The following is a 230,686-nucleotide window of genomic DNA, read 5'->3' as shown; positions in this document are numbered from 1 at the left end:
CGTGCGACGCATCCGCTCCCACCCGCGCACGCCGACCGCGCCCGCCGTGAGGGCTGGATCACCCTCCCCGCCGGCCCCCTCGCCGACCTCCACCCGACGCGAACTGTCGTCCCGTCGGCGGAATGAGCGCCGTTCGCGTCGGCTCGGCCGCGACCGTGCTCCCCCGGACGGGTCTACGGTGAGGCTGTGAGCGCCCCGACGACGACCCCGCGATTCGGACTCATCGTCGCGATCGCGGCGCTCGCGTCGGCAGTCGCCTTCCTCGACGGCACCGTCGTCAACGTCGCCCTGCCCGCGATCGGCGAGGAGCTCGGCGGCGGCCTGTCGACGCAGCAGTGGACGGTGGATGCCTACCTCCTCACCCTGAGCTCCCTCATCCTCTTCGCCGGCTCGGTCAGCGATGCCTTCGGCCGCGTGCTGGTTCTGCGCATCGGACTCATCGGCTTCGGGATCGCCTCGATCGGCGTCGGCCTCGCCCCCGACCCGGTCGTCCTCATCATCGCGCGGGCGCTGCAGGGCGCCGCCGGCGCCTTCCTCGTTCCGAGCTCGCTCGCGCTCGTCACCTCCCTCCTGAGCGGCCCCGCCCAGGCGAAGGCGATCGGTCAATGGACGGCGTGGACGACCGCCGCCAACCTCGCCGGCCCCCTCCTCGGCGGACTCTTCGTCGACCTGCTGTCGTGGCGGTTCGCCTTCCTCGTGCAGATCATCCCGATCGCCGTCACCTTCGTGCTGCTCGCCCGCCTCGGCCACGTCGACCACCGCCGCGACGACGCGCACCTCGACCTCGTGAGCGCGGCGCTGTGCACACTCGGGCTCGGCGGCGTGGTGTTCGCCTTGATCGAGCAGCCGAATCTCGGGTGGGGCCATACGGCGATCTGGATGCCGCTGGTCGCCGGCATCCTCATGTTCACCGCGTTCCTCCTGCGGCAACGGACCGTCCCGTCGCCCATCCTGCCGCTCGGCATCTTCCGGGTGCGGAACTTCTGGACCGGCAACCTCGCGACCCTCTTCATCTACGCCGCGCTCACGCTCAACGGCTTCGTCGTCGGCGTCTACCTGCAGCAGGGCGCCGGGCTCAGCGCGACCCTCGCGGGACTGGCGAGCCTGCCCACCACCGCCGCGCTCATCGCGCTCAGCTCGGTGGTCGGCGGGTGGGTGGGCCGGTTCGGACCGCGCCTGTTCATGACCGTCGGACCGCTCGTGATGGCGGTCGGGTCTCTGATGCTCCTCGCCGTCGGAGAGGACTTCGACTACTGGACGCAGGTGCTGCCGGGACTCGTCGTGTTCGGCCTGGGACTCGGCGTCACGGTGTCGCCACTGACCTCGACGATCCTCGGCGCGATCGGCGGCGAGCGCTCGGGCATCGCCTCGGCGACCAACAACGCGGTCTCCCGCATCGCCGGCCTCGTCGTCATCGCCATCCTGGCCGTCATCATCGGCGGCTCGCTCGACCTCGACGGATTCCACCGCTCGGCGTGGGTCACCGCGATCCTCATGGCCGCCGGCGGGGTCGTGTCGTTCCTCGGCATCCGCAGGCCCGTTCCCACCGACGCACCACCGGCCTGATTTCCACGGCCCGATCCGGGCCACCCCCGAGCAGCGACTGCCACACTGGCCCTATGAGCGTCATCGAGAACTCGAAACTCACGGTCGTCGGCGCGGGGGCCGTCGGATCGAGCGTCGCCTACGCCGCCCTGATCCGGGGATCGGCGCGGCACGTCGCCCTCTACGACATCGCCGCGGAGAAGGTGGAGGCCGAGGTCCTCGACCTCGCCCACGGCGCCCAGTTCACCGGGTCGAGTGACATCTCGGGCGGTGCCGACGTCTCCGTCGCCGCCGGATCGCACGTCGTCGTGATCACCGCCGGTGCCAAGCAGAACCCGGGCCAGACCCGCACCGAGCTCGCCGGTGTCAACGCCGGCATCCTGCGACGGATGCTGCCGCAACTGCTCGAGGTCGCACCCAACGCCGTCTACGTCATCGTCACCAATCCGTGCGACGTGCTCACCGTCATCGGTCAGGAGGTCACGGGGCTGCCGCCGGAGCGGATCTTCGCCTCGGGGACGGTGCTCGACACGTCACGCCTGCGGTGGAAGCTGGCCCAGCGCGCCGGGGTGTCGACCTCGAGCGTGCACGCGTACATCGTCGGCGAGCACGGCGACACGGAGTTCCCGCACTGGTCGCGGGCGACGATCGGCACCGTCCCGATCCTGGACTGGCAGCCACCCGACGGCCAGCCGCGCTTCACCGCCGACGAGCTCGACGCCATCGCCGTCGAGGTGCGGGATGCTGCGTACAAGGTCATCCAGGGGAAGGGCGCGACGAACTACGCGATCGGGCTCTCGAGCGCCCGCATCGTCGAGGCCATCCTCGGTGACCAGCACGTCGTCATGCCGGTCTCGACGGTGCTGAGCGACTTCCAGGGCGTCGACGGGGTCGCCCTTTCCGTGCCGTCCGTGGTGAGCAGCGCAGGTGCCCGGCCGATCCTCGAGACCTCGTTCTCAGAGGGCGAGCTGGCCCTTCTGCACCGCTCCGCGGACGCCCTCCGGACTGTCGCGACCTCCCTGCGCTGAGCGGATCACGCCCGTCGCGCGCGGCGGAACGAGATCTGCTCGGGGAAGGTCCAGTCGAACACGACCGCCGAGATGCGCACGGCCGTGGTGACGGCGATGCAGACGAACCCGTCGATGAGGATCGGCACCGCGAGGGCGTCGAGGACCACGAGCACGACGATCCCGGCGCCGGCGGCGACCGCGTACAGCGTGCTCACCTGCAGGAATGAGAAGGGCAGGTTCAGGGCGACGTCGCGCAGGATGCCGCCGCCGATGGCGCCGATCACCCCCACCACGACCGCACCCACCGGCCCGACGCCGAGGGACAGCGCCTTGGAGGCACCGATGGCGCCGAACATGCCCATGACGATCGCGTCGAGGACCACGAGCGGCCACACCACACGCGACAGGAGCGGCTGCACGACCATGCCGACGAGCGCACCGGCCGCCGCGACCAGCAGATACCAGTTCTCCCAGATCACGACAGGCGGCTGATTCAGCACGACGTCGCGCAGCAGACTGCCGCCGAGAGCGACGAGCAGCCCGATCACGAGCACCCCGAGCAGGTCGATGCGCTGATGACGATGCTCCGCCGCGAGGACCGCGCCCTGCACGCCGCCCAGCCCCGCGGCCAGCAACTCGGCCCAGAGCGGGACGGCGAACGGGCTCATGTCGCCACTCCTCGTCGTCGACTTCGTCTCAGCGCCCGGCGCTCGCCGCGGCGTCCTCGATGACGTTCGCGACCGTCTCGGCCTGGGAGATGAACAGCGCGTGGCTCCCGGGGACGTTCGTGATCTTCGCGCCGACGCGTGAGGCCATGTGCTGCAGCATGGCCTGGTCGAAGGCCTTGTCCTCCGTGGCGATGACGGCCCAGCTCGGCGTGTCGCGCCAGGCGGCGGTGGTGACGGCCTCACCGAAGACCGACATGTTGACCGGCACCTGGCTGTCGGCGAGGAACGCGGCATCCGCCTCGTCGATGTCGGCGGCGAAGCCCGCCCGGAAGTGGTCGCGGGCGAGGAAGCCGTAGCCGCCTTCGCGCACGTCGATGACGAACTCGGGGGTGGCCGCGAAGCCCTCGTACTGCTGCGCCGAGGTCTCACCGGCGTCGGGGATCAGCGCCGAGACGTAAACCAGGGCGGCGACCTTCTCGTGCGTTCCCGCCTGCGTGATGACGGTGCCGCCCCACGAGTGTCCGACGAGGACCACGGGGCCGTCCTGCTGGTCGAGAACGCGGGTCGTCGCGGCTACGTCCGCGTCGAGCGAGGTGAGCGGATTCTGCACGATCGACACGCGGTAGCCGCGCGCGGTGAGCAGGTCGTAGACGCGGCGCCATCCGGCTCCGTCGGCGAATGCGCCGTGGACGAGGACGACGTTGGTGATGCGGTCTGCAGTGGTCATGGCCTTCTTCTCTCTGGAGGGGCTCCGGGGAGCCGGGATGATGTGACGTGTAACTGCTGTGATACGCAATATATTGCATACTCCGGTGGGGAATCCAGACCAGGTTCTGGAGGGCCGATCAATGTCGGATGCCGCGGTTAGCCTGAACGCATGGCTCCACGACGTCCCGCCCCGTCCGCAGCGTTCCGCTGCACCGAGTGCGGATGGACGACGGCCAAATGGGTCGGCCGGTGCGGCGAGTGCCAGCAGTGGGGCACCGTGGTCGAAGCATCGGCGCAGACCGGGATCACGGCATCCGTCACCCCCGTCACACCGACACGCAGTGCCCGTCCGATCACGCAGATCGACACACGCGAGACGCCGCGCCGAACGAGCGGCGTCGGCGAGTTCGACCGCGTGCTGGGCGGCGGCATCGTGCCGGGGGCCGCGATCCTGCTGTCGGGCGAGCCGGGCGTCGGCAAGTCCACGCTGCTCCTCGAGGTCGCCGCGCAGAGCGCCCGCGCCGGGCGGCGCGTGCTCTACGTCAGCGCCGAGGAGTCGCTGAGCCAGGTCCGCCTGCGGGCGGAACGCACGGGCGCCCTCCACGACGAGCTCTATCTCGCGAGCGAGACCGACCTCGCCACCACCCTCGGCCACGTCGACGACGTGCGGCCCGACCTCCTCATCGTCGACTCGGTGCAGACCGTCTCATCGAGTCTCATCGACGGGGCCGCCGGTCAGCCGAGTCAGGTGCGAGAGGTTGCGTCCACCCTCATCCGCGTCGCGAAGGAACGCGATCTTCCCGTCGTGCTCGTCGGCCACGTGACCAAGGACGGCCAGGTCGCGGGACCGCGCATCCTCGAGCACCTCGTCGATGTCGTCTGCCACTTCGAAGGCGACCGGCAGACCTCGCTGCGGTTCGTGCGGGCGCTCAAGAACCGCTTCGGCGCGACCGACGAGGTCGGGTGCTTCGACATGGCCGGCGACGGCATCGCCGAGGTCCCCGACCCGAGCGCGCTGTTCCTCAGCAACCGCCCCAGCGAACCGGGCACGTGCGTGACGGTCGCCCTCGAGGGGCGTCGCGCGCTGCCGGTCGAGGTCCAGGCGCTGACGCTCCACACGTCGGCCCCGAATCCCCGCCGCATCGTCAGCGGCGTCGACGGCGCCCGCGTCGCGATGGTGCTCGCCGTCCTCGAGAAGCGGGCGGGCATCAAGCTGTCCGACCAGGACGTCTACGTCTCCACGGTGGGCGGCGTGCGACTGACCGAACCGGCCGCCGACCTCGCGATCGCGCTCGCCATCGCGAGCGCCGCCACCGAGCGACCGAACCCCGCGAAGCTCGCAGCGATCGGCGAGCTCAGTCTGTCGGGTGAGATCCGGCGGGTGACGCAGCACGACCAGCGACGCTCCGAAGCCGCCCGCCTGGGGTATCGCGCCGTCATCGACGCCGGTGCCGGCACGCTGCGCGACGCCCTCGCTCAGCGTGCGCGTCATCACGCACCGCGACCGGACGATCGCCCCGACTTCTGAGCCGGTCAGGCCTCGAGGGCGGCGATCAGGTCGGCCGGGGCGGCCTGCATCGGATGCGGCCCGGCGATGTCGAAGAACACGGTCGTGATCTCCTCACCGTGGGTGCTGAGGAAGGCCCGGAGCCACGCCGGGGACTGCAGGCCGACACCGGGCGGGAGGGATGCGGGCTTGTTCGCGGCATCGCTGAAGAGCAGCAGCGCGACGTCGCCCGTCGCGGGGTCGCGGTACGTCCACACCTCACCGGCATCGCGAGGGTCGTCCCGCGCACCGGGGCGCAGCAGCGGCACGACTGTGGGGCCGTGGCGGAGCGCGAAGGCGACCGCCGCCATGTCCTGCGTCTGGAGCGCGTCAGCGAGTTGCGTGTTGCGGAACTCGAGCGGCTTCTTGTCGCGCTTCTTCCCGGCCATCCCCTCAGCCTACGGCGGCTCGCGCCGCTGTCGTGAGAACGTAAGGGGGCCCCCTCGAACTCCCCATTGGGGACTGGAGAAGTCGAGAGGGCCCATCACTCACCGGCGGCGGGGGGGATCCGATCGCCACACCTCTGGGGGTCGGTGTGACTCCGTTGCTGGGGACAACGGGGAATGCCGCCGGGAGCTGCCCTCAGGCTACGCGGCGACCACAGAGCGGCGACAGGGGTGCACCCGGCGAGAACATGAGAATCCTCTCAGAATGTCTCGTGAGCGGAGGCTCCGAGCGTCACCTGATGGTGAACGAGGCGGGCTCGACGGACCCGATGCCGCCGATCGAGACCGAGAGGTTGTACCAGCCGGGAAGAGCCTTCTGCCGGTCGTCGTCGCAGGTGTCGACCGACGATCGCGTGCGATCCCAGACCAGAGGCGCCGCGCTCGTGACCGTCTGGCCGGCATCCAACTGGACGACCTGATCGCTCGGCTCGGTCTGACAGTCGGTCGACCGCCACCACGTGTCGCTCCCGCTCGTGATCTCGAAGGTCTGAGCCGCCGTCCCGACGTTGATCAGGCACGGCAGCTCGGTGTCGTTGACGAGTCGGATGGACAGCTGCGGCAACTCTCCGGTGCCGTACGAGCTCTTGTCGACGACGGCGGTCACCGTGACGTCGCCGGTCGTGCAGGCCTCCGGCGTGGGCTCGTCGTCCGCGGGCGCTCCGGTGTCGCCGTCCGCGGACGAGGTGACGCGCGGGCTCGGTGTCGCCGCGGGCGTGGGGGAACCGCTCGGGGTCGGTGCCGCGCTGGTCGCGGGGGTGGAGGATGCCGGTGCGGCGCTCGTCGGCTGCCGCGCAGCATCCGCCGACGCCCGCCAGGGCTGCCAGGCGACGACCGCGACGATTCCGCCGACGATCAGCAGGGCGAGCAGCACCACGGCGAGCCGGCGGCGCCGGTACACGGCGGGCGTCGGCCGGCGTCGGGGGGTCTGGCTGCTCACGCGTCCAGGGTACGCACGCCCTTCGCGCGCGCCCGCCCGGCGCGCCTACAACTGCTTGAGCATCCGGGTGTTGCCCAGGGTGTTGGGCTTCACGTGGGCGAGGTCGAGGAACTCCGCGACACCCTCGTCCGGGCTCCGCAGCAGCTGCGAGTAGACATCGGGGGCGACCACCTGCTCACCGATCTCGGCGAACCCGCGCCGCGAGAAGAACGGCACCTCGAACGTCAGGCAGAAGAGGCGGCGCAGCCCCAGCGCACGTGCGTTCTCCTCCAGCAGATTGACGACCGCGCCGCCGACGCCGCGATGCAGCCAGTCGTCGGCGACGATGAGCGTGCGGATCTCGCCGAGGTCCTCCCACATGACGTGCAGCGCACCGCATCCGACGAGCCGGTCGCCGGCCTCGGCGACGACGAACTCCTGGACGGTCTCGTACAGCGTGACCCGCTCCTTGCCGAGCAGGATGCGGCGCTGCACCCACGGCTCGAGGAGCTCCTGGATCCCGGGGACGTCGGAGGTCCGCGCGGGTCGCACGGTGAAGGAGGCGTCCGATCCCGTCATGCATCCCACTGTATTCGGCCCGGACCGGCGGGAACGCGCGGACCGACCCTGCGCGTGCCCCTACGCTGGACACGGAAGGGGACCTGCGTGAGTGTGCTCCGTGACTATGCCGCGGCCGTGTCGCAGCCGACGCTGCCGTTCGCCGCGGCGGCGCCGCGATTCGATGAGGTCGTCGACGCCGACGGCACGCTGCGTCCCGCGTGGCAGGGCCTCGCGACACTCGCGCTCGGGCTGACCCGCGAGGAGCTCGACCGGGTCGACGGCGAGATCTCGCGCTTCCTCGCCGACGACGGTGTCTCCTATGCCCGGGCGGGTGCGGAGCTGCAGCCGTGGCAGCTCGATCCGATGCCGTTCGTGATGGATGCCGCGGGGTGGGCGCGCCTGGACGTCGGGCTCGCGCAGCGCGCCGAGCTCCTGAACGCGCTCCTTGCCGACCTCTACGGACCGCAGGTCGTGCTGCGCGAGCGCATCGTCCCGGCCGCGGTCGTCCTCGGCCACGCCGGCTTCGTCCGCGCGATGGCGCGCTGCCCCGACGACACCCCACCGCCCGACCTGCTGCTGTCGGCGACCGACCTCGGGCGTGACGCAGCCGGCGAGTGGCACGTGCTCGCGGACCGCGTGCAGGCACCGTCGGGCCTCGGGTACGCCGCCGAGAACCGACGTGTCATCTCCCAGGTGCTGCCGGACCTGCTGGACCAGGGTGCCCTGCACCGGATGGACCCGTACTTCGCGGCTCTCCGGGCCGCACTCCTCGCGGCGGCGCCCGAGGGTGTCACTGCGCCGCGCATCGTCGTCCTCTCCCCCGGCCCGCTCTCCGAAACGGCCTTCGATCAGGCGTTCCTCGCGAATGCGCTGGGTCTCCCGCTGGTGCAGGGCAGCGACCTCGTCGTGCGCGACGGGGCGGTGTGGATGAAGCCCGCCCAGTGGCCGGCCCGCGCGCCGCGCGAACGCGTCGACGTCATCCTGCGCCGCGTCGACGCCGAGTGGTGCGACCCCCTCGAGCTGCGCTCGGGGTCGCGGCTCGGTGTCGCGGGCCTCGCCGAAGCGGTGCGCCGCGGGCGCGTGCGCGTCGTCAACGGGCTGGGCGCCGGTGTGCTCGAGAACCCTGCCCTCCTCCCCTACCTGCCGGCGGTGTGCGAGCGCCTGCTCGGCGAGCAGCTGCGCCTTCCCTCGGTGCCCGCGTGGTGGCTCGGCGACGCCGAGGCCCGCGCCGAGGCCGTCGGCCGCCTCGAGGCCGGCGATCCCGCCCTCGAGCTCCTCCACATCGACGACCCGCGCCGCGCACTCGACGCCGCCGACCCCGGGGTCCGCGCCCGTATCGATCGCGATCCCCACCACTTCGCGGCCGTCGAGAAGCTGCACCTGTCGCAGGTTCCGGTGTGGGATGCCGGGGGCGCGGCATCCGCTCTGCCCGTCACCCTGCGGGGTTTCGCGATCCGGTTCGGCTCGACGTACCGTCCGCTCGTCGGTGGCCTGGCGACGGTGCGGAGCGCCCCCGAGGCGGCGCCCCGGACGAAGGACGTCTGGGTCCTGAAGTCGGACGAGAACGATCCCGATCAGGGGATCGCGGACGTGGCATCCCTGCCGACGACACGGAGCGACCCGACCCTCGCACCGCGTGCCCTCTCGGACCTGTTCTGGACGGGCCGTTACGCGGAGCGCGCGGAGGACCTGCTGCGGCTGGTCATCGCGACGCAGGCAGCGCTCGATCAGCCCGGTGCGCACACGGCGGAGCGGGCGGCCGAGAGTGTGCGGGTGCTCCTCGCGGCGCTCGACACCCTCGCGGGGACCCGGGCGTCCGACCCCGAGGCGGAGTTCCGCTCGCTGTTGCTCGACGCCTCCCGTCCGGGCTCGGCGGCGCACTCCATCGCCCGGCTGCGCGACGCGATGGAGGGGGTGCGCGACCAGCTGTCGGGTGACACCTGGCGGGTCTTCTCGAACATCGACCGTGCCGTGCGCGCGCTGCGGGGCGCCCCGCATCCGCACCGCACCGCCGAGTCCGCCGGTCGCATGCTCGCCTCGATGCTGTCGCTCTACGGTGTGACGGCGAACATGATCCGCGACCCCGGATGGCACATGATGGAGGCCGGTCGCTACCTCGAACGCGGCCTGCAGCTGACGACGCTGCTGTCGTCGGCGCTGTCGGCCAGTCGCGGTCCGCGCACCGATCGCGAAGTCCTCGAATCGCTGCTGCTCTCGGCCGAGAGCGTCGTGACGCACCGGCGCCGCTACCGCGGAGCGATGCGGGCGGCCGACGTCGCCGAGCTGCTGCTGCTCGACCGCGGCAATCCGCGTTCGCTCGCCTTCTCGCTGCAGACCCTGCGCGAGCACCTCGCTGCTCTGCCGGCCTCGACCGGCTCGTCACGGGCCGAGCGACTGCTCGACCAGCTCGAGACGGGGCTCGCCGAGGTCGAGGTGCTCGAGATGACCGCCGTCGTCGGCGGACGTCGCGAGCGTCTCGCGGAGGGCCTCGACAGCATCCGCGCGCAGCTCGAGCAGCTGTCCGACGCGATCGCCGACCTGCACTTCGAGGCCGGTCCCCCCGCCGTCTCCATCACGGAGCTGTCGCTCATCGAGCTGACGGGGGCGCGCGCATGACCCGGTACCGGGTGTGGCACCGCACCGCGTACACGTACAGCGACGCCGTGCAGGACAGCATCGGCCAGTTCCACCTGCGCCCGCGCGACCTGCCGTGGCAGCGGATCGCCGAGGCGGAGGTCACCGTGGATCCGGCGCCCGGGGACGTGTCGCCGCGCACCGACTGGTTCGGCAACTCGTCGACCTACTTCCACGTGACCGACCCGCACGAGGCGCTGACGATCGAGGCGACGAGCGAGGTGAATGTCGCGGTGCCCGAGTACGACGCCGAGGCCCTCGCGCAGCCGTGGGAGCTCGCGCGGCCGCTGCGGCATCCCGACCTCCCCGGTGCGGTCGAGGCGACCGAGTACGCGCTCGAGTCCGCCCGCGCCGCGCACGATGAGGCGGCGTACGCGTACGGCGCGGATTCGCTCGCCCCGGGCCGGCCCATCGGCGAGGCGGCGACCGATCTCATGCAGCGGATCTTCCGCGACTTCGATTACGACAAGACGGCGACCACCGTGACGAGCACGGTCGCAGATGCGATGACCAAACGCGCCGGCGTCTGCCAGGACTTCGCCCACGTCGCCCTCGCCTGCCTGCGCACCCACGGGGTGGCCGCCCGGTACGTGTCGGGATACCTCGCGACGCAGCCGCCGCCCGGCAAGGAACGCGTGTTCGGTGCGGACGCGTCGCACGCCTGGCTCGCCGTATGGCTGCCCGGGACCGATCAGTGGCTGGCGATCGACCCGACCAACAACCAGTGGGCGAACGACCGCTACGTCACCGTCGCCTGGGGCCGCGACTACGGCGACGTCTCACCCGTGACCGGCATCATCTTCACCGAGGCCAAGACCTCGACCCTGCGCGTGCAGGTCGACGTCGCCCCGCTCGACTGACCCTTGCCGTGCGTGCGCGGATGCAACAGATCCGCCCAGACACCCCGGCGTGACACGAGCGGAGGCCTCGCGTCGCCCGGCATCCATTGCATCCGCGTACGCTGCCCGCATGGGGAAGACGCCGTGGCGGCGGCCGCTCGTGCTGTGGATCGCGGTCATGGGGCTGATCGCACTGGGGATGCTGGGCATCGTTGTCGGTTCTGCTGTGATGTCCGCGATCCTGGTGGACGGGCTTCCCGGCGGGGGATGGACGCCGGAGGGCACGACCCCCGCAGTGGATGCCGCGCACGCCGCTCTGGTGCGATCCTCGCTCGGTTTCGTCGTCGTGGTGGTCGTCGGCGTCGCCGTGCCGCTCCTCGTCACCCTCCGTCGCCGCCGTGCGCGGATGCAACAGATCCGCCCCGACACCCCGGCGTGACACGAGCGGATGCCGCGTGTCGCCCGGCATCCATTGCATCCGCTGACGCGGGTCAGTTCCGGGGGTCTCCCAGCGGCAGCACACGCGAGCCGAAATCGAGGATCGTGTAGCGCCCGCACGCGACCGGGGTCGCGGCGAGGGGCGACAGTCCGGCGGGCAGCTCGTAGGGCGCGTCGGCGGCTCCCTCGACGAGGAACGTCACCGGCCCGCGACGCTCGCCGCGGTTCACAAGCCAGTCGTACGGGCGCAGGGTGTGGTCGACCTGCACGAGCTGCGACGGGTCGGCGAGTGCGAGCTTCGGCGCGCGCACGGTCCAGAACTGCCCGGCGCCGGTCCGGCCGGACTGCTCGACCCAGCGAGTGACACAGGCGAGATCGGCGTCGCCTCGACCGGCGGCAGCCGCCGCGAGCGGCACCGCGACGACACCCGCGAGTGCGAGCGCGCCGGCCGTCGCCACCCCCACCGCGCGCGGGACCGACACCGGCGGCGGCGCCACCGCGAGCACGAGGATCGGCAGGAACACCCACGGCTGCAGGTACCGATCGGCATCCGTCCCGGCGACGACGACCAGGAGCGTCGCCGCGACCGGTGCCGCGACCGCGATCGCGCACACCGCAGCGACCGCCGCATCGCGACGGCGCCATGCGCGCATCCCGACCACGCCGCACGCGACGAGGAGCGCGAGAACCGCGACGGACCAGAGGACCCCGTCCCAGCGCCCGATGGTCCCGCCGATCGCGCCGGCGACGTGCGCCAGCGCGGCATCCGCCTGATCCGGCCTCAGATACTGGCCGCCCGCGGCGACGATGTTCCCCGCAAAGGGCGCGCGGGCGAGGTAGCCGATCGCCGCACCGATGAGCACCGCCCCGGCGACCGACGAGGCCGTCCGCGGCGCGAGGCGACGACCGTACAGGAGGATGCCGACAACCCCGACGACCGGCAGGACGCACCACACCACGAACAGCGGATTCGTGAGCGTCGACACCGCGGCGACGACGACGATCCCCGCGAGCACCCGCCGCACCGGAGCGCCGTCGAGGAGGCGCCGCACCAGCCCGGCGACGACGAGTGTGGCGACGACCGTGGCCGAGTAGTACGTCGTCGTCGCGGTCAGCAGTGCGAGGTGGAGTCCCGGCATCCCCGCCGGCCCTTCGAGGAGGATGAGTCCGACGAACGCCGCGAACGCGAACACCGCTCCCCGCACGGCACCTGCGCGTCGCCGGCCGGCGACGAGGCGGATGCCGCCGTACACGGCGAGCAGGTTCACGACGGCGTTGAGCGTGAGGGTCGCGGCGGTCCCGAAACCGAAGAGCGACAGCCCGGCGTACACGGCGGTCTCGGGCAGGAACAGCACGGGCGACAGTGCCCAGTCCTGCGGATCGCCGCGACGCAGGGAATCCGCCATCAGCGCGACGACGACCGAGTCACCGTCGCGGTAGAGCAGCCACGAGCTCGTCGACGCGACCACCGCGACGGCGACCAGCGCGGGCGCGAGCGCGGCGACCCACCCGGCGACCTCCGCCGCGCCGCGCCGTCGCACCGCCCCCACCTGCGTCATCCCGGCCCGCGTCATCACCGCTCAGCACACCAGATCCGCACCGGCGGCACCAGTCGGCGCATGCACGGATGCAACGGATCTGACCCGACACGCCCAGCCGCGGCGAGCGGATGCCGGGTGTCACCCGGCATCCATCGCATCCGCGAACGCGACGAGCGCCGCGGAACACCCTCCGCTCAGCCCAGGAATCCCCGCAGCAGCGCCTCGGATCCGGCGAGGTGGTCGAGCACGGCGGCCTCGGCGGCGTCGGGCTTGCCGGCGAGGATCGACGCCACGATCCGCTCGTGCTGCGCGTCGGAGTGCTCGATGTTGCGGGGCAGCAGGGGGAACGTGTCGAGCCACGCGTTCACGCGCGCCCGGTTCTCGACGATCAGAGGCAGCAGCGACGGGATGCCGCTGGCCTCCGCGATCGCGAGGTGCAGCAGCGAGTCGAGCCGGCGGTACTCCCCCTCGTCGGCTCCGACGGTCGCGCGATGCCGCTGCTCGAGCGCGGTGCGCGCGGCATCCGTCAACGCCAGCGAGGCCGCGGCGCGCGCCGCACCCGCCTCGAGCACGCGCCGCAGGCCGAGGACGTCGTCGAGCTCGGCGGCGTCGACGGGACCGGTCGGCACCGGCAGCGGATCGGCGACGAACGTGCCCCCGTACCGGCCGCGACGCCGCACGACGTACCCCGCATCGGCGAGCTCGCCGATCGCCTGGCGCACGGTGTCGCGGCTCACGCCGTAGCGCTCGGCGAGGTCGCGCTCGGAGGGAAGGGACTCCCCCGGCGCGACCACGCCGAGCCGCACGGTCTGAACGAGGCGGGCGATGGTGTCCTCGAGCGCGTTGCCACCGCGCACCGGCCTGTAGACGGTGCGGCCGAGGTCGGGCGGCGACGCGGCGCGGGTCACAGCGGCGTCACATAGGCGTTGGTGATGCCGCCGTCGACGACGAAGGCGTTCGCGGTGATGAACGAGGCGTCGTCAGAGGCGAGGAAGGCGACGGCCGCGGCCATCTCCTCGGGCTCGGCGAAGCGCCCCATGGGCACGTGCACGAGTCGGCGCTGCGCGCGCTCGGGGTCCTTGGCGAACAGCTCCTGCAGCAGCGGCGTGTTCACCGGTCCCGGGCAGAGTGCGTTGACGCGGATGCCCTGCCGGGCGAACTGCACGCCGAGCTCGCGGGTCATCGCGAGGACGCCGCCCTTCGACGCGGTGTACGAGATCTGCGACGTGGCCGAGCCGAGCAGCGCGACGAACGACGCCGTGTTGATGATCGAGCCCTTGCCCGCCGGCACCATGTGGCGCAGCGCGGCGCGGGAGCAGAGGTAGACGCTCTTGAGGTTGACGTCCTGCACCTTGTCCCACGCGGGCAGCTCGGTCGTCTCGATCGAGTCGTCGTCGGCGGGCGAGATGCCGGCGTTGTTGAACGCGATGTCGACCGAGCCGAGGTCGGCGGCGACACCGTCGAAGAGCGCGTCGACGGATGCCTGGTCTGCGACGTTCACCTGGCGGAAGACGCCGCCCACCTCGTCGGCGGCCTTCTGTCCGGTCACCGGGTCGAGGTCGGCGATGACGACGCGGGCGCCCTCGGCGGCGAAGCGGCGGGCGGTCGCGAGGCCGATGCCGCTGGCACCGCCGGTGATGATGGCGACGCGGTCGCGCAGGCGCTGGGTGAGGTCCATTCGGGAGGTCCTTCCGGTCAGGAGGTGGCGTAGAAGACGTTCTTGGTTTGGGTGAAGTGCTCGGCGGCATCGGGCCCGAGTTCGCGGCCGAGGCCCGAGGCCTTCATGCCGCCGAACGGGGTCGAATACCGGACCGACGAGTGCGAGTTGACCGACAGCACACCGCTGCGCACTCCGCGGGAGACGCGGATACCGCGCCCCAGGTCGCGGGTCCAGATCGAGCCGGCGAGCCCGTAGACGGTGTCGTTCGCGAGGGCGATCGCGTCGACCTCGTCATCGAACGGCAGCACGGCGACGACGGGCCCGAAGACCTCCTCCTTCGCGATGCGGTCGTCCCGTCCGGCGAGGACGACGGTCGGCGCGAACCAGAAGCCGTCGCCGTCGGGGGCGGACCCGCGGAACGCGACGTCCGCGCCGTCGACGTAGGACGCGACGCGGTCGCGCTGCGCGGCGGAGATGAGCGGTCCCATCTCGGTGCCCTCGTCGTTCGGGTCGCCGACGCGCCAGGCGGCGACGGCGGGTTCGACGAGTTCGAGGAACCGGTCGTAGACGGAGCGCTCGACGAGCAGACGGCTGCGGGCGCAGCAGTCCTGACCGGCGTTGTCGAACACCGATCCGGGAACGGCCGCGGCGGCCGCCTCGAGGTCGGCGTCGGCGAAGACGACGTTCGCGCTCTTGCCGCCGAGCTCCAGGGTCACGGGCTTGAGCTCTCGCGCGCATCCCGCGGCGACCTGCGTGCCGACGCGGGTCGATCCGGTGAAGACGACCTTGTGCACGTCGGGATGCGTCACGAACCGCTCACCGACGACGGGACCGGCCCCGGGGATGACGGTGAAGACCCCGTCGGGCAGCCCCGCCTCGAGGGCGAGGTCGCCGAGGCGCATCGCCGTCAGCGGCGTGAGCTCGGCCGGCTTCAGGACGACGGCATTCCCCGCGGCGAGCGCCGGCGCGAACCCCCACGAGGCGATCGTCATCGGGAAGTTCCACGGCACGATGATCCCGACCACGCCGTAGGGCTCGTGATAGGTCACGTCGAGACCCCCGGCGACGGGGATCTGACTGCCGATCAGGCGTTCCGGCGCACCCGCGTAGTAGTTGAGCACCTGCGCGACGTGCGATGCCTCCCACCGGGCCGACGAGATCGGATGCCCCGCCTCGAGCACCTCGAGCTGGGCGAGCTCCTCGACGTGGTCCTCGACGACGCGCGCGAAGTTCCGCAGCGCGTCGGCACGGGCGACGGGCGCGAGCTCGGCCCACGCGCGCTGCGCACGGACGGCGCGGGCGACCGCGGCATCCGTCTCCTCCACCGAGGCGAGGTCGACGTCGCGCACCGCGGCGCCGGTGGCGGGGTTCAGGACGGTGAAGACGCTCACGCGGCGACCCCCCGGTGCGCGGCGGCGTAGGCGTCGGCCGCGGCGACCAGCCCGAGGAACAGGCGCCGATCGGCGGAGTTCTCCTCGGGGTGCCATTGCACCGCGACGAGGTAGTCGCCGCCGGGCCCCTCGAAGGCCTGCACGAGTCCGTCGTCCGTCCGGGCGGTGGCGACGAGTCCTTCGCCGAGACGATCGATGCCCTGGTGGTGGTAGCTGTGCACCGTGTACGGACCGGCGCCGACGAGGCCCGCGAGCGTGGTCTCGGCATCCACCTCCACGGTGTTCTCGGCGAACACGCCGCCGCCGATCTTGTACCGCTCGGTGCCGAGCGCTTCGGGCAGGTGCTGGTGCAGCGTGCCGCCGTACGCGACGTTGATGAGCTGCAGCCCGCGGCAGATGCCGAACACCGGCATGCGGCGCTCGCGGGCTCCCGCAAGGAGGGCGAGCTCCCACTCGTCGCGGTCCGCGCGGGCAGGGTCGGTGAGCGGATGCCGGGGCGCCCCGTAGAGCTCGGGCTGGACGTCGAGCCCGCCGGTGAGGATGAGCCCGTCGAGGCCGTCGAGCACCGCCGCGGCGGCCGCCTGAGCCGACGGCTGGGGCGGCAGCAGGACGGCGACGCCGCCCGACGCGGTCACGGCGTCGAAGTACTGCTGCGGCAGGAAGCTGGCACGGACGTCCCAGACTCCCTGCGTCGCGCGCTCGAGGTAGGTGGTCAACCCGATGACGGGACGGCGACCGCCCGTCGGGTCAGAGACGTTCGAAGCCACGGATGCGCTCCCAGTCGGTCACGGCGGCGTCGAAGGCGAGGACCTCGACGCGAGCCTGGTGCAGGTAGTGGGCGACGACGTCCTCACCGAAGGCGGCCCGGGCGATCTCGGACTTCTCGAAGAGGTCTGCCGCCTCGCGGAGCGTCGTCGGAAGGTGCTCCACATCGGAGTCGTAGGCGTTGCCGGTGAGCGGGGCGGGCAGCTCGAGCTCGTTCTCGATGCCGTGGAGGCCGCCCGCGATGATCGCCGAGATCGCGAGGTACGGGTTCACGTCGCCGCCGGGCACGCGATTCTCGACGCGCAGCGACGAGCCCTTCCCGACGACGCGCAGTGCGCACGTGCGGTTGTCGACGCCCCACGCGATGCCGGTCGGGGCGAACGAGCCCCTGGCGAAGCGCTTGTACGAGTTGATCGTCGGCGCGTAGAGCAGCGTGAACTCGCGGAGGGTGGCGAGGATGCCCGCGATCCAGTGCTGCATGAGCGGGCTGAATCCATGCTCACCGTCGCCGGCCATGACGGCCTCGCCGTCCTCGCCGCGCACGGAGAGGTGGATGTGGCAGCTGTTGCCCTCGCGCTGGTCGAACTTCGCCATGAAGGTGAGCGATTTCCCGTGCGCGTCGGCGATCTCCTTCGCCCCGTTCTTGTAGATCGTGTGCTGGTCGGCGGTCTCGAGCACCTCCGCGAAGCGGAACGCGATCTCCTGCTGGCCGTCGTGGCACTCGCCCTTGACGCCCTCGCAATAGAGGCCGGCGCCCTCCATGCCGCGGCGGATGTCGCGCAGCAGCGGCTCGAGCCGGGTGGTGGCGAGCAGGTTGTAGTCGACGTTGTAGTCGGTGGATGCCTGGAGTCCGACGTAGCGCTTGGCCCAGGCATCCCGGAACGAGTCGTCGAAGACGATGAACTCGAGCTCCGTGCCGGAGTAGGCGACGAGGCCCCGGTCGGCGAGACGCTGACGCTGGGCGTTCAGGATGCCGCGCGGCGACTGCGCGACGGCGCCGCCGCGCACGTATTCGAGGTCGGCCATGACGAGCGCCGTGGCCGGCTGCCACGGGATGCGGCGCAGGGTCGCCATATCGGGGCGCAGGACGAGGTCGCCGTAGCCCTTGTCCCAGCCCGACATCGCGTACCCGTCGATCGTGTTGAGGTCGACATCCACCGAGAGCAGGTAGTCGCACACCTCCGCGCCGTGGCCGGCGACCTCGTCGAGCCAGAACCTGCCTGCGACGCGCTTGCCGACCAGGCGTCCCTGCGCGTCGGGGAAGGCGACGATCACCGTGTCGATCTCATCCTTGGCAATCGCGTCGGCGAGCTCGTCCACCGTCAGATTTCCGGGCATCCGTCATCCTTCCGTCGTGCGCTGGTCGGGTCTGTAACGAGAACGCTACATGCCAAAGGTAGACACGGCATACCAATAGACGCCACACTCATCCGCAAGGCGTGAGCCAGCGCGCCGACCCGACGGCGCCCTGCCGCGCCGACCGCAGCCAGGAGGTCTCATGACGAATCCGAGCACCACTCCCCCCGCCACCGGCGGTGTCCGCTACACCCGCGCCGAGGACGGCTACTTCGAGAAACGCACGCTGAAGCGCTCCGCAGGTGTGTGGGGGCTCTGGGGCCTCGCGGTCGCCGCCGTCATCTCGGGCGACTTCTCGGGCTGGAACTTCGGCATCGGCTTCGCCGGATTCGGCGGCATGCTCATCGCCTTCGCTGTGCTCGTGCTCATGTACTACGGCCTGACCTTCTCGATCGGCGAGATGGCGGCCGCGATGCCGCACACCGGCGGCGCCTACTCGTTCTCGCGCTCGGCGATGGGCCCCTGGGGCGGCCTGGCGACCGGCCTCGCCGAGACGATCGAGTACGTCGCCACGACCGCGGTGGTCGTGTACTTCTCGGGCCAGTACGCCGACTCGGCGCTGTCGCTGCTGACCGGTGTCAGCCTGCCCCCGTGGCTGTGGTGGGTCATCCTCTACGCGCTGTTCATCGCCCTCAACGCCGCCGGTGCCGCCGTCTCGTTCGGCTTCGCGATCGTCGTCTCGATCATCTCGATCGGGATCATCGTCGTCTTCGGCGTCATGGCGCTCGTCTCGGGAGCCTTCAGCTGGGACGCCCTGTGGGACATCGCCCCCAACCCCGACGCGTTCGCCTCATCTACGTTCCTCCCCGAGGGCATCGGTGCGGTCCTGCTCGCGCTGCCGTTCGCGATGTGGTTCTTCCTCGGCATCGAGGAGCTGCCGCTCGCCGCGGAGGAGTCGCACAACCCTGCCCGTGACATCCCGCGCGCCGGCCTCTGGGCCCGCGGCACGCTCATCGTCACGGGTCTGATCGTGCTGTTCCTCAACACCGGCGTGCTCGGCGCCGAGGTGACGGGCGGCTCGGTCGAACCACTCCTCGACGGCTTCAAGGCGTTCCTGCCGGATCAGGCCGCCGCGATCCTGTCCCTTCTCGCCCTCATCGGCCTGCTGGCCTCGCTCATGGGCATCATGTTCGCCTACGGGCGCAACATGTACTCGCTGTCCCGCGCCGGGTACTACCCGCGCTGGCTGTCCCTCACGGGCAAGCGCCAGACGCCGTGGGTGGCGCTCACCTTCGGCGCCGTTCTGGGCTTCATCGCGCTCGTCATCCTGCAGGCTGCCGGCGGCGACGCCAGCCCGGCCGGTGCGATCGTCCTGAACATCGCCGTGTGGGGCGCGGTGCTCGCGTACTTCCTGCAGATGGTGTCGTTCATCATCCTGCGTCGGAAGTTCCCGAACGCCGAGCGTCCGTACAAGAGCCCGTGGGGCCTGTTCGGCGCCTACTCCGCGGCGATCATCGCGGCGATCGTGTTCGTCGGCCTGCTGTTCAACCCGGCCTACCTGCTCGCGATCGTGGCGATCATCATCGTCTACGTCGTGATCTTCATCGGGTTCGCCGTCTACGGTCGCACCCGCCTCGTCCTGTCTCCCGAGGAGGAGTACGCGCTCTCCGGCGGTCTGCACGGCGACCCGCAGCGCGAGGGCTACGACGCCATGGAGAAGGACGTCTTCGGCGATCGTCGCTCCTGATCGACCCGGACGGGCCGGGCGCTGCTGAGGGCGCGCCCGGTCCGTTCGCACGTCCGGGCGTGTTCGCGGATGCAACAGATCGCGCACGACACGCGGGTGACGGCGACGCGGATGCCGGGTGTCGCCCGGCATCCGTTGCATCGGCGGACGCGGGCCGCCGTTGAACGCGGTCCACCCCCAGGCCCGGCCGACCCCGGGACTAGGGTGTGGGCATGAGCCACGCCGGAGCGGGGATGCCCCTGCGCGACTATCGGATCCACCGCTACGTGAACGCGTTCTGCCCGACGTGCCACGAGGAGGACCCGGACCGTCCGCTGAGCGAGGTGCGCAGGCTGTCGGGGTGGCTCGCCGACCGCGACGGCACCGTCTGGCTGGAACGCGGATGCCCCGATCACGGCCTCGTGCGCACGCTCTACGACGAGTCGGCCGAGATCCTCACCTACCTCGAGCAGTGGACCGCGCCGACGAAGGTGCACGGTCCCGACACGACGGGCAACTTCAAGCCGGTGCCCTCGGCGTACGAGGACGGTCTGCCGCAGATGCAGACCCAGCACACCTGCATCCTCCTCGAGGACCTGCTCGACCACTGCAACCTCAAGTGCCCGACCTGCTTCGCGGAGTCGAGCCCCGCCGCCTCCGCCATCGCACCGCTCGCCGAGGTGCTCGCCTCCGTCGACGCGCGACTCGCGAAGGAGAACGACCGCATCGACGTGCTCATGCTGTCGGGCGGCGAACCGACCCTCTACCCGTGGCTCGAGCAGCTCCTCGAGCATCTCGTCGCCCGGCCGATCGTCCGCATCCTGCTGAATTCGAACGGCCTCCGCATCGCGCAGGACGACGCCTTCGTCGAGGTGCTGAAGAAGCACCGCGAGCGGGTCGAGGTCTACCTGCAGTACGACGGCGAATCGGCCGCGGCATCCGCCTTCCACCGCGGCGCCGACATCCGCCGGTTCAAGGAGCGCGCGATCGAACGGCTGTCGGATGCCGGAGTCTTCACCACGCTGACGATGACAGCGACCCTCGGGGTCAACGACGGCGAGATCGGCGCGGTCATCCGCCGCGCGATGGCGACACCGTTCGTCGGCGGCGTGACGGTCCAGCCGGTGTTCGGCTCGGGACGCTCGTCCGGCATCGACCCCATCGACCGCCTCACGCACACCGGCGTGCTGAACCGACTCGGGCCGCAGACCGACGGCGAGGTCACCTGGCGCGATCTGACCGCGCTGCCGTGCAGCCACCCGCACTGCTGCTCGGTCGGCTACCTGCTGAAGGACGACGCCGGCGAGTGGAAGTCGCTCGTCGGCCTCATCGGCCACGAGCGGTTGAAGGACTTCCTCGACCTGCAGCCCGACATGATCGCGAACCGCATCGCCGACAGCAACGTGAACAAGGCGATCCGCGAGGTGGTGAAGGGGTCGCTCCTCGACCTGCTGAGCGAGCAGTCGTCGCTGTCGCATCCGTCCATGAGCTCGATCTGGCGCGACATCTGCCAGAACTGCGATCTCGGGATCGGGACCCTCGCGACCCTGGCCGCATCGAAGCTCCCGGGCCAGCATGCGCGGCTGCGCAAGATGATGGGCGAGCGGGTGCTGCGGATCACGGTGAAGCCGTTCATGGACATCAACACGATGATCGAGGAACGGCTCACGCAGTGCTGCGTGCACGTCGCGACGGTCAACGAGTCGACCGACGCGCACCAGTGCGCCCCGTTCTGCGCCGTGCAGGCGTGGGCGCCCCTCGGCCGCACCCGCCTGTCGACCGCGACGGGCGGCCGGCGTCAGATCCCGGTGAGCGTGTCGTGAGCACCGCCGGGTTCGGGCACCTCAATCAGCGCGACGAGAGCGTCGCCGATCCGGTCGCGCCGTTCGACCCGCTGCGGCTGTGCGTGTTCGCGACGATCGCTGCGATCACCGCCGTCACAGGTCCCCTCGCGGTCGCCGTCTTCGCCGGTGTCGCCATCGCCGGGTACGCGCGCGCCCGGCGTGCGGGGCTGCTCCGATCGCGATGCAAGCTCGGCGACACCCGCCTGGTCCTGGCGTACCTGTGCGTGCTCGAGGTTCTCGCCCTGGCTGCGATCCCGCTGTGGGTCATGCTCTGGATACGGCTGCTGGGCTGACCCGTGTTCCCGCTGCTGAGCGACCTTGCCCCCTGGCTCCCGCCCATCGACACGCACGCCGCGTTCGTGGGCCTCGGGCTGCTCGCCGCGGGGGTCGTCTTCCTCGTCGAGAAGCGCCGTCGCGGCGTCACCGACTCGCGGATCGCCTATCTCGTGCTCGGGGCGCTCGTCGGCGCGGCCGTGCTCTCGCGGCTCGGGACCTGGGCGCAGCACCTCGATCCGTCGAAGAACCTGTCGCTTATCGACCAGCTCGCCTACGGCAACGCGTCGATGCTGTCGGCGCTCGTCGGCGCCTGGCTCGGGGTGCACGTCGCCAAACGCATCGCGCGCTACCCCGACCGCTCCGGCGACCTCTTCGCCCCGGCCGTCGCGCTGGCGATGGCGATCGGCCGGATCGGATGCCTCCTCACCGAGCAACCCGGAACCCCGACCGGCGGCGGATGGGGCATCGTCCTCGACCCGGCCGCAGCCGCACGCGTCGGGGCGCCCGCGGGCGTGCCGCTGCACCCGAGCTTCGTGTACGAGATCGTCTTCCATGCGGTCGCCTTCGCGCTGCTCTGGTTCTGGCTGCGCCACCGGCCCATCGCGCCGGGCGAGACCCTGACGCTGTACATCGCGGCGTACGCGGTGTTCCGCTTCGCCGTCGAGTTCGTCCGCGGCAACGAGGTCGCCTGGCTCGGTCTCACCCGGCCGCAGCTGTTCCTCGCCGTGACGATCCCCCTGCTGTTCGCCCGCCTCGCCTGGATGGCCGCGCGCGGGCGGCTCCGCCTCAGTGAGACCCCGCCGATCGGAAGGATGGCCGCCGATGTCCCCCGAACCTGATCGTCCCGAGGACGCCGACCCGACGCCTCCCCCGCAGGACGGCACACCGGCCGCGCCGCCGCCGGTGCCGCCCTCCGTTCCGGGTGGCGACGCCGCCGGGCAGCCGCCGACCGGTCCGCCGTACCCGACACCCCCGCAGGCGGGTCCGCCCTACCCGACGCCGCCGTATCCCGGCGCCCCCGGGATCTCGCCCGAACCGCCGGGCTATGCGGCGCCCGCCGGACCACGGCCTCGGAGCTTCGGCGCCGGCGTCGGGATCGGCACCGGCATCGGATGCGGGGCCTACCTCCTCGGCGGACTGCTCGCGATCGGACTGATCTCCGTCGGTCTCATCGGCTTCCTGATGCCGTTCGTGATCATCGCCGTCGTCGGCATCGCGCTGATGTTCTCGCCACGGACCCGCCCGATCGGCACCGGCATCCTCATCGTCACCGCCGCCGCGTGGATCCTTGTCCTCGGCCCATGCGTCGCACTGCTCGCCCCCGGCGGCTTCACCTGATCGCCCCCCGCTCGCGGATGCACACATCCGACGCGACACCCCGGCGACGGTGACGCGGATGCCGGGTGCCGCCCGGCATCCGTTGCATCCGCTGACAGCCGCTCACAGCGGGAGTCGCAGGCACACGAGCTGTGCGCGTGACTCCCAGGACGGCGCCTCGACGAAGCCCTGCCGCCGGTAGAGCGCGAGGGCGTCCGTTCGCCAGTCCCAGACCGAGAGCCGCAGCCCCGTCGCATCGAGGGCGCGCGCACGTTCCGCGGCATCCGCCAGCAGGGCAGACCCTGCGCCGGATCGACGACCCGTCGGGGCGACCCACAGGCGCTTGAGCTCGACGTCGCTCCCCGCGCGGTGCGTCACTGCCATCCCGATGGCCGCCCTTTCGCGCTCCGCGACGAGGACATCGGCTCCGTCGAAGGACATGGCGGGGTCACGCACTTCGACCGCGTATCGCTCGGGCAGAGGTCCGGGCTCGGCGAGCCCCTGCTCGACCTTCTCCCGCTCGGTCTGTGCGTGATACGCCGCCAGCATCGAGGCGACCGCGGCCAGGTCGGGCCCGTCGAGATGTGCCGGGCGAACGGTGACGGATGCGCGCACCCTCCCATCCTGCCCGCTCGCGACGCGGGCGCGCGGTTGAATGGACGGATGCGCTGGACCCTCCGCCCCTCGACCCCCGACGACGCGAGCTGGATCGCCGAGCTCCGCGCGGTGGTCCTGCGCCCGGACCTCGAGCGCCTCGGGCGGTACGACGAGACCCGTGTGCGGCAGCGGTTCCTCGACGCCTTCGATCCGGCCCTCACCCGCATCATCGTCGTCGACGGAGCGGATGCCGGGTCGATCGCCGTCCGCCCCTCCTCGGACGGCACCTGGCTCGAGCACTTCTACCTCGCCGCGCACCTGCAGGGCGCCGGGATCGGCACGGAAGTCCTGCACGCGACGCTCGCGGAACACCACCCGCTCCCCTGGCGCCTGAACGTGCTGCAGGGCAGCCCGGCCCGGCGGCTGTACGACCGCCACGGCTTCGCGCTCGAGACCGAGGACGAGGTCGACGTCTTCCTGGTGCGCCACGCCTGAACGACGAAGGGGCCGGATGCCTCTCGGCATCCGACCCCTGTCGTTCGTGTCGCTTACGACCCGGCGATGATGTCCGGGCTCGCGGTGATCTCACCCGCGGCGCCGACGCCGACCGCTTCGCGGCCTTCCTGGCGCGTGGTGGCGAAGACGAAGCGGCCGTTCTCGGTGTCGACCTTCACGTGGTCGCCGGCGTTCAGCTCGCCGCGCAGGATCCGCTCGGAGAGCTGGTCCTCGACCTCGCGCTGCATCGCGCGGCGCAGCGGCCGGGCACCCAGCGTCGGGTCGAAACCGATCTCGATGAGGCGGTCCTTCGCGTCGTCGGTCAGCTCCACCGTCATGTCACGGTCGAGCAGACGCTCGCTGAGGCGCTTCGTGAAGAGCGTCACGATCTGGCGCAGCTCGTCCTTATTGAGCTGCGGGAAGACGATGACGTCGTCGACACGGTTGAGGAACTCCGGCTTGAAGTGGCGCTTCAGCTCCTCGTCGACCTTGCCCTTCATCCGCTCGTAGGTCGTCTGCGAGTTGCCCTCGACCTGGAAGCCGACCGGACCACCGGCGATCGCCGACGAACCGAGGTTCGTCGTCATGATGATCACGGTGTTCTTGAAGTCGACCACGCGGCCCTGACCATCGGTCAGGCGACCCTCTTCGAGGATCTGCAGCAGCGAGTTGAAGATGTCCGGGTGGGCCTTCTCGATCTCGTCGAACAGGACGACGGAGAACGGCTTGCGGCGCACCTTCTCGGTGAGCTGGCCGCCCTCTTCGAAGCCGACGAATCCGGGAGGGGCACCGAACAGGCGCGAGACCGTGTGCTTCTCACCGAACTCCGACATGTCGAGGGAGATCAGCGCACCCTCGTCGTCGAAGAGGAACTCGGCGAGCGCCTTGGCGAGCTCGGTCTTACCGACACCCGTGGGTCCGGCGAAGATGAACGAGCCCGACGGACGGTTCGGGTCCTTGAGGCCGGCACGCTGACGGCGGATCGTGCGGGAGAGGGCCGCGATGGCCTCCTCCTGACCGATGACGCGCTGGTGCAGGGCCTTCTCCATGAAGACGAGACGGCTGGTCTCCTCCTCGGTGAGCTTGAAGACCGGGATGCCGGTGGCCTGAGCGAGGACCTCGGCGATCAGACCCTCGTCGACGACCGCGTGCGACGCGACGTCACCCGAGCGCCACTGCTTCTCGAGGCGCAGACGCTCCGCCAAGAGCGACTTCTCCTCGTCGCGCAGAGCGGCGGCCTTCTCGAAGTCCTGCTCCTCGCTGGCGGCTTCCTTGTCCTCGCGGACCTTCGCGATCTTCTCGTCGAACTCGCGCAGCTCCGGCGGGCTCGACAGAATCGACAGGCGCAGGCGGGCGCCGGCCTCGTCGATCAGGTCGATGGCCTTGTCGGGCAGGAAGCGGTCGGAGACGTACCGGTCGGAGAGGTTCGCCGCGGCGACGATGGCGCCGTCGGTGATCTGCACCTTGTGGTGCGCCTCGTAGCGGTCGCGCAGGCCCTTCAGGATGTTGATCGCGTGGGGCAGGCTCGGCTCGGCCACCTGGATCGGCTGGAAGCGGCGCTCCAGCGCGGCATCCTTCTCGAAGTGCTTGCGGTACTCGTCGAGCGTCGTCGCACCGATCGTCTGCAGCTCACCGCGGGCGAGCAGCGGCTTCAGGATGCTGGCGGCGTCGATCGCGCCCTCGGCGGCACCCGCACCCACGAGGGTGTGGATCTCGTCGATGAAGACGATGATGTCGCCGCGCGTGCGGATCTCCTTGGTGACCTTCTTGAGGCGCTCTTCGAAGTCGCCGCGGTAGCGGGAACCGGCGATGAGCGAGCCGAGGTCGAGCGAGTAGACCTGCTTGTCCTTGAGCGTCTCGGGCACCTCGCCCTTGACGATCGCCTGAGCGAGACCCTCGACGACGGCGGTCTTGCCGACGCCGGGCTCACCGATGAGGACCGGGTTGTTCTTCGAGCGGCGCGACAGGATCTGCATCACGCGCTCGATCTCCTTCTCGCGCCCGATGACGGGGTCGAGCTTGTTGTCGCGCGCGGCCTGCGTCAGGTTGCGGCCGAACTGATCGAGCACAGCCGATCCGCCCTGGGCGGTGGCCTGGGCCTGCTCGCCGGCGCCGGTCGCGACGCCTGCGGGCTCCTTGCCCTGGTAGCCGCTGAGCAGCTGGATGACCTGCTGGCGCACCTTGTTCAGGTCGGCGCCCAGCTTGACGAGAACCTGTGCGGCGACACCCTCACCCTCGCGGATGAGCCCGAGCAGGATGTGCTCGGTGCCGATGTAGTTGTGGCCCAGCTGCAGCGCTTCGCGCAGCGACAGCTCGAGCACCTTCTTGGCACGCGGCGTGAACGGGATGTGACCCGTCGGCTGCTGCTGCCCCTGTCCGATGATGTCCTGGACCTGCTCGCGCACCGCGTCGAGCGAGATGCCGAGGCTCTCGAGGGCCTTGGCGGCAACGCCTTCGCCCTCGTGGATCAGGCCGAGGAGGATGTGCTCCGTGCCGATGTAGTTGTGGTTCAGCATCTTCGCCTCTTCTTGGGCGAGCACCACCACACGACGTGCACGGTCTGTGAATCTCTCGAACATCGTCTCCACCTCCACTCGACGCACTGGCGGCGTCTTACGTAGAGGCTAACGACGCTCGGATGCCGGTATGCCCGTGTTCGCCGTGGGCATACCGAAGCCCGGGGTTGCGGCCGCGGCATCCGCGGGCATAACGTTTCTCGATAACAACGAAAGTCGTTATGGGGGATACCGAAGTGAACATTGCCGGAGTGGACCTGGGCAGCGCGATACTGTTCGCGCTCCTCGGCGCGGGTATCGCCGCGGCGGTGACCGGTCTCCTCATCTGGGACGCGCGCAGACGGAAATCCCCCTCCGTGCTCCTCGACGTCATCGCTGCCCTCGCACGGATCTGGGTCGCCTGGGTCATCCTGGCGATCCTCACGACCGTTCTGCGCTGGTCGACGACGGACACGTTCTCGTTCTCCGACCTGCCGCTCTGGGCGAACTGGCCCACCGCACTCCCGTGCGACATGACGTCTGAGACGGGCGGCGGCATGGTCATCGACTGCGCTCACTTCACCAGCGGATCGGTGACGGTCGTCGGGATTGAGGCGGGATACCGGCTGCTGCTGGCCGTCGGAGAGATCCTGACGCTGCTGGTCTCCGCCGTGCCGGGACTCGTGATCGCGGTGATCAGTGAGCGGGCCGTACGTGGTCACGCCTTCGCCCGTCGCGCCTCGGTCTGGATGATGGCCGGAGCCGTCACGGTCCTCGTCGCCGGCACACTTGGGCCGGTGTTGAGCAGCCTCGCGCAGCAGTACATCGCTCGCGCCGTCCTACCCGCAGACTCCGCGACCCTCGGCGCGAGCCCATTCATCTCGATCGACGCGCCCCTGTGGCCACTCGGCATCGCTCTCGCTCTGCTAGCGCTGAGCGTGATCTTCCGACAGGGCGCTCGGCTGCAGCGCGAGACCGAAGGGCTGGTGTGACATGGCAAGGATCATGATCATCATCGGGGCGGCGCTGGTCGTCCTGCTCATCATCGGGACCATCGTGGCGTTCGCCATCGCGGCGGCTCGCCGCTCACGATCGGAAGACGACGCAGGGTCCCTCGTGCGGGTCACCCGAGTGATCGGAGTCCTGTGGGTGATGTTCGCCGCCGTCGGTGCGGTCGCGAATCTTCTGCTCCCGCTGCTGACCCCTGCCGTCACGATCACGATGCCGATCCAGGAGTTCTGGCCGCAGCTCCCCAGCACTGTCGATCTGCAGACCGACGCCACCCGGGTCTCGGGCGGGTTCACCAGCGTGACGCTCGTCGTGGAGGGGCTGACCCCCCTCGCGCGCGCCCTGTGGGGTATCAGCCAGATGATCGTGTGGACGATCCCCGGTGTCATCGCCCTCTTCGTGGTCATGGCATGCTCGCGCCTGTTGGAGGGCGCCGCATTCGCGCCGGTCGTGGCGAAGATGGCGACCACGACGGGAGCGGTCGTGGCCTTCGGCGGCGTCGCCGCTCAGATCATGGGCGACATCGCGGGGAGCATCGCCTCGACGCAGCTGTTCGGTGCCAAGGGCGGATCGTGGGAGGGCGACTACGCCGGCATCGGGAATGTCTTCGACGCGTGGGTTCCGGCATCCACGGTCCAAATCTCCTTCCCGTTCTGGCCGATCGCGGTCGGCCTCGCCTTCGCGGTCCTCGGGGCGATCCTGCGCTCCGGCGCCCGCCTGCAGAATGACGTGAAGGGGCTGGTGTGAGCCCTGCCGAGGAGGACGAGCTCACCGGCATCCACTGTCGACTCGATGAACTGCTCGCCGAGCGCAACATGACGCTGACCCGACTGTCCGAGATTGTCGGCGTCTCTGTGGTGAACCTGTCGATCCTCAAGAACGACCGTGCCCGCGCGATCCGATACTCGACGCTTTCCGCGATCTGCCGCGCCCTCGATTGCGAGGTCGGCGAACTGCTCGTCCGCGCGGACTGAGCCGAGTCAGCGGATCGGCACCGTCTCCGCCGCGTCGAGCACACCGAAGCTCAGCGTCGCGTCGCGGTCGACCTCCGCATCGGGATCGAGCTGCACGAGCGTGAGCTGCGGCGCCATGTCCATCGTGCAGACCTGGTCGGCGGGCGGGGTGGCGAAGCGGACGACGACGGATGCCGGTGACTCCACCCGCGTGTCCTCGACGACCGGCAGGCACGAGGACGATCCCCAGGTGCGGAGCGCGATCACGCGATCCCCGATCCATGAGGCGGACGGCGCGAACTCCTCGACGGCTCCACCGCCGTAGGCGGGCAGATCGATGTCGGTGCGGACATCCTCGAGTTCGACGCGGATCCGCTGATCGGCGGTCGCGTCGACGCCCGAGGGGACGGGTACCTCGAGGGCCCGTGCCACGAGGTCGTCCGTGCACGCAGGCGCGGCCGGCTCGCTCAGGGCGATGAGGATCACCCCGTTGTCGTCTGCCACCGTCGAGACCTCGGGACGGCAGGACGAACTGCCGTACGTCACCACCCCGATCGTCGCTCCCCCGTCGAGCCACCCGGCGTCGATGCGCGCGGCCGGGGCGACCGCATCCGCTCCTCCTCCCGGCGCGACGCCTCGAGAGGCGGGCGTCGCACATGCGACGAGCGCGGTGGCGACGACGAACGAGCCGGCGAGCGCGGCGAACAGACGGATGCGCATGGGGGTCTCCTCCTCAGCGGCGGACAATCGGGGAGTGTCCACCGCTGCGGGATCGTCTCACTGCAGGGCGGAGGTCAGCCGGGCGAGGTTGTCGAGGATCACGGAGCGGATGGGGCGCTTCTCCCACTCCTCGATGGTCAACTCGCGGGACATGCCGCGGTACAGGTCCTCGACCGTGCGGAGCTGCTGGACGAACTCGGCGCCGCGCACGAGCATCGTCACCTCGAGGTTGAGACCGAACGAGCGCATGTCCATGTTGCTCGAGCCGACGACGGCGACCTCGTCGTCGATCGACATCGACTTGGAGTGCAGGATGTAGGGCTTCTTGTACATCCAGATCTTCACGCCGGTCGCCAGCAGCTGCTCGTAGTAGCTCCGCTGCGCGTGATAGACCATCGCCTGGTCACCCTCCTCCGAGACGAACAGCTCGACCTCGACGCCGCGGTGGCACGCGGTCTGGATCGCGAGCAGCAGCCCCTCGTCCGGCACGAAGTACGGGCTGACCATGACGATCTTGCGGGTCGCACCGAAGATCAGGCTCAGGAAGAGCTTCAGGTTGTTCTCGTACTCGAAGCCCGGCCCGCTCGGGACGATCTGGCAGTCGAGGTCACCGGTCCCGGCATCCGTCGAGAAGTCGGACTCGACCGCGAACACCTCGCCGGTCTCGCCGTACCAGTCCGACACGAAGACCGCCGAGAGGGATGCCACGACCGGACCGTCGACGCGGACCATCATGTCCACCCACTGCAGACCGCGGCGCAGATTGGTCTTCAGGTTGTAACTGCGATCGGTCACGTTCTGCGACCCGATGAAGCCGACGACGCCGTCGATCACGACGAGCTTGCGGTGGTTGCGCAGGTCTGGGCGCTGGTATTTGCCTTTGAGCGGCTGCACCGGCAGCATGAGCCGCCACTGCGCTCCCATGCGCTCGAGGCGCGAGATCGTCGCCTTGTAATTGGGCTTCCAGCGGTTCGCCCAGTGGTCGAGCAGCACGCGCACCGTCACACCGCGAGCGGTCGCGCGTTCGAGCGCGCAGAAGAACTCATCGGTCGCGCCGTCGGACTGCAGGATGTAGAACTCGACGTGCACGTACCGGGTCGCCCGGTCGATCTCGGCGGCCATCGTGTCGAGGCTGCCCTGGTAGTCCGAGATGATCTGCGCACCGTTGTCGCCCGCCATCGGCAGTGCACCGAGCTTGCGGTTGAGCCCCACGAGCTGCTCGAACCACACCGGTGCGTCAGGGCGCAGCGTGCCGAAGTCGAGACCCTCGCTGGCCTCGCGGAAGGCGCGGTTGATCGCCTCCTGCTCCTTGCGGCGCTTGCGGGGCAGCCGGGGGTTGCCGATCAGCAGGAAGAGCAGGATGCCGATGACCGGGATGAAGTAGATGGCCAGCAGCCAGGCCATCGCCGCTGTAGGGCGCCGATTCCGCGGAATGATGAAGACCGCGAGGATGCGCACGGAGATGTCGAAGGCGAGGACGAGGACGATCCACCACGTCCACGTCCAGTCGACGCTGATGCTGATCACGCGGCCCCCCGGAGCTGTGCGCTCAGCCTATCGTTCGGGCTGTCAGCCTGCGTTTTCGTCGGGTCGGGGCAGGCCGCGGCGGCGGCGCTCCTCGGCCTCGACCTTGGCGTACACCTTGCGCTCGGTGCGGTCCATGCGAAGGATACTGCGCAGCACGAAGACGAGCAGGCCGGCGACGACGATGGTGGGGATCAGACCCCAGACCACGGCACCCCAGTACTCGTCCACCCCTCCATCGTAACGGCGCAGGAGGACGCGGAGTCCTCCCCAGGGGCGGCTCCGCCCGGTTCCTCCCGAGTCCGCGCGGGCGGCGGCCACCGGCATCCGCTCGACGGCGACGCTGAGCGCATGTCCACGATCGTCGCCGCGGCGGATGCCGCACACCTCCTCCGCCTCGTTCCGCTCCTCCTCGGGTACACGCCGAGCCAGAGCCTCGTCATGATCCCGCTGCATGAGAGCCGCAGCCTCGGCGCGATGCGCGTGGACCTCCCCCCGGACGGCGCCGATCTCGACGCCGTCGCCTCGACAATCATCGGGCTCGTCTGTCGCGTCGACCACGTCGAGGGCGTCGTCGCCGTCGTCTACACCGCCGAGTCATCCGTGTCTGGGCTTCCCGGGGGCGACCTGATCGCCGCCCTGCATCGGTCCGCCGCTGCGTGCGGGCTGGACGTCGTCGACGCGCTCACCGTCGCCGCCGACAGCTGGGGATCGCATCTCGACCCGACGCTGCCGCGCGGCGGGCATCCGCTCGCTGTGATCGAGCGACATGCGCCCTCAATCGATCAGTCGTCGGGGGCCGACCTCCCCCTCCTCGACGCCGCCGAGGTCGCCGGCGTGGCGGCCGCATTGACCTCGCTCGAGTCCGCGCTGACCGTGCTGTGCGGCATCCCGTCGACGATCGGCACCGAGGCCCGCATCGACCCGGCAGCCCTGCAGGCGGCCTGCGCACTCGACGATCTGCCCGCCCTCTACGAGCAGATGCTCGAGTGGGATGCCGCGACCATCGACCCGATGCGTGTCGCCGTCCTGGGGTGGTGCCTGTCGCGTCCGTCGCTGCGCGACGTCGCCATCGTGCAGTGGTCGGGGGATCACGGACGCGGCGACGTGGCCCTCGATGCTCAGCGGCGTTGGGAGGACGGCGAGGAATACCCCGTGGACCTCGCCGAGGTCCTATGGGGCGAGGGTCCCCGCCCCGATCCGGGGCGCCTGCTGACCGCACTCGAGCTCGTGCGTCAGACCGCGGCTCGCCTGCCCGCCGACGAGCGCGCGGGCGCGTGCGCGACGGCGGGTTGGCTGGCGTGGGCGGTCGGTCGCTCGACGCACGCGGGCAGGTACGCGGCTGCCGCTCTCGAGATCGATCCTCGGCTGGGTCTTGCCGAGATCGTCATGAGCTTCGTGCAGTCGTCGCACCTGCCCGACTGGGCGTTCCGGCGCTGAGCAGGCGTCAACGTTCGACGATCGCGAAGCCTCCCGCCGGGAGCGTGACCGTGCCGCTGCCCGGACGCAACCGGACCTCCTGCCCGCGCGCGTCGTAGACCGACACGTCCCCCGACCCCACGGCGACCCGCTGCGGTGTGCGCGCGGCGGAGTGGACGAGCAGCATGCCCGCACCGTCCCCGCCGAGTTCGAGGCGAGAGACGACCGGGCGGACGAGCAGACCGTCGAGCTGCAGGTCGCCCCGCTTCACGTCCACACGAACCCGGTCCTGCCCCGCGGCGAGTGCCCGGGTGAGGGTGTGGGGGTGCATCGCGCCCGGCGTCGGCGAGATGCCCTGCGCCGGTCCGGTCAGCTGGAGCGAACCCAGCGGGGTGCGGTCCGCTCGCCACGTCGACGCGGTGCGCTCACGCACCTCCGACCACACCACGGGTTCGATCCACCGGGCCGCGTCCGCAGCGCCGAAGTCGAAGACCGCCGAGTCGCCGCGCGACAGCGTCAGCCGGTCGCCCGACCAGCTCGACTCGCCGGTCCACGATTCCGGCGTGTCGACCACACCCGTCGTCGAGACCGCATCCTCCGCCTCGACCCACGCGAGGCCCTCGCGATCGGCGACCGTCGTGAGCGCGACCGCGTGGTCGCGCACGTCGGGGTGGGCATCGAGAGCGATCGCCGTCAGCAGACCGTGGATCGTCGACTCCGCACCGCTGTTGCGGTTCACGGTCCCGTCCGGCTGCAGGCCGTCGTACGTGACCCCCGTGGCGGGGTCGTACATCCGCTGCCCGGCGTGGTTCGCTCCGAAGAACCATGCCGCCTGCATCGCGGCCAGCTGCTCGAAGCCGTCCGACCCGGTCGCGTCGGCGACGGCGAGGAGGGACTGCACGCGCGAGTCCGCGCCGTACGCGATCTGCACCCGGTCGACGGGGCTCGGGTTCCAGCCGTTGTCGGGGCCGCCCGCCGTCAACAGGGTCGGCGTGAAGGTCGCCGCGTCGGCGATCGCGGGACGCGCAAGCGATCGGTCGCCGAGCGCGACGGACGCCTCGGCCAGCGCTGCAGGCATCTGCGAGCCCCACGCGTGCCAGATCGCCGGGGACTCCGCCCACGGCAGCACGGCACTGTACGGCCACTCCCGCAGGCCGCCGTCCGCCATCGCCGCGATCCCCTTCGCGAGCTGACGCAGCGCCGTCGCGGACTTGCCGTCGGGGCCGGCTTCGACGCGTGCCGCGAGTCCGAGGGCGGCCTCGGCCGAGGCATCCGCCCCGTTCGCGATGAGCCACGCCGGCACCCGCTTGCCGTCGGAGGTCTTCCACTCGCCGTACTTCGACAGCACCTGACGGTTGAGGGCGTCGAGCGAGAGGTCGAGGCGGTCGTGCAGGAAGTCGGCGAACTCCGGGTCCTCGTCCTCGAACGCCGCGTACCCCTCGCCGAGCGCCCACAGGGTGCGCGCGAGCCAGTAGCTGGGACCGCTGTCGGACGGGTCGGGCAGCTCCACCGGTTCGGCCGACGGGTTCAGGGTGCCGTCGGGCTGCATCCAGAGGACGACGTTGCCGGCATCGGGCCCATCGGTCGTCTGGAAGTAGGCGACCGAACGGAGCAGCTCATAGGCCGTGTCGCGGCTGTCGTCGTCGCCGGTGAGCTCCCAGTGCCGCGTGTACACGACGGCGGCGCGGGTCACGTCGTCGGCGTTGTAGGCACCCTGGCCCCAGTAGCCGGTCGCGGGGTCGAGCGGGCCGCCGCCGACCCGCTCGAAGGTGCCGCCGTCGCGGGCGTCGGCGTAGGTCCACGGCAGGACGAGGGTCGGCTCCTCGTCCTGCCGGTAGGTGCTGTGTCCCTCGACGTCCGCGGGAGGGGTGGCCTCATCGAGCAGGAAGTCGAGGTGGTCGAGGTTCGTCACGACGGCGGATGCCGGGGCCGCGACGGCGGACGTGGCGCCGAGCGGGACGATCAGCGCCGCCGCGGCGAGCGCGGTGAGACCGAGACTGTGCGCACGACGCTGTGCGGAGGTGTTCACGGGAGGGTTCCTTTCGGGGGCGGTCGGTCAATCGGTGCGTTCGAGCAGGGCGACGCCGATCTTCGAGTCGGCCATGCCGTAGAACACGAACAGGCGGCCGTCGACCTCTTCGATCGCGGTCGGGAAGACGACGTTCGGCACGATGCCGCTGCGCTCGTCGTCGGTCTCCGGCGCCAGCAAGGGCTCTGGAGTGCGGGCGACGACCGTGGAGGGATCGTCTGCGTCGAGGATGATGGCCCCGGCGGCGTAATTCACCTTCTGCTGCTGCGAGAAGGCGCTGTCGATGGTGCCGGTCACCCCGTGGTGCAGCACGAGCCACCCCTCCGGCACGCGGCGGGGCGGCGGGCCGCCGCCGATCTTGAGCGCCTCGAACGGGAACTCCGGCCCCGCGACGAAGCGGTGCTGCTCCCAGAGGGCCAGGGCGGAGAGGTCCTCGCGGACGGCGTCGAGCGGGATGTAACTGATCCAGATCGACTGCCGCTCGTCCTCGACACCGGCCGGGACGCGCACACCCTGACCGGGCTTGGTCTCGCCGAGGTCCCACATCGGCCGGTGCAGGACGGCGAGCGCCTCGCGTCCGTCGGGCGCGGTCACCGGCTCGGGGAAGAACACGGTGTCCTTGTTGTGGAACAGGTTGAGGTCCATGTCGAGGTCGTCCTGATACCGGAACAGCGCCGGCCCCAGCCGCCGCCAGTCCCGCAGGTCGCTCGACACGGCGACCGCCGTGCGGGGGCCGAGCGGTCCGTAGGCGACGTAGGTCATGACGTGCAGCCCGAGCGTCTCGACCCAGGTGACCCGGGGGTCCTCGACACCGGCGTTGCCGACCCCGCGCTCCCAGCCGCGATCAGGTTCGAGCACGACCCCCTGCCGTTCGACAGCGACGGGCACGCCGTCCTCGATCACGACGCGGGCGAGGCCCACCCGCGACACGTTGCCGTCGGCGACGAGCCGCGGCAGCAGGTAGAGGTCGCCGTCGGGGCCACGGCCCGACGCGGGGTTCAGCACCCCCTCGGCCTCGTTGGGATCGCCGTCCGCAGGGGTCATGACGACCCCCATTCGGGTGAGGCGGTAGGGGACGTGGGTCTGGGCGGGCATGGTCATCCTTTCACTCCGGATCCGAGGTCGTTGGAGGTGAAGTAGCGCTGGAACACGAGGAACAGCGCCACGGCGGGGGCGGCGAGCACGACGGCGCCGGCCATCATCGCTCCGAACGGATTGGCGGTGGATGCCGCGATGTTCGAGATGAAGTTCGCGAGCGAGACAGCGAGCGGCTGCATCTCGGCATCCTTCGTGATGAGGAACGGCCACAGGAACTCGTTCCACGGTCCGATGAACGTCAGCAGCACGACCGTCAGCAACGCGGGACGCACGAGCGGCAGCGCCACGCTCCACAGCAGGCGGAACTCGTTCGCGCCGTCGATCCGTGCCGCGTCGAAGAGCTCCTTCGGCAGCTGCAGGAAGTACTGCCGGAAGATGATCACCGCCGTCGAGTTGATGAAGAACGGCAGGATCATCCCGAGGTAGCTGTCGGCGAGGCCGTAGTCCCGCGCGATCATGACGTACAGCGGGATCATGAGCAGCTGGAACGGCACGACCTGGACGAGCAGCGCGAGCGCGAAGGTCGCGCCGCGTCCACGCCACCGGAGCACCGCGAGCGCATAGCCCGCCAGCACGCCGAACACGATCGTCCCGAGGATCACGCCACCGGTGAAGATGCCGGAGTTGGCGAGCCCCTGCAGCAGGTCGATGCGCCCGTTGATGGCGGCGTAATTGTCGAGCGTGAGGTTGGACGGGTTGGGGAAGGCCCCCGCCGGTGTCGGGTCGACATTCGTCTGCAACGATCCGACGATCATGTAGAAGAACGGGAACAGGAACGCGAGCGCGCCGATCGACAGTGCGACGTACATCGTGATCTTCGAGCCGAGCGCACGCTTCATCGCTCCTCACCGCCCACGAGCTTGCGCTGCAGCGCGGCGATGGCGAGCACGAACACGATGAGGACGACACCGATGGCGGCGGCGACATCGGGGTTCTGCTGTTCGATGCCGCGCTGGTACATGAGCAGCACCGGCGAGGTCGAGGCGCCGTTGGGCCCGCCGCCGCCGGTCAGCAGATAGGGCTCGGTGAAGAGGTTCGCGCCGGTGATCGTGGCGAGCAGCACGACGAGCAGGGTCGCCGGTCGCACGCTCGGCACTGTCACCGAGAAGAACTGCCGCAGACGTCCTCCGCCGTCCATGGACACCGACTCGTAGAGCTCCCGGGGGACGTTCTGCAGTGCCGCGAGGTACAGCAGGATGTAGAACCCCAGTCCTTTCCATGTCACGAAGAAGGCGATGGTCGGCATCGCCAGCGCGGAGTTCACGAGCCACGACGGGTCGGGCGCGAGCGGCCCGAGCACGTTGTTGACGAGCCCGCCGCGGGCGAAGAGGAAGAGCCAGACCGCGACGACGGCGACGGATGCCGTGACGTACGGCACGTAGTAGCTCACCCGGAAGAAGGTCCGCGCCTTCGTCACCCGGTCGAGAGCCGTCGCGAGCAGGATCGACAGGATCACGGTGAGCGGCACGTTGATGATCAGGAAGATCCCCACATTGCCGAATGCGCGCCAGACCTCGGGGTCGCTGAGGGCCGTGACGTAGTTGTCGAAGCCCACGAACGGACGGTCGACCTCCGCGCCAGGGGCGGCGAAGAAGTAGTCCTGGAACGACATCCAGACCGCGAATACGACCGGGTAGGCGAACACGACCAGGACGAACGCGATGTACGGCGCCGAGAAGAGCAGTCCGTGCGGCTGCGCACCGAAGATCCGGCGCAGGATGCCGCGGCGACCCGCGGCATCCTGCCCGTCCTTCTGCGGCGGAGCACCGCGGGTCGCGCCGGAATCGGACCCGGCGCGACCCGGGACGACGGCGGTCATGTCAGCCCGCCGCCAGCTCGTCGACCTCTGCCGCGGTGTCGGAGAGGAACTGGTCGACCGGGGTCTCGCCGAAGATGACCGACTTCGAGTACCCGTCGCGGAACGCCTGCCAGATCTCCACGGAGCCGACGACGTTCGGCACCTCCACGGTGCGGGCCGCCTGATCGCCGAACTGCTCGTAGGCGGGGTTGTCCGCGAAGTAGTCCGGGAAGGTGCCGGTCAGGTCCTGTCGCAACGGCATCTGTCCAGTGGCCTCGAGCCAGGCGCCGTCCTGCTCCTCGCTCGTGGCGAACTTCAGGACGTCCCACGCGGTCGCTTTGTTGTCGCACGCCGTGAACATGCCGACGTTCTTGGCGTCGCTGAAGGTCCAGGTGTCCTCGGGAGCGGTGCCGTCCTGCGTGGGGACGGGGACGGAGCCCCAGTTGATCGCGTCGCCGTAGACGCTGATCGCCCACGGCCCGACGATCGCCATCGCGGCGTAGCCGTCGGCGAATGCGTCACCCTGGTACTGCTCGTTGCCGGCCAGCTGCTCCTCATAGAGCGTGCGCCAGAAGTCGGCGACGGCTTTGCCGTTCTCGTCGTCGAACGTGGCCTTGCCGTCTTCGAGGAGCTGGGTGCCGCCGGTCTGCGCCGCGTACAGGGGGTAGAAGTCGAACCAGGACTGGAAGAACTCGCTCGTAGGAGCCGGGTTGATCGCGTAGTCCGAGACGCCGGCCTCCTTGAGCGCCCGGGCGGTGTCGAGGAACTCGTCGTACGTCGACAGCTTCGGGTTCTCCGGGTCGAGGCCCGCCTGCTCGAAGAGGTCCTTGTTGTAGAAGATCATGACCGGATTCGACTTCCACGGCATCTGGTAGAAGTCGCCGTCGTCGGAGCGGTACTGATCGGCGAGGTCGCCGCTGCGCGCCGTGATGTAGTCGTCGCCGTCCTCAAACTCGGAGAGGTTGACGAGCCCGCCCTGACGCTGGAATCCGGGGACCGCCGCGGGAGAGGTGTTGAACACGAGACAGGGGGCGTTGCCCGCCGTGATCGCGGCGCCGATGACCTCTTCGCTCGACGCTCCCGCAGGGATCTCCTGCGCCTTGATCTGCTCGTCGGGGTGGTCGGCATTCCAGGCCTCGACCATCGCCTTGCCCCAGCCGATCTCGGCCTCGTTGTTGGAGTACCAGATGGTGATGTCGCCTCGAGCCTCGAGGTCGTCACCACCACCCCCGCCTCCGCCGCCGCAGGCGGTGAGGGCGAGCACGCCGGAAGCGGCAGCTGCTGTGATGAGGATGCGTCGTCGCATGTCTCTCTCCTTCGTTTCGTGAGTGTCTGTCGTGCTCTCTTGCTGTCGTGAGGCGCCGGTCAGGCGCTCGCGGGAGGTGCCGTCGAACCCCGGACGGCGATGGAGGGATCGGGAAGGTCGATGTGCGCCGGCGCATCCCCCGCGATGGCGGCGAGGAGTGTCCGAGCGGCGGTCACGCCCCAGCCGCGGGCGTCGGTGGACACGCTCGTGAGAGCCGGGTGCACCCAACGCCCGATCTCGGTGTCGTCGAAGCCCGTGATCGAGAGGTCGCCGGGCACGCGCAGCCCCCGCTGGTGGGCGACTCCCATCCCGGCGACCGCCATGCTGTCGTTCGAGTAGACGATCGCCGTGGGCGGAGTCGCGTCGTCGAGGAGGGATGCCGTCGTCCGAGCGCCGTCGGCGGCGCTGAAGTCCGTCTCGACCACCGTGACGTCGAGGCCGGCGGCATCCGCGGCATCCAGGAACGCCTGCGTGCGTCGCTGGGCGTGGAGCATGCCCGAGGGACCGGCGACGTGCGCGACCCGGCGGTGCCCGAGTTTCGCGAGGTGCTCGACGGCGAGACGGATGCCGGCACCGTCGTCGGTCGACACGGAGGCGAACGGCGACGCGACGTCGGGACGGCCGAGCGTGACTGTGGGGATCTTCAGGTCGGTGAGCAGCGCGATGCGCGGATCGGCGACGCGGATGTCGGTGAGGATCACCCCGTCGACGCGGCGATCGGAGACCAGACTGCGATAGGTGTCGGCCTCCTGGCGCCCGGGATTCGCGACGGCGAGGACGAGCGCCTGGCCGGTGACGGAGAACTCGTCCTCGAGACCCGCGATGAACGAGGGGAAGAAGGGGTCGGCCGCGATCACGTCGGGACTGCGCCCGATGACCAGTCCGCACGCGAATGCGCGCCCGACGCTGAGCGAACGCGCGCTGAGGCTCGGGGTCCAACCCAGCTCGGCGGCGACGTCCATGATGCGCTGCCGCGTGTCGGCGGAAACACCCGGCCGGCCGTTGAGAGCGAAGGAGACGAGGCCCTTGCTCACGCCCGCGACGCGCGCGACATCCGCGATCGTGGGACGCGTCTCCGGCGGCATCGGTCACTCCTTCGTGTCGAACCTGATCTACTAAACCGGTTCAGACCGCGGAAACGCAAGACCTTGACATGCCCGGGATGCAGGCGTACACGCGCCAGCGGCGCGCCTCCCGGCATCCACATCATGTGTTCCGGACGAGATCACACGACGTGAACCGTGCAGGACGTATGCGGTCGTTGTGAGCACATGATGTGGCCCGGGAGCGGGCAGGGATGCCGTCGGCCGGGTCCGCCCGCGCAGACTAGCGGTCGGGCGGGCCTACTTGACGAGCGGGAAGAGGATCGTCTCGCGGATGCCGAGGCCCGTGATCGCCATCAGCAGGCGGTCGATGCCCATGCCCATGCCACCGGTGGGCGGCATGCCGTGCTCGAGCGCCCGCAGGAACTCCTCGTCGACCCGCATCGCCTCGTCATCGCCGCGCGCAGCGAGCTTCGCCTGCTCGACGAAACGCTCGCGCTGGATGACGGGATCGACGAGCTCGGAGTACCCGGTCGCGAGCTCGAAGCCGCGGACGTAGAGATCCCACTTCTCGACCACGCCCGGGATGCTGCGGTGCTCGCGCACGAGCGGCGACGTGTCCAGCGGGAAGTCCATGACGAATGTCGGACGCTCGAGTCCGCTCTTCACGAAGTGCTCCCACAGCTCCTCGACGAGCTTGCCGTGGGTCGCGATCTTCTCGGGCACCTCGACGCCCGCCTCGGTGGCGAGGGCCTGCAACTCCTCGAACGACGTCTCGGGCGTGACGGTGCGACCGGCGGCATCCGACAGCGACTCGTACATCGAGATGCGGTCCCACTGGCCGCCGAGGTCGTACTCGGTGCCGTCGGCCCACGTCACCGTCGTCGATCCGGCGACCGCGATCGCGGCGTTCTGGATGAGCTCCTGGGTCAGGTCGGCGATGCCGTTGTAGTCGCTGTACGACTGATAGGCCTCGAGCATCGCGAACTCGGGGCTGTGCGTCGAGTCGGCGCCCTCGTTGCGGAAGTTGCGGTTGATCTCGAAGACGCGGTCGATGCCGCCGACGACGGCGCGCTTGAGGAAGAGCTCCGGCGCGATGCGCAGGTACAGCTCGGTGTCGAACGCGTTGGAGTGCGTGATGAACGGCCGGGCCGCAGCACCCCCGTGCTGCACCTGCAGCATGGGAGTCTCGACCTCGAGGAAGCCGTGGGCGTCGAAGGTGCGGCGCAGCGAGGCGTTGACCTTCGCGCGGGCGACCACCGTCTCGCGCGCCGTGTCGCGCACGATGAGGTCGAGGAAGCGCGAGCGCACCCGGCTCTCCTCGCTCAGCTCGGAGTGGAGGTTCGGCAGGGGCAGCAGCGCCTTCGCGGCGATCGCCCAGTCGGTGACCATGATGGACAGCTCGCCGCGACGGCTCGAGATGACCTGTCCGGTGACCGAGACGTGGTCGCCGAGGTCGACGAGCTCCTTCCACGCCTGCAGTGACTCCTCCCCCACCTCGGCGAGGGAGACCATGGCCTGGATGCGGCTGCCGTCACCCGACTGCAGTGCGGCGAAGCAGAGCTTGCCGGTGTTCCGGCTGAAGACGATGCGACCGGCGACCGACGCCGTCTCCCCCGTCTCGTCGCCCGCCTCGAGCGAGGCGAAACGCTCCCGCAGTGCGGGGATCGTGTCGGTCACCGGGACCGCGACGGGGTAGGCGCCACCGGCGGCATCCGTGCGCTCGGCCAGCAGGCGCTCCCGCTTGGCGAGACGGACCGCCTTCTGCTCGAAGACGTCCTCATCGGTCGTCTCGGCGGGCGTGGGCGCGGACGCGTCGGTCATGACAGAAGGCTCCTCGGGGATTCGACCCTTCAGTCTATCGGCGGGCCCGGGTGCGGTTTCCGAGCGGATGCCGGTGGCCGCCCGGCGTCCCGACGTGCGCGGATGCAGCGGATCCGCGCCGACACTCCGCCCCCCGGCACCCGTCCCCCGCGCGTCCTGCCGGATCTGTTGCATCCGCGAACCCACGCCCGAGCGCGTCGGCGACGCGCGCGGGCTCAGCGGCGCGGGGTCCAGCCGAGTGGACGCGGGTCGCCGCCGGCGGCGCGCTCGGCGTCGAACGCGGCCGACCACCCCTGCGCGGCGTCGACGGAGTCGAAGCCGCCACGCGCGACGCGGAAGCCCACGTCGTCGTGCGTCGTCCGTGGGCCTCCCCCACGGCGGGTGCCGGCGCGCACGCTCCAGGCGTCGTCGGCGAAACCACCACCGCGGAACACGCGATAGTCGTCGTACCGCTCGGTGTCGAGGAAGTCCCAGCACCACTCCCAGACGTTGCCGAGGGTGTCGAACAGCCCGTTCAGGTTGGGGAGCTTGCCGCCGACCGGCTGAGGCGCGCTCACCCCGTCGGCCGATGTCCACGCGATCTCGGCGAGCGGGCCGTACTGCGGGCCCGTCGAGCCGGCGCGGCACGCGTACTCCCACTCGGCTTCGGTCGGCAGGCGGAAGCCGTCGCTGTCGACGTGCCACCGCACCTCCTCGCCGTCGACGGAGTACGCGGGATCCAGGCCCTCCCACTCCGACAGCGCGTTGCAGAACCGGACGGCGCGCAGCCAGCTGACCTCGACCGCGGGGCGCCGCGGGTGGGATGCCGCGACCCCCAGCACCTCGGCGAGCTGCTCCTCGGTCACGGCGTACACGCCGATCTCGAACGGCTCGAGGTCGACGCTCCAGCGGGTGCGGCGACGTGCATCGTGGAGCTCGACCCGACCGGCCGGGATGCGGGCGAGCTCGACGTCGTTCACGGGGCGGCCGGCGGAGCGTCACCGACCGACGGCGCGGAATCGGTGAGCGCCCGGTCGATCGTCGTGTGCACGAGGGCGGAGAGGTAGCGCGACGGGTCGTCGACCCCGGCGGTCCGAAGAAGATCCGCCGACTGACGCACGATCGAGGACGAGAACTCGGTGGCGGTGGCGATCGCCTCACCGTACGCTGCACGATCGGCGTCCGCGACGACGACGGGTTCGCACCCCATCTCGACGGCGAGCGCCTGCGCGATCGGGAGCACGGCGGCCGGCGCGGTCACCGCGGCGTACGCGTCCCGGAGGGCGCGAAGATCGGTCGACGTCCCGGTGAAGGCGATGGCCGGGTGGATGGCGACCGGGATGGCACCCTTCGCCGCTGCCGGTGCGAGGACCTGTATGCCGTACGCGGCATCCGTGTGCATCACGATCTGCCCGACCTGCCAGACGCCGATCTCGGCGAGCCCGGACACCAGGCCCGGCAGCTCATCGCGCGGCACAGCCAGGATCACGAGCTCGCTGCGCCGGACGACCTCTTCGGGGACCAGTCGCGGAACGTCGGGCAGGATCGCCTCGACCCGATCGTCATCGGAGCCCGTCGTGATCCCGGTGAGTGCATGCCCGGCACCGGCGAGAGCGGCCGCCACGACGGGACCGACCCGACCTGCGCCGATGACCCCGACGCCCAGGCGCCCGTCGCGCGTCATCGCTCCTCCGCCGGGCGAGCGGGCGAGGTCGGCGACGGCGCAACGGTCGCGACATCGGGGGGCTCGACCTCGGCGATCCGCTCCTCCCCCTCCATCACCGGCTCCGTCTCCTCGGCCGCCTCGGCCACAGCGGCCGCGGTGATCTCGTTCCACAGGCCATACGCCTGTTCGTGGTCGAGCGACTCGATCGCGACCGCGACGGGTCCCGTCACCGTGTGGCCCGTGAGAGCGGCCAGCCCCAGACGACGAGCGAGGGGTCCCTGAGAGATCCGCACCGACTGCAGCCGTGCGAGCGGCAGGATCGTGAGCTTCGGCCACAGGCGCCCTGTACGCAGGAGCACGGCCTGCGGCAGGAGGAGGATGCCGTTGCGCCGCCAGGTGAGCGGATCGATCACTCGAGCGCGAGCCGGGGACGTGAGGTACCCGTCACCGTCCCGCGGTCCGTGCAAGCCCGCGTCGAGGAGCTCGGCGCCGATGGGGATCGACGGCAGGAGCAGGCGCAGGACGCGCTCGACGTCGGCCTGCGTGCCGATGGGCAGCACATCGCCCATCTGCGCAGCCGACGCGTCGCTCGCGGACCGGCCCGAGAGCTTGTTGACGCGTATGCGATACCAGCCGCCCCACCGCCACAGCAGCGGCTGTCGGACGTCGACGGCGTGGACGCGCCCGGCGGGCAGCGTCTCGGTGACCGTGGTCAGGAGGCCGAAGGTGACGCGCACACCCGCCGACGACGGAGCGATCGAGTACCGGACGGTCTTGATGAACTGGCGGACCGCGTACGTCCCGAAACCGATGGCCGCAGGAACCGAGGCGCCGAGCGCCGGGATGATCCACGCCGGCTGCACCGTGAGACCGACGATCACCGCGACGACGATCAGGATGAACCAGATGGTCGACCCGGACAGCAGGCCGGCGAGGACGAGGCGCGACATCGGCACCCGGACGATCGACTCCGGCTCGGTGCCGTCCTCCTCGACGCCGTCGATGATCTCGGAGATCCCGGCGGTGACGCGCGAGGCCACGGCGCCTCCGGTCGCCTTTCGGCCCGCGGCATCCTTCGTCCGGTGTCCGGACGCGAGGCGGAGGATGTCGCCGCGCACCGTCTCGGCGTTGGCGGTCGACAGGTACTCGAGCTTCACGTTCGCGTCGAGACCCGCACCGACGACCTCGAGCTTGGCGAGCCCGACGAGCCGGGCGAGCGCGGGGCGCGTGAGGTTGACGCCCTGGACGCGGTCGAGCGGGGCGCGCCGGTGCGTGCGGAACAGCACGCCGCTGCGCACCTCGACCTCGTCGCCCGTGATGCGGAACGTGTGGAACCGCCACGCGGTCCAGAACAGCGCGAGGAGCACGACCAGGCCGACCACCACGGCGACGATCGCCTGCACGGCGATGCCGTTCTGCAGGACGAAGTCGACCGGGTCCTCCTCGTCCCATCGGAACCCCTCGGGCAGGAAGAACGCGATGAGGCGGTCGCGCAGGTTCGCGACCAGGATGCCGATGATCACGAGCAGCGTCAGTCCGCCGCGCAGCAGGGGTGACAGCGGATGCAGCCGGTGCCAGTCGCCGTCGCTCATCTCGGACCGCACGGCGACAGGCGGAGGCGTGGGAACGCCGCCGTCCGCCGGGGTGGCCGCCTGCGGGTCGAGGCCGCTCACAGACCCGTCCGTCGCGTCTCGGCGACCTCGATGAGCGTGTCGCGCAACGCCTCGGCGTCCTTCTGCGGCAGACCGGGGATCGTCACACCGGTGGATGCCGCGGCGGTGACGAGCTTCAGCTGCGCGATGCCCAGCATCCGATCGAGGGGGCCGTGCGTGATGTCGACGAGCTGCAGGCGCCCGTAGGGCACCGAGACGAGGCGCTGCCACAGGATGCCGCGACGGAAGACGAGGTCGTCCTGCCGCAGCTGGTACCCGATCGACCGCGCCTGCCGCGGCGTGACGATCAGCGTCACGAGGACGATGGCGAAGAGGATCCCGCCCGGGATGAACGGCCACGTCGCCTGGAACATGAGCCAGAGCGTCAGGACCGCCGCGACGAGCAGCACGAGCAGCACGAGGTTGCCGATGACCTGACCCAGCACGTACTTGCGCGACAGCTGCCGCCACTGACCGTCGCCGAGCGGCAGCCGGTGGGCGCCGCGGGGCTCGAGGATCGTCGAGAAGGTCGCGTCGTCAGTCGGAGTGGGAGAGTCCGTAATCGGGTTCGTCGGGTCCGGGCTGGTCGTCATCATCGTCCTTCCGGATGGTGCACAGGTGTTCGGCGACGAGAGCGCCGACGACGAGGAGCAGTCCGCCCCCCAGTGCGGCGATCACCGCACCCGTCGAGCCTAACGAGGGTGACACCGGCCGTGTGAGGACGAAGACGAGGAGCCCGCCCGCGAAACCCGCGACGAGGGAGCCGACGATGCTCGACGCCTTCGCCATCATCGCGATCCGCAGCGCGCGGAACGGGTCGACGGGAGCCGCCGTTCCCACGGTCGCCCGGCGCACCGGGATCGCGGCGGCGACGACCGCGACGGCGAGCGCCACGAGGAGGATCGGGAGGAGGGGGGAGGGAGTGAAGCTCGGATGCCCCATCCCGGTCAGCACCTGATCGACGAAGAACCCGGCGACCCCCGACACGACGGCGATGGCTGCCAGCAGGAGCGGATTCGTACGCTTCACGCCGCACCTCCCGGGAGCTCCGCGCGCAGGTCGGCGACACGTCCGACACCGGGCAGCACCGCGTCGGGGTCGATGCTCAGCCAGGGGTCGAGGACGAAGTCGCGCTCCGCCGCCCGGGGGTGCGGGAGGACGAGGGCCGGATCCTCGGAGCGCACGTCGCCGTAGGCGATGAGGTCGAGGTCGAGGGTGCGGCTGCCCCAGCGCTCCCGCCGTTCACGCCCGTGCCGACCCTCGATCGCGTGCAGATACCCCAGCAGGACGGTGGGGGCGAGCCGCGTGTCGACGATCGCGACCGTGTTGAGGTAGCGCGGCGCATCGGCATCCGGTCCGCCCAGTGTGATCGCGACCGACTCGATCGGCTCGGCGGCAGCGATCAGTTCGGTGAGCGGCAGCCGGCCGAGGTCGGCGATCGCCTCGGAGATCGTTGCGGCGCGTTCGCCGAGGTTGGCACCGAGCGCGATCACCGCGCGATGCGCAGGTCCGGCGGCGCGCGGCTCGCGCTCCGGCATCCCCTCGGCCAACCGGCGACTCACGAGCGCGACCGCCTGACGGTCACGGCGACGTCTGCGAACGGCACCGGGATGGGCGCGGCCGGCTTGTGCACGGTGACGGCGACCGCGTCGACGAGGGGCCACCCCGTGAGCACGGCCGTCGCGATGCGGTCGGAAAGGGTCTCGATGAGGTCGACGGGATCGCCTGCGAGCAGTGCGGCGACCCGCTCGGCGACCTCGCCGTAGTGCACGGTGTCGGCGACGTCGTCGCTCGCCGCCGCGGGGGCGAGCGACAGCGAGAGCACGAGGTCGGCGACGAATTCCTGCCCGTCCCGGCGTTCGTGGTCGTAGACGCCGTGGTAGCCCGTGGCACGGATGCCGGTGATCGCGATCTCGTCGCTCATCGCTCCCCCTCCCACGCGGCACGCACCGCGAGCGCGAGGCGCGTGGCGGCGACGTCGTGCACGCGCACCGCCCACACACCTGCCTGCGCGGCGAGGACGCTCGTGACGGCGGTCGCGAGGTCGAGGTCGTCCTGACCCGCGAGCTCGACGCCCGCGCCGGCGGCGGCGACCGCCAGCATCCGCTTGCGGCTCGTGCCGACGAGGACCCGGTGACCGTCGGCCACGAGCCGATCGAGACCGCGCACGACCTGCCAGTTCTGCTCGGGCGTCTTGCCGAATCCGAAGCCCGGGTCGATGACGATCCGGTGATCCGGGATGCCGGCGGCCCGGGCTGCGGCGACACGCTCACCGAGTTCGCCGACCACCTCGCCGACGATGTCGTCGTAGACGGCGGTGCCGTACATGTCGGCCGAGTGCCCGCGCCAATGCTGCAGGACGAGGTCGGCGTCAGTCCCCGCGACCGTGGCGAGCATGTCCGGGTCGGCAAGACCGCCCGAGACGTCGTTCACGACCCGCGCACCGGCAGCCACGGCGGCCGCAGCCGTGCTCGCGTTCATCGTGTCGACGCTGATCGTCGCTCCGTCCGCGGCGAGCGTCTCGACGACGGGGAGGATGCGGCTCTGCTCCTCCTCGGGCGCGACGCGCTCGGCGCCCGGCCTCGTCGATTCCCCGCCGATGTCGAGCAGGTCAGCCCCATCGCGGCGGAGAGTCCGCCCGTGCGCGATCGCCGACTCGCGCGAGGCGTACCGCCCGCCGTCACTGAACGAGTCGGGCGTGACGTTCACGACACCCATCACCAGGGTCATGTCCGGCCGCCCGTGAGCAGCGCGATCGCCTCGGCGCGCGCGGCCGCCTCGGTGTACACGCCGCGGGCCGCCACCGTGACGGTGGATGCCGCGGTCTGACGGCCGCCCCTCATCGTCACGCATTCGTGCACCGCGTCGAGCACGACCAGCACACCTCGGGTATCGATCGAGCCGGCGATCGCGTCCGCGATCTGCTCCCCGAGTCGCTCCTGCACCTGCGGCCGTGCAGCGAGGATGTCGATCACCCGGGGCAGCGCCCCGAGCCCCACGACCTGCTCGCCCGGCAGGTACGCGACGTGCGCATGCCCGGCGAAGGGCAGCAGGTGGTGCTCGCACATCGACTGGAAGCGGATGTCGCGCAGCATGACCGCGCCCGACGGGAGGGTGTCGGGGGCCGGCCCCCGCGTGACCGAGATGGTGCGGGCGAGGGGCGCTGAGGCATCCTCCCCCACTCCGGAGAAGAACTCGGCGTACGCCTCCGCGACGCGCTGGGGGGTGAGCTTCAGTCCCGGACGCTCCGGGTCCTCACCGATGGCCACGAGCAGCTCACGGACCAGCTCGGCGACACGCTCGCGGTCGACCGCCATGAGCGGAGCCTCAGGCCGTCGCGGGTCGAGCCTGCCCCGTCGCGTGCCGCGCGGGGGAGGACTCGGCGGCCGCCTGGGAGGCCTCGGTGTTCGCCGCGACCGGAGCCTCGGCGCGACGCGGCACCTCGACGGGAGGCAGCGTCGAGACGGGACGCTCGCTGCTCGAGAGCCACTGCGGACGCGGCGGCAGCTTCTTCACGTCCTTGAAGATCTCGGCGAGCTCGATGTGGTCGAGGGTCTCCTTCTCGAGGAGCGCGAGGGCGAGGCGGTCGAGGATCTCGCGGTTCTCGTTGATCACCTGGTAGGCCTCGTTGTGGGCCTGCTCGATCAGCCCGCGCACCTGCGCGTCGACGCGCTCGGCGATCCGCTCGCTGAAGTCGCGGCCGTGACCCATGTCGCGTCCCATGAAGACCTCGCCCGAGGACGAGCCGAGCTTGACCGGTCCGACGTCGGTGGTCATGCCGTACTCGGTGACCATCTTGCGGGCGATGCCGGTGGCCTTCTCGATGTCGTTCGAGGCACCGGTGGTCGGGTCGTGGAAGACGATCTCCTCGGCGACGCGGCCGCCCATGGCGTACGTGAGCTGGTCCTGCAGTTCATTGCGCGTCACGGAGTACTTGTCGTCGAGCGGCAGCACCATCGTGTAGCCGAGGGCCTTGCCGCGCGGCAGGATCGTCACCTTCGTGACCGGGTCGGTGTTGTTCATCGCGGCAGCGGCGAGGGCGTGGCCGCCCTCGTGGTAGGCCGTGATGAGCTTCTCCTTGTCCTTCATGACGCGCGTGCGGCGCTGCGGACCGGCGATGACGCGGTCGATCGCCTCGTCGAGCGCGCGCATGTCGATCAGCTGCGCGTTCGAGCGGGCGGTCAGCAGGGCCGCCTCATTGAGGACGTTGGCCAGGTCGGCGCCGGTGAATCCGGGCGTCTTGCGGGCGATGACGGCGAGGTCGACCGAGGGCGACAGCGGCTTGCCGCGTCCGTGCACCTCGAGGATCCGCTGACGGCCCTTGAGGTCGGGCGCGTCGACGCCGATCTGGCGGTCGAAGCGACCGGGGCGGAGGAGTGCCGGGTCGAGGATGTCGGGACGGTTCGTCGCGGCGATGACGAGCACGGACACCTTGGGGTCGAAGCCGTCCATCTCGACGAGCATCTGGTTGAGCGTCTGCTCGCGCTCGTCGTGACCGCCGCCCATGCCGGCGCCGCGGTGGCGGCCGACGGCGTCGATCTCATCGATGAAGATGATGGCGGGAGCGTTCTCCTTGGCCTCCTTGAAGAGGTCGCGAACGCGACTGGCGCCGACACCCACGAACATCTCGACGAAGTCGGAACCCGAGATGGAGTAGAACGGGACGCCCGCCTCACCGGCGACGGCGCGTGCGAGGAGGGTCTTGCCGGTTCCGGGAGGGCCGTAGAGCAGCACGCCCTTCGGGATGCGGGCACCGACGGCCTGGAACTTGGCAGGGTCCTTCAGGAAGTCCTTGATCTCCTGCATCTCCTCGATCGCCTCATCCGAACCGGCGACGTCGGCGAAGGTGACCGTCGGGGTCTCCTTCGTCACGAGCTTCGCCCGGGACTTGCCGAACTGCATGACCTTGCTGCCGCCGCCCTGGGCGCTGGAGAGCAGCCACCAGAAGAGCAGACCGAGGATGAGGATGGGAAGGAGGATCGAGATGAGGCTGCCGAACCAGCTCGTCTGCGGCACGACGTCGTTGTAGCCGTCCTTCGGCGCGGCGTTGTCGACGGCCTGCACGACCGCGTCGGCGCGCTCGGTGACGTAGTAGAACTGCACGTTCGTCGCACCCTCGAACGGCTCGCTGAGGATGAGGTCGACGCGCTGGTCGCCGTCGGTCAGGGTCGCCTGCGTCACGGTGTCGCCGCCGAGGAGCTCCAGCCCCTCCTGCGTCGTGATGCTGCGGGCACCCGTCAGGTTGGTGATGAGGGTCATACCGACGATCAAGAGCACGCCGATGAGCACCACGTAGACGAACGGGTTGCGGGAGAGCTTCTTGACGTTCATGGTGCGTTCAGGCTACCCCTGCCGCGCTATGCGAGGTCTGTGCGTTCGTTTTGGGCGTACCGCGCGGAATCACGCGTAGACGTGGGGCGCGAGGACCGCCACATCGCGCAGGTTCCGGTACTTCTCCGCGAAGTCCAGACCGTAGCCGACGACGAACTCGACCGGGATGTCGAAACCGACGTAGCGGCAGTCGATCTCGACCTTCGCCGCCTCGGGCTTGCGGAGCAGTGCGAGCACCTCGATGGACGCCGCGCCGCGCGACGCGAAGTTCTCCAGCAGCCAGCTGAGCGTCAGCCCCGAGTCGATGATGTCCTCGACGATGAGCACGTGCTTGCCCGAGATGTCGGTGTCGAGGTCCTTCCGGATCTGCACGACACCGCTCGACTTCGTCCCGGCGCCGTACGAGGAGACCGCCATCCAGTCCATCTCGATCGGGCGCTTGAGCGACCGCGCGAAGTCGGCCATCACCATGACGGCGCCCTTCAGGACGCCGACGAGCAGCAGGTCCTTGCCCTCGTAGTCGGCCTCGACGCGGCGCGCGAGCTCTTCGAGCTTTGCCTGGATCTCCTCCTCGGTGACGAGGACATCGGTGAGCTGGTCGGCGATCTCGGCTGCGCGCATTGCAGAAGTCTAAAGTTCGGGATCGAATGGCGGGAATCGGGCGGCGCCGGCCCCGGCGTCCGCTCCCGTGAACTCGATCACCCGACCGGTGCGCCGGGCGCGGCATCCGGGCAGGTCGATGGGTCCCTGCCCCGACCACTCCGTGACCAGCCGCGCCACCTCGAGGGTCTGCGTGCGCGTGAGCGAGGTGTGGAACTCGCTCGCGACGACGTGCCGGATGATGCGGTGACGCAGCGCCGGGGGGTTCGCCGCGAGCGCGGCGACCGACACCGCGATACCGGCCTCGGCATGCTCGACGATGTCCTCGATCGTCTCGTCGATCATCTCGTCGAAGGCGTCCGCGTCCTCCCGCAGCTGCGCGGCCGTGCGGGCGAGGGCTTCGGCGATGCCGGGACCGAGCTCGGCCTCGAGCACCGGCAGCACGCGCTCGCGCACGCGCACGCGGGTGTAGAGGGGGTCGATGTTGTGCGGGTCGTCCCACGGTTCGAGACCCTGCGCGGTGCACGCGGCGCGCGTCGTGCTGCGGCGGACGTCCAGCAGCGGGCGGAGCAGCGGGACGCCGTCGAGATCGGATGCCGCGGCCATCCCCTGCAGGCTGCCCGCACCCGATCCTCGCGCGAGACCGAGGAGCACCGTCTCGGCCTGGTCGTCGAGCGTGTGCGCGACGAGGACGGCGGCGGCACGGATGTCGCGCGCGGCATCCCGCAGCACGCGGTAGCGCGCGTCGCGCGCGGCGGCCTCGGGCCCGCCGTCGGCGCCGACCTCGACCCGCACGATCAGGGGGTCGAGTCCGAGGCCCGCGGCGGCGCGGGCGGCAGATGCGGCGACCTCGGCGGAGTCCGCCTGCAGCCCGTGGTCGACCGTGACGGATGCCGCGCGGAGTCCGGCCTTCGGCGCCTCGAAGCCGACCGCGGCGGCCAGGGCGAGCGAATCCGCGCCGCCCGACAGCCCGACGATGACAACGGCACCCTCGGGAAGCCCGGCCAGGGCGGCGCGGGCGGCGCGACGGACCTCGGCGACGGCGGGGTTCAGGGACGGCACGAGGCCACGCTATCCCGCCCCGCGGCGGACCGGACTCAGGAGAACCCGCGCCGAGAGGCGGCTGACACCGCCCTCCGAGGCGCTCCTTCCGGAGTTCGGCACACGCAGCCGCGCCAGTAGGCTGGTCGGCGCATCCCACCGGACTTTCAAAGGAGCACAGGCATGGGCGCGTACGACGCCGTCATCGAGATCCCGCGCGGCAGCCGCGTGAAGTACGAGGTCGACCACGGCACGGGCCGCGTCTTCCTCGACCGCGTTCTCTTCACCCCCATGGGGTACCCGTCGAACTACGGGTTCTTCGAGAACACGCTCGGCGAGGACGGCGACCCGCTCGATGTCCTGGTCCTCCTCGACCGCGAGATCTTCCCGGGCGTGCTGGCCAAGGTTCGCCCCGTCGCGGTCCTGAAGATGAGCGACGAGGCCGGCGGCGACGACAAGGTCGTCGCGGTCCTCGCGAAGGACCCGCGGTGGGCGCACATCCAGGACGTCGACGACATCGACGAGTGGACCAAGGGCGAGATCGGCCACTTCTTCGAGCGCTACAAGGACCTCGAGCCCGGCAAGTGGGTCAAGGTCGACGAGTGGGCGAACGCCGCCGAGGCCGAGCGCCTCGTCGCCGAGGCGTTCGAGCGCTTCGAGCAGCATGAGGGCGAGACCCGCACGCAGGGTGAGGGCGAGTCCCCCAACACGCTCTGACGTGAACAGAAGAGGGTCGGATGCCGCGCGGCATCCGACCCTCTGTCGTTTCCGGACGAGCGGCGTCAGACGCTGATGCCGCGGGCGCGCAGGAAGGGCGCGGGGTCGACGCGGACGCCGCCGCGGTAGACCTCGAAGTGCAGGTGGCAGCCGGTGGAGGCCCCGGTGCTGCCGATGTAGGCGATGGTCTGGCCGGCGCGGACGCGATCACCGTAGCCGACGTTGTATCCACCGTTGATGATGTGCGCGTAGCCGGTGACGGTACCGTCGCTGTGGCGGACCTGGATGTAGTTGCCCCAGGCGCCGCTGTAACCGGCGAAGACGACGGTGCCGGATGCCGCGGCGTAGATCGGCGAACCGCAGGAGCTGGCGAAGTCGATGCCGCGGTGACCACTGGCCGTGCATCCGCCCGAGGAGCAGATGCTGCCGCGGGTGCCGAACCAGGAGCTGATCCAGCCGTGCGCGGGCCGCACCCACCCGGAGGACTGGACGACTCCGCCACTGCCACCGCTGCTGCTTCCGCCGCCGGACGAGCCGCCGCCGGAGGATCCACCCGTGCTCGGCTTGGGCTTGTTGGCCGCGGCGGCCGCTGCTTCTTCCCGGCGACGCTTCTCCTCGGCGAGGCGCCGCGCTTCTTCTTCGCGGGCCTTCCGGGCAGCCTCTTCCCGAGCCTTGCGGGCGGCTTCCTCGCGACGCTTGCGCTCAGCCTCCACGCCGGCCTTGTAACCGGCGACGGTCTTCGCGGTGGTGTCGCGGAGTGCGTCGAGCTGCGCCTCGAGCACCTCGCGGTGCTCGTTCTGGGCGGCGAGGGCAGCCTGCGCGGCCTGCGCGGCATCCTGTGCGGCCTGCATCTTCTGCTCGGCTTCGACCTTGCGCTTGTCGCGCTCGTCGCGGGCGACCTGGGCCTGCGCCGCAAGGCTCTTCGCACTGTCGCGGGCGCCGACGGCCTCGGCGTACACGTCGCGGTTGGCGTCGACGAGGCGGTCCATCGTGCCGAGGCGTCCGAGCAGATCGTCGGCACTGGCCGAGGAGTCCGAGAAGAAGAGCTCGAGGGTGCGGTCACCATTGCCCGACCGGTACTGCTGGGCGGCGAGGACCCCGAGCTTCGCAGCGGACTCCTTCGCGCGGGCCTCTTCGGCGTCGGCCTTGGCCTGCAGCGCGTCTGCGCGGGCCGCGGCGTCCTCGAAGGCGATCAGGGCGTCCTGGTACTCGACGCCGAGCCGCTCAGCCTCGGCCTGCTTGGCCGCGACGTCGTTCTCGAGAGACGAGATGAGGTTCTGGATGCGGGTGATCTCGGAGCCCTTGGCGGCCTCGTTGCTGCGCGCCTTCTCGACGTCGTCCCAGCTGGGGTACGAGACGGCGGCGAAGGCAGGGAGGGCGAAGCCGAGACCGGTGGATGCCGCGGCGACACCGAGCGCACCGAGTCCGAGGACGTTGCGCCGGCTGATGCGCGACGAGAACGTGCGCGCCTCTTCTGCCGTGGGCGCGCAGCCGCAATCGACGTCCGACGCCTCGGAAAGATCGGTCACTGCACACACCCTTCCCTCGGCCAGATGGCGTGCTGATCCGCCCATCACAGTAGCAACACTGTTCACATTCGTCACAGGGAAATGTGCGGACGGCCGCCGCCATCCTGCCCCTGTTCTCGCGGCGGAGGATGTCGGCGCGCCCTCGATTCGCACATTCGTCGGGGATCGCATATGCTTGACCCTCGGTAAGCGTGAGCCCCCGGGTTCGCTCGGCCCCATCGTTTAGCGGCCTAGGACGCCGCCCTTTCACGGCGGTAGCACGGGTTCGAATCCCGTTGGGGTCACTCCCACAATTTAATAAGCATGGCCCTGTAGCGCAGTTGGTTAGCGTGCCGCCCTGTCACGGCGGAGGTCGCGGGTTCAAGTCCCGTCAGGGTCGCTCCGAGCGACGAGCCCTTTGTTTTCAGAGGGCTCTTCGTCTAGGACATGGCTCTTCTGCAGCCATGCGGCTCTGTAGCTCAGTTGGTAGAGCGCACGACTGAAAATCGTGAGGTCACGGGATCGACGCCCGTCGGAGCCACACGGACCGTCGTTACAACGGTCCCAGAAACCCTCGCCTAGCTTCTACATGGCGGGGGTTTTGCTTTGCCCTGGTGGAGGGCGGTTTCGAAACCCCCAATCGAGTTCGTCCGCCCTGTCTCGTCAGCGAGCGAAGAGAGCTAGGACGCGCTGGGCACACGAAGAGCGTCCCCGTCAACGCACGTCTGGGCCGGTCTCGGGCCGGTTGGGTTCTTGTCTTCGGTCGTCGCTCGATCCATCGGATCAGCCTCGGCCAGCGCGGTCCGCTCTCGAAGGCAGCAGTGGCGAGTCGCTTATCGATAGGCTCCGAGGTCCAGGAGGAACCATGTCGACCAATGCACCGATCGTCAACGCGATCCGACGGGGGGAAGCTGTACTCCTCACCGGAGCAGGTTTCTCCCGCGGCCTGACCGATCACTTCGGAGATCTGCTTCCCGTCGGGCAGGAACTCGCGAAGAGCATCTGGCCTATCGCCTTTCCTGATGAACCCTTCGACGCCGCGACCGCGCTGGCCATGGTCTACGAGGAAGCGCTGCGGCGGTCACAGACCCTTCTGGGCGAACAGCTGGGACGTCACTTCAACATCGATCGCGCTCTCCTCCCCGAGCGGTACGTCGATTGGTACTCATTGCCATGGCATCGCGTCTATACGCTCAACATCGACGATTCGGACCATGCAGTCGCCGACAGGCTCCCGGACCGATTGCAGATCATGTCCGCATTGAGTTCCACCCCCGGCAGCGTCGACCGCAACAAGCTCGCCGTCGTCCATGTTAACGGCGTCCTTGATGAGTTCCCCAACGTCACCTTCTCACCGTGGGAATTTGCCGGCCGCACGGCGGCCCAGGATAGCTGGTACCAGGAGTTCGTCACCGACATATCCACGCGGCCCACGGTAGTAATAGGGTCCGTTCTTGATGAGAGCCCCTTATGGCACTACATGCAACTTCGCGGAAGTCGAGGAAGCGGGCGTGAACTTCGCCCAAAATCGTGGCTGGTAACGCCAAAGATCGACCCCGGCCGCCGCGCGATGTTGCAACGGCTGAACTTTGAACATCAGGCAGAAATAGAGCAGGCTTTCTTCGAGCGCGCCATCGCGCCACATGTAGACGATCTCAAAGCCTCTCAACGCGGATCGACGGATACCCTCGGGCCCCTGCTCGCGGTCGACCAGCAACTACGCAGCGCGGGTAAGGGGAGCGCTGATTTTCTTCTTGGCGCCGCACCTACTTGGGGAGACGTCGCCGACGGTTTCGCGGCGACGTTCGCGTTCGATAACGAGCTGCTGAAGACGACACGCTCCCTAACCACCGGCGTGATTGCCGTGACCGGCAGCGCCGGGTCAGGTAAGTCGACGTCATTGATGCGGACCGCAGCTGCTCTCGCGTCCGAGGGCCTGACCGTTGTTTGGCTTGACCGCGAGACCGAGTCGTCCATTAGCCACATGAGAAGCGAGATCGCACGACTCAATCCCGACGTCGTATTCGTAGATGACCTCGATCGCTTTGCAGGCGACGCCGACCACTTGCTGCGCTCACTCATGCAAGCGTCCGACGATGTTGTGATCGTGGCTTCTGTCAGGAGCGCGCGGTTCACCCAGCTGCGGTACGCGGAACGCCTCAATTTGGAAGCTCACCTCCGTCAAGAACGACTGACGGACGAAGACGCAGAGGCATTGATTTCAGCGCTCTCCCGTTCCAACAGGCTTGGAGCACTGCTCAATCTGAGCCACAGCGAACAACTCCGTAAGCTGACAGAACGTGATGACAGACAGTTACTCGTCTCCTTGATCGAGGCCACGTCTGGGCAGCGGTTCCACGATCGAGTTGCTGACGAGTGCCGCTCTCTGACGGACGCCGAGTTATCAATCTATGGACTTGTCTGCACGTCTATGTGGGCCGACAATCGCGTCCTGAGCAAACAGGACGTCCTATTCGCTACAACGCGAACCTTCGATTCAAACTCCGCTCTCAACGCACTCCTACGCCTCGAGGAGTCGCGACTCGTGCTCGGCGACGCTAGCGGCTATCGCGCCCGGCACCGGGTAGTAGCGGAGTCGTCGATCGACTATTTCCGAGAGGAAGGCCTCCTTGAGCATTGGCTCACAGACCTCATCTTTTTGTGCGCCTCGCATTACACGGTCGGGAGCGCCCGCCAGACTCGCTACGGCAGACTGCTGATCAGACTCATCAATCATCGGAACCTCAAACGTCTAGTCGTTGACACCCCAACCATCCAGCGGCTCTACGGACAAGTCGAGCAATGGCTCACGAAGGACCCCCACTACTGGCTTCAACGAGGGAGCTTCGAAACGGACTACGGTGACTTCGGGGCGGCAGAGAACTTCCTCCGTCAAGCCCGCGCGCTGTCAGAAGATGACGCCCTTGTTGACACCGCATGGAGCATGCTTCTCCTAAAACGGAGCGTCGATTCGCCGACGTCCCCGAGTGCGCAAGCCGATGTGAACGTGGCGATCGCGATCTTGAAGGGGGTGATGCTAGATCCTCAGCGAAATGTCCCCCACACCTTCGCCGTTTTTCTTTCCCTTGGATTGCGCTGGCTTCGTAGCGCCCCTATCGCTCGTCAGGAGAAGCTGGCTTTGAAAGAGGATCTTCTCAAGTTCGCCCGTATTGGTTCCGCGCGCTTCGCGACAAATCCCGAGGTCCGTGACAATGCCGATGCTGCCGAACGCTGGTTGGCCACCAATTTCGTCTGATTTCGTCTGGCCGACCGAGCATGTCGCAGTCAGCTGGATTTGATGCCGTGCAGCCCTACGCGCCGGCCGCTAGCGCCTAAAGCCCTCGACCAACCCTTGTCTTTCGGAGCAGAGCTCTTCAAGACCGTGCCTCAGGGCGGCGTCCAGGTCCTCAGCGAATGAGCTCGTCGCGCTTCCCGCACGAGCCACCTGCTCGATGTGGCAGTACTCTTCCGCCTCAGCGCGCGCTGCCAACCTCGCGTAGAAGCGCTGGGTGGCTTCATCTGATCGAGCCACTGACCCATCCCCTCGTGTGTCCGACGCGCCGCGGCCCCGCCAGGAACGCCCTCGATGCGAACTCCTCAGATCATGACAAACCTCCCACTGTAGCTCGCGCTCACCGAGCCCTGCCAGTCCACGGCGGCCTCGTGATGCTGGGACAGGAGCTGGCTCACGATCCCAGGCGCTGAATCCCTCCTGAACGCAGCGCAGACAACATCGATCGCGGTGGCGAATCTCAGTTCGCGTCACTACCCCCAGATCACGTCGGGGATCTCCGCAACGACGAGCGAGAGCTTCCGTTCGGTCCTATCTAGCGCGTTCCCCAGAGATGCACGATCCTCGAACGCGGTTAGAAGGTTGGGATACCCGTCAAGCATCACCCACCCCTTCAGCAGCGTTAGATCCAGATCCCATTCGGTGTTCGACAGGTCGCGGTACCGTTCGCGAGAGCGCTCGATGTCTGCCTCAGCATCCGCTCGATCCCACCCGGTCACTCGGCACAGGGTCGCGATGACGGACTCCCACCGGTCATTGAGCTCCGCCAGCCTGGAGTGCTGTGTTTCGTGACAGGCGCCGCACAGCGCGATCACTCCCGCGAGTCGCTGCACGGGGGTGGATTCGTGCCCTTCGAACTCCCAGATCTCGTGACAGTCCGGATTTGCGCGTGCCCTCGCCGTAGAACGAGGGCTGACCACACACCTCGCACAGTCGGCCCGCGCGCTCCGCGGTTCGACGACTGTTCTGCAGCCGTCTTCGTTACGGATGATGGTCATCAGTCCACGCTCCTTCGAGTATGAGCAGGGCCTGAGCCGAAGAGCGAGTCGATTGCAGCGGCCGCCCGCTTGGCGACGTCGGAGCGAGCGCGGCTGTAGCGCTCAGTCATCTGGATGCTCGAGTGGCCGAGCACCGCCTGCACGTCGTTCACCGAAGCGCCGGCGTCGAACAGCATCGTTGCGAGCGTGTGACGCAGGTCATGGATGCGGAGATCCTCGCGGTGCAGCGTCGTGCGGAGCGTCTATCAGTCGATCGCACGTCGCACGTTCGAGGCATAAATTCGCCCACCACGAGGCCCCGTGAACACGAGGTCGCCCCGGTGCCTGCCGGCCATAGCCTGGGTCAACGGCGCGACGAGCGGCGCCGGGATCGGCACGTCCCGTTCCTTGTGACTCTTAAGAGTCAGCTCAACCCCTCGGCTGTCCGCGCCAATGCTGAAGGCTCGGCGCACGTGGATCGTCCTCTGAGCAAGGTGGACGTCCTCGATCCGCAACGCGGTCGCTTCATTGGCACGCATACCGGTGTAGACGAGAGCGGCGATGGAGCGCCGATAGTGCGCATCATCGATCGCTGCAAGCAGCGTCGGCACCTCGGCGGCAGTGTGCGCGGGAGATCGCAAACTCGTCGCCGACTCGGATTTCGGACGACGCGCGAGACGCGCTTGGTTTAGCGGCACGAGGTGCGCGCGGACAGCGCCATCGAGCAAGCGGCTCAGCACCGAGAGCGCGTCGATGCGCGTAGAGGTACTCCCCTCCCATCCAGCGATCGCCTCCTCGATAACGCCCGCCGTGAGCTTCTCGAGCTTCACGTGTCCCAGCCACGGCTTCACCCGAAGCCGCCACCCACGCTCATACGCCCGCGCCGTCGATTCGCGCACGCTGCCCTCGATAACCGACCAATGCCGCGAGTGCCACTGGGTTAGCGTCATGTCACCGTCGGGGTAGCGGCGAGTGCGGGTCTCAGCGCGGAGCCTCTTCGCCTCGGCGAGCGTCTCGAAGAAGTTCGATCGTTCGCGCTGCTCGCCGTTCAGCCCGATGGCCCAGACGCGCACCTGGTACTTCCCGCGATCCTTCGAGAAACGGATGCCCTCGGCCAGTGGGCGCCGCGTCTTCGGGTCGATCCGTTCGGCTCGTTCAGCCGACACCGCGGGTACCGCCAGCCTCGAGGAACGCTGCGATGGTCGACGCGCGCCACAGCATGTGCTTGCCCATGTGCGCGTCGGGGAGCGGAAACCGGTCCTGCCGCCGCAGCGAGTCGAAAGTCGACAGGGGAACCTTGCAGAGGGCAGCAGCCTCGCGCCAAGACAGGTATTCGTTCGACTCGACGTGATTGAAGACATCGATCTGCGGGTCGTCGGCAATGGTGTGAGTGGTCACGACGTGCTCCTTTCTGACGTGGGGCGTCGTTCCGGAGCCGGTGCGCAACGTTCTGCAACGCCTCCAGGAGCGAGCGGCAGCGGGGGTCGACGCCATGGACACCCGGATCACCGGTGACACCCCGCGGAACCATGACGAAGCGTTCCTGCAGATGTCACGGGCAGCGGAAGCCGCTGATCGCGCGACCCGCGACTACCGAAGCGTCTTCAACGCCCACACGCACAAGTTCCACCAGCCGAAGCCCCTGCTCGGCGAACTCGCTGCCATGCAGGGCGCGATCACACAGTCATTCGCGAAGCGATACACGTCGGAGACCGTGGAAGCGATCGAGGCTTCGCTCTCCGAGGAGCCAGACCTCGACGCGATCCGCACGGGCATCCGAGCGCTTGGCTTCAAAGACCTTCGCGGAATCTCGAACGCGCTCGACCGAGCGATTGAAGCCGCCGAGGCGCAGCGAGGTTTCGAACCCTGGCTGCCGTCCGCCGACGAGGCCCGCGCCACAAGCCGCGCCCTGCAGGACCTCGGCGATGTCGAGCTGTGAGAACTTTCTTTACTTGTTTCGAGGCCGGCCTGACGGCCGGCAATGACGCCTGCGGTGTGTCCGGTCCTCGCTCCGCTGCGGTCCGGGCGCTCCTCGGCGTCGGGACCGGTCTGCGTTCAGCCCTTCGTAAGTAGCTTGTCTAGCTGCTGCTGCACTACTCGTCCGATCTTGAATGGGAACTTGCGCCAGAAGGCGTAGAACTCCTCCGGTGTCGCAAACTCACCGCGGCCAGCCCGCAGATCCTCGATGTCGACGACCGCGCCGATGTACTCGCGAGTTGTGGACGAACGCTGCTTGCTGGCGATCTTCCATGCAGGCTGCACGATCAGTTCGAGATCCTCCACGCGAGAAGGGCTCTCCTCGTTCAGCGTGTAGAGCACCACGATGTCCAGGTGCGAGGCGCAGTCCGCGAAAGGTCTGAACGTTCCAGGCCAATGCAGCGTGGGATACCGGAAGTAGGTGTTGCCCGTGTAGAGCGTGATTCGGCTCTCAGTGTTCTTGCTGACGCCCTTCTTCGTTCGCTTCCGTCGCGCAACCTTGATGTCCACAGCGTGGAACTCGTCGTTGAGGCTGGACCCGGTGAACTCCAAGTCTGGATAGCCCCGCTCAGTTCCGCGCATGAGTTCGAGTCCCGTAGTGGCCACCACGTGCTCAGCGATGTGATCCGCGACACTCACCTCGAGAACGTTTGCTAGCGAGGCCGACTCCTTGGGTAGCGGAAGGATGTGTCCTCCCCCCAGCACAATCGCCTCGAGTTCGTCCGCATTGTTTGCGGTGATCGGCCACTCGTGCTCACCGTCTTTCCGGTAGACGCCGAGGAGGTCGAACACGTAGGCACTGCATGCGGACTGAAGCCAGGCTTGCAGATCTAGGGCGTTGGGCACGCGTACCAGCATCCCATCGCGTTCGAGGGATCATGTGTTCCACGAACGCATGTCGGAGGCTTCGGGCAACATACGGTCAGCGATACTTGACGAACACGCTGCTCCGATCAGGAGCGAGCAATGGAGGTGTGAATGTCCGAGCAACTGCCGGTTGTAAGCCTTTTCTCTGGCGCTGGCGGACTCGACCTCGCGGCGGAGCGAGCTGACGCCGAGCCGCTCGTATCCGAGGACCGAGGCTCCGGACTACTGCGAGTGGCAGTAGCCACCGACTACAATGATCCGGCCCTGGCTACCCTTCGTGCGAACTTCGGCAATGTCCCAACTGTCACCGGAGACATCCGAAATGTCCCAACCGAGCAGATTCTTGATCGAGCCGGACTTCGGTCTGGCGAGCCCACGCTCGTGATCGGGGGCCCACCGTGTACCCCGTTCAGCAAGTCAGGCTTCTGGCTCGAGCAAAAGCGCGAGAGTCGCGACCCGAACGCATCGCTGCTTGACGAGTACGTTCGCGTAGTGCGGGAGACACGCCCCGAGGCATTCATCCTCGAGAACGTGCAGGGCCTCACGTACAAGACTCATCGCGCACAGCTCGAACGCCTCCTGCAGTCGCTGGGACAACTCGGATACAACCCGCAGTGGCGGGTTCTGCTGGCAGCCGACTATGGAGTGCCCCAGCTGCGTCGACGCGTGTTCGTTATCGGTCGTCGCGACGGGGAGCGACTGCAATTCCCGGAGCCAACGCACTCGGGCTGGAGTGAACGCGATCGAAAGATCGACTTGTCGAAGACGCCACACGTAACCGCCAGCCAGGCATTTGCAGGTCTCCCCCAGGTAGCGCGCGCTGCGCTCGATGAGGTTGTGGACGGAACCTACGGTGAACTCGCGTCAGAGATTCCCCCGGGCCAGAACTACCTCTGGCATACCGACCGATACGGCGGACGCAATGAGTTCGAGTGGCGCAGCCGGTACTGGACGTTCCTCCTGAGACTGCACCCCGACCGCCCCTCCTCAACGCTGCAGGCCCAACCAGGCCCCTGGGTCGGGCCGTTCCACTGGGAGAACGTCAAGACTAAATCCGGCGACACCCGAGCGCGCAGGCTCCGGGTTAACGAGATTCTGCGACTGATGTCCTTCCCGGATGATTTCGTGATCGAGGGGTCACGTGCCGATGTCCAACGGCAGCTCGGTAATGCCGTGCCGATGGAGCTCGGCAAGGCCGTGATTCGATCTGTAGTCGAGCAGCTCGGCCACAGCACCGTCGCACGCCGAGGTGGATCGCTCTTATTCGCCTGAGTTCGGAACCTTCACACGATCCGGCACTGGCTCTTCGGGTATGACTTCGTCAGTGCCCATAGGTCTCTAGCCGCACTGCATCTATGCACCTGTCGGCGCGTCGGACACCCGATCGTTCTGGACGCCTGACTAACCGGTCGGGTTGCAATTGGGGTGCGTCCGCCATAGTTGAATTGACGCATCCGCCAGACCCACCAAGAGGCACTCAGATGACTACGAAGCGATTCGAACGCACACCCAGCCCTCAGACAGTTAGCTGGTTCCTCGACCTGGACGACGGAGGAAGGCTGAATCTTGACCCCCCGTACCAGCGAAGGAGCGTATGGAGTCCCCAGTACCGTCGGTTCTTCATCGACTCAGTGCTCCGCAACTACCCAACCCAGTCAATCTTCATAGACCGGGTGGTTGACCCTGACCAGCCGACCGAGTATCGAGTGTTGGATGGGAAGCAGCGCCTGACGACGATACTGCTATTCGTTCGAAACGAGTTCGCGGCTCCCGACTCACTCGAAGATATGGGTCTTGCGGGAAGGTACTACGAGGACTTCCCAAAGGAAGACAAGCTCCGCATTCTCGAATATCTTTTCACTGTCGAGATGGTTACGAATACGACGTCGGCAGAACTGAACCAGGCGTTCGACCGACTGAACCGCAATGTCGCCCGATTGAATAAGCAAGAGCTGCGCCACGCCCAGTTCGACGGGGCCTTTATCAGAAAGGTCGAGGAGCTGGCGGAAGATTCGTTCTGGGAGCAGATCGGGCTCGTCACCGATGCACGGCGGCGGCGCATGCTCGACGTCGAGTATGTCTCGGAATTCTATGTCGTTGCCGCCGCGGGCATCCAGGACGGCAAGGATTATCTTGACGAGAAGTACGCAGCGTGGGACGAGGAAATTCCCGGTGCACGTCGCATCAACAAGCGATTCGCAGATACCCTCGCGTACCTAGCGAAACTGGATGAAGAACTTCCCCTGGCATCGACGCGCTTCTCCAACGTGGCCGATTTTTACTCGCTTTGGTCGGCGCTGATCGACCTCCGAGACCGCGAGCAACTGCCTCCAGCTCCTGTCACCGCTCAGCGCCTGTCGGACTTTGCCGCCGAACTCGACCGCGGCGAGACCGATCGCGCGGTGCAATACGTCCTATCGGCCAGACAGGGATCTAACAAGGCTGCTAACCGGACTGCGCGGGCTAAGACGCTTGCTCAGGTGATGTCGCAGTCAGCATGATCCCAGCGAAGGTCACGATCTGGCGAGCCAATCTCGAGCAAGATCTCGACACGCTCCGAGAGGTGATCGAACCGAAGTTGCGAGCCGCTCTCCAAGGTCTCAACGTCGAAGCAGTCACTTTCCGGAAGAAGCAAGCCAAGAGCATCCACCAAAAGCTACAGTCTGGCAAGATCGTCGAGGCGAATGGCATTCGAGACCTGCTCGGATTTACGGTCGTCGTCCTGTACCGCCACGAGATTCCGTCCGCCATCGAGTTGCTCAAAGCGAGCGAACTCGCAGTCGACGATCCCGGTCCCATAGAAGTCGGCCCGAGCGACTTTCGCTACCACGAACCAAAAGTCTTCGTTCGTCCACCGGCCGCGTATCTAGAACGACACCCTCTGCTTGTCCAGGAGTGCGAGGTGCAATTCACGACTGTTCTTCAGCATGCTTTGGACGTGGCAACTCACGACTTCGACTACAAAGGCCGGAACTATTCTTGGAGCAACTTCCGGTTAGTTGCACAAATGCGCGGGATTCTCGAGATGATCGACCGCACTATTGACGACATCGACGCCATCGTGCTGCCCGAAGATCTGACCGTGGCGACCCCGCAGCCGATGCTCGAAGCCGGATCAGTTCTCGAGGTTCTCGAGGCGCACTTCGCCGAGAAATTGCCGGAAGATCGACGACGGCTTGCTGATACCGTCGTCGGCTGGCTGCACGCTGCAGAGCTGTCCAGTGACGACCTGAACGACGCGCTGACAACCAACACGGATCTTGTCGCTGCGAGGTCGCTTGACCCCACGAGTGCCGTCTTAGGCGTCATCCTCCGTCGAGCGCCTCAGATGGTGCACTCTTACCCGGGCCGATTCTTCATTTCGGATGAACTGCGAACGCTCTGCGTCGAGGCGGAGCAGGTTCCGGCGGAGAGACTCGTCGGAGGCATCTAGCCTGGAGCCGCGAACTCGGCTGCGGGTATCGAGAACAAGCCATGCCGGGCGAGCATGTCTCGGCGAAACCGCGTGCGAACAAAAGCTCGAGAGGGTCATGTGCTCCGCGCACACCCAACTAGTCTCGGATCAGGCCGAGGCAATGTGCCACGCTCAGCTTGGCGGCGTCCAACGTCGGTTGGGGTCGTCCCAGATGCTCGTAGAGGCCTCAGGTTCGACGCTCTTGGTGGAACGCTGAGCGTCCTGCTGAAATCCCGTGGCGACAGCATCGAGCGCCTCGATCGCACGGTGGGCCGCTTCGGCCTCCGCAGTTGTCACCACGGCACGGAGCGACGAATTGCCGTGAGTTATCTGGATATTCACCGTGGTCGGGATACTCGAGTCAGCTCCCGGCGGCGTTCGCCGGCGAGCAAAAAGGGCTTTGATTCCGTCCCAGATCGCGCTTGCTCCGATGGAGAGCAACATAGAAACCGCAACCTCGATGTAGATTTGCGGGTCCGGGACGACGGCGAACTGATAGGCACGCTGGACTAGTACGTACTCGGCCGAGACGCCACGCTGAACGAGCCGTTCCTCAGCATGAATTAGCGCTTCATCATCGAACCAGGCGTGGTCAGCGCCCAGTTGCAACCGGGCGCCAGACTTAGAAGGAGTGTCCACGTCGCGCGCAAGCGGAGTCATCACCGTCGCCGACATCGCCGGACGCGACTCAATGAATCGGACGTCATTCGCGTGTATCTCCGCTCGGAAGCGTAGCTCGGTGATGCCGTCGCTTCGATCATGTGCGAAGACCTCAACGCCACGCATTCGGATCGGTTTCGTCAGGTCATGATCGAGGTGAAATGGCAAAGGCTTCCCATTCATTCGGTCCGCGAAGCTTTCGAGGAGCCCTCGAGGGAAGGCGACTCCGCCGTACGCCTCGATCGGCTCGCTCGTCATCAAGACGCCGTGCACGGGGTGCCACTCGACTTCGGCCATTGGATCATCGTGCCATGCGGGCCGAACCACAGCGTTGTAAACCTTCTGCGGACCTCGGCTCACTCAGATCGCGCGGCGACTCGATCGCCGGGGCATCAATGTGCTCCCGGTGCGGTGCGACGTCCGCACGGCGCTGTTCGCATCGACGCTCACGTCATCCGGCTCGACGCGATGACAAGCTCATCAGATGGCCCGGAGGCACGGGCTGCCCTTCGCCCGCGTTTCAGGGGGGTGATGACTCGTGGAGCCTCCGTGACTTAGGCGCGGTCTAGTAGCGAATCGGGGCCGGTACGGCGCCGGGAAGTCGGCTGAAACTATCGAGACCCAGCCATCACCAACGAGCAGACCTTCTGCGGAATCACGCGGCAAACGAGCACTCGTCAGCACCCACCGACCCGGCGCATACAACTGAAATCGTGAGGTCACGGGATCGACGCCCGTCGGAGCCACACGGACCGTCGTTACAACGGTCCCAGAAACGCTCGCCTAGCTTCTACATGGCGGGGGGTTTGCTTTGCCCTGGACCGTCCGTCTCGAGCATCGCTTTCACGGCCGCCGGACGGAGCCTGCTGTTGTCGGCGATCTGCTGAGCCGTCAGGCCTGACGCCGCCAGCGCACGGACGATCGACGCGGCGGCGGCCATCGCTCTGTCGCTGTCGTCTGCGCGGGACGTCGGCAGCTCGTCCTCGAGCGCTCGCAGCAGCTCTCGCTGCCGCTCCGTGAGGCGCAGGACCTCAGTTCCGGGGATGCGGATGTCCCAGTCGGGTTCGCGAGCGCTCATGTCACGGCATCGTGGCACACGGACAGTCCGCGTCGTGGGTACTCTCGCGAGATGGCCAGCACCACCGCCGCGTACGCGAGCCGGGCATCCGAATACATCGACGCCCTCGGAACCGTGCGTCTGATGCACGACGCGGATCGCCATCTCATCGAGATGTGGGCAGCCGCGGCATCCGGTCCGCTCATCGACGCAGGGTGCGGACCGGGGCACTGGACGCAGCATCTGGCGGATCGCGGCGCCGACATCCGCGGGATCGATCTCGTGGCGGAGTTCATCGACCACGCCCGTGCGACCCACCCCGGCACCCGGTTCGACGTCGGGAGCATCGAGTCGATCGACGAATCGGATGCCGCGATCGGCGGTGTGTTGGCGTGGTTCTCGACGATCCACCACGACCCGTCCGACATCGGGGTTCCGCTGGCCGAGATCGCGCGCGTGCTGCGGCCCGGCGGGTCGCTCCTGCTCGGCTACTTCGACAGCGAGCAGACCGAGGCGTTCGATCACGCCGTCGTGGGGGCCTACCGCTGGAAGGCGAGCGACCTGGAGCGCGTCCTCGAGTCCGCGGGGTTCGACGTCGTCGCCGTCCATCGCCGCGCGGAACGCGGCACGCGACCGGTCGGGGCGATCATCGCCGAGCGCCGGAGCTGACCCTCACCGCGGCTCCGTCACCCGCACCAGCCCGCAGTTCAGGCACGACCAGGCGACCGCGAACCGCTCATCGTCGAGGATCTCGAAGCGCAGCGGATCGCCGCAGGTGGGGCACATGACCGCCGGGCGCTCGCTCACGCATCGAGCCTAAGCTCGCCACGGCGACCCGGGGCGGCCCGGCTACCCTGATCGCATGCCGCCCCTCCTCAGCGCCCAACGCCGGTCGCGCCTCGTCGAGATGCTGGCCGAGTCCGGCAGCATCCGCCTCGAGTCCGCCGCTGACGCGCTGGGCGTCTCGGTCATGACGGTGCGCCGCGACCTCGACGACCTCGTCCGCGACGGCCTGGCCCGGCGCGTCCGGGGCGGCGCCGTCGCTGCGATCGTGCCGCAGGGCTTCAGCGAGCGGATCGCCGCCCGCGGCGGCGCGAAGGCCGAGATCGCCCGCAAGGCGCACGACCTGCTCCCCCACGGCGGCGCCGCGGCGATGGATGCGTCCTCCACCGTCGGCGCGCTCCTATCCACCCTCGACGAGAGCCACGAGCTGCTCGTGGTCACCAACTCCTATGACAACCTCCGCACCGCACAGGCCCGACCGGCCGTCGACGCGATCCTGCTCGGCGGGCGCCTCGAGCCGCGCACGGGCAGCTTCGTCGGCGCGCAGGCGTGCGAGAGCGCGGCACGCTTTCACTACGACCGCTTCTTCACGAGCGCCGCCGCCCTCGACCCGTCGTTCGGCACGAGCGAGACGACGCTCGAGGAAGCCGAGGTCAAGCGCGTCCTCGCCGCCAACGCCGACGAGACCGTCGTGCTCGCGGACTCGTCGAAACTCGAGCGCCTGGCCGTCGCGCGCGCCCTGCGCTGGACCGATGTCGATGTCCTCGTCACCGACCTCGACCCCTCCGATGAGAGGCTCGCCCCGTTCCGGGATCTGGTCGACATCCGCTGACCGTGTTAGATTGTGAAAGGTTTCACAAAATCTTTCACGTCTGAGCCTCGCAGGAGAGTCGATGTCTTCCACACCCACGGCCGCCGCCGACCTGATCGCGCGCAGCAACCGCCTCGGTTCCGACCCGAAGGTCACCAACTACGCCGGCGGCAACACCTCCGCCAAGGGCACCGACACCGACCCGGTCACCGGTGAGCCCGTCGAGCTCCTCTGGGTCAAGGGCTCGGGCGGTGACCTCGGCACGCTGAAGCCCGAAGGACTGGCGGTCCTCCGCCTCGACCGCATGCGCGCCCTCGTCGACGTCTACCCCGGCGTCGAGCGTGAGGACGAGATGGTTGCGGCCTTCGACTACTGCCTCCACGGCAAGGGCGGCGCTGCTCCGTCGATCGACACCGCCATGCACGGACTGGTGGATGCCGCACACGTCGACCACCTGCATCCGGACGCCGGCATCGCCATCGCGACCGCCGCCGACGGCGAGAAGCTCACCCGCGAGATCTTCGGCGACAAGGTCGCCTGGGTGCCGTGGCGCCGCCCCGGCTTCCAGCTCGGCCTCGACATCGCCGCGATCAAGGCGGAGAACCCCGACGCGATCGGCTGCATCCTCGGCGGACACGGCATCACCGCCTGGGGCGACACCTCCGAGGAGACCGAGCGCAACAGCCTTTGGATCATCGAGACCGCGCAGGCCCACATCGACGAGCACGGTGCGGCGCAGCCCTTCGGCGGCGTCCGCGCCGGCTTCGAAGCGCTCCCCGACGCCGAGCGCCACACGAAGGCCGCCGCCCTCGCGCCCACGATCCGCGGGCTCGCCTCGACCGACAAGCCCATGGTCGGCCACTTCACCGACAGCGACGTCGTGCTCGACTTCCTCGCCTCCGAGAAGGCCCCGGCTCTCGCGGAGCTCGGCACGAGCTGCCCCGACCACTTCCTGCGCACCAAGGTCAAGCCGCTCATCCTCGACCTGCCGGCATCCGCGTCCGTCGAGGACGCGATCGCGCGCCTCCGTGAACTGCACGAGGCGTACCGCGCCGACTACCAGGCGTACTACGACGCGCACGCGACGGCGGACTCCCCCGCGATCCGCGGGGCCGACCCGCTCATCGTCCTCGTCCCGGGCGTCGGCATGTTCAGCTACGGCGCGAACAAGCAGACCGCCCGCGTCGCCGGCGAGTTCTACGTCAACGCCATCAACGTCATGCGCGGCGCCGAGGCCCTCTCGACTTACTCGCCCATCTCGGACGCGGAGAAGTTCCGCATCGAATACTGGGCCCTTGAAGAGGCGAAGCTGCAGCGGATGCCGAAGCCCAAGACCCATCAGGGGCGCATCGCGTTCGTCACGGGCGCGGCATCCGGCATCGGCAAGGCGATCGCCACGCGGCTCGCCGCCGAGGGCGCGTGCGTCGTCGTCGCCGACCTGGACCTCGAGAAGGCGCAGGCCGCCGCAGCAGAGCTCGGCGGCACGGACGTCGCGATCGGCGTCGCCGCGAACGTGGCGGATGCCGAGGGGGTGCAGGCCGCGATCGACGCGACCGTCCTCGCCTTCGGCGGCATCGACCTCGTCGTCAACAACGCCGGTCTCTCGCTCTCGAAGCCGCTGCTCGAGACCACCGAGAAGGACTGGGATCTGCAGCACGACGTCATGGCGAAGGGCTCGTTCCTCGTCGCCAAGGCCGCCGCGAAGGCACTCATCGAGCAGCGGATGGGCGGCGATGTCATCTACATCTCGTCGAAGAATTCCGTCTTCGCCGGGCCCAACAACATCGCCTACTCGGCGACCAAGGCCGACCAGGCCCATCAGGTGCGTCTGCTGGCCGTCGAGCTCGGCGAGCACGGCGTACGCGTGAACGGCATCAACCCGGACGGCGTCGTGCGGGGCTCGGGCATCTTCGCCGCCGGCTGGGGCGCCAACCGCGCCGCGACGTACGGCGTGAAGGAAGAGGATCTCGGCCAGTTCTACGCGAACCGCACCATCCTCAAGCGCGAGGTCGTCCCCGAGAACGTCGCCGACGCGGTGTACGTCCTCACCGGCCCCGAGCTCTCGCGCACGACCGGTCTGCACATCCCGGTGGACTCCGGCGTCGCCGCCGCGTTCCTCCGTTAATCACGGTCCGCGTCGAATCACCCCAGAGGAAGATGGTCCCCATGGTGCAGCGTCAATTCCCGAAGCCGGTCGAGCTGCTCGAGCTCATGCAGTTCAAGAAGCCCGAGCTCAACGGCACGAAGCGCCGACTGGATGCCGCATACACGATCGCCGACCTGCGCAAGATCGCGAAGCGCCGCACCCCCAAGGCCGCGTTCGACTACACCGACGGCGCCGCCGAGGGCGAGACCTCGCTCGCCCGCGCCCGTCAGGCATTCGAGGACGTCGAGTTCCACCCCGACGTGCTGCGCCCCGCCGCCGAGGTAGACACCTCCGTCGAGATCCTCGGGGGCCCGTCCGCGCTCCCGTTCGGCATCGCACCGACCGGCTTCACCCGGCTCATGCAGACCGAGGGCGAGGTCGCCGGGGCCGGAGCGGCGGGGGCCGCCGGCATCCCGTTCACCCTCTCGACCCTCGGCACCACCTCGATCGAGGGCGTGAAGGCCGCCAACCCGCACGGCCGCAACTGGTTCCAGCTGTACGTCATGCGCGACCGGGAGATTTCCTACGGTCTCGCCAAGCGCGCCGCCGAGGCCGGCTTCGACACCCTGCAGTTCACCGTCGACACACCGGTGGCCGGTGCGCGCCTGCGCGACAAGCGCAACGGCTTCTCGATCCCGCCGCAGCTGACCCTCGGCACGATCGTCAACGCGATCCCGCGGCCCTGGTGGTGGATCGACTTCCTCACGACGCCGAAGCTCGAATTCGCGTCGCTGTCCGCGACCGGCGGCACCGTCGGCGACCTGCTCAACGCGGCGATGGACCCGACGATCAGCTACGAGGACCTGAAGGTCATCCGCGAGATCTGGCCCGGGAAGATCGTCATCAAGGGCGTGCAGAACGTCGAGGACTCGAAGCGCCTCATCGACCACGGCGTCGACGGCATCATCCTGTCGAACCACGGCGGACGCCAGCTCGACCGGGCACCCATCCCCTTCCACCTGCTGCCCACCGTCGTCCGCGAGGTCGGCAAGGATGCGACCGTCATGGTCGACACCGGCATCATGAACGGCGCCGACATCGTCGCCGCGATGGCGCTCGGCGCGAAGTTCACGCTCATCGGCCGCGCCTATCTCTACGGCCTCATGGCCGGCGGCCGGGCGGGCGTCGACAAGACGATCGAGATCCTCCGCAGCGAGATCGAGCGCACCATGAAGCTCCTCGGCGTCGCCTCGATCGCCGAGCTCGAGCCCCGCCACGTGACGCAGCTCACGCGCCTCGCGCCGATGCCCCGTTCCGACGTCTGACCCTGCGCGCTAGCCTGACGCGGTGAGCGCAGCGGACGAGACCGGGCCCTTCTTCCACGGCACGAAGGCCGACCTGCAGATCGGCGATCTGCTCACGGCGGGACGCCGTTCGAACTACCGACCGACGCTCGTGATGAATCACATCTACTTCACGGCGACACGGGACGGTGCCGGGCTCGCGGCCGAGCTCGCCGCGGGCGACGCCGAACCGCGGGTGTACATCGTCGAGCCCACCGGGCCGTTCGAGGACGACCCGAACGTCACGGACAAGAAGTTCCCCGGCAACCCCACGCGCTCGTACCGCAGCACCGAGCCGCTGCGCATCGTCGGCGAGATCACCGACTTCCCGCGTCTGACACCCGAGGCCCTCGCGGACTGGAAGCGCCGGATCGCCGCCATCGAGGAATCCGGCGGCGAGATCATCAACTGATGACCGTCCGCTTCTGCCGCAGCCGCAACGCCGGCCGCCGCTGCACCCGCCCGCTCGACCACCCGGGCCTGCATCGCCACCGCACGATCATGTGGACGGATGCGGCAGCCGACCCTGCCGATTGCCCCGGCTCCGGCGAACCCGGCGAGCCCGCCGCAGCGCTCGCGGACGGCTGGCCCTCCGGGCGCGCCCTGTGCCCCGTCTGCCATCGTTTCGTCCCCCTCCGAGACGGCAGGCTCACCGCGCACGAGACGTCGGATCCGCAGGAGACGGATGCCGAGACCGCCCACCGTCAGGAGTGGCTCAACACCCACGGCTGGTGAAGGCCCTCGTGTCCCCGCTGCGTGACATGCTGGCGGGATGCGCATCGCCGTCACAGGGTCCTCCGGCAAGCTCGGCACGGTCGTCGTCCGCGAACTCGCGGCGGCGGGTCACGAGGTCATCGGCTTCGACGTCCACGGGCGGCGCGGTCCCGGTTTCGTCCAGGTCGACCTGACGGACTACGGACAGGTCGTCGACGCCCTCACCGCCGTCGGCGATCAGCACGACGGCGTCGACGCGCTCGTGCACCTCGCCGCGATCCCGGCCCCCGGCATCCGCTCCGACGTGGCGACCTTCCACAACAACATGGCGAGCACCTTCAACGTGTTCTGGGCGGCTCTGCGCATCGGCATCACGAAGATCGTCTACGCCTCGAGCGAGACGGTGCAGGGGCTCCCGTTCGACGTGCCGCCGCCCTACATCCCGGTGGACGAGGACTACCCGGCCCGTCCCGAGTCGGTCTACTCGCTCGTCAAGCACCTCGAGGAGCAGATGGCGATCGAGCTGACGCGCTGGCACCCGGAGGCATCCATCACGGCGTTGCGGTTCTCGAACGTCATGGTGCCCGAGGACTACGCGGAGTTCCCGTCCTTCGACGCCGACGCGCGCCTGCGCAAGTGGAACCTGTGGAGCTACATCGACGCGCGCGACGGCGCGCAGGCGATCGCGCGGGCGCTCGAGGTCGCGCCCGCCGGGTTCGATCACTTCCTCATCGCGGCCGCCGACACCGTCATGAGCCGACCGAACGACGAGCTGGTCGCCGAGGTGTTCCCGGATGTCGAGACGCGCGGCGACCTCGGCGTGCACGACTCGCTCTTCTCCACCGCGAAGGCGCAGCGCCTGCTCGGCTACCGGCCGCAGCATTCCTGGCGCGACCACGTGAGCTGAGGAGTCAGCCTCCGAACTCGGCGGTGACGACGATCTCGCTGTGGTTCCAGGCGCAGGCCTCGGCGATCGGCCGCTGCGTCTCCCAGTACTCCTGCACCTCGGTCATCCCGCCGGGGATCGGCGAGCGCTCCGCGAGCACGGTGCGCACGGCGGCGAATTCGTCCGCCAGGGCGGTCAGCGACGAGGCGGCGAGCACCTCCGCCGCTCGGGCCGCGGCATCCACGCGTGCATTCCACTCGTCCGCGCCGAAGGCGGCGTAGAAGCCGTACCCGTCGTCCGCGTTCGTCACCTGGCTGTGGATCTGCGAGTACGCCGCGCACTCCTCGACGAGCACCTCGTCCTGGGCGAACGCGTCGGGCGAGTAGGTCACGACGGCGGCCCACTCGACCTCCGGCTCGACCCACAGCGACAGCTCCGGTGCGGACTGCGCGATCCACGGCCACGCAAGGGTCCGCGACCCGTCGCACGGGCCCGACAGCGGCGCCTGCCCGAGCATCATCGAGTCACCCAGCTCCGCGGTGAAACGGGACTCGGCGGCACAGGTCAGATCCACGTGGACCGTGCGTGTGCCATCCGGCACGGTGAGCGCGATCTTCTCCTCGGACCGCGGACCGACACCGGTCACGGTCTGCTCGCCGAGCACCGCATCGGCAGCCGGCGCCACCACCGGCGTCGCCTCGGGGGTCACCGAAGGGCTCGCCTCGGGCGTCTGAGCGATGCTCGCGACTCCCGCCGTCGAGGCGCATCCCGCCAGGATCATCGCCACCGCCGTCAGCACGACACCGGTCCACACCCTGCGCGGGCGCATCGCACCGGCATCCCCCCAGATCATCAGACCTGTCTAGCAGAGGGCTCAGCGCGTGCGCAGCCGAGCAGCGCGGACGATCTGGATCACGCCGAGCAGGATGAGCGAAACGCCCATCCACAGCCAGAGCACGAGCGCCCCCCAGATGGGGGCGAAGAGGATCACGACACCGGCGACCAGGCTCAGGACGGCGAACGCGATCGTCCAGCCCCGGGACCGCGTCCCCCGCAACGTGGTGAGCGCGACGACGCCCTCGACGATCCACAGGATGCCGACCAGCGCCCCCAGGAACGTCGCGAGCGTCTCGGCGGCGAGCCCCAGGTTCGAGAAGGCGACCACGCCCCCGATGACGAAGATCGATCCGAGCGCGATATGACCCACGCGGGCCCACGATCCCGCCGTGCGCGAGAGCAGACCGATCGCGATGTTGACGACCCCCGCGGCGACCGCCCACGCGGCGATGATCCCCGCGACGACCATCGCCGTCTTCCCCGGCCAGACGAGGATCAGGATGCCGACCACGACCGCCAGCACACCGCCGATCAGCAGTGCCCCGCGGATGCCGCCGACCACCGCCCGCACCGATCCCTGCGCACTCATGCCGAACCCCTCTCGTCGGATGCGGCCAGGCTATCGGCCGGGCGATGACGCCGGAAGACGCCGTCCCTCAGCGCTCCCACGAGGTTCGCCGGGGACATCCTCAGTCCCGCCCCGACGCGCGCGGTTAGGCTGAGACGTCCCGTGCCCGCCGAGCATCGCGAGCCCCGCCATGGATCTGTCGATCATCGTTCCGACCTTCAACGAGGGTCCGAACGTCGTCGAACTGCTGCGGCGCATCGGCGACACGCTCGAGGATCGCGTCTTCGAGGTCATCTTCGTCGACGACTCGACCGATGACACGGCCGACATCATCTCAGCCGCCGCGCGGACGTCGCCCTTCCCGGTCCGTCTCATCCACCGCGAACAGCCGACCGCGGGTCTCGGCGGTGCGGTCGTGGCCGGGTTCCGGGCCGCGAACTCGCGCTGGTGCCTCGTCATGGACGGCGACCTGCAACATCCGCCCGAGGACATCCCCCGCCTCATCGAGCGCGCCGAGCAGGGCGATGTGGACGTCGTCGTCGCTTCGCGCTACGCCTCCGGCGGCACCTCGAAAGGGCTCGCCGACGCGACCCGGACCGCCGTGTCACGCGCCTCCACCGCCCTCACGAAGGCGATGTTCCCACGCAAGCTCGCGAACTGCTCCGACCCGATGACCGGCTTCTTCCTGCTCGACACGCAGGCCGTCGACGTCGAATCCCTGCGTCCTCGCGGTTTCAAGATCCTGCTCGAGGTGCTCGCGCGGCGTCAGCTGCGCGTCGACGAGGTGCCCTTCGACTTCGCACAGCGTCACGCCGGCACCTCGAAGGCGACCTTCACGCAAGGGGTCCGCTTCCTGACGCAGCTCGCGATGCTGCGCTTCGGGCGGATGTCGGCGTTCGCCCTCGTCGGAGGGTTCGGCGCGATCGCGAACCTCGTCATCATGTGGGGACTCATCCGCGTCGGGATGGATTACGTCCCCGCGGCCGTCGTCGCGAGCATCGTGACGATCATCACGAACTTCCTGCTGCTCGAGTACCTCGTCTTCTCCGACATGCGCTCGGAGTCGGGGCGCATGCTCACGCGGTTCCTGAAATCCTTCAGCTTCAACGGCCTGGAGGCGATCGTCCGCATCCCCGTCCTGTCGATCCTGGTCGAGGGCGCCCACATCCCGGCGGTCCTCGCCGCCGCCCTGACGCTCGTCGCCGCCTTCGTCCTGCGCTTCGTCTTCCACGCGCTCGTCGTCTACGCGCCCCGCCGATCCGGGCGCACTGCGGCACAGCCCGACGCCGCGCCCACGGCGGTGGGCGGGCGTACGCTGGAGTGATGACCGACACGTCCGCTCAGATCACGATGTTCGGCGCCGAATGGTGCCGCGACTGCCGCCGCACGAAGGCGCAGCTCGACAGCCTCGGAGTCGACTACCGCTACATCGACCTCGAGGCGGAGCCCGAGGCCGCCGAGGTCGCGCGCGAGATCTCCGGTCGCACCAACATCCCGGTCGTGGTCTACCCCGATGCGAGCCACCACGTCGAGCCGAGCAACGACGACGTCGCCGCGAAGCTCCGCGAACTCTCGCTGATCTGAGCCCAACCGCGCCGCGACGATGACGACGACGTCACCGGCCACGCCGCGGGACCTCTCCCCCGACGCCGACACCCGTGCGGCGCTCGACGGCTCGCTCGAGCGATTGCGCACCGGATCCGCCGGCTGGAGCGCGCTGACGGCCGCCGCACGTCGCGACCTGCTCCGGGAGATCCGCTCGGCCGTCGAAGCGGCGGCCGAAGACTGGGCGCGCATCGCCGCCGAGAGCAAAGGCCTCGAGCCGCGGCATCCGCTGGCCGGCGAGGAGTGGCTCGCGGGGCCCTATGCCGCGCTCGTCGCACTCGACGCATACGCCGGCAGCCTCGACGCCCTCGCCCGCGGTCGGAGCCCGCTCGCCGGCGTCCGGATCGGCACCGGGCCCGGGGGACGCACCGTCGTGCACTCCGCGCCGCTGCGTGCATCGGACCGCCTGCTGCTGTCGGGGTACACCACCGAGGTGTGGGTGCAGCCCGGCGTCACGCCGCACGAGGCGAGGGATGCCGCGGGCCTCGCGTCGCGGCATCCGCACCGCACCGGCGGCGTCGGGCTCGTCCTCGGCGCGGGGAACGTGACCTCGATCCCGTTCCTCGACGTCCTGTACGAACTCCTCGCCGAAGGACGGGTCGCGCTCCTGAAGGTGAACCCCACGCAGGACGCACTCGTGCCGGTGTTCGAGCGCGTGTTCGCACCGCTGATCCGCGCAGGGTTCGTCTCCGTCGTCAGTGGGGGCGGCGATGTGGGGGCGTACCTCACGCGGCATCCCGGGATCGACCACGTCCACGTCACGGGGTCGGAATCCACCTTCCGCGCCATCGTCGGTTCGGATGAGGACCGGTTGCGCGTGCCGATCACGGCGGAGCTCGGCGGAGTCTCGCCGATCATCGTCGTGCCGGGACGGTGGTCCGCGGCGGATCTGCGCTTCCAGGCGGAGCACGTCGCGACGATGCGCCTGCACAACAGCGGACACAACTGCATCGCCGGGCAGGTCGTGCTGATGAGCCGCGACTGGGAGCAGCGCGACGACTTCCTGCGCGAGCTGCACCGCGCTCTCACGCGGGCGCCGCGGCGACCCGTCTGGTATCCGAGCGCGGTGGAGCGGCTCGGACGCGTGCGGGACACGTACCCGGACGCGGTCTGGTTCGCGGACGACACACGCGCTCTGGTCACCGGCGGCGGCGAGGTCGAGACGACGGAGTACTTCGCCCCCGTCCTGGGCATCGTCGACCTGCCGGGAACCGGTGCGGCCTTCCTCGACACCGCGATCGCGCATGCGAACGACCGACTGACCGGGACCCTCGGCGCGAACGTCCTCATCGACCCGGCGACTCTGGCGGGTCTCGGCACGGGATTCGACGACGCCGTCGCGCGCCTGAGGTACGGCACCGTCGCAGTGAACGCCTGGACCGCGTTCGGGTTCCTGACCCCGACGGCCACGTGGGGTGCATATCCCGGCGGGACGATCGATGACGCGCCCAGCGGCATCGGCGTGGTGCACAACGCGCTCCTGCTCGACCGGGTGGAGCGGACCGTCGTGCGCGGGCCGTTCCGGCCGTTCCCTCGCTCCCTCGGCCGAGGGCGGTTCTCCGTGCTGCCGAAGCCGCCGTGGTTCGTCACCTCCCGCACCGGGCGGGCTGTGTCGGAAGGCTTCGCACGCTTCCGCATCGACGGACGCTTCGGCCCGCTGCTGGTCACACTCGTCCGGGCATTCGGCGCCTGACGCGCCCCCGGCCGCCGGCGCGGATGACGAGATGAACATCCGCTGACGCCGAGTTTACGAATCGGACTCGCACGCTCGGGCGGCGCGCGCTACAGTTGCCTCCGAGTGGATCGCGCGGCCGGGGGGTCGCGCGGAGGTCTTTGGGGGACCGCGAAGCTCACTTGGGGAACATGCAGACGCCGTGGGGGCGGATGCAGTGACGCACATTGCTTGGGGGCATGATGCGGCGACAGACCGATGTCTGGGGGGACGATCGGTGACCGCGGTCGATGGTCTCGCGCCGGGTCTCACACTGCCCGGACTCAGTCCTCGGGCGGGAGTCCGCGGTGCGATCGGCGAAGCTCCCCGCGCCTCGGCGGCCCTGGTCGGCCGGCAGCAGTGGGAACGACGCTTCCGCACGCGCCTCCGGGTGAACGACGCCGTCGTGGTAGCGGTGTCCTGCGCCTTCGCGGCCGTCGTCTCGCTGAACGCGGCCGCGCCCGCCGTCATCTCGAGCGCCCCGCGAAGCACGGTGATCATCGCGATCGCCACCGCGGTGATCTGGTTGGTCGCGCTCGGGCTCTTCAACACCCGCTCGACGACCGTCGTGGGGACCGGGCCGACCGAGTACGCCCGCGTCGCCCACGCGACCGGGCTGGCCTTCGGCCTGCTCGCCATCGTCTTCGTCGTCTTCGAGTGGCACGGCATCCGCGCGCAGCTGTTCACAGCACTCCCCCTCGGAACCCTCGCCCTGCTGGTCTCCCGCTGGGCGTGGCGGCGCTGGCTCCTCGCCGAGCGCTCCGAGGGTCGCTACGCCTCTCGCACCGTCGTCGTCGGCTCTCGCGACGATGTGGAATACGCGATCCGGAGCCTCGGGCCGACGGGGCAGCTCGGCTACCTCGTCGTGGGCGTCGCCCTGCTCGACGACACGGAGTCCCCGCTCACCGTCGACGGCGTGGACTACCCGGTCACGCGCGGCGACGACGCCGTGCTGCGCGCCGCAGCGATCCACGAGAGCGACACGATCGTCGTCGCGAGCCAGCCCGTCGGCGACCCGTCCTACGTGAAGCGGCTCGCATGGGCGTTGGAGGGGACCGCTGCGGAGCTCGTGATCTCGAGTCGCCTCACCGATGTCGCGGGACCCCGCATGTCCCTGCGGCCCGTCGAAGGCATGCCCCTCATCCACGTCAAGATCCCGAGTTTCGAGGGCGCCGCCTTCTACGTCAAGCGCGCACTGGACGTCGCCGCCTCCCTGGCCGCCCTCACCCTCTTCGCGCCGTTCGCTCTCGCGATCGCGATCGCGATCAAGGCCGACGACGGCGGACCCGTCTTCTTCCGGCAGGCGCGCGTCGGTCGCGACGGTCGCGAGTTCGCCATCGTCAAGTTCCGCACCATGCGGGTGGATGCCGAGGATGAACTCGCCGCGCTGCTCGCCCGCAACGAGGGGTCGGGTCCCCTGTTCAAGCTCCGGCACGATCCGCGCGTGACGCGGGTCGGCCGATTCCTGCGGTCGTTCTCGCTCGACGAGGTGCCGCAGTTCTGGAACGTGCTGCGCGGCGACATGAGCGTCGTCGGCCCGCGCCCCCCGCTGCCGTCCGAGGTCACCGCCTACGACGGCGCGGTCCACCGCCGCCTCTACATCAAGCCGGGCATCACCGGCCCGTGGCAGGTCGGCGGCCGCAGCGACCTCTCCTGGGAGGAGAGCGTCCGGCTCGATCTCCGCTACGTCGAGAACTGGACCGTGATGACGGACCTCGTTCTCATGTGGCGGACAGCCAAGGTCATGGTCACCACCGAGGGAGCGTACTGATGGTCATCGAAATCCCGCGGCGTCTCGATACCGAGCCGGTCCGCCTCACGCAGGACGAGCGGCCCCGCGCCACCCGCACCCTCGAGATCGCCATGATCGGCACCCGCGGCGTCCCGGCCTCCTACGGCGGTTTCGAGACCGCGGTCGAGGAGATCGGTCGGCGGCTGGTCGAGCGAGGGCACGCCGTCACCGTCTACACGCGAGGCTCCGAGAGCCGCGCCCGCGAGTACCTCGGCATGAAGGTCGTCCACCTGCCGGCGCTGCGCGTCAAGCAGCTCGAGACGCTCAGCCACACCGGCCTCTCGGCCATCCACGCCGTGTTCGGCCGACGGCCGGACGCCGCCTTCGTCTTCAACGCGGCGAACTCGCCGTTCCTCCCCGCGCTGCGGGCCCGCGGCATCCCGACCGCGCTGCACATGGACGGCCTGGAGTGGAAGCGATCGAAGTGGGGCCGCCGCGGGAAGGCCTACTACCGCTGGGCCGAGGAGTTCGGCGTCCGCACGGCCGACGCGCTCATCGCGGATGCGCCCGGGATCAGCGACTACTACGACCGCGAGTTCGGGGTACCGACCGAGCTCATCCGCTACGGCGCCCCGATCCTGGAGGATGCCCCGGCCGACGGCGTCCGCGCCCTCGGTTTCGCACCGGGCGGATACCACCTCGTCGTCGCCCGCTTCGAGCCGGAGAACCACGTGCTCGAGATCGTCGAGGGCTACCGCAGGAGCTCTGCGACCCGCCCCCTCGTGGTCGTCGGCTCGGCGCCGTACGCCGCTGAGTACACGCAGCAGATCCGCGCCGCCGCCGGCGGGGACCCCCGCATCCACTTCCTGGGCGGTGTCTTCGACCAGGACCTCCTGGACGCCCTCTACTTCCACGCCCTCACCTATGTGCACGGGCACTCGGTCGGTGGCACCAACCCGTCACTCCTGCGGGCGATGGGTGCCGGCACCGCGGTGCTCGCGTACGACGTCGGCTTCAACCACGAGACGCTGGCCGAGCAGGGACTCTTCTTCGCGGATGCCGCGGAAGCCGCGCGCCATTTCGCCACGCTCGAGGGCGACCCCTCGGGCGCCGCGGTGATGGGGCGCATCGTTCGCGAGCGTGCCCGGGTGGCGTTCCGCTGGGACGACATCGCCGGTGACTACGAGGACCTCGCCGTCCGGCTCGCCCGGCGGGAGTCGATGCACCTGCTCGGGCGTCGATCGCGGCGTCGGCCGGACTCCACCCACTGACCCGAGACCCCCGACGTCGGGCCGCTGTGCGCGGCACCGTGACCCGACGGCCGGAAAGGACACCGCATGCGCATCCTCCTCGCCTGGACGGATGAGACCTCTCCGAACCTCGGTGTACGCGCCCTCGGACGCGGGTCGCAGGACCTGCTCCGACGCATCTGGCCGAACGCCGAGTTCACGTACATGAACTACGGCTCGAAGCCGGAGCCCGTCACGTGGTCGCCGCGCGGTCTCGTGCGCGAGTGGGTGACCGGTCGCCGCGGCATGCGCGACTGGATCGACGGGTTCGACCTCTACTGGGACACGCGCTCGGGCGACAGCTTCTCGGACATCTACGGTCTTCCGCGTCACATGACGATGTCGATGATCCATGAGTTCGCAGCGCGTCGACACGTGCCGACGATCCTCGCCCCGCAGACCATCGGACCGTTCGGATCCCGCCGATCCCGGATACTGGCGCGACGCGACGTGACCCGGTCTCGACTCGTTCTCGCCCGCGATCCGCTCAGCGCCGCCGCCTCGGCGAGACTCGGTCGCCCCGTCGACCTCACCACGACGGATCTCGTGTTCGGCATCGATCAGCCCGTCCCCGAGCCGGGTCACGACGTGCTGCTGAATGTGTCGGGGCTGCTCTGGCGCTCCGCACGGCACGGCGACCCCGAGGTCTACCGACGTCAGATCGAGTCGGTGATCGACGGGTTGCTCGACCGGGGTCGGTCCATCACGCTGTTCCCCCACGTCCTCGACTCCCCCGACCCGGACAACGACGTCCCCGTCGCACGGGAGCTGCACGAGAGATACGAGGGCCGCGTGGGCCTCGTCGTGCCCCGCGATTTGGAGCACGCCCGAGCCGTCATCGCCGGGGCATCCGTCGTCATCGGTGCGCGCATGCACGCCTGCCTCAACGCGCTGTCGACAGGCACGCCGGCGATCGCGATGGCGTACTCGCGCAAGTTCGCTCCCCTCATGGACGAGCTGGGGTGGCCCCATGTGGTCGATGCGGGCGCGGGCGACGACGCTGCCGGGCGCATCCTCGCCGCAGTGGACGATCCGCAGCTCGCCGAGCGTGCCCGGAAGGCGCAGCGCCGGGGGCAGCAGCTCCTCGCCGACGTCCAGCACCTCGTCGAGGCCGTCCGATGATGTCTCCGCTCACCTTCGTGACGGTCGTCTTCGAGGCCGAGGTCCCGCTTCTCGAACTTCAGGCTCGCTCGATGTCCCGCTACCTCGACCCCGCGAGCGTCGAGGACATCGTCATCCTGGACAACTGCGTCCTCGGCCTGAGCGGAAGGTCGCGTCGACGTCTGCTGCGGGAGTACGGCGCGCTGCAGAGCCGCGTACGATTCGTGCGGACCAGCGAGCTCATCGACCCCGGCGCGACCGGGGGATGGCGCAGTCAGCAGGCCGCGAAGCTCGCGATCGCCCGCCGGGTGCAGACGACGCACTACGTCGTCCTCGACGCGAAGAACCACTTCACGCGAGCCGCGAGCGCATCCGAGTTCGTCGACACGGCTGGACGTGCGTTCGGCCGCTCCCACCCGTACACCTCGCATCCCCTGCGCGGTTCGCTCGTCTGGACCCTCACCTATCTCGGCGCCGGCGCATCCCTGGCCGAACACGCACTGGGCGCCTTCCCTCCGACGGCGACGCCGTTCGTCTTCGACACCGACACCGTCCGCGCCCTGATGGACGACATCGAGCGTCGGTCGGGGCTGGCGTTCGCGGACGAGTTCGAGCGCCGGAAGCTGCTCGAGTTCTTCCTCTACGCGGGGTGGGTGGAGACGCGGGGTCCCGGCCTCGCCGCCCTGCGCAACAACCGGTCGGTCCCGTCGCCCACGGTGTGGCCGAAGGCGGCATCCGTCGACGGGGTTCGCGCGGCGATCGCGGAGCATCGCCGCGAGGACGCCGCTGTGTTCGCCGTCCACCGCCAGGTGCTCGCAGCCGCGGACCCGGCCGCCCGCGATCGCATCGCCGAGGCGTGGTCGGCCTTCGGTCTGTTCCCGGATGCCGCGTCAGCCGGCCGATTCATCCGTCGCTTCCGGCGGCGGTACCTTCCCGCGATCGTCTGGACCCGCGGAGTGGAGAGGCTGCGTCGCGCCCTCGGTCACGGGAAGCGTGCGCCGAGGCTCACCTCCCCGGAGCCCAGGTCCGAGACCGCAGCGATCTGAGCAGGCACCGGCACGGCGATCGCCGTCTGCCGGGAGGCTTGGGCGGATCGCAGAGAGAAGTCCTCGCGAACGGGCGATGCGGCCTGCTCGAGAAGCACCGATCGCTTCTCCCGCCCCGCGGCAGCCCTGAAGTCAGCGAGGGTCGTGAAGCCCTCGGACGATCCGGCAGCGCCACGCGAGTAGATCGCGAACCACCTCGGCGCCGTGGGCGATGCGCGGTGGTAGAGGTTGCCCTCGGCACGGGTCACCATCTGGCCGCCCACCAGGGCTCGCGAGAAGTCGTCAACGCACACGAGACATTCGCCCCGAGGCTCTGCCACGACGTTGTTCGCGATGACGACACCGTCACTCATCCAGGGGATCAGAGCGTTCGTGGAGCGCCGTTTGTTCTGCGTGACCGCGATATTGCGCTCGTTGCCCACGAGGGTGTTGTTCCAGATCGCCGCATCCCCTGCATTCGCGATCAGGATCCCGTGCAGCGCGTTGTCCGCGACGAGGTTATCGGCGAAGACCGCTCGCTCCGACAGCTCGAACACGACGCCATTGCCCGTGTTGCGCAGACTGTCGTTCCCGCTGAAGACGACGCCGTAGTTCGACTCGTCGAACCACGGGCCCTGACCGAAGTTGTCGGCGAACACGCTGTCCTCGACGACGACGTCGGAGGAGCTGTGGATCTTGAGTGCGCCCGACACCGGTGCGCGGTTGAAGCGCTCCCGGTTGTTTCCCGTCGAGAGCATCCGACGTACCTCGAGGCCGTCCGCCTGCGACGCACCTGCCCCGAGGAGACCGTTGCCGATGACCGACACGTCCGAGAGGGTCGTGTTCTTCGACCAGGTGTAGAGACCGGTCGTCGAGTTGTCGCGGACAGTGACGTTCGACAGCGTCACGTTGTCCGCGGCGATGGTGACCGTCCCCATCGACGGAACGCTCGTCGCATAGCGTCGGACGCCGATGCCCTGAACGAGCGATCCCGCCGAGCGCACCGACAGAGCACTGATGAGGGTGCTCACCTTCGCCTTCTTGCCCGTGAGATCCGAGCCGACGACGAGCTCATCAGCCTTCTCGTCGACGAAGAAGCGGCCGTTCGAGACCTGCGATCGCGATGCGACCTGCGTCAGCTGCCGTCCATCGACCCAGATCTGGTCCGGGTGAGCAGCCATCGGGTAGGCGGGGTCGACGAAACGCCAGCCGTCCTCCGTCCCGTCCGGCTCACCGCGCTTGAACGTCGGGCTCGCGTCGAGGGACTGCGTCCACCCGGGGCGGATCCAGACGTTTCCCGACTTCCGCCATCCCGTGATCGTCTCCGCGCCGTCCATCCATACGGCCTCGGCTCGATAGGGCTGAAGAGTGACCCGCTTCTGCGGCGGGATGATCACGCTCTCGTGGTAGGTCCCGCCGCGGAGGGCGATGGTCCCGCCGTTCGAGACCTTCTTGAGTGCCGCGGTGATCGTGCGCAGGGGCGACGCCGCAGTGCCGGCGGCGGAATCGCTGCCGCTCGGCGAGACGATGACCGCGTTCGACGGCACGGGGAAGTCTCGCGTTCCCGGCTCCGCAGCTCCCGAGGCGGCGCGGGCGCCCGCGACCTGCCCCCCTGCGGGAGGCGGCGACGTGGGCTCACTGGGCTTCGGCGTCGGCTTCGGTGTCGGCTTCGGCGCAGGCGCCGCCACGGCTGCCGACACCGTCAGGTCGTCGATACCGACACGCAGCGCCTTCGTGAGCGCCGAGGTGTAGAGGGAGAATTCGGCCGCACCCGATCCGGCGATGCGCGCGGGCGAGGAGTCCGTATGCGTGATCGTGCGGGCGGTGGACTCGGCCGCTCCCGCCGCCCAGACCTTGCCGGTGAGCGCGACCTTGCTGGATCCCGTCGCCTGCAGCCGCACCTTCAGTGTGGCACCGGCGCGGACGCGGTCCTTCAGCCTCACGCGCTCGAGCGTGGTCACTGCGGCGCCGGAGCGCTTCTCGAGTGTCAGGTCGATCTCACCACCGGTCATGACGCGCACGCCGACGAGGTAAGCGCCCTTCGAGGTGGCCCGGACGCCGTGTGAGAGGTACAGCCCGCTCCCGCTCGTGGGGAGGGTCGGCACGGTCACCGTGAACCGCGAGTCGACGTCGCGGGCGGCGATCGGGAGCGTGAGTCGTGACGTGCGTCCCGGCCGGGGGCTGGCCACCCACGCCTTCCCTCCGCTCACGGAGGCCTTGGTACCAGAGAGATTGCTCCACCCGCCTCCGCGCTCGGCCTTGCCCCACCCCGACGTCACCGAGCGCGACATCGCGTCGCGCGCGTACACCGCGGGAGCAGCGGATGCGGGGGCTCCGGCCCCCACCAGCATCCCGACGATCAGGATGAACACGAGAGCGAGCGGGACGGCGACAGCACGTCTGGACAGGGGGAGCGAAAGCATGCGGGGTCTCGATTCGCCGTGGGGGGGGACCGACGGAATGGGCGACGACGGAAATGTGTCGCGAACGGGGGGAAAGTGTCGTCGACGGTATCAGAGCCATTTTCACCGCCTGTTTCGGATGAGAAATCCCTCATGCGGTCGGAGGGGAGGACCGAGTACTCTCCGCAGCCCGCTGAGAATCTGTGAGACCTGTCGGTGAGCTCCCTCACCCCCGTAGAATGTAGGGACTCTTGGGGAGGGGGACCCATGGCGGAAACAGCGCCTTGGTCGGGGCATTGGCTGTTGAGTGCGCTGCGGAAGTTCTGGTGGGGGGTCGCGCTCTGCGCCGTGCTCGGGGGAGCCGTCGCATACGGATTGTCCGCGCTCGAGACACCGCGATTCCAGTCGACGGCATCGCTCTACTTCGCGCTCAATCAGGGGGCGAGCGCATCGGATCTGAACCAGGGGTCGGCATACACCCAGAACCAGATGCTCTCGATCGCACAGCTGGCCACGACTTCGCGGGTCCTCGAGCCGGTCATCGACGAACTCGGCATCGCCACGACGCCCCGTGAGCTCGCCCGCTCGATCGATGTCGCGATCCCGCAGGACACCGTCATCCTCCGCATCACCTCCACCTCGACGAACGCCGATCGGGCGGCGGCGCTCGCCAACGCCGTCGCCACCGAGCTCGCCGACGTGGTGCTCGAGATCTCACCGAAGGGCGCGGAAGGCGCTCCGACCATCACGGCGGAGACGATCGACAACGCCGTGGTACCGGCATCCCAGTCGTCCCCCAACAAGCCCCGGGACGCTCTCCTCGGGTTGCTGCTGGGGGGCATCCTCGGAATCGCCGCCGCCCTGATCTTCAGCGCCGCCGACACCCGCGTGCGGAACGAGGAGATCCTGGCGCGGGTCAGCGGCACTCCCGTGCTCGGGGTCATCACCCGCGCACCGTTGCTGGCGCACCGGGCCGCCGGCGTCGCGCAGGAACCCATGGGCCGATCGGCGGAGGAGTTCCGGCGACTGCGCTCCGCCCTCACCTACGCGAACGTGGGCTCGCGGACATCCACCCTGCTCGTCACGTCCGGCTCCCCGGGTGAAGGCAAGTCGACCGTCGCCGTCAACCTCGCGCTGACGCTGGCAGACCTCAACCACCGCGTCCTGCTGATCGACGCAGACCTGCGGCGTCCGCAGGTGCACGTGTTCTTCGGGATCGACGACGCGGTGGGCCTCACGTCCGTCCTGCTGAAGATGCACGACTTCGACACGGCGCGATATCCGTTCCGGTCGTCGACGCTCGATGTGCTCCCCTCGGGGGGTACCCCGCCCAACCCGGCGGAGATCCTCGCCTCACGGGCGATGGCCGAACTCCTCGAGCAGTCGGCGGAGAGGTACGACTTCGTGGTGGTCGACGCCCCGCCCATCCTCAACGTCGCCGACGCGAGCCTTCTGGCCCCGTCGGTCGACGGCGTCCTCTTCGTCGTCGACGCGACGAAGACCCGCCGACCCAATGCGGCGAAGTCGATCAAGCTCCTCGAAGGGGCGGGGGCCCGGGTCCTCGGCAGCATCCTCAACCGTGCTCGCCACGACAAGCGGGCCGGCGACTACTACGGTCCGGTCACCCGCGTGCGAGCATCCGCCGACGAGGTCTCCGCGCTCGGAACCACGCCGACACAGGCCTGACCGCCGAGCCGGGTGTCACAGGCCGCGCGCTGCGCGTCGCCCCGAGCGATCCGCGAAGGCACGCAAGAGCGTGTGGAGCGCGATCGTCTGCTCCTGCACGGTCTGCAGGACCCGATGGTGGTCCTTGAGCCGGCGGTGATGTGCATCCGGGATGTCGACGTCGTGGGAGCGATCACGCGGGCGCAGCCACCCGCTCCGGGTTCGGTTGTCCGCACGGACACTGCCGCGATGCTGATCCAGGAATCCCGCGAAGGCGGCAAGGAGGCCCGAGGCATCCTCGCTCCGCCCCGCGGCCGTCGCCGGCTCGATCTGAGCGAGCGTGACGGCCTCGCGCAGCGTGAACGTGCGGGACCGCATCGCAGGGATGAGCAGGGCCACATCCGCGCGCTCGGCGCGCGTCGCGGTGAGCACGAGGCCCGCATCCTGCAGCAGGTCGCGGTCGAGCAGCACGGCCCCGTGGTCGGAGAGCGACACGAGCTCGTCCTCGCCGGTCGCCGTCACGAGACCCTGGACCTCGTCGCACACCGGGTGACCTGCGACCGCTGCGACCCCCGCACTCGACGCGCGCCACCGTTCCGCACCGGAGGCACGCTCAGCAGTCCGGAACTCGTGCTCCATCAGCCGCGAGCGGCAGACGTTCGCGTGGCAGATGAAGAGAACGCCGTCGGTCATACGAATCCTCCCGTTCGTGTGATGGTCAGCCAGGGTTCGATCGATGCGAGCCGGCCGGCGAGGAGGGCGCGGACGCCGCCGGGAACGCCTGCGCCATGATCGCGCGCCGCCCCGAAAGCCGCGCGTGCGACGAGCACAGCATCCCTCTGCCGGGCACCCCCCGACCACTCCTGTCCGGCGGCCGCCCACAGCGCCGTCAGCGCGGGGTCGAACTCACCGTCCCGATAGGCCTCGAGGACATCCGCACCTGCAGAGATCAAGAGGCCGATCGGGTAGGCGAAGAACGGCTGCAGCTGCAGATCTCCCAAATCGATCGGCACCGGCCGCCCCCCGCGCGCGATCATCAAGTTCTTCGTCGTCGCCTCGTATGCGCTCGGCACCCAGATCATCGGGTCACCGAGGCCGCCTGCATCGCACACGTGGCCGACATCCCATCCCTCCCGGAACGGCGAGGTCTCGGCGAGGTCGTGTGCGACAGGTGCCAGCACCTGCCGTAGACCGGCTCCCCCGGCGCCGGCCTCCGCTGTCAGGTGTGCGTACTCGCCGATGAGCTGTTGCACAGCGGCGATGCGCACGCGGGGGTGGACGTCGAGGAGATGTTCACCCGTGACCAACTCCTCGACCACGAACTCACCGTCCCCGCCGACGGCGAAGGCGGGAGCGCCGACGTGCGACGTGAACGCGGTGCGCATCCGGACGTAGTCCTCGGTCACGGGCCCCGTGCCGTACCGGCGGATGACGTGGTGCGATGACGTGTCGAACAGGACCGTCCCTCCGTCATGGGCCGCGATCGCGGCATCCGCCGTTCCCCCACGACCGAGGACGACGAATGCGTGGCGCAGGTCGCCGAGTCGCGTGAGAGGCGAGCCCGGGTCGCGGGTCGAGGCGACCCCCTTCGTAGACGAGGCGTGGCCCGGCACCGGGCCGGACCCGACGCGGCGCCACATCAGCGGACCTGCTTTGACCCACAGCCCGGGCGCCAGGTTGCGACGGACGGCGCGCACCCGATTCCTGCCGGTCGAGACGGAGAGGACATCCACGGTGTCAGCCCAGGGCCGATCGACGAGGGCCGCCGAGGGAGGCCGTTCGCCCGGAGATCTCGCTGACCTCCTGGAAGTAGTGGTTGTCGTGACGCAGGTTCTCCGCCGTGTCGAAGCCGGCGATCGTGCCGTCGGCGACCACCATCACGCGGTCGCAGATCGCGAGCGTCGACAGCCGGTGCGCGACGAGGAAGACGATGGCGTCACCGGCGAGCTCGTGGAGCGTTGCTTGGACCGACTCCTCCGACTTGACGTCGAGGGCACTGGTCGGCTCGTCGAGGATCATGACGGCAGGACGCGCGGCGAGCGCGCGAGCGAGGCAGATGCGCTGCCGCTGCCCGCCGGACACCAGTGAGGCGCGGGCGCCGACGATCGTGTCGTACCCATCGGGCAGCCGCAGGATGTCCTCGTGGATGTGCGCGCGGCGCGCGGCCTCCTCGACGGCGGCGTCGTCGATGTCGTCGCGGAAGAAGCGGATGTTCTCGCGCACCGTTCCGTAGAACAGCTGCGGGGACTGCGGGACGTAGGTCACCATCCGGCGCCAGTCGTCCCGGTCGATGGCCGCGGCGGGCATTCCGTTCACGGAATAGACACCCGCGGTGGGCTCCCGCAGCCTCAGCAACAGCTGCACGAGTGTGGACTTGCCTGCTCCCGACGGGCCGACGATGCCGACGATCTCGCCCATCTTCACCGAGAAGGAGATGTCGCGGAGCACGTCCACACCTCGGTCGTAACCGAAGCCGACGCCGCTCATGGTGAGATCGCCGATGTGGTCGGCATTCTCGTGGCCGGGGCGCTGGGGCTGCGACTCGTACCGTTCGATCGCGTCGGCGAGGTGATGGACGAACGGCAGCTTCTCGTCGACGGAGGTGATCGCGCCCTGCACGCGCTGGCCGTACGTGACGGCTCGGATCAGGATGAGGACGACCGCGCCGAGTGTAGCGATGTTGCCGGCCCCGAGGAGCGCTACGACGCCGAGCGCGATGACGAGGACGAGCAGCGCGACGCTCTGATAGAGGGCGGGCACGGCACCGGAGAGGTACCGCACCTTCTGGAAGGGATGCTGCACAGCACGCAGCTGCGCATAGAACCGTTCCCGGTAGGCGGGCGTCGCACCGAAGACCTCGGTCTCCTCGGCGAGGGCCGCGACTTCCTGGGTGGTCTTGGCGTACTCGATGTTCTCGGAGCTCAGGACGGTGGAGGCCCGCCGCAGCGAGCGCGAAAGCGGGCGGAGCACCGCGAACAGCGCCAGCGACACCGCCGTGATGACGGCCGCGGCGGGCGGGCTCATCGCGACCGCGGACGCGAGCAGACTCAGGAACATGAGGCCTGCCGAGATGACCCCTGCGATGAGGATGATGGTCTCGGACGTCGCGCGGACCTGGTTCAGCATCACCGACTGGAACCCACCGTCTCGTTCAGCCGCCTTGGACGGCCAGGCGGCACCGACGAAGGCGTCGAAGAGACGGGTGCGCAGATCCACCATCGCCTGCCCGCTCATCACGGCGGGGAGATACGCGACCCAGAGTTGCAGGGCCCCGCGGAGAAGGGCCAGCAGGATGCCGAGCGTCAGGGCGAGGGGCAGGTTCAGGGTGATCTCGAGCCCGATGAGATCTACCCGGACGTCGCGGCTCTCGGCGAGCGCCAGGGCGAGCGCAGCGATGAGCGTGAGGAGCGCTGCCTCGAAGAGGCCGGCCGCGACCGAGGCCACCGCGATGAGGACGATCTTGCTGCGGGACCGCGTGAAGAACGGGCCGACGCGGCGCCACGCCGCCACCGACTCCTTCAGCGTCGACAGCGCGGACCGTCTGGATGTTCCTTCTCGACGTCCTGACAACTCATCTCCCCCTTGATGACGTGCCGACTCCGGCACCGTCGATGATCACGACTTCCGGGCGCGGATGCTCCGCGAACCGGGACGATGCGGTGCTTTCCCGCTCCGGTCTCAGCGCGCTCGAGACCGCGACGCCGACGATGAACCAGAGCAGGATGCCGTACTGCGTGATGAACGCGACAGCGAACAGTCCGGGCAACTGGGCGAGGATCGCCACCGACGCCGGAGACATGCGCTTGGACGTGACGGCGACGACGACGGCGCCCACGTACACGGCGAACAGCGCCGCGGTCGGGATGTATCCGTACCGCAGCAGCAGTGAGATGAACGCGTTGTCGGTCGAGGCCGTGAAGTTGCCGAGGTAGTCGTCGCCGACGACCAGGTCCCCCCAGCCCGTGGCGCCGCCGATCGGCTGGACCTGGCTGAGCAGGACCGTCAGACTGCCGCGGTAGTCCGCGCTGCCGCCTGCTTCGCTGCCCGCGTCGAGGAACACCGTGTCGAGGAACGGCACCAGGATGAAGAGCCCGACGCCCAGCAGCCCGGCGGTGAGCCAGCGGATCGACGCTCCGACACCGCGCAGCACGAGGATGGAGAGCACGACCGTCAGGACGAAGGTGATGATGCCGATCCGGCTGAAAGTGAAGACCACGGCCACGCCGACGACGGTCAGGCCGACGGCCTTCATCCATGTCGTCGTGCGGGCGGCGATCACGAAGGCGGCCGACATCGCGAGCGCGCCGCCCAGCGCGATGGAGTGGCCGAACGCCCCCTCGGCCCGGAGGAATCCGGCGCGCGGCTGCAGCGTGCCCCAGGTCGCCTGGAGCGGTCCATACCCCGGGATGCCGATGAAGAGGTTCGAGCCGGTGAGGAACTCGATGACGGCCAGGACCCCGACCGCGACGGCCGCCCCCGCGATCCAGCCCGTGATCGGCCGCGACCCGACGCGTTCGTAGATGATCCGTCCCCAGAAGTACGGGAGGACCAGTTCGAGAACGCCGGATACGAGGTACGACAGCTCGACCTGCCTCGCCGCGAACAGCAGCACGACCAGGCCGACGAACAGCAGCATGAACGCGTCCGGTGCTGCGAGGCGGAAGCGGCCGCCGTGGAGGACCACCAAACCGAGGGTCAGGAGCGTGATGCCGGACATGTAGAAGCCGACGTTCAGGCCGACCCAGATCGGCAGGAAGAAGGCTGCGAGCACCCAGACGGCGAGGCTGGCGCGGGGCGCCCGCACGAGGAACATCGCCGCGATCCCCGCTGCGACGAGCGCGGTCACCACAGCCATCATCATGAGACCGTTCGGCATCCGCATTCACCTCCCCTCAGCGCGGATCGGCCCGCCGGATGCTCCGTTGCATGCCGGCGGGCCGACATCGTGGTCATCCGATCGGCACGACCCGGAAGTCGTCGAAGGACACCGTCATGGCACTCGTCGACGACGATGCGCGGTTGGCGCGGAGCCCGACCGACGCAGCCGCCTGGAGGTCGCTTGTCGTGTCCGTGGCCACGAGCTGCCATGCCGACGGCTCGGTGGCACCCTTCTTCCACAGCTTCGCCCGCAGCTCAGTCGTGCCGTTCGCCCCGGCGGACTCGACCTTCAGCGAGAAGCTGTCGCCGGCGGCGTACGTGAGACCCGTCGCGCTGAACGTCTGCAGAACGGTCGAGCCGCGCTGCGCCACGAGGTACACCTTGCCGTCCGTCCGCAGCCAGGCGTTCACGACGTAGTAGCTGCTCCCTGCATTGCGCGGAACGATGCCGACATAACCCGACCCGGTCGATGAGGCGACGTCGATCGTGAAGTCGGTGGATGCGGTGAAGTTGCGCAGCGGCGTCTGCGAGAGCAGCGCGGTACGCGTGCCCCCGGCGCTCAGCGCGAACTTGCCCGTCCCGCCGCTCACGCTCGCCGCGGACGCCGCGCCACCGCTGATCGTCCAGGCACCCCCGACGTCGGCCGTGCCCCAGCCTCCCGTCGCGGTGCGCTCGAAGGCATCGCGGGCGAGGACATCGGCCGGTGCCGGTGCAGTGACCGTGACGGTCTTCTTCACCGAGTGCGTCGCACCCTTGTCGTCGGTGACCGTCAGGGTCACCTCGTAGTCGCCCGCCGCCGCATAGGTGTGCGAAGCCGTCGCGCCTGTCGAGTCCTGCGACGAGTCGCCCCACTTCCACGAATACGACGCGATGGATCCGTCCGCATCCGTCGATCCCGTACCGTTCACCGACGCGGTGAGGTTCGACGTCGAGGACGTGAAGCTCGCCACCGGCGCCTGATTGGGTGCAGGAGCCGTGACGGTCACGGTCTTCGTGACGGAGTGCGTGGCTCCGTCGTCATCCGTCACCGTCAAGGTGACCTGCTTGTCGCCGGCCGACGCGTAGGTGTGGGATGCCGTTGCTCCCGACGATGCGGGCGAACCGTCCCCCCAGTTCCAGGAGTACGACGCGATCGACCCGTCTGCATCCGTCGACCCTGAGCCGTTCACCGACGCGGTGAGACCGGATGCTGACGAGGTGAAGCTCGCGACCGGCGCCTGGTTGGGGGCGGGGGCCGCCTGGCTGTCGCGCACCGTGAGGTTGTCGAAGCGGACCGTGCCCGGCGAGGTGGCGGAGCCGGCCATCGCATAGTGCAGGATCGGCCCACCGGAGGTCTGCAGCTCGGCCGTGGAATCCGTCGTCTCAAGCTGCCACGAGGACGGCTCGGCGGCCCCTTGCTTCCACACCTTGGCCTTGATGGCCGTCGGGTTCGTGCCCGTCACGTCGACCCGGAGCGAGAACGCGTCGCCAGCTCCCCAGGTGAGTCCGCTCACGGCCTTCGAGGTGATGACCGTGGTGCCGCGCTGGGCGACGAGCCAGACCGCTCCCGTGTCACGGTGCCAGACGCGCACGTTGTAGAAGTTCGACCCGTTGCGCCGTGCCCCCAGTCCGACGTAGCCGGCGCCTGCGGAGGGACCGTTCGTCAGTGTGTAGTCCACGCGGTTCTCCGAATCGCGCACGGAGGAGCCGAGGGCGAGGGTCCGCGTCTGCCCGGCGGCGACCGTCAGCTGGCCCTTGCCGTCCTGCACGGAGGCACCCGAGGTCGAGCTGCTCGCGAAGGTCCATCCACCGCCGACGTCGGCGGTGCCCCATCCGGACGCGACCGTCCGCCCGAAGGCATCCGATGCGGCATAGGCGGGAGCGGGGGTCGCGGCGACCGTGACCGTGCGCTGCACGGAGTCCGTCGCGCCGAGGCTGTCGGTCACCGTCAGGGTGACCGTGTAGTCGCCGTCCTCGTCGTACTCGTGCGTCGCCGCCGCACCGGTCGTGTGCGCGGAGCCGTCGCCCCAGTTCCAGTCGTAGGCCAGGGTCGCGCCGTCCGAGGCCGAGGAGCCCGAGGCATCCGTCGTCACAGTCAGCTCGTCCGCCTCGGACGTGAACGCCGCCACGGGTGCCGCGTGGGTCACCGTCACGTTCTCCGTGTGCTGCGTCGAGCCGCCGCGACCGTCGGTCACCGTCAGCGTGACGGCGTACGTGCCGGCTGCCGCGAAGCGGTGCGAGACCGTCGCCCCCGCTGCTGTGGCGTCGTCGCCGAAGCTCCACGCGTAGGTCAGCGGGTCGCCGTCGGGGTCGGTGGCCGCGCCGGTGAATGCGGCGGTCAGGCCGTTCGCGTCGGCGGTGAAGGCGAGGTCCCGCGGAGCCGCGTTCGGCGGCTGCTGGCCGGAGCCGATGATGAAGTGGTCCGATACCTGAGCCTGCGTCAACGCCGTCGGGTACACGGCGGCCTCGTCGAGCGAGCCGGTCCAGTAGGTCGCGCCTTCCCAGCCGGAGTCGCCGCCGATGCGCCAGTAGCCGCTGTAGTTCTGCGCCGTCGTGATGTCGTTCTGGTCGACGAGCTGGCCATCGAGGTACAGACGCATGCCGGCCGACGACTGCGTGGCGACGACATGGTGCCACTTCCCGTCGTTGAATCCCGGACCGCTCTGGATGATGCCGGCCCAGCCGTTCCAGACCCCGAAGCGCAGCGCGCCGTCACCACTCATGTAGACGTGCCGGTCGTAGTTTCCGCTCTCCCCCACGCGGTTGCTGCCGAAGCCGATCAGCTTGCCACCGTTGGTGCTGGTCGTCTTGAACCACGTCTCCATCGAGTAGGTCGTCGGGTTGAACACCTGCTTGTCACCCGTCACACCGGTCTGGCCATTCGGGCTCAGGGCGATCGAGGTGCCCGCACCGGTGGCCAGAGCGCTCGGAGCCCCCTTGGTCACCCCACCGAAGTAGGTTCCCGGGTAGATGTAGCCCGCACCGCTCGAGTCCGCGGCAGCGGCGCCGGTCGTCTCATCGAGACGCCAGTACACCGAGGGGTTCAGCGCGTAGACGGACTTGCCGTACGTGTCGGACGGTGCGGCGGCGGGCGCCGTCCCGCGGCCGCTCGCAGCGTAGTGCCGGGCGACGGCGTCGAGGCTCAGGGCCGACGGGTACACCGCGACGTCTGCGATCGTCCCGGAGAGGTAGCTGCTGCTGCCGCTGTTGGGCCAGCCGCCGGTGTTGTCGCCGCCGACCTTCCAATAGCCGTTGTAGCCCTCACCCGACGTGATGTCCGATCGGCCGCCCACGAGGGCGCCGTCGACGTAGAACCGCATGCCGGCGGGAGAGAGGCTCGCGACCACCTGGTGCCAGGCGCCGTCGTTGTAGCCCGGCCCGCTCTCGAGCGTCTGGACGCTGCCGGGATAGACGCCGAACGTCAGTCGACCGTCGTTGCTCAGATAGATGTGCCGGTCGTAGCTGCCGGACGTGCCGCCGGCGTTGTTGCCGAAACCGACGATCTTTCCCCCGGAGGTGCTGGTCGTCTTGAACCAGGCCTCCACCGAGAACGTGTTCGGGCCGACCTCAGACGTCGCGGTCGAGGCGAAGGAGCCGTCGACACCGGCGAACTGCGTCGCCTTCGTCGTCGTCGCCTGGTTCTGCCCCGCTACGCCGCGCGTCGCACCGTTCACCGTGAGGTCTTCGCTGCCCGCCCAGTCGAACGCGGCGGTGCCGGAGTCCTCCCCCAGCGGCCAGTAATGGGTCGCGCTGTCATCGATGACCGCACTCGCGTACGCCGAGGCGGACGTGGAGCTGATCGTGACCGTCGCGGCGGAGCTCTGGACCGCGTTCCCGTTTCCATCGCGGGCGATGACCGTATAGGTGTACGTCTGCCCTGCGACGACGTCGGTGTCCTTCATCACGATGCCCGGGCGCTGCCACCAGGTCGAGGCGACGGTCGTCGTCGCGACGGGCGTGGACCGGCCGCTGCGACGGAGCTCGTACGTGAGGTTCATGTCGTCGCGATCCCAGTTCGCCTGGATCTGCACGCGGGCCTCACCCGCGGTGATCGAGCGGGCGCTCGGCGCCCAGCTGGCCGTGGCGATGCGCGGACCCTGCTTCGCACCCGTCGACGGCTTGGTCGAGAAGCGGACGATGCCCTGATACCGCTGATTGTTCACGCTGCCGAACTCGCCGGCGACCGAGATGTAGTCCCCGGTTCCGGTGATCGACAGACCGGCCTGTCCGAGCCCGGAGGTGTTGCCGACCGTGAAGTCGGGGTACCAGGCGTAGGCCGACGGCGACGGCGTCCCCGCCCAGTTCTTATAGATGGAGCTCTCGCTGGGGGTCCGGGGCAGCGTCCCGCGCGCATCGGCCGTGTAGGCCTCGATGTACCGGTACTGACGCTTGGGCTGCTCCGGCCAGAGGTTGACGGTGTCGCACTGGTGGGTGTGGCTCGTCGAGTAGACGATCTTGCCGGTCGACCAGACACCGTAGTGGTCGCCGTGGCAGTCCGCGAGCCAGCGGAGGTCTCCCGCTCCCGCATTGACGGCGAACGTGCCCTCGATGTTGCCGGTCGCGACGTCGGCGTAGGTCCAGCCCGTGCCGTAGACGCCACCGGCATCCGTCGCGAGTGCGAAGATGCCGCTGCGACCGGCGTTGCCTCCCTCGGCCCAGCCGTTCTTGATGACGGAGGTCACCGCCCAGGGTACGGTCGCGCCCGTCGCGGGGTCGAGTGCGCCGATGCCGCGCTGTTCACCGCCGACGCCGTTGACCGTGTAGAAGCGACCGCCGATGATCACCTTCTGGTTGCCCGGCTCCATCACCATCGCGTCGACCTGCAGGTCGGTGGTGGGGGCCCAGGACAGCAGGGCTCCGTTGCTCGTGCTGAAAGCGGCGAGGTTGCCGCGCGCGACGCCGTTGCCCTGCGTGAAGCGGCCGCCGACGTAGACGGCGCTCCCGGTCGTCGCGATGGCGTACACACCGGTGCCGCCCACCGACGGGGAGAAGCCCGGTACGAGGGCTCCCGTCGTCGCGTCGAGCGCGGCGAAGTTGAACCGCGTCGTGCCGTTGACCGAGTTGAAGGATCCGCCGATGTAGATCCGGCTGCCGTCGGGCGATGCGGCGATGGCCTTGATGACGCCGTTGACCTGCGGGGCGAAGGACTTCAGGTTCCCCGTAGAGATGTCGTAGGCGAGGATGTTCGACCGCGGCGTGAGGCTCGTGCCCGGCGCGGCGAGGGGGGCGCGGGCATTGGTGAACGAGCCGGCAGCGTAGACGGTGTTGCCGATCATGGTCTGCGCCCAGACGTACCCGTCGTCGATCTGCACCGTCGGGAGCGCGTCGGCGGTCGCGACGTCGGCGTCGCGCTGGAGCAGCGGAGCGGGATCGGGCGAGAGCGGCTCTGCGGCGTGAGCGGCCGGCGACACTGCCAGCACACCGGCGCCGATGAGCGCCGTCGCCGCCAGGACGCTGACGGCGCGGGCGAGCAGCGACGGCTTGCGAGTCGTTGCAGTGGTCATGTTCAGTCCGTCTTTCCCGAGAATTCGGCGATGGGCTCGCCCGCCGAATAGTTGACGCTCACGGTGACGGCGCGATCGGCCGCGGGGTCGAGCATGAAGACATAGGAACCGGATGCGGAGTCGCCCGGTTCGAGGTCACCGGCCAGGGGCGTGTTGGGCCCCGCGGTCGTGCCGATGCCGTACTCGCCGTCCGCTGCCGTGAGCGTGACGACGGCGGAGTCGAGGTCGGCGGCCTCCCGCGAGTCGTTGCGGGCGGTCAGCCGCACGACGACGGCGGGCCCGGACACCTCGCCGGGTGTCTTCGCCTCGACGGAGGTCGCCGACACCGAGTCGAGCTCGATGACCAGACCCGTGGACAGCGCGATCGGTTCGTCGATCGCGCCCTTCTCGACGTCGACCGTCGGCGCCTTCGTGGGCGCGTCCGCTTCCTCGGACGGCACGGGCGCGGGAGCGTCCGGGTCGATCGGCGTGGGCGACACCGTCGCCTGCGTCGGTGCGGCGGCGGGCCGTTCGGCCGCCGCTACTGCGCTGCAGCCGGCGAGCAGAGTGACGCCTGCGAGGGCGACCACCGCCCCCCGCTGCAGCCGGCGCGCGAAACGCGCAGCGTCATGTGTCCCCACGGAAATCCCCGACCCCCAAAGTCGTTTCTCGTTCCCCAACGAGAGATCCCGCCCCCAGCAGGATCGTGCACAACATACGTCTCCGAACGCCACAGCGCAAGCACGGACTTCTCTGCGACGCGACGGCGTGCTCGTATGATGACCGTCGGGGGGGACTATGCGAGTGATGTTCGACGCCTTCTGGTGGGGCCGGGGACCCGGGGCGAACCGGACGGTGCAGAAGGAGTTCATCCGCTTCTGGGCGGACACGTTCCCCGACGACGAGCTCATCCTCGCGCTCCGGAACGACGCCGATGCGTCCGACGTACCCGCGGGCGCGGAGGTCGTCCGCACGAGGCTCTGGCCGCACGCCCTCGCCAACCGCTGGGAGTTGCCGCGCCTGTCCCGCGCTTCCGGCGCCGAGGTCGGCATCGTGCACAATTACGCGCCACGGTCGGGGCGCTCCGTCGTCTTCGTGCACGACGCGATGTTCCACGACAACCCGGAGTGGTTCTCCCGCCGGGAGCGGCTGTACTTCGCCCCCATGCTCCCCTGGTCCCGTCGGGCCTCGGTCGTGACGACCTCGACGGAGACCGAGGCGCGGCGCATCGCCCGCCTCGCCCCGCAGCTCACGCCGATCGCCGTCGGGCTGGGTGTTCCCAGCGCGTTGACGGATGCCGTGCCGCGCCGCCCGGCGGCCGTGCCCGAGGGGTCGGGGTTCGCCGTCACGGTCGGGCGCTTGAACGTCCGAAAGAACCTCGCAGCGGTCATCGACGGCGCCCGGCTTGCGGCCGCCGTCACCCCGCAGACCCCCGTGTACGTCGTCGGCGGATCCGCCCACTCGGGGGTGAGCACGGAACTGCCCGACACGCTCCGTTCCGCCGTCGCCGAGGGCCGAGTCGTGTTCCTGGGGTCTCTGGATGACGACGAGGTCGCCTGGCTCTACACCCATGCCGCGCTCGCGATCAGCCTGAGCCTCGATGAGGGGTTCGGACTGCCCGCTGTGGAGGCTGCGTGGTTCGGGACGCCTCTGCTGGCCAGCGACATCGCCGTCTTTCGCGAGACCGTGGGTTCGTACGCCGAGTTCGTGTCGCCGACGGCATCCGCACAGGCTGTCGCCGCAGCGATCGACGGTGCGTGGGGCAGGCGACCGGACGCCGTGACCCGCGAGGCCGTCGTGGCGCGATACACGTGGCGCGCCGCGGTGGAGCGGCTGCGCGACGCAGCCGTCGGTCGTTAGGCGCGACCCCTCGGCGATGCGCTGGCGATCGCTCGTCGTCCGTCACGGATGCCTCGCGCCAGTGCGCGCCAGGGTGCGAGGGAGCGCAGCTGAGCGCGGCCGCCCTGCATCAGGATGAGCCACGACACGCGAGGTGTCGCCCGCCACCAGCGGCGCACCATCTCGGCATCGCCGTGCTTCGCGGCGTAGAGAAGCCGGTTGCGGATGTTGTAGTAGTAGTACGTCTCGGACTTGGCTCGCCCCTGCACGGCGTCGACGTGCGTCTGCCCCTCGTCGTGGACGGCGGTGACCGGAAGGGTGCGCAACGATCCGCCCGCGTCGAGCACTCGTCGCGACAGGTCGACGTCCTCCCAGTAGAGGAAGTACTCCTCATCGAAACCCCCGACGCGCGACCACAGCCCTGCGGACATGGCGAAGCAGGCACCCGTCGCCCACTCGTGGCGGGGCCTGCCGGCGCGCTCGACTCGGCGGCGGGCACCGGCGATCGATCCGTCGTCGAGGTAGAGGTCGCTGCCGCCGAACCAGACCCCGCCCGTTCCGTCGACGATGACGGGTGACACCAGGGCCTCGGGGTCGTCGGCGGCCGCCTGGACCAGCTGCGTGAGGCTGTGAGAATCGATGGTGGCGTCAGGGTTCAGCGCGACGATCACCTCTGCGCCACGCCGGAGCGCGACCTCGACCCCTGCGTTCGTCCCCCCGCCGAAACCCGCGTTGTGCTCGAGGAGGACCGGCACCCACCCGTGACGGTGACACGCCGCTTCGATGCGCTGCCGCTCGTCCGCGGAGCTGAAGCAGTCGACCACCACGACGAACCCGTCCGCGGGCGGAGTCACCGTCGCGGCATTGGGCTCGAGGATCGCGCTGGCACCGTAGTTCACGATCACCACCGCGGCGCGTGGACTCACGGCCCCGGGACCCCCGTGATGGCGACTCCCGCCGGCGCCGTCACCGGGAGATCGAGGGCACGGATCTCGCGGTGCCATTTGACCGCGGCGGCGGCCAGGAAGACGGCGTTCGCGATCAGCAGCAGCGTGTACGCCGCGAGGAACAGCGGCGGAGCGCCCCACAGGACGAACACGAGGCACAGCAGCCCGAAGTCCGTCGGCACCAGGATGAGCGAGCGCAACGCGGTGCCGCCGCCCCGGGCGTGCGTCGATGGCACGCCCTTCTTGCCTTTGAGGAGGTCGTTGAGCAGCATCCCGAAGAAGGTCACGACGCCGACCACGCAGTACGCGAGCGGGACGAGGAGCCACAGGGTGTCGCGCGCGTCGGTGTGCCACCAGAGGGCGACCAGGACGCACAGATGGAGGGATGCCGTCTTGAACGCGTCCACGAAGTGATCGAGCCACTCCCCCGCGAGGCTCCCCCCGCCGCGCAGGCGGGCGAGCTGACCGTCGGCCGAATCCCACGCGTAGCCGAGGACCAGGAGCGCCGCGACGAGGCATCCGGTCCACCACTGTGCGGGCGCGACGACGAGCACGACGAGAGCGCCGAAGGTGTGCAGCGCGCTGATCCCGGTCGCACCGTCGGGGGTGATCCCCCACTGGTGGGCGGCGGCGGCCAGCGCCCTGCCGATACGTCGATTGACGTACACGGAATAGGCGGGCGCACCGCGGGCGTGCCCCTTCTGCGCCGCCGCCAGCCGACCCCACGAGTCCCCGAATGCGCTCATCGCTGTATGCTCCGTCCCCCGACTAGATGCATCGTCCCCGGTCTGAGCATAGGGGATGCGTCAACCTGCCAGACTGTCGGCTATGTCGACCGGTGACCGCCTGCGCGTGATGCAGTCCTTCGGTGCGCCGCGGCCCACCTCGAACCCGTACGTCCACATGCTGGACGCGGCCCTGGCCGCCGAGCCCGGCCTCGAGCACTTGCGCTTCGACCGGCGAACGGCGTTGTTCGGCCGCTACGACGCTCTGCACTTCCACTGGCCCGAGACGCTGTTCGGCGGTGCGACGCCCCTCAAACGGTTCATCCGACGGTTGTTCGGCACCGTGCTGATCGCCCGTCTTCGGGTCACGCGTGTGGCGATCGTCCGGACGCTGCACAACGTGGAACTCCCCGACGTCGACTCCCGGTGGGAGCGCCGGCTCCTGCAGTGGGTCGATCGCCGGGCGGACTTCCACATCCGACTCAACGAGTCGACTCCCGTCCGCGCCGGTGTCCCCTCCGCCGTCATCCCGCATGGGCACTACCGGGACTGGTTCGCCGCCGTCGAACGCGTGCCCGCGGTGCCGCGTTCTCTCGGATTCGTCGGCCTGGTCCGGCGCTACAAGGGCGTCGAGCCGCTGATCGCTGGCTTCCGCGCGACGCGACTGGCCGAGTGGACGCTCCGCATCTCCGGCAACCCGTCGACCCGTGAGCTCGCCGACGAGATCCGCGGGCTCGCGGAGGCGGACGAGCGGATCTCGGTCGACCTCCGGTACCTGACCGAGGAGGACTTCGCCCGCGCGGTCATGTCGTCGGTCGGCGTCGTGCTGCCCTACCGGTTCATGCACAACTCCGGAACGGCGCTGGCGGCTCTCTCACTGGGTCGACCGGTGCTGGTCCCGCGCAACGAGGTGAACGCCGCGCTCGCCGACGAGGTCGGACCGGGGTGGGTCTCGATGTTCGACGGGGAGCTGACGGCGGCCGATCTCGAGCGCTTCGCGGAGGCCGCGGCGACGCCTCCCGAGACGGGACCGGATCTCGAGGATCGCGGCTGGTCGCTCGTCGGCATCCGTCATCGCGATGCGTACGCGCGCGCGGTCCGCGCCCGGCGGGGCGGCGCGTGAACGCGTCCGGCACGAGTGTTCTCGTCGCGGTGCCCTCGTACCGTCGTCCCGATCGGCTCCGCCGGCTGCTGGCCGCCCTCGCCGAGCATCGCGAGGACGTCCGGCCGGTGGTCGCTGAGGTCCTCGTCATCGACAACGACCCGGAGGGCAGTGCGGCGGGTGCCGCGACGGAGGCGGGGGCGTCCTACGTGTCCGAACCCCGACCCGGGCTCGCCGCAGTCCGCAACCGCGCGATCGATGAGGCCCTCACCCGCGCAGCGGACGCGCTCGTCTTCATCGACGACGACGAAGTCCCCGAACCGGGGTGGCTGCGGACACTGCTCGCCCCGTGGGCATCCGGGGAAGCCGATCTCGTCTCCGGCCGCGTGGAATCCGCGTTCGACTCCGCGCCTTCCGAGTGGATCACCGCGGGCGGATTCTTCCGGCGCGTACGATTCGCGAACGGTGAGCGGATGCCGGTGGCCCCGACGAACAACCTGCTCATCGGCTGTGCGATCCTCCGGACGACGGGCATCCGTTTCGACGAGGACTTCGGTCGGACGGGCGGCGAGGACATCCACTTCACATCAGCCCTGCATCGACGCGGTGCTCGGATCGTCGCCGCGGCCGACGCGGTCGTCATCGATCACGTGCCGGACGACCGCGCGACGCCCTCGTGGGTCCTCCGCCGCGCATTCCGCGTCGGGACGACGACGGCTCGCGGAGACATCGACCTCACCGCAGGCGCCCCGCGCCGATGGGCGCGCCGCGTCCGATGGGTCGCCGTCGGCGCCGCCCGCGCGCTCGCCGGCGGCGGCCGCTGGCTCATCGGTGCGGTCTCCCGCTCGACGGTGCACCGCGCCCGCGGTGCGCGGCTCGTGGCCCGCGGACTGGGCATGGCGGCCGGCGGAGCAGGATTCCGGTACCTGGAGTACCGGCCCCGAAGGCGGTCGTGACGCTCCGTCTCGCCGTGGTGTAGTCTCCCCCCATCGGGCTTTGGGGGCCTGATTCGAGTTGGGGCTCGATCTGTCTGCTTGCTGGGGAGCTTGCGATGACTGTGCGTATCGGTTACGCCGCGGGGGCGTTCGACCTGTTCCACGTGGGACACCTGAACATCCTTCGACATGCGAGGGACAACTGCGATCTGCTCATCGCCGGGGTGGTGAGCGATGAGATGCTGCATCAGGTGAAGGGCGTGGATCCGTTCATCCCCACCTCGGAACGCGCGGACATCCTGCGCGGCATCCGCTTCGTCGACCACGTCCACATCGAGACGGTGCCCGACAAGCTCGACGTCTGGCGCGAAGTGGGGTTCACCCACTTCTTCAAGGGCGACGACTGGCGCGGCACCGAGAAGGGCGACCGCCTCGAGCGCGAGTTCGCCGAAGTCGGGGTCGAGGTCGTCTACTTCCCGTACACCGTGCACACCTCGAGCAGTCAGCTCCGCCGTGCGCTCGAGGCCGCCTCGGTCGACCGTGAGCTCCGTTCCGAGTCGGCGTGACCGCGGCAGCGTCTGACGACGCTGCGCCCTCAGCGGGTTCCGACGATGTGATCGAACTCTTCGTCGGACAGGTGGTCGCGCTGTTCCCGCTCCGGATGAAGAGCGGAGCGATCCCGGGTCGACCGGTGCCGACCGTGCGACGGATCTTCCCGCGCTCGCCCGATCCGGGCACACCGCCGGAGAGCATCGCAGCGATGCGCGCTCGGACCTACTCGCTCTTCGTCGATGCGCCCGGCCACGGCATCCTGACAGTCGGCGATCATCGGATCGAGGTCGTCATCCTCGAACTCGACGTGTCCACGCCGCGGCAGGCGACGGTTTTCCGCATCTCTGCGATCGCAGGTCGCACGATCGAGATCACCGGAGTCGTGGTCGAACCGCCCCTGGATGCCGCCGGCTGACGGCCGCGCGGACGACGAGAGCCGCACCCCGGTGGACGGGGTGCGGCTCTCGATGTCGAAGGTCAGCGACCGCCGCGGCGGTTGCCACCGTTCTGGCGGACGACCGAGCCGACGGTGAGCGACCCGCCACCGGTCGCACGGCGACCGGTGCGGCGCGCGCCACCGGTCGGGGCGGCCTTGGGCGCGCCGTGCGCCGCCGCCTGGCCGTGACCCGCGGCACGCGCGGGCTGTGCGTCGCGACGGGGGGCGTCGGAGGTGCGGCTCTGGCCGCGTCCGCGGCCGCCGCCCTCGCCGCGTCCACCCTGGCCCGAACGACCGCGGTCGCCCTGAGCCTCGCGGGCGGCACGCTTGCGCTGCGCGTTCGCGCCCTGGCTCTGCCCGCCGCCGCGGACCTGCGGCTGCTCGGGCGCCGGGGTGACGTGCGGGGCGATCTCGCCAACGAGCTCGACGACCGACGCGGATGCCGCGGTCACGGCCTCGGGCGTGACCGAGATGGACGCCTTGCGCAGAAGCTGATCGACGTCGCGACGCTGCTCGGGGAGGACGATCGTGACCACGGCCCCTTCGGCGCCGGCTCGGGCCGTGCGGCCCGAACGGTGCAGGTACGCCTTGTGCTCCATGGGCGGGTCGACGTGGACGACGAGCTCGACGTTGTCGACGTGCACACCGCGGGCGGCGACGTCGGTCGCGACGAGCACGCGAGCGGTTCCCGCGGCGAACGCCGCGAGGTTGCGGTCGCGCTGCGGCTGCGAGAGGTTGCCGTGCAGGTCGACCGAGGGGATGCCCTGCGACGTCAGCTGCTTGGCGAGCTTCTTGGCGGCGTGCTTGGTGCGCAGGAACAGGATGCGGCGACCGGTGCCCGAGGCCAGGAAGCGCACGAGCTCCTTCTTCTCGTCGGAGCCCGGCACGTGGAAGACGTGGTGGGTCATCGCGGCGACGGGCGAGTGCGCCTCGTCGACCGAGTGCAGCACCTCGTTCTGCAGGAAGCGGTTCACGAGCTTGTCGACGCCGTTGTCCAGCGTCGCGCTGAACAGCATGCGCTGCGCGCCCTGCGGGGTGGCGTTCAGGATGCGGGTGACACCCGGCAGGAAGCCGAGGTCGGCCATGTGGTCGGCCTCGTCGATGACGGTGATCTCGACCGCATCCAGGCTCACGAGCTTCTGCTGCATGAGGTCCTCGAGACGGCCCGGGCAGGCCACGACGATGTCGGCGCCGGCACGGATCGCCTCGACCTGGCGGTTCTGGTTGACCCCGCCGAACACCGTGGCGGTCTTCATGCCGTAGGCCGCGGCGAGCGGCGCGAGGGTGCGGTCGATCTGGGTCGCGAGCTCGCGCGTCGGAGCGAGGACGAGACCGAGGATGCGTCCGCGGCGGCGGGTGCCGCCGGCGAGACCCTGGCCGAGGCGGGCGACCATCGGGATCGAGAAGGCGAGCGTCTTACCCGAGCCGGTGCGGCCGCGACCGAGGACGTCGCGCCCGGCGAGGGTGTCGGGCAGGGTGTCGACCTGGATCGGGAAGGGGCTGGTCTTGCCCTCCGCGGCGAGCGCGGAGATGAGGGGGGCGGGCACGCCGAGCGTGCCGAACGTGGGTTCAGTCATGAGTGAACTAACTCGGGCGTGTTCGCCCGGATCGGTGGCCCGAGTGCGAGTGCGCAGACGGGTTCGCCGTGAGAAGGAGTCGCCGGCGACGATCGATGGATCGGCAGCGGAAGATGCGTTCTACGACGCGAGGGGCACCAGGGAAGGATGCCGCAACCCGTCCAGCCTACCAGCCGGCCCGGTCAGGCGGCGAAGCGGTCGGTCGCCGCCCGCAGTGCGGCCGCGATACCCGGCTCGCTCGCCGAATGGCCCGCGTCGTCGACGACGACGAACTCCGCCTCGGGGAAAGCCCGATGAAGGTCCCACGCCGACATCATCGGGGTGCACATGTCGTACCGTCCCTGCACGATGACGGTCGGGATGTGCCGGATGGCGTCGACGCCCCGGATGAGCTGATCCTCCTCGAACCACCCCCTGTTGACGAAGAAGTGGTTCTCGATGCGCGCGAAGGCGGTGGCCCTGGCGTCTTCCGCCATGGATTCGACGAGCGTCGGATCGGGTCGGAGCGTGAGGGTGGATGCCTCCCACGTCGTCCACGCGACCGCTGCCGGCACGTGCACCGCGGGATCGGGGTCGAAGAGCAGCCGATGGTAGGCGTCGATCAGGTGCGACCGCTCCGCGACGGGAACCGGGGCGAGGAAACCCTCCCAGAGGTCGGGGAAGACGGCGGCCGCGCCGCCCTCGTAGAACCACTCGAGCTCGTGCCGGCGCAGGGTGAAGACACCGCGCAGGACGAGTTCCGAGACCGCCTCCGGGTGCGTCTCGGCGTACGCGAGAGCGAGCGCGCTCCCCCATGACCCGCCGAAGACCTGCCACGTGTCGATCCCGAGTTCGCGCCGCAGTCGCTCGATGTCCGCGACGAGGTGCCAGGTCGTGTTGTGCTGCAGATCCGCCTCCGGCGCGCTCATATGCGGGGTGCTGCGCCCGCATCCGCGCTGATCCATCAGGACGATCCGGTACCGCTCGGGGTCGAAGAAGCGCCGATGCCAAGGGGAGGTTCCTGCGCCGGGACCGCCGTGCAGGAAGATGACCGGCTTGCCGTCGGGATTGCCGGATTCCTCCCAGTACACGCGCTGGCCGTCACCGACGTCCAGCTCGTCCTCCCGGTGCGGTGAGATCTCCGCGTAGAGGATCCCGTCGAGGTCGGTCTGGGTCTTCATAGGTCCTCTCCGGAGACGGCGAACGTGTCGCATGAGCCCCAGCCCCCACGGTAGCCCGTCATGAACCACCGCTGCCGCTGCTCGCTCGACCCGTGCGTCCAGCTCTCGGGGTTCACCCGCCCGGACTGCTCCTGGATGTGGTCGTCGCCGACCGCTGCGGCCGCGCCGAGCGCGTCGTCGATCTGCGCCTGCGTGGGTTCGAGGAGGAAGGGCCGACCCCCGGAATCCTTCTGCTCCGGAGCGGCGGCCGTCCAGGCGCCCGCGAAGCAGTCGGCTTGGAGTTCGGTGCGGACCGCGTTGCTGTCCTCGCCGGTGCCGTCGCGCGGGTACTCCTCGAAGACCCCCAGCAGGTTCTGCACATGGTGCCCGTACTCGTGGGCCAGGACGTAGAGCTGCGCCAGGTCGCCGCCCTCGGCACCCAACTGCTCGCGCAGGATGCTCCAGAACGTCGGGTCGATGTAGACGGTGCGATCGGTCGGGCAGTAGAACGGACCCGCCTGATTGGATGCCGTGCCGCACGGCGTCTGCGCCTGGCCCTCCACGAGCACGAGCTCCGGCTTCTGATAGCCGTCGAGTGCGCCCTGCCAGTAGGCGTTGATGACCTCTTCGCCGGCGTCGAGACGGCAGTCGTCGTTCGCGTTCGCGTCCGCACCGCTCTCGCAGTTCTCGACGACTCCCTGATCGGGCGACGTGCCGCCGCCGGCACCTCCGCCGAGGAATCCGCTGAAATTCTGTCCTGTGAACAGCATCAGGAGAAGTACGACGACCGCTCCCGCGCCGCCCGCGCCGCCCGCGATCACCGCTCCTCGGCCGCCGCGTCGAGTGGCCCGCGTGCCCCGCACATCCGCATCCGGGTTGAATGTCATGCCGGAACGGTACGCCCACGCCGGCCGGCGAACGAGACGGTTGCGGGAGGGCGACTCTTCGTGCTCGTCGCAGGATCAGCCAGAATGGACGAGAAAGCGCGGTCACATCGCGACCGAGGGCGAGGAGAGCACAGTGGAGGCACGATCAGGCGACGCCGCTCCGGGCGATTACGCCGAGTCGCGGACCATCGCGATCCCCGACGATCCGGTCGCGGACGCCCCCGGGTTCGCCGCCGTGCACCCGCGCCCCGAGTGGTGGCTGGCGCTGCCGCAGGGCTCGCGCCTCGTGGGACTCGTCGTGTCACGGCCGGACATGCCGAGCATCGCCGCCCAGCGCGAGGCGCTCGCGCGGTTCGGCGTGCCGATCGAGGGGTTCCGGCATCCGGCTCCCGAGACCGGCGAGACGTGGGAGGAGCGCCTGACCCGACTGTTCGGTCGCCTCGGCGCCGGAGACGTCCTGGTCGTGACGGACGTCAAGGCGCTCGGCCGCGACGCCCACGAGGAGACACGGACGGTCGCCGAGCTGCGTCGGCGGTCGGTCATCGTGAAGGTGCTCGACCGCGCCTGACCACGGCGGTCAGGACGACGCGCAGAGCCGGGTCGCGTCGCTGGTGGCGCCGTTCTCGCGCCGCACGCTGACGTCGATGCAGACCTGCGTGTCCCCGTCGAGCTCCACGACCGCCCGCGCCTCGCTCACGTTCTTCGCCTCGGCCTCGCCACCGTCCAGCCGCACCGTCTGCCAGACGTAGGTGTCACCGTCCTGCGGGTCGGGGTTCACCCACCGGAAGACGACCTTGCCGTTGCGGACCGTGTGATCGCTCTTCTCCGGCGGTGCGATGAAATCGGCCACGGGATCCTGCGGCTCCGGGGCCGTCGTCGTCGTCTCCTGCGGTGAGGCGACCTCGGCCGGAGGTGCCAATGCCGAGGCGACCAGCACCGCACCGACCACGACGGCCGCGACGACGGCCGCCGCGATCAGCCCGATCCACAGCCCCGTGCGCGAGCGCGCCGGCGGATTCGCCGCGGCGGGCGCGGAACCGGTGGGCGCGGCGCCCGCTTCCGGAACGGGCTGGGGTGCGCGGAGGATCGTGCCCTCGTCGACCTCGCTGACGACCGGAGCAGTCGGCGGGATCGCCGTGGGCGGCCGCAGGACCGTCGCATCCGATCCCGTATCGACGGAGGCCGAGCCGGTCGGTCCACCGGGCGCCCAGGCGGACGTGTCCCGTCGAGCGGTCGCGTCGGCTGCGGCGCCGAGCCCGGCGGCGAACGCCGAGCGCTCCCAGGTCGGGCCCGCAGCCGGAGCGGTGTGCGGATCGATGCTGACGATGCCCCGGACGCGGGTGAGCTCGCCGTCCTCCTCCTGCTCCTCGACCGGCGGGGAGTCATCGAGGATGTCGATCGGCGTGACCGAATGGGCGAGCTCGATCTGGACCTTCTGCAGGGCGCGGGCGAAAGCGACGGCTGACTCGAACCGGTCGGCGGGACGCTTGGACATCGCGCGTTCGAGCACCTGGAACAGCGACGCGGGTGCATCGGCGCGCTCGAGGCGGGCCAGCGGCTCGGACTCGATCCGACGGATGAGGTCGGCACCGCCGTTGCGGCCCCCGGGCACTTCGAACGGCGACCTGCCCGCGAGCAGGTTGTAGACCGTCGCTCCGAGCGCCCACACGTCGGACTGCACAGTGAAGTCGGGGGTGTCGGCGAAGGACTCCGGCGGTGACCACGGGATCGACATCCCGGCGGACGGGTCGCTGCCGTCGGCCGTCGTCGCGATGCCGAAGTCGGTCAGGGCGGGCCGGTTGTACTCGGTGACGAGGATGTTCGCCGGCTTGATGTCGCGATGCAGGATGCCGGCGCGGTGCGCCGTCTCGACGGCAGCGGCGACCTGGATGCCGACGCGCAGCGCTTCGGCGACGGAGATGGGAGCCGACCGGGCCCGCACCTGCAGGTTCGGTTTGGAGCAGTACTCCATGACGAGGTAGGACCGACCGTCGTCCGAGACCCCGGCCTGGTAGATCGTGACGATGGCGGGATGCGTCGAGAGCATCGCCATGACGTTCGCCTCGGCCTGGAACTGCTCCGCCGCCCCGCCGGTCATCTTCTCGGCGAGGAGCACCTTGACCGCGACACGGCGGCGCGGCAGCGCCTGTTCATACAGATATACGTCGGCGAAGCCGCCGGACCCGAGGACCTGGAGGTAGGAGAAGCCCGGCAGCTGCGGAGGCGCCGCGGGGGCGCGCTTGGAACTCACGGCAGATCCTCGAAGGTCAGCGTGACCCCGTCGCCCAGGTCCAGCACGTCGGCGTCGATGACCATGGTGGGCTCGCTCGGATGGAGCCGCACGGGGTCGTGCCCGCCTCTGAGCAGCACGGTGCCGTTCGTGCTGGCGAGGTCGACGGCGAGGACGTGCTCGCCCTCGGCGCGGATCTCGACATGATTGCGCGAGATGTCGTGCTGCGGTCCGTCGACGGCGACGAGTGTGGGGAGCTCGTTCTCCGCGGGGCGCGTCGAGCGCGGACGTCGGCCGACGATGACGGTGCGCTCGAGCTCGATGACGCGGCCGTCGGCGAGTCGGATGCGGCCGCGTGAGGGGCTGCGCGGCGGGACGTCGTCGATCGAGTCGAAGGCGGATGCCGCGCGCATCGCCCGCGCTTCGGCGACCGACACCGTCGCGCCGTCGTGATCGCCGAGGTCGGGGGTCGCGGGCAGGGGCGGCGCAGAGGGGTGAGGCGGGACGAACGGCGGGAGCGCGGGCACCGGCGAGGTGCCCTTCGCCGCCGTGCGGGGGCTCGCGATGGTGGCGCCGAGGGCGGGGTCCTCGCCGACGCCGGTGATGGTCTCGCCGCCCTCGGGTGCGCGCGTGGCCTCGGGGACGCCCGGTGTCGACACCGGCGATCCACCCAGCGTGTGCGCGGGCGGCACCCCCGTCACCAGGCCCGACATGTCCGCGGGTTCGGACTCCGTCGGCGGTGTGCGGACCGAGGCGACGGTCTCGCCGACGTCGTCCCCCGCATCCGGCTCCGGCGCGGCCGGGGTTCCGGGCTCGACCGGGGTCTCCGGTTCCGCGACGGGCTCGGCGGCGTCCTCCGGGGACACGCCTCCCGGTGCATCTCCCGACTGGGACGCGTCGTCCGCAGTCTGCTCCTCCGGCGCGGCCGGCGCGGCGACACGCGGCACCGGTGTCGCCCCGTCTTGCGCGGCGAGGTCGAAGACGACCGCGGCCGCGAGGACGACGCCCGACTCGATCGGCAGCAGGTCGGCATCCGACCCCGTCCCGAGGTCCACGCTCACCCGGACGGCACCCGGCAGGAATCGCTCGGTCCACGTCGCGACGCCCGCGCCCGACACCTCCTCCGCACCGTCCGCCGTCTCGACGACGAGCGCGACCGGACCGCGCACGGCGACCCGGACGCCGTCGCCCTCGGCCACGGCGAGACCGAACGGCGGGATCGCGGCGAGCGAGGTCCCGAACGCGCCCGTCAGAGAATCGAGGACGGCGCCGATGCCGCCGACGTCGAGGCGACGCCAGACGCCCTCCACGGCGTGCGGGGTGACGGCGGGAGGCAGGACGGCGAGCGCCGACCCGGTCACGGCCGCACGCCAGGCCCCAGCATCACCATCGGGCCGATACCGCACTGCGCGCATCAGGCGTCTCCTCCTGCCGCTGCACGCGGCCGTGTGTCCTCATCGGCGTCCGACGTCACGGCGGCGGGCGACGTGTCGTCCCCATCATCCTGCCCCGCGACGCGCACGGCATCGACCACGACGGCCGTGATGTTGTCCCGCCCGCCGTGCAGCATCGCTTCGTGCACGAGGCGGGTCGCGGCATCCTGCGGGTCGATGACGTCGCGGAGGATGCCGGCGATGCGCTCCTCGGGCACCTCGCCCGACAGTCCGTCGGAACACACCAGGATGCGGTCGCCCGCCTCCGCTGCGAGCAGCCAGAAGTCCGCATCGCCGCCGCTGCCGGCGCCGATCGCCCGGGTGATCTCGTTGCGGCGCGTGTCGCGACCGGCGGCCTCACCGGTCAGCTCGCCCGCGTCGATCAGCTCCTGCACGACCGAATGGTCGACGCTGATCTGCTCGAGCTCGCCGTCCGCGAAGCGATAGGTGCGGGAATCGCCCACGTTCACCGCCAACCAGTGGCCGTTGCCGTCGACCTGAGTGATCGCGACACCGCTGAGCGTCGTCCCCGCCGCGCGTCCGGCGTGCCCGATGCGCTCGACGGCGAGGCGGGCACGCGAGAGGGCGGCGCGCATCCCGTCGATGCCGACGGAGTCGCGGCCGACGAGGCCGCGGAACTCCGTGACGACCGCGGCGCTCGCGGCGGCGCCCGCGTCGTGTCCGCCCATGCCGTCGGCGACGAGGAACAGGGGGTACTCCGCGAGGTGGGAATCCTCGTTGACGCGGCGGCGCAGTCCCGGATGCGTCGCCGACCCGACACGGACGTCGATCACCCTCATCGGGCGCTCTCCACGCGGAGACGGCGGTCGCCGAGTTCCAGGACGTCTCCCGACCAGATGCGCGCCCGCTGACCCGGCACGAGGCGCTGCGGCTGACCGCCGCGGACGATGACGACGCCGTTGAGCGAATGCCGGTCGACGACCCACGTGCCCTCGTCGTCGGTGCCGATCTCGAAGTGCGTCTTGGACAGCGACAGCGTCTCGTCGCGCACCGCCGTGCTGCGCCGCCCGGGCTGCTGACCCGGTCCGCGCCCGAACAGCGTCGGCTCGTAGACGATGTGACGGGTCCCGTCGTCCCACCCGAGGATCGCGATGACCGGAGGCGCCGCGCTCTCCGCCGAGGCGGGACGCCCGTCGCGGTGCGGCACACCCGGCACGGTGGAGATCACATCGACGGGGAGCGTCCGAGCGATCCGCCGGTGTGCGGGAACGGATGCCGGTGCCCAGGACGGCGGCGACAGCGGGGCCGCTGCGGGAGCCGGCGCGGAGGCGATTCGAGCTGCGCTCCCGGTAGGAGTCGGGGCGGCGAGGGAGAGGGCGGCCGGCGCCGGAGTCGATGTCGGGATCGGGTCCAGTCGCAGGTCGGCCGGCGGGACGGAGCCGACAGGAGCCGCAGGTCCCGTCGCAGGGACGACGTCGACGACGACGGCGCCGGAGGCGATGTCGTGCCATCCGCGCCGCCAGCGGGACGGGTCGAACAGGGGTGAGAACAGTCCGACGAGCACGCTGCCGGTGAGCACCCAGATCAGATTCCTTCCGAGGGCGCGTCCGAATCCGAGTCCGGCGTCATCGGCGGCATGCTCCAACCGCACGCCCATGAACCGCATGCCGACGGACCCGCGGCCGCCCTGCATCGCCGAGTACACGAGGAACCAGACGACCCCGACGCCCGCGACGATCGGAAGGAGCCACACCACGGAGACAGCCTCCGCGGTGGCCACCGAGAGGCCGATGACCACACCGGTGGCCACGGCGATGACGCCGCCGGCGACCGCGGAATCGATGAGGAGGGCGAGGACGCGGTGGCGCATCGTCGCGGGCACGCGGCTCGTCATCGCCGTCGCGCCATTCCGAGCAGTCCGCCCCGCCGCCGCAGCGACCTCAGGCTGAGGCGGGCGCGCAGGCGCTGCCAGAACGTGGCTCCGCCGGCCATGCCCGCGACGATCTCATCGACTTCGCGCCAGAAGGCGTCGACATCCTCGGGGGTGGGGTCGCCGGGGCCGTACACGTCGGCGTCCGCCCGCTGCGCGAGTGTCGCGACCCGGGCGCCGTCGAAGGCCTCGCCGACCACCTGCGCGCTCTCGAAACGGGTCGACCCCGGGGGTACCGCGACACGGTAGTCGACGGCGCGGTCGACGAGTTCGTCCCATCCGCCGGAGACACGGTCGGCGGTGCGCTCGGCGCGCAGCCGTCGCGTGCGGCGGGCTGCCTTGATCCCGCCGATCACGAGGAACGGCGACAGCAGCAGGAGGAGGGTGCCGAGCCCCACGCCGGTCCACAGGAGCACCGGTCCGAGCCAGTCGGGTCCGGGCGGCTCCTCCTCGTCCTGGTCCCGCTCCTCGGCGAGAGCCGGCGGCAGCTCCGCCGGCTCCTGCGCCGGCGGCGGCGGCTGCAGCACCTGGGGCTTCGGGTTGGCGCGCGGCTTCGTGTTCTGCTGGCTCGGCTCGTTGTCCTCGTCCGGGGTCGGGTCGAAGGTCACCCATCCGGCATCCGCGAACGCGATCTCAACCCAGGCGTGCATGTTGTCGCCGGTCGCCGTGAAGACCCCACCGGCATCCTGCCCGTCGTCGGGGTACCAGCCCATGACCACACGCGCCGGCATACCGAGCTGCAGCGCCATGAGGGCCATGGTGACGGCGTACTGCTCGTCATCACCGACCATCTGCTCGTTGGAGACGAGCATCGTGATCCGGGCGGCGCCATGGCCGGACGGCGAGTAGACGTCGTCGGCCAGACCGTGGCTGAAGTACCCGTCGGTCTGCAGATAGCTCTCGAGTGCCCGCGCCCGCTCGATCGGCGTCTCGGCCTCCTCTGTGGCGTCCGACGCGAGCTCGCTCAGGGCCTGCGGGATGCCGGTCTGCTTGGGCATCTTCAGCGGCGCGAACTGCTGGTCCGCCAGCTGCTCGTCGGTCGGCTGCTCGGGCACCGTCGTGTCGATCGTGTACTGGTCGCCGGAGCCGAGACCCGCGGTGACGACGGCCGTACCCGTGCCGTCGTTGAAGTGGGCGCCGCGGCGGAGGTCGGTCGCGCGGTCGCCCGCGAAGCGGATGTCGTGGGCGGAACCCACGGATGGCAGCCACACACCGTCGAGGTTCTCGATGTCGAAGCGCACCGTCGCGTCGTCGCCCTCGGCCTGGGGCGACATGTTCGTGCGGACCGGGGTGAAGGCGCTCGAGGAGCCGGCGCCGTCCTCGGCGACGTTGTAGACGATGCCGTCGTAGGCGTCCATCGTCGCGAGGCGCACGCGCCCGTCCTCCGGGAGTCCGCTCACCGTGAAGAGAGGCTCGGTCTCGTAGTCGCGGACGTATCCGCGCCACGACTGCAGAGGGCTCGCGTAGTCGTGGATGTCGAACGGCGGCACGACGAAGTCGCGCAGGATGTACCGCTGGGTCGGCGGCGCAGCGGTCGCGGCGACGGCCGCACCCGCCCCCGTCGCGAGAGCGACGACGACCCCGCCGGAGACCAGACGTCGCAGGCGCGCGGCACGTGAGGCATCCGCTCCCGGGGTCGCGGCCTCGACCGCGGTGCGCTCGGGACTCCACAGGGTCCGCAGCGCCAACCAGACGGCGGCGACGACGATGAACAGGGCGCCCTGCACGATGGGCGCGACGGTCTGCGCCGTGCCGAGGAGGATCTCGCCGGCGATGTAGAGGGAGGCCGGGATCAGCGCCCACGCCGGGTGGCGCAGCCGCAGGGCGAGCGAGGCCGTCAGCACGGACGCGACGAGCGTCATGAGGAACGGGACGATCAGGTGGCCGTCGTCGGAGGCCACGGGAGGCACCGTCGTCAGCAGGTCCTTCCACGCCGTGACCACGCCGAACGCGAGCTGACGCCACGTCTCGAGGGTCGGCACCACACCGAGGAAGGACGTGTGCGGCAGGGCCAACGCGCCGCCGAGCAGGAAATAGAGAGCGACCGTCGCGCCGGCGAGGGTCAGGACGCCCCAGCGCCAGCGGGCCCCCACCCAGGAGAGGGCGATGCCGACGACGAGGGCGCCGAGGGCCGCGACGAGGTAGGAGGCGCCGTCGAACGTTGCCGCGAACCCGACGATGCCGACCGCCAGGAGCAGGATGACCGCGCCGACGTCGGCGACGAGTCGCCGCCACGTCGAGCCCGGCAGCAGCAGGAAGCGCAGCCGATTCACGACAGCACCTTGCGGATCGCGTTCGGGAGCTGATCCAGCTCGCCGAGAGCGACGACGTCCGCGTCGCCCACCCGTCGCAGGACGGGCGCCTCGAGCCGGCCGTCCGCGATGATCGCGAGCGTCCGCACCCCGAACGGCACGCGGGAGCACGCGAGACGCAGCTGACCCGCGTCGACGGTGGACCCGCAGATGAGGACGGCGACCGCGGCGTCCGGCGAATGCGCCGCGAGGATGCCGGCGAGCGCGACGATGCCGCCCTCGCGCGGCTTGCTGGGCTCCAGGGCGGAGAGGGAGTCGAGGTAGCGACGCCCGGTCTCGGCGCGGATCTTGCCCGCCGACGTGCGGACGTCGAGGGTGCGGGAGTCACGCAGCGCGCGCAGACCGATGGAGCCGGCGACCGAGATCGCCGTCTCGAACTCCTCGGGGTCGCGGTACTCGCCGGGGTGGGTCGAGAGGGCGACGACGAAGTGGGAGCGACGCGTCTGCTCGTACTCGCGCACCATGAGCGTTCCGGTGCGCGCCGTGGACTTCCAATGCACGTGGCGCAGGTCGTCGCCCGGCTGATAGTCGCGGAGCGCGTGGAACGACACGTCGTCGCGCGCGAGGTGCTGGTCCGGCAGACCCTCGAGGTCGCGCATCTGGCCGAGTGAGAGACCTTCGAGCGGCAGGGTGCGCGGGTGAACGAAGAGGTCCACGGCCTGCCGGCGGTCGTGTGTGCGCTCGAAGAGGCCGAGCGGGTCGCCGCGGAGCACGCTCACCGGGCCGACCGCGAGCACGCCGCGGGCGGTCGTCGGGATCGCGAAGAGCTCCTCGTGCTCTGCGCCCGGAGCCAGGCGCGGCACCTGGAAGAGTCCACGGCCCGATCCGACGGGGAGGACCACCTCGGAGGGAAGGAGCGAGCGCGACGTGCGGTTGGCGAGCGAGAGCGCACCGACCGCACGCTCCCCCACCACGACGCGGGTGCGGGTGAGATCGAGGTCCACCTCGTACGCGGTGCGACCGAACAGGAAGACGACGCACAGCAGCACGAGGACGGTCGCCACGACGGCGGCGACGAAGGCCTCCTGCCAGCCGAGCGTGAATGCGGTGATCCACAGGATGACGGCGCCGGCCATGACCACCCAGCCGGTGACCTGGACCACCTCCGCGACGACCGCGGCCCGGTGCGCGGCGCGGCGCGCCCACACCCCGGCATCCTCTCGGAGCTTCTCCCACCTCGTGGCCTCGCGGGGGGCGAGCTGAGGCGCGTCGGCCGTGTCCTCCGGAGCGTTCTCGGGCACGCCGGAGGCGCCGGGGGCGTCGGGCGCCTCGGCCACCGTCTCCGGCGTCATCGTCATCAGGCCGACGCCCTCGCGAGGGGCGCCTCGACCTGGCCGAGCGCGCGCTCGATGACCGACTCGGATGTCGTGCCGGCGAACTCCGCCTCAGGATCGAGCACGAGACGGTGCGTCCACACCGGAGCGGCGAGGGACTTCACGTCGTCGGGGATCACGTAGTGGCGCCCCTGGGATGCCGCGACCACACGCGCGACGCGCATCATCGAGATGGCACCACGGACCGAGACGCCGAGCTTGGTGGCATCCGATTCGCGGGTCGCCTCGACGAGCTGAGCGGCGTACCGGGCGACGGCGGGGTCGACGTGGACGGATGCCGCCAGGTCGGCCATGTCGGCGACGGCCTTCGTCGTGATGACGGGGCTGAGCTTGCCGGACGGGTTGCGGTCGACCTCGCCGGCGAGGATCCGCTCGGCGACGGCCAGCGAGGGGTAGCCGATCGACGTCTTGACCATGAAGCGGTCGAGCTGCGCCTCGGGCAGTTTGTAGGTACCGGCCTGCTCGATCGGGTTCTGCGTCGCGATGACCAGGAACGGGCGGCCGACCTCATGCGGAACACCGTCGACCGTGACCCGCGACTCCTCCATGACCTCGAGGAGGGCGGACTGCGTCTTGGGCGACGCGCGGTTGATCTCGTCCGCCAGGACGATCGATGCGAACACCGGCCCCTTGTGGAACTCGAACTTGTGGTTCTGCTGGTCGTAGATCGTGACTCCGGTCACGTCGGAGGGCAGCAGGTCCGGCGTGAACTGGATGCGGGTGGAGGTGCCCTGCACGCTGGCGGCGAGCGCCTTCGCGAGGCTCGTCTTGCCGGTGCCGGGTGCGTCCTCGAGGAGGACGTGGCCCTCGGCGAGCATGGCGGCCAGCACGAGGCCGACGACCTCGCGCTTGCCCATCAGAGCCTGGTCGACGTTGTCGACGAGACGCGTGAACGTGTCGCGGAACCAGGCCGCCTGTTCGGGGGTCATGCTCATTTGTTCAGTCCTTGCTCTCGAAGGGGGTCACCAGGTGCTCGACTCGTATCTCTTGCCATTGAGGGTCACGTAGACCTCGGCTCCCGGGAAGCCCCAGTAGCAGCCCAGCTGGACCTCGCCGTTGGCAGGGAAGTACCGGCTCTCGTTGGCCGTGTCGAAGCGCGATCCATTGCCGTAGCAGTCGTAGGCGTATGTGCCCGGGGTGAAGTCGGAGACGGTCACCTTGAAGTAGGCGCACGCCGAGCCGCTGCAGCCGGGCTGACCGCTGGCGCTCGAGCCACGGCTCACGCGGGCCCGAGGGTCCGGCGGGGGCGGGGGTGCGGCCGTCGTCGCGCTGTCCTGCGCCGTCGTGGTCTGGCTGCCCTCAGCGCTCGTGCGCACCTCGATCGTGCGGGTCTCGCTGTAGTTGAGGCCGCTGTAGGTCTCCGAGCCCGACGCGGCGACCTGTCGCCACCCGCGGCCGTCACCGGTGCGGATCTCGGTCGTCACCGGACGTCCGTTGGCAGCCGGCGAGCTCCACTCCATGGTGATCTGACGATCGTTCGTCCGCGTCGCCTTCGCCGATGGGTTGCCGATCTGGCCGTACGGCCGGACCTGGTTGGATGCCGAAGATGCGGGCCCCTCGTACGTGCTGCCGTCTGCGGTGGCGACCGCCCTGATCTGGATCGTGTACGAGCCGTTGTTGTTCACCGCACCGTTGCCGATCGTGCCCGAGGTGCCCGAGCCGCCGCCGGCGACCCAGTCCGCGCGCCAGCCGGCGCCGTTGACGCTGTACTGGTACTGGATCTCGTTCGCGTTCGCGCCGTTGGATGCGCCGGGCTCCCACTGCACCACGACCTGGTTGTCGCCCTCGCGCGCGGCGACGCTCGACGGCGCCCCCGGCGGGGTGAAGGCACGGCGCGGCGCGGACTGCGGGCTGCGATCGCCCCAGCCGGCCTTGTTGCGCGCTCGAACGTCGTACGTGTAGTCCGACTGCGACGTGTCGACGACGACGGCCTGGCTGGTCTGGCCCGCGGGTACGGCGATCGTGTCCACCACGTTGCCACCGCGGATGACCCGCAGCTCGTATCCGGCGATGGCGTCGCCGTTCTCCGCAGGCTGGTTCCACGAGACGCGCATCTGCGCCCGGTTGCCGACCGGCTCGAGCCGAGCCACGGTGGGCGCGCCCGATGCCGACGGCGGGGCCGCGGGGATCTCGCCCGCCGACCACTGCGAGAAGTCCGACGGCTCCGGCGCCCGGTTGTGCGCGCGGACGCGCACCTGGTACTCGGTCCCGTTCTGCAGCCCCTCCCAGCGGTGGGAGTTGCCCGTCAGGCCCGTCTTCTGCGCGACCCCGGACGGCGGCGCGGGCGAGATCTCGAGCGTGTAGCTCTCGACGGGCGAACCCTCGGTGCGCGGTGTCTTCCACGCGATGTCGAGGCTGCGGTCGCCGAACTTCAGGGTCGGTGGGGCCGGCTGATCCGGGCGCACATCGGGGCGTGCGGTCTCGGACGGCACCGACGGATCGGACTCGCCCACGCTGTTCGTCGCGGTCACCACGAAGTTGTACTCGACGTTGTTCGTGAGACCGTCCAGGGTGCAGGTCGTGGACGGGCACTCCCGCGTGTAGCCTCCGGCCGTCGAGGTGACCGTGTACCCCTCGATGCGACGCCCGTTGTCGACGGGCGGCGTCCAGCTGAGCACGACCGTTCGACTCTCCACCGCGGTGACTGTCGGCTTGCCTGGAGCATCCGGACGGCCCTGCACGGTGATGCGGATGCGTCCCTCGACCGCGCGGTCGGCGTCCTCCGTGGCATCCAGCACCCGGTAGCGCACGACGACGTTGCCGACGAAGTCCGCCGGTGTCGTGACGTCGACACGGTCCCCGTTGACGACGGCGCGGCCCTGACCGGTTTCGATGTTGGCGGACACGAGTCGCAGTGGCGTCTCGGGGAACGGATTGACGTCGTTGGCGAGGACGTCGACGGGGATCGTCTCTCCCTGATCGGCCTGTGGGATGACGTCGTCGTTGAGCGACGCGAGCTCGCGGGTCGACGCCGTGACCGTGACCTGGATGGTCGCCTCGACGGGATCCGTCTGGTTGTCGGTCACGCGGACGGTGAGCGGGAACGCCGTGCCCTTCGCCGTGTCGGCGGCGGCGCCGACCGAGAGGGTGCTTCCTTCGATGCGCGCGGTCGTGCCGGCCGGCGCATCGGATGCCAGCGAGAAGGTGAGGTTGTCGAGATCGCCGGGATCCGGATCCGTGACCAGCTCGCGCAGGCCGAGGCTGGCGGGATCCTCGCCGGGTGCGACGTTGAGCGACGCTCCGACCATCGTGGGCTGCTCGTTGTCGGGCGGCGTCACCGTGATGGGGATCGTCAACGTCGCCTTGCGCCCGTTCTCATCGTCGGGTCCGTTCCCGTCCGTGACCTCGAACGTGAGGGCGTCGGAGCCGAAGTAGCGCTCGGCGGAGGTGTAGATGAGCGTGCGCTCGTCCTTGACGAGGTTCGCGCCGTTGCTGTGCGACGCCGCCACCTTCTCCTGCTCGGTGATGACGATGTCGCCCCCTCCGGACGCGCGGACGTACTCCGAGAGCGGCAGCTCGATCGTCTCACCGCTCTTGACGGTGACGCCCTCGGTCGAGATGAGCGTGGGCGGCAGGTCCGCGAGCGCCGGCACGTGGACGAATGCGGCGGCCACCTGGTCGTCCTCGTCCGTGACGAGGTAGGTGATGAGCTGACGCTCGTCGCCCACCGTCAGGCTGACGCGGCCGTCCGACAGGACGCGCGCGTTCTCGCCGCCCTCGCCGAGCGAGACCTGCAGCGCGGAACGGGTGCCGTCGGGGTCGTCGTCGTTCTCCAGCACGTCGACCACGACTGAACCGTCCTCCTCCACGTCCTCCGCGAGGATGCGGTCGTCGCGGGCGATCGGCCGCGCCAGCGGCACGTCGGGGTCGACCGTGATCTGGACGGATGTCGTCGCCTCGAGGCCTCGTTCGTCGGCGATCGTGTACAGCACGCTCGTCTGCATCGGCTCGTCAGGAGCCGTGATGAGCAGCTGCTGACCCGAGACCTCGGCATCCAGACCGGGCACATCGGGGATCTCGACGGCGTTCTCGGCGAACCCGAAGTCGTCGCCGTCCGGGTCGGAATCGTTCTGCAGCACGTCGACGGCGACGGTGCGGCCGGGCCGCACCGTGATGGTGTCGCGCACCGCGTACGGGGCCTGGTTCGTGGACTCGGCCGGCGCGATGCCGACCTCGACCAGTCCGGTCGCCTCCTTGCCGAGGTTGTCGCGGACGCGGTACCGGAAGCGGTCGACACCGACCGAATCCTCGAAGGCGGTGTAGATGAACGAGTCGGCCTCGATGGCCGTGACCTTGCCCTTCGCGGGCGAGGATGCGAGCCCCACGAGCTGGACGGAGTCGCCGTCGGCGTCGATCCCATTGAGGTCGATCGGCACCTGCACGCCCGAGCCGCTCAGCGCCCGGACGGTCACATCCCGCGGACGAGGTGCGGCATTCGCCTCGTCGTCTCGCGGCAGGATGCGGATCGTCACATACCCGGCATCCCGCTGCCCCGTCGAGTCCTCGACCTCGTACGTGGCGTTGACCGTCTTCGGCTCGGTGCCCGCGCGGAAGCGCAGCGTGTCCTCCGACACGAAGAGGTCGCCGTCGGCCTCGTCGACGAGCGGCGGAACGAGCTCGGGCGAGATGTGGATCTCGTCGCCGTTCGGGTGGTAGTCGTTGTCCATCACGGGGATCGTGACCACGTCGCCGACCCTCACGACGGCTTCGTCGTCCAACGCCGTGGGGGGCTTGAGCTTCTCGGGAGCCGGCACGGGGATGACGATGATCTCACCGTCCGCGGACTGAGACCCGTTCGAGATCCGGTACTGGATGCGGACCTGCTGGTCGAGGGCGGACTGATCGCTGACGCGGATCGTCTCGTGACCGAGGACCGCCGCAGTGAGGCCGCTGTCCGCGCCGACCGAGACCGACTGGACGACCAGGATGCCGCCTGCGGGGTCGGTGTCGTTGCCCAGCACGTTCACCAGCACGTCCCCGCCTGTGGGGAGGAGGGCGACATCCCGGACCGCGATCGGCGCGACGTCGGCATCCTCCTCGGGCAGGACGTCGATCCGCACGATGCCGGGGGCGGAGTTCGCACCCGCTGACGCGAGGTAGGTCGCGTAATAGGTGCCGGTCGTGCCTGACTGGAAGGTGAACGACTTGTCGGGGTAGTCGCGCGTGACGGTCCCGCCGTCGACGTCGTCGACGCGTGTGAGACGCAGCTGTTCGCTGCCGGTGCTCGTGTCGTTGCTGAGCGGCCGCACGGTGACCGGACGGTCGGGACGGGTCACCACATGGTCCGCGTTCGTGACCGGGAGCGTGGTCCCGAGCGGACGGATGTCGTATCGTGCGACGCCGGCGCCGTCGTCGTTGCCGTCCGAGACCGTGATGGGTACGTCCTTGCGGCCCTGCAGCCCGCCGATCGCGCGATACGTGATCTGACCGTCAGAGGTGAACTCGGCTTCATCCCCACCGTCCGGGGTGACCGACGACAAGAAGATGTCGTCGCCGTCCGGGTCGATCCAGTCGGTCAGGACGTTGTACGAGACGACACCGCCGGTCTCGACCGTGATCGCCGTCTTGCGTTTCTGCACCGGCGGCGAGTTCTCGCTGAGGGGGCGGACGGTGAGGGTCACTCGCGCGGTGTCCTTGCCCTTGCGGCCGTCGTCGACCTCGTAGGTGAACGTCGTCGTGCCGCTCGCGTCCTCGGGGAGTTCGATCTGCAGTGCCGTGCCGTTGTAGATCGGTGTGACCTCGCCGATGGACGGCTTGCCCGTGACCTTCGCCACGAGGACGTCACCGTCCGCGTCGAGGTCGTTCTCAAGGACGGGGAGCACCGTCGTGCGACCGGGACGCACACCGTAGCGGTCGTTCTCTGCGACCGGCGGGGTGTTCTTCTCGGTCCGCTCGGGAAGCGTCGACTGGACCGTCTCCTCGGTCGTCTCCTCCTCTTCCTCGCCCTCGCCCTCGGGCGGCGTGAGGTCCTCCCAGTTGTCGACTTGCTGGAGGGCATCGCTGGCCATCCACGCCGACCCGCCGAAGATGTCGTTGAGGACGACGACATCGCGGTTCACACGGAAGCGGAGTTCGCTCGTGCGGTCGATTCCCTCGACGGTCCTGGTCACGTCGTTCTCGTCGCCGACGCAGTCACGCACGAACGCGCCGGAGCCCGACCAGGCGCCGTACGCGCACCCCGCGACGTAGACCGGCTGCGCGGGAGCGCCGCCGTCACCGGCATCCGTCGTGACCGGGTCGCCGCCCTCGAGCGGTACGCGCACCAGCTCGGAGGGCGTGGCGAGCGTCACGGTGTCGGTCACGTTCGAGGGCTGCTGCAGGATCGCCTCGTCGGGCACCTGGGTGACGAGGCCGTCGCTCGTGTACAGCGTCGAGGACGTGCGGTCGAGGACCACGCTGACGCCGCCGACGGACGTGATCGCCAGCTCATCGTTCTTCTCGACACCCTCGAGCTCGCGCTCGGCGGTCTGGACGAAGACACCCTGCGCATCGGGGGCGTACGCATAGAGCGCGCCCTTCTCGGCTGAGACCGCGTAGACGAGACCCGCGGTGCTGACCGTGACCGCGGCCCCGCGTCCGAGTTCGGCGATGGGGTCGCCGGCCTCCTTGCCGACGGCACCGAGCGAGGTGAACGGCGCGGCTCGCAGCGCGCCGCCCTCATCCATCGCCGCGACGGTCGGACCCCCCAGCACCACCTGAGAGTTCGAGGGCAGGTCGGCCTTGTCGGAGAGGACGACGCGCGCGGGGTCGATGGCGGTCGCGGTGTTCTCGGTCTGGTCCGTGACCAGCACGCGGTTGCCTGCCTGCTGGATGTCGTAATCCTGCGAGAGGGTGCGGAGCCCCCCGTCCAGGAGACGCGATTCGTTGTTGAAGTGCCCGACCAGCAAGCTCGTCTGCTTCGTGAGCCACACCCCGCCGTCGTTGAGCTCGACCTCGGTCGTCGGCTCACCCTCGTACGTCAGCGCGAGGACACCGACCGCCACCACGGCGGCGGTGACAGCCCCGATCGACGCCATCGTCTTCGGCCGTGATCGGAGCCAGGCAAAGGACTTCATGAGTGCTCTGACTCCCCCCGGGCAGACGAGTTCGCAGGACCGTGCCCACCCGGTGGATGAACCGGACGACTCGGCGTGTGGACGCGATAAAGCCTAAGCGAGGGACCAATTTCGGGCGAGCGCGTGACGTGGGGAGTTCTCCCCACTTATGATCTCCGGCTCGCCCGGGACCCTATCGTTATGAACTCCCCTCACGATGGCTGAACTATTGCTGTAAACATGGTCATGTCGCCGCGAGGGCGACCTGATGAGCGCTTTGGGGGGCGCGGCAAGGAGCAGGACGCCGTGAACGCATACCCCCGATCGCGTCGGCGCGCGCGCGGACCTCTCGCAGCGATGATGACCGCGGGTGCCCTGCTCGTGTCCTTCGCACTCGGCCCCGCCGCTCATGCCACTACGCCGGTCGCTGTCACAGCTGTGTCGGCAACCACCGCCACAACGCCCAACATCGCCGCGGTGAGCGCCGCGCATCCGCGTCTCATGGCGGACGCGGCTCGGCTCGAGCAGCTGCGCACTCAGCAGGCTCAGGACCCGGTCAGTAAGGCGCTCGCCGACCGTGTGCTGGCGGAGGCTGAAACGCTCCGCTCGGAGCCTCGGATCAACTACACGATCTCGGGCGGACGGATGTTGAGTTCCGCGACCGAACTGGTGGACCGCACATACACCCTGGTCGTCGCCTGGGTCGTGTCGGGGGATCGAAGCTATCTGGACCTCCTGTGGAAAGACCTGGGGCCGGCGACGAAGCTGACGTCCTGGAACCCGGATCACATGCTCGACGGCGCCGAGTTCACCCACGCCTCAGCGATCGCATACGACTGGGCGCACTCCGCGTGGACCTCAACTCAGCGGTCCCAGATGCGGACCGCCATCGTCAAGCTCGGCCTCGAGCCCTCGCTGAAGATTTACAGCCTTGCCGACGGGGCGAAGAGCCCTTATCGCTACTTGGGCAACTGGCGCCTCGAGCCCGGCAATATCAACACCAACATCAACTCGGCGATGATCCTCGGCGCGCTCGCTGTAGCGAAGGACGCCACGAGCACATCGGTGCAGAGCGTCCTGACAGGTGCGAGCAAGAGTATTCGGAGCGGCCTCTCCGAGTACAAGGCCGACGGCGGATTCCCCGAGGGCGCGACGTACTGGGCCTACGCCACCCGATCCGCAACGGCGGCTCTCCTCTCGTTGAAGACCGCGACCGGATCGGATTACGGTCTCGCCTCCGTCGGCGGCCTCTCGAAGACGGCGTCGTTCGCGCTCGATCTCCGCAGTTCCGCCGAGACCATCTACAACTTCGCGGACTCGTCGTCGCTTCCCGGCGTGGTCAATCTGCCCCTCGCGGGGCTCGCGCGGCTCTACAACTCGCGAGCACTCGGCGCTGCGTCCGCCGTGAACGTCCCGGGGTCATACACCCGAGCGGCGCAGCAGCTCATCATGCGCGACCCGTCCTGGAAGGGCGTGACGCCCGCGACGGGTTCCCTGAATTCGGCGTACTCGACTGGTGTTGTGACGGCGCGATCGTCAACCACGAGCCCGGACGCGACCTACCTGGCCTTCCGGTCTGCAACCGCATTCGAGGCGCCCCACCAGCAGATGGATGCGGGCGACTTCCAGCTCGCATCCCTGGGCGAAGAATGGGCGGTCGAGCTGGGACTCGAGGAGGCGACGTACGACCTCAGCAATCCCGCTCGCTCGAGCGCCCGGTGGAACTATTACCGGACCACGACGATCGGGCACAACACGCTGACCATCGCCCCGTCGAAGGCCAGCGCCGGGCAGCCTTCCGCCACTGTTGCGGGCCGTGTTTCCTCGGCCCCCGATGAATTCTTCGCGACCACGAACGCGACCGCCACGTTCGCCGATTCGGTAAGCAGCTGGAAGCGCGGCGTCCGCCTGATCGACGGACGCACGAATGCGCTCGTCCAAGACGAGATCACGACCGCGACGACAGTGGATGCGATGTGGGGGATGCACACGCGTGCACAGATCAAGATCTCGGCCGATGGTCGGCAGGCTATTCTCTCGCAGAACGGCAAACGACTCCTCGCGCGCATCGTCTCGGGAACCGGCACCACCTTCAGCGACATGCCCGCAGCGCCCCTCCCGTCGTCACCGCAACCCTCGCAGGAGCGGAACGACGACGTGCGAAGGCTCTCGATCTGGTTCTCAGCGAACGCGGGGGCGACGACCACGCTCGCTGTGCAGTTCACACCGCTCCTGCCAGGCACGGACGCCTCGACACCACCCCGCGCCGCGAAGGTGACCGCGCTCTCCTCTTGGACCTCGATGGGCACAGCGTCCGTTCTGACCGGGATCAGTGTGGGCGGGCAGAAGCTCGCCGGGTTCTCCGGCAAGACCGCGTCGTACGACGTGCCGATCTCAGACCCCAGTTCGCTGCCGAAGGTCTCCGCGACCGGTACCGGCACGATCTCAACCGTGCAGGCCACGCGGTCGAGCATGACCGCCCGCATCACAGTCACCAACGGCACCGCGCGAGCGACGACGTACGTCGTGCGCTTCGTCGTTGCGGGGGATCCCGCCGTGGTCGACGGCCGGACGGCGCGGGATCCGCGCTCCCAAACCGTCGACGGAAGACCTGAGACTGCCTGGGACCCCGCATCAGTGTCGTCACGGTCGCTGGTCTGGCGTCTTGATGAGCCGGTGCCTCTCCGCTCCGTGATGCTCACCATGGCGAGTTCGACGCACACTCCGACCGAGGTCAGGCTGGAGGTTTCACCGGACCGGTCGTCGTGGTCGGCGCCTTACGGCGGTACATTCGATGGCCCGACCGCCACCAAGGCATTCCCCGTCGCCTCCGCCTCGCCCATCAGGTTCGTGCGGATCACCGTGCCACGCGGCGACGCGAAGATCGCTGAGGCGCGTTTCCTGCGCTACGACGCCTCCCCGGAGAATGTGGCGCCACCCCGTACCGTCCCGACGAAAGCGGCACTTTCGGGCTTCGCGACCAAACCCAACGTCGGCGCAACAGGTCAGGCCCGGACCTCCGCGACCTGGTCCAACGGCACCGCCACGACCACGACGAAGTGGATGACGAGCAACTCGAAGGTCGTTTCCGTGACCAGCTCGGGGGTTTGGCGTGCAGTCGGGCGCGGCACCGCGCAGGTCGGCGCCATCGTGACGTCTCCGGACCGGGTTTCCGCCACCGCCACGGTGAGCGTCACGGTCGTGGATCCCACGCGGATCAGAATCCCCGTCCTGCGCGACACGTATGTGGCGGGATCCGAGCCGTCGAAGAACTTCGGCTCCTCCGCGACGATCCTGAACAAGCCCACGACCTCAGCCGCGCTCGAGCGCATCGGCTATCTGGCGTTCGACGTGACCCCCATCGCGGGCCGTGAGGTGCGGTCCGCGGTTCTCACGGTCCCGGCCGTGATCAAGGACAATTCGACCGTGTCCACCGCCCGGATCGACTTGCATCCGGTCACAGCGGCGTGGTCCGAATCATCGATGACCTACGCGAATCGGCCGGCGAGCGGTTCCACCGTCGCCAGCATTCTCGCGACGAAGACGGAGCAGGCCCAGTCAGCCGATCTGACCAAGCACCTCGCGGGTCTCGCCAAGGCCGGGACCAAGACCGCGTCCTACTCCCTCTCACAGGATGGCGTCGGCGCCAAGGGCGTGGTCGTCTCGATGCCCTCGAAAGAGTTCGCCCCCGGCGCGTACATCGAGGTCGTGCTCGCCCCCGCGAGTGCAGACAGCGTCCCGCCGTCGCGCCTCGGATCCGTCTCAGCTACCGGGGCGCCGTCCTCGCTGGCGGTCGGCAAGAGCGCGACCCTGGCCGTCACTGCGAAGGCGAGCACCGGCGGGACCTTCACGCGCGCCAAGATCACTTACTCAACGACGGATTCGGCGATCATGAAAGTCTCGTCGACCGGCATCGTCACCGGCGTCTCTCCCGGCGGGGCGACGCTGAGCGTCACAGCGACGGCAGACGGCATCGCCGTCACCTGGACGAAGCGGATTCTCATCACCAAGCAGTAGCGTCGTCGGATCGCGCGAGGTCTCACCCCGCGCCGACGTAGCGGGCGAGATGCTCGCCCGTCAGCGTGCTCCGCGCAGAGACCAGCGCGGCCGGCGTGCCCTCGAAGACGATCCGCCCGCCGTCGCGACCAGCGCCCGGACCGAGGTCGATGATGTGGTCGGCGTGCGCCATGACGGCCTGGTGGTGCTCGATGACGATGACCGAGTTGCCGGCATCCACCAATCTGTCTAGCAGAGCCAGAAGGTTGTCGACGTCCGCGAGGTGCAGGCCCGTGGTGGGCTCGTCGAGGACGTAGACCGCCCCCTTCTTGGCCATCGCGATCGCCAGCTTCAGTCGCTGACGTTCACCGCCCGAAAGCGTGTTGAGCGCTTGACCGAGGGTGATGTACCCCAGCCCCACGTCGATCATGCGGGCGAGCGTCGTCTTCGCCGGGCCGGAGGCGAAACCGTGTGCCTCCTCGGCCGACATCGCCAGCACCTCGGCGATGTTCCGGCCGTCGAGCGTGTACTCCAGCACCGCCTCGCTGAAACCCGATCCCTCGCAGACCTCGCACCGCGTCTCGACGCTCTGCGTGTACCCGAGATTCGTGATGATGACTCCCAGACCCTTGCAGGCGGGGCAGGCGCCCTCGGAGTTGGCGCTGAACAGCGAGGCCTTCACCCCGTTCGCCTTGGCGAATGCGGTCCGGATCGCATCCAGGACGCCCGTGTAGGTGGCGGGGCTCGACCGACGCGAGCCCTTGATGGGCGATTGGTCGACGACGACCACGTCGTCGAAGGCGGGCACGTTGCCGTGGATGAGGGACGACTTGCCCGAGCCGGCGACCCCTGTCACCACCGTCAGCACGCCGAGCGGGATGTCGACGTCGACGCCCACGAGGTTGTGCTGGCTCGCGCCGCGGATCTGCAGTGCTCCCGTGGACGTGCGGGTGTCGGCCTTGAGCGCGGCCCGGTGATCGAGGTGCCGGCCCGTGAGGGTGTCGGATGCCCGGAGCCCCGCGACGTCGCCCTCGTACATGATCTCGCCGCCCCGGGCTCCGGCGTGCGGACCGAGGTCCACGACGTGGTCGGCGATCGCGATCACCTCGGGCTTGTGCTCCACGACGAGGACCGTGTTCCCCTTGTCGCGCAGGAGCAGCAGCAGGTCGTTCATCCGCTGGATGTCGTGCGGGTGGAGGCCCGCGGTCGGCTCGTCGAACACGTAGGTCACGTCGGTCAGTGCGGAGCCCAGATGGCGGATCATCTTCGTCCGCTGCGCCTCACCGCCGGACAGCGTCCCCGATGAGCGGTCGAGGGAGAGGTACCCGAGGCCGATGTCGATGAAGGAGGCGATGACCTTGCGCAGACCGGACAGCAGCGGTCCGACCGTGGTGCCGTCGATCGTCTCGAGCCACGTCGCGAGGTCGGTGATCTGCATGGCGGATGCCTCGGCGATGTTCACGCTGCCGATGCGGGACGACCGCGCGCCCTCGTTCAAACGGCTGCCGCCGCAGTCGGGGCAGGGAAGGAACTTCACCGCGCGGTCGACGAACGCGCGGATGTGCGGCTGCAGCGACTCTCGGTCCTTCTGCAGGAATGACTTCGTGATCTTGGGAACGAGACCCTCGTAGGTCATGTTCATGTTCTGGAGCTTGACCTTCGTCGGCTCCTTGTAGAGGAAGTCCGCGCGCTCCTGGTCGCTGTACGCCGCGATCGGCTTCGACGCGTCGAGGAAGCCCGACTCGGTGAAGATCCGGACCATCCAGCCGTCGACGCTGTACCCGGGGACGGTGATCGCCCCCTCGGCGAGCGACTTCGAGCTGTCGAAGAGTTCGTCGAGGTCGACGTCGCTGACCTCGCCGAGCCCCTCGCACCGAGGGCACATGCCGCCCGTGACCACTTCGGCCCCGGGCACCGAGGGGATGTTGAACGAGAACGCCTGCGGCGACCCCACGCTCGGCTGCCCGAGCCGGCTGAACAGCAGCCGGAGCATGGCGTACGCATCGGTCACGGTGCCGACCGTCGAGCGCGCGTTGGCGCCCATCCGCTCCTGATCGACGATGATCGCGGGGCTGATGTTCTCGAGCCCGTCGACCTCGGGACGGGACAGCTGCGCCATGAACTGCTGAACGAACGTCGGGTAGGTCTCGTTGATGAGACGCTGCGATTCCGTCGCGATGGTGCCGAACACGAGGGAGGACTTGCCCGATCCGCTCACGCCGGTGAACACGGTCAGCCGTCGCTTGGGGATCTCGACGTCGATGCCTTTGAGGTTGTTCTCGCGCGCCCCGATGACGCGGATGACGTCGTGCGCATCGGCGACGGGCAGATCGGATGCCACGGCTCAGCCCTTCGCCCACGGCATCGCGCGCGGTGCTTGCTCGTCACGGGTCGCGTCGTCCGGCAGGCGCGGCAGCTCGTGGCCGCCCGCCCGGATGCAGAGCCACCGCAGCTGACCGGGACCCTCGGGGTGCGCCCGCCACGTGCGCCAGACCCCCTGACCGACCCGTACGACCGACCCGGGACCGACGTCGACCAGGTCGTCGTCGAGACCCATCTGGCCGCGCCCCTCGAGGAAGACGTACAGCTCCTCCACTTCGGAATGGGTGTGCCAGTACCCGGCCTCTTCACCGGGTTCGAGCGCGTTCGCCGTGAGCCCGATGTACTGCATCGCGAGTTCGTGGTCGACGACGCGACGGCCGTCCCGCGACCGCGCGGGAGCGAATCCCCCGAAGTGATCGCGCCACTCGTCGAGGCCGCCGATCTCCGTGATCTCGTAGCCCGCCATGTCCACCTCTCCACCCGCCGTCACCACATGATGCTCACGCATCGCTTCGGGGGGCAAGCGATCAGTCTGTGGCGCGGTGGCACCCGACGACGTGGTCGTCGACCATGCCCGACGACTGCATCAGCGCGTACATCGTCGTCGACCCGACGAATCGGAACCCCCGCTTCCGCAGCCCCTTCGACATCGCGTCGGACTCGGGCGTCGTGGCGGGCACCTCCGCGAAGGACGTCGGTCGCCGATGGGATGCCGGGGCGAACGACCACATGAACGCGTCCAGCTCGCCCGGGACCATCTCCGTGACGATCCGCGCATTGCCGATCGTCGCGAGGATCTTCGCGCGGTTGCGGATGATGCCCGCATCCGCCATCAGACGCGCGACGTCGGTGTCGTCGAAGGCGGCGACGACGGCCGGCTCGAACCCGGCGAAGACCTCGCGGAACCGCGGTCGCTTCCGCAGGATCGTGATCCACGACAGCCCCGCCTGGAAGCCCTCGAGGCTCATCTTCTCGAAGAGGGCCCGGTCGCCATGGAGAGGCCGCCCCCATTCCTCGTCGTGATAGCGGCGGTACTCCGCATCGTCGCCGACCCAGCCGCAACGCAGGAGGCCGTCGGGCCCGACACGCAGTTCCACGCGTGTCAGGTTACCGACGGCCTCCGACGCTCACTTCTTGTTCAGCGACTTCTCCGGCACAGGCGCCTCACCCCGCGCCGCGAGGTCGGCGTAGTGCGCCCGCGCCTCGTCCTGTCGCTGCCGCTCGATGCCGGAGGCGATGGGGGCCCGCACGTGCTCGGGAGCGAACCCGAACGCATCGACGATGTCCTGCGCGTGCGGGCGCAGTCGCGCACAGAGCCGGTCGATGTACTTCGACACCGCGGCGGCACGCTGCGTGGAGAGACGGCCGTTGATGAGGTGCCAGGCCAGGTGCTTCTCGATGAGGTGCAGCCCGAACAGATCGCGCAGCCAGGTGAGCACCTGACGCGTGCCGTCATCGTCGGTCGACTTCACCGCGTCCGAGAACGCCTCCCACTGCAGCAGCTCGCCGTGCGCCCGTGCCGCCTCGATGAGCTCGGCCTGGTGCGTGTTGAACAGCGCTGCGGCCTCGGCCGAGGGGAGCTTGGATGCCGGGCGCAGCGCACCGGCGATGTCGGCCACCATCTGCTCGACCCGGCCCGCCAGCAGTTCGTGCTGCTGCTCCGCCCGGAGGCCCAGCTCGACCGAGCGCGCGGTCGAACCGAAGTCCGCGACGGCCTGACCGAGTCTGCGCAGGCCGGCGCCGTGGAAGACCTTGCCCGCCGTCTGCCCGACGGCGAACTTCGCGAGGGTGGCGGCATCCGCTCCCTTGAACTGCTTGGCGAAATCGGCGAGGAGACGCTTGCCGACCAGCTGCAGGAGGACGTTGTTGTCGCCCTCGAAGGTCACGTAGACGTCGAGGTCCGAGCGCAGCCCGACGAGACGATTCTCGGCCATGAAGCCCGAACCGCCGCAGGCCTCCCGGGCCTCCTGGATCGTCTGCAACGCGTTCCAGGTGCTGAGAGGCTTGAGGGCGGCAGCGAGTGTCTCGAGGTTCTCCCGCTCGGCGGGGGTGTCGGCCGTCCCGCCGAAGACGCCGTCGAAGGTCCGCAGCAGCTCGTCGTGCGCGAAGTATTGCGCGACGTTCTGCGCGAGGAGCGGAAGGAGACGGCGCTGGTGCTTGCCGTAGTCGAGCAGGACGACCTCGTCGGTGCCGGCGCCGGAGTCGAACTGCCGGCGCTGGTTGCCGTAGGTGACGGCGATGTACAGCGCGAGGGACGAAGCGATGGTCGCGGCACCGTCGAGCGAGACGCGACCCTGCACAAGCGCGCCCAGCATCGTGAAGAAGCGACGGCCGGTGCTCGTGATCGGGCTCGAGTAGGTGCCGTCGGGGGCGACGTCCCCGTACCGGTTGAGGAGGTTCGTCCGCGGGACCCGGACGTGGTCGAAGGCGAGGCGGCCGTTGTCGATGCCGTTCAGGCCGCCCTTGACCCCGTCGTCCTCGCTCTGCACTCCCGGCAGCAGCTCGCCGTCGGCGGAGCGGATCGGCACGAAGAAGCAGTGCACGCCGTGGTTGACCCCCTTCGCGATGAGCTGCGCGAAGACGGTCGCTGCCTGCCCGTGGACGGCGGCGTTGCCGAGGTAGTCCTTCCATGCCGCGCGGAACGGCGTGTGGATGACGAACTCCTCCGTCTCCGGGTCGTATGTCGCCGTGGTGCCGATCGCCGCGACATCCGATCCGTGCCCGATCTCGGTCATCGCGAAGGCGCCGGGCAGCTTCGCGTCGCGGATGTCGGGGAGCCAGCGGTCGTGATGCTCCTTCGTGCCGAGCTGCAGGACCGCCGAGCCGAAGAGACCCCACTGCACGCCCGACTTGATCTGCATGCTGGGGTCGGCGAGCACGAGCTCCTCGAAGCCCGCGAGGTTGGCGCCGTTGTCCTCCTCGCCGCCGTACTCCTTGGGCAGTGCTCTCGTCGAGCCGCCGTTCTTCGCGAGCAGACGCACCTGCTCCATGACGCGCTCGCGGTGCTCGGCGACGCTCTGCCCGTCGATCCGCCAGTAGGCGGGGTCTTTGATGAGCTCTCGCACGGTGAGGCGGGTCTCGCCCCACGTGCCGCGGAGCATCGCGCCCACCGCGTCGATGTCGATGCGGGGCTCGTGCGCCTCGTCGGCGGTGTGGGGCGCGGTCGGAGCGCCGCCGGCGGGAGTGCGCTTGTCGGCGGCGGGGGTGGAAGAGCGGACGACGGTGTCGGTCATCACTGGCCTTTCTAGGACGCCGGGCACGGCGGCGGGACAGGGAAGTTCGACCCCAACGGTAGGAGTCCTCCAACGGGGGACCAACTGCGTTGTCCGCCCAGGACAAAACGGGCAGGCGACGTGGCGAAGCGGGCTTGTGTCACGCCTACATCCGGCGATATCCGAGCCCGACGGCAGACTCGGCACAGGAGAGCCGGATGATCACACTCGCTCGATGGGATGCCGCCGATCGCGGCCTGCTGACGATGCTGAACACCCCCGCGATGACGGCCCACCTCGGCGGCCCGGAGACCGCAGCGCAGCTGGACGAACGGCAGGAGCGTTACCTGCGGACGTGGGATGACCGGCCCGGAGCGATGTACCGCATCGACGTCGACGGCGATGCCGCCGGCGGGATCGGATTCTGGCCGGTCGATGAGGGCGGAACGCCCGCCTTCGAGACCGGGTGGAGCGTCCTTCCCGAGTTCCAGGGACAGGGCGTCGCCACCGCAGCTCTGCGCCTGCTGATCGCCGAGGTGCGTCGCGACGGCAGCCGCACGCTCCTCATGGCCTACCCCGCCGTGGACAACGTGCCCTCGAACGCCCTGTGCGCACGAGCGGGATTCGAGGAGCGCGGCACCGGGTCGGAGCCGTGGCGCGGCGGCATCCTCACCTCCCGGAGGTGGGCGCTCGACATGTCACCGCTGGATCTGACCGGGCGCACCCCGGACGTCGACGAGCGCTTCGTCGGCGACGCGCTCGCCACCGAGCGGTGGTGGCCGCACTATCTGCCGCACTGGTCGTCGCGCGAGAGGACGGCGGCCGGGTACCGCCTCGGGAGCGGCCTCGAGCTGCGCGTCGATGCGGGGACCGAACCCTGGGCGCCGGAGTGGGACGGCGCCGTCCGCGTGTCGCACCTGCAGTCCGGGCAGGGCGCCGCAGAGGTCGGATCGGATGCCGGGCAACACCGCTTCCGCGACGGGCTCGTCGTGCGGGAAGCGCAGGAAGAGCGTCGATTGTGGCTGCCGCGCTTCGGCGTGATCGCGGCACGCATGTCGGCGGTGCGACATCCGGACGCCCTGGTGGCGTTCTGGCCGATCGGTTTCGAGGATGCGCCCGAGGAGTCCGGGGAGATCTGCATCGCCGAGATCTTCGGTTCGGAGATGGACGACACCGGCGGATGGGTCGGCGTCGGCGTGAAGGCGCAGCACGATCCGCGGCTGCGCGACGATGTCGAGAAGGTACGGATCGACGGTGACCTCACCCTGCCGCACGACTACGCCGTGGAGTGGTCGCCCGACCGGCTGCGCTTCTTCATCGACGGCCGCTGGGTGAGGACCGTCGCGCAGCGGATCCACTACGCCGTGCAGCTCATGATCGATCTCTACGAGCTCCCTCGGCAGGACGGATCCCGCGATGTCGAGGCGCTGCCGCACGTTGCACGGATCGAACGTGTGTGCACGTTCCCAGAGGCCTGACACACTGGATGCATGCGCGCCCTTCCCGCTGCCGAGACCGTCGTCCACCTCCGCTCCGGCGGCACCAGTGTCGTCGTCGACCTGCAGCCCGGTTCGGTCCCGGCGGTCGTCCACTGGGGGGACGATCTGGGCGACGCGCCCCGGGAGACGCTCGTCTCCCTCGCGACGGCGTCGCGGCTGCAGCGCATCTCCGGCGGGCTCGACCGCACCGTGCGACACGGCATCGTGACGACAGCGGCGTCCGGATGGGCGGGCACCCCGTCGCTGGAAGGGCATCGTGACGGCGAGGGCGTGAGCGCCGTCCTCGCCGTGTCCGACGCCCGCGCGTCGGACGACGCCATCGAGGTGGACCTCGCCGACAGCGAGGCCGGCCTTTCGGCGCGGTGGGAGCTGCGGGTGACGGCGTCGGGCCTGGTGCGGGTGCGGACGTCGGTGCGCAACGACGGCCCGGGTGCGTACACGGTGCAGGCGTTGCACACGACTCTCCCCCTGCCGTGGGAGGCCACGGAGATCCTCGATACGACGGGGCGTCACCTGCGGGAGCGGTCGGCGCAGCGCCACGAGCTCACGTTCGGCACCCATCTGCGCGAGTCCCGGCGCGGGCGGACGGGTGCGGATGCGACCCTGCTGCTCGCCGCGGGCGTCCCGGGGTTCGGTTTCGAGCGTGGGCGGGTGCACGGGGTGCACCTAGCGTGGAGCGGCAACTCGCGCATCTTCGCGGAGCGGGTGCCGACGGGCGAGTCGTTCCTCGGAGCCGGCGAGCTCTACCTGCCGGGTGAGATCCGTCTCGCGCCCGGCGAGGAGGTCACCTCGCCGGAACTACTGGGCTCGTGGGGCGACGGGCTGGACGAGCTCGCGGTCCGTTTCCATGAGGAATGGCGTGCGCGGCCGCAGCATCCGGCCCGGCCTCGCCCGATCACGCTGAACACGTGGGAGGCGGTGTACTTCGACCATCGCCTGCCCAAGCTGATCGCCCTCGCCGACGCCGCGGCCGAGTTGGGTGTCGAGCGGTACGTGCTCGACGACGGCTGGTTCCGCCACCGTCGTGACGACACCGCGGGGCTCGGTGACTGGTACGTCGACGAGAGCGTCTGGCCCGACGGCCTGCACCCCATCGCCGACCATGTGGTGGCGAAGGGGATGGAGTTCGGCCTCTGGTTCGAACCCGAGATGGTCAACCCCGACAGCGACCTCGCCCGGTCGCACCCCGACTGGATCCTCCGCGGTCGGGCCGAGCTGCCGCCCTCCTCGCGGCAGCAGCAGGTGCTGAACCTCGCCCACCCCGACGCGTACGCGTACATGTTCCGGGTGATCTCCGACATCCTGACGACCTACCCGATCGCGTACGTGAAGTGGGACCACAACCGTGACCTCGTCGACGCGGCCGCAGGTCCCGGCGGCGCGGCGCACGTGCACGCGCAGACCCTCGCCGTGTACCGCCTCATCGACCAGCTGAAAGCCGCGCATCCGGGCCTGGAGATCGAGAGCTGCGCCTCCGGCGGTGCCCGGGTGGACCTCGGCATCCTCGACCGCACCGACCGGATCTGGACCAGCGACTGCCTCGACCCGGTCGAACGGCTCGAGAATCAGCGCTACACCGGCCTGGTCGTCCCGCCCGAGATGATGGGCATGCACCTGACCACCCCGCACGTGCACTCCACCGGCCGCACCGTCTCGCTCACCCTGAGCGGCGCCGTCGCCCTGTTCGGCCACTTCGGCATCGAATGGGACGTCACCACCCTCACCGACACGGATGCCGCCGCGGTCGGCGACTGGGTCGCGCTCGCGAAGCGGGTGCGCCCCCTCGTCGCGACCGGGCGGATCGTGAACGCCGACGTCGCCGACCCCGGGCTCGACGTCCGCGGCGTCGTCGCCGCAGATGCGGCATCCGCGTTCTTCACCCTCACCCAGACCCAGACGCTCATCTCGTCGCCGACCGGACGGGTGCGACTGCCGGGACTGGACCCGGATCGGACGTACCGGATCCGGATCGTCACGCCCGGCGGGATCATCGAGACGCCCGCGCAGTCGCCCCTCGAATGGGCGCACCAAGACACGGTGCTGACCGGACGCCAGCTCGCCGTCGTCGGTGTCCGCCCGCCCGTGCAGAACCCGCAGCAGGCCGTCGTCATCGAGGTGACGGCGATCTGACGCCGGTCAGATCTCGGCGAGCAGCGCGAGGAACTCGTCGGCCATCTGGACCTGACGGCTGAGCTTCTCGCGCCGCGACGCCGCCTCGACGCGCACCGCGTCGAGGCGGGCGCGCACCTGCTGATCGTCGGCGTCCGCCGCGATCGCATCGACGACACCGAGGAGTTCGCGCATCTCTTCGAGAGAGAACCCCAGCGGCTTCATCCGGCGGATGAGGAGGATGCGGGTGACATCGTCCTCGGTGTACAGCCGAAAGCCGCCGTCGGTGCGGGCGGACGGAGTGACGAGGCCGATCTCGTCGTAGTGACGGAGGGTGCGGAACGAGAGCTCGGTCCGCTCGGCGACCTCGCCGATGCGCATCGTGCCGTCGGTCACGTGGCTCCCTCGAATGGACACAAAACCTCACGCAACGTTAGGTTTGATGGGATGCGCGATCTGCGCACCCCCATTCTCCCGCGTCGCCCGAGCGTACGCGCACCCTCTCTCGGAGTCCCATGACGATCACGCCCATGCGCTCGCGCATCGAACCGACGGTGCTGCAGGCACTGCGCAGCCCTCGCCTCCTCACCCGCGAGGTGCTCGCCGGACTCGTCGTCGCGATCGCGCTCATCCCGGAGGCGATCGCGTTCTCGATCATCGCGGGGGTCGACCCGCGCCTCGGGCTGTTCTCGTCCTTCATCATGGCGGTCGCGATCTCGTTCCTCGGGGGACGCCCCGCGATGATCACCGCGGCCACAGGCGCGATCGCCCTCGTCATCGCTCCGGTCGCCCGCGAGTACGGAATGGACTACTTCATCGCGACGGTGCTGCTCGGCGGGGTGATCCAGGTCGTGCTCGGCGCCGTCGGTGTCGCGAAGCTCATGAGATTCATCCCGCGCAGCGTCATGGTGGGCTTCGTCAACGCCCTCGCGATCCTCATCTTCCTCGCGCAGCTGCCCCAGCTGATCGGCGACGGCATTCCCTGGCTCGTCTGGCCGCTGGTCGCCGTCGGCCTGGTGATCCTGTACACGATCCCGAGGTTCACCAAGGCCGTCCCGGCGCCGCTCGTCGCCATCGTGCTGCTCACGGCCGCGGTCGTCGTCTTCGCCTGGAACGTCCCGACCGTGGGCGATCAGGGCGAACTCCCGAAGAGCCTGCCCGAACTCTTCATCCCGAACGTCCCCCTGACGATCGAGACGCTGCAGATCATCGGGCCCTTCGCCCTCGCGATGGCCGTCGTCGGTCTGCTCGAGTCGCTCATGACCGCCAAGCTCGTCGACGACATCACGGACACGCACTCCTCCAAGACCCGCGAGAGCCTCGGGCAGGGTGCCGCGAACATCCTCTCGGGCGCGTTCGGCGGGATGGGGGGCTGCGCCATGATCGGGCAGACGATGATCAACGTGAAGGCGTCGGGCGCCCGCACGCGCATCTCGACCTTCCTTGCGGGCGTGTTCCTGCTGATCCTCGTCCTCGCGCTCGGCGACGTCGTCGCGATCATCCCGATGGCCGCCCTCGTCGCCGTCATGATCGTCGTCTGCATCGCCACGTTCGACTGGCACAGCGTGCGCCCGTCCACGCTGCGGCGGATGCCGAAGAGCGAGACCGCCGTGATGCTCATCACCGTCGTGGCCACCGTCTGGACCCACAACCTCGCGATCGGCGTCATCCTCGGCGTCCTCGCGGCGATGGTCATGTTCGCCCGGCGCGTCGCACACTTCGTGACCGTCACGCGGACCGTCGACGCGGCGGCATCCACCGCCCACTACGCGGTCGACGGTGAGCTGTTCTTCGCCTCGAGTAACGACCTGACGACGCAGTTCGCGTACGCCGAGGACCCCGCGAACGTCGTCATCGACATGTCGCGCTCGCACGTGTGGGATGCGTCGACCGTTGCCGCGCTGGATGCCGTCGTCAGCAAGTACGAGCGCCACGGCGCGACGGTGACGATCGTGGGGTTGAACGACGCGGCATCCGCCTTCCACGGCCGACTCAGCGGCCGTCTCGGCGCCGGCGAATGAGGGCACCGGGGTTGACCGCGCCGCCCGCTCCCTGAAGGATGCCGGGGGCGGCCCGCGTGGGACGTCAGGACGAAGGGGTCTCATGACGCAGCCGGCACGATTCGCGATCATCGGCACGGGCTGGCGGGCGGAGTTCTTCCTGCGCCTGGCGGCCGCCGCACCCGACCGCCTCGAGGTGACGGGTGTGCTGGCGCGCTCCGACGCGTCGGCGGCCCGGATCTCTCCGTGGGGCGCACCGGTGCACCGCTCGCTCGATGATCTGCTCGCGGCGCGGCCCGACTTCGTGATCGCGTCGGTGTCGTGGGACGCCATCCCGGGCGTCATCACCGAGCTCGTCGGCCGCGGAGTGCGGGTGCTCGCCGAGACGCCTCCCGCGCCCGACGCCGACGGACTCCGCACGCTGTGGCACGACGTGGGGGCGAGCCGGCTCGTGCAGGTGGCGGAGCAATACCTGCTCATGCCGGGCCACGCCGCGCGCCTGGAGGTCGTCCGCTCCGGCGCGCTCGGCACGATCGGCGCGGTGCAGGTGTCGTCGACGCACCTGTACCACGCGACCTCGATGATCCGCGCGTTCCTGAGTGCCGGTATGGCCGAAGCCACCGTGTCGGCCCGGACGTTCACCGCACCCCTCGTCGACCCGCTCTCCCCAGCCGGGTGGTCGGACGACCTCGATCCGAAGGAACGGACCACGACCATCGCGACGCTCGATTTCGGCGACGGTCGCATGGGGCTGTACGACTTCGTCGACAACCAGTGGTGGAATCCCATCCTGTCGCGTCGCATCGTCCTGCGCGGCTCGCACGGCGAGCTCGTCGACGACGCCGCGCGCCGGTTCGAGGGCGCCGAGGTGATCACCTCGCCGATCACCTACCGCCGCACGGGCGTCGACCTGAACCTCGAGGGCAACGACGTCGTGTCGGCCGCGTTCGAGGGACGGATCGTCTACCGCAACCCGTGGGCGGGCACCCGGCTGTCCGAGGACGACATCGCCGTCGCGTCGCTGCTCGAGCTCACCGGGCAGTGGGCGCGGGGTGACGGCCCCGAGCCCTACCCGCTCGCCGAGGCATGCCAGGACCACCTGCTCGGGCTCGCGATCGGCGAGTCGGCGCGCTCCGGCGTCGACGTCCGGGTCGCGCGGGAACCCTGGAGCTGACACCCGTCAGCGTGCGGCCGGCACCTCGGGCTCGCCGAGCGACAGCATGAGACGGTTCGCCCAGTTGAAGAACGCCGCGCCGCCGATGACGTCGACGATCGAGGCGTCGTCGAGCCCGGCATCCCGCAACCGATCGACGTCCGCGGTGTCGAACTCCAGCGGGGTGGTCGTGAGGGAGACGGATGCCGCGACGATCGCGTTCCAGCTCTCGTCGCCGAGGTCGGCCGTCGTCCCCTCGTCGAGGAGCCGCTGCACGTCCTCACGACGGCCGGACTCCCGGGTCGCCGCGGCGGAGTGCACGGAGGCGCAGAAGACGCATCCGTTGGCACGGCTGGCTGCGGTGGCGGCGAGCTCCCGCTCCGCCCGGCCGACGCCCCCCTCGACGTTGAAGAAGATGTCGAGGTCGGTGAGGGTGCGCGCCTCGAGCGCGTCGGGGTCGCGGGCGAGCAGCCGGAAGTAGGGCATCCTCGCGCGGGCCGGTTCGATGAGGGCCTCCCGCTGCCGCTCGGTCAGCTGCGCCTCGAGGACGGGCGCGAGCCACGGCACCCACCCGAGCCCCTGCTGCGTGAACCGGTCGGGACGAGCGAGGTCGGGGTACTCGGTGACGGTCATCGCGCGGCTCCTTCGAGGGCCTGGGAGGTGGTGGCGGAGGTCGACTGGCCGAGGACGCGCAGGCCCCAGGCGAGACGCAGCTGGAACGCGAGGAAGGCGACGAGCTGCGAGAGGCTCACGATCGCGTCGGCGGACCACCCGGCATCCGTCAATTGCCGCAGGTCCTGCGGCGACGCCTCACGCGGACGGAACACCAGCAGGTGCGTGTGGGCGAGAGCCGCGGCGAGACGGTCGTCGACGGCAGCGGATGCCGGGTGCCAAACGACGGCGGGCGTGCTCTCGCCGGCGAGGCCGGGCTCGCGGTAGGCGCCGACCGGACCGCGCTGCGCGGCGTCGGCCGCGAGAACCGCGATCGCGTCGGCGCGGGCGGCGTCCTCCTCGCGGAGCAGGTCGTCGTAGAACGCGGTGGCACCGTCGAATCCATGGAGGCGCGCGGTGAACGCGGCGATCGCGTACCGCTCGGCGACGGGGAAGTCCGCCGCGTCGGAGGGTTCGAGGAGCGCCTCGAAGCTCCGCTGCGCGTTCGTCCGGGCCTGCGGACGCAGCGCGCGGACTGCGGCGAGCGGGCTGCCCGGCGTGATGCCGGCGAGCAGGTCGATGATGTCGGCGGTCATGCGTACTCCTTCCGGGCCGCGGCCCGATGGTGGACTCGGAGGTCGTCGGCGGCGTCCGGACCGGTCGCCCACCCGAGCCGAGGCGCCACCTCCCGGCCGAGCAGTTCGATGGATCGGAGGGTGAGCTCGTGGCTCGCGGCGACGGAATGGACCTGGAAGGTGACGTCGGTCGCTTGCGCGATGATCGGGTCGGCCGCGAGCGAGGCCGCGACCTCGTCGACCGTGCCGATGTGCGTGTCGGACAGGCGGATCAGATCGGCGAGGGGCAGGGCCGCCGCGTACCCGCCGATCAGCTGGGCCGCGACGACACGCAACCCTCGTTCGGCCAGCACGAAGGCGTGCTCGCGCTGATCGGCGTCGACGACGAACGCGGTGCGGGATGCCAGGATGCGGGGAACCGCACCGCCCGGCAGAGCGTCGAGGTACGCGTCGACGATGGGCTGCTGGATGTCGCCGATGGTCGCGTCGGGCGCCTCGGGCGTGCGCGGCTGCGTGCGGGAGAGGAGGAGTCCGTCCCCCGCCGCGCCGGCGCGGGCGCCCCCGCCGGCGGAGAAGGTCGCCTGCCAGATGCGGTCCGCGAGGTCGCCGGCGGGCGGGTAGGCGACCGACCCCGTGCCGCGCACGCCATCGCCGCGCAGCGTGCCGCGGAACACCTCGAGGTGCTCCGCGTGGAGGGCGGCGCGGTCGGCGGCATCCCTCCCGAAGGCGGCGAACGACCCGGGCGTGCCGCCCGAGGCGACCCCGAGCTGCAGCCGTCCGCCGCTCAGTGCGTCGAGCACGGCGGCATCCTCCGCCGCTCGGACCGGATCCTCGATCGGGAGGGTCAGGACGGCCGTCCCGAGGCCGATCCGGCTCGTGCGCTCGGCAGCCGCGGCGAGGAAGACGAGCGGGGACGGCAGTCCGCCCTCGTGCTCGCCGAAGTGGTGCTGGGCCACCCAGGCCGAGGCGAAGCCGGACTGCTCGGCGCGCTCGATCTGCTCGAGCCCGAAACGGTACCTGTCGGCGGCGGATGCATCCTCGAGCAATCGGCTGAAAAAGCCCAGGCGCGGCGTCGTCATGCGGTGTCCTTCCTGAGAGCGGATCCGGGGACGGCGTCGAGCAGCCCCCTGGTGTAGTCGTGTCGCGGTGCGCCGAAGACCTCGTCGACGGTGCCGTGCTCGACCTGGACGCCGCGGCGCAGGACCGACACCGTGTCGGAGATCTGCCGGACGACGGCGAGGTCGTGGGAGATGAAGACGTACGCGAGGCCGAGGTCCTGCTGCAGGCTCGCGAGGAGCCGAAGGATCTGCGCCTGCACCGTGACATCGAGCGCCGAGACCGCCTCGTCGAGGACCACCAGTCTCGGCTCGAGGATGAGCGCCCGCGCGATCGCGACGCGCTGACGCTGCCCGCCCGACAGCTCGCGGGGCCGACGTGCGGCGATCTCGGGAGCGAGCGCGACCTGCTCGAGCGCCCGCTCGGCCCGTTCGGCCCTCTCGGCGGCGGAGCCGAGACCGAAGTTCCGCAGCGGCTCCTCGAGGATCGCACCGATGCGCTGGCGCGGATCGAGCGACGCGTAGGGATTCTGATAGACCAGCTGCACCGTGCGGCGGTAGCCGCGGCGGTGACGACCCGGGCGGAGGGCGGTCACGTCGACACCGTCGACCGTGATCGTCCCGCGCTGCGGAGCGCCGAAGCCGGCGAGCGCGCGACCGATCGTCGTCTTGCCCGACCCCGACTCCCCCACGATCGCGTGGGTGGATCCGGCCGCGACGGTGAACGAGACGTCGTCGACGGCCACGAACGGCGACCGCGCACCCGCGCGGGTGAACTCCTGTCGCAGCCCCGAGACCGTGGCCAGAGGCCCGGCGGTGACGGATGCCGGTGGCCGACGCTCGACGACGTGCCCGAGCGACGGTGCGTCGGCGAGGAGCCGGCGGGTGTAGTCGGACGCGGGTGCGGCGAGCACGGATCGGGCGGGTCCGGACTCCTGCACCGCACCGTCCTTCATGACGACGATCGTGTCGGCGCGATCCGCGGCGACGGCGAGGTCGTGCGTGATGAACAGCACGCCGGTGCCGGTGTCGGCGCGCAGCCGGTCGAGCAGGTCGAGGACCGTGCGCTGGACGGTGACGTCGAGGGCGCTCGTCGGCTCGTCGGCGATGATCAGCTCGGGATCGAGGGCGAGCGCCGCGGCGATGAGCACGCGCTGGCGCATCCCACCCGAAAGCTCGTGGGGGTACTGGCGGTACCGCGTGGCCGGGTCGTCGATCTCCACTCGCTCGAGCAGGTCGAGCACGCGCGCGCGGATCTTCGCGGCATCCCTCCATCCGTGGATGCGCAGGACCTCGCCGATGCTCGCGCCGATCGTGGCGACGGGGTTGAGCGAGTTGCCGGGGTCCTGCGGGACGAGCGCGACGCGTGTGCCGCGGAGCGCGCGCCAGCGGCGGTCGGGGAGCCCGACGAGGCTCGTCTCACCCTCGGCGCCGTGGAGTGTGATCCCGCCGCCGTCGATGCGGCCGTTGCCGGCGAGCAGGCCGATGGTCGCCTGTGCGACCGTCGACTTGCCGGAGCCCGACTCGCCGACGAGCGAGGTGACCTGTCCGCGTGCGACGTCGAGCGAGACACCGCGGACGGCGGCGACGTCACCGCGTTCGGTCCGGTAGCGGACGACGAGGTCGCGGATGCTCAGCAGCGGACCGGTCATGGGCGTTCCCCTCCCCGCAGGGCCTGACTGAGGCGGTTGGTGGCGAGCACGACCGCCACGACGACGAGGCCCGGGAGGACGGTGAGCCACCAGGCGGTCGCGACGTAGTTGCGCCCCTCGGAGATGAGCAGTCCCCACTCCGGGGTGGGCGGCGGCGCGCCGTATCCGAGGAACCCGAGCGTCGAGATCTGCAGGATCGCCGACCCCAGCTGCAGCGCGGCGAGTGCCAGGACCGGGGTGAGCGAGTTCGGCAGGATGTGGCGCCACAGGACGGATGCCGCCGTGCCCCCCGATCCGTACGCGGCCTCGACGTAGTCCGCCACCCGCACACTGACGACCTGCGCGCGGGCGAGCCGGGCGAAGACGGCGACGGAGGTCACGCCGACGGCGAGCGCCGCATTGGTCGTGCCGAAGCCGAGCAGGATGACCACGCTCAGCGACAGCAGCAGCGCGGGGATCGCCAGCAGCACGTCGACGACGCGCATGAGGATCTCGTCGACGACACCGCCGGTCGCGCCGGCGGTGACGCCGATGGCCGTGCCGGCGACGAGCCCGACGAGGACGGCGACGAGCGCGCCCGTGATGGAGTGGGACGCCCCGTGGATGACACGCGCGAAGACGTCACGACCCGTGGCATCCGTCCCGAACCAATGCGCAGTGCTCGGCGCCTGCAGGGCCGGCGCGATCGACTCGGTGGGGCTCGTCGCCGTGAACAGTCCCGGCACGACCGCCCACGCGACCGCGATGAGCAGGACGAGCGCGGGAATGACGGTGCCGATCCGCAGGAGGCGTCGCGGCGAGGCGGTGAGGGCGACCGGCCGCGGGAGGGTGAGGGTCATCGCGCGATCCCTTCGGTGAGCGGGGTCGCCGCCACGACACCGGGAAGGCGACCGCGGGAGGCGGCCGGTGTGCGGGAGCCTCGACGCAGACGCGGGTCGAGGAGCGGGTACAGCAGGTCGACCAGGAGGTTGATCAGAACGAATGCCACGGACGAGATGACGACGATCGCCAGGAGGACGGGGGTGTCACGGTTCGCGACCGCCTGAGCGGTGAGCTGACCGATGCCGGGACGTCCGAATACCGCTTCGGTGACGACGGCGCCGCCGACGAGCTCGCCGAAGAGGACTCCCGCCATCGTCAGGGTGGGAAGGAGCGCGTTGCGGGCGACGCCGCGCCAGAGCAGCCATGAGGTGCTCGCTCCGCGCGCGCGGACGACGGCGACGAACGGCTGCTCCGACACCTCGTCGATGCTGCGGGTCAGCACCTGTGCGAGCGGCGCGGCGATGGGGACGGCGAGCGTCAGGACGGGGAGGATCAGCGCCTCGACCGGGTCGGCCCCGATGAGCGGCACCCAGCCGAGCTGGAAGGAGAACACCTGGATGAGGATGATGCCGATCCAGAAGACGGGCATCGAGACGAACAGCGGCGGCAGCTGCCGGAAGATCGCGCGCAACGGCCGGAACGCCCCGTAGGTGGCGGTGAAGGCGATGACGACAGCGACGAAGACCGCGACCGCGAGGCCGAGCACGGCGAGGGTGAGGGTGGACGGCAGGGCGACGGCGACGAGATCGGCGACCGCTGCGCCGCTCTGCACCGAGTAACCGAGGTCACCGCGGACGAAGGACGCGACGGTGTCGACGTACCGCTCGAACAGAGGCCGATCGGCTCCGTAGGCGGCTCGGATCTCGTCCAGCTGAGCGGGTGTCAAGCCGAGCTCGGGGCTCCCGTAGCGCGCGAGCACGCCGTCGCCGGGCAATGCCGCGAGCAGCAGGTACGCGGCGGTGAAGGCGAGCAGCAGGACCAGGAGGGCGCCGCCGGCGCGCCGCAGGACGAAGAGCATGGTCACCTCTCGATGGGGAACGGGGTGGATGCGGGGAGGGGTCGCCTCCCCGCATCCGGGTCACGGACTCTGCGTCATCCGGCGAGCCACGTGCTGTAGAACGACGGGCGACCGATCGACTCGGTCGCGAAGCCGTGGACGGCGTCGACGTATCCGTAGACCTGCGGCTCCTCGAAGAACGGCAGGATGTATGCCTGCTCGGCGAGACGCTGCTGAGCAGCGGCGGATGCCTCCTGGCGGGCCTCCTCGGTGGGGCTGGAGGCGATCGCGAGCAGCAGCTCGTCGAGCTCGGCGTCGGCGACGGTTCCGTCGGGGTAGCCGTTGAGGAGCGCGTTGCGGTTGCCGGAGTAGTACTGCGACTTCAGGACGTCGTAGTCGGCGCGACCGACCATGGAGTGGTAGATCTGCAGCTCGCCGGGGACGCCGCGCGCGGCATCCTGCGCTGCCTGGTCACCGGGGAGCAGGATGATCTCGACGCCGATGTCCTGCAGCTGGTCCTGGATGAGGGTGATCACCTCGCGGGAGCGCGGCTGCGGCAGGGCCTCGTTGACCGTGAGGGAGAGGCGCGTGCCGTCCTTCTCGCGGATTCCGTCGGCACCAGGAACCCAGCCTGCGTCGTCGAGGAGCTTCTTCGCCTGGTCGGGGCCGTAGACGTAGAACTCCGACGTGTCCGTGTAGCCGCGGGCGGTGGTCGCGAGCGCCCCGGTGGCGAGCGGGTAGCTGTCGCTGAAGAGGGTGTCGACGATGGCCTGGCGGTCGATGCCGGCGATGAGCGCCTGCCGCACCGCGAGTTCGGACGTGACGGGGTCGCGCAGTCGGAAGCTCAGCCCGTTGTTCACGCCGTTCGTCGCGGAGGCGAGCAGCTGCAGGCCGTCGGCGGAGAACTGCGCCTCGTCAGGGGCTTCGATCCCGCGGGCGATGTGGGCCTGTCGCGAGACGACCGTGCCGACGCGGACGCTGTCCTCGGAGGCGACGACGTAGTCGATGCCGTCGAGGTAGGCACGGCCCTGGTGCTCGAGCGAGGGCGGCGCCCAGTCGTAGTCGTCGCGTGCCTTCAGGCTGATCTTCGTGCCGATCTCCTCTGCGGCGACGACGAACGGGCCGCTGCCGATGATCTCGGTCGCGTTGCCGGGGCCGAACTCCTCGCTCGTGCGGTCGAGGGTCTCGTCGGAGAGGAGACCCGCGTTGATCGCCGAGGTCGCCTGCGCGAACCCGGGCGCGGGAGCGCTGAAGTGGAAGCGCACGGTGTGGTCGTCGAGCACCTCGCTGCTCTCGTAGTTGGTCACCTGCTCCGACACGGTGAACTTCCGGTCGGGGTCGCCGAGACCGAGGAGGTCGAAGTTCTTCGCGACGTTCTCCGCGTCGAGCGGGGTGCCGTCGGAGTAGGTGACGTCGTCGCGGAGCGTGAACGTGTACTCAGTGGCATCCGCGTTCACCTCGGGCAGCTCCGTCGCGATCCACGGCTCGAGTTCGAGGGTCTCGGGGTCCTGGTAGAGCAGACGGTCGGTGATGTTGTTGATGACACCGCCGTTCGGGTAGAAGCCGCCCGATCCCGGGTACAGGGTGTTCCAGGTCTGTGGCTCGAGGTAGGTGAGGGTGCCGCCGGTCTGCGGTTCGCCCGCGGCGGCGTTGGAGCTGGGGGTGGTGCCGGCGCCGGCGCAGCCGGCTATCGCGGCGACGAGGGCGGCGCCGAGGGTGACGGCCAGGGCGGCGCGGAGGGGACGGGTCATGAGGACTCCAGGACGGATGAGGAGGGGTGCAGGCCTCATCCGAGCACGCCCGCTCCGCGGCCGCACGCCGGGCAGTCACGGGAGGTAAGAGTGTTACGTCACATGCCGATCACGCCTTGTCGTGGAAGGTGATCCGGTAGGGGACGTGTCGACTCGGATGACCCGGGCGCTGCGGGACCGCTGATCGGGCGAGCGCTCAGGCGTTCGCAGCGATGACGGCGACGACCGCCTCACCGTAGGCCTCGCGCTTCTTGGCGCCGATGCCGGTGATCCCGTCGAGGGCGCCGATCGAGCGCGGTCGGTGCTCGGCGAGGGCGCGGAGCGTCGCATCGCCGAACACGATGTAGGCGGGGACGCCCTGCTCCCGCGCCTGCTCGGCACGCCACGCGCGCAGCGCCTCGAAGAGGTCCCGATCGCCCTCGGGCAGCGAATCCGCCGTCGAGGCCTTCTTGGCGCGGGTCGCTCCTCCGCCGGTGCGCCCGAGGACGTCGCGCCGCAGCGGCACGGCCTCCTCTCCCCGCAGGACCGCTGCCCCGGTCTCGCCGACGGTGAGCACGCCGTACTCGCCCTGAGCGACGAGGATGCCGCGGGCGAGGAGCTGCCGGACGACCGAGCGCCAGTCCTGCTCGGAGAGGTCGTTCCCGATCCCGTAGGTCGAGAGCTTGTCGTGACCCTGCTGCCGGATGCGCTCGGTCGAGGCTCCGCGGAGGATGTCGATGAGGTGACCGGCGCCGAACGCCTGGTTGCGTTCGCGCTGCAGACGGACGATCGTCGACAGGAGTTTCTGCGAGGCGATCAGCCCGTCCCAGGTGTCGGGCCGGGTGAGGCAGGTGTCGCAGTTGCCACAGGCATCCGAGGACTGTCCGAAGTAGTTCAGCAGGTTCTGTCGGCGGCACGAGACGGTCTCGCAGAGCGCGAGCATCGCGTCGAGGTGCTGCCCCATGCGCATCTTGTAGGTGCGGTCGCCGGGCGACTGGTCGATGAGTCGCCGCTGCTGCACGACGTCGCCGAGGCCGTACGCCATCCACGCGACCGCCGGCTCGCCGTCGCGACCGGCACGACCGGTCTCCTGGTAGTACCCCTCGACGGACTTCGGCAGGTCGATGTGGGCGACGAAGCGCACGTCGGGCTTGTCGATGCCCATGCCGAAGGCGATCGTCGCGACCATGACGACGCCGTCTTCGCGCAGGAATCTCGACTGGTGCCGGGCACGCATCGAGGCATCCAATCCCGCGTGGTACGGCAGCGCGTCGACACCCTGCGTGCGCAGGTACTCGGCCGTCTGCTCCACCGACTTGCGGCTGAGCGCGTAGACGATGCCGGCGGCGCCCTCGGGCTGCGAGCGCACGAACTGCACCAGTTGGCGGCGCATGTCGACCTTCGGCTCGATGCGGTACTGGATGTTGGGTCGGTCGAAGCTCGCGACGAAGTGACGAGCGTCGGGCAGGTGCAGGCGCTCGGTGAGCTCGGTGTGCGTGGCCCTCGTCGCGGTGGCGGTCAGCGCCATGCGCGGGACGCCGGGGAACCGCTCGGCGAGGTCGCCCAGGGCGAGGTAGTCGGGGCGGAAGTCGTGCCCCCACTGCGACACGCAGTGGGCTTCGTCGATCGCGATGACACTGAGCTGCGCGCGCTGAAGGAGGGCGGTCGTCGCGGGGACCGACAGCCGCTCGGGCGCGACGTAGAGCAGGTCGAGCTCGCCGTCGAGGAGCGCCTGCTCGACTCCGGCGCGCTCGGCAGGGGTCTGCGTCGAATTCAGGTACGCCGCGCGGACGCCGTTGGCGATGAGCGCGTCGACCTGATCGTGCATGAGCGCGATGAGGGGGCTGACGACGAGTCCCGTTCCGGGACGGACGAGCGCCGGCACCTGGTAGGTGATCGACTTGCCGCCGCCGGTCGGCATGAGCACGACGGCATCGCCGCCCGCGATGACGTGGTGGACGATGTCGCCCTGGTCGCCGCGGAACGCGGTGTACCCGAAGACCTCGGTGAGCACCTTCACCGGGTCGTCGCCGACGTGGTCGCGGCGTTCGAGCCGCAGGACGGATGCCGGGGGTGCGGCCGGGCGCTGTGCAGTCGGCCGGGCCGGTGCGGCGCGGGTGGGCTCAGCCCGCGTCGCGCGGGCGACGGACGCGGCGTAGTCGTCGTATCGCGGATCGGGCGGGGGCGGCGAGTCGAAGTCCTCGGGCGGCGCGACGTCGTCGGGATCCCACACGAGATCGGCGTAGGGGTCGTTCTGCCATCCGCCGTCACTCACCCGGTCCACCCTAGCCGCGGCATCCGACAGGGTCTGCGGGTGTGGAGGGTCTCGGCACGCTTGCGAGGATGGGGAGACCGATTCGCGAGACTGCACCCGGGCGACGAGGATGCGGCGCGCGAACGCAGTCTCGACTCGCTCGCGCAGTCTCGGCGCAGGGGGGCGCGGCGCGGGAACGGGGAGGAGCGGGGATGGAACTGAGCAGGTGCATGACGGCGGATGCCGGTGAGGTCGAGGCGTTCCTGCGCGAGGTCGACCTGACGGTGACCGGGCTGGACGAGCCGTCGGTGCGGCTGTGGGTCGAGCGGGACGAGTCGGGTCGGATCGTCGGTAGCACGGGCTACGAGCTGAGCCTCGACGGACGCCACGCGTTGATCCGGAGTGTGGCGGTGGTGTCCTCTTCGCGGGCGCGCGGTCGCGGGACCGATCTGGCGAGATTCGCACTCGATCGCGCCGCGGAAGAAGGTGCGACGACCGCGTGGCTGTTCAGCCGCCGATCGGGCGGGTTCTGGCAGTCGCTCGGGTTCGCCGGCGCGGATCTGTCGGAGCTCGCGCGGGTCCTGGCGGAAACGCACCAGGTGCGGACGTTCGTCGCGACGGGGCAGATCACGCGCGAAGTGGCGTGGATGCGGGGGCTCGGCGGGGTGTGAATGGGGCGCCCGGGTGGGGCGCCGAGAGCGGGCGGCGTGCCCGGGGCTGCGGCGGGATCACGGTGCCGGAGGGGATGTCGGAACCCCCTCCTAGTCTGGGACTATGTCCAGTTCGCCCGATGCTCGCGACGAGGTCCCCGAGGGGATCCCGACCGCGCTGGACTGGGTGGTGATGTGCGCCGACATGGCGACGGTGCATGCGGCGCAACGGTATGCGTGCATCGTCGAGTTGTGGGATGACGCGATCGCCGATGCGCGGCGGCGGGAGGAACCGGTCGCGTTCGTGGAACGGTCGGTGCGGCTCGAGGTCGCGGCTGCGTTGCGGATCACGGAGCACGCCGCGGGACGTCTCATGGGCATCGGGCATGCGCTCGTACGTCGGTACCCGCAGGTGTGGGAGGCGATGAGTCGTGCGGTGATCACCGAGGCCCACGCGACGATCATCGTCGACGGGCTCGACCAACTCGAGAACGTGACCGCAGGGCTCATCCACGAGGTGCTGAGCCTGGCGGAAGAACAGTCGACGGGTCCGTTCCGGCGGGCGGTGAAACGCATTATCGACCGGGAGCAGGAAGCGACCCTCGCGCAGCAGCACGCCGCGGCCCTCGCGCACCGGCACGTGCGGGTCGATGCCGGGGTGGACGGGATGGCGTGGCTGACCGCGCACCTGCCCGCGGTGGAAGCCCACGCGATCCTCGGACGGCTCACCGCCATCGCGAAAACCCTCGACGATGACCGGTCCCTGGATCAGAAGCGCGCGGACGTGTTCGGGGATCTCCTCATCGACGGAGAGACCGAGTCGCTGCCGGCGAAGGCACGAGGCATCCGTCCGACCGTGACGGTCACCGTTCCCGCCCTCACCCTCCTCACCGGCGAGGGGCCCGCGGCGCAGCTCGACGGGATCGGACCGATCCCGGTCGAGAAGGCGCGGGAACTCTGCGGGACGGCATCGGGGTGGATGCGGGTGCTCACCCACCCCGAGACCGGGGCCGTCCTCTCCGTCGGACGCGACACCTACCGGCCACCCGCAGACCTCCGCCGGCTGGTCGCCTGGCGGGCCGCACGGTGCATGGCCCCCGGATGCGGGATCCCCGCCGACCGGTGCGACATCGACCACACCACCAACTGGCACCACGGCGGAACCACCGCCTCCGACAACCTCGCCCCGCTGTGCCGCGGGCACCACACCCTCAAACACCAGACCGACTGGCAAGTCCGAGCCAGACCCGGCGGCGCGCTCGAATGGACCTCACCCGCCGGACGCGTCTACCTCGTCCACCCCGAACGCCGCATCCCGACCTTCACCGTCGACCCACCCGGACCACCACCGTTCTAGGCGATGTCGCTGAAGGCCGAGTCGGGTTGCGACCCGACGGCTGAGGCAGGATGGGGGCGTGAGTGTCACGCTTCGCCCGTGGGATGCCGGTGATGCCTCCGCGCTGAGCGAGGCATCACGCAGCGCCTCTGATCTGGCGACGCAGTTCGGAGGCGTCGACCTGCCGAGCCGGGCAGCTGCTGCGACGTTCATCGACCGATCCCTGCGCTTCGACGAGCACGTGAAGAACTGGGCCGTCGTCGAGGACGGTATCGCGGTCGGCAACGTCGGAGCGGCTGCGATCGAGTTCCGGCACGAGACGGCGTGGATGTCCTACTGGCTCGCACCCGCTGCGCGCGGCAAGGGCTACGCGGCGGGCGCGCTCATCGCGGTGAGCGAGTGGGCCTTCGCGAACGGGCTGTATCGGCTCGAGCTCGGACATCGGGTGAACAACCCTGCGTCATGCCGAGTGGCGACGGCGGCGGGATTCCTCGCCGAGGGGATCGAGCGGGAGAAGCTCCGCTACGGCAAGCTTCGCTATGACGTCGAGACCCACGCGCGACTCGTCACGGACCCCGCTCCTGCAGCGAGACTCGTGCTGCCGATCGCGCACTGATCGCAATCCCGCGTTCTCACCGCACCATCCGCGCTTCCACGATTCCCGCCGTTCCGGGGTCGCTCTGCTCGGCGCCGTCGAAAGCGAAGCCGTTGCGGCGGTAGAACGCGATGGCCCGAGGATTCTCTTTCGCGACCCACAGCACCGCCGGACCCGGCGGGAGCACTCCGTCGAACAGCCTCTGCCCGATCCCGGCGCCGTGCTGCGCCGCCAGGACGTAGAGCATGTACAGCTGCGGGATTCCCTCATCGGAGATCCCGGACATCGCGAAACCGATCAGCTCGCCGTCGGCCTCCGCCACCCGTACGACATGCTCCGGGCGCGAATCGGTGAGGATCCGCGTCCACATGCGACGCCGCCGGTCCAGGAGCTCTCCGGTGAAGAAATCGTCGGGGAGCAGATGCCCATACGTCTCACGCCACGTCGCGACATGCAACGCGGCGATCGTCTCGGCGTCCGTCAGCCGCGGGTCGCGGATCACCGCATCCACGCGCTGCACCACTTCTCGGCCAGAGCCAGGACCACACTCGCGTTCCGGTTCGTCGCGACACCCAGCCGCGACGCCGCCCCGAGTGGGTCGACGGTGCCGTCCTGATACCCCGGCTCGAGCAACGCGTGCGCCGCCCGGCCGCGGACGACCATCAGACCCTTGTCGGACGCCCTCGCCTCGACGTCTGCGACCTGCGAGGTCGTCAACTCGTCCTTCAGCAGGTAGACGTAATGCCGCGCGAGCCCGGGGTTCTCCTCGCCCAGCTGCCGCGTCTCCGCGGCGAGCGCCGCGAACTCCTTCGCGGCGTAGACGACGGTCGGCACCTCGAACCCGCGATCCGCGGCGAACGCGGTCTCCAGCGTGCGCTCGATGCGCTCGCGCGAGCGCATTCGCGACTCGAAGCGCACGTTCCCCGTGTTGATGTGGGTCACGACCTCCTCGAACCCGACGCTCTCGACGACGCGCCGGATGTCGTCCTTCGGGAAGACCCGCTTCGCCCCCAGGTTGATCGCGCGCAGGAATGCCAGGTAGGTCGCCACGAGGTCAGTCTGCCCGCCCGCGCCGACATCACGACAGCCGGGAGCAGGATGGGAGTATGAACGAGCTCACGCGGTGGCTCCGCGCCCAACCTTCCCTCATCGGGTCGCCCCCACCTCTCGAGCTCTCCGACCTGCCGTCAGACCCCGTCACCCTGTTCGAGACGTGGATACGTCACGTCGCCCGGGCCGGCGTCGCCGAACCGCGCGCGATGACCCTCGCGACAGCGGATGCCGCGGGCCTCCCCGACGCGCGCACCCTCATCCTCAAGGGAGTCGACACCGAAGGCTGGGCCTTCGCAGGACCACGCCGCTCCGAGAAGGGACGGCAGCTCGCGAACAACCCCGCCGCCGCGCTGAACTTCTGGTGGCAACCCCTCATGCGCGCCGTGCGGGTCCGGGGCCCCGTACGCGAGGCCGACCCCGAAGAGAGCGCGGCGGACGTCGCCGGCAGCCCGGCCGCAGCCCTCCACCAGGCCGGCGGTTGGGTGCTGTGGCGCCTCGTCCCCGACCGCATCGAGTTCTGGCAGGGCTCACCCGACCGCCGTCACGTCCGCATCGTCTACACCCACGACGGCGACGGCTGGACCCGCCACACCTAGAGCCGCACGACCTCGGTCACCCGCACGACCGCGACGCCCTCGTCGACGGATGCCTCCAGGTCGACCTCTGCACGGATCCGCCAGTCGTGGTCGCCCGCCGGGTCGTCGATGATCTGCTCTACCCGCCACACACCCTCGGACGCCGACGACTCGTCGATGACGCATAACGCGGGGCTCCGAGCGGCGCCGCCGGTGAGGATCTCGTCGTGATCGTCGAAGTACCGGTCCAGGACGTCGGGCCACGCGGCATCCGGATCCAGCTCGACCAGCGCATCGTCGTCCTGCAGCGCGGCCAGCTGCACCCGGCGGAACATCTCGTTGCGCACCAGCACGACGAACGCGCGACGGTTGGTGAGGATCGACGGCGGCGCCGGCGGCACGACCGGTGCTTCCGGGTCGTCCGCTGGATTCACCAGCGCGTTCCACTCGTCGACGAGACTCGAGTCCACCTGCCGCACCAGCTCGCCGAGCCACTCGATCAGGTCGAGCAGCTCGTCGGTGCGGGCCTCAGCGGGCACCGTCTGCCGGATCGCGCGGTACGCGTCGGACAGGTACCGCAGCACCAGGCCCTCGCTCCGCCCGAGCCCGTAGAACGAGACGAACTCGCCGAATGACATCGCCCGCTCGAACATGTCCCGCACGACCGACTTCGGCGACAGCTCGAAGTCGCGCACCCACGGCTGACTCGACGCGAACGTCTCATACGCCTGCGCCAGCAGCTCGGCCAGCGGCTTCGGCCACGTCACCGCCTCGAGCAGCTCCATGCGCTCGTCGTACTCGATGCCGTCGCGCTTCATCGCCGCGACCGCCTCGCCGCGCGCCTTGTACTCCTGCTGCGACAGGATCGCGCGCGGGTCGTCGAGCGTCGCCTCGATCACGCTCACCACGTCGAGCGCGTGATGACCGCTGCCGACGCCGGCGTCACCGGCATCCGGGTCGAGCAGATCGATCGCGGCGAGCGCGAACGGCGACAGCGGCTGGTTGAGCGCGAAGTTCGGCTGCAGGTCGACGGTGAGGCGGATGCCGTCGGCATCGGCCACGACGATGTCGGCCGCCACGAGGGTCCGGAACAGCGCGATCGCCCGGCGGGCCAGCTCGTACTTCCGGGCTCGCGGCTCGTGATTGTCGAAGACGAGCGACCGCACGTTCTCGAACACGTCGCCCCCACGGCCGATGACGTTGATGAGCATCGCGGAGGTCAGCTGCAACTGCGGCGAGAGCGGCTCGGGCTCGGCCGCGACCAGTCGCTCGAACGACCCCTCGCCCCAGTTGACGACGCCCGTCGGCGCCTTCTTGCGGACGATCTTCTTGCGCTTCGCGGCATCGTCCCCCGCCTTCGCGAGCGCGACCGCGTTCTCGATCTCCCACTCGGGGGCCATCACGACGACGCTGCCGTGCGTGTCGAACCCGGCGCGCCCCGCACGACCGGCGATCTGATGGAACTCCCGCGCCGACAGCTGACGCATCTTCGTGCCGTCGTACTTCGACAGCGCCGTGATCAACACGGTCCGGATCGGGACGTTGATGCCGACGCCCAACGTGTCGGTGCCGCAGATGACGCGGAGCAGGCCGCGCTGCGCGAGCGTCTCGACGAGTCGGCGGTAGCGCGGCAGCATCCCTGCGTGATGCACGCCGATGCCCGCGCGCACCAGTCGGGACAGCGTCTTGCCGAAGCCGGTCGTGAAGCGGAAGCCGCCGATGGCGTCCGCGATCGCATCGCGCTGCTCGCGCGTCGTGACCTTCACGCTCGACAGCGCCTGCGCCCGCTCGAGGGCTGCCGCCTGCGAGAAGTGGACGATGTAGACCGGCGCCTCGCCGTTCTCGAGCAGCCCTTCGAGCACCTCATGGACCGGGCGGCGGGCGTAGGAGAAGTCGAGCGGGACCGGTCGCTCCGCGCCCGCGACGAGGGCGACCGGCCTCCCGGTGCGTCGCTCGAGATCGGTCGAGATCGCCGACACGTCGCCGAGGGTCGCCGACATGAGGAGGAACTGCGCCTTCGGCAGGAGCAGGAGCGGCACCTGCCACGCCCACCCCCGGTCGGGATCGCCGTAGTAGTGGAACTCGTCCATCACGACCTGGTCGATCTCCGCGTCGGGACCCAGCCGGAGCGCGGTGTTCGCCAGGATCTCGGCGGTGCAGCAGATGATCGGCGCGTCGGGGTTCACCGACGAATCGCCGGTGACCATGCCCACGGCATCCGGTCCGAAGATGTCCACGAGTGCGAAGAACTTCTCGCTGACGAGGGCTTTGATGGGCGCCGTGTAGTACGTGCGGCCCCCGCGAGCCAGGGATGCCGCGTGTGCCGCGACAGCGACGAGCGACTTTCCCGTGCCGGTGGGAGTCGCGAGGATCACGTTCGATCCGGACGCGAGCTCGATGATCGCCTCGTCCTGCGCCGGGTAGAGCTCGATGCCGCGCTCGAGCGTCCACTCGAGGAAGCCCTCGTAGACGGCGTCCGGGGTCGCCCCGACGGGGATGCGGTCCCGGAGCGTCGAGGTCATCCCTCGAGTCTGCCCCACGGGGCCGGGTGGTCAGGCCATGTCGGCCTTCGCGGCGAGCACACGGGCTGCGGCCGCGTCGACCTGCGCGGCGAACTGCGGGTCGCTCTTCGCCTCGGCGAGCACGGCGTCGTACATCGCCGGGAACACCGACGGCTTCGCCGAGACCAGCACCACGTCGACGCCCGCGGAGATCGCGTCGACGGCGCGCTCCGCGGGCGTCCACGCCGACACCGCGACGGCCGCGGAGAGGTCGTCGGAGAACACCGCACCGTCGAACCCGACCTGCTCGCGCAGCACATTCAGCACCTTCGGCGAGAACACCGCCGGACCCGACCCGTCGATGCGGTCGTAGATCGCCGACGAGACCATCACCGCGCTCGGTCCGGCCTCGACCAGCGGCCGATAGACGTCGACGTCAGGACCGTCGGCGGTCACGGTCGTGTCGACGACGTCCGCGGTGGTGTCGGTGTTGGCCGTGACGTGCCCGAGGCCCGGGAAGTGCTTGAAGGTGGGAAGGATGCCGGCAGCCCGCATCCCCTCGGCGAACGCCCCCGCCTTCGCCGTGACCGTCGTCGCGTCGTACCCGTACTGCCGGCCGTAGCCGCCGACGGGTGGGTTGTCGAAGCGGGTCGCCTCGCTTGTGACGATGTCGGCGACGGGCGCGAGGTCGAGGGTGACGCCCGCGTCGGCGAGCTCGCGACCCCACCGCTCGGCCGACGCGCGGAGCTGGTCGGCCGACAGATCGGCCTGTCGGATGCCGTACGGCATCGCATCGAAGCCCCGGCCCTGCAGCACCTGCACCTCGCCGCCCTCCTGGTCCGTCGCGACCCACAGCGGTGCGCCCTCGGGATGGTCGAGCGCCGTGAAGTCCGCCACGACGTCCGCGGTGGCGGCGACTCCTTCCCGTGACCGGCCGCTGAGGAAGACGCCGCCCACATGACGATCCTCGACGGCGGCGAGGGTCGCGGGCGAAGCGGCGGTCGCCCGCGTTCCGACCATGAACAGCTGTCCGACACGCTCCTCGAGGGTGAGAGCGGCCACCGGGTCGGGGGTCGGGGTCGGCGTGGGGGTCGCGGACGGGGTCGGCGTGGGGCTCGCGGAGGGGGACGCCGCGGTCGCCGACGGCGACGGCGACGCGGGCGTGGATGCGGAGGGCGGTGGCGCTGCGGCGCACCCGCCGAGCAGGGACACGACCAGGACCGCGCCGAGGACGCACCACCTCAGAGACCGACGCATGCGCACATTCTCCCTCGCCACGGAACGCGGAAGACGACGACGTCGGCGCGCCTCAGCCCCGGCCGGGGGTGTGCAGCCGCGCCAGGTAGGCGCCCGCGCGCACGGGCGCGCCCGCGCGGTCGGTGAGCGAGACGACGACGGTGACGGCGGTCGCGAGCGGGATGGTCCACGCCGCCGGCTGGGCGAGCAGCGGCGCGGCGAGCCCCACGCCGCCCACCGCCGCGTGGACGGCGAAGGCGGCTCCGCAGGCGACGCCACCGGTCACCATGCCCGACACGGCGCCGCGCGCCGTGAGCCTCGGCCACCAGATCGACAGCAGCAGCACGGGAGACAGAGCGGATGCCGCGAACACGAACACGACTCCGACGGAGGCGACCAGCCCCGCCGGCACGGTGAGCAGCGCGATCGCGAGCGGCACGAGGGCGACGACGACCGCCGACAGCCGGAAGGATCGGACCGAGCCGGAGAACACGTCCTGGCTGATGACGCCGGCGAGCGAGACGGTGAGCCCGGCCGAGGTCGCGAGGAACGCGGCGAACGCACCGGCGACGACGAGCGCCGTCAGCAGCTCGCCCGCCAGGCCCGGGAACACCCGCGCCGGCAGTACGAGCGCGACCGTGTCGGCGACCCCCGGCTGCGCGAGCTCGGGCGCCACCACTCTCGCGAGCAGCCCGATGACGCTCGAGACGGCGTAGAAGACGCTCACCATGACGATCACGAGGACCGTCGTCCGACGCGCGGACCCGCCGGTCGGGCTCGTGTAGAACCGCACGAGCACGTGCGGAAGCCCCATCGTGCCGAGCAGCAGCGCCAGCAGCAGCGAGCCGGCGGCATACGCATCGATGCCCGCCGGCCCTGCTTCGGCGGGAAAGACGACGAGCGGGTCGATCTCTCGAGCGCCGCCGTTCACGGCGAACACGATGAGCACCGCCGGGACGAGCAGCGCGGTCAGCTTCAGCCAGTACTGGAACGCCTGCACGTAGGTGATCGCCCGCATCCCTCCCGCGGCGGCCGCCGCCGCGACGAGCACGGCGACGAGGACGGCGCCCACCCAGGGCGGGATGTCGGCGACGACCTGCAGCGTGATCCCGGCGCCGTGCAGCTGCGGCACGATGTACAGCCATCCGATGAGCAGGCACGCGGCACTCGTCACCCGCCGTGCGAGGCGGGAATCCAGCCGCGCCTCCATGAAATCGGGGATCGTGTAGGCGCCGCTGCGCCGCAGCGGCGCCGCGACGAACAGCAGGACGAGCAGGTATCCGGCGGCGTACCCGATCGGGAACCAGAACCCTTCCGCGCCGCTGAGCAGTACGAGCCCGGACAGCCCCAGGAAGGTCCCCGCCGAGAGGTATTCGCCGCTGATCGCCGACGCGTTCCACACGGGGCGGACGGTGCGGGAGGCCACGAAGAAGTCGCTCGTCGTGCGCGAGACCCGCAGCCCGTGGGCGCCGATGAGGACGGTCGCGCCCACGACGACGGCGACCGCGACGAGGTCGAGCAGCGCGTTCATGCGCCCTCGTCGCGCAGCGCCCGCCAGCGGCGCTCGTTGCGGTTCGCGCCGCGGACGTAGAGCATCGCGAACCCCGCGATCACGGGGTAGAACCCGAAGGCGTGCAGCAGCCACGACAGCGGCACGCCGAGCAGGACGATCTCGTCGAGCTCGGGGATGAGGGTGATGGCCAGCAGCAGCGCGACCGTCACGGTGACGAACCCGAGCAGCGTCCCGAGGGCGAGCCGCAGCTGCGACCGCCGCAGGGCACGGGCGTACGCCGCCTCGGCGTCGTCCACCGGCGCACCGGGGAGGGCGATGCCCCGGGTCGGCGCACCGGGACGTCCCGACTGCGCCGTCACCCGCACCCGTTCGCGTGTCACGACCCCGTCCGCCCGACGAGCGCCTCGCGGACGGCGGGAAGCAGTCGCCGACTGACCGGCAGGGCCGTACCGTCCAGCCACACGGTCGGTTCCGCGCCCGAGAGCCGGACCTCGGTGACGGATGCCGCCCGCACGAGGAACGAGCGGTGGATGCGGACGAAGCCGGCATCCGCCCACCTCGCCTCGAGGTCCGAGATGGGGATGCGGACCAGGTGCCCGGAGTCGCCGTCGGTGTGGAGCCGCGTGTAGTCGCCCTCGGCCCGCACCCAGCGCACGTCGCGCCGGTGCACGAACCGCACCGCCGACCCGACCGAGACGGGCAGGACTTCGTCGCTCTCGGCGGGACGGTCGTTCTCGGCGATGCGGTCGACGGCGCGACGGAGCCGCTCGCCCCGCACGGGCTTGAGCAGGTAGTCGAGCGCCTGGAGTTCGAAGGCGTCGACGGCGTGCGCGTCGTCGGCGGTCACGAAGACGACCGCGGGTGGCGATGCGAGCGCTCGCAGGGCGGTGGCCAGGTCGAGTCCCGACAGACCGGGCATGTGGATGTCGAGGAACGCCGCCGCGACCGGTCGCTCGGTGAGCAGCCGCAGCGCCTCCGCGCCCGACGACGCCGTGAGCACCTCCCCGATCCGGTCGTCGGCGCGCAGCAGGAAGGCCAGCTCGTCGAGGGCGGGCTTCTCGTCGTCGGCGACGAGGACGTCGATCACGACGCTCACTCCCCACCGCGCGTGAGGTGGTGCGGCTGCGACTTCGGGATCCGCATGCGGACGAGGGTACCGGCGCCGGGCGCCGTCTCGACGACCAGTCCGCCGTCGTCGCCGTAGAGCTGACGGAGCCGGGTGTCGACGTTCCGCAGTCCCACGTTGGTACCGTCGGCGGCACTCGTGAGGAGCGCGTGCAGGTCGTCGGGGTCCATCCCTGCACCGTCGTCCTCGACGGTGATCTCCGTGTGCGTCGCGGCATCCTCCGAAGCGATGAGGATCGTGCCGCCGCCCTCCCCCGGTTCGAGTCCGTGCCGGACGGCGTTCTCGACGAGCGGCTGCACGGACAGGAACGGGATGACGGTCGCCAGCGTCTCGGGCGAGATCCGCAGCGTCACCGAGAGCCGTCCACCGAAGCGAGCGTGCTCGAGCTCGAGGTAGGAGTGGATGCTGCGCAGTTCCTCCGCGAGCGTCGTGAACTCGCCCTGGCGTCGGAACGAGTACCGGGTGAAATCGGCGAACTCCAGGACCAGCTCGCGCGCCCGCGGCGGGTCGGTGGTGATGAACGAGGCGATCGCGGTCAAGGCGTTGTAGATGAAGTGCGGCGAGATCTGCGCGCGCAGGGAGCGCAGATCGGCCTCGGCCAGGGCCGCCCGCGACGCGTCGAGCTCGCCGAGGGTCGCCTGCGCGGCGCACCAGTCCGCCACCTCGCCGGCGGCGCGCACGAGCGCCGCCCGCACGGGCGCGGCGAAGGCGACGAGCACGCCGACGACCTCGCCGTCCACGCGGATCGGCGCCCCGACGGCCTCGAGCCCGTCGCCGCCGTCCGCTCGGGGGAAGACGCGGCGCTTGCCCGTCTCGGTGACCTGTGCCGCGACGCGGCGGGCGGCGGCATCCAATCCTTCGGTCTGCCCGTCTCGCGCGACGATCACGTCGCCGACGACGAGGATGACGGCAGGACTGCCGAGCACCCCCCGCAGGTGCTTCGCGGCGCGGGCGACGTCGGGGGTGTCGAGCCCGCCGCGCAGATAGGGGGCGGCGAGGCTCGCCTGGTGCAGGGCGCGGTAGGTCGCCTCCTCCGCCTCGCTGCCGAGGCCGCCGGGTCCGCGGGCGTAGCGGCGCGCGAGCAGGAGCAGGGCGGACAGCACGATGCCGCCGACCACGCCGAGCAGGGCGGCGAGGACGACGGCATCGGTCATGCGACGAGCCTAGATCGCGGGCGTCAGCAGCAGCGGGCGCCCGGGTTGCGGTCCTGGTCGTCCATCTTCTGGCGCCAGAACTGCCGCTCGGTCATCGGCTCCTCCCCCGGGTGCACGCGCCGATGGTGCGCGACATACGTCGCGTAGGCCGTGTCACCCATGAGGGTGGTCATGTACCAGCGGATGCCGCGGCCCGCCCGCACGACGAGGTCGAGCATCGCCCGCATCGGCGAGACCGCGGCATCCGTCCGAGCACTCATGTCAGTGCCGGTTCGTCGCGCGCTCGTCGGCGAGGATGGGGTCCCACCGCTTCTCGAGCTCACGCTCGGAGGGGGTGGCGAGGAACCCGGCGGGCGCGAAGCGGCGCGAGGGCACCGGCTCGTCCTCATGGTTCTCACCGCCGCCGCGGCGGATCGCCGTGATCGTGACGATGACGGCGGCCACGATCACGATGATGGCGAGCGTCACGAACACGATCGACAGGGTGCCCTGCACGAAGGTGTTGCGGATGACGGCGCCCATGACCTCGGGGGTGCCGAGGGTCGTGTCGCCGGCGGCCAGCGCGTCGCGGTAGCGGAAGTGGTTCGACCAGTATCCGATCGCCGGGTTCGGCGAGAAGATCTTGTACGCCGACGCGGTGATCGTGACGACCGCGGCGAAGGCGAGCGGCAGGGCCACGATCCACAGCCAGCGCACGAACGACGGACCCCGCTTCGCGATGATCGCGAGCACCACGGCGAGTGCGATCGCGGCGAGCAGCTGGTTCGCGATGCCGAACAGCGGGAAGAACGTGTTGATGCCGCCGAGCGGGTCGGTGACGCCGAGGATGAGGATCGCTCCCCAGCCGGCGACCATGATCGCCGTCGTGATCCACACGCCCGGGCGCCACGAGACGTCGCGGAACTTCGGGACCCAGTGGCCGATCGAGTCCTGCAGCATGAAGCGCGCGACGCGGGTACCGGCATCCACCGCCGTGAGGATGAACAGAGCCTCGAACATGATCGCGAAGTGGTACCAGAACGCCATCATCGCGGGGCCGCCGAGGGCCTGCTGCATGATGTGCGCGAGACCGAGCGCGAGGGTCGGCGCACCGCCGGTGCGCGAGACGATCGACTCCTCGCCCACCGCGGCCGCCGTGCTCGTGAGCATCTCGGGCGTGAGGTTCACTCCGGTGATGCCGAGCGAGTTCACGAACGCGACCGCACCCTCCACGGTGCCCTGCGTGGCCGCGGCCGACGCGTTCATCGCGTAGTAGATGCCCTGGTCGATCGAGATCGCGGCGACGAGGGCCATGATCGCGACGAACGACTCCATGATCATCCCGCCGTAGCCGATGAAGCGCGTCTGGCGCTCCTTCTCGACGAGCTTGGGGGTCGTGCCCGACGAGATCAGCGCATGGAAGCCCGAGAGAGCACCGCACGCGATGGTCACGAACAGGAAGGGGAAGAGCGGACCTGCGAACACCGGCCCGGTGCCCTCGAGAGCGAAGTCGGTGACGGCCGGGACGGTGATCTCGGGGCGCACCAGGACGATGGCGCCGGCGAGCATGACGATGACGCCGATCTTCATGAACGTCGACAGGTAGTCGCGAGGGGCGAGCAGCAGCCATACGGGGAGGACCGCCGCGATGAAGCCGTAGATGATGATGCCCCACGCGATGACGGTGCGGTCGAGGTGCAGGAACTCCTGACCCCACGCGGTCTCGGCGACCCAGCCGCCGGCGACGATCGCGGCGATCAGCAGGACGAAGCCGATGATGGAGACCTCGGTCACCTTGCCGGGGCGCAGGTAGCGCAGGTACAGACCCATGAACAGGGCGATCGGGATCGTCATCGACACCGAGAAGACACCCCAGGGGCTCTCGCCGAGCGCGTTGACGACGACGAGGGCGAGGATCGCGACGATGATCAGCATGATCAGCAGCGAGGCGACGATCGCGGCGGTGCCGCCGATGCGGCCGAGCTCCTGACGGGCCATCTGACCGATCGTGCGGCCGCCGCGGCGCATGGAGAAGAAGAGGACGGTGTAGTCCTGCACGGCGCCCGCGAGGACGACGCCCACGATGATCCAGATGGTGCCGGGGAGGAAGCCCATCTGCGCCGCGAGGACGGGGCCGACGAGCGGGCCGGCGCCGGCGATGGCGGCGAAGTGGTGACCGTAGAGGACTCGGCGGTCGGTCGGGACGTAGTCCTTGCCGTCCTGCTTGACCTCGGCGGGGGTGGCGCGCCGGTCGTCGGGACGCAGCAGGTGCTTCTCGATGACCTTCGAGTAGAAGCGATAGCCGATGAGATAGGTGGCGACGGCCGCGAACACGAACCAGATCGCGTTGACGGTCTCACCGCGGACGATCGCGAGCATCGTCCAGCCGAGACCGCCGGCGAGGGCGATGGCGGCCCAGATGACGATCTTCAGCGGCGTCCAGCGGCCGTCCTTGGTCTTCTGCTCCTCGGTGAGGGCGACGGGGGGAAGCGAGGGATCGGGTTCGAGCGTGGCGGCCTTGCCACGGCGCGACGGTGCAGACATGGGCGACTCCTTCAGGGCGCGTCTTTGCGTACGAGCCAGGGTAGGAAGGCGGATGCCGCGGCCACGGCCGCTTCGCCGCATCGCTGCGACGAGCGGCGCGACCCGCGCGACGAACGGCAGGGCGGACCGGCTCGGTCCTGGCGGGAAGACGGACGGGCCGCATACGGTTGACCCACACGACAGAGGGGGTCCCCGTGGCACACGACGCCGCACCGACGGTCACGCGCAACGACGAGAGGAACCGCTACGAGATCCACGTCGACGGCGCGGTGGCCGGGTACACGCTCATCACCACCGACGACGCCGGCCGCACCGTGATGCCCCACACCAAGATCGATCCCGCCTACAAGGGCCGGGGACTGGGCAGGATCCTCGTCTCCGAGGCCCTTGCCGACCTCGCGGGGCGCGACGCGGAGGTCGTGCCCACGTGTCCCTTCGTGGCCGGCTACCTCGCGGAGAACGACGTGCCCGGCCTGACCGTCGCCTCACCCGACACGGAGTGACCCGATGACCCGCCTCGACGCCGACCCCCCCGAGACCGTCGATGCCCCGGCATCCTGCGACGGACCCCGGTCACTGCTGCTGGCTCCCCGGGAGGTGCCGCTCGGCGGAGTGCGCGGCATGCAGGTGTACCGCACGCTGCCGCAACGCGAGCTGCCGATGGTGGGCGCCTGGTGCTTCCTCGACCGGTTCGGCCCGCAGGTGACCACGATGCGCGTCGAGCCCCATCCGCACATCGGACTGCAGACGGTCACCTGGCCGTTCGCCGGCGAGACGCGCCACCGCGACACGATCGGCTCCGACGTCGTCATCAAGCGCGGTCAGCTGAACATCATGACCAGCGGCGCCGGCATCGCGCACTCCGAGTACTCCGTCGGGGATGAGCCCACCGTCACCGACGCGCTCCAGCTCTGGGTCGCCCTGCCCGAGTCGCGCCGACACGGCGAGCCGGACTTCGAGCGGCACACGGAGCTCCCGATCGTCGAACTGGGCGAGGGCGCGGCGGCCGTCGTCGTGGTCGGCGAGCTCGCCGGCATCCGCTCCCCCGCCACCATGTACACACCCATCGTCGGCGCGGAGGTCTTCATCCCGGCCGGAGCGCGCATCCGGATCCCCCTCGACCCCGCGTGGGAACACGCGATCGTGGGCATCGACGGTGCGCCGATCGTCCACTCCGCCGATGAACCGGTCACGCTGGGCGACAACGACCTGCTCTACCTCGGCATCGACCGCGAGGAGATCGAGATCGGCGCACCCACCGACGTGACGGTCTTCGTGCTCGGCGGCGAGCCGTTCGAGAGCGACATCGTGATGTGGTGGAACTTCGTCGGCCGCAGCCACGACGAGATCGTCGCCGCACGCGAGGAGTGGGAGGCCGACACCCCTCGGTTCGGGCACGTCGTCAGCCACGGCGACGAGCGCATCCCGGCGCCGCCGCTGCCCACGGTCCGACTCACGAAACGGCGTCGCCGCACCTGATTTTGCACGGCCCGGCAGGCTCTTCCCCGCGGATAGCCTTGAATCCGTGACCCGCACACTCCTCTCGACACGCGTGCTGCTGGTGTGCGCCGCGCTCGGAGTCGCGACGGGTCTGCTGGGCGGCGTGGCCGGGGCGATCACCCCGCTCGTGCTCGCCGCCGCACCGTGGGCCTACGGCCTCGTGCTCGGGTCGCACGTGCTGCCCGGGATCATCGCGCAGCAGGTGTTCCGGCTGCCCCTGGTCGCCCTCACGACACACGTGCTCGCCGCCCTCGTCGCGAGCGCCGTCAACCCGGCGTGGATCGGCCGGTTCCTGGGCACAGCGCTGCTGTTCGGCGCGATCCAGGAGGGTGTCGCCGCTCTCACCCGCTACCGCGCCTGGGGCGTGTGGCGCTTCTTCGCCGCCGCGCTCCTGATCGGGGTCGTCGTCGCGGGCGTCGTGTTCTTCGCCGCCGATCTCGCGGCGCTCCCGCTGTGGGCGCAGATCGCCTACCTGGTCATCGCGCTCGCCGGTCCCGTCGTGTGGACGGCAGCGGGACTCGGGGTGGGCGAGAGGCTCCGCCGGGCCGGCGTGGCGCGTGGAGTTAGGGCAGGCTAAGCTCAGCCGCGACCCGCCCCCTCGGTTTGGACCGCCCGTGAGCTCTGCCGCCTCCGGCCCCACCACGGCGCAGGCGGCCCGCGACGACGGGGCGCCGACGCCGCTGCTGCGCGTGCGCGGAGTCTCGATCACCCACGAGGGAGCCGATGCCGCCATCCCGGCATCCGTCACCTTCGACATCGCCCCCGGCGAGGTCGTGCTCCTGCTCGGCCCGAGCGGATCGGGCAAGTCCACCCTCGCGCTCGCGACCAACGGGCTCATCCCGCAGTCGGTGCCCGCCGAGCTGACCGGTACCGTCGCCGTCCGAGGGATGTCGACGGTCGACACCCCCGTCGCACGCCTGGCCGGTCACGTCGGCATGGTGTTCCAGGATCCCGACGCGCAGCTGATCACCGGCACCGTCTTCGACGATGTCGCCTTCGGTCCCGAGAACCTGCGGATGCCGGTGGCCGACGTACTCGCCCGCACCGAACGCGCGCTGCGCCAGGTGGGGCTGTGGGAGCGGCGCGGCGAGAACCCCGACCAGCTCTCGGGCGGCGGCAAGCAGCGCCTCGCGATCGCGTGTGCGCTCGCGATGGGATCGGAGCTGCTCGTCCTCGACGAGCCCACCGCGAACCTCGACCCCGCCGGGATCGAGGACGTCTACGACGCCCTGCGCGGCGTGGCCGCCCAGGGGCGCTCGATCCTGCTCGTCGAGCACAACCTCGACGCCGCGGTCGGCCTCACCGACCGCGTCGTCGTGCTCGACGCGGCGGGACGCACCGTCGCCGACGGCACCGTCGACGACGTGCTGCGCGGACGCGCCGAGGAGCTCGACGCGCTCGGCGTATGGCTCCCGGTCTCGACGATGGCCGCGCTCGCGCTGCGACGGGCGGGGTGGGACCTGCCCCGTACGCCGCTCACCCCTGCGGAGCTGGCGGAGTCGCTCGAGGCCGCCGAGGCGCCGGTTCCGAATCCCGTCTCCGCACCCCCGAGCGGGGCTCCGAGCATCGGCGGCGGCGAGAGCACGGCGATCGAGGTGCGGGGGCTCACGCTGCGGCGTGGGCGCCGGACCGTGCTGCACGACGTCGACCTGACCCTTCGGACGGGCGAGTTCGTCGCCGTCGTCGGTTCGAACGGGGCGGGCAAGACGACGCTCGTGCAGACGATGGCCGGGGTCATCCCGCCGCCGCGCGGCGCGGTGCGGGTGGACGGCGCGGACCCTGCGCGGACGAGCCTGCGCGACCTGTCCCGCCGGATCGGCTTCGTCTTCCAGAACCCCGAACACCAGTTCATCGCGCACACCGTCTTCGACGAGCTCGCCCACGGGCTCCGGGGGCGGGGGATGTCCGACGACGAGGTCCGGGAGCGGACGACCGCGATGCTCGAGCGGTTCGGCCTGGAGGGCAAGGGCGAGGTGCACCCGTTCCTCCTGTCGGGCGGACAGAAGCGTCGACTCTCGGTCGGGACCGCGCTCATCGCGGGTGCGCCGATCCTCGCCCTCGACGAGCCGACCTTCGGGCAGGACCGCGCCCGTGCCGACGAGCTGCTGCGCCTGCTGCGAGACCTCAACGAGACGGGCACGACGATCGTCGTCGTCACGCACGACATGCAGCTCGTCGCCGAGTACGCCCACCGCACGGTCGTCGTCCACGACGGTCGGATCCGAGCGGATGCCGCCACCGCCGACGTCTTCTCCGACGAGACGCTCCTGCGCGAGAGCGGGCTGCGCCGCCCGACGCTGCAGGCGGCGCTGCGAGGCGTGACGCGGCATCCCGAGCTCGCCTCCGTCACCGCGCTCCGCGCGCTCGGTGGAGGTGCGACGTGACCGCCGTCGCGGATCCGTACGCCGACGCCGCCGCCCGGGGTCTGCTCGCGCGCATCGGTCCGCTGGCGAAGCTCGCGGCGCCGCTCCCGGCGATGGCCGTGCTGGTCTTCGCGCGCGACCTGGTCACCCCGCTCGCCTTCCTCGCGGTCGCCTATCTGGTCATCTTCGTCGGAGCTCGCGTGTCGGCGCGGGTTGCCGCGCTGCTGCTCCTCGGCATCCCGACCGGGGCGGCGGTGATCGGCCTGTCGCTGGGACTCTGGGTCGACAGCGACCTGGTCGACGGCACCGATCCAGTCCTCTCGGTCGGCGCGTGGTCGCTCTACTCCGGCGCCGTCGACGTCGGCCTCGCCACAGGGGCGCGCCTCGCGGCGATCCTCGCGCTCGGACTCATCGCGGGGCTCACGACCTCGGGCCCCGACCTCGTGCGTGCGACGGTGCAGCAGCTGCGCGTGCCGTACCGCATCGGCTACGCCGCCCTCGCGGCGATCCGGTTCGTGCCGCGATTCGGATACGAGCTCGAGGTGATCCGGCAGGCGCACCGGGTGCGGGGCGCGCACGGTGGGCGCGGTCCGTTCGCCGCCGTCGCGCGCTGGTGGGGTTACCTCGTCCCGCTCCTGGCCGGTGCGATCCGGCACGCCGAACGGGTCGCCCTCGCGATGGATGCCCGCGCCTTCGGCGCCCACCCCGACCGCACCGAGCGGCACCTGCTGCCCTGGCGGCCGCGCGACACCGTGTTCGTGCTCGTCTTCTGGGCGGTCTCCGCCGCCCTTCTGACCGCCCTGTTCCCCTGGGGCCTCTGACCCCTCGACGGAAGGATGCCGATGGCCCGCGCCAGCGCACTCGTGAAGCCCCCGCACCAGGAACTGCTGCACCTCAGGGTGCTGCGCACCGAGCGGCTCGCGCCGCACTGGATGCGCGTGACCCTCGGCGGCGGTGACATCGACCGGTTCACCGCCCGCGGCTTCGACCAATGGTTCCGCCTGTTCCTGCCGATCGGCGGCGAAGCGGGGCTGGAGCGCATCCCGGCGAAGGCGAACACCCTCTTCGGCTACCTGCGCTACCTGCGCATCCCCGAGGGCGAGCGGCCCGTCATGCGCAACTACACGGTCCGCGCGTATCGGCCCGCGACGACGGATGCCGGTGCCGAGATCGACGTCGACTTCGTCCTGCACGGGCACGGCGACACGGCCGGGCCGGCCAGCGGATGGGCGGCGCGCGCAGAGGCCGGCGAGAGTGTCGTCATCCTCGACGAAGGACTCGGGTTCAACCCCGATCGCGGAGTCGAGGACGTGGTTCTCGTCGCCGACGAGACCGGCGTTCCCGCCGTCGCGGGGGTCCTCGCCTCTCTGCCCCCGACTGCCACGGGTGTCGCGATCCTCGAGGCGCCGACCGCCGACGACGTCCTCCCGCTCGAGGGGCCGGCAGGAGTCGAGATCCGCTGGCTCGTGCGCGAGGGCGGTGCTGAGCCGGGCACGATCGCTCTCGCAGAGCTCATGCGGCTGCCGGCGGCATCCGGGGCGCACCACTTCATCGTGGGCGAGCAGACCCTGCCCACGGCCGGCCGGCGCCATCTCGTCACGCAGGGCATCGACAAGGCCGCGATCAGCTTCGTCGGGTACTGGCGCAGCGCGGGCGCCACGGAGAAGGTGGCTCGCTGACACCGAGTCTCGTGCGGCGTGGAACGCCGGTGCTAGGGTGAGGCCACTTCCCGCTCAGGACGGCGACGGCGCCGCCCGCGAACCCGGCCGCGGGAAGGCGGATCGCTTTCTCCGAGGAGGTCGTCGTGACCACGACGCCTGTGCATCTGACCCGTCCGGACGGCAAGGGCCTCGCCCGGGGCACTCTGGGCCTGTGGGGGTCGACCGTCATCGGCCTCGCCTCGACCGCCCCGGTCTACTCGCTCGTCGCGACACTCGGGTACGTCGTCCTCGCCGTCGGCGGGCAGGCGCCCATCGCGTTCGTGATCGCCTTCATCCCGATGCTCCTCATCGCCTTCGCCTATCGCGAGCTCAACAATGACGTGCCCGACTGCGGCACGACCTTCACCTGGGGCACGAAGGCGTTCGGGCCGTGGGTGGGCTGGATGGGCGGCTGGGGCGTCGCGATCGCCGGGATGATCGTGCTCGCGAATCTCGCCCAGGTCGCATCGATCTACTTCTGGGCCCTCCTCGGCCAGGAGTTCGAGGAGCCCAACGACTGGCGGATCGTCCTCGTCGCCGTCGCCTTCATCGCCGCGATGACCTACGTCTCCTGGCGCGGCGTCGAGATCGGCGAGCGCATCCAGAACGTGCTGCTCGGCATCCAGTACCTCGCGCTCATCGTCTTCGTGATCGCCGCTCTCAGTCAGTTCTTCTCCGGCTCGGCGCCGGGCCCGACCGCGTTCGACTGGCAGTGGCTGAACCCGTTCGCGTTCGGCGAGTGGGGCGGGTTCATCGAGGCGATCCTGCTCGCGATCTTCATCTACTGGGGCTGGGACACGTGCCTCGCGCTCAACGAGGAGACGAAGGACCCCAAGCGCATCCCGGGCCTCGCAGCCCTGCTGACCTGCGTGCTGCTGCTCGTCACCTACGTCTCGGTGACGATCGCGGCGATGATGTACGCCGGCATCGGCGAGGACGGCACGGGCCTCGGCAACGTCGACAACGCCGACGACTTCTTCCTGGCGATCAAGGACGGACTGCTGGGGCCCTGGGGCTGGCTGCTGGTGGTCGCCGTCCTCATCTCGGCCGTCTCCTCGACGCAGACGACGATCCTCCCGACCGCGCGCGGCACCCTCGCGATGGGTGTCTACCGGGCTCTCCCGGCGAAGTTCAAGGACGTCCACCCCCGCTACAAGACGCCCTCGTTCTCGACCCTCGTCATGGGCATCGTCGCGAGCGTCTACTACGTCGTGATGACCTCGCTCAGCGACGCGATCCTGCAGGACACGATCCTCTCGCTCGGTCTCGCGATCGCCTTCTACTACGCGATCACCGGCTACGCGTGCGTCTGGTACTTCCGGAAGGATCTGTTCCGCTCGGCGCGCGACACCTGGTTCAAGGGGGTGTTCCCCCTCGTCGGCGCGCTCATGCTGACCTACGCCTTCATCCAGTCGGCGATCGACATGCTGAACCCCGACTACGGCTACTCGGGCTCGCTGCTCGGCGTCGGGTCGACCTTCGTCGTGGGCATCGGCGCCCTCGCGCTCGGAGTGGTCCTGATGCTCGTGTGGTTCCTGTTCCCGCGCTCGAAGCGGTTCTTCCGCGGCGAGAGCCTCAACCGCGAGACCCCGGTCCTCGTCCCCGACGACGCCGGCACGCTTCCCCGCTCCATCGACGGCGGCATCTGACCGCCCCCGAAAGGACCGTCATGCGCATCCTCATCATCGGTGCCGGCGGCGTCGGCAGCGCCGCCGCTCGCATCCTCCGCCGCCGCGACTTCTACGAGGCGGTGGTCGTCGCCGACTACGACCCTGCCCGCCCGCAGGCGCTCGTGGACGAGCTCGGCGACGGGCGGTTCGCCGCGGCGCAGGTGGATGCCTCGAGCGCCCAGTCCGTGGCATCCCTGCTGCGCGAGCACTCCGCCACCCACGTGCTCAACGCCGTCGACCCCCGCTTCGTCATGCCGATCTTCGACGGCGCGTTCGCGGCCGGGGCGACGTACCTCGACATGGCGATGAGCCTGTCGCAGCGGCATCCGGAACGCCCCTACGAGAAGGTCGGTGTGAAGCTCGGCGACGAGCAGTTCGCCCAGGAACAGGAGTGGCAGGACGCCGGGCGACTCGCACTCGTCGGCATCGGCGTCGAGCCGGGGCTCTCGGACGTGTTCGCCCGGTACGCCGAGGATGAGCTCTTCGACGAGATCGACGAGCTGGGCGTCCGCGACGGCGCGAACCTCGTCGTCGCCGGCTACGACTTCGCACCCTCGTTCTCGATCTGGACGACGATCGAGGAGTGCCTGAACCCGCCCGTCATCTACGAGGAGGACAAGGGCTGGTACGTCACCGAGCCGTTCAGCGAGCCGGAGGTGTTCGACTTCCCCGACGGCATCGGTCCCGTGGAGTGCGTCAACGTCGAGCACGAGGAGGTGCTCCTCATGCCGCGATGGACGAAGGCCAAGCGCGTCACGTTCAAGTACGGCCTGGGGGACGAGTTCATCGGAGTGCTGCGCGTGCTCAACAAGCTCGGCCTCGACAAGACCGACAAGCTGACCGTGAAGGGCGTCGAGGTTTCGCCGCGCGACGTGGTCGCGGCGGCACTGCCCGACCCGGCGACGCTCGGCGACAAGATGAGCGGCAAGACGTGCGCCGGCGTGTGGGTGACGGGGACCGGCAAGGACGGTCAGCCGCGGTCGACGTATCTCTACCATGTGGCCGACAACGAGGAGACGATGCGCGAGGACAACTCGCAGGCCGTCGTCTGGCAGACCGCGATCAACCCCGTCATCGCGCTCGAGCTGCTGGCCCGCGGCACCTGGTCGGGCACGGGTGTCCTCGGCCCCGAGGCGTTCGACGCGAAACCATTCCTCGAGCTGCTCGCGGCCCCGAAGCCCGAGGGCTACGGCTCGCCGTGGGGGATGCGGGAGCAGCCCCATCCGGTCGCGTCGGACTGACTCAGGCGAGCACCCGAACGCCGCTGTCCGGGTCGGTGTCCTCGAACTCGACCTCGGGCGGCCGGCGTCGGAAACCGCGCGTGAGGACCGCGAGCCACACGAGACCGAGTCCCACCCAGATGAGCCCCACGGTGAGGGCCATCGCCGACAGGCTGAACCATAACCAGGCGGTCAGGATGAAGCCCAGGCCGGGCAGGACTCCGAAACGGAGGACGGCCGCGGCGCCGCGACGGCGCTGGTCGATCAGGAAGTGCTTGACGACCGCGAGGTTCACGAGGGAGAACGCTGCCAGCGCGCCGAAGCTGATGAGGGACGCGACCGTGTTGAGGTCGGCGATCAGCGCGGCCAGCGAGATCACCCCGACGAAGAGAGCGGCGCCGATGGGCGTCTGCCAGCGGGCGCTCACCGTCCCGAAGAGTCGGCGGGGCAGCACTCCGTCTCGCCCCATCGCGAACAGGATGCGCGCGACGGATGCCTGCGAGGCCAGGGCCGCCGCGACGCATCCGGCGATGTAGGCGAAGAGGAAGAAGATCTCGAGCCACTTCCCGGCCGCGACCTCCATGATCTGGTTCGCCGACGCATCCGGGTTTTCGATATCCGCGACCGACGGGATCACGAGCGTGGACACATAGGCGATCAGCGTGAAGATGAGTCCGCCGATGACGGTGGTGAGGATGATCGCGCGGGGGACCGTCCGGGCGGGGTCGCGGGCCTCCTCGGACATCGTCGAGATCGCGTCGAAGCCGAGGAACGACAGCGCGAGGATCGCGCCACCGGCCAGCAGACCGGGAACCGTGAGACCGGCGTCGTACAGAGGCTGCAGGAGCGACGCCGTCGGATGCTGGATCGCATACGCGACGGCACACCCGACGAAGACGGCGGCGAAGATGAGCTGCAGCCCGACGAGGACGAGGTTCGCGTTCCGGACCACGGTGATGCCGACGACGTTCAGGACGGTGATCACGAGGACGGCCACGAGCGCGAACATCCAGGGGGCGATGGCCGGCAGCTGGGCGTTCAGATATATCCCGATGAGGACGTAGTTGATGAGCGGCAGCAGCAGATAGTCCAACATCAGCGCCCACCCGGTGAGGAAGCCGACGTGGCCGCCGAAGGATTTGCGCGCATAGGTGTAAGCGCTCCCCGCACGCGGATACGCGGGCACGAGAGCGGCGTAGCTGAAGGCCGTGAAGAGCATGGCGATCAGAGTCACGAGGTACGCGGTCGGAACATGATTGTCCGTCGTCACAGCGACGAGGCCGTAGGTGGTGAACACGGCGAGCGGCACCATGTAGGCGAGGCCGAAGATGACGAGGGAGGGGACTCCCATCACCCGCTTGAGGGTGGTCTCGGTGGTGGTCATGAGGATCCTTGTCGGGTCAGTGTGAGGCGACCGAGGCCGGCGTCGCCGTGAAGGTGCGGATTCCGCGACGCCATGTGCCGCGGACGTGGACATCTGCGATGGCGTCGGGCTCGATCGCGCGGATGTCCTCGGTGAGCCAGACCAGGTCGGCGCGCATGCCGGGGCGGAGGGCGCCGCGGTGATCCTGGTCCCCGCCCTGCCACGCGACGCCGCTTGTGGCGGCGGCGAGGGACTCGTCGATGGTCAGACGCTCTTCCGGCTGCCATCCGCCGCCCGGCCGACCACCCAGGTCCCGGCGTGTCACGGCCGTGCGGACACCGACGAGCACGTCGGCGGTCCCCACGGGCCAGTCACTGCCGAAGCTGATGCGGGCACCCGCCTTCTGGGCGGAGTGCATGCGGTACTGCAGCTCGCGCTGCGGGCCGAGGCGAGGCAGCGTGAGGTCCGTCATGACCGCGTCCTCGAGCGCCCACTGCGGCTGGAAGCAGATGGTCACGTCGAGATCCGCAAGCCGCGGGAGGTCAGCAGGGTCGATCACCTGAGCGTGCGCGATCGTGAGGCGCCGACCGCGACTCAGACTCTCACGGATGCCTTCGGCCGCGTCCAGGGCGGCGCGCATCGCGGCGTCGCCGATCGCGTGCAGGTGCACGTCGAACCCCGCGGCGTCGCAGGCGGCGACGGCATCGACCAGACGCTCCGGCGACCAGTTGGGTAGGCCCCGCGTACGCGCGTCGTGGTAGCACTCCAACAGGTGTGCCGTGTGGTTCTCCAGGATCCCGTCGACGAAGAACTTGATCGTCCGACAAGTGAGACCCGGAGTGTCGTCGATCCCATCGGCGCACCGTCGCAGTTCGTCGAGCTGGCGCGGCCAGCGGGTCGGATCCGCTCTCAGAGCGAGGTCGGCATCGACGGCGAGGCGGCCGGATGCGGCGGCCGCCTGCCAGGCCGGCACGTCGTCCGTTTCGCACCACGCCTCTTGGACCCAGGTGATCCCGTGAGAGGCGAGGAGCGTGCACGCCCACGCGAGGGCGTCGACGTCCGCGGCGAGTGTGGGGCGCGGCGCGTGGCCCAGGACGAGGTCGATCGCCGGCCGCTCCACGAGCGTGCCCATCGGAGTGCCGTCGGGCCGCCTGACGATGCGACCGAGGTCGGGATCGGGCGTCGTCGCATCCACGCCGGCGGCCCGCAGGGCGGCGCTGTTCACCCACACGGTGTGATAATCCCAGGCGTGCAGCACCACCGGGCGGTCGACCACGTCGAGCCACTGCGCGTCGAACATCCCGCCGTCCACGATCGTGGCGTCGTAGCTGCCCCCCACGAGCCACGGCTGGTCCGACTCGGCTGCCCACGCACGCACGCGCGCGGCGATCTCCGCCACCGTCGTCGCGTCGCGCAGTTCGGGTCCGACGCGCTCACGGCCCGCCAGCAGCGGATGCGCGTGGCCGTCACCGAACGCGGGGAGCAGAAGCCCGCCCTCGAGATCGACGTGTTCTGCATCCGCCGGGATCGGGGTGTCCGGTGAGGCGATCACCCCGTCGACGACGACGAGTCTCTCGGCGTCAGGGGACGCCCCATCGACCCGGACGGCACCTCCGTGGAACACGGTGACGGTCATCGGGCCACCTCCGCGCCGGCCGGCGCCTGCAGGACGGCCTGGTGCGCCTGCCGACCCGCGATCCACGTGCCGACGATCCCGACCTCGGGAAGCAGTTCGGCGGAGACCGCCAGCGGGTCGGTCTGCCATGCGGTGAGATCGGCGCGTTTTCCGACCGCGATCGTTCCGGTGATGTCCTGCCAGCCGGCGGCTCGCGCCGCGTTGACCGTGTAGCCCTCCAACGCCTCCTCGGATGTGAGACCCTGCTCGGCACGGATCGGCTCGACCTCCGGCCTTTCGACGGGCCGACGGAGGATCGTGTCCGCCATCACCACACGAGGGTCGAATGGGACGATGGGCCAGTCCGATCCGAGGGCGATGATCGTGCCCGCGTCATGCAGGTCCCGACAGCGCCAGCCATGACTCGCCCGCTCGACACCCAACCGGGTGGACCAGTTGTCGGTCATGTCGGCGCGAGTGTGATGCGTCCCGGCGATGGGCTGCATGCTCGCGATGACCCCCAGCTGCGCGAAGCGCGGCACCACCTCGTCCGGGATCGTCTCGATGTGCTCGATGCGATGCGCACCCTCGGCCACCTTCGGTCCCAGGTCCTCCAACGCGTCGAGGACGAACGCGACGCCCTTGTCCCCGATGGCGTGAGTCGCGGTCGGGACGCCGTGCTCCACGAAGAAGGCGACCGCGCTGCGGTACGCGTCGGGGTCGGTCCAGATGGAGGTGGTCCCCTGCCCGTAGGCGTCGGGCCACTCCAGCCACGCGGACCCGTTGTCGATGGTGCCGTCGATGAAGAACTTCACGCCCTCCACGAGCCACCGGCGACCTCCCGTGCCCTGAAGGTCCAGGATCTGCTGCAGGTCCTGCTCCGACGCGCCCGGATACACGAAGGGGGAGAACTTCAACCGCACCGGCAGATCGCCCTCGGCCTCGAGGCGTCGCATGAGGGGCTCCGTGAACCGGTGGTAGTCCATGACGTACGTCGAGACGATGCCTGCGGCGGCCATGTCCGCGAGCAGTTCCTTGAGACGCGCGGTCATGGAGTCGAGTGATTCCTCCGGCGCATGCGAGAGGACGAGTTCCATCGCTCGCACTTCCAGGATGTAGCCGTTGGGCGTCCCATCCTCGGCGACACCGATCCGGGCCTCATCGGGGAAGGTCTCCGAACCCGTGAGTCCGGCGGCGCGGACGGCCGCGGTATTGGCGATCGCCGAGTGCCCGTCCCTCATACGCAGGAACATCGGCACGTCACCTGTGACGTCGTCGAAGATCCGACCGGTGAACCCCGTCTCGGTGAACAGGTTGGGGTCGAGTCCCCACCCGTGCACCCACTGGTCCCCCCGGTTGGCCTCCGCGGCGGCCCGCACCCGCTCCCGCACCGCCGACAGATCCAGGTCGGTGAGCTGTTCGCCTCGGGTGAGCTCGAGACCCCACACGACGTGGGTGTGGCTGTCGATCATCCCCGGGGTGAGGACGCCCCGGATCTCCTCGACGCGCGTGCCCTCGCCGGCGAGTGCCCGCACCTCCTCCGCGCCCCCCACGGCGACGATCGTGCCGTCGGCGATGGCGAGCGCCTTCGCGCGAGGTCGGATCGGGTCGAGCGTGAGGATGTCGTCGGCGATCAGGACGAGTTCGGGGGTGTGCATGGATGTACTCACTTCGCGGTGACGGGTGTCTGGGCAGGGGGCGCTGATGTCGCTCGTCTGCCGAGCTGCGCCCACGACGACCGGATGATGCGCTGGATCGTCGAGTCGAGCCCCACGGCGACGATCAGCATCACGCCGATCAGCACCGTCTGGAGGAACGGGGAGGCCTGGAGGAAGATGAGGCCGTTGTTCAGCACCCGGAAGAACAACAGGCCGGCGACGACGTTGGAGATGCGACCGAGGCCGCCTTCGAAGGCGACGCCACCCAGCAGCACGACAGTGAGCGCGTTGAGCTCCATGCCCGTCCCGATGGTCGGACTGGCCGATTGGACCTTCGCGGCGAGCATGATGCCGGCGAAGGCCGCGAACAGCCCGCTCATCGCGAAGAGGATGAACTGGGTGCGGGCGACCCGCACCCCCATCAGTCGCGCCGCACGACGGTTACCGCCGATGGCGAGCACCTGCTTGCCGAACTGTGTGCGGTTCAGGACGTACCAGCCGGCCACGATGAGGAGGACGAGGATGACGATCTGCACGGGGATCGGTCCGAGACCGGCGGTCCCGATGCTCCGGAAGTCGGCCGGCAGATCCGTACGCGTCACCGTCTTCCCACCGGTCACGAGCAGGGCCAGCCCGCCCCAGACGCTCAGCGCCCCCAGTGTGACGACGAACGAGTTGAGTCCGAGGTAGGCGATGAGCAGCCCGTTCAGCGCGCCCGCGCCGAGGCCGACTGCCAGACCGACGAGGATGCCTGTCGCCGTCGAACCCGTTGCGACCATGACGAGACCGGCGGTCACCCCGGCCAGCGACGCGACCGAACCAACGGAGAGGTCGATCGTGCCCGACATGATGAGGAACGCCAGCGGGATCGCGATGATCGCCAGCTCCGTGGCCTGCATGAGGACGTTGGTCGCGCTGCCGACGGTGAGGAAGTTGGGGTTCAAGGCCCCGAAGAGAGCGATGAGCGCGATGAGCGCGATGAAGATGCCGTTCTTCGCGAGGAAGAGTTTGGCGCGGGAGCTGTTCATGAGGTGCGGGTCTCCTGTACGGGCGTTCGTGGTCAGGCGGCCGGGGCCGCGAGGGCGAGGAGCTCGCCGAGCAGGTCTGCGTCGAAACGGTCGGAGCGTCGGAGCTCCGAGACGCGGTCTCCGACGATGACGTAGGAGCGGTCGCACATGGATGCGATCTCGTCCGACTCGGCTGACGCGACGAGGACGCACACGCCGCGCGCCGCCGTCTCGCGGACGACCCGTACGATGTCGACCTTCGCCCCGACGTCCACGCCCTGCGTCGGCTGTGCGAGCAGAAGAACGCGCGGTGTCCGCGGATGGGTCCAGCGCGCCAGGAGGTGCTTCTGACGGTTGCCCCCGCTGAACGACGACACGGCAGCGGTGTGGTCGGGACCGGTGATGCCGAAGTCCTCCCGCGCACGTCGATAGACGTCGAGGCCCGTGGAGTCGGTCACCCAGAACGCGCGCCACCACGGTTGCGAATACCACGGCAGGAGCACGTTCTCGAGCGCGGTCTGGCCGTGCACGAGGCCGTCCCGCTCGCGGTCGGCCGGCACCAGGAAGATTCCTTTGGTGATGGCATCGGCCGGGCTCGTGACTGCGGTTCTCCTGTCGCCCAGATCGAGCGGGTACCGGCCCTCCTGCCCGCCCAGCGCGCTCAGCAGCCGGAACTGCTCCCCCGCCGCCATCCCGAACAGGCCGACGACCTCGCCGGCGTGTGCGATGATCTCGGGGCCCTGCGCCGTCGCCAGCGTCCGCTCCCCCACGTTCGCATCCGAGAACACATGCTCCTGGATGTCGGGGACGAGAGCGGAGGCGAGCAGGGCGGGGGTGAACGCGGCGGCGCGATCGTCCTCGACGACGCGGCCGCCGCGCAGCACGACGATCCGGTCGCACACCGTGAGGATGTCCGGCAGCCGGTGCGAGACGTACATCACCGTGACGCCCTCGGCGGCGAGCGATCGGATGAGGTCGTGGAGGTAGTCGGTCTCGGCTCGCCCCAGAGCGGCAGTCGGTTCGTCCAGCAGCAACAGCTTCATATCGCCCGCGAGGAGGCCGCGCGCCAGGTCGACGAGCTGCCGATCGCCGAGACCCAGCGCGCCGACGGGCGTGTCGAGAGACACCGACGATCCGACCCGGTCGAGGGCCGCGCGGGCGCTTGCCGCTCGAGCGGCACCACCGCCGCGCGCGGAGCGTCCCAGGAAGAGGTTGTCGAGGACCGAGAGGTTCTGCGCGAGCGCCGGCTCCTGGTGGATGACGGTGATCCCCAGGTCGCTGGCGTCACGCGGGGTGAGTCCCTTGCCGGCATCCCGACCGTCGAGGCTGAAGCTGCCGATCGACGGAGCGATGACACCGGAGATGACGTTGAATAGGGTGGTCTTGCCTGCTCCGTTGTGCCCGAGCAGACCTACGATCTGCCCGGCCGGCACGGTCAGTTCCACTCCGTCGAGCGCCGATGTCGCCCCGAACTGCACGCCGATTCCGGCCAGCTCCAGTCGCGGCGTCATCCGCGTCACCTCCGATGCCATCGCGTCGCTCACTCGACGTAGAAGGTGTCGGCGTTGTCGGCGGTCACGCGTTCGGATCCGAGGGTGCTCGTCTTGAGCTCCTCCCCGCTGGCCGAGGCGACGAGGAGCGCCGCCATTTCGTCGGCGAGGTCATCGAGCCGCGGCGAGAACAGCACCCGCCAGATCGAGTCCTTCTCCGTGAAGATGTCGAGGATCTCGTCCGTCGCATCGATGCTGCCCACCGCGACGTCAGGGTCGTTCGCGGCGACGCCGGAGTCCAAGAGCGCCTGGTAGGCACCGACGGCCGGGTCCGGCCCCATCGAGATCCACACCTTGGTGTCGGGGACAGCGGCGAGCTGGTTCTGGGCGGCCTTGTAGCCGTCGTCGAGTGAGATGACGGAGTGCTCCGTCACCGACACGTTCGCCTCGGCCTTCTTCAGCCCCTCGACGATGCCCTCCGAGCGCTCGCGCCCGAGGTCAGTGTCCCAGTAGCCGAGCAGCGCCACCGGGACCGCTTGATCGGCGCCGTACTTCTCGTTCACCCACTCGCCCATCGCCTCGCCGAGGTTGATGCCATCGGTGCGGTTGTCGATCAGCACGGCTGCGCTGGTGCCCTCCCACTCGCTGGCGTACCCCAACACCTGGACGCCCGCCTGCTGGGCCTGCTGGGTCACGGTGACCATGGAGTCCGACTGCACGGGGTATCCCATGATCGCCTTCACGTCGCCGCGCGCGATCCAGGATTCCCAATCGGAGATCTGCGTCTGGAGGTCCCACTGGGGATCGTCGCTGAGGAACTCGTACCCCGCGTCCTCGACCTTCGGGCCGATCTTGTCGAGCAGGGTGTTCCACACCTGGATGTCCAGGCCGGCGAAGCTCAGTGCGACCGCGCCCTTCGCGCTGGAATCGCCGGAGTCGGATCCCGGATCGGGGGCGGGGCCGGTGGTGGGTGCGAGGGAGGTGCAGCCGGTCAGGGCGAGCGCGGAGGCGAGGACCACTGCAGCGGTGAGACGGATTGATCTGCGCATGTGCGGGCTTTCTGTGGGTGAGCGGATGTGACTCGACAGGGTGGTGCGGGAAGAGCGTCAGCAGGGGTGGTGCGTGAGGAGCAGTTCGGGCGGCGGCGACGTCCGCGTCATCGTCGACGGGGAGTATGCCTGAATGAACGTCGTTCATTTCTTGTTGCTAGATCGTAGGGCGCGCTGCATCGATCCACAAGCGTCATTTTTGGGCGAATATTCGGGGCGTTACGCCTGTGTTTCCGCCGTGGTTCGAGATGATAAACAAGTCCTGATGAACAGCGTTCACAACGAAGGATCGTCACGAATCGCGGAGCCGCAGAGCACGGCGAGGGATGGCGGCCCATACGATGAGGTCTCGATGAAAGCTGCAGCCGCGGATCAGCCGGCAGGAAACCGACGTCGGTCCCGCCGCGCGGGGCGCCCGCTCGCACCCGTGATCACCGCCGACAGCATCGCCGATGCGGCCATCGGCCTGCTCGACGAGTCGGGCGACTTCACGATGGCTCAGCTCGCGCGTCGCCTCGGCGTCGGAGCATCCGCCTTGTACAACCACGTCACCGGCAAGGAGGAGGTCCTCGCCCGCGTGCGGGAGCTCGTCAGTGATCGCATCGACACCGATGTGTTCGACTCGGTCCCCTTCTTCGACGCCCTCCTCGTGTGGGCTCGCTCCTACCGCGACGCGTTCGCCCGCCATCCCGCCACGATCGCGGTCTTCGCGACCACCGCGCTGGACGGCGCCGGCCGCACGACGGGGATGTACGAGCGGGTCGTCGCCGCATTCTTGAGAGCGGGATGGCCCGAGGACGATGTGATGACGACGCTCGTCGCACTCGAGGACTTCATCATGGGCGCCGCGCTCGACGCGGTCGCGCCGGCGGACATGTTCCAGCTCCGGAGCCCGCAGGACGCTCCGACCCTCAGCCGCGTCACCGCCGCGGCACGCCGCTCCCCGTCGGGAACACGGCCGGCCCAGGCGTCGTTCGAGGCCGGCATCGAGGCGATGTTGACCGGCCTGCGCGTGCGCCTGGCGCGGTTGTCGGCCTGACCCCCGGCATCCGGCACCTGCGACGCCCGTCACCCCGCCTGAGTGGGCCTCATTCGCCGTTGCGGAGGTCGGCGACCGTGCGTCGCTCGAACGCGATGTCTTCGAACACCGCGCGACACCCCTCTCCGGTCGGGCTCTGAACTTCGAAGCCGATCTGCAGCCGCTCCGTGACGCCCGGCAATGTGAAGGCCCGTACGAAATTCCATGCGGCCCCGTCGTGGGCGTGGAACGCCAGCACGTTCCCCACCCGAGCGAGCCGCAGGCGCACGGCCTGCACGTCGATCGGCACGCCGTTGGCGTCGTCGGAGCTCCCCTTCGTCACCACCGAGACGATCATCGACGCACCCGCCGGAGACCGCTCGAAGCAGACCTTCGCCCAGTTGGTCTCGTCCACCCACGCCAGCAGCACACCCGCATCGAAGGTCGCGAGGTGCTCGGGCTGCACGCGGGCCACGAGCGTGAAGTCCCCGTCGGGCGGCGTCCCGAGCAGCGTGGCGGCGTTCAGCAGGGTCTCGGCAGCCACTCCGCTGGTTCCGCTGGGGTCCACGAAGAGATCCGTTCCCGCGGGAGCGACGCCTTCGATACGCGAAGGTGACACCGTCCACGCCGACTCCGGCGACGGCTGCAGATCGAACGGGATGTGGGGAATGCGCATGATGAGGACCTATCTGACGTATGGATGCGGGCTGAGGATCACAGGCTGCGGCGGCGGAGCGGTGGCGGGCGACCGTCGCGTCACCAGCCCGTGCTGAGGACGTGCTCCAGCGCGTCCACGAACACGTCCACGGACGCCTGCGTGACGACCAGCGGCGGCTTGATCTTGAGGACGTTCTGGTGATCCCCCGTCGGCTGCATGATCACACCGCACTCGAGCAGTCGATCGCAGATGGCCGCCGTCTCGGCCCGCGCGGGCTCGAGCGTGACTCTGTCGCGCACGAACTCCAGCCCGAGGTAGAGCCCCGACCCGTGCACGGCGCCGATGATCTCGTGCCGGTGCGCGAGATCTTGCAGACGGTTCTTGAGATGCCCGCCGACGATCCGTGCGTTCTCCTGCAGCCCCTCGCCTTCGATGACGTCGAGGACGGCGGAGCCGATCACGGAGGAGACGGGGGAGCCACCGGTCGAGGAGAAGAAGTACCCTCCCGTCCGGTAGCGGTCGGCGATGTCGCGTCGGGTGACGACCGCCCCGAGCGGATGCCCGCCGCCGATGGACTTGGCGACGGCGACGATGTCGGGCTCGACGCCCTGCTGCTGGAAGCCCCAGAACCAGTCGCCGAGTCGCCCGTACCCCACCTGGACCTCGTCGGCGATCGCCAGACCGCCGTGGCGGCGCACGGCCGCGTACACCTCCTGCAGGTAACCGTCCGGCAGGGCGACCCCTCCGGCGTTGCCGAAGTATGTCTCCGTGATGATTCCCGCCGCCGGCCGTCCATCGGCCGCCAGGGCGTCGATCAGGGCCGCGGCCTCGGGTGCGTACTTCGCGGCCTCCGCACCACGGTGGATGCCGCGGTACGAGTTCGCGGCGTCGACCGTGTGCACCCATTCCGGACGGGTGGCGAGTGCGTTGGGGTTGTCCGCGATGGACGTCGAGACCGCATCGCTGGCGTAGGTCCACCCGTGGTAGGACTCGCGCATCGCGACGATGTCGCGACGCCCCGTGGCCGCCATGGCGAGGCGGATGGCCAGGTCGGTCGCTTCCGACCCGGAGTTCACGAAGAACACGGTGTCGAGCGCCGCGGGCAGGGTGGCGGTGATCCGCTCCGCGTAGTCGGCGATCGCCCGATAGTGGAACCGCGAGTTCGTGTTGAGCAGATGCATCTGTCGCGCAGCCGCGGCGACGACGTGGGGGTGCGCGTGACCGACCGAGGCGACGTTGTTCACCATGTCCAGGTACACCCGTCCGTCGACGTCGACGAGGTACTCGCGCCACCCGCGCTCGATGCGGGGAGGGATGGCGTAGTAGTGCTCCTGCACCTCGGCCAACCTCTCATGGCGCCGGGAGAGGGAGTCGTCGTCCACGCTGCTCTCGGATTGCACGCCCACCGCGACCCCGGGGTCGCCGGCGACGTGACGCCATGCCGCGGCCATGCCGGGCGACACCCGCAGGGGTGGGGGCATGGCACCGGGGCGGGAGCGGCGGATGGACAGACGCGTCAGCGGCGGGAGGACAGCAGCGGATTCGTCCGGTGAGAGCCCCGAGATCGTGAGGGTCTCGGTCCCCGACGACCACGTGAGCGATCCGTCGGTCACATGGACCGCCACGCCGTCGCCGGAGGCGATGGGGACGGGTTCGCGGAACCACACCAGGAGATCGGTCGGGATCGTGTCGGCCGTCGACGGAAGCGGGTCGGTCGTGCCTGTCAGCCGCGGCCGCCAGGCCGCTACCGTCACGACATCCGCACCCTCGTCGAGAGCGGACCGCGCGGCGCGATCGAGCGTCGTCGCGTCGAGCCAGGCCCCGCCGTCGTTGAGGGGCGACTCCGTCGAGGCGTCGAGCTCGACCCGCCTGGCCGAAGGGGCCACGAGAGGAGCACCGAACTCTCGTGCGGGCTCCTGGGGGCGGCTCAGCGCGGCCCGCGTCGCAGCCGTGAGGACCTCGATGGGCACCGAGATTGCCTGCTCGAGGATGCGGAACTCGCGGTCGAGAGCGACCAACGCGTACTCGTTCGCCTCGTCGACTCGCACCTGAGCGCGACCGCTGAGCACGAGGACGGCGCCGCGCAGGATCACGAGCGGCCACAGCGCCGTGATCTCGTCGTCGATGAGCGGACGGAGGCGGTCGAATGCGCGGATGGCGGGGAGGCTGGTCTCGGGAGAGGCCCCCTCGTGGTGCAGGACGGAGGAGACGGTCACCGCGATGTCCCCCACCCGCCAGGACGCACACGCGTCCCCGAAGTCGATGACCGCGTCGGGCACGGTCGCTCCCGGTGCGCGGAGCACGTTGTCGTCGGTGACGTCGAAGTGCCCGGCTTGGATGGGAAGGGCGTCCTTCACGGGGGCGAGCACGGCGCGCGCGGCATCCGCTGCCCTCTGAACGATGCCGCGGATCCGCTCGTCCGGCTCATCGGGGAGCAGGATGTCGATGACCCGCTCGGCGTGGCGCAGGTCCCACTGCAGCACGCGTCCGCTCGCCGGATGTGTGAAGTCGGCCAGGGCGGCACTGACCTTTCCCGACAGCGCGCCGAGCCCCTCGACCACCGCGGGCGAGAGATAGGACGAACCCATGAGCGTCCGTCCCTCGATGTTCTCGATGACCCGCGCATGGATGCGGCCCTGCGAAGACTCCCACCACGCCGACATCCTGCCCCGGGGACCCATCACGATCCGGGGGACGCGGACGTCCGCTCGCCGGGCGCCGACGGTGGCGGCAGCGGCATCCTGCATCTCGATCTCCGCCTCGCTGAACACGGGATTGCTGAGCTTGAGCACGCCGAGTGGCTTCGTCGCCCCGCGCTCGAAGACGCGGAAGTTCTGGTCCTGCTGACTGCCGAGCGAGTGCGTGTCGATCTCGACGCCGAAGACGTCGGCGAACAAGCGCTGCACCTCCTCATCCGACAGCGTCGGGGTGGGGAGCTCCACCTGTGAGAAGTAGTCGAAGACATCGGTCATGTCGTTCTCCTTAGGTGCCGTGTGCAGGATGAGGGCGGGTCGCACAGGATGATCACGGCATCCCCCGCTCTTCGTCGATCGAGTTCGCCCCGTCCACGACGAGGATCTGCCCGGTGATGTACGAGGCGTCCCTGCCCGCCAGGAAGCGGACGGCGGATGCGACTTCGTCCGCCGTCCCGGATCGGCCGATCGGCGTGGCCGCACCCATCGAGAGCTCGTGCTCACTGGACGACGACGTCGCGATCCACCCCGGCGCCACGGCGTTGACGGTGATCCCGAAGCACGCGACGTCGATGGCGGCCGCTCGCGTGAGGCCCACCATGCCCGCCTTCGCTGCGTGGTAGGCGACGTCACCCCGGTACGCCATCACCGGGCCCGAGAGGGACGCGACGTTGACGATGCGGCCGTAGCCGGCGTCGATCATCGCCGGCAGGACAGCGCGGGTCATGCGCAGGGCCGTCGTCAGGTTCCTGTCGATCGACGTCTGCCATTCCGCGAGCGAGATGGCATCGATGGGGGCCGGGGAGTCGGCGCGCGACACGGACGTGAGTCCCGCGTTGTTGACGACCACCGTCGGCGCGCCGAAGGCCTCGCGGGCGGCATCCATGACGGCATCGACGCCCCGATCCTCGGTGAGATCGGCGACGACCCCGTCCGCGTCGACGCCTCGTGCGCGAAGTTCGGACACCCGCGTTCGGATCCGGTCCGTCGTGGCCGTGATCAGGACGTGCATCCCGGCGTCACCGAGCGCTTTCGCCACAGCGAATCCGATCCCCTCGGCGCTGCCCGCGCCGGTGACGATCGCGATCCCGCTCGACTCATCCACGGGTTCCCCCTTCCGCTGCCAGCAGTGCCTCCGCAGTTGCGAGTGAACCACGACGACGTGCGGCCGCGTACTCGCCTCGCAACGTATCGAGCCGTGAGAGCCAGACGGTGGCGTTCGCGATCAGCCGCGCCGCAGCGAGGGGCAGCACGACCGCGGACTCGTCGGATGTGACCGGCACGACATCCGACCATCCGGTCAGGACGGTGTCCAGTGCGGCACGAGGATCGGTGACGTGCCGGGCCGCGTAGGCGCCTGCGATCACCGGCTCGGAGATGCGCACGCTTCGCGTCATGTCACCGAAGTCGAGGATGCCCGTGATGGCGCGCGGGGCCTCCGCCGGGCCGACCAAAAGGTTCGAATCGTGCAGATCATGGTGCACCACCGCGGAGGGGAGGCGGTCGAGCCGGGGCGCGACCTCGGCGTCCAGGAGCGCAAACACCGCGGCAGCGGCCCGTTCCAGCCTCACGATCTCCGCCGCGTGATCGTTCAACAGGCCTTGGCGCCGCAGGAGAGCGATGCGCCCGAGCGCCGCTTCGATCGTCGGACGGGACGAGGTGAGTTGCCAGATGTGCGGGACGAGTCCGCGCGGCGCGCTCTCGCGCCGAAGGCATCCGTGCAGGCGGGCTGCCGTGAGACCGACCTCGTGGAGCAGGGCGTGCGTCACCGGGACGTGCTCCAGCGGGGATCCCGGAAGCCACTCGGAGGCCTGGACCAGCAGCATCCGATCGCGGCTGCGAGCCTCGAGCGTGAGCTCGCCGGCCCTCGTCGCCAACGGCCGAGCGACGGGGATGCCGCATTCCGAGACGCGCTGGACGACCTCGTGCTGCCACCGGATGGTCCCACCCGACGCCGCGTCCGACGGGAAGACCTTGAGGGCGATGTCCGGGCCGGAGCTCGTGCGGACCCGGAAGACGGCGGCACTCTCCGATCCGACGCTCCGGACGGACAGTGCCGTGACGCCGAAGCCGCGCTCGAGGATCCCGGCGAGCTCGGACGCATCGACGACGGGATCGTCGGATCCGCGGGCCGAGGGCGCGGCGGCAGCGGAGTGGGTGTCGATCTCGGCGGCCATGGCGCTACAGTACAGGTATTGGTCACCAATCTTCTAGTTGGTCACCGAAGTGGAGGAGTGATGAGCACACCCGGCCGGATGCACATGGTGAACGGATTCGACCCCGCGGCGGGCACGCGCCTGGGCCCGCGAGCGAATGCGCTGCTCGAACGTCGTCAGCGCGTGCTCGGCGCGCCGTACCGCCTCTTCTACGAGAACCCTGTCGAAGTCAGCCGGGGCGACGGCGCGCTGCTCTTCGACCCCGACGGCGTCGAGTACCTCGACGCGTACAACAACGTGCCGGCCGTCGGCCACGCCAATCCTCGTGTACGCGCCGCCGTCGATGCTCAACTCGGCCGGGTCAACACCCACACCCGTTACCTGACGGAAGAAGTCGTCACTTACAGCGAACGACTCCTCTCCCTCTTCCCCGGATACCTGGAGCAAGTCGTCTTCGCCTGCACGGGAAGCGAGGCGGTCGATCTGGCCGTCCGGATCGCAGGTCACGTGACAGGCGGGACGGGTGTCGTCATCACCTCCAACGCATACCACGGCACGACCCAGGCGAGCGCTGCCCTCTCGCCCAGCCTGGGGCCGAACAACGTCCTCCCGCCCCACGTCGTGACCGTCCCCGCGCCCGATCCCCTGCGCGACCCCGTCGAGGAGGGCGCAGCGGCGGCCCTCTTCTCGCAACGAGTGAACGACGCGATCGATGAGCTCGAGCGCCGCGGACTGACGTTCTCCGCGTTGATCATCGACTCCGTCCTCTCCAGCGATGGCCTCGTCACCCACCCGGCTGGCGTGATCCGAGAGGCCGTCGACACGGCACGGCGCCGCGGCGGGATCTACATCGCCGACGAGGTGCAGCCCGGCTTCGGGCGATTGGGGTCTACGTGGTGGGGATTCGCGCGTCACGGCGTCGAACCGGACCTCGTCGTGCTGGGAAAGCCGATGGGCAATGGGCTGCCCATCTCGGCGGTCGTCGGGCGACGCGCGCACATGGAGGCGTTCGGCCGGGACGTCCGCTACTTCAACACGTTCGGGGGAACAGCGGTCAGCGTCGCGGCGGCGACCGCGGTCCTCGACGAGATCGAGGACCGCGGTCTTCTCCCGCATGCGTCGACGGTCGGAGGGCATCTGAAGAAGGGACTGGACGAGATCGCGTCGCGTGATGAACGAATCGGTCAGGTCCGCGGCGAGGGCTTGTTCCTCGCCGTCGAGTTCGTCGGGCGCGATGGCGGGCCCGACGCCGTTCCCGACGCGGATCTGGCAGGCCGGGTCGTCAACGGTCTGCGTGCCCGACGCGTCCTCGTGAGTGCGTCAGGTCGCTGGTCGAACGTTCTGAAGATCCGTCCGCCGCTCGTGTTCGACACTCACCATGCCGATCGGCTGCTCACCGCCCTCGACGACGTCCTCGGCGATGTGTCGGACGCGGGCGGACCCCGCCCCGGGTCTCGGGGGGACAGCTGAGACCCCTCGATACAATGGCGCGGATATGCAGTGGGGAGGCTGTCGATGGTCGCACCATCACTGATCGCCGACCGCTTGCGTGACGAGATCCTCGACCTGCGGCTCGAGCAGGGGGAGCCGCTGCGCGAGATCTCGATCGCCGAGAGGTTCGGGGCCTCCCGTCGATCGGTCCGCGAGGCCCTGCTGATGCTCGCCCAGGAAGGCATCGTCACCCACGAGAAGCACCGAGGTGCGCGCGTGCGCAGCTTCACCGCCGACGATGTCACGGACCTGTACGCGGCCCGCGCGGTGCTCGAGAGCACGGGTGCGCGCGCGTGCGGTGACGCCTCGGACGACGCGCTCGACGGCGTGCTCGTGGCGCTCGCCCACCTGCGTCGTGCGGCGACGGAGGGGCAGAACTCGTCCCGCCACGCGATCGCGGATGTGCAGTTCCACGCCGCCGTCATCGCCCTCGCAGGCAGCCCTCGACTCGATCGGTTCTTCGCTTCGATCCGCAACGAGATGACGTTGGCCATCCGGATCCTGCAGCGCGAGGAGGTCGCCTCGGGATGGCGCGACGAGGATGCGCTGCGAGGTCATGTCCTCATCGCCGACGCCCTGCTCGAGCGCGACGCGGACACCGCCGAGGCAGCGGTGCGGGAACACATCAAGGTCAACGAACGCCTTTTGCGCAGCCTGGCGCTGAGCGAGGGATGACGCCGTTCTTCGACGGCCGGTCCCGTCAGCTCACTCTGAACGTGTCGTAGCGCACCCGGTCAGCCGTGCGGACGCAGGATGCCACGTAGATCGAATCCTGCAGGTGCAGGAGGTCCGGAGCCGAGGTCTCGAAACGGATCGCCGTGCGGAAGTAGTACTCGCTCGGATCGACCGGATCGCCCCGCAGGAGGGACTCGAGGACGGCGGGCGCGCCGCTGCGCACACCGGTGACCTGCAGGTAGACCAGGGCCCCGGCATCCGTTCGGGCGGTGTAGCGGCAGTCGATCTCGATCGCTCCGTCCGCACGCACGGTCTGCCAGTCGGCACCTCCCGGCAGGATCTCGCCCGCGAGGCCACCTGTGAGAGTGCCGCCGAGGACGGGGACGATCCGGCGGTGTCCGACCCTGGTCGTGCCGAGGTCACCGGGCGGGCCCACGATGATCTCCGCATGGAACGCCGGCTCGAGCGTCGGGACGACCGGGTCTGCGACGGTCATCGAACGGCTTCCGACCGACTGTAGGAGGGACGTTCGCGCAGCTGTTCAGGATCGAATCCCGCCGCTTTTTTGAACGATGTCGCGACCTCGACGAGCTCCTCATACGGGATGACGTCCTCGATGCGTTCGAACCCCTGCGGCGCTCGGGCGGCGGCGAGCCTCATCACGCGTTCCGGACCGCCGCCACGGTTGCTCTCGAGCAGCGCGGTCATCGCGGGTCGTCGGTCGCGTTCGTAGGCGGCGAGCGCGCGGACCGGGTCGGTCTCGGTGGCGAGGTTCATCGCGAGAACACGGCCGTCGATGATGGCCTGCGAGGCGCCGTTGGACCCCTGCGGGTACATCGCGTGGGCGGCATCCCCCAGCAGCGTCAGTCGCCCCTCGGACCACCGCTCGATGGGATCGAGATCCACCATCGGGTACTCGAGCAGCTCGTCGCAACCCGCGATGAGGCCCGGGACATCGAGCCAGTCGAACCGCCAGTCGCGGAATCGTTCGACAATCGGCCCTGCGGGAACGGACCTGTTCCAATCCGCACCCGCCGTGCCCGCCTCGCGCAGCTCGGCGATGACGTTGATGCGCGCGAGGCCGTCCGCGTCCGCCGGCTCGATCGGGTATGCGACGAACCGCTGATCGGCGTCCCCCGCCATGATCATCGTCGCGCCGTCGAGGAACGGGATGGCACGCGCCGTCCCCCGCCAGAGCGTCACCCCGCTCCACTGCGGTCCGGGATCGGCGGGGTGCCGCAGCCGCCGCACCGCCGAATGGATGCCGTCGGCCGCGATGACGACGTCGGCCTCGATCGTCTCGGCGCCGGTGCCCCGCTCGATGACCACGGATGCCGCATCCGCGGTGGTCTGCACGTCGACGACGCGGCGGTCCAGCTCGACGACGTCACCGAGACGCTCCTGCACCGCGTCGCGGAGCTCGAGCTGCAGCCGTCCGCGGTGGACGGACAGCTGCGGCCAGGCGTACCCGGCCGCGGTCCCGCGCGGCTCCGTCCAGATCTCCTGGCCCAGGTGATTGCGATAGGACAGGGCGCGAGGCGCCACCCCGATCGCCTCGATGCGCGCCGCGAGACCGAGCTCGCTGAGCTCCCGCATGGCGTGGGGCAGCAGGTTGATGCCGACCCCGAGGCCGCGGATCTCGGAGGCGCGCTCCAGGATGCGGATGTCGCGGAATCCCGCGTCGTGCAGGCTCAGCGCCGCGGCGAGTCCGCCGATCCCCGCGCCGATGATGGCGATGCGCATCGCCTCTCCCTTCCGCCCGGCATCGTCGCCGGGCACGGTCCACGGGGCTGAGTGCCCCGCGCTGTTCACTCTCCGACGACCACCCGTCCGCCGACGACCGTCAGCAGTACCTTCGCGTCTCCGATCCGCTCTGCGGGGGTGGTCAGCGGGTCGAGATCGAGCGCTGTGATGTCGGCGAGCGCGCCGACCTCGAGCGTGCCTCCGGTCTCACCGATCGTCGCATACGCCTGCGTCGTGAAGCCGCGCACCGCGTCGAGTGCCGAGATCCCCTGCTCGCCGCCCACGGTGGGCGCGTCGGGATCGTCGTGCGGCCTGCGCAGCTGGGCGTCGGCGAGGATGCCGGGAGCGTCAGCCGGGGCGACCGGCCAGTCCGACCCCAGAGCGAGGGGGACGCCCGCGCGGACGAGGTCGCCCGTCCGCCAGCCGAGGGCCGCGCGTTCGACACCCAGGCGCCGCGACCAGTTGTCGGACCCGTCCGGCCGGACGAAGAGGGTGCAGTGGGTGGGCTGCATGCTCGCCGCGATCCCGTGGGTGGCGAAGACGTCGAGGATGTCGTCGGGGAGCACCTCGATGTGCTCGACGCGATGTGTCGCCGTGCGCTCGGGGAGCGCGGCGATCGCGCGGGCGACGAATGCGATGCCCGCGTCGCCGATGGCGTGCGTCGTGGTGGGGATGCCGTGCGCGTCCAGCGCAGCCAACGCGATGGGGTACTCCTCGGGACGCAGCCAGAGGGACGCGGTCGATTCGCCGAACAGGTCCGGGTGCTCGAGCCAGGCGGTGCCGTTGTCGATCGTGCCGTCGATCATCGTCTTGACTCCGCGCACCGTCCAGTCGCGACCGCTGATGCCCTGCAGTTCGACGAGCCGCTGCACGTCGGCGAGGTCGGTGCCGGGCTCGAACCACGGCGACATGCGCAACCTGATGGGGAGATCGCGCGTGGCTTCGATCGCCGTCAGCAGCGCGATCGCGTCGGGCGCGAGGTCCTGCACCTGCCCGGCGGTGAAACCGGCCTCCGCCATGTACCGCAGGATGCCGTAGAGCCCCTCGACGCGCTCGTCGAAGCTGAGCTCGGGCAGGACACGCTCGACGAGTCCGACCGCCTGCACTTCGAGCAGTGCGCCGGTCGGGCGACCTGCGGCATCCTTCGCCACACGCGACGAGTCGGGGAAGGTCTCATCGCCGCGGACCCCGGCCAGCGCGAGGGCGGAGGACGACGCCAACGCCGCGTGGGCGTCGAAGAAGCGCAGGAATGCGGGTCGGTCTCCGACGAGATCGTCGAGGAAGGCGTTGTTCACCTCGTCGGGGAAGACGTTAGGTTCGAGGCCCCACCCCAGCAGCCAATCCGCGTCCCCGAGTCGCTCGAGCTCAGCCGTCAGCACGGCGGTGACGTCCTCGAGCGAGCGGCAGCGCGTGAGGTCGGCGCCGCGGGTGAGACCCATCCCGAACACCGGGTGGATGTGGCAGTCGACGAAACCCGGCAGGATCGTGCCGTCGCCGAGGTCGATGACGCGGGTGTCGGGTCCGATCCACGCGTCAACCTCGTCCCGGGTACCGACGGCGGCGATGCGTCCCGCCGTGATCGCAAGGGCGTCCGGGGCGCCTGCCCCGTCGGTCATCGTGATGACGCGACCGCCGCGGATCACGGTGTCGGCGATGCGATCGGCGCTCATGCGTTCACCTCCGCCGTGTGAGCCGAGCGGACGGCGCCCCCGATCGCGTCGAATCGTCCAGGGTCTCGTCTGCGCAGCAGAGTCGCCAGGATGAGACCCACGACCACGACCAGGGGCACGACCGCCAGGATGATCGCGTTGATCGTCGGCCCCCCACCGGTCAGATAGTCGATCGTGACGACGAGCACGATCAACAGGCCCGCCATCAGCACGATCGAGACGATCGCCGCCGGCAGGACGTACCACTTCCGCGGCAGGGAACGATTGCGGAGGATGAAGGCGACGACCGCGATCGAGGCCAGCAGCTGCAGCGTCACGATGCCGTAGACGCCCGGGGAGTTGACGAGGATGACCAGCTGCGTCAGCGGGTCGAGCTGCAGGAGGGCGAAGACGACCACCACGGCGGCGGCGACGATCGACTGCAGCACCCCGGCGAACCACGGCGCGCCGCGTCGGTTGGTGCGGGCGAAGGCGGCGGGCAGGATGCCGTCGCGCGAGAGCGCGAAGCTGTAGCGGTTGATCGCGTTGTGGAAGGCCAGCTGCCCCGCGAAGATGCTCGAGACGATCAGCACGAACATGACCGAGACCCCCCACTCGCCGACGTAGCGTCCGGTCGCGACGAAGAAGAAGGATGCCGGGTCGTCCGCGATGGCGGCCCCCACATCGGCGCTGCCGAAGGCCTGGATCACGAGCCAGAGTGTGGCGGCGTAGAAGATCGCCAGGAACGCGACCGCGATGTACGTCGCACGGGGGATCGACTTCTCCGGGTCGCGCGTCTCGTTGCGGTAGAGCACGGTGGACTCGAAGCCCATGAAGGCCGCGAATCCGAATCCGAGGATCGCGAGCATGCTGGGCGTGAACACGTTGTCGGGGGCGAAGGTGCCGAGGTCGAGCTGGCCGGCGCGCTGGGTGAGGATCGCGACGCCGAGGATGACGAGCATCGCGGTCTCGAGGGTCAGCAGGACGCCGAGGACCTTCGCGCCGACGTCGACGCCGAGGATCGCGAGACCGAAGACGAGGACGACGCCGATGAGCGCCGCGACGTACCAGGGGACGCTGAGGCCGAAGACGGCGCCGAGCATGCCCTCGGCCATGACGCCGAACAGACCCCAGAGGCCGATCTGCAGCAGGTTGTAGGAAACCCAGGCGAGGGCACCGGCGCTCAGCCCGATGCTCCGACCCAGCCCCGCGGTGATGTACGTGTAGAAGCCGCCCATGGGCTTCAGGTTCCGCGCGGTGAAGACGAAGCCGATCGCGAAGACGGCGAGGACGACGCCGGCGATCGCGTACACGAGGGGTGCCGACGGTCCGCCGATGAGGACGGCGAGCGGTCCGATGCCGGCCAGCACGCTCAGCGGCGCCGCGGCGGAGATGACCATGAAGACCACACCCCACGTCCCCAGCGCCGACCGCTGGAGGGCTCCTCTCGTCGAGTCCTCCACGGGACGCACCATCTGTTCGGTCATGTCGACTCCTCCGTCGATGCCGTGGGGCGCCTCGGGCCGGCGCCGCGTTGCCTGACAGTGTGGACCCTCCCCCACCGCTTGCGCAATCGTTTGTGCAGAATCTGAGTACAGTCGTAACACGGCGGAAATCATCGCCGGAGGAGAGTGGGGTCGATCATGGCGACGAAGGCAGCGACCCTGCAGCATGTGGCGGAGCTGGCCGGCGTCTCCGTCGGGACCGCCTCGCGCGCGCTGACCGGGCGTGGACGCGTCGCCGAGGAGACGCGTCGTCGGGTGCGGGAAGCCGCGGAATCCCTCGCCTTCTCCCCCAACAGCGGCGCGAGCAACCTGCGCAAGGCCCGTGCCGGGACCATCGGCCTGTGGCTGCCGCCGAGCCTGCGGTTCATGGACTTCTACATGAACTTCGCCTTCGGCGTCGTGGAGGCGGCAGACGAGCAGGAACTCAGCGTGTCCCTCGTCCCGCAGAGCCTCTCCCCCGCCCGCGCCCGCGGCTTGCACGTCGACGGCTTCGTCATGTCGGACGTCGTCGGCGGGGACCCGCTGGCGCGGGCGATCCTCGCCTCGGGCAAGCCGGTCGTGACCTCCGAGCGCGTCCCGGACGGGATGCCGGCACCCACGGCATCCCTCAGCGGGGATCATGTCGGGGCGACGCACGACATCCTGGAGCGGCTGCAGCGAGCCGGCGCACGATCGGCCGTCGTCCTCGTTCCCGAGATCTCGCAGACCTGGGCGCTCGAGGTGCGCGAAGGCGCCGCGCGCTGGCAACAGCCCGACGGGATGCAGGTCAGCGTGACGCTTCTCACCTCATTCCCCTCGGCGGCGGAGCTTCAGGCGATCGTCGCGCGTGCCCTCGACTCCGTCGAGGATGTGGACGCGTTCGTCTGCGCCGCCGACGGACTGGCCCTGGGCGTGCTGTCGGCGCTGCAGGAATTGGGGCGCAGCGTTCCCGACGACATCCAGCTCGTCTCATACACCGACAGCGCGGCGATGCCGATCGTGCTGCCGCCCATCGCCGCTCTCGACCTGCGTCCCCATGAGGCCGGCCTGCGCGCCGCGCGCCGCCTCGTCCACGCGCTGGAGGCCGCGCGCAGCGGCGCGCTCCCCGGCGAGACGACCGTGGAGCCGTTCGAGCTCGAATTCCGTCCGCGGGCGTCGCTGCGCGCGGACTGAGCAACACGGCGAGGTCCCGACGGGCCGGGGAAGATCGGCGGATCGCCGGCCCGAGCGGGACCTCGACGCGGGTCAGGAGAGGTCGACCCCGACCGTCACGCCCTCGGTCGCCGAACGCTGCGCCGCGTTCGCGAGCAGCAGTGCCGCGCGACCGTCGTCGAAGGTCGGGCTCGCGGACTGCTCACCACGGACGAGAGCGATGAACTCCGCGAGCTCAGCGCGGTACGAGGGGGTGTAGCGGGTGACCATGGATGCCTCGAACGGCGCACCGGCCGCGACACCGTTCGCGTTCGACAGACTGACGAGGCTCGTGCCCTGGTTGGCGACGGTCAGGTCGCCGTCGCTGCCGTACGCCTCGATGCGCTGGTCGTAGCCGGTCGTGCTGTGCCGCGAGTTGATGATCGTGACGAGCGCCCCGGACGCCGACTTGAGGATCGCCGTGGTCGTGTCGAAGTCGCCGTGCCGGCGCGCACCCTCGTCGAACGTGGTCGTGCCGAACGCGGTCACCGCGACGATGTCGGGCAGGAAGTAGCGTGCCATGTCGAAGTCGTGGATCGTCATGTCGCGGAAGATCCCACCCGAGACGGCGACGTACTCCGCCGGCGGGGCGGCGGGGTCGCGGCTGATGATCGTCAGCTGCTCGAGACGGCCGATCTCGCCCGCCGCGACCCGGGCCCGGGCGGTGTGGAAGCCGGGGTCGAAGCGGCGGTTGAAGCCGAGCGCGACGGGCACACCGGCAGCGGCGACGACGGGGCGCAGCGCCTCGACGCGGTCGATGTCGAGGTCGATCGGCTTCTCGCACAGGACCGGGATGCCGGCCTCCACCGCGGCGTGGATCAGGTCGACGTGCGTGGGCGTCGGCGAGGCGACGAGCACGGCGTCGACCTCGCCCGAGGCGAACACCTCGGCGGGGTCGGTCGTCGTCTTCCCGCCGTACTGCGCAGCGAGGCGCTCGGCGCCGTCGACGAACGGGTCGGCGATCCACGCGAGTTCGGCGTCGGGGGATGCCGCGATGCTCGCGGCATGCACCTGGCCGATGCGTCCGGAGCCGAAGAGTCCGAAGCGGACGGGGGTGGCGGTCATGTCGTTCCTGTTCGTCAAGAGAGGGAGAAGGGTCACACCCACGCGCGCAGCGCGTCGCGGTTCGTGATCTGGTCGGCGGAGCGGGCCGTGACGAAGGCGTCGAGCGCGACGTCGGGTCCGTTGAGGACATCCTGCTCGACGACGACCCACCCCTCGTAGCCGCGAGCATCGAGGGCGGACATCACGGCGCCGAGGTCGATGTCGCCCTGGCCGAAGGCGACGAAGGATCCACCCGACCAGACCTCCGGCATCCCGCCGCCGGCCGCCAGCACTCGCCGCAGGGCGGCGAGGTCGACGTCCTTGAGGTGCAGGTGGTTGATGCGGTCGCCCCAGCGCTCGACGGCGGCGAGCGGGTCACCACCGGCGATGAACAGGTGCCCGGTGTCGAGGGTGAGGTCGACGTCGGTGTCGGCGAGGAAGCGGTCGATCTCGTCGGGGGACTCGACGAAGGTCCCCGCGTGGTGGTGGAACGTCGGCTCGAAACCCGCGTCCCGCACGATGCGCGCGGCACGGGCGACGTTGTCGGTCAGGCGGCCCCAGGCATCCGCGTCGAGAGCGTCGACCTCGGCGCCGCGACCGGGAGCACCGCGGCGGAGCGACGACCCGTCGTCTGCGAGCGTCGGCAGCGGCAACGGGCCTGTGCCCGCGTCAGCGCCGACCGAGAACTGACGGAGCGCGGCGCGCAGGTCGGGAAGAGCCGCCGCGAACGCCTCGTCATCCGAGAACGGCAGCTGCACCCAGCCGCCGGCGAGGCCCAGGCCGAAGCGCTCGAGCCGGGCGCGCAGCGCCGCGTCCTGACCGAGGAAGCCGAGCGGCCCGAGGTCGATCCCGGCGTAGTCCGTCTCGGCGAGGACCTCCATCATCGCGTCGGGCGAGATCGTCTCGGCGCCCTCCGGGGTCAGCTCGAACACACCGAAGCTGACGGGCGCGCCGGCGACCGTCGCCCTCATCGGGCGCCACCGCCCAGGAGCGGACGCTGGGCGGCGCGTTCGCCGAGGTAGGCGTCGCGGGCCTGCTGCGTGGATTCGATGGTCGACACCTCCGGGACGGGCACGTCCCACCACCCGGCATTGTCGGGGGCGTAGACGAGGGGATCGCTGTTGATGTGGATGAACGTCGACCGATCGGAGGCCTTCGCGGCGGCGACCGCAGCGGTCAGGTCAGCCGCGGCATCCGGTCCCTCCGCGATCTCGACGACGTCGAGACCGTAGCTGCGGGCGTTCATGGCGAGGTCGACGGGGAGGACGTCGCCGCCCTGGAAGTTCTTCGCAGCGGGGTCGTAGGCGCGGTACTGCGTGCCGAAGCGCTGCGAGCCGACCGTCTCGGAGAGGTGGCCGATCGAGGCGAAGCCGTGGTTCTGGATCAGCACGACGATGATCTTGATGCCCTCGGCGACCGCGGTGACGAGCTCGCTGTTGAGCATGAGGTACGACCCGTCGCCGACCATCACGATGACGTCGCGGTCGTCGCCGACGGCCTCGAGACCGCGCTTGGCGCCGAGGCCGCCGGCGATCTCGTAGCCCATGCACGAGAAGGCGTACTCGACGTGGTACCCGAGCGGGTCGCGCACGCGCCACAGCTTGTGGAGGTCGCCCGGGAGCGATCCCGCCGCCTGCACGATGACGTCACGCGGGTCGGTGGCGGCGTGCACGGCGTGGATGATCTCGGGCTGGCCCGGTCGGTCCGCGCCCGACGGGGCGAAGGCGCGGTCGACGATCTCGTCCCACTCCGCCTTCTGCCGGGCGATCTGCTCGGCGTGGTCGGCCGCGACGCGGAAACCCTCGAGCTCCCGGCTCAGCGCGACGAGCGCCTCGCGCGCATCGGCGATCACCGGCAGCTCGGAGCCGTGCTTGTAGGCGTCGAAGGCGGCGACGTTGATGTTGACGAAGACGACGTCCGGGTTCTGGAACGCGGTCCGCGACGCCGTCGTGAAGTCGCTGTACCGGGTGCCGATCCCGATGACGACGTCGGCCTCGGCTGCGAGACGGTTGGCCGCGAGCGACCCGGTCGCCCCGACGCCGCCGAGGTACTGCGGGTGGTCCCAGGCGAGGGATCCGCCGCCCGCCTGCGTCGTGCCGACGGGGATGCCGGTGGCCTCCACGAACGCACGGAGCTGCTCCTCGGCCTCGGAGTAGATGACCCCGCCACCGGCGACGATGAAGGGCCGCTTCGCCGAACGGATCGCGGCGACCGCGCGCTCGAGCGGCCCGCGCTCCGGCAGCGGACGGCGGATGTGCCACTCGCGGTCCTGCAGGAACTCGATCGGGACGTCGAGCGCCTCGGCCTGCACGTCCTCGGGGAGGGCGATCGTGACGGCGCCGGTCTCGGCCGGGTCGGTGAGCACGCGCATCGCCGCGAGGGCGATGGAGTAGAGCTGCTCCGGGCGCTGCACGCGATCGAAGAATTTCGAGAGCGGGCGGAACGCGTCGTTGACGGTGAGTCCGATGTCCCACGGCTGCTCGAGCTGCTGCAACACGGGGTCGGCGACGCGCGTCGCGAACGTATCGCTCGGCAGGAGCAGGGCGGGAAGGCGGTTCGTCGTCGCGAGCGCTGCTCCCGTGAGCATGTTGGCCGCGCCGGGACCGACGGACGCCGCGGCCGCATACGTGCCACGACGGCGGTGCATCCGCGCGTAGCCGACGGCCTGGTGCACCATCGCCTGCTCGTTGCGGGCCTGGTGATACGGCATGAGGTCGGGGTCGTGCACGTTCAGCTGCGTGAGCGCCTGACCGATGCCGGCGACGTTGCCGTGCCCGAAGATGCCGAAGACACCGGGGATCGTGCGCTCACGCACGTCGCCGTCGACGGTCCACTGATGGGCCAGGAACTCGATGAGCGCCTGGCTGACCGTCATCCGCTTCGTCTCTGCCATCAGAATCGGCCTTCCTCGGTCGGGTACGGGAGTCGCGGATCGGTGCCCTGATCCGCCCAGGTGTCACGGACCCACGCGTGGGCGGGGTCGTCGCTGATGAGCCATGCCCGGTCGGGGTCGGGCCCGGCCATGACGTTCAGGTAGTAGAGGTCGTACCCGGGCGCGGCGACGGCGGGCCCGTGGTACCCGTAGGGCACGAGGGCGATGTCTCCCGTGCGCACCATCGCGGTGATGTCGATCTCACCGGCGGGCGACGAGTAGGTGCTGAACATGCCGAACGCCCCGTCGGGGGATGCCGTGGACCCTGCCACCGGCGCGGACTCGAAGTAGTAGATCTCCTCGAGGCGCGACTCGTGTCCCGGGACGTGCTCGTCGTGCTTGTGCGGCGGGTACGACGACCAGTTGTCAGCGGGCGTGATGACCTCGCAGACGATCAGGCGGTCGGCATCCAGGGCCTGCGGCGTCCCGAAGTTGTGCACCTGACGGCTCGACGATCCTGCTCCGCGGAGCTCGACCGGCGTCTCCGCGGCGGCGATGTGGCGCCAGGGGTGACGGACGGATGCCGGGGCCTCCGCGACGGCCACGCGGCCGAGGCCCGTGAGGGTCGCCGTGCGACCGACCGGCAGGTAGAGCACGTCCGTCGGGCCGTCGAAGACCGACCGCCGGCCCCGCAGCGTCGTCCGCTCGCGATCGCCCCCCTCGGCGTGGTCGACCTGGAACGAGCCCGCCAGCGGCACGATGATGCGCTCGACGTCGGTCTCGGTCAGCTCGACGACGTCGGCCTGCGCGAGGTCCGCGACGCGGATGCCCGTGTGCTGCCAGCCGGGGGTGTCACGGCCGACGACGCTCTCCCAGCCGTCCGCGGCGAGGTCGCCGCGGCGGTGGAACCAGGTGTTCTCGATGCTCATCTTCGTGCTCTCGGAGGACCGCCGCCCGGCGGCGTGCGATCAGGTGTTCTGAGGGAAGCCGAGGTTGATGCCGCCGTGTTCGCCGGAGGCGCGTGTGGCGGGGTCGAGCCAGCGGCTGGTGATCGCCTTCTCGCGGGTGAAGAAGTCGAACCCGTGGACACCGTACGCTTTCGCGTCGCCGAACAGCGACTTCTTCCACCCGCCGAACGAGTGGTACGCAACGGGGACGGGGATGGGGACGTTGATCCCGATCATCCCGACCTGCACCTCGGTCTGGAACCGGCGCGCGGCGCCGCCGTCGTTCGTGAAGATGGCGGTGCCGTTGCCGAACTCGCCCGAGTTGATGAGGGCGAGGCCCTCGTCGTAGCTGGCGACGCGGACGACGGACAGCACGGGTCCGAAGATCTCCTCCGTGTACGCCTTCGACGTGGTCGGGACGTGGTCCAGGAGGGTGGGGCCGAAGAAGAACCCGTCCTCGTGGCCGGCGACCGTGAAGCCGCGGCCGTCGACGACGACCGTCGCCCCGTCGGCCTCGGCGATGTCGACGTAGGAGGCCACCTTGTCTCGGTGGACGTCGGTGATCAGCGGTCCCATGTCGGGCTCGACGCCGTCCTGACCTGCGCCGTTGCCGATGCGCAGCTTCGCGATGCGCTCGGTGACCTTCGCGATCAGCTCATCCGCGACCGGCTCGACCGCCAGGACCACGCTGATGGCCATGCACCGCTCCCCCGCCGCCCCGAACCCGGCGTTGACGGCCTGGTCGGCGACGAGGTCGAGGTCGGCGTCGGGGAGGACGAGCATGTGGTTCTTCGCCCCACCGAGGGCCTGCACCCGCTTCCCGTTCCGGGAGGCGGTCTCGTAGATGTACTGAGCGATCGGAGTGGACCCGACGAACGAGATCGACTGCACCACCGGGGAGTGCAGCAACCCGTCCACGGCGAGCTTGTCGCCCTGCAACACCGTGAACACCCCCGCCGGCAGGCCCGCCTCCGCCCACAACTCGGCCAGCCACAACGCGGCCGACGGGTCCTTCTCACTCGGCTTCAGCACCACCGCGTTACCCGCGGCGATCGCGATCGGCGCGAACCACAAGGGCACCATCACCGGGAAGTTGAACGGGGAGATGACCCCCACCACGCCGAGAGGCTGCTTGATGGAGAACACATCGACACCGGTCGACGCATTCTCCGAGTACGCACCCTTGATCAGATGCGGGAACCCGGTCGCCAGCTCGACGACCTCCTGACCGCGCAGGATCTCCCCCATCGCATCCGAAACGACCTTGCCGTGCTCGCTCGTGATGAGCTCCGCCAGTTCGGTCTTCCGCGAGTTCAGCAGCTCACGGAACGCGAACAACACACCCTGTCGCTTCGCGATCGAGAACCCCGACCAGACCCGGAAACCGTCTTCCGCGGCGGCGATCGCCTCGTCGATCTCGGCCTGGTCGGCCAGAGCGACCTCGGCCTGCACCGCCCCCGTCGCCGGGTTGTAGACGGGAGCGGTCCGACCACTCGTCGACGCGCGGTGCGCGCCGCCGATCCAGTGGCCGATGACGCGGGTCTGGGTGGAGGGAGTGCTCATGACGGGTCCTTCGTGAGGAGGGAGGAGTGGACGAGTCCGGCGGCGATGTCGACCGCCGCAGCGGTGTCGCCGTCCGGCGGATAGAGGAGGGTGCGACCGACCGTGAGGCCGCGGACACCGGGGAGGGCGAGCGCGTCCTGCCACGAGGCGAAGGTCTCGTCGGGATCGTCGCCGGAGTCGCCGCCGAGAAGCAGCGTCGGAAGCGTCGTGGCCGCCATGACGCGTTCCATCTCGGGCACGACGGGGAGCTTCATCCACGTGTATGCGCTCGATCCGCCGAGACCCGAGGCGATCGCGACGGAGAGGATGACGGCGTCCGTCGAGAGATCGTTCACGATCCGACTGTCGCTCCACGAGCTCATGAAGGGCTCGAGCATGATCGGGATGCCGGCGCCCGCCGCCGCGGTGACCGCCCGCGCCGTCGCCTCGAGGGTCGCCGCGGTCGCCGGATCGGCGAGGTTGATGCGGACGAGAGCCTTCGCGAAGTCGAGATTGGCCGCGACCATCGAGGGGACGTCGTACGCGCCGAAGCGGTCGTCCATCTCGAAGTCCGCGCCGCGGAGTCCGCCGCGATTCATCGACCCGACGACGATCTTGTCGTCGAGCAGACCGAGGGCCGCGAGGTCGTCGATGATGTCGGGCGTGCCGAGGACGCCGTCGACACCCGGCCGGCTGAGTGCGATGGCGAGACGCTCGAGCAGTTCGTGACGGTCGGCCATGGCCGTGGCATCCGCTCCGACAGCCAGAGCTCCGCGGGCGGGATGATCGGCGGCGACGATGAACAGCCGCCCGTCGCCGGAATCGAGGTGCCGACGGGTGCGGCTCGCGACGGCGTGGCGGATCGCCTCGGGGTCGAAGGCGCGCAGCTCCCGCAGTCGCGCGAACGCCTCCTCGGTGATGATCCGATCGCTCATGCCGCGCCCCCCGCGTCCAGAATCGCCTCGACCTCTGCGGTCGTCGGCATCGCCGTCGAACATTCCAGCCGCGAAGCGACGATGGCGCCGGCCACGTTCGCGAAGCGCAGGATGCGCTCCAGGTCCCATCCGCTCAGCAGACCGTGGCAGAGCGCTCCGCCGAAGGCGTCCCCCGCCCCGAGCCCGTTGACGACGTCGACGAGGTGCGGCGGAGCCACGACGGTCTCATCACGGGTCTTCGCGAGCACCCCGTCGGGGCCCTGCTTCACGATGGCGAGCTCGATCCCGCGCTCGAGGAGCGCATCCGCGGCGCGCATCGGCTCGGTCTCGCCGACCGCCACCTCGCACTCCTCGCGGTTGCCGACCGCGATGGTGACGTGCTCGAGCGCGGCGGCGACCTGCGCCGTCGCCTCGCCGGGGTCGGGCCAGAACATGGGCCGGTAGTCGAGGTCGAGGATCGTGTGGCGCGCGCGCCCGCGGCGGCGCAGCGCGTCGAGCTGCGTGGACCGGCTCGGCTCCTGGCTGAGGCCCGTGACGGTGGACCAGAAGATGGATGCCTCCGTCAGCACGGCATCGGGAAGCTGATCCGGCGTCACCTCCAGGTCGGGGGCCTTCGGCTCGCGGTAGAAGTACAGCGGGAAGTCGTCCGGCGGGAAGATCTCGCACAGGGTGATCGGCGTCTTGTAGGTCCCGTCGACGGTGACGAGGCTCGGGTCGACGTCCAGCCGGTCGAGTTCCGCGCGGAGGTAGCGACCGAACGGGTCGTCACCGACGCGGGACACGAGGGCGACGTCGTGTCCGTACCGCGCCGCGGCGACGGCGACGTTGGCCGCGCTCCCGCCGAGGAACTTGCCGAACGTCGAGACCTCCTCGAGCCCGACACCCGTCTGCAGCGGGTAGATGTCGACGCCGAGTCGTCCGATGGAGAGGACGTCGGGGGCAGCGGCGCGAACGGTCATTCGGCCGAGGTGTCTCGGGTCGCAAACATGTCCTAACAATATCACATAGACAAATCGCGGCACAGGCTCTGCGAGCCGTTAGCCTGGCACGTGATGTTGTCGGTACAAATACCGGCGAGACCCGTCATCCATGAGAAGGAGCGTGAGGGCTGTGGTCGATGCCGACACCTATTGGCCCGCCGAACTCTTCGCCGATCTCGATCGGACCGGTCCCGTCCCGCTCTACTTCCAGGTCTCCAGCCGACTCGAGGCCGCGATCCACTCGGGCGCCATCCCCCCGGGCGGGCGGCTCGAGAACGAGATCGCGATCGGACAGCGGTTGGGTCTGTCACGTCCGACGATCCGTCGCGCGATCCAGGAGCTGGTGGACAAGGGCCTGCTCGTGCGGCGTCGGGGCATCGGCACCCAGGTCGTCCAGGGCCAGGTGACCCGTGCGGTCGAGCTGACGAGCCTGTATGAGGACCTGAAGAACACCTCGCACGTGCCCGCGACCCGGGTCCTCGGTCATGAGGTCGTCCCCGCCTCCGAGATCGTCGCGAAGAGCCTCGGCCTCACCCCCGGCGACGAGGTCCTCTTCGTCCGTCGGCAGCGCAGCACCGACGGCGTGCCCGTCGCGGTCCTGGAGAACTACCTGCCGCCCGAGTTCGCGGACATCACCCGCGAACAGCTCGAGGAGCACGGGCTGTACGAGATCCTGCGCGCCCGCGGCGTCACCATCCGCGTCGCGAAGCAGAAGATCGGTGCGCGCAGCGCGCGAGGCGATGAGGGCGAACTGCTCGACATCGACTCCGGCGGCCCCGTCCTCACCATGGAGCGGGTGGCATTCGACGATTCCGGCCGTGCGTTCGAGTATGGTCACCACTGCTACCGCCCCGACCTGTACAGCTTCGAGACGACCCTCGTCGCCAAGTAGTCCGGCGCGCCTCGTCAGGACGATGCCTGGCCGTCGGCGATGGTGTCGAAGGATGCCGAGAGCTCCTCTGCCTCGGCGGTGATGGTGTCGGCGTCCACGAGATCGGTGACCTGCTCGATCAGGGTGTCCGCCCAGGTCCGGAGGATCTCCTCCGCCTCACCCGAGCCGTAGAACACCTCGCTGAGCCGTTCGAGCTCGCTCTCGTAGAGGGCGTGGAGATCGTCGTCTGCGAGGAAGCGCGTCGCGAGGATGTTCGAGCCGCCCGGGCCGCCCTGCCCGCGCCCGTCCTCGGGCGCTGGCTCGCCGTCGCGATCCGGCATCGCGCCGTCGCCCGGCAACGCGCCTCCCCCGCCGCCGCCGGCCACCTGCCCACCGGCGCCGCCGCCGTTCGGTGACGCGCCGAACGCGAGGTTCAGATCCCAGTTCACGACGGTCATGAGTCCGGTGTCGGCGTCGTACGCGAGGTAGGAGTTGTTCCCGGGACCGTCGATGTCGTCGAAGTTGTCCACGAGGTCCTGGAAGGCGAGGTACGTCGCGAAGGCGTCCACGTCGAGGTGCTCCGACAGCTCGTCGGCGAACGTCGCGTCATCCGATTCGTTAATGAACTCGAGGAAGTCGATGAGGGGCGTGAGGTCATCCTCGCCCGCCTCCTGGTCGAAGACATCGGTGTAGGAGTCCGGGTCGTCACCTCGATAGGAGTAGTCTCCGCCGGACTCCGCCTTGTAGAGCGCCGTGGCACCGACCGTCGATTCGTTCCAGCTGTCGCTCGGATTCTCGATGACCAGTCGCAGTGACGTGGAGCCGCCGATCGTGAACCGTGTGGCGGCGGCCTGCTCGCTGGCGAGGCCCGTCAGGTCCAGCAGATCCAGCGCGACCGCTTCGTTCAGCGACGTCTCCGAGCTGTTGCCGCGGACGACGAACTCCGTGATGCCCTCGTGCTCCTGACCGTCGACGAACTTGTCGAGCCGGATGACCCACGGGATCGTGCTGGGGTCGTCGTCGCTCGAGATGCCCCGCAGCGACGAGTTGCCCTTGAGTTTCAGACCGGAACCCTCGTAGACCTCGCCGTCGATCGAGACGGAGACCTCGATCCACTCCTTCTCGCCCGTGCTCTCGTAGGTGTCGAGCAGTCCCGCGAGCACGTCGGGATCCACGTCGACCGAGATCTCGTGCACCTCGGTGGCGTCCCAGAAGCTCACCGTCGACGCCGACGCAGCGGATGTGTCGGAGGTCGCCCCGTCATCCTCTGCGGACGGGGCGACGCAGCCCGCGAGGACGACGGCGCCGATGGAGACGAGGGCGAGGGAGAGCGTGAGGCGGAAGTGTCGAGTGCGCATCCGCCGATCACACCCGGCGGTCATTAACCGCGCCTAAGGCGCGGGTAGGGACAGCCTTCGCGTCAGCGCTTGCCGGCGATCCGGCGCGACACGATGTCGCGCATGATCTCGTTCGTGCCCCCGTAGATGCGGTGCACGCGGGCGTCGAGGAAGGCGCGCGCGATCGGGTACTCCATGATGTAGCCGTAGCCGCCATGGAGCTGCACGCATGCGTCGAGCACCTCCCACTCGCGCTCGGTGGCCCAGAACTTCACCTGCGCGGCATCCTCGGCGGACAGCTTGTTCTCGCCGTAGAGCGTGATCGCGCGGTCGACGTAGGCCCACAGTGCGTCGACCGTGGTCACGAGGTCGGCCATCGTGAAGCGCGTGTTCTGGAAGTCGATGATCCGCTGGCCGAAGGCCTCGCGGTCCTTCGTGTAGGCGATGGTCCACTCCACGCCCGCCTGCGCGGCAGCCGCGCCGGCGACACCGATCGACAGGCGCTCGAGCGGCAGGTTCAGCATGAGCTGGACGAAGCCCTTGCCCTCCTCGCCGCCGATGAGGTTCTCGTCGGGCACGAAGACGTCGGTGAAGCTGAGCTCGGCGGTGTCGTGGCCGTGGAAGCCCATCTTGTGCAGCTTCTTGCCGTGATCGAAGCCGGCCATCTCCGCTTCGAGCAGGAGGAGCGAGAAGGCGTCGGGGCGGTTCCCCTCCCCGGTCTTCACGAACACGACGAAGATGTCGGCCGTCGCTCCCGATGAGATGAAGGTCTTCGCGCCGTTGACGATGTAGCCGCCGTCGGTCTTCTTCGCCGTCGTCGAGATGCCCCGAAGGTCGGACCCTGCGCCGGGCTCGGTCATGGCGAGCGCACCGATGATCTCACCGGTGGCCATTCGCGGCAGCCACTTCTGCTTCTGCTCCTGAGTGCCCATGTGCACGAGGTACGGCACCGCGAGGTCGTCCTGGATGCCGAAGGCACCGGCGAGCGAACCGGCACCGGCGCGGATGACCTCCTCGTTCACGATCGTGCGGAAGCGGTAGTCCTGCAGCATCCCCGCGCCGCCGAACTCCTCGGGAACGCTCAGCCCGATGACACCCGCGTCACCGGCGGCGCGCATCGTCGCGCGATCGATCTCGCCGGCGGCATCCCACTGTTCGCGCTTCTCGTTCGTGACGTAGCGCTTGATGAACTCCTTGACGACGTCGCGGAATGCTTCGTGGTCCTCGTCGTAGATGTTCCGCTCCATGTGCGGACCCCCTTCGTGTCGGCGCGACGCTGCGCTCGTGGGCGGCGTCGCCACGATCCACTGTACGCGCGCCGTGGGATCGGATGCCAGGGCGAGTGCGACTGAGTTCCGCCGAGCGTCAGCCGACTTTTCCGGTCCGGAGAAGTCGGGCGCCGGATCGGCGACAGGATGAGGGTGGATGCCGGAGGGAGAACCGTGATCACCGCACTCACCCGTCTCGTCGAACACATCGAGGCGCATCTCGGCGAAGAGCTCGACGTCGCCGCCGTGGCCCGCGCGCACGGCACGACCGAGTACCACCTGCGACGGATGTTCTCGTCGCTGGCGGGGATGCCGCTGTCGGAGTACGTCCGGCGACGGCGCATGACGGTGGCCGCGGGCGACCTCGTCGGCGACGAGGAACTCCTGACCATCGCGGTGCGCCACGGGTACGGCTCGACAGAGGCCTTCTCTCGGGCGTTCCAGGCGGTGCACGGCATCGCCCCCGCCGCGGTGCGACGCAACGGTGGCCCCCTCCGCACACAACCGCAGCTCAGGTTCCGCCTGACCGTAGAAGGGAGCATCCCCATGGACACCCGCATCATCGACCGGCCCGCGTTCCGCCTCGTCGGCCACGCCGCCCGCGTGCACCTCGTGCATCGCGGCGCGAACCCCGCCATCCAGGCGCACATCGCGGCCCTCCCCGTGTCGGAGCACGCACGGCTGAAAGGGTTGAGCGACACCGAGCCGGCAGGCCTGCTGCAGGTGAGCGCGGACGTCGACCCGGACTACACCGAAGGAAGCGAGCTGACCTACCTGCACGGCGTGGCGCGCGCGGGGAACAGTCCGACTTTCGACGACCTCGACGTCATCGACGTCCCTGCCGGGACGTGGGCCGTGTTCCGCACCAGCGGCGCCTACCCTGATGCGCTGCAGACGACGTGGGCCTCGACGGCGACCGACTGGTTCCCCGCGAACCCGTGGCGGCTACGTCCCGGCCCGTCGATCGTGTCGGTGCTCGATCGGGCGGACGACTTCTCGACGGCGACGTGCGAGCTCTGGCTGCCGGTGGAGCGCGAGCGTCAGCCGTAGTCGGGGGCGGGCTCGAGCCCGAAGAACTCCTCGAGGGTGTGGAAACCGCCGTCGTGATAGGCGCCCGCCAGCTCGCGCCCGACGAACCTCAGGTGCCACGGCTCGGCGGAGTATCCCGTCGTCTCGGTGTGTCCGTCCTCGTACCGGACGATGAAGCCGTAGCGCCAGGCGTTGGCGGCGATCCAGTCCGATTGCGCCGTGCCGCCGAAGCCGTCGTGGTCGCCGCACCCGGAGTCGCACGCCACGACGTCCACAGCGAGCCCTGTCTGATGCTCGCTGTGGCCGGGGCGTGCGCTCCGGAGGTCGGCCGCCGCCTTGCCGCGCATCGCGACGTAGCGGTTGTAGGTGTCGACCTGGAAGTCGTAGGGGCGGAATCCGCTGCTCACACCGATGCTGCCCGCTGCGTCCCTCACATCGGCCGAGAGCTCGTCCAGCGCTTCCGCCGTCTGGTCGAGCAGCCATCCCCCCGCGATGATCCGGGTGTCCTGCGGACGTGCCTGAGGGGTCGGCCAGTAGTCGACCGGGTTCAGCGGATGCCGCTTGTTGGCGACCACCCAGATGCGCCCTGCCTCGTGCAGGTCGACGCACGGAGCGTCGCCCTCGGCGATCGCGGCGCGGAACTGCTCGGCTCCCCCGAACGCGGCGATCACGTCGCGGTCGGAACCATCCTCGAGCGCGGCGGCGACGGCATCCGTCTCGCACAGCGGGGTCTCCACCTCGGGCACCGGCGGTGTCGACGTGGGTGTCGCGGCGGGCGCGGGCGATGACGGAACCGGAGCGGATGCCGGCTCGGCCGCGGCGTCGGCGGGCGTGAGAGCGCGAGGGAGGATCACGACGAGCGCGGCGATCACCGCGGTGACCAGGCCCAGCAGGACCAGTGCGCGACGCTGGCGGCGCCGACGGAGCACCCGCCGCCGGGCGGCGCTCCTCGACTCTGACACGACACCATTGTTCCAGCCGACCCGCCGTGTCCTCGATGTTCTAGACAGCCGGGCGCGCCGTTGACGCATCATCGAATGTGTGTTCGACTGGGATTCATGCGGTGGCAGGGGCAGGATATCTCGACGGTCGACGACGCCGCCCTGCCCGGCCTCGAGTCCATGGGCGGTCTCGTCCGCTCGGTGACGACGCCGGAGTTCGCCGGGATGACGTTCCACGAGGTGGTCGCGAAGTCCGCCCTCAATCACGTGCCGAGTGGTTCCGCGATGCCGTTCTCGTGGACGGTGAACCCCTATCGCGGCTGCTCGCACGCGTGCACGTACTGCTTCGCCCGCAACACGCACACGTACCTCGACCTCGACGCGGGCGCCGACTTCGATTCGCAGATCGTCGTGAAGGTCAACGTCGCAGATGTGCTCGCCCGCGAGCTCGCCAAAGCGTCCTGGCGGCGCGAACCGGTCGCCCTCGGCACGAACACCGACCCCTATCAGCGGGCCGAGGGGCGTTACCGGCTGATGCCGGGCATCATCGATGCGCTCACCTCCAGCGGCACGCCGTTCTCGATCCTCACGAAGGGCACGCTGCTGCGACGGGACCTGCCGCAGCTGACGGATGCCGCGACCCGCGTCCCGATCCACATCGCCATGTCGATCGCGATCCCCCACGAACCGCTGCGCCAGCTGCTCGAGCCCGGCGCGCCGTCCTTCCAGGCGAGGCTCGACACGGTGAAGGCAGCGACGGACGCCGGATTCTCCGTGACGGTGTTCCTCATGCCGATCGTGCCGCACCTGACCGACGGAGTCGACGTCCTCGACGACGCGATCGGTCGGATCGCCGCATCCGGCGCTCGACGGGTCGTCTTCGGGGCCCTGCACCTGCGGCCGGGGGCGAAGGAATGGTTCTGGCAGTGGCTGGAACGCGAGTGCCCCGACCTCGTGCCCGCGTACCGCGGACTGTATCCGGGGGTCTCCGTCTCGGCACCGAAGGGCTACCGCTCGTGGCTGTCCGCGCGGGTGCGTCCACTGCTGCGTCGACACGGACTGCACGGCAGGCTCGAGGAGGAGGACGTCCCGCCGCGCGGCGGACCGGGTCCCGTGCGCCCCACGGGGCCGGTCATGAAGACCGCGACGCGCGAGCAGGCCGCAGCGATGCTCTTCTGACTCAGTCGTCCGGGATGAGTCGCTTGCCGAGCACCGAGGTCGCGTCCCGGGCGTAGCCGATGGCGTCATAGAACTCGGCGACCGCGTCGTTGCCCTCCCGGACCATGAGCATGACCTTCGGACACCCCAGCGTTTCGAGCCGTCGTTCCGCCTCGGCCACCAGCATCCGGCCGATCCCCTCGCCCCGGCGATCGGGAGCCGACGCCAGGTAGTACAACCAGCCGCGATGCCCGTCGTATCCGGCCATCACCGAGCCGACGACGCGGTCACCGTCGGAGGCCACCAGGAGCAGCTCGGGCCAGACGGCCCGTGCCCGCGCGATGTCGCGATGCGGGTCGTTCCACGGACGGGTCAGGCCGACTTCGTGCCAGAGGGCGACGACCTGATCGACGTCGGGATCACCGAGGGGGCGGATGACGATCGGCATCCGCCCACCCTAGTGAACCGCTCAGGCGTCGACGTTCGCGGCCTGACGGCCGGTGATCTCCTCGAGGACGTCGTCGCCGACGCGCGCCTCCTCGAACGGCGCGTCGATCTCGGCGCGCTCGAGCATCTCGGTCATGCGCCGGCGACGCTGGCGCGTGATGAGCGTCACGACCGTGCCGGCGCGACCGGCGCGACCCGTGCGACCCGAGCGGTGCGTGTACGTCTTGTACTCGTCGGGGGCGTCGGCCTGGACGACGAGGTCGATGTCGTCGACGTGGATGCCGCGGGCCGCGACATCGGTCGCGACGAGCACGGTGACCTTGCCGTCGGTCAGGCGCTGCAGGTTGCGCGTGCGCTTGGCCTGGTTGAGGTCGCCGTGGAGGGCGACGGCGGCGATCCCGGCATCCTCGAACTGCTCGACGAGCATCTCGGAGTACGCGCGGGTGCGTGTGAACACCAGCGTCTTGCCGTCACGGTCGACGAGCGAGGTGAGGATCTCGGCCTTGTCGCGGTGGTCGATGACCAGGACGCGGTGGTCGATCGTGCTGGTCTCCTGGGTCTCGCCGGCGACCTCGTAGACGGCCGGGTCGACGAGGAACTCGTCGACCAGCGCCGCGACCTCGCGGTCGAGCGTCGCCGAGAAGAGCAGCTTCTGGGCGTCGTCCTGCACGAGACGGAGGATCCGCTGCATCGGCTCGAGGAAGCCGAGCTCGCTCATGTGGTCGGCCTCGTCGAGGACGACGATCCCGATCTCGGAGAGGTCGAGCTTGCCCTGCTTCTCGAGGTCCTCGATGCGGCCGGGGGTGCCGATCACGATGTCGACGCCCTTCTTGAGCGCACCGACCTGACGACCCTGGGGGACGCCGCCGTAGATCTGCGTCGTGAACAGACCCACGCTCTGTGCGAGCTCCTGCACCGTACGGTCGATCTGCAGCGCGAGCTCGCGCGTCGGCGCGAGGATCAGCGCCTGCGGCGAGCGGCCCCAGGCGCGGCGCTTGCCGGCCTGGCCGCGCAGCACGCGCTCGACGAGCGGCGCACCGAAGGCGATCGTCTTGCCCGAACCGGTGCGGCCGCGCGCGAGCACGTCACGGCCCTCGAGGATGGGACGGACGGTGGCCGCCTGGATCGGGAACGGGCTCGTGGCGCCGAGGCCGTCGAGGGTCCGGACGATGTTCTGGCCGAGACCGAGGTCGGCGAACGAGAGCTGCTCGACGGATGCGGCATCCACGGCCTCGGCCTGCAGCCGCTCGTGGACGACGTCGACGTGGTCCTGGTGCGCCTTCGACTTCTCGGCGGCACCCCAATCCGACCGGTTCGGCCGCTCGTCGCGGCGCGGACGGTCGTCGCGGCGCGGACGGTCGTCGAAGCCCCGGGCCGGGCGGCCATTGCCTCGGAGATCCTGTCGGTCACGGCCGTATCCGGCGTCCCGAGGGGCGCGACGATCCGAATCTCCGGAGTTGTTGCCGCGCGACCGGTCGAACCGCGGGCTGTCGTCGCGGCGTGGGCGGTCGTCGAAGGACCGCGCCGGGCGGCCGTAACTCCTCGTGTCCTCGCCGGATCGGCGCGAGTCCGCGCCGCGCGCGGACCGACCCGCAGAATCGGAGGAGTTACGGTCGAACCGCGGGCGGTCATCCCGGCGCGGACGGTCGTCGAACGAGCGCGCGGGGCGCTCGGCGCGGTCGAACGAGCGCGCGGGACGCTCGGTGCGGTCGAAACGCGGCCGGTCGTCGAACGAGCGCGCGGGACGCTCGGTGCGGTCGAAACGCGGCCGGTCGCCGTCGGCGTCGCGGCGCGGGCGGTCGTCGAAGCGACGGTCGCCGCGGGCGTTCGAGCGGATGCCGCGGGCCTCGGCCCGGCCGGCGCGGTCCTGCTCGGTCCAGCGCGCCTTCTGGGGTGCTGCATCGTCGGTCGCGCGGTAGCCGCGGTGCTTCGGGCTCTTACTGCCGGTGGTGCCGGCGGAAGCCTGTCCGGGACGACGCTTGGCGTCCTGGTACGAGGTCTTCTTGCCGTAGCGGGGCTCGAAGTTCTGCGCGCGGCCGCCGGCCGGCTTCTTGTTCTTGGGCATGCGTGTGCTTTCTGGGTTCTCGCACGAAACAGCGCCGTGCGCGCACGCACGGTGAGACCCGGACTTCCGTCGGCCGGGGGCCATTCCAGTTACTGGTTCCGACACCACGGAGCGGGTGTCTGGATCGGCCCCGAGGACTACACAAGATGCCCGCGCACAGCGCGGTGTCCTCCGCCGACTCCCCCACGATACCGGGCCCACCTGGGAACCCGCCGCGCCGATACGCTGACCGCATGGCAGCCGACCCCACGGGAACCCGCTTCACCCTCCACGCCGCCGACGTCTCCGCCGAGATCGCCGAGGTGGGCGCAGCCCTCCGGGCGCTGCGCGTCGGCGCGGTCGACCTGGTCCCCGACTACCCCGACGACGTGCCGACACCGGCGGCATCCGGGATCGTCCTCGTCCCCTGGCCGAACCGCATCCGCGACGGCCGCTGGGAGGACGACGGCGAGCTGCGCCAGCTCGCGATCACGGAGCCGAAGCTCGGCAACGCGTCGCACGGGCTGCTGCGGTTCACCGCCTACCGCCTCGAGGAGCAGACGGATGCCGCACTCACCCTGCGCGCAGACGTCGTGCCGCAGACCGGCTACCCGTATCACCTCGACACCCGCGTGACGTACCTGCTCAGCGAGCGCGGCATCCGTGTGACGCACGAGATCCGCAACATCGGCGCGGGCGACGCGCCGGTCGCCCTCGGGACGCACCCCTACTTCCGCATCTCGGATGTCGACACCGCGGACCTGTCCCTGCAGCTCGAGGCGCGCACCTGGTTCCGCCTCGACGACCAGAGCATCCCCGTCGCCGAAGAGCCGCTCGACGCCGAACACGACCTGCGCGAGCCGCGTCGCGTGGGCGACCTCGCGCTCGACGTGGCCTTCGCGGGTCTTCCCCGCCGGGACGGACGGATCGAGGCGCACCTCGTCGCGCCGGACGGGCGTCGCTTGACCGTCTGGGCGGGCGAGGGGTTCGAGTACATGCAGGTCTTCACGACCGACCGCTTCCCCGGTCACGACCTCGCCGTCGCGATCGAGCCGATGACCGCGCCGGCCGACGCCTTCAACTCCGGACGGAGCCTGCGGCGACTCGCACCCGGCGAGACCTGGTCACTCGAGTGGGGCGCCCACCTCGTCGGCTGAGCCTCAGTCCTCGCGGCGGGGCTCCTCGTCGGACGACGCGGACCACTCGACGGCCGGGATCTCGACGTCCGGGGACTCCTCGACGACGAGCGCCGTGTCCACGGCCGCCGCGCCCGTGACCGCAGCTGCCGACGCGGCCGCATCCCGTCGTGCGCGCCGCGTCAGCGGAGCCTCGCTCGCAACCGCCGCCGCCGATGCCGTGTCACCGCGCTTCGCGGCGCGACGCTCCTTGGCACCCTCGACGAGGTTGTAGAGCGCGGGCAGCACGAGCAGCGTCAGCACGGTCGACGACACGAGTCCGCCGATCACGACGATCGCGAGCGGCTGCGAGATGAATCCGCCGTGGCCCGTGATGCCGAGGGCCATCGGCGTCAGCGCGAAGATCGTGGCGAGGGCCGTCATGAGGATCGGCCGCAGTCGTCGCGCACCACCGGCGAGGACCGCCTCAGGGGTCGACAACCCCTTCTCGCGGTACTGGTTCACGAGGTCGATGAGCACGATCGCGTTGGTGACGACGATGCCGACGAGCATCAGCACGCCGATGAGCGAGGCGACGCCCAGCGGCACACCAGAGACGATCTGCAGCAGGATCGCACCCGTCGCGGCGAACGGCACCGACACCAGGAGCAGCACCGGCTGCCGCAGCGACTTGAAGGTCGCGACCATGACGATGTAGACGATGAGGATCGCCGCGAGGATCGCGAGGCCCAGCTGCGCGAATGCGTCCTGCTGCTGCGTGACGACACCGCCGATCTGCGCGTCCGCACCCTGCGGCAGGTCGACGTCGGCGAGCGCCGCGGTGACGGTCGCGTTCGAGGCGTTCAGGTCGTCGGTGGCCGGGGTGACGGTGACGGATGCCGTGCGCTGACCGCGCTCGCTGGTGATGGACGACGGCCCCTCGGACTGTTCGACCGTCGCGACCTCGTCCAGGCGAACGAGCCCCGACGCGCTCGCGATCTCGAGCCCGCGCAAGTCCTCGATGGTCTGCGGGATGTCGGCGGCTTTCAGGTAGACCGTGAGCGACGCGTCATCGATCTCCACGGTGCCGATCTGTCGGGGCTGCATCGTGTTCGACACGAGCCCGCCGATGGCGACCTCTGAGAGGCCGAGCTCCGCCGCCTTGTCGCGGTCGACCGCGACCGAGACGAACGGGAGGGATGCCGACAGGTTGGAATCGACCTGCTCGATGCCGCCCGCGTCCGTCAACGCCGCGACGACCGCGTCCGTCGCGTCGCGAAGCACACCGGCGTCCGGCGCGGTCACGTCGACCTCGATGTCGGTCGAGCCGAAGCCGCCCTGCGACGCCGAGACGACGATCTCGCCGGCATCCGGGAGGTCGGTGACGGCCTGCTGCACGTCGGTGCGGATGCGCTCCTGGTCGGCGTCGGGGTCGGTCGTGATCGAATAGGTGATGCCCGCGCCGCCGCCCGAGAAGGCGTCGCGGAGGGCGGAACCGGTCGAGCCGATGGAGGTCTGCACGGTGTCGATGCCGTCGACGTCGAGCAGGACCTCCTCGACGCGCTTCGCGGCGGCGTCCTGCGTCTCGAGGCTCGCGGTGTCGCCGACGTTCTGCGTGACGGTGAAGGTGTTCTGGCCGGAGTCGCCGAGGAAGTTGACCTTCATGAGCGGAGCGACAGCGATCGTCCCACCGAGGACGACCCCGGCGAGCAGCAGGGTCACCGCAGAGTGGCGCAGCGTCCAGCGCAGCACCGGCAGGTAGGACTTCTGCAGCCGACTCGGCGGAGCGGCCGGGTCCTCGGGGTCGATCGCCCGACCCGCGGCATCCGTCACCGGCTTGCCGGGCCGGAGGAACCAGTACGCGAGGACGGGCACGATCGTCAGCGCGACGAAGAGCGAGGCGAGCATGGCGATCGTGACCGTCAGCGCGAACGGTCGGAACAGCTCGCCGGTGAGGTCGCCGACGAAGGCGATCGGCAGGAAGACGGCGACGGTCGTGAGGGTGGATGCCGTGATCGCCGCCGCGACCTCGCGGACCGCGAGGAGGATCGACTGCAGCTTGTCGGCGGCGCCGACGTAGTGCCGTTTGATGTTCTCGATGACGACGATGGAGTCGTCGACGACGCGACCGATCGCGATCGTGAGCGCGCCCAGCGTGAGGATGTTGAGCGAGTAGCCGAACGCCTGGATGCCGATGAAAGTGATCAGCACGCTCGTCGGGATCGAGATCGCCGTGACGAGCGTCGAGCGGACCGACAGCAGGAAGATCAGGATGACGACGACGGCGAAGGCGAGCCCGAGGAGACCCTCCTGTGCGAGCGCCTCGATCGACTGCTCGATGTAGGGGGCCTGGTCGAAGACGACCGTGATGGTCGCGCCGCTGCCGATGTCGTCCTGCAGGGTGTCGATCGAGTCGCGCACGAGGTGCGAGACGTCGACCGTGTTGGCCGCGGGGAGCTTGGTGATCGACACCGTCAGGGCGGGCTCGCCGTCGACGCGCGAGATCGAGGTCACCGGGTCGGTGTCGAGCACGACGTCCGCGACGTCACCGACGGTCACCGCTCCGGCGGCGAACTGGTCGGCGTCCGTGGGGACGAGCGGGAGCGCGGCGATCTCGTCGACCGACTCGAGCTTCGTTCCGGTCTGGACGGTGAGGGTCTGGTCGCCTTCGTCCACCGTGCCACCGGGGAACAGGACGCCGTTCTGATCGAGGGCGTCCGTGATGGCGGTCTGCGTGTAGCCGGCGGCGGCGAGCTCAGCCTGGTCGGGGGTGATCGTCACCCGCGAGGTCTGTCCGCCGACGATCTGGGCTGCGGCGACGCCGTCGAGGTCCTCGATGTCGGGGACGACGGCGTTCTCGAGACGCGTCTGCACCTCGGTCGCATCGTCGTAGCCGGTGACGGCGAGGGAGATGACGGGGAGGTCGTCGGTCGAGAAGGCGAGCACGCTCGTGTCGAGACCGTCCGGCAGCGTGTCGTCGATGCGGTTGATGGCCTGCAGGATCTTCTGCTCCGCCGTCGCCAGGTTGGTGCCGTAGGCGAAGGATGCCCGGACGATCGACGCATTCGTCGTGCTCGTCGACGACGTGGACTCGAGATCGGGCACGGCCTGGATCGCCTGCTCGATGGGGGTGGAGACGTCGTTGTTCACGACGTCGGGCGATGCGCCGGGATACGTGGTGAGGATCGACAGCTGCGGCAGCTGGATCGGCGGGATGAGCTCCTGCTTGAGGTTCGTGAGGGCGAGCCCGCCGAAGATCGCCGCGACGATCGTGATGAGGGCGATGAGCGCACGGTTCTTGAGGCTCAGGACAGCGAGGTTCGACAACGAAGGCCCATTTCCACGGTGCAGGTGAAGGGTGCAGGGAGGGGCAAGTATCCCACGGCGCCCTGCGCCTCCGGCTGGAAGTCAGGCCATGATGAGCGTGCGGATCGCCGACTCGGGCGAGACGTTGGTGTCGAGCAGGATGCCGCGCCGATAGCGGTCGAACACGCGCGGATCGATGTACGAGCTCCGCGCGACCGAGGGGGTGTTCCCGAGCGCCTCGGCGGTGATCTTCACCGCCAGCACCTCGTTCTTCTTGAGATCGGACTTCTTGACGGCGGGTCCGATGCGGGCGAGCGCGTCGGCGGCGGTGATCGTGCCTCGCAGCGTGCGGAAGTCCTTCGCGGTGAAGATCCCGCCCGTCATCGACCGCACGTAGAGGTTGACGTCCTTGGGAGTGAGGGCCACCCGGCGTCGTCCGCGGAGGTAGGCGAGCAACGGGGAGCTGGGACGGCCGGCGACGAGCAGCTCGACCGCTGCGGCCAGATCGGGGTCGTCGACCTCCATCTCCTGACGCTGCCCGCTCTTGCCGGGGAAGCGCAGGGCGACCACTGTTCCGTCGACGAGCGCGTCGCGGCGCAGCAGGGTGGTGAGCCCGCGACTGCCGTGCTTGACGAGGTACTTCTCGGCGCCGACGCGCGGTGCGGCGAGGTCGAGCAGCCGGAAGGCCGCGGCCAGGACGCGCTCCTGGTCGATGTCCTCTCGGCGGATCGAGGTGGTGACCCGCCCACGGGCCCGGGGCAGTGCCTCGGCGAGCTGGAGAGCTCGGGCGTACTTGCCCTTGTCGCGGCCAGCCGTCCACTGCGGGTGGTAGCGGTACTGCACCCGACCGGCTTCATCGATGCCGGTCGCCTGGATGTGGCCGTACGGATCGGAGCAGATCCACACGTCCTGCCATGCGGGCGGCAGCACGAGGGCGCGCACGCGGTCGGCCTCCGCCTTCGGCAGGGCATCGCCGTCGGCATCCACGTATCGGAACCCGGTCCCGGAGCGGAGCCGGCGGTACCCGACGTCGGTGCCCGGGCGCACCCGCTTCAGTCGCGGCACGTCAGTGGGACCGGAGCATGTCGATGAGGTCCGCCTTGCGCGCGTGCGAGTACCCGCGGATGCCGAGTTCCTTGGCCCGGGCGCGGAGGTCGGCGACCGTCCAATCCTCGTAATCGCCGGACTCGCCGCCCCGGCGACCGACCGCGCCGCGTCCATCGCGCGCTGCTGCGTTCGAGATGCGGGCCGCTTTCTCCTTCGACGCGCCGTCCTTGCGGAGCTCTTCGTAGAGCTCAGGGTCCTTCAGGCTGTTCGAGCCACGTCCTGCCGGCATGATGCACCCGCCTCACATGATCGCAGCGGGCAGAGAGCGCCCGCGTCCGGCCACGTTATGTCACCGGCCGCTGCGCCTGTCAAGGGCCTCATCCGGCTGAGAGAACGCTGATAGCAATGTGTACGACGCACACCCGCGTCACCCCCGCTCCGGCGGACAACGGAGACAAACAGAGGGAGCCTCCAATGAACCTCGCACTTATCATCATCATCGTGATCGCCATCGTGCTGGCGATCGTGGGTGGCATCACGGAAGGTCTCCAGTTCCTGCTCTGGGTGGCCATCATCGTGGGTGTCATCGCGCTGATCGCCTTCTTGCTGCGGGTACTCCGCCGCAACACCTGATCGTCTGACGCGCACCCCCAGGCGCGTCAGCGGCGCTCTCCCCCAAGGGCGCACCGAGGCCCCCTCCCGATCCAGGTCGAGGGGGCCTCGTCACGTCCGCTCACGAGTGGTCGATGTGGTGGCGGAGTGCGGCGCGGACGAACTCCGCGCCGCGGGTGCCGCCGTAGTTCGCGGCGAACCGGTCGTCCGCCACGTACATGTCCGCAAGTCCCAGGACGTATCCGCGGAGATCACCGCCGTCGGCAGCGGGAGTGCCGGGGATGCCCTGCAGCCAGGCCACGTGACGCGCGGCGAGCTGCCGAGCCTCGTCGGAATCGGGACGGATGCCGCGCGCCGCCGCGTCGCTCCAGTCGGAGGTCAGCTGCGCGCTCCGCTCCATCCACGCCTTCTTCTCGTGGGCCGACATGCCGCGCCACCAATCGTCGGATCGCACGTAGGCGTCCGCACCCCACCGTTCGGTCACCTCCTCGCGGTGCACGGTGTGATCGAAGCCGTCGAACATGTTCTCGGGCATGGGTTCCTCTCCTCTTCTCCTCGCGTCGAGGGTCGATGCGACAGCGGCGATCTGCCGCTCGACGCGCGCGCGTTCGGTCTCGAGCCAGCTCAGGTGGATGGCCAACGCCTCGACTTCGTTGATGTCCTCGGAGAGGACCTCGGCGATACGGGGCAGTGCCAGTCCCAGCTCGCGCAGGAGCAGGATGTGCTGGAGGCGACGCAGGGCCGCGGCGTCGTAGAACCGGTAGCCCCCGGCGCCCGTCCGCGTCGGCGGCAGGAGTCCGATCTGGCCGTAATGGCGCAGCGTCCGACTCGTCGTGCCGGCGAGCCGGGCGAGTTGCTGGATCGACCATTCGCGCGTCATGACGGCCACGCTAGGAGTTGACGCTGCGTCAAGGTCAAGTCTTCCGCCGGAAGAGATCTCGACAACTCGAGATATATCGTGTTACCGTGATCGCAACGCGATATATCTCGACTCGCGCTAGACCGCAGGAGACAACATGACTCTCGAGAAGTGGCTGATCCAGCCCGGGGAGACCCGCATCATCGACCTCGACGGCATCCGTCGACTGAAAGTGGGACTCGTCGGCGGGCAGGTCGATGTCGTCGCCCACGACGAGCCCGGCGTTCGCATCGAGGTGCACTCCGTCACCCAGAAGGAGTTGCGCATCGAGGCCCGAGACGGCGCCATCGAGATCGATCACGCACAGCTGCGATGGGACAACTTCCTGTCCTCCTTCCGCAACTTCGGCAGCGGCGGGCCCCAAGCCGAGGTGAGCATCGCCGTTCCGCGCGACGTCGCCCTCAACCTCGGCGTCGTCAGCGCGAGCGCCCTTGTGGCCGGGCTCGCCACCGACGCGAAGCTCAACACCGTCTCGGGCGACATCATCGTCGACGGCCTCACCGGCGACGTGACGGTGAACTCCGTCTCGGGCGACGTGCAGATCCGCGGCCTGACCGGCACCTTGAGCGCCAACGCGGTCTCCGGCGCCATCACCGCAGCCGGGGAGATCCGCACCGCATTCGCCGACACCGTGAGCGGCGCCGTCCTCATCGACTCGAGCGGGCCGACCCAGAACGTGTCGTTCAACACCGTCAGCGGTGCGGCGACGCTGCGGCTCGACGAGGCCGTGGCGGCGAAGTACACACTCCGCACCGTCAGCGGAAAGCTGCTCGTGGACGGTGTCGATCGCTCGCAGAGCGGCATCGGGTCCAACTACACCGGATCGGTCGGCGAGCTCAGCGGCTCGTTCGCGGAGGTCCGTGCCAACACCGTGTCGGGCGACGTCTCCGTCATCCGCCGTGTCACGTCGGCGATCACCGACGAGGCCCCCGTCGCGGAGGAGTACTGAGATGCCCCCCGTCTTCTCCCACGGCGACCTGCGTCTCTATCTCCTGAGCCTGCTCGACGAGGCCCCCCGCCACGGGTACGACCTCATGCAGGCACTGTCCGATCGCACGGGCGGCACGTACACGCCGAGCGCCGGCACCATCTATCCGCGTCTGTCGAAGCTCGAAGAGGAGGGCCTCGTCACCAAGACGGTGGACGGACGAAAGACGGTCTACGAGATCACGGATGCCGGTCGCGCCGAGGTGGCGTCGCGCTCCGGCGACCTCGCGGGGATCGAAGCCGGATTGGCCGACAGTGTCCGCCTCATCGCCGACGAGGTACGCGCCGGAGTGCGCGAGGCGATGCGCAGTCTGCAGGCCGACCTCGCCGCGGCATCCGCTGCGCCCCGCCGGCCCGCGGCGTCGACGACACCCGATCCCCGTGCCGCCTCGCGTGAACAGGTACGACGCGCGGACGAGCTCCTGTCCGAATTCCGGGCGGAACTGCGCGCCGACCTGCGTGCCCACGTGGCACGCGGCGGCGAGCTCGCGGCATCCGTCGTCGACGAACTCGCGACAGCCCTCGACGACGCGGCGGACGCCGTCCGCCGAGCGCTGCGCGGCTGAGTCAGCCGCCGGGCCAGAGCTCCTCGGGCCAGTTCTGCCGCTCCCGCCAGGGATCCTCGTCGTCCTTCACGGGCTCGCCCAGGGGGACGACGAGGACCGGGCGCGGCTGCCGGTGCGCGAGGCGGGCCGCGACCGATCCCGTGAAGAACTCCCGGATCGAATCCCCGATACCGCGCTTGCGTGTGCCGACGACGATGAGGCGGGCCTCGGTGCGCTCGGCCAGGTCCTTCATGGCCAGTGCCGGGTCACCCGCCAGCATCTCGAGCGACCACGTGACCTCGACGCCCGACAGGGCGGCGCTGGCCTGGTCGCGCAGCTGGGATTCGAGCGCCTCGCTGGGGATCGCGTCGAGGTTGATCGGCGCGGTGTGGACGTACCCGTCGGGATCCTCGTACGAGACGAACCGGGTGATGTCGACGTGGGCGACGAGCAGCGCGGCGCCGTGCAGCCGGGCGTACTGAGCCGCCTCACGGAGGACACGCGGAGGCTGCCCGGGAACGATGCCCGCGATGACGGGGCGGTGGGGACGCCGGGTCTGCGGCTGCGATACGGCATCGGACATGTCGGATCACCCTTCCTGGATCCCCGCCGCGAGGGCGGCGGGAACGCTCCGTGGTAACCTGAATGCTACTCTTCCCGGCCATTGCCGGACTGTGACTCGTCGGGCTGCCGGACCAAGCCCGCACTCGTGAAATGAGGGGGTTACGCATGGGGCGTGGCCGTCAAAAGGCGAAGAACACCAAGATCGCCCGTGAGCTGAAGTACGACACGTACAGCTTGAACATCAACGCGCTCGAGCGAGAGCTCGGCGCGCCCGGTGACGAGCAGTACGAGGACAAGTGGGCCGACCAGTACGCCGACGAGGACGACGAAGAAGACCCGTCTGCTCCGGCCTCGGCCTCGTTCGAGAAGGCCTGACCGCCCCTCGCCGACTCACCACGCTCCGTGGCGCTGTTCCCACTCCTGTTCCACCGTCTTCCGCCGCGCGATCACGACGCCCGCCGGCACGGCGAGCAGTGAGATCGCGAGCAACATGATTAGCGGCACCGTCCACGATGCCGTCGCGTCGTGGATCAGGCCCACGCCGATCGGCATCAGCATCGTCACGCCGTAGCCGAGGCTCTGCGCGAACGAGCTCAGCGCGACCGTCGCGTCGTGGGTGCGCGTGCGCAGACCGACCGACGTCAGCACGAGCGGGAACAGCAGCGGCAGGATGCCGAGCAGCGTGACCCAGAGCCAGGGAGCGGATGCCGGGGCCACCAGCAGCCCGCCCGCTCCGAGCACCCCGGAGGCCGACGCGATGAAGAAGAGCGGCAGCACGACACCCCGCCGGGCGACGAGCACCGGCACCACGAGCGACGCGGGCAGCCCGATCAGCGCGAAGAGCGACAGCAGGGTGCCGGCGACCTGCGGCGTCACGCCCGCGGTGTCGACGAGGATCTTCGGCAGCCACGCGAACGACGTGTAGGCGACGGCGCTCGAGACGAAGAAGGTGACGGCGAGGGCCCACGCGGTGGGCAAGCGCCACATCCGCCCGAACACCCGAGTGCTGACGGGTTCGATGTCCACCTCGGCGAGGGCCGCACGGCGGGCGCGCACCGCGAGCACGATCCAGGGCGCGAGACCGGCGAGCGCGAAGACCGCCCACAGCCCCAGCGATGTGCGCCAGCCTGAGGCATCCGCCACGGGCACGGCGATGAGCGGGGGCACGAACGTGGAGATCGCCATCATCGTCGAGTAGACGGTCGTCATCAGGCCGATGCGATCGGGGAAGTACTTCTTCACGAGCGCGGGCAGGAGCACGTTGCCCACCCCGACGCCGGCGAACACGAGCGCGGACCCGAGCAGCAGACCGTAGGCGTCGACCGCCGCGGCACGCGCGACCAGCCCGAGGGCCACGGCGCTCAGCGCGACGAGGGTCGTGCGCTCCAGGCCGAAGCGCCGCTCGAATCCGGATGCGAGCAGACCGAAGACGGCGAAGCAGAGCGGCGGCACGGTGCCGATCAGACCGAGTACAGCGGCGGGGAGGACGAAATCCTCGCCGATCGCATCGAACAGCGGCGACAGCGAAGCCACCGCGGAGCGCAGCGAGAAGGCGAGGAGGACGATGCCGACGAGGGCGAGGATCCGACCCCGTCGCACGGCGAGGGGATCGGGGGACGTCACCGATTCAGCCTAGGCGGCTCAGGACTCCTGCGTGCCCTCGACCCAGGCGAGGTACTCGTCGCTCACGGTTCCGGTGACGTAGCGACCGTCGAAGCAGCTCATGTCGAGATCCTCGACGTCCGGCGCTCCCTCGAGGATCGCGGCCTTCAGATCGTCGATCTCCTGGTAGACGAGGTAGTCGCAGCCGAGCTCCTCGGCGATCTCGGGGATCGTGCGGTTGTACGCGACGAGTTCGTGGCGCGACGGCATGTTGATGCCGTAGACGTGCGGGAAGCGGATGGGGGGCGCTGCCGACGCGAACGTCACCGACTTCGCCCCGGCATCCCGCGCCATCTGGATGATCTCCCGAGAGGTCGTACCGCGGACGATGGAGTCATCGATGAGGAGGACGTTCTTGCCCTTGAACTCGGTCGACATCGCATTGAGCTTCTGGCGCACGCTCTTCTTGCGGATCGCCTGACCCGGCATGATGAACGTCCGACCGATGTAGCGGTTCTTGTAGAAGCCCTCGCGGTACTCGATGCCGAGCTTGCGGGCGACCTGCATCGCGGCGGGGCGCGAGGAATCCGGGATCGGCATGACGACGTCGATCGACCCCTCGGGGGTGTACTTGGCGATCGTGTCGGCGAGCCGCTCACCCATGCGCAGTCGGGCCTCGTAGACCGAGATGCCGTTCATGACCGAGTCGGGGCGGGCGAGGTAGACGTACTCGAACGAGCAGGGGACGAGCTGCGGGTTGGTGGCGCACTGCTTGGTGAAGAGGTTGCCGTCGAGGTCGATGAAGACCGCCTCGCCGGGCTCGACGTCGCGGACGACCTCGAAGCCGCCGTTCTCGAGGACGAGCGACTCGGAGGCGACGGTCCACTCGTACCGGCCGTTCTCTGCTCGACGCGTGCCGAGGATGAGGGGACGGATGCCGAAGGGGTCGCGGAAGGCGAGCAGTCCGTACCCCGCGATGAGCGCGATGGCGGCGTACGAGCCCTCCACGCGCTGGTGCACCCGCGTGACGCCCTCGAAGATCTGCTCGTGGTCCAGCTCGAGGCCCGAGATGACCGCCTGCAGCTCGTTGGCGAGGACGTTCACCAGCAGCTCGGTGTCGGAGCTCGTGTTCAGGTGACGCCGGTCGGTGCGGAAGAGCTCCTCGGTGAGCTCGCGCGTGTTCGTGAGGTTGCCGTTGTGGACGAGGACGATGCCGTACGGCGCGTTCACGTAGAACGGCTGCGCCTCCTCCTCGTTCGAGGCGGTGCCCTTGGTCGCATATCGGACGTGGCCGAGGCCGATCGTGCCGAGGAGCGAGCGCATGTCACGGGTGCGGAACGCCTCGCGCACCATCCCGCGGTTCTTCGCGATGTGGAAGACACCGCTCGGCTCCGCGGTCGCGATGCCGGTGGAGTCCTGACCGCGGTGCTGCAGCAGCAGCAGCGCGTCGTAGACCTCCTGGTTGGCGGGCCCCTGTCCGACGACGCCGACGATTCCGCACATAGGTGTAGCTCAGTCCGTTTCTGCGTAGGAGCCGACGAGGCGGACCGCGCCGCCGTCGACGCCCTTCGCGCCCTGCTCGTAGTCGCCGGCGGGCAGTGCCGCATCCGACACCGTCCCGACCTGCCAGGTGTGGATGCCCTCTGCCGAGAGGGTGGATGCCGCGGCGTCGGCCGCCTCGGCCGAGACGACCGCGAGGAAGCCGATGCCGAGGTTCCAGGTGCCCTCGGTCTGCTCGAGCGAGAGCCCCCCGATGTCGGCGAGGACGCGGAACACGGGCGACGGCGACCACGTGGAGCGGTCGACGTCGACCCAGGTGCCCTGCGGCAGCACGCGCGCGAGGTTCGCGGCGATACCGCCGCCCGTGACGTGGCTGAGGGAGTGGATGGCACCCGGGTGCGCGTCGATCGCGCGCAGCAGCGGGGACGTGTACAGGCGCGTGGGCTCGAGGAGTTCCTCGCCCCACGTCCGGCCGAAGTCGGCGGCGTTGTCGCCGTAGCCGATGCCGGCGTTCGCGATGATGTGACGGATCAGCGAGTACCCGTTCGAGTGGGGACCGCTCGAGGCGAGGGCCAGAACGACATCGCCGGGACGCACCCGGTCGGCGCCCAGGACGGCATCCGCTTCGACGACTCCCGTCGCCGCGCCCGCGACGTCGTAGTCGTGGATCCCGAGGAGTCCGGGATGCTCTGCGGTCTCGCCGCCGACGAGGGCGGTGCCGGTCGCCGAGCAGCCGTCGGCGATGCCTCGGACGATGTCGGCGATGCGCTCGGGGAAGACCTTGCCCGTCGCGATGTAGTCGGTCATGAAGAGGGGCTTCGCGCCGACCACCACGATGTCGTCGACGACCATGCCGACCAGGTCCTGACCGATCGTGTCGTGCTTGTCGATGGCCTGCGCGATGGCGACCTTCGTGCCGACGCCGTCGGTCGAGGTCGCCAGCAGCGGCTTGCGGTACCCGAGCAGAGCGGATGCGTCAAAGAGTCCGGCGAAACCGCCCACGCCACCCAGGACTTCGGGGCCCTGGGTGCGACGGACGGCCGATTTCATCAACTCGACGGCGAGGTCCCCCGCCGCGGTGTCGACGCCGGCAGCGGAATAGGGATCGGTGGGAGTCGAGGCCACTCGCACAGCCTACCGGCCGTCGGATGCCGACTGCTCCCGCCCAGAGCGGACGCAGGCCACGGCCGCGCCATAGGATGTCGCCATGAGCGGGGCTGAGCGGCCCGAATGGGTGGTGCGGGAGGACGCGAGCGCGACGGTGCTCGTGGCCCTGTTCGTGCGCCAGGCGCTCGGCATCCGCGCCCCGGAGGAGTTGCCGCACCTGCGGGGGGCCGCCGCGGCGCCGCCGGCCGGTGACGACGACGACGCGCGGCTGCTGCAGCGGCAATGGCTCGCGTACTGGGCGATGGCCGTCGAGCCTCAGGCGCATCCCTCCCCCGTCCCGCTCGACCTCGTCGACGGGTACGAGACCCTCGCCGTCCTCCCCATCGAGGGGTTCGACGAGCTGCGCGCGGCGATGGCGCCCCTCGCCGCCGACGCCGTCGCCTTCGCCCGGTGGGCGAGCGATCGCTACACGATGCAGGCGCGCGCCGGGTCGGCCAGCAGCTACCGCGCCTACGCGAGCGCGATCGCCGAGCACGAACGCCGGGTGGGCCGGCGGGCGCACAGCTTCGAGCTCAACGTCCAGATCCTGCCGCTCACCCAGCGGGGCGTCTGGTGGATCGGATCGCTCACGATCGCCGTGACGGACGGACTGCGCGGCGACGTCGCCGCGTTCGATCCGGCGATCCAGCCGATCATCGCCGAGCTCGCCTGAGGCTCGGGTCAGTCCGTCTCTTCGACGCGCTCCCGCTCGATGCGGACGGTGCGCTGCCTCTTGCTCAGCACACGATCGAAGACGAGGGCGACCACGGCGCCGAGCGCGACCCCGGCGGGCACGCACCAGAGCAGCAGGAAGCCGAACACCTGGCTCTGCGAGTACCGCGCCCCGGTGCTCTCGCTGATCGCGCCGTCGCCGAACGCGAAGGTCAGGATGAGGGCGATGAGGATGCCGAGGGCCGCACCGACCGCGAAGAACGCCGCGAACCGCGGGGTGCGCCGCAGCTCGGCGGACTCGACGTGCGTCTCGGAGTGCTCGGCCATGCTTCCATTGTCCACCCGCGCCTCACGGACGCGGGTCGTCGACCGTCTCCGGCTGTGCCGCGCGGGCACTGTTGCGCTTGCGTCGCTGGACCGATCCGACGGCGAGGACGAGCGTCACCGCCGCGGCGATCCCGACGACGATGAGCGGGACGAGGATGCCGGGGGCCGCGGCATCCTTGTCCTCCTCCTCGACGACCACGGTGTCGCCCGTCGCGGTGCAGTCCGCGGCCACAGTGAGGTCGAGATCGCCGAGCGTGCCCGCCCAGAGCAGGTCGGCGCCGTCGCCGGTCGCGTCGGTCTGCGCGTCGACGCCGTCGAGACTCATCGCGTCGCCCGCCTCGGCGACCGCCGCCGCACGCAGATCGACCTCGGCGAGCGCCGCCTGCGGGATGAGCTCGGTCCCGTCGGGCTGCACGTCGAAGAGCAGGCTCCCGGCGCCGCCGTCGATGACGAGGGTCGGAGCGGACAGGGTCGTCTCCACCCCCGCAGCGCTCGTGTAGCGGAGGGTGCCGTCGAAGCTGATGCTCCCCGTGGGCCCGACCGGCTCGAGCACACCGGCGCCGCCGTCGAGGGTCAGGACGCCGCCGTCCGCGGCGACGGCTCCGTCGGCCTGCAGGTCGCCGGCACCGACGTCCCAGACCGCGCGGGCCTCGGACACGACGCAGCTCGGCGCCGCGGCGTCCGCGGGTGCCGCAGGGACCAGGACGACCAGAGCCGCACCGATCACCGCGACGGTGAGGGGACGGGTGGCGCTCCGGGGGTGCCGTGCCTGCATGGGGATCCTCTCCGCAGGCGATGGTACCGGCGACGCGTCGCGCGTCAGGGCCTGAGCGGGAGGAGCCCGTCGAGGTTGGCCCTCACGCCCGACGCGCGGACGGTGCCGGCCGTGACGGCGTCGGCCCAGGCGACCTGTCCCGTCGCGAGGGCCACCCACGTCGCGGCATCCGTCTCGATGACGTTCGGCGGGGTGCCGCGCGTGTGGCGCGGACCCTCGACGACCTGGACGGCGCCGAAGGGCGGCACCCGGACCTCGACGGAGTTGCCCGGCGCCTTCTCGACCAGCAGCTGCAGCAGGTAGCGCACGGCGGTGGCCGTGTCGGGGCGGGCCGCCGTGCCTGCGGCGACGGCTGCGAGGGCGTCGCGTCCGTCGCCGGTGCTGATCGTGCGGGCCATGGCAGCCACCGTAACGCGCGAAGGCCGGTCGGTAGGCTGACAGGGTGAAGATCCTGGTCCTCGGCTCGGGCGCGCGCGAGCACGCCATCATCCTCGCCCTCGCCGCCGAAGGGTCCGGGCACGAGATCTTCGCGGCTCCCGGCAACGCCGGCATCGCCGCCGACGCGACGATCGTCGGGGGACTCGACCAGAACGACCCCGTTGCCGTCACCGAGTACGCGAACGAGGCGGCGATCGACCTCGTCGTCATCGGCCCCGAGGCTCCGCTCGTCGCCGGTGTCGCCGACGCGCTCCGCGAGCGCGGCATCCCCGTCTTCGGGCCCGGCAGGGCCGCCGCCCAGCTCGAGGGATCGAAGGCGTTCGCGAAGCGGGTCATGGATGCCGCCGGTGTCCCGACCGGTCGGGCAGCTCGCGCGCGCACCCACGACGAGGTCGCGGCGGCGATCGACGAGTTCGGCGCGCCCTACGTGGTCAAGGCCGACGGCCTGGCCGCGGGCAAGGGCGTCATCGTCACCTCCGATCGAGACGCGGCGCTCGCCCACGCCGACACGTACCTGTCATCGGGTCCGGTCCTCGTCGAGGAGTTCCTCGCCGGCCCCGAGGTCTCGCTCTTCTTCATCTCCGACGGCGACACCGTGCGCGCCCTCAGCCCGGCGCAGGACTTCAAGCGCGCCTACGACGGCGACGAGGGCCCGAACACGGGCGGCATGGGCGCCTACTCGCCGCTCCCCTGGCTCGACGAGCGCTTCACCAGCGAGGCGGAGTTCGTCGCACAGGTGACCGCTGAGGTGGCCGAGCCCGTCATCCGCCGACTGGATGCCGAGGGCACCCCGTTCATCGGACTGCTCTACGCGGGCCTCATCCTCACCGACGCGGGCGTCAAGGTGATCGAGTTCAACGCCCGCTTCGGCGACCCCGAGACGCAGGTCGTGCTGGCGCGCCTGCGCAGCCCGCTGTCGCGCCTCCTCCTGGCGGCTGCGAGTGGAACCCTGGAGTCCGAGCCGGCACCCGAGTTCTCCCCTGAGGCCGCGGTCACGGTCGTCCTCGCGAGCGAGGGATACCCTGACGCCCCGCAGACCGGCCGTGTCATCGAGGGGACGGATGCGGCGGCATCCGTCGACGGCGTGCACCTGGCTCACGCCGCGACCGCCGTCACCGACGGTGCGCTCGTCGCGACCGGTGGCCGCGTGCTCAACGTCGTCGCGGTGGGCGCTGACCTGAGCGACGCCCGCGAGCGGGCGTACGCGGCCCTCGAGCACATCTCGCTCGAGGGCGCGCACTACCGCCGCGACATCGCCCTCCGCGCCGCGGGCTGAGCGCGGCGCCGCCGGCGCACCACAGCGCCGCGCTGAGAACGGTCAGCGCTGCACGAGGTGCGCCGGGCGGCGCAGGAACAGCACGAGGACGACACCGAGGGCGATGACCGCCGCGGGCAGGATCATGGCCTGCGCCATCGCGGCCGAGAATCCCTCGGCGACGACGGGGGGCATTCCGCCTCCACCGCCGAAATCACCGCTCGCGGCGTCGCCGGCGCCGGGCAGGTTCGCCTCGAGGCGGGACTGCATGACCGCCGCGATCGCTGCGGACCCGATGACCGATCCGATCGTGCGCGTCGTGTTGTAGATGCCCGATCCGGCACCCGCCTGCTGCGGCGGCAGGTTGCGGGTGGCCGTCGTCGCGAGCGGTCCCCACATGCCCGCGTTGGCGACACCGATGACCGCCGACGGGATCAGCAGCAGCAGGACCGGCGCCTCGGTGTTCATCAGCAGGGAGTAGCCGACGAGGCCCGCGGCCATCAGCGTCAGGCCGGGGACCAGCAGCACCCGGGGGTCGACACGGTCGAGGACGCGCCCCGCGAAGGGGGCGAGCACCCCCGAGAGCACCGCCATCGGGATGAGCAGCAGAGCCGACTCGGTCGGCGTCAGCCCGCGGGCGAGCTGGGTGAAGAACGCCATCGGCAGCGCCATGCTCGTCACGGTGAAGCCGACCGCGGCGATCGCGAGGTTGGAGATCGCGAAGTTCCGGTCGCGGAAGAGCTCGAGAGGGACGAGCGGCTCGCTCTTCGTGCGGCCCTGCGTCCAGATGAAGACCGCCAGGACGACGACACCGGCGGCGATCATCGTCCACACCCACGCGGCCCAGTCGTAGTGCTCGCCCTCCTGCAGGCCGAAGACGATGAGGAACAGGGCGACCGCGCTCAGCACGACGCCGAGGATGTCGAACCGGTGCGGGTGCGTCTCGAGCTGCGGCACGAGCCGCCACGCGAGCACGAAGGCCACGACGCCCACGGGGATGTTGACGAAGAAGATCCACTCCCAGCCGAACCCGTCGACGAGCAGACCGCCCGCGAGCGGCCCGACGAGGGTCGCGACGCCGGCGGTCGCGCCCCACAGGCCCATCGCCGCGCCGCGGCGCTCGGCGGGGAAGGTGCGGGTGATGACCGCCATCGTCTGCGGCGTCATCAGCGCGGCGCCGAGACCCTGCGCGGCACGCGCGATGATCAGGGCCGCGAGCGACCCCGACAGTCCGCATGCCAGCGAGGCGAGGGTGAAGATCGCGAGACCGATCAGGTAGATGTTCTTGGGTCCG

The 230,686-nt window shown here is 69.9% G+C and carries 200 protein-coding genes, 3 tRNA genes and 1 pseudogene (2 of these 204 running past the window's edge); 78 read left to right on the top strand and 126 right to left on the bottom strand.

Annotated elements, in window-relative coordinates; translation table 11 throughout:
• The 3 genes in view from M3190_RS02415 to M3190_RS02405 are tightly spaced (at most 60 nt apart) and all read left to right on the top strand, a layout consistent with a single transcriptional unit that may run on beyond the window.
• A protein-coding gene (locus M3190_RS02415) for a DUF429 domain-containing protein (protein ID WP_251577952.1) crosses the window boundary here: on the top strand, positions 1 to 126 show its end. Its footprint begins 645 nt before the window's first position; the window shows 126 of its 771 coding nt (coding positions 646-771); the start codon falls outside the window, past its left edge; its stop codon occupies positions 124 to 126.
• 60 nt (positions 127 to 186) lie between these two features.
• Entirely contained in the window at positions 187 to 1,566 is a 1,380-nt protein-coding gene (locus M3190_RS02410) for an MFS transporter (protein ID WP_251577950.1), read from the top strand.
• A 53-nt stretch (positions 1,567 to 1,619) separates the two neighbouring features.
• The gene (locus tag M3190_RS02405) at positions 1,620 to 2,573 is read left to right on the top strand and encodes an L-lactate dehydrogenase (RefSeq protein ID WP_251577948.1); all 954 of its coding nucleotides are present in this window, start codon (positions 1,620 to 1,622) and stop codon (positions 2,571 to 2,573) included.
• A 5-nt stretch (positions 2,574 to 2,578) separates the two neighbouring features.
• Here M3190_RS02405 and M3190_RS02400 read toward each other — a convergent pair whose 3' ends face one another.
• A complete protein-coding gene (locus M3190_RS02400; protein WP_251577947.1) occupies positions 2,579 to 3,223 on the bottom strand; it encodes a trimeric intracellular cation channel family protein in 645 nt (214 codons plus the stop codon).
• Between the two features lie 28 nt (positions 3,224 to 3,251).
• On the bottom strand, positions 3,252 to 3,950 hold the full coding sequence (locus M3190_RS02395; RefSeq protein ID WP_251577945.1) for an alpha/beta fold hydrolase: 699 nt from the start codon (positions 3,948 to 3,950) through the stop codon (positions 3,252 to 3,254).
• 150 nt (positions 3,951 to 4,100) lie between these two features.
• On the opposite strand from M3190_RS02395, the gene radA reads away from it, so the two are divergent.
• Positions 4,101 to 5,459, top strand: a complete 1,359-nt coding sequence (gene radA, locus M3190_RS02390; protein WP_251577943.1) for a DNA repair protein RadA — start codon at positions 4,101 to 4,103, stop codon at positions 5,457 to 5,459.
• A 5-nt stretch (positions 5,460 to 5,464) separates the two neighbouring features.
• On the opposite strand, the gene M3190_RS02385 is transcribed toward radA, so the two are convergent.
• The 3 genes from M3190_RS02385 to M3190_RS02375 form a co-directional block, all read right to left on the bottom strand.
• Positions 5,465 to 5,866 carry a dehydrogenase gene (locus M3190_RS02385; protein ID WP_251577941.1) on the bottom strand — a complete coding sequence of 134 codons (402 nt, stop codon included), beginning with the start codon at positions 5,864 to 5,866 and terminating at the stop codon, positions 5,465 to 5,467.
• A 289-nt stretch (positions 5,867 to 6,155) separates the two neighbouring features.
• A complete protein-coding gene (locus M3190_RS02380) occupies positions 6,156 to 6,860 on the bottom strand; it encodes a hypothetical protein (RefSeq protein ID WP_251577939.1) in 705 nt (234 codons plus the stop codon).
• 45 nt (positions 6,861 to 6,905) lie between these two features.
• Positions 6,906 to 7,418 carry an amino-acid N-acetyltransferase gene (locus tag M3190_RS02375; RefSeq protein ID WP_251577938.1) on the bottom strand — a complete coding sequence of 171 codons (513 nt, stop codon included), beginning with the start codon at positions 7,416 to 7,418 and terminating at the stop codon, positions 6,906 to 6,908.
• Between the two features lie 87 nt (positions 7,419 to 7,505).
• Here M3190_RS02375 and M3190_RS02370 point away from each other — a divergent pair, with 87 nt between their 5' ends.
• From M3190_RS02370 to M3190_RS02360, 3 genes are all read left to right on the top strand, one after another.
• Positions 7,506 to 10,016, top strand: coding sequence for a circularly permuted type 2 ATP-grasp protein (locus M3190_RS02370; RefSeq protein WP_251577936.1), 2,511 nt, complete (start codon positions 7,506 to 7,508; stop codon positions 10,014 to 10,016).
• Positions 10,013 to 10,894 (top strand): transglutaminase family protein, encoded by an 882-nt coding sequence (locus tag M3190_RS02365; RefSeq protein ID WP_251577934.1) that lies wholly within the window; start codon positions 10,013 to 10,015, stop codon positions 10,892 to 10,894. The genes M3190_RS02370 and M3190_RS02365 overlap by 4 nt, the downstream gene beginning before the upstream one ends.
• Before the next feature lie 109 nt (positions 10,895 to 11,003).
• The gene (locus M3190_RS02360; RefSeq protein WP_251577932.1) at positions 11,004 to 11,312 is read left to right on the top strand and encodes a hypothetical protein; all 309 of its coding nucleotides are present in this window, start codon (positions 11,004 to 11,006) and stop codon (positions 11,310 to 11,312) included.
• 52 nt (positions 11,313 to 11,364) lie between these two features.
• Here the strand turns inward: M3190_RS02360 and M3190_RS02355 are convergent, their stop codons facing one another.
• From M3190_RS02355 to M3190_RS02330, 6 genes are all read right to left on the bottom strand, one after another.
• Entirely contained in the window at positions 11,365 to 12,870 is a 1,506-nt protein-coding gene (locus M3190_RS02355) for a hypothetical protein (RefSeq protein ID WP_251577930.1), read from the bottom strand.
• A 176-nt stretch (positions 12,871 to 13,046) separates the two neighbouring features.
• Positions 13,047 to 13,760: a FadR/GntR family transcriptional regulator gene (locus M3190_RS02350; protein ID WP_251577928.1), complete on the bottom strand. Its 714-nt coding sequence runs from the start codon at positions 13,758 to 13,760 to the stop codon at positions 13,047 to 13,049.
• On the bottom strand, positions 13,757 to 14,530 hold the full coding sequence (locus M3190_RS02345; RefSeq protein ID WP_251577926.1) for a 3-oxoacyl-ACP reductase: 774 nt from the start codon (positions 14,528 to 14,530) through the stop codon (positions 13,757 to 13,759). Before M3190_RS02345 ends, M3190_RS02350 begins: the two co-directional genes overlap by 4 nt.
• Positions 14,531 to 14,547: 17 nt before the next feature.
• Complete coding sequence (locus tag M3190_RS02340) at positions 14,548 to 15,903, bottom strand: aldehyde dehydrogenase family protein (RefSeq protein WP_251577924.1); 1,356 nt, start codon at positions 15,901 to 15,903, stop codon at positions 14,548 to 14,550.
• The gene (locus tag M3190_RS02335; RefSeq protein WP_251577922.1) at positions 15,900 to 16,670 is read right to left on the bottom strand and encodes a gamma-glutamyl-gamma-aminobutyrate hydrolase family protein; all 771 of its coding nucleotides are present in this window, start codon (positions 16,668 to 16,670) and stop codon (positions 15,900 to 15,902) included. Before M3190_RS02335 ends, M3190_RS02340 begins: the two co-directional genes overlap by 4 nt.
• Positions 16,651 to 18,006 carry a glutamine synthetase family protein gene (locus tag M3190_RS02330; RefSeq protein ID WP_251577920.1) on the bottom strand — a complete coding sequence of 452 codons (1,356 nt, stop codon included), beginning with the start codon at positions 18,004 to 18,006 and terminating at the stop codon, positions 16,651 to 16,653. The genes M3190_RS02335 and M3190_RS02330 overlap by 20 nt, the downstream gene beginning before the upstream one ends.
• A gap of 160 nt (positions 18,007 to 18,166) precedes the next feature.
• Between M3190_RS02330 and M3190_RS02325 the strand changes: the two genes are divergently transcribed.
• The 5 genes from M3190_RS02325 to M3190_RS02305 all read left to right on the top strand — a co-directional run bounded on the left by M3190_RS02325 (position 18,167) and on the right by M3190_RS02305 (position 23,148).
• Positions 18,167 to 19,711 carry an amino acid permease gene (locus tag M3190_RS02325; RefSeq protein ID WP_251577919.1) on the top strand — a complete coding sequence of 515 codons (1,545 nt, stop codon included), beginning with the start codon at positions 18,167 to 18,169 and terminating at the stop codon, positions 19,709 to 19,711.
• A 212-nt stretch (positions 19,712 to 19,923) separates the two neighbouring features.
• The gene (locus tag M3190_RS02320; RefSeq protein WP_251577917.1) at positions 19,924 to 21,513 is read left to right on the top strand and encodes a radical SAM protein; all 1,590 of its coding nucleotides are present in this window, start codon (positions 19,924 to 19,926) and stop codon (positions 21,511 to 21,513) included.
• Positions 21,510 to 21,827 (top strand): hypothetical protein, encoded by a 318-nt coding sequence (locus M3190_RS02315; protein ID WP_251577915.1) that lies wholly within the window; start codon positions 21,510 to 21,512, stop codon positions 21,825 to 21,827. Before M3190_RS02320 ends, M3190_RS02315 begins: the two co-directional genes overlap by 4 nt.
• Positions 21,828 to 21,830: 3 nt before the next feature.
• The gene (locus tag M3190_RS02310) at positions 21,831 to 22,649 is read left to right on the top strand and encodes a prolipoprotein diacylglyceryl transferase (RefSeq protein ID WP_251577913.1); all 819 of its coding nucleotides are present in this window, start codon (positions 21,831 to 21,833) and stop codon (positions 22,647 to 22,649) included.
• Positions 22,633 to 23,148 (top strand): hypothetical protein, encoded by a 516-nt coding sequence (locus M3190_RS02305; RefSeq protein WP_251577911.1) that lies wholly within the window; start codon positions 22,633 to 22,635, stop codon positions 23,146 to 23,148. Before M3190_RS02310 ends, M3190_RS02305 begins: the two co-directional genes overlap by 17 nt.
• Positions 23,149 to 23,250: 102 nt before the next feature.
• On the opposite strand, the gene M3190_RS02300 is transcribed toward M3190_RS02305, so the two are convergent.
• Positions 23,251 to 23,742, bottom strand: a complete 492-nt coding sequence (locus tag M3190_RS02300; RefSeq protein WP_251577909.1) for a GNAT family N-acetyltransferase — start codon at positions 23,740 to 23,742, stop codon at positions 23,251 to 23,253.
• A 48-nt stretch (positions 23,743 to 23,790) separates the two neighbouring features.
• Here M3190_RS02300 and M3190_RS02295 point away from each other — a divergent pair, with 48 nt between their 5' ends.
• Positions 23,791 to 24,219, top strand: a complete 429-nt coding sequence (locus M3190_RS02295; protein WP_251577907.1) for a GNAT family N-acetyltransferase — start codon at positions 23,791 to 23,793, stop codon at positions 24,217 to 24,219.
• Positions 24,220 to 24,272: 53 nt separating this feature from the next.
• Here the strand turns inward: M3190_RS02295 and M3190_RS02290 are convergent, their stop codons facing one another.
• Positions 24,273 to 26,798 carry an ATP-dependent Clp protease ATP-binding subunit gene (locus M3190_RS02290; protein WP_064003636.1) on the bottom strand — a complete coding sequence of 842 codons (2,526 nt, stop codon included), beginning with the start codon at positions 26,796 to 26,798 and terminating at the stop codon, positions 24,273 to 24,275.
• A gap of 173 nt (positions 26,799 to 26,971) precedes the next feature.
• On the opposite strand from M3190_RS02290, the gene M3190_RS02285 reads away from it, so the two are divergent.
• From M3190_RS02285 to M3190_RS02275, 3 genes are read left to right on the top strand one after another with little or no spacing between them, the layout of a single operon-like run.
• On the top strand, positions 26,972 to 27,706 hold the full coding sequence (locus tag M3190_RS02285; RefSeq protein WP_251577905.1) for a hypothetical protein: 735 nt from the start codon (positions 26,972 to 26,974) through the stop codon (positions 27,704 to 27,706).
• 13 nt (positions 27,707 to 27,719) lie between these two features.
• Positions 27,720 to 28,469: a hypothetical protein gene (locus M3190_RS02280; RefSeq protein WP_251577903.1), complete on the top strand. Its 750-nt coding sequence runs from the start codon at positions 27,720 to 27,722 to the stop codon at positions 28,467 to 28,469.
• Positions 28,466 to 28,696 (top strand): helix-turn-helix domain-containing protein, encoded by a 231-nt coding sequence (locus M3190_RS02275; RefSeq protein WP_251577901.1) that lies wholly within the window; start codon positions 28,466 to 28,468, stop codon positions 28,694 to 28,696. The genes M3190_RS02280 and M3190_RS02275 overlap by 4 nt, the downstream gene beginning before the upstream one ends.
• Before the next feature lie 6 nt (positions 28,697 to 28,702).
• Here M3190_RS02275 and M3190_RS02270 read toward each other — a convergent pair whose 3' ends face one another.
• Genes M3190_RS02270 through M3190_RS02260 form a run of 3 tightly spaced genes read right to left on the bottom strand, consistent with a single transcriptional unit; the run spans position 28,703 to position 31,150 of the window.
• Positions 28,703 to 29,395, bottom strand: coding sequence for a hypothetical protein (locus M3190_RS02270; RefSeq protein ID WP_251577899.1), 693 nt, complete (start codon positions 29,393 to 29,395; stop codon positions 28,703 to 28,705).
• Between the two features lie 57 nt (positions 29,396 to 29,452).
• A complete protein-coding gene (gene cls / locus M3190_RS02265; protein ID WP_251577897.1) occupies positions 29,453 to 30,922 on the bottom strand; it encodes a cardiolipin synthase in 1,470 nt (489 codons plus the stop codon).
• A 42-nt stretch (positions 30,923 to 30,964) separates the two neighbouring features.
• On the bottom strand, positions 30,965 to 31,150 hold the full coding sequence (locus tag M3190_RS02260) for a hypothetical protein (RefSeq protein ID WP_064003630.1): 186 nt from the start codon (positions 31,148 to 31,150) through the stop codon (positions 30,965 to 30,967).
• Positions 31,151 to 31,270: 120 nt separating this feature from the next.
• On the opposite strand from M3190_RS02260, the gene M3190_RS02255 reads away from it, so the two are divergent.
• Positions 31,271 to 32,359 (top strand): DUF4192 family protein, encoded by a 1,089-nt coding sequence (locus M3190_RS02255; RefSeq protein WP_251577895.1) that lies wholly within the window; start codon positions 31,271 to 31,273, stop codon positions 32,357 to 32,359.
• Positions 32,360 to 32,366: 7 nt separating this feature from the next.
• Here the strand turns inward: M3190_RS02255 and M3190_RS02250 are convergent, their stop codons facing one another.
• The 19 genes from M3190_RS02250 to tilS form a co-directional block, all read right to left on the bottom strand.
• Positions 32,367 to 34,367, bottom strand: coding sequence for a hypothetical protein (locus tag M3190_RS02250; RefSeq protein ID WP_251577893.1), 2,001 nt, complete (start codon positions 34,365 to 34,367; stop codon positions 32,367 to 32,369).
• A gap of 27 nt (positions 34,368 to 34,394) precedes the next feature.
• Positions 34,395 to 35,462, bottom strand: coding sequence for a glycoside hydrolase family 130 protein (locus tag M3190_RS02245; protein WP_251577891.1), 1,068 nt, complete (start codon positions 35,460 to 35,462; stop codon positions 34,395 to 34,397).
• Between the two features lie 2 nt (positions 35,463 to 35,464).
• The gene (locus tag M3190_RS02240) at positions 35,465 to 36,304 is read right to left on the bottom strand and encodes a carbohydrate ABC transporter permease (RefSeq protein WP_251577889.1); all 840 of its coding nucleotides are present in this window, start codon (positions 36,302 to 36,304) and stop codon (positions 35,465 to 35,467) included.
• The gene (locus M3190_RS02235) at positions 36,301 to 37,284 is read right to left on the bottom strand and encodes a carbohydrate ABC transporter permease (RefSeq protein WP_251577887.1); all 984 of its coding nucleotides are present in this window, start codon (positions 37,282 to 37,284) and stop codon (positions 36,301 to 36,303) included. Before M3190_RS02235 ends, M3190_RS02240 begins: the two co-directional genes overlap by 4 nt.
• 1 nt (position 37,285) lies before the next feature.
• Positions 37,286 to 38,569, bottom strand: coding sequence for an extracellular solute-binding protein (locus M3190_RS02230; protein WP_251577885.1), 1,284 nt, complete (start codon positions 38,567 to 38,569; stop codon positions 37,286 to 37,288).
• 59 nt (positions 38,570 to 38,628) lie between these two features.
• Positions 38,629 to 39,654, bottom strand: a complete 1,026-nt coding sequence (locus tag M3190_RS02225; protein ID WP_251577883.1) for a LacI family DNA-binding transcriptional regulator — start codon at positions 39,652 to 39,654, stop codon at positions 38,629 to 38,631.
• A 258-nt stretch (positions 39,655 to 39,912) separates the two neighbouring features.
• The gene (gene lysS / locus M3190_RS02220) at positions 39,913 to 41,436 is read right to left on the bottom strand and encodes a lysine--tRNA ligase (RefSeq protein ID WP_251577881.1); all 1,524 of its coding nucleotides are present in this window, start codon (positions 41,434 to 41,436) and stop codon (positions 39,913 to 39,915) included.
• Between the two features lie 215 nt (positions 41,437 to 41,651).
• Positions 41,652 to 42,395, bottom strand: coding sequence for a formylglycine-generating enzyme family protein (locus M3190_RS02215; protein WP_251577879.1), 744 nt, complete (start codon positions 42,393 to 42,395; stop codon positions 41,652 to 41,654).
• Positions 42,392 to 43,099 carry a DUF2520 domain-containing protein gene (locus tag M3190_RS02210; RefSeq protein ID WP_251577877.1) on the bottom strand — a complete coding sequence of 236 codons (708 nt, stop codon included), beginning with the start codon at positions 43,097 to 43,099 and terminating at the stop codon, positions 42,392 to 42,394. Before M3190_RS02210 ends, M3190_RS02215 begins: the two co-directional genes overlap by 4 nt.
• Positions 43,096 to 44,754: a PH domain-containing protein gene (locus M3190_RS02205; RefSeq protein WP_251577875.1), complete on the bottom strand. Its 1,659-nt coding sequence runs from the start codon at positions 44,752 to 44,754 to the stop codon at positions 43,096 to 43,098. Before M3190_RS02205 ends, M3190_RS02210 begins: the two co-directional genes overlap by 4 nt.
• Entirely contained in the window at positions 44,751 to 45,326 is a 576-nt protein-coding gene (locus M3190_RS02200; RefSeq protein WP_251577873.1) for a PH domain-containing protein, read from the bottom strand. The genes M3190_RS02205 and M3190_RS02200 overlap by 4 nt, the downstream gene beginning before the upstream one ends.
• On the bottom strand, positions 45,271 to 45,762 hold the full coding sequence (locus M3190_RS02195) for a DUF3180 domain-containing protein (RefSeq protein WP_251577871.1): 492 nt from the start codon (positions 45,760 to 45,762) through the stop codon (positions 45,271 to 45,273). The genes M3190_RS02200 and M3190_RS02195 overlap by 56 nt, the downstream gene beginning before the upstream one ends.
• Positions 45,759 to 46,295, bottom strand: coding sequence for a 2-amino-4-hydroxy-6-hydroxymethyldihydropteridine diphosphokinase (gene folK, locus M3190_RS02190; protein WP_439957997.1), 537 nt, complete (start codon positions 46,293 to 46,295; stop codon positions 45,759 to 45,761). Before folK ends, M3190_RS02195 begins: the two co-directional genes overlap by 4 nt.
• Positions 46,292 to 46,657 (bottom strand): dihydroneopterin aldolase, encoded by a 366-nt coding sequence (gene folB, locus M3190_RS02185; protein ID WP_251577869.1) that lies wholly within the window; start codon positions 46,655 to 46,657, stop codon positions 46,292 to 46,294. The genes folK and folB overlap by 4 nt, the downstream gene beginning before the upstream one ends.
• Positions 46,654 to 47,463 carry a dihydropteroate synthase gene (gene folP / locus M3190_RS02180; protein WP_251577867.1) on the bottom strand — a complete coding sequence of 270 codons (810 nt, stop codon included), beginning with the start codon at positions 47,461 to 47,463 and terminating at the stop codon, positions 46,654 to 46,656. Before folP ends, folB begins: the two co-directional genes overlap by 4 nt.
• Positions 47,460 to 48,050, bottom strand: coding sequence for a GTP cyclohydrolase I (gene folE / locus M3190_RS02175; protein WP_251577865.1), 591 nt, complete (start codon positions 48,048 to 48,050; stop codon positions 47,460 to 47,462). Before folE ends, folP begins: the two co-directional genes overlap by 4 nt.
• A gap of 10 nt (positions 48,051 to 48,060) precedes the next feature.
• Positions 48,061 to 50,064 carry an ATP-dependent zinc metalloprotease FtsH gene (gene ftsH / locus M3190_RS02170; protein ID WP_251577863.1) on the bottom strand — a complete coding sequence of 668 codons (2,004 nt, stop codon included), beginning with the start codon at positions 50,062 to 50,064 and terminating at the stop codon, positions 48,061 to 48,063.
• A 69-nt stretch (positions 50,065 to 50,133) separates the two neighbouring features.
• Positions 50,134 to 50,685, bottom strand: coding sequence for a hypoxanthine phosphoribosyltransferase (hpt, locus tag M3190_RS02165; protein ID WP_251577861.1), 552 nt, complete (start codon positions 50,683 to 50,685; stop codon positions 50,134 to 50,136).
• A gap of 9 nt (positions 50,686 to 50,694) precedes the next feature.
• Positions 50,695 to 51,726 carry a tRNA lysidine(34) synthetase TilS gene (tilS, locus tag M3190_RS02160; RefSeq protein WP_251577859.1) on the bottom strand — a complete coding sequence of 344 codons (1,032 nt, stop codon included), beginning with the start codon at positions 51,724 to 51,726 and terminating at the stop codon, positions 50,695 to 50,697.
• A 162-nt stretch (positions 51,727 to 51,888) separates the two neighbouring features.
• Here tilS and M3190_RS02155 point away from each other — a divergent pair, with 162 nt between their 5' ends.
• On the top strand, positions 51,889 to 52,422 hold the full coding sequence (locus tag M3190_RS02155) for an inorganic diphosphatase (RefSeq protein ID WP_251577857.1): 534 nt from the start codon (positions 51,889 to 51,891) through the stop codon (positions 52,420 to 52,422).
• 65 nt (positions 52,423 to 52,487) lie between these two features.
• Here M3190_RS02155 and M3190_RS02150 read toward each other — a convergent pair whose 3' ends face one another.
• Positions 52,488 to 53,951, bottom strand: a complete 1,464-nt coding sequence (locus M3190_RS02150) for a peptidoglycan DD-metalloendopeptidase family protein (RefSeq protein WP_251577855.1) — start codon at positions 53,949 to 53,951, stop codon at positions 52,488 to 52,490.
• Between the two features lie 211 nt (positions 53,952 to 54,162).
• On the opposite strand from M3190_RS02150, the gene M3190_RS02145 reads away from it, so the two are divergent.
• The 4 genes from M3190_RS02145 to M3190_RS02130 all read left to right on the top strand — a co-directional run bounded on the left by M3190_RS02145 (position 54,163) and on the right by M3190_RS02130 (position 57,186).
• Positions 54,163 to 54,235, top strand: a tRNA-Glu gene (locus M3190_RS02145).
• Positions 54,236 to 54,256: 21 nt separating this feature from the next.
• A tRNA-Asp gene (locus tag M3190_RS02140) sits at positions 54,257 to 54,330 on the top strand.
• 68 nt (positions 54,331 to 54,398) lie between these two features.
• Positions 54,399 to 54,471 (top strand) — tRNA-Phe (locus M3190_RS02135).
• A gap of 324 nt (positions 54,472 to 54,795) precedes the next feature.
• Positions 54,796 to 57,186, top strand: a complete 2,391-nt coding sequence (locus tag M3190_RS02130; RefSeq protein WP_251577854.1) for a P-loop NTPase — start codon at positions 54,796 to 54,798, stop codon at positions 57,184 to 57,186.
• A 509-nt stretch (positions 57,187 to 57,695) separates the two neighbouring features.
• Here the strand turns inward: M3190_RS02130 and M3190_RS02125 are convergent.
• The 3 genes and pseudogenes from M3190_RS02125 to M3190_RS02115 form a co-directional block, all read right to left on the bottom strand.
• Positions 57,696 to 58,220: a hypothetical protein gene (locus M3190_RS02125; protein ID WP_251577852.1), complete on the bottom strand. Its 525-nt coding sequence runs from the start codon at positions 58,218 to 58,220 to the stop codon at positions 57,696 to 57,698.
• A pseudogene (locus tag M3190_RS02120) lies at positions 58,220 to 59,149 on the bottom strand (tyrosine-type recombinase/integrase). The gene M3190_RS02125 and the pseudogene M3190_RS02120 overlap by 1 nt, the downstream one beginning before the upstream one ends.
• Before the next feature lie 205 nt (positions 59,150 to 59,354).
• Positions 59,355 to 59,597 carry a helix-turn-helix transcriptional regulator gene (locus tag M3190_RS02115; protein WP_251577850.1) on the bottom strand — a complete coding sequence of 81 codons (243 nt, stop codon included), beginning with the start codon at positions 59,595 to 59,597 and terminating at the stop codon, positions 59,355 to 59,357.
• 94 nt (positions 59,598 to 59,691) lie between these two features.
• On the opposite strand from M3190_RS02115, the gene M3190_RS02110 reads away from it, so the two are divergent.
• Complete coding sequence (locus M3190_RS02110; RefSeq protein WP_251577848.1) at positions 59,692 to 60,138, top strand: hypothetical protein; 447 nt, start codon at positions 59,692 to 59,694, stop codon at positions 60,136 to 60,138.
• Positions 60,139 to 60,254: 116 nt separating this feature from the next.
• Here the strand turns inward: M3190_RS02110 and M3190_RS02105 are convergent, their stop codons facing one another.
• Positions 60,255 to 60,968, bottom strand: coding sequence for a type II restriction endonuclease (locus M3190_RS02105; RefSeq protein ID WP_251577846.1), 714 nt, complete (start codon positions 60,966 to 60,968; stop codon positions 60,255 to 60,257).
• Between the two features lie 186 nt (positions 60,969 to 61,154).
• On the opposite strand from M3190_RS02105, the gene M3190_RS02100 reads away from it, so the two are divergent.
• The 3 genes from M3190_RS02100 (at position 61,155) to M3190_RS02090 (ending at position 64,476) form a co-directional block, all read left to right on the top strand.
• Positions 61,155 to 62,315 carry a DNA cytosine methyltransferase gene (locus M3190_RS02100; RefSeq protein ID WP_251577844.1) on the top strand — a complete coding sequence of 387 codons (1,161 nt, stop codon included), beginning with the start codon at positions 61,155 to 61,157 and terminating at the stop codon, positions 62,313 to 62,315.
• A gap of 83 nt (positions 62,316 to 62,398) precedes the next feature.
• Positions 62,399 to 63,544: a DUF262 domain-containing protein gene (locus M3190_RS02095; RefSeq protein ID WP_308222231.1), complete on the top strand. Its 1,146-nt coding sequence runs from the start codon at positions 62,399 to 62,401 to the stop codon at positions 63,542 to 63,544.
• Entirely contained in the window at positions 63,541 to 64,476 is a 936-nt protein-coding gene (locus M3190_RS02090) for a hypothetical protein (RefSeq protein ID WP_251577840.1), read from the top strand. Before M3190_RS02095 ends, M3190_RS02090 begins: the two co-directional genes overlap by 4 nt.
• A 153-nt stretch (positions 64,477 to 64,629) precedes the next feature.
• Here the strand turns inward: M3190_RS02090 and M3190_RS02085 are convergent, their stop codons facing one another.
• Both M3190_RS02085 and M3190_RS02080 read right to left on the bottom strand, forming a co-directional pair.
• Positions 64,630 to 65,454 (bottom strand): hypothetical protein, encoded by an 825-nt coding sequence (locus M3190_RS02085; protein ID WP_251577838.1) that lies wholly within the window; start codon positions 65,452 to 65,454, stop codon positions 64,630 to 64,632.
• A 493-nt stretch (positions 65,455 to 65,947) separates the two neighbouring features.
• Complete coding sequence (locus M3190_RS02080; RefSeq protein ID WP_251577836.1) at positions 65,948 to 66,235, bottom strand: hypothetical protein; 288 nt, start codon at positions 66,233 to 66,235, stop codon at positions 65,948 to 65,950.
• 51 nt (positions 66,236 to 66,286) lie between these two features.
• On the opposite strand from M3190_RS02080, the gene M3190_RS02075 reads away from it, so the two are divergent.
• Positions 66,287 to 66,883, top strand: coding sequence for a class I SAM-dependent methyltransferase (locus tag M3190_RS02075; protein ID WP_251577834.1), 597 nt, complete (start codon positions 66,287 to 66,289; stop codon positions 66,881 to 66,883).
• A 3-nt stretch (positions 66,884 to 66,886) separates the two neighbouring features.
• Here M3190_RS02075 and M3190_RS15310 read toward each other — a convergent pair whose 3' ends face one another.
• On the bottom strand, positions 66,887 to 67,021 hold the full coding sequence (locus M3190_RS15310; protein ID WP_285875886.1) for a hypothetical protein: 135 nt from the start codon (positions 67,019 to 67,021) through the stop codon (positions 66,887 to 66,889).
• Between the two features lie 55 nt (positions 67,022 to 67,076).
• Here M3190_RS15310 and M3190_RS02070 point away from each other — a divergent pair, with 55 nt between their 5' ends.
• The 6 genes from M3190_RS02070 (at position 67,077) to M3190_RS02045 (ending at position 72,858) form a co-directional block, all read left to right on the top strand.
• Complete coding sequence (locus tag M3190_RS02070) at positions 67,077 to 67,829, top strand: DeoR/GlpR family DNA-binding transcription regulator (protein WP_251577832.1); 753 nt, start codon at positions 67,077 to 67,079, stop codon at positions 67,827 to 67,829.
• 61 nt (positions 67,830 to 67,890) lie between these two features.
• Positions 67,891 to 69,933 carry a bifunctional aldolase/short-chain dehydrogenase gene (locus M3190_RS02065; RefSeq protein WP_251577830.1) on the top strand — a complete coding sequence of 681 codons (2,043 nt, stop codon included), beginning with the start codon at positions 67,891 to 67,893 and terminating at the stop codon, positions 69,931 to 69,933.
• A gap of 41 nt (positions 69,934 to 69,974) precedes the next feature.
• Positions 69,975 to 71,219 (top strand): alpha-hydroxy acid oxidase, encoded by a 1,245-nt coding sequence (locus tag M3190_RS02060; protein WP_251577828.1) that lies wholly within the window; start codon positions 69,975 to 69,977, stop codon positions 71,217 to 71,219.
• 22 nt (positions 71,220 to 71,241) lie between these two features.
• Complete coding sequence (gene arr, locus M3190_RS02055) at positions 71,242 to 71,649, top strand: NAD(+)--rifampin ADP-ribosyltransferase (protein WP_251577826.1); 408 nt, start codon at positions 71,242 to 71,244, stop codon at positions 71,647 to 71,649.
• Positions 71,649 to 71,972 carry a hypothetical protein gene (locus tag M3190_RS02050; RefSeq protein WP_251577824.1) on the top strand — a complete coding sequence of 108 codons (324 nt, stop codon included), beginning with the start codon at positions 71,649 to 71,651 and terminating at the stop codon, positions 71,970 to 71,972. Before arr ends, M3190_RS02050 begins: the two co-directional genes overlap by 1 nt.
• Before the next feature lie 37 nt (positions 71,973 to 72,009).
• Entirely contained in the window at positions 72,010 to 72,858 is an 849-nt protein-coding gene (locus M3190_RS02045) for an NAD-dependent epimerase/dehydratase family protein (RefSeq protein WP_251577822.1), read from the top strand.
• Between the two features lie 4 nt (positions 72,859 to 72,862).
• On the opposite strand, the gene M3190_RS02040 is transcribed toward M3190_RS02045, so the two are convergent.
• Together M3190_RS02040 and M3190_RS02035 are read right to left on the bottom strand one after the other, a co-directional pair.
• The gene (locus tag M3190_RS02040) at positions 72,863 to 73,690 is read right to left on the bottom strand and encodes a hypothetical protein (protein ID WP_251577820.1); all 828 of its coding nucleotides are present in this window, start codon (positions 73,688 to 73,690) and stop codon (positions 72,863 to 72,865) included.
• Between the two features lie 21 nt (positions 73,691 to 73,711).
• Positions 73,712 to 74,263 carry an HdeD family acid-resistance protein gene (locus M3190_RS02035; protein ID WP_251577818.1) on the bottom strand — a complete coding sequence of 184 codons (552 nt, stop codon included), beginning with the start codon at positions 74,261 to 74,263 and terminating at the stop codon, positions 73,712 to 73,714.
• Positions 74,264 to 74,432: 169 nt separating this feature from the next.
• Here M3190_RS02035 and M3190_RS02030 point away from each other — a divergent pair, with 169 nt between their 5' ends.
• The 7 genes from M3190_RS02030 to M3190_RS02000 all read left to right on the top strand — a co-directional run bounded on the left by M3190_RS02030 (position 74,433) and on the right by M3190_RS02000 (position 82,726).
• On the top strand, positions 74,433 to 75,566 hold the full coding sequence (locus M3190_RS02030) for a glycosyltransferase (RefSeq protein ID WP_251577816.1): 1,134 nt from the start codon (positions 74,433 to 74,435) through the stop codon (positions 75,564 to 75,566).
• Positions 75,566 to 75,826 (top strand): glutaredoxin family protein, encoded by a 261-nt coding sequence (locus M3190_RS02025; protein ID WP_251577814.1) that lies wholly within the window; start codon positions 75,566 to 75,568, stop codon positions 75,824 to 75,826. Before M3190_RS02030 ends, M3190_RS02025 begins: the two co-directional genes overlap by 1 nt.
• A gap of 19 nt (positions 75,827 to 75,845) precedes the next feature.
• Positions 75,846 to 77,540: an aldehyde dehydrogenase family protein gene (locus M3190_RS02020; RefSeq protein ID WP_251577812.1), complete on the top strand. Its 1,695-nt coding sequence runs from the start codon at positions 75,846 to 75,848 to the stop codon at positions 77,538 to 77,540.
• A 256-nt stretch (positions 77,541 to 77,796) separates the two neighbouring features.
• The gene (locus M3190_RS02015; RefSeq protein WP_251577810.1) at positions 77,797 to 79,329 is read left to right on the top strand and encodes a sugar transferase; all 1,533 of its coding nucleotides are present in this window, start codon (positions 77,797 to 77,799) and stop codon (positions 79,327 to 79,329) included.
• The gene (locus tag M3190_RS02010; protein WP_251577808.1) at positions 79,329 to 80,561 is read left to right on the top strand and encodes a DUF1972 domain-containing protein; all 1,233 of its coding nucleotides are present in this window, start codon (positions 79,329 to 79,331) and stop codon (positions 80,559 to 80,561) included. The genes M3190_RS02015 and M3190_RS02010 overlap by 1 nt, the downstream gene beginning before the upstream one ends.
• Positions 80,562 to 80,627: 66 nt before the next feature.
• Complete coding sequence (locus tag M3190_RS02005; protein ID WP_251577806.1) at positions 80,628 to 81,701, top strand: polysaccharide pyruvyl transferase family protein; 1,074 nt, start codon at positions 80,628 to 80,630, stop codon at positions 81,699 to 81,701.
• The gene (locus M3190_RS02000; protein WP_251577804.1) at positions 81,698 to 82,726 is read left to right on the top strand and encodes a DUF6492 family protein; all 1,029 of its coding nucleotides are present in this window, start codon (positions 81,698 to 81,700) and stop codon (positions 82,724 to 82,726) included. The genes M3190_RS02005 and M3190_RS02000 overlap by 4 nt, the downstream gene beginning before the upstream one ends.
• On the opposite strand, the gene M3190_RS01995 is transcribed toward M3190_RS02000, so the two are convergent.
• Positions 82,663 to 85,128: a right-handed parallel beta-helix repeat-containing protein gene (locus M3190_RS01995; RefSeq protein ID WP_251577801.1), complete on the bottom strand. Its 2,466-nt coding sequence runs from the start codon at positions 85,126 to 85,128 to the stop codon at positions 82,663 to 82,665. The genes M3190_RS02000 and M3190_RS01995 overlap by 64 nt on opposite strands.
• 282 nt (positions 85,129 to 85,410) lie before the next feature.
• Here M3190_RS01995 and M3190_RS01990 point away from each other — a divergent pair, with 282 nt between their 5' ends.
• Positions 85,411 to 86,793, top strand: a complete 1,383-nt coding sequence (locus tag M3190_RS01990; RefSeq protein ID WP_251577799.1) for a polysaccharide biosynthesis tyrosine autokinase — start codon at positions 85,411 to 85,413, stop codon at positions 86,791 to 86,793.
• Positions 86,794 to 86,808: 15 nt separating this feature from the next.
• On the opposite strand, the gene M3190_RS01985 is transcribed toward M3190_RS01990, so the two are convergent.
• From M3190_RS01985 to M3190_RS01960, 6 genes are all read right to left on the bottom strand, one after another.
• Positions 86,809 to 87,465 carry an arsenate reductase/protein-tyrosine-phosphatase family protein gene (locus tag M3190_RS01985; RefSeq protein WP_251577797.1) on the bottom strand — a complete coding sequence of 219 codons (657 nt, stop codon included), beginning with the start codon at positions 87,463 to 87,465 and terminating at the stop codon, positions 86,809 to 86,811.
• Positions 87,462 to 88,505 (bottom strand): hypothetical protein, encoded by a 1,044-nt coding sequence (locus M3190_RS01980; RefSeq protein ID WP_251577795.1) that lies wholly within the window; start codon positions 88,503 to 88,505, stop codon positions 87,462 to 87,464. Before M3190_RS01980 ends, M3190_RS01985 begins: the two co-directional genes overlap by 4 nt.
• Before the next feature lie 4 nt (positions 88,506 to 88,509).
• On the bottom strand, positions 88,510 to 90,282 hold the full coding sequence (locus M3190_RS01975) for an ABC transporter ATP-binding protein (protein ID WP_251577794.1): 1,773 nt from the start codon (positions 90,280 to 90,282) through the stop codon (positions 88,510 to 88,512).
• A 61-nt stretch (positions 90,283 to 90,343) separates the two neighbouring features.
• Entirely contained in the window at positions 90,344 to 91,654 is a 1,311-nt protein-coding gene (locus M3190_RS01970; RefSeq protein ID WP_251577792.1) for a hypothetical protein, read from the bottom strand.
• Positions 91,655 to 91,721: 67 nt separating this feature from the next.
• Positions 91,722 to 97,133 (bottom strand): PKD domain-containing protein, encoded by a 5,412-nt coding sequence (locus M3190_RS01965; RefSeq protein ID WP_251577790.1) that lies wholly within the window; start codon positions 97,131 to 97,133, stop codon positions 91,722 to 91,724.
• Positions 97,134 to 97,135: 2 nt separating this feature from the next.
• Complete coding sequence (locus M3190_RS01960) at positions 97,136 to 97,753, bottom strand: hypothetical protein (RefSeq protein WP_251577788.1); 618 nt, start codon at positions 97,751 to 97,753, stop codon at positions 97,136 to 97,138.
• A 166-nt stretch (positions 97,754 to 97,919) separates the two neighbouring features.
• Here M3190_RS01960 and M3190_RS01955 point away from each other — a divergent pair, with 166 nt between their 5' ends.
• The gene (locus M3190_RS01955; RefSeq protein WP_251577786.1) at positions 97,920 to 98,972 is read left to right on the top strand and encodes a glycosyltransferase; all 1,053 of its coding nucleotides are present in this window, start codon (positions 97,920 to 97,922) and stop codon (positions 98,970 to 98,972) included.
• On the opposite strand, the gene M3190_RS01950 is transcribed toward M3190_RS01955, so the two are convergent.
• A complete protein-coding gene (locus tag M3190_RS01950; RefSeq protein ID WP_251577784.1) occupies positions 98,969 to 99,877 on the bottom strand; it encodes a glycosyltransferase family 2 protein in 909 nt (302 codons plus the stop codon). The two genes, M3190_RS01955 and M3190_RS01950, sit on opposite strands and share 4 nt — an antisense overlap.
• Positions 99,874 to 100,644: a CDP-alcohol phosphatidyltransferase family protein gene (locus tag M3190_RS01945; RefSeq protein WP_251577782.1), complete on the bottom strand. Its 771-nt coding sequence runs from the start codon at positions 100,642 to 100,644 to the stop codon at positions 99,874 to 99,876. Before M3190_RS01945 ends, M3190_RS01950 begins: the two co-directional genes overlap by 4 nt.
• An 82-nt stretch (positions 100,645 to 100,726) precedes the next feature.
• Here M3190_RS01945 and M3190_RS01940 point away from each other — a divergent pair, with 82 nt between their 5' ends.
• From M3190_RS01940 to M3190_RS01925, 4 genes are all read left to right on the top strand, one after another.
• Positions 100,727 to 101,746, top strand: coding sequence for a glycosyl transferase (locus M3190_RS01940; RefSeq protein ID WP_251577780.1), 1,020 nt, complete (start codon positions 100,727 to 100,729; stop codon positions 101,744 to 101,746).
• Positions 101,743 to 102,681 carry a glycosyltransferase family 2 protein gene (locus M3190_RS01935; RefSeq protein ID WP_251577778.1) on the top strand — a complete coding sequence of 313 codons (939 nt, stop codon included), beginning with the start codon at positions 101,743 to 101,745 and terminating at the stop codon, positions 102,679 to 102,681. Before M3190_RS01940 ends, M3190_RS01935 begins: the two co-directional genes overlap by 4 nt.
• Before the next feature lie 95 nt (positions 102,682 to 102,776).
• Positions 102,777 to 103,226 carry an adenylyltransferase/cytidyltransferase family protein gene (locus tag M3190_RS01930; RefSeq protein ID WP_251577776.1) on the top strand — a complete coding sequence of 150 codons (450 nt, stop codon included), beginning with the start codon at positions 102,777 to 102,779 and terminating at the stop codon, positions 103,224 to 103,226.
• Positions 103,223 to 103,627, top strand: a complete 405-nt coding sequence (locus M3190_RS01925) for a hypothetical protein (protein ID WP_251577774.1) — start codon at positions 103,223 to 103,225, stop codon at positions 103,625 to 103,627. The genes M3190_RS01930 and M3190_RS01925 overlap by 4 nt, the downstream gene beginning before the upstream one ends.
• Before the next feature lie 62 nt (positions 103,628 to 103,689).
• Here the strand turns inward: M3190_RS01925 and M3190_RS01920 are convergent, their stop codons facing one another.
• The 3 genes from M3190_RS01920 to ypfJ all read right to left on the bottom strand — a co-directional run bounded on the left by M3190_RS01920 (position 103,690) and on the right by ypfJ (position 107,251).
• Positions 103,690 to 105,225 carry a DEAD/DEAH box helicase gene (locus M3190_RS01920; RefSeq protein ID WP_251577772.1) on the bottom strand — a complete coding sequence of 512 codons (1,536 nt, stop codon included), beginning with the start codon at positions 105,223 to 105,225 and terminating at the stop codon, positions 103,690 to 103,692.
• Between the two features lie 182 nt (positions 105,226 to 105,407).
• Entirely contained in the window at positions 105,408 to 106,385 is a 978-nt protein-coding gene (gene pip / locus M3190_RS01915) for a prolyl aminopeptidase (protein WP_251577770.1), read from the bottom strand.
• The gene (gene ypfJ / locus M3190_RS01910; protein WP_251577768.1) at positions 106,382 to 107,251 is read right to left on the bottom strand and encodes a KPN_02809 family neutral zinc metallopeptidase; all 870 of its coding nucleotides are present in this window, start codon (positions 107,249 to 107,251) and stop codon (positions 106,382 to 106,384) included. The genes pip and ypfJ overlap by 4 nt, the downstream gene beginning before the upstream one ends.
• Positions 107,252 to 107,384: 133 nt before the next feature.
• Here ypfJ and M3190_RS01905 point away from each other — a divergent pair, with 133 nt between their 5' ends.
• Positions 107,385 to 107,819: a recombinase family protein gene (locus M3190_RS01905; protein ID WP_251577766.1), complete on the top strand. Its 435-nt coding sequence runs from the start codon at positions 107,385 to 107,387 to the stop codon at positions 107,817 to 107,819.
• A 9-nt stretch (positions 107,820 to 107,828) separates the two neighbouring features.
• Here the strand turns inward: M3190_RS01905 and M3190_RS01900 are convergent, their stop codons facing one another.
• Genes M3190_RS01900 through M3190_RS01865 form a run of 8 tightly spaced genes read right to left on the bottom strand, consistent with a single transcriptional unit; the run spans position 107,829 to position 123,506 of the window.
• Entirely contained in the window at positions 107,829 to 109,502 is a 1,674-nt protein-coding gene (locus M3190_RS01900; RefSeq protein ID WP_251577765.1) for a serine/threonine-protein kinase, read from the bottom strand.
• Positions 109,499 to 110,842, bottom strand: coding sequence for an FHA domain-containing protein (locus tag M3190_RS01895; RefSeq protein WP_251577763.1), 1,344 nt, complete (start codon positions 110,840 to 110,842; stop codon positions 109,499 to 109,501). Before M3190_RS01895 ends, M3190_RS01900 begins: the two co-directional genes overlap by 4 nt.
• 53 nt (positions 110,843 to 110,895) lie before the next feature.
• A complete protein-coding gene (locus M3190_RS01890; protein WP_251577761.1) occupies positions 110,896 to 111,714 on the bottom strand; it encodes a PP2C family protein-serine/threonine phosphatase in 819 nt (272 codons plus the stop codon).
• The gene (locus M3190_RS01885; protein ID WP_251577758.1) at positions 111,711 to 112,769 is read right to left on the bottom strand and encodes an RDD family protein; all 1,059 of its coding nucleotides are present in this window, start codon (positions 112,767 to 112,769) and stop codon (positions 111,711 to 111,713) included. Before M3190_RS01885 ends, M3190_RS01890 begins: the two co-directional genes overlap by 4 nt.
• Positions 112,766 to 115,078, bottom strand: a complete 2,313-nt coding sequence (locus tag M3190_RS01880; RefSeq protein WP_251577756.1) for a transglutaminase family protein — start codon at positions 115,076 to 115,078, stop codon at positions 112,766 to 112,768. Before M3190_RS01880 ends, M3190_RS01885 begins: the two co-directional genes overlap by 4 nt.
• Positions 115,075 to 116,415, bottom strand: a complete 1,341-nt coding sequence (locus M3190_RS01875; RefSeq protein WP_251577754.1) for a DUF58 domain-containing protein — start codon at positions 116,413 to 116,415, stop codon at positions 115,075 to 115,077. The genes M3190_RS01880 and M3190_RS01875 overlap by 4 nt, the downstream gene beginning before the upstream one ends.
• Positions 116,415 to 117,386 carry an AAA family ATPase gene (locus tag M3190_RS01870; protein ID WP_251577752.1) on the bottom strand — a complete coding sequence of 324 codons (972 nt, stop codon included), beginning with the start codon at positions 117,384 to 117,386 and terminating at the stop codon, positions 116,415 to 116,417. The genes M3190_RS01875 and M3190_RS01870 overlap by 1 nt, the downstream gene beginning before the upstream one ends.
• A gap of 27 nt (positions 117,387 to 117,413) precedes the next feature.
• Entirely contained in the window at positions 117,414 to 123,506 is a 6,093-nt protein-coding gene (locus M3190_RS01865; RefSeq protein WP_439957996.1) for an Ig-like domain-containing protein, read from the bottom strand.
• Positions 123,507 to 123,962: 456 nt separating this feature from the next.
• On the opposite strand from M3190_RS01865, the gene M3190_RS01860 reads away from it, so the two are divergent.
• Positions 123,963 to 127,502 (top strand): CBM96 family carbohydrate-binding protein, encoded by a 3,540-nt coding sequence (locus M3190_RS01860; protein ID WP_251577748.1) that lies wholly within the window; start codon positions 123,963 to 123,965, stop codon positions 127,500 to 127,502.
• Between the two features lie 22 nt (positions 127,503 to 127,524).
• On the opposite strand, the gene M3190_RS01855 is transcribed toward M3190_RS01860, so the two are convergent.
• From M3190_RS01855 to M3190_RS01840, 4 genes are read right to left on the bottom strand one after another with little or no spacing between them, the layout of a single operon-like run.
• Entirely contained in the window at positions 127,525 to 129,822 is a 2,298-nt protein-coding gene (locus M3190_RS01855) for an ATP-binding cassette domain-containing protein (protein ID WP_251577746.1), read from the bottom strand.
• Between the two features lie 3 nt (positions 129,823 to 129,825).
• Positions 129,826 to 130,293, bottom strand: a complete 468-nt coding sequence (locus M3190_RS01850) for a cupin domain-containing protein (protein ID WP_251577744.1) — start codon at positions 130,291 to 130,293, stop codon at positions 129,826 to 129,828.
• Between the two features lie 37 nt (positions 130,294 to 130,330).
• On the bottom strand, positions 130,331 to 130,900 hold the full coding sequence (locus M3190_RS01845) for a DNA-3-methyladenine glycosylase I (RefSeq protein WP_308222230.1): 570 nt from the start codon (positions 130,898 to 130,900) through the stop codon (positions 130,331 to 130,333).
• Positions 130,901 to 130,930: 30 nt separating this feature from the next.
• Positions 130,931 to 133,036 carry an acyl-CoA dehydrogenase family protein gene (locus M3190_RS01840; protein ID WP_251577742.1) on the bottom strand — a complete coding sequence of 702 codons (2,106 nt, stop codon included), beginning with the start codon at positions 133,034 to 133,036 and terminating at the stop codon, positions 130,931 to 130,933.
• Positions 133,037 to 133,233: 197 nt separating this feature from the next.
• On the opposite strand from M3190_RS01840, the gene M3190_RS01835 reads away from it, so the two are divergent.
• Positions 133,234 to 134,493: a GNAT family N-acetyltransferase gene (locus M3190_RS01835; RefSeq protein WP_251577740.1), complete on the top strand. Its 1,260-nt coding sequence runs from the start codon at positions 133,234 to 133,236 to the stop codon at positions 134,491 to 134,493.
• Positions 134,494 to 134,505: 12 nt separating this feature from the next.
• Positions 134,506 to 136,644 (top strand): alpha-galactosidase, encoded by a 2,139-nt coding sequence (locus tag M3190_RS01830; RefSeq protein WP_251577738.1) that lies wholly within the window; start codon positions 134,506 to 134,508, stop codon positions 136,642 to 136,644.
• A 6-nt stretch (positions 136,645 to 136,650) separates the two neighbouring features.
• Here M3190_RS01830 and M3190_RS01825 read toward each other — a convergent pair whose 3' ends face one another.
• On the bottom strand, positions 136,651 to 137,019 hold the full coding sequence (locus tag M3190_RS01825; RefSeq protein ID WP_251577737.1) for a MerR family transcriptional regulator: 369 nt from the start codon (positions 137,017 to 137,019) through the stop codon (positions 136,651 to 136,653).
• Between the two features lie 119 nt (positions 137,020 to 137,138).
• Here M3190_RS01825 and M3190_RS01820 point away from each other — a divergent pair, with 119 nt between their 5' ends.
• Complete coding sequence (locus M3190_RS01820; protein ID WP_251577735.1) at positions 137,139 to 138,644, top strand: SulP family inorganic anion transporter; 1,506 nt, start codon at positions 137,139 to 137,141, stop codon at positions 138,642 to 138,644.
• A gap of 82 nt (positions 138,645 to 138,726) precedes the next feature.
• Positions 138,727 to 139,797, top strand: coding sequence for a Gfo/Idh/MocA family protein (locus tag M3190_RS01815; RefSeq protein WP_251577733.1), 1,071 nt, complete (start codon positions 138,727 to 138,729; stop codon positions 139,795 to 139,797).
• Between the two features lie 6 nt (positions 139,798 to 139,803).
• Here M3190_RS01815 and M3190_RS01810 read toward each other — a convergent pair whose 3' ends face one another.
• From M3190_RS01810 to recQ, 8 genes are all read right to left on the bottom strand, one after another.
• Positions 139,804 to 140,409: an alkylhydroperoxidase domain protein gene (locus M3190_RS01810; protein ID WP_251577731.1), complete on the bottom strand. Its 606-nt coding sequence runs from the start codon at positions 140,407 to 140,409 to the stop codon at positions 139,804 to 139,806.
• Complete coding sequence (locus M3190_RS01805; RefSeq protein WP_251577729.1) at positions 140,406 to 141,023, bottom strand: CMD domain protein; 618 nt, start codon at positions 141,021 to 141,023, stop codon at positions 140,406 to 140,408. Before M3190_RS01805 ends, M3190_RS01810 begins: the two co-directional genes overlap by 4 nt.
• Positions 141,020 to 142,081 (bottom strand): putative FMN-dependent luciferase-like monooxygenase, encoded by a 1,062-nt coding sequence (locus M3190_RS01800; RefSeq protein ID WP_251577727.1) that lies wholly within the window; start codon positions 142,079 to 142,081, stop codon positions 141,020 to 141,022. Before M3190_RS01800 ends, M3190_RS01805 begins: the two co-directional genes overlap by 4 nt.
• On the bottom strand, positions 142,078 to 143,709 hold the full coding sequence (locus tag M3190_RS01795; RefSeq protein WP_251577725.1) for a dipeptide ABC transporter ATP-binding protein: 1,632 nt from the start codon (positions 143,707 to 143,709) through the stop codon (positions 142,078 to 142,080). Before M3190_RS01795 ends, M3190_RS01800 begins: the two co-directional genes overlap by 4 nt.
• Positions 143,706 to 144,548 (bottom strand): ABC transporter permease, encoded by an 843-nt coding sequence (locus M3190_RS01790; RefSeq protein ID WP_251577723.1) that lies wholly within the window; start codon positions 144,546 to 144,548, stop codon positions 143,706 to 143,708. The genes M3190_RS01795 and M3190_RS01790 overlap by 4 nt, the downstream gene beginning before the upstream one ends.
• Entirely contained in the window at positions 144,545 to 145,549 is a 1,005-nt protein-coding gene (locus tag M3190_RS01785) for an ABC transporter permease (RefSeq protein WP_251578973.1), read from the bottom strand. Before M3190_RS01785 ends, M3190_RS01790 begins: the two co-directional genes overlap by 4 nt.
• 74 nt (positions 145,550 to 145,623) lie before the next feature.
• Positions 145,624 to 147,279: a TIGR04028 family ABC transporter substrate-binding protein gene (locus tag M3190_RS01780; protein WP_251577721.1), complete on the bottom strand. Its 1,656-nt coding sequence runs from the start codon at positions 147,277 to 147,279 to the stop codon at positions 145,624 to 145,626.
• 196 nt (positions 147,280 to 147,475) lie between these two features.
• Entirely contained in the window at positions 147,476 to 149,533 is a 2,058-nt protein-coding gene (gene recQ, locus M3190_RS01775; RefSeq protein WP_251577719.1) for a DNA helicase RecQ, read from the bottom strand.
• 191 nt (positions 149,534 to 149,724) lie between these two features.
• On the opposite strand from recQ, the gene M3190_RS01770 reads away from it, so the two are divergent.
• The 3 genes from M3190_RS01770 to M3190_RS01760 all read left to right on the top strand — a co-directional run bounded on the left by M3190_RS01770 (position 149,725) and on the right by M3190_RS01760 (position 152,114).
• On the top strand, positions 149,725 to 150,183 hold the full coding sequence (locus M3190_RS01770) for a GNAT family N-acetyltransferase (RefSeq protein ID WP_251577717.1): 459 nt from the start codon (positions 149,725 to 149,727) through the stop codon (positions 150,181 to 150,183).
• 103 nt (positions 150,184 to 150,286) lie between these two features.
• Positions 150,287 to 151,519, top strand: a complete 1,233-nt coding sequence (locus M3190_RS01765; RefSeq protein WP_251577715.1) for an HNH endonuclease signature motif containing protein — start codon at positions 150,287 to 150,289, stop codon at positions 151,517 to 151,519.
• Positions 151,520 to 151,577: 58 nt separating this feature from the next.
• Positions 151,578 to 152,114, top strand: coding sequence for a GNAT family N-acetyltransferase (locus tag M3190_RS01760; protein ID WP_251577713.1), 537 nt, complete (start codon positions 151,578 to 151,580; stop codon positions 152,112 to 152,114).
• Between the two features lie 16 nt (positions 152,115 to 152,130).
• On the opposite strand, the gene M3190_RS01755 is transcribed toward M3190_RS01760, so the two are convergent.
• The gene (locus M3190_RS01755) at positions 152,131 to 152,604 is read right to left on the bottom strand and encodes a GNAT family N-acetyltransferase (protein WP_251577711.1); all 474 of its coding nucleotides are present in this window, start codon (positions 152,602 to 152,604) and stop codon (positions 152,131 to 152,133) included.
• Positions 152,592 to 153,143, bottom strand: a complete 552-nt coding sequence (locus M3190_RS01750; RefSeq protein WP_251577709.1) for a DUF1697 domain-containing protein — start codon at positions 153,141 to 153,143, stop codon at positions 152,592 to 152,594. Before M3190_RS01750 ends, M3190_RS01755 begins: the two co-directional genes overlap by 13 nt.
• A gap of 56 nt (positions 153,144 to 153,199) precedes the next feature.
• Here M3190_RS01750 and M3190_RS01745 point away from each other — a divergent pair, with 56 nt between their 5' ends.
• Positions 153,200 to 153,742 carry a pyridoxine/pyridoxamine 5'-phosphate oxidase gene (locus tag M3190_RS01745; protein ID WP_251577707.1) on the top strand — a complete coding sequence of 181 codons (543 nt, stop codon included), beginning with the start codon at positions 153,200 to 153,202 and terminating at the stop codon, positions 153,740 to 153,742.
• Here the strand turns inward: M3190_RS01745 and M3190_RS01740 are convergent.
• From M3190_RS01740 to M3190_RS01705, 8 genes are read right to left on the bottom strand one after another with little or no spacing between them, the layout of a single operon-like run.
• Complete coding sequence (locus tag M3190_RS01740) at positions 153,739 to 156,243, bottom strand: DEAD/DEAH box helicase (RefSeq protein ID WP_251577705.1); 2,505 nt, start codon at positions 156,241 to 156,243, stop codon at positions 153,739 to 153,741. The genes M3190_RS01745 and M3190_RS01740 overlap by 4 nt on opposite strands.
• A 30-nt stretch (positions 156,244 to 156,273) precedes the next feature.
• Complete coding sequence (locus tag M3190_RS01735) at positions 156,274 to 157,479, bottom strand: glycoside hydrolase family 3 N-terminal domain-containing protein (RefSeq protein WP_251577703.1); 1,206 nt, start codon at positions 157,477 to 157,479, stop codon at positions 156,274 to 156,276.
• A gap of 52 nt (positions 157,480 to 157,531) precedes the next feature.
• Positions 157,532 to 158,989: a sodium/solute symporter gene (locus M3190_RS01730; protein ID WP_251577701.1), complete on the bottom strand. Its 1,458-nt coding sequence runs from the start codon at positions 158,987 to 158,989 to the stop codon at positions 157,532 to 157,534.
• Complete coding sequence (locus M3190_RS01725) at positions 158,986 to 159,351, bottom strand: heavy metal transporter (RefSeq protein ID WP_251577699.1); 366 nt, start codon at positions 159,349 to 159,351, stop codon at positions 158,986 to 158,988. Before M3190_RS01725 ends, M3190_RS01730 begins: the two co-directional genes overlap by 4 nt.
• Positions 159,348 to 160,067: a LytR/AlgR family response regulator transcription factor gene (locus M3190_RS01720; protein WP_251577689.1), complete on the bottom strand. Its 720-nt coding sequence runs from the start codon at positions 160,065 to 160,067 to the stop codon at positions 159,348 to 159,350. Before M3190_RS01720 ends, M3190_RS01725 begins: the two co-directional genes overlap by 4 nt.
• Positions 160,064 to 161,251 (bottom strand): sensor histidine kinase, encoded by a 1,188-nt coding sequence (locus M3190_RS01715; protein ID WP_251577687.1) that lies wholly within the window; start codon positions 161,249 to 161,251, stop codon positions 160,064 to 160,066. The genes M3190_RS01720 and M3190_RS01715 overlap by 4 nt, the downstream gene beginning before the upstream one ends.
• Positions 161,252 to 161,274: 23 nt before the next feature.
• Positions 161,275 to 161,511, bottom strand: coding sequence for a YbdD/YjiX family protein (locus M3190_RS01710; RefSeq protein ID WP_251577685.1), 237 nt, complete (start codon positions 161,509 to 161,511; stop codon positions 161,275 to 161,277).
• Between the two features lies 1 nt (position 161,512).
• On the bottom strand, positions 161,513 to 163,774 hold the full coding sequence (locus M3190_RS01705) for a carbon starvation CstA family protein (protein WP_251577683.1): 2,262 nt from the start codon (positions 163,772 to 163,774) through the stop codon (positions 161,513 to 161,515).
• A gap of 194 nt (positions 163,775 to 163,968) precedes the next feature.
• On the opposite strand from M3190_RS01705, the gene M3190_RS01700 reads away from it, so the two are divergent.
• The 8 genes from M3190_RS01700 to M3190_RS01665 all read left to right on the top strand — a co-directional run bounded on the left by M3190_RS01700 (position 163,969) and on the right by M3190_RS01665 (position 172,248).
• Positions 163,969 to 164,277 carry a GNAT family N-acetyltransferase gene (locus M3190_RS01700; RefSeq protein ID WP_251577681.1) on the top strand — a complete coding sequence of 103 codons (309 nt, stop codon included), beginning with the start codon at positions 163,969 to 163,971 and terminating at the stop codon, positions 164,275 to 164,277.
• 4 nt (positions 164,278 to 164,281) lie between these two features.
• Positions 164,282 to 165,253 carry a pirin family protein gene (locus M3190_RS01695; RefSeq protein WP_251577679.1) on the top strand — a complete coding sequence of 324 codons (972 nt, stop codon included), beginning with the start codon at positions 164,282 to 164,284 and terminating at the stop codon, positions 165,251 to 165,253.
• Positions 165,254 to 165,299: 46 nt separating this feature from the next.
• Positions 165,300 to 165,851: an ECF transporter S component gene (locus M3190_RS01690; RefSeq protein ID WP_251577677.1), complete on the top strand. Its 552-nt coding sequence runs from the start codon at positions 165,300 to 165,302 to the stop codon at positions 165,849 to 165,851.
• Positions 165,852 to 165,888: 37 nt separating this feature from the next.
• Complete coding sequence (locus tag M3190_RS01685; protein ID WP_251577675.1) at positions 165,889 to 167,658, top strand: ABC transporter ATP-binding protein; 1,770 nt, start codon at positions 165,889 to 165,891, stop codon at positions 167,656 to 167,658.
• A complete protein-coding gene (locus tag M3190_RS01680; protein ID WP_251577673.1) occupies positions 167,655 to 168,458 on the top strand; it encodes an energy-coupling factor transporter transmembrane component T family protein in 804 nt (267 codons plus the stop codon). Before M3190_RS01685 ends, M3190_RS01680 begins: the two co-directional genes overlap by 4 nt.
• Positions 168,459 to 168,479: 21 nt before the next feature.
• Positions 168,480 to 169,316 carry a siderophore-interacting protein gene (locus M3190_RS01675; protein ID WP_251577672.1) on the top strand — a complete coding sequence of 279 codons (837 nt, stop codon included), beginning with the start codon at positions 168,480 to 168,482 and terminating at the stop codon, positions 169,314 to 169,316.
• A 125-nt stretch (positions 169,317 to 169,441) separates the two neighbouring features.
• A complete protein-coding gene (locus tag M3190_RS01670) occupies positions 169,442 to 170,986 on the top strand; it encodes an APC family permease (RefSeq protein WP_251577670.1) in 1,545 nt (514 codons plus the stop codon).
• A gap of 20 nt (positions 170,987 to 171,006) precedes the next feature.
• Positions 171,007 to 172,248 carry a saccharopine dehydrogenase family protein gene (locus M3190_RS01665; RefSeq protein ID WP_251577668.1) on the top strand — a complete coding sequence of 414 codons (1,242 nt, stop codon included), beginning with the start codon at positions 171,007 to 171,009 and terminating at the stop codon, positions 172,246 to 172,248.
• 1 nt (position 172,249) lies between these two features.
• Here the strand turns inward: M3190_RS01665 and M3190_RS01660 are convergent, their stop codons facing one another.
• Genes M3190_RS01660 through M3190_RS01635 form a run of 6 tightly spaced genes read right to left on the bottom strand, consistent with a single transcriptional unit; the run spans position 172,250 to position 180,409 of the window.
• Entirely contained in the window at positions 172,250 to 173,611 is a 1,362-nt protein-coding gene (locus M3190_RS01660) for an APC family permease (RefSeq protein WP_251577666.1), read from the bottom strand.
• Positions 173,612 to 173,627: 16 nt separating this feature from the next.
• Positions 173,628 to 175,226: an amidohydrolase gene (locus M3190_RS01655; protein WP_251577664.1), complete on the bottom strand. Its 1,599-nt coding sequence runs from the start codon at positions 175,224 to 175,226 to the stop codon at positions 173,628 to 173,630.
• The gene (locus tag M3190_RS01650) at positions 175,223 to 176,863 is read right to left on the bottom strand and encodes an amidohydrolase (RefSeq protein ID WP_251577662.1); all 1,641 of its coding nucleotides are present in this window, start codon (positions 176,861 to 176,863) and stop codon (positions 175,223 to 175,225) included. The genes M3190_RS01655 and M3190_RS01650 overlap by 4 nt, the downstream gene beginning before the upstream one ends.
• An 8-nt stretch (positions 176,864 to 176,871) precedes the next feature.
• Positions 176,872 to 177,891, bottom strand: a complete 1,020-nt coding sequence (locus tag M3190_RS01645; protein ID WP_251577660.1) for an ABC transporter permease — start codon at positions 177,889 to 177,891, stop codon at positions 176,872 to 176,874.
• Between the two features lie 32 nt (positions 177,892 to 177,923).
• Positions 177,924 to 179,381: an ATP-binding cassette domain-containing protein gene (locus M3190_RS01640; protein WP_251577658.1), complete on the bottom strand. Its 1,458-nt coding sequence runs from the start codon at positions 179,379 to 179,381 to the stop codon at positions 177,924 to 177,926.
• Between the two features lie 29 nt (positions 179,382 to 179,410).
• Positions 179,411 to 180,409 carry a sugar ABC transporter substrate-binding protein gene (locus tag M3190_RS01635; RefSeq protein ID WP_251577656.1) on the bottom strand — a complete coding sequence of 333 codons (999 nt, stop codon included), beginning with the start codon at positions 180,407 to 180,409 and terminating at the stop codon, positions 179,411 to 179,413.
• A gap of 427 nt (positions 180,410 to 180,836) precedes the next feature.
• Here M3190_RS01635 and M3190_RS01630 point away from each other — a divergent pair, with 427 nt between their 5' ends.
• A complete protein-coding gene (locus M3190_RS01630) occupies positions 180,837 to 181,448 on the top strand; it encodes a TetR/AcrR family transcriptional regulator (RefSeq protein WP_251577654.1) in 612 nt (203 codons plus the stop codon).
• A 49-nt stretch (positions 181,449 to 181,497) separates the two neighbouring features.
• On the opposite strand, the gene M3190_RS01625 is transcribed toward M3190_RS01630, so the two are convergent.
• From M3190_RS01625 to M3190_RS01610, 4 genes are all read right to left on the bottom strand, one after another.
• Positions 181,498 to 182,103, bottom strand: coding sequence for a DUF1349 domain-containing protein (locus tag M3190_RS01625; RefSeq protein WP_251577652.1), 606 nt, complete (start codon positions 182,101 to 182,103; stop codon positions 181,498 to 181,500).
• Positions 182,104 to 182,183: 80 nt separating this feature from the next.
• Positions 182,184 to 185,057 carry an aminotransferase gene (locus M3190_RS01620; protein ID WP_251577650.1) on the bottom strand — a complete coding sequence of 958 codons (2,874 nt, stop codon included), beginning with the start codon at positions 185,055 to 185,057 and terminating at the stop codon, positions 182,184 to 182,186.
• 52 nt (positions 185,058 to 185,109) lie between these two features.
• Complete coding sequence (locus tag M3190_RS01615) at positions 185,110 to 185,883, bottom strand: SDR family NAD(P)-dependent oxidoreductase (protein WP_251577648.1); 774 nt, start codon at positions 185,881 to 185,883, stop codon at positions 185,110 to 185,112.
• Positions 185,876 to 186,955 (bottom strand): phosphotransferase, encoded by a 1,080-nt coding sequence (locus tag M3190_RS01610; protein ID WP_251577646.1) that lies wholly within the window; start codon positions 186,953 to 186,955, stop codon positions 185,876 to 185,878. The genes M3190_RS01615 and M3190_RS01610 overlap by 8 nt, the downstream gene beginning before the upstream one ends.
• A gap of 60 nt (positions 186,956 to 187,015) precedes the next feature.
• Here M3190_RS01610 and M3190_RS01605 point away from each other — a divergent pair, with 60 nt between their 5' ends.
• Positions 187,016 to 188,404 carry an aspartate aminotransferase family protein gene (locus tag M3190_RS01605; protein WP_251577644.1) on the top strand — a complete coding sequence of 463 codons (1,389 nt, stop codon included), beginning with the start codon at positions 187,016 to 187,018 and terminating at the stop codon, positions 188,402 to 188,404.
• Positions 188,405 to 188,449: 45 nt separating this feature from the next.
• The gene (locus M3190_RS01600; protein WP_251577642.1) at positions 188,450 to 189,100 is read left to right on the top strand and encodes a GntR family transcriptional regulator; all 651 of its coding nucleotides are present in this window, start codon (positions 188,450 to 188,452) and stop codon (positions 189,098 to 189,100) included.
• A gap of 25 nt (positions 189,101 to 189,125) precedes the next feature.
• Here M3190_RS01600 and M3190_RS01595 read toward each other — a convergent pair whose 3' ends face one another.
• The 4 genes from M3190_RS01595 to M3190_RS01580 all read right to left on the bottom strand — a co-directional run bounded on the left by M3190_RS01595 (position 189,126) and on the right by M3190_RS01580 (position 193,979).
• Positions 189,126 to 189,596 carry a DUF3237 domain-containing protein gene (locus tag M3190_RS01595; protein ID WP_251577640.1) on the bottom strand — a complete coding sequence of 157 codons (471 nt, stop codon included), beginning with the start codon at positions 189,594 to 189,596 and terminating at the stop codon, positions 189,126 to 189,128.
• The gene (locus M3190_RS01590; RefSeq protein ID WP_251577638.1) at positions 189,593 to 190,843 is read right to left on the bottom strand and encodes a flavin-dependent oxidoreductase; all 1,251 of its coding nucleotides are present in this window, start codon (positions 190,841 to 190,843) and stop codon (positions 189,593 to 189,595) included. The genes M3190_RS01595 and M3190_RS01590 overlap by 4 nt, the downstream gene beginning before the upstream one ends.
• A gap of 65 nt (positions 190,844 to 190,908) precedes the next feature.
• Positions 190,909 to 192,513 (bottom strand): amidohydrolase, encoded by a 1,605-nt coding sequence (locus tag M3190_RS01585; RefSeq protein WP_251577636.1) that lies wholly within the window; start codon positions 192,511 to 192,513, stop codon positions 190,909 to 190,911.
• The gene (locus tag M3190_RS01580; protein ID WP_251577634.1) at positions 192,510 to 193,979 is read right to left on the bottom strand and encodes an APC family permease; all 1,470 of its coding nucleotides are present in this window, start codon (positions 193,977 to 193,979) and stop codon (positions 192,510 to 192,512) included. The genes M3190_RS01585 and M3190_RS01580 overlap by 4 nt, the downstream gene beginning before the upstream one ends.
• 156 nt (positions 193,980 to 194,135) lie before the next feature.
• On the opposite strand from M3190_RS01580, the gene M3190_RS01575 reads away from it, so the two are divergent.
• The gene (locus M3190_RS01575; protein WP_251577632.1) at positions 194,136 to 195,149 is read left to right on the top strand and encodes a LacI family DNA-binding transcriptional regulator; all 1,014 of its coding nucleotides are present in this window, start codon (positions 194,136 to 194,138) and stop codon (positions 195,147 to 195,149) included.
• Positions 195,150 to 195,221: 72 nt separating this feature from the next.
• Here the strand turns inward: M3190_RS01575 and iolG are convergent, their stop codons facing one another.
• The 7 genes from iolG to iolC are packed head-to-tail and all read right to left on the bottom strand — an operon-like array spanning position 195,222 to position 203,466.
• Complete coding sequence (gene iolG, locus M3190_RS01570; RefSeq protein WP_251577630.1) at positions 195,222 to 196,232, bottom strand: inositol 2-dehydrogenase; 1,011 nt, start codon at positions 196,230 to 196,232, stop codon at positions 195,222 to 195,224.
• Between the two features lie 32 nt (positions 196,233 to 196,264).
• A complete protein-coding gene (locus M3190_RS01565) occupies positions 196,265 to 197,182 on the bottom strand; it encodes a sugar phosphate isomerase/epimerase family protein (protein WP_251577628.1) in 918 nt (305 codons plus the stop codon).
• Positions 197,179 to 199,104 (bottom strand): 3D-(3,5/4)-trihydroxycyclohexane-1,2-dione acylhydrolase (decyclizing), encoded by a 1,926-nt coding sequence (iolD, locus tag M3190_RS01560; protein ID WP_251577626.1) that lies wholly within the window; start codon positions 199,102 to 199,104, stop codon positions 197,179 to 197,181. Before iolD ends, M3190_RS01565 begins: the two co-directional genes overlap by 4 nt.
• Complete coding sequence (iolB, locus tag M3190_RS01555) at positions 199,104 to 200,012, bottom strand: 5-deoxy-glucuronate isomerase (RefSeq protein WP_251577624.1); 909 nt, start codon at positions 200,010 to 200,012, stop codon at positions 199,104 to 199,106. Before iolB ends, iolD begins: the two co-directional genes overlap by 1 nt.
• 39 nt (positions 200,013 to 200,051) lie before the next feature.
• Positions 200,052 to 201,593: a CoA-acylating methylmalonate-semialdehyde dehydrogenase gene (locus M3190_RS01550; protein WP_251577622.1), complete on the bottom strand. Its 1,542-nt coding sequence runs from the start codon at positions 201,591 to 201,593 to the stop codon at positions 200,052 to 200,054.
• On the bottom strand, positions 201,590 to 202,507 hold the full coding sequence (locus M3190_RS01545) for a Cgl0159 family (beta/alpha)8-fold protein (protein ID WP_251577620.1): 918 nt from the start codon (positions 202,505 to 202,507) through the stop codon (positions 201,590 to 201,592). Before M3190_RS01545 ends, M3190_RS01550 begins: the two co-directional genes overlap by 4 nt.
• Positions 202,504 to 203,466 carry a 5-dehydro-2-deoxygluconokinase gene (gene iolC / locus M3190_RS01540; RefSeq protein ID WP_251577618.1) on the bottom strand — a complete coding sequence of 321 codons (963 nt, stop codon included), beginning with the start codon at positions 203,464 to 203,466 and terminating at the stop codon, positions 202,504 to 202,506. The genes M3190_RS01545 and iolC overlap by 4 nt, the downstream gene beginning before the upstream one ends.
• A gap of 151 nt (positions 203,467 to 203,617) precedes the next feature.
• Between iolC and M3190_RS01535 the strand changes: the two genes are divergently transcribed.
• Complete coding sequence (locus M3190_RS01535) at positions 203,618 to 204,379, top strand: GntR family transcriptional regulator (protein ID WP_251578971.1); 762 nt, start codon at positions 203,618 to 203,620, stop codon at positions 204,377 to 204,379.
• A 14-nt stretch (positions 204,380 to 204,393) separates the two neighbouring features.
• Here M3190_RS01535 and M3190_RS01530 read toward each other — a convergent pair whose 3' ends face one another.
• Positions 204,394 to 205,716: a CotH kinase family protein gene (locus tag M3190_RS01530; RefSeq protein WP_251577616.1), complete on the bottom strand. Its 1,323-nt coding sequence runs from the start codon at positions 205,714 to 205,716 to the stop codon at positions 204,394 to 204,396.
• A gap of 62 nt (positions 205,717 to 205,778) precedes the next feature.
• Positions 205,779 to 206,942, bottom strand: coding sequence for an acyl-CoA dehydrogenase family protein (locus M3190_RS01525; protein WP_251577614.1), 1,164 nt, complete (start codon positions 206,940 to 206,942; stop codon positions 205,779 to 205,781).
• 195 nt (positions 206,943 to 207,137) lie between these two features.
• Here M3190_RS01525 and M3190_RS01520 point away from each other — a divergent pair, with 195 nt between their 5' ends.
• Positions 207,138 to 208,013, top strand: coding sequence for an AraC family transcriptional regulator (locus M3190_RS01520; RefSeq protein ID WP_251577612.1), 876 nt, complete (start codon positions 207,138 to 207,140; stop codon positions 208,011 to 208,013).
• Here the strand turns inward: M3190_RS01520 and M3190_RS01515 are convergent.
• Positions 208,004 to 208,954, bottom strand: a complete 951-nt coding sequence (locus M3190_RS01515; RefSeq protein ID WP_240741267.1) for a M15 family metallopeptidase — start codon at positions 208,952 to 208,954, stop codon at positions 208,004 to 208,006. The genes M3190_RS01520 and M3190_RS01515 overlap by 10 nt on opposite strands.
• A 96-nt stretch (positions 208,955 to 209,050) precedes the next feature.
• On the opposite strand from M3190_RS01515, the gene M3190_RS01510 reads away from it, so the two are divergent.
• Complete coding sequence (locus M3190_RS01510) at positions 209,051 to 210,112, top strand: Rv2578c family radical SAM protein (protein ID WP_251577610.1); 1,062 nt, start codon at positions 209,051 to 209,053, stop codon at positions 210,110 to 210,112.
• Position 210,113: 1 nt separating this feature from the next.
• On the opposite strand, the gene M3190_RS01505 is transcribed toward M3190_RS01510, so the two are convergent.
• Together M3190_RS01505 and M3190_RS01500 are read right to left on the bottom strand one after the other, a co-directional pair.
• Positions 210,114 to 210,539, bottom strand: a complete 426-nt coding sequence (locus M3190_RS01505; RefSeq protein ID WP_251577607.1) for a GNAT family acetyltransferase — start codon at positions 210,537 to 210,539, stop codon at positions 210,114 to 210,116.
• A 21-nt stretch (positions 210,540 to 210,560) separates the two neighbouring features.
• Positions 210,561 to 212,603, bottom strand: a complete 2,043-nt coding sequence (locus tag M3190_RS01500) for a DEAD/DEAH box helicase (protein WP_251577605.1) — start codon at positions 212,601 to 212,603, stop codon at positions 210,561 to 210,563.
• Positions 212,604 to 212,836: 233 nt separating this feature from the next.
• Between M3190_RS01500 and M3190_RS01495 the strand changes: the two genes are divergently transcribed.
• Positions 212,837 to 213,739: an aldose 1-epimerase family protein gene (locus M3190_RS01495; protein ID WP_251577603.1), complete on the top strand. Its 903-nt coding sequence runs from the start codon at positions 212,837 to 212,839 to the stop codon at positions 213,737 to 213,739.
• Between the two features lie 3 nt (positions 213,740 to 213,742).
• Here the strand turns inward: M3190_RS01495 and M3190_RS01490 are convergent, their stop codons facing one another.
• From M3190_RS01490 to M3190_RS01480, 3 genes are all read right to left on the bottom strand, one after another.
• Positions 213,743 to 217,024 carry an efflux RND transporter permease subunit gene (locus M3190_RS01490; protein WP_251577601.1) on the bottom strand — a complete coding sequence of 1,094 codons (3,282 nt, stop codon included), beginning with the start codon at positions 217,022 to 217,024 and terminating at the stop codon, positions 213,743 to 213,745.
• Between the two features lie 81 nt (positions 217,025 to 217,105).
• Positions 217,106 to 218,068: a DNA topoisomerase IB gene (locus M3190_RS01485; RefSeq protein ID WP_251577599.1), complete on the bottom strand. Its 963-nt coding sequence runs from the start codon at positions 218,066 to 218,068 to the stop codon at positions 217,106 to 217,108.
• A 1-nt stretch (position 218,069) separates the two neighbouring features.
• A complete protein-coding gene (locus M3190_RS01480; protein WP_251577597.1) occupies positions 218,070 to 218,339 on the bottom strand; it encodes a DUF7218 family protein in 270 nt (89 codons plus the stop codon).
• 185 nt (positions 218,340 to 218,524) lie between these two features.
• On the opposite strand from M3190_RS01480, the gene M3190_RS01475 reads away from it, so the two are divergent.
• On the top strand, positions 218,525 to 218,683 hold the full coding sequence (locus M3190_RS01475) for a hypothetical protein (RefSeq protein WP_251577595.1): 159 nt from the start codon (positions 218,525 to 218,527) through the stop codon (positions 218,681 to 218,683).
• A 100-nt stretch (positions 218,684 to 218,783) separates the two neighbouring features.
• Here the strand turns inward: M3190_RS01475 and M3190_RS01470 are convergent, their stop codons facing one another.
• Complete coding sequence (locus tag M3190_RS01470; protein ID WP_251577593.1) at positions 218,784 to 219,542, bottom strand: MerR family transcriptional regulator; 759 nt, start codon at positions 219,540 to 219,542, stop codon at positions 218,784 to 218,786.
• A gap of 136 nt (positions 219,543 to 219,678) precedes the next feature.
• On the opposite strand from M3190_RS01470, the gene M3190_RS01465 reads away from it, so the two are divergent.
• Both M3190_RS01465 and M3190_RS01460 read left to right on the top strand, forming a co-directional pair.
• The gene (locus M3190_RS01465; protein WP_251577591.1) at positions 219,679 to 220,530 is read left to right on the top strand and encodes a DUF4097 family beta strand repeat-containing protein; all 852 of its coding nucleotides are present in this window, start codon (positions 219,679 to 219,681) and stop codon (positions 220,528 to 220,530) included.
• Between the two features lies 1 nt (position 220,531).
• Positions 220,532 to 221,134 carry a PadR family transcriptional regulator gene (locus M3190_RS01460; protein WP_251577589.1) on the top strand — a complete coding sequence of 201 codons (603 nt, stop codon included), beginning with the start codon at positions 220,532 to 220,534 and terminating at the stop codon, positions 221,132 to 221,134.
• Between the two features lies 1 nt (position 221,135).
• Here M3190_RS01460 and M3190_RS01455 read toward each other — a convergent pair whose 3' ends face one another.
• Entirely contained in the window at positions 221,136 to 221,696 is a 561-nt protein-coding gene (locus tag M3190_RS01455; RefSeq protein WP_251577587.1) for a universal stress protein, read from the bottom strand.
• A gap of 146 nt (positions 221,697 to 221,842) precedes the next feature.
• On the opposite strand from M3190_RS01455, the gene M3190_RS01450 reads away from it, so the two are divergent.
• Positions 221,843 to 222,052 (top strand): DUF3073 family protein, encoded by a 210-nt coding sequence (locus M3190_RS01450; protein ID WP_251577585.1) that lies wholly within the window; start codon positions 221,843 to 221,845, stop codon positions 222,050 to 222,052.
• 15 nt (positions 222,053 to 222,067) lie between these two features.
• Here the strand turns inward: M3190_RS01450 and M3190_RS01445 are convergent, their stop codons facing one another.
• From M3190_RS01445 to purM, 3 genes are read right to left on the bottom strand one after another with little or no spacing between them, the layout of a single operon-like run.
• Positions 222,068 to 223,300, bottom strand: coding sequence for an MFS transporter (locus M3190_RS01445; protein ID WP_251577584.1), 1,233 nt, complete (start codon positions 223,298 to 223,300; stop codon positions 222,068 to 222,070).
• An 18-nt stretch (positions 223,301 to 223,318) separates the two neighbouring features.
• Positions 223,319 to 224,782 carry an amidophosphoribosyltransferase gene (gene purF, locus M3190_RS01440; RefSeq protein ID WP_251577582.1) on the bottom strand — a complete coding sequence of 488 codons (1,464 nt, stop codon included), beginning with the start codon at positions 224,780 to 224,782 and terminating at the stop codon, positions 223,319 to 223,321.
• 9 nt (positions 224,783 to 224,791) lie between these two features.
• Positions 224,792 to 225,910 carry a phosphoribosylformylglycinamidine cyclo-ligase gene (gene purM, locus M3190_RS01435; RefSeq protein ID WP_439957995.1) on the bottom strand — a complete coding sequence of 373 codons (1,119 nt, stop codon included), beginning with the start codon at positions 225,908 to 225,910 and terminating at the stop codon, positions 224,792 to 224,794.
• 76 nt (positions 225,911 to 225,986) lie between these two features.
• Between purM and M3190_RS01430 the strand changes: the two genes are divergently transcribed.
• Positions 225,987 to 226,598: a zinc-binding alcohol dehydrogenase gene (locus tag M3190_RS01430; RefSeq protein ID WP_251577578.1), complete on the top strand. Its 612-nt coding sequence runs from the start codon at positions 225,987 to 225,989 to the stop codon at positions 226,596 to 226,598.
• A gap of 8 nt (positions 226,599 to 226,606) precedes the next feature.
• Here the strand turns inward: M3190_RS01430 and M3190_RS01425 are convergent, their stop codons facing one another.
• The 3 genes from M3190_RS01425 to M3190_RS01415 are packed head-to-tail and all read right to left on the bottom strand — an operon-like array spanning position 226,607 to position 228,097.
• Positions 226,607 to 226,924 (bottom strand): potassium transporter Trk, encoded by a 318-nt coding sequence (locus M3190_RS01425; protein WP_251577576.1) that lies wholly within the window; start codon positions 226,922 to 226,924, stop codon positions 226,607 to 226,609.
• Positions 226,925 to 226,946: 22 nt separating this feature from the next.
• Complete coding sequence (locus tag M3190_RS01420; protein ID WP_251577574.1) at positions 226,947 to 227,699, bottom strand: HtaA domain-containing protein; 753 nt, start codon at positions 227,697 to 227,699, stop codon at positions 226,947 to 226,949.
• Positions 227,700 to 227,743: 44 nt separating this feature from the next.
• Positions 227,744 to 228,097, bottom strand: a complete 354-nt coding sequence (locus tag M3190_RS01415; RefSeq protein WP_251577572.1) for a sterol carrier family protein — start codon at positions 228,095 to 228,097, stop codon at positions 227,744 to 227,746.
• 44 nt (positions 228,098 to 228,141) lie between these two features.
• Here M3190_RS01415 and purD point away from each other — a divergent pair, with 44 nt between their 5' ends.
• Positions 228,142 to 229,413: a phosphoribosylamine--glycine ligase gene (purD, locus tag M3190_RS01410; RefSeq protein WP_251577570.1), complete on the top strand. Its 1,272-nt coding sequence runs from the start codon at positions 228,142 to 228,144 to the stop codon at positions 229,411 to 229,413.
• 42 nt (positions 229,414 to 229,455) lie between these two features.
• Here the strand turns inward: purD and M3190_RS01405 are convergent, their stop codons facing one another.
• Positions 229,456 to 230,686 carry the 3' portion of an MFS transporter gene (locus M3190_RS01405; protein WP_251577568.1) on the bottom strand. It continues 260 nt past the right edge of the window, so only the last 1,231 of its 1,491 coding nucleotides appear in the window; the start codon falls outside the window, past its right edge; its stop codon occupies positions 229,456 to 229,458.

The sequence above is a fragment of the Microbacterium oleivorans genome (assembly GCF_023715745.1).
GTDB lineage: Bacteria > Actinomycetota > Actinomycetes > Actinomycetales > Microbacteriaceae > Microbacterium > Microbacterium oleivorans_D.
The sequence above is the reverse complement of the archived record's forward strand: the minus strand, read 5'-3'. Positions and strand labels throughout refer to the sequence as shown.

Coding starts and splice junctions, on each gene's coding strand:
- M3190_RS02255 (WP_251577895.1), top strand. CDS start 31,271: ATGTCCACGATCGTCGCCGCGGCGGATGCCGCACACCTCCTCCGCCTC.
- M3190_RS02245 (WP_251577891.1), bottom strand. CDS start 35,462: ATGCCCGCCCAGACCCACGTCCCCTACCGCCTCACCCGAATGGGGGTC.
- M3190_RS02355 (WP_251577930.1), bottom strand. CDS start 12,870: ATGACGCAGGTGGGGGCGGTGCGACGGCGCGGCGCGGCGGAGGTCGCC.
- M3190_RS01625 (WP_251577652.1), bottom strand. CDS start 182,103: ATGCGCATTCCCCACATCCCGTTCGATCTGCAGCCGTCGCCGGAGTCG.
- M3190_RS01955 (WP_251577786.1), top strand. CDS start 97,920: ATGTTCGACGCCTTCTGGTGGGGCCGGGGACCCGGGGCGAACCGGACG.
- M3190_RS02235 (WP_251577887.1), bottom strand. CDS start 37,284: ATGACCGCCGTCGTCCCGGGTCGCGCCGGGTCCGATTCCGGCGCGACC.
- M3190_RS02305 (WP_251577911.1), top strand. CDS start 22,633: ATGTCCCCCGAACCTGATCGTCCCGAGGACGCCGACCCGACGCCTCCC.
- pip (WP_251577770.1), bottom strand. CDS start 106,385: ATGAAGACCCAGACCGACCTCGACGGGATCCTCTACGCGGAGATCTCA.
- M3190_RS02095 (WP_308222231.1), top strand. CDS start 62,399: ATGCACCTGTCGGCGCGTCGGACACCCGATCGTTCTGGACGCCTGACT.
- M3190_RS02045 (WP_251577822.1), top strand. CDS start 72,010: ATGCGCATCGCCGTCACAGGGTCCTCCGGCAAGCTCGGCACGGTCGTC.
- M3190_RS01965 (WP_251577790.1), bottom strand. CDS start 97,133: ATGACCACTGCAACGACTCGCAAGCCGTCGCTGCTCGCCCGCGCCGTC.
- M3190_RS02375 (WP_251577938.1), bottom strand. CDS start 7,418: ATGACGGGATCGGACGCCTCCTTCACCGTGCGACCCGCGCGGACCTCC.
- ftsH (WP_251577863.1), bottom strand. CDS start 50,064: ATGAACGTCAAGAAGCTCTCCCGCAACCCGTTCGTCTACGTGGTGCTC.
- M3190_RS02025 (WP_251577814.1), top strand. CDS start 75,566: ATGACCGACACGTCCGCTCAGATCACGATGTTCGGCGCCGAATGGTGC.
- M3190_RS02075 (WP_251577834.1), top strand. CDS start 66,287: ATGGCCAGCACCACCGCCGCGTACGCGAGCCGGGCATCCGAATACATC.
- M3190_RS02030 (WP_251577816.1), top strand. CDS start 74,433: ATGGATCTGTCGATCATCGTTCCGACCTTCAACGAGGGTCCGAACGTC.
- folB (WP_251577869.1), bottom strand. CDS start 46,657: ATGAGCGACGAGATCGCGATCACCGGCATCCGTGCCACGGGCTACCAC.
- M3190_RS01415 (WP_251577572.1), bottom strand. CDS start 228,097: ATGGCCCGCACGATCAGCACCGGCGACGGACGCGACGCCCTCGCAGCC.
- M3190_RS02085 (WP_251577838.1), bottom strand. CDS start 65,454: ATGGCCGAAGTCGAGTGGCACCCCGTGCACGGCGTCTTGATGACGAGC.
- M3190_RS01995 (WP_251577801.1), bottom strand. CDS start 85,128: ATGCTTTCGCTCCCCCTGTCCAGACGTGCTGTCGCCGTCCCGCTCGCT.
- M3190_RS02225 (WP_251577883.1), bottom strand. CDS start 39,654: ATGCCGCCGGAGACGCGTCCCACGATCGCGGATGTCGCGCGCGTCGCG.
- iolG (WP_251577630.1), bottom strand. CDS start 196,232: ATGACCGCCACCCCCGTCCGCTTCGGACTCTTCGGCTCCGGACGCATC.
- M3190_RS01930 (WP_251577776.1), top strand. CDS start 102,777: ATGACTGTGCGTATCGGTTACGCCGCGGGGGCGTTCGACCTGTTCCAC.
- M3190_RS01800 (WP_251577727.1), bottom strand. CDS start 142,081: ATGACGACGCCGCGCCTGGGCTTTTTCAGCCGATTGCTCGAGGATGCA.
- M3190_RS01885 (WP_251577758.1), bottom strand. CDS start 112,769: ATGACGAGCCGCGTGCCCGCGACGATGCGCCACCGCGTCCTCGCCCTC.
- M3190_RS01875 (WP_251577754.1), bottom strand. CDS start 116,415: ATGACGATGACGCCGGAGACGGTGGCCGAGGCGCCCGACGCCCCCGGC.
- M3190_RS02040 (WP_251577820.1), bottom strand. CDS start 73,690: ATGATCTGGGGGGATGCCGGTGCGATGCGCCCGCGCAGGGTGTGGACC.
- M3190_RS02110 (WP_251577848.1), top strand. CDS start 59,692: ATGGACACCCGGATCACCGGTGACACCCCGCGGAACCATGACGAAGCG.
- M3190_RS01575 (WP_251577632.1), top strand. CDS start 194,136: ATGGCGACGAAGGCAGCGACCCTGCAGCATGTGGCGGAGCTGGCCGGC.
- M3190_RS01530 (WP_251577616.1), bottom strand. CDS start 205,716: ATGCGCACTCGACACTTCCGCCTCACGCTCTCCCTCGCCCTCGTCTCC.
- M3190_RS02400 (WP_251577947.1), bottom strand. CDS start 3,223: ATGAGCCCGTTCGCCGTCCCGCTCTGGGCCGAGTTGCTGGCCGCGGGG.
- M3190_RS01865 (WP_439957996.1), bottom strand. CDS start 123,506: ATGAAGTCCTTTGCCTGGCTCCGATCACGGCCGAAGACGATGGCGTCG.
- radA (WP_251577943.1), top strand. CDS start 4,101: ATGGCTCCACGACGTCCCGCCCCGTCCGCAGCGTTCCGCTGCACCGAG.
- M3190_RS02210 (WP_251577877.1), bottom strand. CDS start 43,099: ATGACGCGCGACGGGCGCCTGGGCGTCGGGGTCATCGGCGCAGGTCGG.
- M3190_RS01595 (WP_251577640.1), bottom strand. CDS start 189,596: ATGACCGTCGCAGACCCGGTCGTCCCGACGCTCGAGCCGGCGTTCCAT.
- M3190_RS02090 (WP_251577840.1), top strand. CDS start 63,541: ATGATCCCAGCGAAGGTCACGATCTGGCGAGCCAATCTCGAGCAAGAT.
- hpt (WP_251577861.1), bottom strand. CDS start 50,685: ATGCGCGCAGCCGAGATCGCCGACCAGCTCACCGATGTCCTCGTCACC.
- M3190_RS02065 (WP_251577830.1), top strand. CDS start 67,891: ATGTCTTCCACACCCACGGCCGCCGCCGACCTGATCGCGCGCAGCAAC.
- M3190_RS01665 (WP_251577668.1), top strand. CDS start 171,007: ATGCGCATCCTCATCATCGGTGCCGGCGGCGTCGGCAGCGCCGCCGCT.
- M3190_RS01655 (WP_251577664.1), bottom strand. CDS start 175,226: ATGACCGTCACCGTGTTCCACGGAGGTGCCGTCCGGGTCGATGGGGCG.
- M3190_RS01985 (WP_251577797.1), bottom strand. CDS start 87,465: ATGACCGACGGCGTTCTCTTCATCTGCCACGCGAACGTCTGCCGCTCG.
- ypfJ (WP_251577768.1), bottom strand. CDS start 107,251: ATGACATTCAACCCGGATGCGGATGTGCGGGGCACGCGGGCCACTCGA.
- M3190_RS01430 (WP_251577578.1), top strand. CDS start 225,987: ATGAGCGGGGCTGAGCGGCCCGAATGGGTGGTGCGGGAGGACGCGAGC.
- iolC (WP_251577618.1), bottom strand. CDS start 203,466: ATGACCGTTCGCGCCGCTGCCCCCGACGTCCTCTCCATCGGACGACTC.
- M3190_RS01820 (WP_251577735.1), top strand. CDS start 137,139: ATGACGATCACGCCCATGCGCTCGCGCATCGAACCGACGGTGCTGCAG.
- M3190_RS01640 (WP_251577658.1), bottom strand. CDS start 179,381: ATGACGCCGCGACTGGAGCTGGCCGGAATCGGCGTGCAGTTCGGGGCG.
- M3190_RS01470 (WP_251577593.1), bottom strand. CDS start 219,542: ATGACGCGCGAATGGTCGATCCAGCAACTCGCCCGGCTCGCCGGCACG.
- M3190_RS02000 (WP_251577804.1), top strand. CDS start 81,698: ATGATGTCTCCGCTCACCTTCGTGACGGTCGTCTTCGAGGCCGAGGTC.
- M3190_RS02405 (WP_251577948.1), top strand. CDS start 1,620: ATGAGCGTCATCGAGAACTCGAAACTCACGGTCGTCGGCGCGGGGGCC.
- M3190_RS01830 (WP_251577738.1), top strand. CDS start 134,506: ATGCGCGCCCTTCCCGCTGCCGAGACCGTCGTCCACCTCCGCTCCGGC.
- M3190_RS01450 (WP_251577585.1), top strand. CDS start 221,843: ATGGGGCGTGGCCGTCAAAAGGCGAAGAACACCAAGATCGCCCGTGAG.
- M3190_RS01585 (WP_251577636.1), bottom strand. CDS start 192,513: ATGAGCGCCGATCGCATCGCCGACACCGTGATCCGCGGCGGTCGCGTC.
- M3190_RS02330 (WP_251577920.1), bottom strand. CDS start 18,006: ATGCCCGGAAATCTGACGGTGGACGAGCTCGCCGACGCGATTGCCAAG.
- M3190_RS01645 (WP_251577660.1), bottom strand. CDS start 177,891: ATGAACAGCTCCCGCGCCAAACTCTTCCTCGCGAAGAACGGCATCTTC.
- M3190_RS01870 (WP_251577752.1), bottom strand. CDS start 117,386: ATGAGCATGACCCCCGAACAGGCGGCCTGGTTCCGCGACACGTTCACG.
- iolB (WP_251577624.1), bottom strand. CDS start 200,012: ATGAGCATCGAGAACACCTGGTTCCACCGCCGCGGCGACCTCGCCGCG.
- M3190_RS02125 (WP_251577852.1), bottom strand. CDS start 58,220: ATGACCATCATCCGTAACGAAGACGGCTGCAGAACAGTCGTCGAACCG.
- M3190_RS01705 (WP_251577683.1), bottom strand. CDS start 163,774: ATGTCTGCACCGTCGCGCCGTGGCAAGGCCGCCACGCTCGAACCCGAT.
- iolD (WP_251577626.1), bottom strand. CDS start 199,104: ATGGCAGAGACGAAGCGGATGACGGTCAGCCAGGCGCTCATCGAGTTC.
- M3190_RS01610 (WP_251577646.1), bottom strand. CDS start 186,955: ATGGCCGCCGAGATCGACACCCACTCCGCTGCCGCCGCGCCCTCGGCC.
- M3190_RS02070 (WP_251577832.1), top strand. CDS start 67,077: ATGCCGCCCCTCCTCAGCGCCCAACGCCGGTCGCGCCTCGTCGAGATG.
- M3190_RS01480 (WP_251577597.1), bottom strand. CDS start 218,339: ATGCCGGCAGGACGTGGCTCGAACAGCCTGAAGGACCCTGAGCTCTAC.
- M3190_RS01565 (WP_251577628.1), bottom strand. CDS start 197,182: ATGAGGGCGACGGTCGCCGGCGCGCCCGTCAGCTTCGGTGTGTTCGAG.
- M3190_RS02365 (WP_251577934.1), top strand. CDS start 10,013: ATGACCCGGTACCGGGTGTGGCACCGCACCGCGTACACGTACAGCGAC.
- M3190_RS01550 (WP_251577622.1), bottom strand. CDS start 201,593: ATGAGCACTCCCTCCACCCAGACCCGCGTCATCGGCCACTGGATCGGC.
- M3190_RS02230 (WP_251577885.1), bottom strand. CDS start 38,569: ATGCGACGACGCATCCTCATCACAGCAGCTGCCGCTTCCGGCGTGCTC.
- M3190_RS02385 (WP_251577941.1), bottom strand. CDS start 5,866: ATGGCCGGGAAGAAGCGCGACAAGAAGCCGCTCGAGTTCCGCAACACG.
- M3190_RS02240 (WP_251577889.1), bottom strand. CDS start 36,304: ATGAAGCGTGCGCTCGGCTCGAAGATCACGATGTACGTCGCACTGTCG.
- M3190_RS01795 (WP_251577725.1), bottom strand. CDS start 143,709: ATGACCGGTCCGCTGCTGAGCATCCGCGACCTCGTCGTCCGCTACCGG.
- M3190_RS01765 (WP_251577715.1), top strand. CDS start 150,287: ATGTCCAGTTCGCCCGATGCTCGCGACGAGGTCCCCGAGGGGATCCCG.
- M3190_RS01500 (WP_251577605.1), bottom strand. CDS start 212,603: ATGCCCAAGAACAAGAAGCCGGCCGGCGGCCGCGCGCAGAACTTCGAG.
- M3190_RS01710 (WP_251577685.1), bottom strand. CDS start 161,511: ATGAGTGCTCGGACGGATGCCGCGGTCTCGCCGATGCGGGCGATGCTC.
- M3190_RS01940 (WP_251577780.1), top strand. CDS start 100,727: ATGTCGACCGGTGACCGCCTGCGCGTGATGCAGTCCTTCGGTGCGCCG.
- M3190_RS01805 (WP_251577729.1), bottom strand. CDS start 141,023: ATGACCGCCGACATCATCGACCTGCTCGCCGGCATCACGCCGGGCAGC.
- M3190_RS01770 (WP_251577717.1), top strand. CDS start 149,725: ATGGAACTGAGCAGGTGCATGACGGCGGATGCCGGTGAGGTCGAGGCG.
- M3190_RS01790 (WP_251577723.1), bottom strand. CDS start 144,548: ATGACCCTCACCCTCCCGCGGCCGGTCGCCCTCACCGCCTCGCCGCGA.
- folE (WP_251577865.1), bottom strand. CDS start 48,050: ATGGCGGTCGACCGCGAGCGTGTCGCCGAGCTGGTCCGTGAGCTGCTC.
- M3190_RS02345 (WP_251577926.1), bottom strand. CDS start 14,530: ATGGACCTCACCCAGCGCCTGCGCGACCGCGTCGCCATCATCACCGGC.
- M3190_RS02290 (WP_064003636.1), bottom strand. CDS start 26,798: ATGTTCGAGAGATTCACAGACCGTGCACGTCGTGTGGTGGTGCTCGCC.
- M3190_RS02295 (WP_251577907.1), top strand. CDS start 23,791: ATGCGCTGGACCCTCCGCCCCTCGACCCCCGACGACGCGAGCTGGATC.
- M3190_RS02270 (WP_251577899.1), bottom strand. CDS start 29,395: ATGCGCATCCGTCTGTTCGCCGCGCTCGCCGGCTCGTTCGTCGTCGCC.
- M3190_RS02200 (WP_251577873.1), bottom strand. CDS start 45,326: ATGACGACCAGCCCGGACCCGACGAACCCGATTACGGACTCTCCCACT.
- lysS (WP_251577881.1), bottom strand. CDS start 41,436: ATGACCGACGCGTCCGCGCCCACGCCCGCCGAGACGACCGATGAGGAC.
- M3190_RS01425 (WP_251577576.1), bottom strand. CDS start 226,924: ATGGCCGAGCACTCCGAGACGCACGTCGAGTCCGCCGAGCTGCGGCGC.
- M3190_RS01740 (WP_251577705.1), bottom strand. CDS start 156,243: ATGACCTCGACGCTCCGGGACCGCATCCCCGTCGGGGCGACCCCGGAC.
- M3190_RS02020 (WP_251577812.1), top strand. CDS start 75,846: ATGACGACGACGTCACCGGCCACGCCGCGGGACCTCTCCCCCGACGCC.
- M3190_RS01745 (WP_251577707.1), top strand. CDS start 153,200: ATGAACGAGCTCACGCGGTGGCTCCGCGCCCAACCTTCCCTCATCGGG.
- M3190_RS01920 (WP_251577772.1), bottom strand. CDS start 105,225: ATGACTGAACCCACGTTCGGCACGCTCGGCGTGCCCGCCCCCCTCATC.
- M3190_RS02360 (WP_251577932.1), top strand. CDS start 11,004: ATGGGGAAGACGCCGTGGCGGCGGCCGCTCGTGCTGTGGATCGCGGTC.
- M3190_RS01510 (WP_251577610.1), top strand. CDS start 209,051: ATGCGGTGGCAGGGGCAGGATATCTCGACGGTCGACGACGCCGCCCTG.
- M3190_RS02130 (WP_251577854.1), top strand. CDS start 54,796: ATGTCGACCAATGCACCGATCGTCAACGCGATCCGACGGGGGGAAGCT.
- M3190_RS02280 (WP_251577903.1), top strand. CDS start 27,720: ATGATCATCATCGGGGCGGCGCTGGTCGTCCTGCTCATCATCGGGACC.
- M3190_RS01650 (WP_251577662.1), bottom strand. CDS start 176,863: ATGCACACCCCCGAACTCGTCCTGATCGCCGACGACATCCTCACGCTC.
- M3190_RS01695 (WP_251577679.1), top strand. CDS start 164,282: ATGACCCGCCTCGACGCCGACCCCCCCGAGACCGTCGATGCCCCGGCA.
- M3190_RS01785 (WP_251578973.1), bottom strand. CDS start 145,549: ATGCTCTTCGTCCTGCGGCGCGCCGGCGGCGCCCTCCTGGTCCTGCTG.
- M3190_RS02325 (WP_251577919.1), top strand. CDS start 18,167: ATGACGAATCCGAGCACCACTCCCCCCGCCACCGGCGGTGTCCGCTAC.
- M3190_RS01620 (WP_251577650.1), bottom strand. CDS start 185,057: ATGACCGATGTCTTCGACTACTTCTCACAGGTGGAGCTCCCCACCCCG.
- M3190_RS02005 (WP_251577806.1), top strand. CDS start 80,628: ATGCGCATCCTCCTCGCCTGGACGGATGAGACCTCTCCGAACCTCGGT.
- M3190_RS01835 (WP_251577740.1), top strand. CDS start 133,234: ATGATCACACTCGCTCGATGGGATGCCGCCGATCGCGGCCTGCTGACG.
- M3190_RS01810 (WP_251577731.1), bottom strand. CDS start 140,409: ATGACCGTCACCGAGTACCCCGACCTCGCTCGTCCCGACCGGTTCACG.
- M3190_RS02010 (WP_251577808.1), top strand. CDS start 79,329: ATGGTCATCGAAATCCCGCGGCGTCTCGATACCGAGCCGGTCCGCCTC.
- M3190_RS02320 (WP_251577917.1), top strand. CDS start 19,924: ATGAGCCACGCCGGAGCGGGGATGCCCCTGCGCGACTATCGGATCCAC.
- M3190_RS01420 (WP_251577574.1), bottom strand. CDS start 227,699: ATGCAGGCACGGCACCCCCGGAGCGCCACCCGTCCCCTCACCGTCGCG.
- M3190_RS01505 (WP_251577607.1), bottom strand. CDS start 210,539: ATGCCGATCGTCATCCGCCCCCTCGGTGATCCCGACGTCGATCAGGTC.
- M3190_RS01495 (WP_251577603.1), top strand. CDS start 212,837: ATGGCAGCCGACCCCACGGGAACCCGCTTCACCCTCCACGCCGCCGAC.
- M3190_RS02060 (WP_251577828.1), top strand. CDS start 69,975: ATGGTGCAGCGTCAATTCCCGAAGCCGGTCGAGCTGCTCGAGCTCATG.
- M3190_RS01780 (WP_251577721.1), bottom strand. CDS start 147,279: ATGACCCGTCCCCTCCGCGCCGCCCTGGCCGTCACCCTCGGCGCCGCC.
- M3190_RS01730 (WP_251577701.1), bottom strand. CDS start 158,989: ATGAACGCGCTGCTCGACCTCGTCGCGGTCGCCGTCGTCGTGGGCGCG.
- M3190_RS01605 (WP_251577644.1), top strand. CDS start 187,016: ATGAGCACACCCGGCCGGATGCACATGGTGAACGGATTCGACCCCGCG.
- M3190_RS02035 (WP_251577818.1), bottom strand. CDS start 74,263: ATGAGTGCGCAGGGATCGGTGCGGGCGGTGGTCGGCGGCATCCGCGGG.
- M3190_RS01635 (WP_251577656.1), bottom strand. CDS start 180,409: ATGCGCAGATCAATCCGTCTCACCGCTGCAGTGGTCCTCGCCTCCGCG.
- M3190_RS01460 (WP_251577589.1), top strand. CDS start 220,532: ATGCCCCCCGTCTTCTCCCACGGCGACCTGCGTCTCTATCTCCTGAGC.
- M3190_RS02050 (WP_251577824.1), top strand. CDS start 71,649: ATGACCGTCCGCTTCTGCCGCAGCCGCAACGCCGGCCGCCGCTGCACC.
- M3190_RS01840 (WP_251577742.1), bottom strand. CDS start 133,036: ATGACCGACACCGTCGTCCGCTCTTCCACCCCCGCCGCCGACAAGCGC.
- M3190_RS01735 (WP_251577703.1), bottom strand. CDS start 157,479: ATGCGTCGGTCTCTGAGGTGGTGCGTCCTCGGCGCGGTCCTGGTCGTG.
- M3190_RS02080 (WP_251577836.1), bottom strand. CDS start 66,235: ATGAGCGCTCGCGAACCCGACTGGGACATCCGCATCCCCGGAACTGAG.
- folP (WP_251577867.1), bottom strand. CDS start 47,463: ATGACCCTGGTGATGGGTGTCGTGAACGTCACGCCCGACTCGTTCAGT.
- M3190_RS01590 (WP_251577638.1), bottom strand. CDS start 190,843: ATGCGCATCGCCATCATCGGCGCGGGGATCGGCGGACTCGCCGCGGCG.
- M3190_RS01890 (WP_251577761.1), bottom strand. CDS start 111,714: ATGAGGGTGATCGACGTCCGTGTCGGGTCGGCGACGCATCCGGGACTG.
- M3190_RS01580 (WP_251577634.1), bottom strand. CDS start 193,979: ATGACCGAACAGATGGTGCGTCCCGTGGAGGACTCGACGAGAGGAGCC.
- purF (WP_251577582.1), bottom strand. CDS start 224,782: ATGTGCGGAATCGTCGGCGTCGTCGGACAGGGGCCCGCCAACCAGGAG.
- M3190_RS01600 (WP_251577642.1), top strand. CDS start 188,450: ATGGTCGCACCATCACTGATCGCCGACCGCTTGCGTGACGAGATCCTC.
- M3190_RS01715 (WP_251577687.1), bottom strand. CDS start 161,251: ATGACCGATGCCGTCGTCCTCGCCGCCCTGCTCGGCGTGGTCGGCGGC.
- M3190_RS01815 (WP_251577733.1), top strand. CDS start 138,727: ATGACGCAGCCGGCACGATTCGCGATCATCGGCACGGGCTGGCGGGCG.
- M3190_RS01545 (WP_251577620.1), bottom strand. CDS start 202,507: ATGAGCGATCGGATCATCACCGAGGAGGCGTTCGCGCGACTGCGGGAG.
- M3190_RS01660 (WP_251577666.1), bottom strand. CDS start 173,611: ATGACCACCACCGAGACCACCCTCAAGCGGGTGATGGGAGTCCCCTCC.
- M3190_RS02100 (WP_251577844.1), top strand. CDS start 61,155: ATGTCCGAGCAACTGCCGGTTGTAAGCCTTTTCTCTGGCGCTGGCGGA.
- M3190_RS01455 (WP_251577587.1), bottom strand. CDS start 221,696: ATGTCCGATGCCGTATCGCAGCCGCAGACCCGGCGTCCCCACCGCCCC.
- M3190_RS02155 (WP_251577857.1), top strand. CDS start 51,889: ATGGGCGCGTACGACGCCGTCATCGAGATCCCGCGCGGCAGCCGCGTG.
- M3190_RS01945 (WP_251577782.1), bottom strand. CDS start 100,644: ATGAGCGCATTCGGGGACTCGTGGGGTCGGCTGGCGGCGGCGCAGAAG.
- M3190_RS01475 (WP_251577595.1), top strand. CDS start 218,525: ATGAACCTCGCACTTATCATCATCATCGTGATCGCCATCGTGCTGGCG.
- M3190_RS01970 (WP_251577792.1), bottom strand. CDS start 91,654: ATGCGGATGCCGAACGGTCTCATGATGATGGCTGTGGTGACCGCGCTC.
- M3190_RS02395 (WP_251577945.1), bottom strand. CDS start 3,950: ATGACCACTGCAGACCGCATCACCAACGTCGTCCTCGTCCACGGCGCA.
- M3190_RS01465 (WP_251577591.1), top strand. CDS start 219,679: ATGACTCTCGAGAAGTGGCTGATCCAGCCCGGGGAGACCCGCATCATC.
- M3190_RS01525 (WP_251577614.1), bottom strand. CDS start 206,942: ATGGAGCGGAACATCTACGACGAGGACCACGAAGCATTCCGCGACGTC.
- M3190_RS01675 (WP_251577672.1), top strand. CDS start 168,480: ATGGCCCGCGCCAGCGCACTCGTGAAGCCCCCGCACCAGGAACTGCTG.